At 71.2% G+C, this 230686-nt stretch carries 171 protein-coding genes, 1 tRNA gene and 3 pseudogenes (2 of these 175 cut by a window edge); 98 read left to right on the forward strand and 77 right to left on the reverse strand.

All coding sequences use genetic code 11. The features are described 5' to 3' along the window. Nucleotides 1-3613: the 5' portion of a glutamate synthase large subunit gene (gene gltB, locus ACSRUE_RS23050; protein ID WP_441292884.1), read on the reverse strand. 995 nt of this gene lie to the left of the window's left edge; only the first 3613 of its 4608 coding nucleotides appear in the window; its start codon is at nucleotides 3611-3613; its stop codon lies beyond the left edge, outside the window. 229 nt (nucleotides 3614-3842) lie between these two features. Between gltB and ACSRUE_RS23055 the strand changes: the two genes are divergently transcribed. Together ACSRUE_RS23055 and ACSRUE_RS23060 are read left to right on the forward strand one after the other, a co-directional pair. Then, on the forward strand, nucleotides 3843-4682 hold the full coding sequence (locus ACSRUE_RS23055; protein ID WP_441292885.1) for a metallophosphoesterase family protein: 840 nt from the start codon (nucleotides 3843-3845) through the stop codon (nucleotides 4680-4682). Then, nucleotides 4683-5423 carry a 4'-phosphopantetheinyl transferase family protein gene (locus tag ACSRUE_RS23060; RefSeq protein WP_441292886.1) on the forward strand — a complete coding sequence of 247 codons (741 nt, stop codon included), beginning with the start codon at nucleotides 4683-4685 and terminating at the stop codon, nucleotides 5421-5423. A 28-nt stretch (nucleotides 5424-5451) separates the two neighbouring features. Here ACSRUE_RS23060 and ACSRUE_RS23065 read toward each other — a convergent pair whose 3' ends face one another. Continuing rightward, nucleotides 5452-7071 (reverse strand): metallophosphoesterase, encoded by a 1620-nt coding sequence (locus tag ACSRUE_RS23065; RefSeq protein WP_441292887.1) that lies wholly within the window; start codon nucleotides 7069-7071, stop codon nucleotides 5452-5454. A 266-nt stretch (nucleotides 7072-7337) separates the two neighbouring features. Between ACSRUE_RS23065 and ACSRUE_RS23070 the strand changes: the two genes are divergently transcribed. From ACSRUE_RS23070 to ACSRUE_RS23090, 5 genes are all read left to right on the forward strand, one after another. Next, the gene (locus tag ACSRUE_RS23070) at nucleotides 7338-8576 is read left to right on the forward strand and encodes a YncE family protein (RefSeq protein WP_441292888.1); all 1239 of its coding nucleotides are present in this window, start codon (nucleotides 7338-7340) and stop codon (nucleotides 8574-8576) included. After that, nucleotides 8573-9328, forward strand: coding sequence for a c-type cytochrome (locus tag ACSRUE_RS23075; RefSeq protein WP_441292889.1), 756 nt, complete (start codon nucleotides 8573-8575; stop codon nucleotides 9326-9328). The genes ACSRUE_RS23070 and ACSRUE_RS23075 overlap by 4 nt, the downstream gene beginning before the upstream one ends. Then, nucleotides 9325-9957, forward strand: a complete 633-nt coding sequence (locus ACSRUE_RS23080) for an endonuclease III domain-containing protein (RefSeq protein ID WP_441292890.1) — start codon at nucleotides 9325-9327, stop codon at nucleotides 9955-9957. The genes ACSRUE_RS23075 and ACSRUE_RS23080 overlap by 4 nt, the downstream gene beginning before the upstream one ends. A 226-nt stretch (nucleotides 9958-10183) precedes the next feature. After that, on the forward strand, nucleotides 10184-11245 hold the full coding sequence (locus ACSRUE_RS23085) for a 3-oxoacyl-ACP synthase III family protein (protein ID WP_441292891.1): 1062 nt from the start codon (nucleotides 10184-10186) through the stop codon (nucleotides 11243-11245). A gap of 653 nt (nucleotides 11246-11898) precedes the next feature. Beyond that, nucleotides 11899-13524 (forward strand): protein kinase domain-containing protein, encoded by a 1626-nt coding sequence (locus tag ACSRUE_RS23090; RefSeq protein ID WP_441292892.1) that lies wholly within the window; start codon nucleotides 11899-11901, stop codon nucleotides 13522-13524. A gap of 76 nt (nucleotides 13525-13600) precedes the next feature. Here ACSRUE_RS23090 and ACSRUE_RS23095 read toward each other — a convergent pair whose 3' ends face one another. Beyond that, the gene (locus ACSRUE_RS23095; protein WP_441292893.1) at nucleotides 13601-14488 is read right to left on the reverse strand and encodes a BON domain-containing protein; all 888 of its coding nucleotides are present in this window, start codon (nucleotides 14486-14488) and stop codon (nucleotides 13601-13603) included. Between the two features lie 190 nt (nucleotides 14489-14678). On the opposite strand from ACSRUE_RS23095, the gene ACSRUE_RS23100 reads away from it, so the two are divergent. Continuing rightward, complete coding sequence (locus ACSRUE_RS23100) at nucleotides 14679-16394, forward strand: MutS-related protein (RefSeq protein WP_441292894.1); 1716 nt, start codon at nucleotides 14679-14681, stop codon at nucleotides 16392-16394. Between the two features lie 49 nt (nucleotides 16395-16443). Continuing rightward, nucleotides 16444-17427, forward strand: coding sequence for an aldo/keto reductase (locus ACSRUE_RS23105; RefSeq protein WP_441292895.1), 984 nt, complete (start codon nucleotides 16444-16446; stop codon nucleotides 17425-17427). Between the two features lie 25 nt (nucleotides 17428-17452). Here the strand turns inward: ACSRUE_RS23105 and ACSRUE_RS23110 are convergent, their stop codons facing one another. Together ACSRUE_RS23110 and argG are read right to left on the reverse strand one after the other, a co-directional pair. Continuing rightward, nucleotides 17453-17812: a phage holin family protein gene (locus ACSRUE_RS23110; RefSeq protein ID WP_437766365.1), complete on the reverse strand. Its 360-nt coding sequence runs from the start codon at nucleotides 17810-17812 to the stop codon at nucleotides 17453-17455. Nucleotides 17813-17953: 141 nt separating this feature from the next. Next, nucleotides 17954-19306 (reverse strand): argininosuccinate synthase, encoded by a 1353-nt coding sequence (argG, locus tag ACSRUE_RS23115; protein WP_441292896.1) that lies wholly within the window; start codon nucleotides 19304-19306, stop codon nucleotides 17954-17956. 241 nt (nucleotides 19307-19547) lie between these two features. Here argG and ACSRUE_RS23120 point away from each other — a divergent pair, with 241 nt between their 5' ends. Beyond that, nucleotides 19548-20372: a GNAT family N-acetyltransferase gene (locus ACSRUE_RS23120; protein ID WP_441292897.1), complete on the forward strand. Its 825-nt coding sequence runs from the start codon at nucleotides 19548-19550 to the stop codon at nucleotides 20370-20372. 246 nt (nucleotides 20373-20618) lie between these two features. On the opposite strand, the gene ACSRUE_RS23125 is transcribed toward ACSRUE_RS23120, so the two are convergent. The 3 genes from ACSRUE_RS23125 to ACSRUE_RS23135 form a co-directional block, all read right to left on the reverse strand. Beyond that, nucleotides 20619-22772, reverse strand: coding sequence for an anthranilate synthase component I (locus ACSRUE_RS23125; RefSeq protein ID WP_441292898.1), 2154 nt, complete (start codon nucleotides 22770-22772; stop codon nucleotides 20619-20621). Nucleotides 22773-22863: 91 nt separating this feature from the next. Further along, entirely contained in the window at nucleotides 22864-25116 is a 2253-nt protein-coding gene (locus ACSRUE_RS23130) for a chorismate-binding protein (protein WP_441292899.1), read from the reverse strand. Between the two features lie 97 nt (nucleotides 25117-25213). Beyond that, the gene (locus tag ACSRUE_RS23135; protein ID WP_441292900.1) at nucleotides 25214-26494 is read right to left on the reverse strand and encodes an isochorismate synthase; all 1281 of its coding nucleotides are present in this window, start codon (nucleotides 26492-26494) and stop codon (nucleotides 25214-25216) included. A gap of 708 nt (nucleotides 26495-27202) precedes the next feature. Here ACSRUE_RS23135 and ACSRUE_RS23140 point away from each other — a divergent pair. The 3 genes from ACSRUE_RS23140 to ACSRUE_RS23150 all read left to right on the forward strand — a co-directional run bounded on the left by ACSRUE_RS23140 (nucleotide 27203) and on the right by ACSRUE_RS23150 (nucleotide 30535). After that, on the forward strand, nucleotides 27203-28606 hold the full coding sequence (locus tag ACSRUE_RS23140) for an ABC transporter substrate-binding protein (protein ID WP_441292901.1): 1404 nt from the start codon (nucleotides 27203-27205) through the stop codon (nucleotides 28604-28606). 116 nt (nucleotides 28607-28722) lie between these two features. After that, nucleotides 28723-29655, forward strand: coding sequence for a carbohydrate ABC transporter permease (locus ACSRUE_RS23145; RefSeq protein WP_441292902.1), 933 nt, complete (start codon nucleotides 28723-28725; stop codon nucleotides 29653-29655). Nucleotide 29656: 1 nt separating this feature from the next. Next, nucleotides 29657-30535, forward strand: a complete 879-nt coding sequence (locus tag ACSRUE_RS23150; protein WP_441292903.1) for a carbohydrate ABC transporter permease — start codon at nucleotides 29657-29659, stop codon at nucleotides 30533-30535. Nucleotides 30536-30563: 28 nt separating this feature from the next. On the opposite strand, the gene ACSRUE_RS23155 is transcribed toward ACSRUE_RS23150, so the two are convergent. The 3 genes from ACSRUE_RS23155 to ACSRUE_RS23165 are packed head-to-tail and all read right to left on the reverse strand — an operon-like array spanning nucleotide 30564 to nucleotide 32181. Beyond that, nucleotides 30564-31100 carry a hypothetical protein gene (locus tag ACSRUE_RS23155; protein ID WP_437292931.1) on the reverse strand — a complete coding sequence of 179 codons (537 nt, stop codon included), beginning with the start codon at nucleotides 31098-31100 and terminating at the stop codon, nucleotides 30564-30566. Then, on the reverse strand, nucleotides 31097-31804 hold the full coding sequence (locus ACSRUE_RS23160) for a DUF4166 domain-containing protein (protein ID WP_441292904.1): 708 nt from the start codon (nucleotides 31802-31804) through the stop codon (nucleotides 31097-31099). Before ACSRUE_RS23160 ends, ACSRUE_RS23155 begins: the two co-directional genes overlap by 4 nt. After that, nucleotides 31804-32181: a hypothetical protein gene (locus ACSRUE_RS23165; RefSeq protein WP_437766375.1), complete on the reverse strand. Its 378-nt coding sequence runs from the start codon at nucleotides 32179-32181 to the stop codon at nucleotides 31804-31806. Before ACSRUE_RS23165 ends, ACSRUE_RS23160 begins: the two co-directional genes overlap by 1 nt. A gap of 367 nt (nucleotides 32182-32548) precedes the next feature. Here ACSRUE_RS23165 and ACSRUE_RS23170 point away from each other — a divergent pair, with 367 nt between their 5' ends. From ACSRUE_RS23170 to ACSRUE_RS23190, 5 genes are all read left to right on the forward strand, one after another. Next, nucleotides 32549-33628: a hypothetical protein gene (locus ACSRUE_RS23170; protein ID WP_441292905.1), complete on the forward strand. Its 1080-nt coding sequence runs from the start codon at nucleotides 32549-32551 to the stop codon at nucleotides 33626-33628. Between the two features lie 59 nt (nucleotides 33629-33687). Further along, nucleotides 33688-34347 (forward strand): RNA polymerase sigma factor, encoded by a 660-nt coding sequence (locus tag ACSRUE_RS23175; RefSeq protein ID WP_437766377.1) that lies wholly within the window; start codon nucleotides 33688-33690, stop codon nucleotides 34345-34347. Then, complete coding sequence (locus tag ACSRUE_RS23180) at nucleotides 34344-35519, forward strand: hypothetical protein (protein WP_441292906.1); 1176 nt, start codon at nucleotides 34344-34346, stop codon at nucleotides 35517-35519. The genes ACSRUE_RS23175 and ACSRUE_RS23180 overlap by 4 nt, the downstream gene beginning before the upstream one ends. A 518-nt stretch (nucleotides 35520-36037) precedes the next feature. Continuing rightward, complete coding sequence (locus tag ACSRUE_RS23185) at nucleotides 36038-37963, forward strand: hypothetical protein (protein WP_441292907.1); 1926 nt, start codon at nucleotides 36038-36040, stop codon at nucleotides 37961-37963. A 272-nt stretch (nucleotides 37964-38235) separates the two neighbouring features. Beyond that, nucleotides 38236-38865 (forward strand): hypothetical protein, encoded by a 630-nt coding sequence (locus ACSRUE_RS23190; RefSeq protein ID WP_441292908.1) that lies wholly within the window; start codon nucleotides 38236-38238, stop codon nucleotides 38863-38865. A 72-nt stretch (nucleotides 38866-38937) separates the two neighbouring features. Here ACSRUE_RS23190 and ACSRUE_RS23195 read toward each other — a convergent pair whose 3' ends face one another. From ACSRUE_RS23195 to ACSRUE_RS23205, 3 genes are all read right to left on the reverse strand, one after another. Continuing rightward, nucleotides 38938-43848: a translocation/assembly module TamB domain-containing protein gene (locus tag ACSRUE_RS23195; RefSeq protein ID WP_441292909.1), complete on the reverse strand. Its 4911-nt coding sequence runs from the start codon at nucleotides 43846-43848 to the stop codon at nucleotides 38938-38940. Nucleotides 43849-43853: 5 nt separating this feature from the next. Next, nucleotides 43854-44195 (reverse strand): hypothetical protein, encoded by a 342-nt coding sequence (locus ACSRUE_RS23200; RefSeq protein ID WP_441292910.1) that lies wholly within the window; start codon nucleotides 44193-44195, stop codon nucleotides 43854-43856. Nucleotides 44196-44261: 66 nt separating this feature from the next. Beyond that, nucleotides 44262-44426, reverse strand: coding sequence for a DUF1328 family protein (locus tag ACSRUE_RS23205; RefSeq protein ID WP_012237660.1), 165 nt, complete (start codon nucleotides 44424-44426; stop codon nucleotides 44262-44264). Nucleotides 44427-44853: 427 nt separating this feature from the next. Here ACSRUE_RS23205 and ACSRUE_RS23210 point away from each other — a divergent pair, with 427 nt between their 5' ends. From ACSRUE_RS23210 to ACSRUE_RS23220, 3 genes are all read left to right on the forward strand, one after another. Next, entirely contained in the window at nucleotides 44854-46161 is a 1308-nt protein-coding gene (locus ACSRUE_RS23210) for a DUF362 domain-containing protein (protein WP_012237659.1), read from the forward strand. A gap of 170 nt (nucleotides 46162-46331) precedes the next feature. Next, entirely contained in the window at nucleotides 46332-46604 is a 273-nt protein-coding gene (locus tag ACSRUE_RS23215) for a hypothetical protein (RefSeq protein ID WP_441292911.1), read from the forward strand. Further along, nucleotides 46585-47010: a type II toxin-antitoxin system VapC family toxin gene (locus ACSRUE_RS23220; protein WP_441292912.1), complete on the forward strand. Its 426-nt coding sequence runs from the start codon at nucleotides 46585-46587 to the stop codon at nucleotides 47008-47010. The genes ACSRUE_RS23215 and ACSRUE_RS23220 overlap by 20 nt, the downstream gene beginning before the upstream one ends. Nucleotides 47011-47115: 105 nt before the next feature. Here the strand turns inward: ACSRUE_RS23220 and ACSRUE_RS23225 are convergent, their stop codons facing one another. Then, nucleotides 47116-49167, reverse strand: a complete 2052-nt coding sequence (locus tag ACSRUE_RS23225; protein WP_441292913.1) for a B12-binding domain-containing radical SAM protein — start codon at nucleotides 49165-49167, stop codon at nucleotides 47116-47118. Nucleotides 49168-49572: 405 nt separating this feature from the next. Here ACSRUE_RS23225 and ACSRUE_RS23230 point away from each other — a divergent pair, with 405 nt between their 5' ends. The 3 genes from ACSRUE_RS23230 (at nucleotide 49573) to ACSRUE_RS23240 (ending at nucleotide 52606) form a co-directional block, all read left to right on the forward strand. After that, nucleotides 49573-50055: a DUF6484 domain-containing protein gene (locus tag ACSRUE_RS23230; protein ID WP_441293119.1), complete on the forward strand. Its 483-nt coding sequence runs from the start codon at nucleotides 49573-49575 to the stop codon at nucleotides 50053-50055. 51 nt (nucleotides 50056-50106) lie between these two features. Beyond that, the gene (locus tag ACSRUE_RS23235; RefSeq protein WP_441292914.1) at nucleotides 50107-51138 is read left to right on the forward strand and encodes a synaptic vesicle VAT-1 family membrane protein; all 1032 of its coding nucleotides are present in this window, start codon (nucleotides 50107-50109) and stop codon (nucleotides 51136-51138) included. A gap of 514 nt (nucleotides 51139-51652) precedes the next feature. Further along, nucleotides 51653-52606 (forward strand): hypothetical protein, encoded by a 954-nt coding sequence (locus ACSRUE_RS23240; protein WP_441292915.1) that lies wholly within the window; start codon nucleotides 51653-51655, stop codon nucleotides 52604-52606. 91 nt (nucleotides 52607-52697) lie between these two features. On the opposite strand, the gene ACSRUE_RS23245 is transcribed toward ACSRUE_RS23240, so the two are convergent. The 3 genes from ACSRUE_RS23245 to ACSRUE_RS23255 all read right to left on the reverse strand — a co-directional run bounded on the left by ACSRUE_RS23245 (nucleotide 52698) and on the right by ACSRUE_RS23255 (nucleotide 54484). Beyond that, a complete protein-coding gene (locus ACSRUE_RS23245) occupies nucleotides 52698-53192 on the reverse strand; it encodes a hypothetical protein (protein ID WP_441292916.1) in 495 nt (164 codons plus the stop codon). 252 nt (nucleotides 53193-53444) lie between these two features. Further along, nucleotides 53445-54179 carry a sigma-70 family RNA polymerase sigma factor gene (locus ACSRUE_RS23250; protein WP_441292917.1) on the reverse strand — a complete coding sequence of 245 codons (735 nt, stop codon included), beginning with the start codon at nucleotides 54177-54179 and terminating at the stop codon, nucleotides 53445-53447. Beyond that, nucleotides 54176-54484 (reverse strand): hypothetical protein, encoded by a 309-nt coding sequence (locus ACSRUE_RS23255; RefSeq protein WP_437766391.1) that lies wholly within the window; start codon nucleotides 54482-54484, stop codon nucleotides 54176-54178. Before ACSRUE_RS23255 ends, ACSRUE_RS23250 begins: the two co-directional genes overlap by 4 nt. A 167-nt stretch (nucleotides 54485-54651) precedes the next feature. Here ACSRUE_RS23255 and ACSRUE_RS23260 point away from each other — a divergent pair, with 167 nt between their 5' ends. The 3 genes from ACSRUE_RS23260 (at nucleotide 54652) to ACSRUE_RS23270 (ending at nucleotide 59553) form a co-directional block, all read left to right on the forward strand. Beyond that, entirely contained in the window at nucleotides 54652-56214 is a 1563-nt protein-coding gene (locus ACSRUE_RS23260) for a serine/threonine-protein kinase (protein WP_441292918.1), read from the forward strand. 189 nt (nucleotides 56215-56403) lie between these two features. Continuing rightward, nucleotides 56404-58287, forward strand: a complete 1884-nt coding sequence (locus tag ACSRUE_RS23265) for a serine/threonine protein kinase (protein WP_441292919.1) — start codon at nucleotides 56404-56406, stop codon at nucleotides 58285-58287. 3 nt (nucleotides 58288-58290) lie between these two features. Beyond that, on the forward strand, nucleotides 58291-59553 hold the full coding sequence (locus ACSRUE_RS23270) for a sigma 54-interacting transcriptional regulator (protein WP_441292920.1): 1263 nt from the start codon (nucleotides 58291-58293) through the stop codon (nucleotides 59551-59553). 2 nt (nucleotides 59554-59555) lie between these two features. Here the strand turns inward: ACSRUE_RS23270 and ACSRUE_RS23275 are convergent, their stop codons facing one another. From ACSRUE_RS23275 to ACSRUE_RS23295, 5 genes are all read right to left on the reverse strand, one after another. Continuing rightward, nucleotides 59556-60155: a hypothetical protein gene (locus ACSRUE_RS23275; protein ID WP_438037690.1), complete on the reverse strand. Its 600-nt coding sequence runs from the start codon at nucleotides 60153-60155 to the stop codon at nucleotides 59556-59558. Next, on the reverse strand, nucleotides 60152-61102 hold the full coding sequence (locus ACSRUE_RS23280) for a nucleotidyltransferase domain-containing protein (RefSeq protein WP_441292921.1): 951 nt from the start codon (nucleotides 61100-61102) through the stop codon (nucleotides 60152-60154). Before ACSRUE_RS23280 ends, ACSRUE_RS23275 begins: the two co-directional genes overlap by 4 nt. Nucleotides 61103-61787: 685 nt before the next feature. After that, nucleotides 61788-61859 (reverse strand) — tRNA-Thr (locus tag ACSRUE_RS23285). A gap of 48 nt (nucleotides 61860-61907) precedes the next feature. Then, the gene (locus ACSRUE_RS23290) at nucleotides 61908-62867 is read right to left on the reverse strand and encodes an alpha/beta fold hydrolase (RefSeq protein ID WP_441292922.1); all 960 of its coding nucleotides are present in this window, start codon (nucleotides 62865-62867) and stop codon (nucleotides 61908-61910) included. Nucleotides 62868-62992: 125 nt separating this feature from the next. Next, complete coding sequence (locus ACSRUE_RS23295; RefSeq protein WP_441292923.1) at nucleotides 62993-63772, reverse strand: peroxiredoxin; 780 nt, start codon at nucleotides 63770-63772, stop codon at nucleotides 62993-62995. Between the two features lie 83 nt (nucleotides 63773-63855). Between ACSRUE_RS23295 and deoC the strand changes: the two genes are divergently transcribed. The 3 genes from deoC (at nucleotide 63856) to ACSRUE_RS23310 (ending at nucleotide 67371) form a co-directional block, all read left to right on the forward strand. Next, nucleotides 63856-64809: a deoxyribose-phosphate aldolase gene (gene deoC / locus ACSRUE_RS23300; protein ID WP_441292924.1), complete on the forward strand. Its 954-nt coding sequence runs from the start codon at nucleotides 63856-63858 to the stop codon at nucleotides 64807-64809. 64 nt (nucleotides 64810-64873) lie between these two features. Continuing rightward, a complete protein-coding gene (locus tag ACSRUE_RS23305) occupies nucleotides 64874-66400 on the forward strand; it encodes an aldehyde dehydrogenase family protein (RefSeq protein WP_441292925.1) in 1527 nt (508 codons plus the stop codon). A 131-nt stretch (nucleotides 66401-66531) separates the two neighbouring features. Continuing rightward, nucleotides 66532-67371 (forward strand): aldehyde dehydrogenase family protein, encoded by an 840-nt coding sequence (locus ACSRUE_RS23310; protein ID WP_441293120.1) that lies wholly within the window; start codon nucleotides 66532-66534, stop codon nucleotides 67369-67371. Nucleotides 67372-67451: 80 nt separating this feature from the next. Here the strand turns inward: ACSRUE_RS23310 and fmt are convergent, their stop codons facing one another. After that, on the reverse strand, nucleotides 67452-68387 hold the full coding sequence (fmt, locus tag ACSRUE_RS23315; RefSeq protein WP_437766400.1) for a methionyl-tRNA formyltransferase: 936 nt from the start codon (nucleotides 68385-68387) through the stop codon (nucleotides 67452-67454). 78 nt (nucleotides 68388-68465) lie between these two features. Next, nucleotides 68466-69299, reverse strand: coding sequence for a formylglycine-generating enzyme family protein (locus ACSRUE_RS23320; protein ID WP_437766401.1), 834 nt, complete (start codon nucleotides 69297-69299; stop codon nucleotides 68466-68468). Nucleotides 69300-69742: 443 nt separating this feature from the next. Here ACSRUE_RS23320 and lon point away from each other — a divergent pair, with 443 nt between their 5' ends. Beyond that, the gene (lon, locus tag ACSRUE_RS23325) at nucleotides 69743-72196 is read left to right on the forward strand and encodes an endopeptidase La (RefSeq protein ID WP_437766402.1); all 2454 of its coding nucleotides are present in this window, start codon (nucleotides 69743-69745) and stop codon (nucleotides 72194-72196) included. A 285-nt stretch (nucleotides 72197-72481) separates the two neighbouring features. Further along, complete coding sequence (locus tag ACSRUE_RS23330; protein WP_441292926.1) at nucleotides 72482-73642, forward strand: FHA domain-containing protein; 1161 nt, start codon at nucleotides 72482-72484, stop codon at nucleotides 73640-73642. Nucleotides 73643-73887: 245 nt separating this feature from the next. Here ACSRUE_RS23330 and ACSRUE_RS23335 read toward each other — a convergent pair whose 3' ends face one another. Further along, on the reverse strand, nucleotides 73888-74937 hold the full coding sequence (locus ACSRUE_RS23335; protein WP_441292927.1) for a hypothetical protein: 1050 nt from the start codon (nucleotides 74935-74937) through the stop codon (nucleotides 73888-73890). Nucleotides 74938-75041: 104 nt separating this feature from the next. Then, entirely contained in the window at nucleotides 75042-75752 is a 711-nt protein-coding gene (locus ACSRUE_RS23340) for a hypothetical protein (protein ID WP_441292928.1), read from the reverse strand. Nucleotides 75753-75899: 147 nt separating this feature from the next. Here ACSRUE_RS23340 and ACSRUE_RS23345 point away from each other — a divergent pair, with 147 nt between their 5' ends. Next, a complete protein-coding gene (locus ACSRUE_RS23345) occupies nucleotides 75900-76610 on the forward strand; it encodes a hypothetical protein (RefSeq protein ID WP_441292929.1) in 711 nt (236 codons plus the stop codon). Between the two features lie 72 nt (nucleotides 76611-76682). Here the strand turns inward: ACSRUE_RS23345 and tssG are convergent, their stop codons facing one another. The 5 genes from tssG to ACSRUE_RS23370 all read right to left on the reverse strand — a co-directional run bounded on the left by tssG (nucleotide 76683) and on the right by ACSRUE_RS23370 (nucleotide 81351). After that, nucleotides 76683-77816: a type VI secretion system baseplate subunit TssG gene (gene tssG / locus ACSRUE_RS23350; protein WP_441292930.1), complete on the reverse strand. Its 1134-nt coding sequence runs from the start codon at nucleotides 77814-77816 to the stop codon at nucleotides 76683-76685. Further along, nucleotides 77780-79549, reverse strand: coding sequence for a type VI secretion system baseplate subunit TssF (gene tssF, locus ACSRUE_RS23355; protein ID WP_441292931.1), 1770 nt, complete (start codon nucleotides 79547-79549; stop codon nucleotides 77780-77782). The genes tssG and tssF overlap by 37 nt, the downstream gene beginning before the upstream one ends. A gap of 73 nt (nucleotides 79550-79622) precedes the next feature. Next, nucleotides 79623-80042: a type VI secretion system baseplate subunit TssE gene (tssE, locus tag ACSRUE_RS23360; protein ID WP_012237628.1), complete on the reverse strand. Its 420-nt coding sequence runs from the start codon at nucleotides 80040-80042 to the stop codon at nucleotides 79623-79625. Nucleotides 80043-80088: 46 nt separating this feature from the next. Then, nucleotides 80089-80574: a type VI secretion system tube protein TssD gene (tssD, locus tag ACSRUE_RS23365; protein WP_437766409.1), complete on the reverse strand. Its 486-nt coding sequence runs from the start codon at nucleotides 80572-80574 to the stop codon at nucleotides 80089-80091. 264 nt (nucleotides 80575-80838) lie between these two features. Beyond that, complete coding sequence (locus ACSRUE_RS23370; protein WP_441292932.1) at nucleotides 80839-81351, reverse strand: Hcp family type VI secretion system effector; 513 nt, start codon at nucleotides 81349-81351, stop codon at nucleotides 80839-80841. A 551-nt stretch (nucleotides 81352-81902) separates the two neighbouring features. Here ACSRUE_RS23370 and ACSRUE_RS23375 point away from each other — a divergent pair. Then, on the forward strand, nucleotides 81903-82820 hold the full coding sequence (locus ACSRUE_RS23375) for a hypothetical protein (protein WP_441292933.1): 918 nt from the start codon (nucleotides 81903-81905) through the stop codon (nucleotides 82818-82820). A gap of 298 nt (nucleotides 82821-83118) precedes the next feature. Here the strand turns inward: ACSRUE_RS23375 and ACSRUE_RS23380 are convergent, their stop codons facing one another. Both ACSRUE_RS23380 and ACSRUE_RS23385 read right to left on the reverse strand, forming a co-directional pair. Continuing rightward, a complete protein-coding gene (locus ACSRUE_RS23380; RefSeq protein ID WP_437766411.1) occupies nucleotides 83119-83811 on the reverse strand; it encodes a hypothetical protein in 693 nt (230 codons plus the stop codon). A 90-nt stretch (nucleotides 83812-83901) separates the two neighbouring features. After that, complete coding sequence (locus tag ACSRUE_RS23385; protein ID WP_437541428.1) at nucleotides 83902-85194, reverse strand: type VI secretion system-associated FHA domain protein; 1293 nt, start codon at nucleotides 85192-85194, stop codon at nucleotides 83902-83904. A gap of 225 nt (nucleotides 85195-85419) precedes the next feature. Here ACSRUE_RS23385 and ACSRUE_RS23390 point away from each other — a divergent pair, with 225 nt between their 5' ends. The 11 genes from ACSRUE_RS23390 to ACSRUE_RS23440 all read left to right on the forward strand — a co-directional run bounded on the left by ACSRUE_RS23390 (nucleotide 85420) and on the right by ACSRUE_RS23440 (nucleotide 102998). Then, nucleotides 85420-87306: a transglycosylase SLT domain-containing protein gene (locus ACSRUE_RS23390; RefSeq protein WP_441292934.1), complete on the forward strand. Its 1887-nt coding sequence runs from the start codon at nucleotides 85420-85422 to the stop codon at nucleotides 87304-87306. Nucleotides 87307-87342: 36 nt separating this feature from the next. Further along, on the forward strand, nucleotides 87343-90045 hold the full coding sequence (gene tssH / locus ACSRUE_RS23395; RefSeq protein WP_441292935.1) for a type VI secretion system ATPase TssH: 2703 nt from the start codon (nucleotides 87343-87345) through the stop codon (nucleotides 90043-90045). A 126-nt stretch (nucleotides 90046-90171) separates the two neighbouring features. Then, a complete protein-coding gene (gene tssJ, locus ACSRUE_RS23400) occupies nucleotides 90172-90930 on the forward strand; it encodes a type VI secretion system lipoprotein TssJ (RefSeq protein ID WP_441292936.1) in 759 nt (252 codons plus the stop codon). Between the two features lie 181 nt (nucleotides 90931-91111). After that, nucleotides 91112-92473, forward strand: coding sequence for a type VI secretion system baseplate subunit TssK (gene tssK, locus ACSRUE_RS23405; protein WP_441292937.1), 1362 nt, complete (start codon nucleotides 91112-91114; stop codon nucleotides 92471-92473). Between the two features lie 34 nt (nucleotides 92474-92507). Next, complete coding sequence (locus ACSRUE_RS23410) at nucleotides 92508-93185, forward strand: DotU family type IV/VI secretion system protein (RefSeq protein WP_437274698.1); 678 nt, start codon at nucleotides 92508-92510, stop codon at nucleotides 93183-93185. 41 nt (nucleotides 93186-93226) lie between these two features. Next, nucleotides 93227-96943, forward strand: coding sequence for a type VI secretion system membrane subunit TssM (tssM, locus tag ACSRUE_RS23415; RefSeq protein WP_441292938.1), 3717 nt, complete (start codon nucleotides 93227-93229; stop codon nucleotides 96941-96943). Between the two features lie 348 nt (nucleotides 96944-97291). Continuing rightward, nucleotides 97292-98266: a type VI secretion system-associated protein TagF gene (tagF, locus tag ACSRUE_RS23420; RefSeq protein WP_437766417.1), complete on the forward strand. Its 975-nt coding sequence runs from the start codon at nucleotides 97292-97294 to the stop codon at nucleotides 98264-98266. Between the two features lie 168 nt (nucleotides 98267-98434). After that, on the forward strand, nucleotides 98435-100114 hold the full coding sequence (tssA, locus tag ACSRUE_RS23425; protein ID WP_441292939.1) for a type VI secretion system protein TssA: 1680 nt from the start codon (nucleotides 98435-98437) through the stop codon (nucleotides 100112-100114). Nucleotides 100115-100265: 151 nt separating this feature from the next. Beyond that, the gene (gene tssB, locus ACSRUE_RS23430; protein ID WP_441292940.1) at nucleotides 100266-100766 is read left to right on the forward strand and encodes a type VI secretion system contractile sheath small subunit; all 501 of its coding nucleotides are present in this window, start codon (nucleotides 100266-100268) and stop codon (nucleotides 100764-100766) included. A gap of 3 nt (nucleotides 100767-100769) precedes the next feature. Continuing rightward, a complete protein-coding gene (gene tssC, locus ACSRUE_RS23435; protein WP_441292941.1) occupies nucleotides 100770-102254 on the forward strand; it encodes a type VI secretion system contractile sheath large subunit in 1485 nt (494 codons plus the stop codon). A 153-nt stretch (nucleotides 102255-102407) separates the two neighbouring features. Further along, complete coding sequence (locus ACSRUE_RS23440) at nucleotides 102408-102998, forward strand: TIGR00730 family Rossman fold protein (RefSeq protein ID WP_441292942.1); 591 nt, start codon at nucleotides 102408-102410, stop codon at nucleotides 102996-102998. Between the two features lie 36 nt (nucleotides 102999-103034). Here the strand turns inward: ACSRUE_RS23440 and ACSRUE_RS23445 are convergent, their stop codons facing one another. Further along, nucleotides 103035-103595, reverse strand: coding sequence for a helix-turn-helix domain-containing protein (locus tag ACSRUE_RS23445; RefSeq protein ID WP_437541399.1), 561 nt, complete (start codon nucleotides 103593-103595; stop codon nucleotides 103035-103037). A gap of 90 nt (nucleotides 103596-103685) precedes the next feature. Here ACSRUE_RS23445 and ACSRUE_RS23450 point away from each other — a divergent pair, with 90 nt between their 5' ends. Both ACSRUE_RS23450 and ACSRUE_RS23455 read left to right on the forward strand, forming a co-directional pair. After that, nucleotides 103686-104498 carry an SDR family NAD(P)-dependent oxidoreductase gene (locus ACSRUE_RS23450; RefSeq protein WP_441292943.1) on the forward strand — a complete coding sequence of 271 codons (813 nt, stop codon included), beginning with the start codon at nucleotides 103686-103688 and terminating at the stop codon, nucleotides 104496-104498. Then, nucleotides 104495-105520, forward strand: coding sequence for an S-adenosylmethionine:tRNA ribosyltransferase-isomerase (locus ACSRUE_RS23455; RefSeq protein ID WP_441292944.1), 1026 nt, complete (start codon nucleotides 104495-104497; stop codon nucleotides 105518-105520). Before ACSRUE_RS23450 ends, ACSRUE_RS23455 begins: the two co-directional genes overlap by 4 nt. 239 nt (nucleotides 105521-105759) lie before the next feature. On the opposite strand, the gene ACSRUE_RS23460 is transcribed toward ACSRUE_RS23455, so the two are convergent. Further along, entirely contained in the window at nucleotides 105760-107391 is a 1632-nt protein-coding gene (locus tag ACSRUE_RS23460) for a hypothetical protein (protein ID WP_441292945.1), read from the reverse strand. A gap of 375 nt (nucleotides 107392-107766) precedes the next feature. On the opposite strand from ACSRUE_RS23460, the gene ACSRUE_RS23465 reads away from it, so the two are divergent. The 3 genes from ACSRUE_RS23465 to ACSRUE_RS23475 all read left to right on the forward strand — a co-directional run bounded on the left by ACSRUE_RS23465 (nucleotide 107767) and on the right by ACSRUE_RS23475 (nucleotide 110500). Next, nucleotides 107767-108414, forward strand: a complete 648-nt coding sequence (locus ACSRUE_RS23465) for a TetR/AcrR family transcriptional regulator (RefSeq protein WP_441292946.1) — start codon at nucleotides 107767-107769, stop codon at nucleotides 108412-108414. 98 nt (nucleotides 108415-108512) lie between these two features. Continuing rightward, nucleotides 108513-110051, forward strand: a complete 1539-nt coding sequence (locus ACSRUE_RS23470) for an FAD-dependent monooxygenase (RefSeq protein ID WP_441292947.1) — start codon at nucleotides 108513-108515, stop codon at nucleotides 110049-110051. Nucleotides 110052-110098: 47 nt separating this feature from the next. After that, complete coding sequence (locus ACSRUE_RS23475) at nucleotides 110099-110500, forward strand: group II truncated hemoglobin (protein ID WP_441292948.1); 402 nt, start codon at nucleotides 110099-110101, stop codon at nucleotides 110498-110500. Between the two features lie 230 nt (nucleotides 110501-110730). Here ACSRUE_RS23475 and ACSRUE_RS23480 read toward each other — a convergent pair whose 3' ends face one another. The 4 genes and pseudogenes from ACSRUE_RS23480 to ACSRUE_RS23495 all read right to left on the reverse strand — a co-directional run bounded on the left by ACSRUE_RS23480 (nucleotide 110731) and on the right by ACSRUE_RS23495 (nucleotide 113812). Next, nucleotides 110731-111288 (reverse strand): dihydrofolate reductase family protein, encoded by a 558-nt coding sequence (locus tag ACSRUE_RS23480; protein ID WP_441292949.1) that lies wholly within the window; start codon nucleotides 111286-111288, stop codon nucleotides 110731-110733. 534 nt (nucleotides 111289-111822) lie between these two features. Further along, nucleotides 111823-112752 carry a transposase gene (locus ACSRUE_RS23485; protein WP_441293121.1) on the reverse strand — a complete coding sequence of 310 codons (930 nt, stop codon included), beginning with the start codon at nucleotides 112750-112752 and terminating at the stop codon, nucleotides 111823-111825. Then, nucleotides 112738-112884 (reverse strand): annotated as a pseudogene (locus ACSRUE_RS23490) (transposase zinc-binding domain-containing protein); the annotation flags it as partial. The gene ACSRUE_RS23485 and the pseudogene ACSRUE_RS23490, both read right to left, overlap by 15 nt. Nucleotides 112885-113062: 178 nt before the next feature. Continuing rightward, the gene (locus ACSRUE_RS23495; RefSeq protein ID WP_441292950.1) at nucleotides 113063-113812 is read right to left on the reverse strand and encodes a M20 metallopeptidase family protein; all 750 of its coding nucleotides are present in this window, start codon (nucleotides 113810-113812) and stop codon (nucleotides 113063-113065) included. A 140-nt stretch (nucleotides 113813-113952) separates the two neighbouring features. Here ACSRUE_RS23495 and ACSRUE_RS23500 point away from each other — a divergent pair, with 140 nt between their 5' ends. The 4 genes from ACSRUE_RS23500 to argC are packed head-to-tail and all read left to right on the forward strand — an operon-like array spanning nucleotide 113953 to nucleotide 116050. Then, entirely contained in the window at nucleotides 113953-114165 is a 213-nt protein-coding gene (locus ACSRUE_RS23500; RefSeq protein ID WP_441292951.1) for a YgaP-like transmembrane domain, read from the forward strand. Nucleotides 114166-114173: 8 nt separating this feature from the next. After that, entirely contained in the window at nucleotides 114174-114791 is a 618-nt protein-coding gene (locus ACSRUE_RS23505) for an RNA polymerase sigma factor (RefSeq protein ID WP_441292952.1), read from the forward strand. Further along, nucleotides 114788-115045, forward strand: a complete 258-nt coding sequence (locus ACSRUE_RS23510; protein ID WP_441292953.1) for a hypothetical protein — start codon at nucleotides 114788-114790, stop codon at nucleotides 115043-115045. The genes ACSRUE_RS23505 and ACSRUE_RS23510 overlap by 4 nt, the downstream gene beginning before the upstream one ends. Before the next feature lie 54 nt (nucleotides 115046-115099). Next, nucleotides 115100-116050: an N-acetyl-gamma-glutamyl-phosphate reductase gene (argC, locus tag ACSRUE_RS23515; protein WP_441292954.1), complete on the forward strand. Its 951-nt coding sequence runs from the start codon at nucleotides 115100-115102 to the stop codon at nucleotides 116048-116050. A gap of 21 nt (nucleotides 116051-116071) precedes the next feature. Here the strand turns inward: argC and ACSRUE_RS23520 are convergent, their stop codons facing one another. Beyond that, nucleotides 116072-117040, reverse strand: a complete 969-nt coding sequence (locus ACSRUE_RS23520; RefSeq protein ID WP_441292955.1) for a LysR family transcriptional regulator — start codon at nucleotides 117038-117040, stop codon at nucleotides 116072-116074. A gap of 76 nt (nucleotides 117041-117116) precedes the next feature. Between ACSRUE_RS23520 and ACSRUE_RS23525 the strand changes: the two genes are divergently transcribed. Next, a complete protein-coding gene (locus ACSRUE_RS23525) occupies nucleotides 117117-117785 on the forward strand; it encodes a glutathione binding-like protein (protein ID WP_441292956.1) in 669 nt (222 codons plus the stop codon). Nucleotides 117786-117919: 134 nt separating this feature from the next. Next, nucleotides 117920-119482, forward strand: coding sequence for a hypothetical protein (locus ACSRUE_RS23530; RefSeq protein ID WP_441292957.1), 1563 nt, complete (start codon nucleotides 117920-117922; stop codon nucleotides 119480-119482). Nucleotides 119483-119544: 62 nt separating this feature from the next. Here the strand turns inward: ACSRUE_RS23530 and ACSRUE_RS23535 are convergent, their stop codons facing one another. After that, nucleotides 119545-120708, reverse strand: coding sequence for a PAS domain-containing protein (locus ACSRUE_RS23535; RefSeq protein WP_441292958.1), 1164 nt, complete (start codon nucleotides 120706-120708; stop codon nucleotides 119545-119547). A gap of 227 nt (nucleotides 120709-120935) precedes the next feature. Continuing rightward, nucleotides 120936-121748 (reverse strand): hypothetical protein, encoded by an 813-nt coding sequence (locus ACSRUE_RS23540; protein WP_441292959.1) that lies wholly within the window; start codon nucleotides 121746-121748, stop codon nucleotides 120936-120938. Nucleotides 121749-121895: 147 nt separating this feature from the next. Between ACSRUE_RS23540 and ACSRUE_RS23545 the strand changes: the two genes are divergently transcribed. Continuing rightward, nucleotides 121896-122798, forward strand: coding sequence for a nucleoside hydrolase (locus ACSRUE_RS23545; protein WP_441292960.1), 903 nt, complete (start codon nucleotides 121896-121898; stop codon nucleotides 122796-122798). Between the two features lie 19 nt (nucleotides 122799-122817). Here the strand turns inward: ACSRUE_RS23545 and ACSRUE_RS23550 are convergent, their stop codons facing one another. Continuing rightward, a complete protein-coding gene (locus ACSRUE_RS23550; protein WP_441292961.1) occupies nucleotides 122818-123516 on the reverse strand; it encodes a transcriptional regulator in 699 nt (232 codons plus the stop codon). 295 nt (nucleotides 123517-123811) lie between these two features. Between ACSRUE_RS23550 and ACSRUE_RS23555 the strand changes: the two genes are divergently transcribed. Then, on the forward strand, nucleotides 123812-124678 hold the full coding sequence (locus ACSRUE_RS23555; protein ID WP_441292962.1) for a HEAT repeat domain-containing protein: 867 nt from the start codon (nucleotides 123812-123814) through the stop codon (nucleotides 124676-124678). On the opposite strand, the gene ACSRUE_RS23560 is transcribed toward ACSRUE_RS23555, so the two are convergent. Next, nucleotides 124675-125508: a slipin family protein gene (locus ACSRUE_RS23560; RefSeq protein ID WP_438019877.1), complete on the reverse strand. Its 834-nt coding sequence runs from the start codon at nucleotides 125506-125508 to the stop codon at nucleotides 124675-124677. The two genes, ACSRUE_RS23555 and ACSRUE_RS23560, sit on opposite strands and share 4 nt — an antisense overlap. Before the next feature lie 547 nt (nucleotides 125509-126055). Between ACSRUE_RS23560 and ACSRUE_RS23565 the strand changes: the two genes are divergently transcribed. Next, nucleotides 126056-128887 carry a DEAD/DEAH box helicase family protein gene (locus tag ACSRUE_RS23565; protein ID WP_441292963.1) on the forward strand — a complete coding sequence of 944 codons (2832 nt, stop codon included), beginning with the start codon at nucleotides 126056-126058 and terminating at the stop codon, nucleotides 128885-128887. Between the two features lie 19 nt (nucleotides 128888-128906). Here the strand turns inward: ACSRUE_RS23565 and ACSRUE_RS23570 are convergent, their stop codons facing one another. The 6 genes from ACSRUE_RS23570 to ACSRUE_RS23595 form a co-directional block, all read right to left on the reverse strand. Then, nucleotides 128907-129674, reverse strand: a complete 768-nt coding sequence (locus ACSRUE_RS23570; RefSeq protein ID WP_441292964.1) for a phosphotransferase enzyme family protein — start codon at nucleotides 129672-129674, stop codon at nucleotides 128907-128909. Nucleotides 129675-129760: 86 nt separating this feature from the next. Further along, on the reverse strand, nucleotides 129761-130975 hold the full coding sequence (locus ACSRUE_RS23575; protein WP_441292965.1) for an efflux RND transporter periplasmic adaptor subunit: 1215 nt from the start codon (nucleotides 130973-130975) through the stop codon (nucleotides 129761-129763). Nucleotides 130976-130978: 3 nt separating this feature from the next. Beyond that, nucleotides 130979-133375 carry an ABC transporter permease gene (locus ACSRUE_RS23580; RefSeq protein WP_441292966.1) on the reverse strand — a complete coding sequence of 799 codons (2397 nt, stop codon included), beginning with the start codon at nucleotides 133373-133375 and terminating at the stop codon, nucleotides 130979-130981. Continuing rightward, entirely contained in the window at nucleotides 133375-134136 is a 762-nt protein-coding gene (locus ACSRUE_RS23585; protein WP_441292967.1) for an ABC transporter ATP-binding protein, read from the reverse strand. The genes ACSRUE_RS23580 and ACSRUE_RS23585 overlap by 1 nt, the downstream gene beginning before the upstream one ends. A gap of 131 nt (nucleotides 134137-134267) precedes the next feature. Beyond that, the gene (locus ACSRUE_RS23590; protein WP_441292968.1) at nucleotides 134268-136277 is read right to left on the reverse strand and encodes a PAS domain-containing hybrid sensor histidine kinase/response regulator; all 2010 of its coding nucleotides are present in this window, start codon (nucleotides 136275-136277) and stop codon (nucleotides 134268-134270) included. After that, entirely contained in the window at nucleotides 136267-137397 is a 1131-nt protein-coding gene (locus tag ACSRUE_RS23595; RefSeq protein WP_441292969.1) for a hybrid sensor histidine kinase/response regulator, read from the reverse strand. The genes ACSRUE_RS23590 and ACSRUE_RS23595 overlap by 11 nt, the downstream gene beginning before the upstream one ends. 207 nt (nucleotides 137398-137604) lie before the next feature. Between ACSRUE_RS23595 and ACSRUE_RS23600 the strand changes: the two genes are divergently transcribed. Then, nucleotides 137605-138120, forward strand: a complete 516-nt coding sequence (locus tag ACSRUE_RS23600) for an Hsp20/alpha crystallin family protein (RefSeq protein WP_441292970.1) — start codon at nucleotides 137605-137607, stop codon at nucleotides 138118-138120. A gap of 56 nt (nucleotides 138121-138176) precedes the next feature. On the opposite strand, the gene ACSRUE_RS23605 is transcribed toward ACSRUE_RS23600, so the two are convergent. Further along, the gene (locus ACSRUE_RS23605; protein WP_441292971.1) at nucleotides 138177-138941 is read right to left on the reverse strand and encodes a hypothetical protein; all 765 of its coding nucleotides are present in this window, start codon (nucleotides 138939-138941) and stop codon (nucleotides 138177-138179) included. A 313-nt stretch (nucleotides 138942-139254) separates the two neighbouring features. Here ACSRUE_RS23605 and ACSRUE_RS23610 point away from each other — a divergent pair, with 313 nt between their 5' ends. The 3 genes from ACSRUE_RS23610 to ACSRUE_RS23620 are packed head-to-tail and all read left to right on the forward strand — an operon-like array spanning nucleotide 139255 to nucleotide 144997. Further along, complete coding sequence (locus tag ACSRUE_RS23610; RefSeq protein ID WP_441292972.1) at nucleotides 139255-140964, forward strand: serine/threonine-protein kinase; 1710 nt, start codon at nucleotides 139255-139257, stop codon at nucleotides 140962-140964. Between the two features lie 41 nt (nucleotides 140965-141005). After that, nucleotides 141006-143750 carry an FG-GAP repeat domain-containing protein gene (locus ACSRUE_RS23615; protein WP_441292973.1) on the forward strand — a complete coding sequence of 915 codons (2745 nt, stop codon included), beginning with the start codon at nucleotides 141006-141008 and terminating at the stop codon, nucleotides 143748-143750. Continuing rightward, nucleotides 143747-144997 (forward strand): PEGA domain-containing protein, encoded by a 1251-nt coding sequence (locus ACSRUE_RS23620; protein WP_441292974.1) that lies wholly within the window; start codon nucleotides 143747-143749, stop codon nucleotides 144995-144997. Before ACSRUE_RS23615 ends, ACSRUE_RS23620 begins: the two co-directional genes overlap by 4 nt. Nucleotides 144998-145164: 167 nt before the next feature. On the opposite strand, the gene ACSRUE_RS23625 is transcribed toward ACSRUE_RS23620, so the two are convergent. Further along, the gene (locus ACSRUE_RS23625) at nucleotides 145165-151539 is read right to left on the reverse strand and encodes a DUF4215 domain-containing protein (RefSeq protein ID WP_441292975.1); all 6375 of its coding nucleotides are present in this window, start codon (nucleotides 151537-151539) and stop codon (nucleotides 145165-145167) included. A gap of 367 nt (nucleotides 151540-151906) precedes the next feature. Continuing rightward, a complete protein-coding gene (locus ACSRUE_RS23630; RefSeq protein WP_441292976.1) occupies nucleotides 151907-152803 on the reverse strand; it encodes an SDR family oxidoreductase in 897 nt (298 codons plus the stop codon). Nucleotides 152804-153131: 328 nt separating this feature from the next. Between ACSRUE_RS23630 and ACSRUE_RS23635 the strand changes: the two genes are divergently transcribed. The 6 genes from ACSRUE_RS23635 to cobT all read left to right on the forward strand — a co-directional run bounded on the left by ACSRUE_RS23635 (nucleotide 153132) and on the right by cobT (nucleotide 160208). After that, nucleotides 153132-153320 carry a hypothetical protein gene (locus tag ACSRUE_RS23635; RefSeq protein WP_441292977.1) on the forward strand — a complete coding sequence of 63 codons (189 nt, stop codon included), beginning with the start codon at nucleotides 153132-153134 and terminating at the stop codon, nucleotides 153318-153320. A gap of 137 nt (nucleotides 153321-153457) precedes the next feature. Continuing rightward, the gene (locus ACSRUE_RS23640; RefSeq protein ID WP_441292978.1) at nucleotides 153458-154729 is read left to right on the forward strand and encodes a hypothetical protein; all 1272 of its coding nucleotides are present in this window, start codon (nucleotides 153458-153460) and stop codon (nucleotides 154727-154729) included. A 2-nt stretch (nucleotides 154730-154731) separates the two neighbouring features. Beyond that, nucleotides 154732-155271: a glycine-rich domain-containing protein gene (locus tag ACSRUE_RS23645; protein WP_441292979.1), complete on the forward strand. Its 540-nt coding sequence runs from the start codon at nucleotides 154732-154734 to the stop codon at nucleotides 155269-155271. Beyond that, a complete protein-coding gene (locus ACSRUE_RS23650; RefSeq protein ID WP_441292980.1) occupies nucleotides 155268-156479 on the forward strand; it encodes an MFS transporter in 1212 nt (403 codons plus the stop codon). The genes ACSRUE_RS23645 and ACSRUE_RS23650 overlap by 4 nt, the downstream gene beginning before the upstream one ends. A gap of 64 nt (nucleotides 156480-156543) precedes the next feature. Then, nucleotides 156544-158187 carry a flavin-containing monooxygenase gene (locus ACSRUE_RS23655; protein WP_441292981.1) on the forward strand — a complete coding sequence of 548 codons (1644 nt, stop codon included), beginning with the start codon at nucleotides 156544-156546 and terminating at the stop codon, nucleotides 158185-158187. Between the two features lie 173 nt (nucleotides 158188-158360). Next, complete coding sequence (gene cobT, locus ACSRUE_RS23660) at nucleotides 158361-160208, forward strand: nicotinate-nucleotide--dimethylbenzimidazole phosphoribosyltransferase (RefSeq protein WP_441292982.1); 1848 nt, start codon at nucleotides 158361-158363, stop codon at nucleotides 160206-160208. Here the strand turns inward: cobT and ACSRUE_RS23665 are convergent. Both ACSRUE_RS23665 and ACSRUE_RS23670 read right to left on the reverse strand, forming a co-directional pair. Further along, entirely contained in the window at nucleotides 160160-161131 is a 972-nt protein-coding gene (locus ACSRUE_RS23665; RefSeq protein ID WP_441292983.1) for a hypothetical protein, read from the reverse strand. The genes cobT and ACSRUE_RS23665 overlap by 49 nt on opposite strands. Before the next feature lie 451 nt (nucleotides 161132-161582). Further along, entirely contained in the window at nucleotides 161583-163457 is a 1875-nt protein-coding gene (locus tag ACSRUE_RS23670; RefSeq protein WP_441292984.1) for a c-type cytochrome, read from the reverse strand. A gap of 850 nt (nucleotides 163458-164307) precedes the next feature. Between ACSRUE_RS23670 and ACSRUE_RS23675 the strand changes: the two genes are divergently transcribed. The 4 genes and pseudogenes from ACSRUE_RS23675 (at nucleotide 164308) to ACSRUE_RS23690 (ending at nucleotide 171229) form a co-directional block, all read left to right on the forward strand. Then, entirely contained in the window at nucleotides 164308-167136 is a 2829-nt protein-coding gene (locus ACSRUE_RS23675; protein ID WP_441292985.1) for a DNRLRE domain-containing protein, read from the forward strand. Between the two features lie 236 nt (nucleotides 167137-167372). Continuing rightward, nucleotides 167373-169223, forward strand: coding sequence for an asparagine synthase (glutamine-hydrolyzing) (gene asnB / locus ACSRUE_RS23680; RefSeq protein WP_441292986.1), 1851 nt, complete (start codon nucleotides 167373-167375; stop codon nucleotides 169221-169223). 250 nt (nucleotides 169224-169473) lie between these two features. Further along, nucleotides 169474-170125: pseudogene (locus ACSRUE_RS23685) on the forward strand (pectate lyase). A gap of 297 nt (nucleotides 170126-170422) precedes the next feature. Further along, a complete protein-coding gene (locus ACSRUE_RS23690; protein WP_441292987.1) occupies nucleotides 170423-171229 on the forward strand; it encodes a YbhB/YbcL family Raf kinase inhibitor-like protein in 807 nt (268 codons plus the stop codon). Between the two features lie 243 nt (nucleotides 171230-171472). On the opposite strand, the gene ACSRUE_RS23695 is transcribed toward ACSRUE_RS23690, so the two are convergent. Then, nucleotides 171473-172618, reverse strand: coding sequence for a hypothetical protein (locus ACSRUE_RS23695; protein ID WP_441292988.1), 1146 nt, complete (start codon nucleotides 172616-172618; stop codon nucleotides 171473-171475). 72 nt (nucleotides 172619-172690) lie between these two features. Here ACSRUE_RS23695 and ACSRUE_RS23700 point away from each other — a divergent pair, with 72 nt between their 5' ends. The 7 genes from ACSRUE_RS23700 (at nucleotide 172691) to ACSRUE_RS23730 (ending at nucleotide 182867) form a co-directional block, all read left to right on the forward strand. Then, the gene (locus ACSRUE_RS23700; RefSeq protein WP_441292989.1) at nucleotides 172691-173485 is read left to right on the forward strand and encodes an N-formylglutamate amidohydrolase; all 795 of its coding nucleotides are present in this window, start codon (nucleotides 172691-172693) and stop codon (nucleotides 173483-173485) included. Between the two features lie 161 nt (nucleotides 173486-173646). After that, nucleotides 173647-176082 carry a type VI secretion system Vgr family protein gene (locus tag ACSRUE_RS23705; RefSeq protein WP_441292990.1) on the forward strand — a complete coding sequence of 812 codons (2436 nt, stop codon included), beginning with the start codon at nucleotides 173647-173649 and terminating at the stop codon, nucleotides 176080-176082. Between the two features lie 6 nt (nucleotides 176083-176088). Then, nucleotides 176089-178761 carry a DUF2169 domain-containing protein gene (locus ACSRUE_RS23710; RefSeq protein ID WP_441292991.1) on the forward strand — a complete coding sequence of 891 codons (2673 nt, stop codon included), beginning with the start codon at nucleotides 176089-176091 and terminating at the stop codon, nucleotides 178759-178761. After that, on the forward strand, nucleotides 178758-179831 hold the full coding sequence (locus tag ACSRUE_RS23715) for a pentapeptide repeat-containing protein (RefSeq protein WP_441292992.1): 1074 nt from the start codon (nucleotides 178758-178760) through the stop codon (nucleotides 179829-179831). The genes ACSRUE_RS23710 and ACSRUE_RS23715 overlap by 4 nt, the downstream gene beginning before the upstream one ends. Before the next feature lie 171 nt (nucleotides 179832-180002). Next, nucleotides 180003-180728: a DUF3540 domain-containing protein gene (locus ACSRUE_RS23720; protein WP_441292993.1), complete on the forward strand. Its 726-nt coding sequence runs from the start codon at nucleotides 180003-180005 to the stop codon at nucleotides 180726-180728. Between the two features lie 52 nt (nucleotides 180729-180780). Beyond that, entirely contained in the window at nucleotides 180781-181173 is a 393-nt protein-coding gene (locus tag ACSRUE_RS23725; protein WP_012237562.1) for a DUF4150 domain-containing protein, read from the forward strand. Continuing rightward, nucleotides 181170-182867 (forward strand): hypothetical protein, encoded by a 1698-nt coding sequence (locus ACSRUE_RS23730; RefSeq protein WP_441292994.1) that lies wholly within the window; start codon nucleotides 181170-181172, stop codon nucleotides 182865-182867. Before ACSRUE_RS23725 ends, ACSRUE_RS23730 begins: the two co-directional genes overlap by 4 nt. A 270-nt stretch (nucleotides 182868-183137) precedes the next feature. Here the strand turns inward: ACSRUE_RS23730 and ACSRUE_RS23735 are convergent. Further along, nucleotides 183138-183417, reverse strand: a pseudogene (locus tag ACSRUE_RS23735) (hypothetical protein); the annotation flags it as partial. Between the two features lie 7 nt (nucleotides 183418-183424). Beyond that, nucleotides 183425-185581 carry a DUF6055 domain-containing protein gene (locus ACSRUE_RS23740; protein WP_441292995.1) on the reverse strand — a complete coding sequence of 719 codons (2157 nt, stop codon included), beginning with the start codon at nucleotides 185579-185581 and terminating at the stop codon, nucleotides 183425-183427. Nucleotides 185582-186096: 515 nt separating this feature from the next. Here ACSRUE_RS23740 and ACSRUE_RS23745 point away from each other — a divergent pair. Continuing rightward, the gene (locus tag ACSRUE_RS23745; protein WP_441292996.1) at nucleotides 186097-187017 is read left to right on the forward strand and encodes a transposase; all 921 of its coding nucleotides are present in this window, start codon (nucleotides 186097-186099) and stop codon (nucleotides 187015-187017) included. A 489-nt stretch (nucleotides 187018-187506) separates the two neighbouring features. On the opposite strand, the gene ACSRUE_RS23750 is transcribed toward ACSRUE_RS23745, so the two are convergent. Further along, on the reverse strand, nucleotides 187507-188874 hold the full coding sequence (locus ACSRUE_RS23750) for a DUF6688 family protein (RefSeq protein WP_441292997.1): 1368 nt from the start codon (nucleotides 188872-188874) through the stop codon (nucleotides 187507-187509). Between the two features lie 166 nt (nucleotides 188875-189040). On the opposite strand from ACSRUE_RS23750, the gene ACSRUE_RS23755 reads away from it, so the two are divergent. Both ACSRUE_RS23755 and ACSRUE_RS23760 read left to right on the forward strand, forming a co-directional pair. After that, nucleotides 189041-189667: a hypothetical protein gene (locus ACSRUE_RS23755; protein WP_441292998.1), complete on the forward strand. Its 627-nt coding sequence runs from the start codon at nucleotides 189041-189043 to the stop codon at nucleotides 189665-189667. Beyond that, nucleotides 189664-190422, forward strand: a complete 759-nt coding sequence (locus ACSRUE_RS23760; RefSeq protein ID WP_441292999.1) for a hypothetical protein — start codon at nucleotides 189664-189666, stop codon at nucleotides 190420-190422. The genes ACSRUE_RS23755 and ACSRUE_RS23760 overlap by 4 nt, the downstream gene beginning before the upstream one ends. A 125-nt stretch (nucleotides 190423-190547) precedes the next feature. On the opposite strand, the gene ACSRUE_RS23765 is transcribed toward ACSRUE_RS23760, so the two are convergent. Continuing rightward, complete coding sequence (locus tag ACSRUE_RS23765) at nucleotides 190548-192548, reverse strand: hypothetical protein (protein WP_441293000.1); 2001 nt, start codon at nucleotides 192546-192548, stop codon at nucleotides 190548-190550. Nucleotides 192549-192765: 217 nt separating this feature from the next. Between ACSRUE_RS23765 and ACSRUE_RS23770 the strand changes: the two genes are divergently transcribed. Then, nucleotides 192766-193488, forward strand: coding sequence for a hypothetical protein (locus tag ACSRUE_RS23770; RefSeq protein WP_441293001.1), 723 nt, complete (start codon nucleotides 192766-192768; stop codon nucleotides 193486-193488). A gap of 84 nt (nucleotides 193489-193572) precedes the next feature. Here ACSRUE_RS23770 and ACSRUE_RS23775 read toward each other — a convergent pair whose 3' ends face one another. The 4 genes from ACSRUE_RS23775 to ACSRUE_RS23790 form a co-directional block, all read right to left on the reverse strand. Further along, a complete protein-coding gene (locus ACSRUE_RS23775; protein ID WP_441293002.1) occupies nucleotides 193573-194412 on the reverse strand; it encodes an ABC transporter ATP-binding protein in 840 nt (279 codons plus the stop codon). A 4-nt stretch (nucleotides 194413-194416) separates the two neighbouring features. After that, the gene (locus ACSRUE_RS23780; protein ID WP_441293003.1) at nucleotides 194417-195229 is read right to left on the reverse strand and encodes an ABC transporter permease subunit; all 813 of its coding nucleotides are present in this window, start codon (nucleotides 195227-195229) and stop codon (nucleotides 194417-194419) included. After that, nucleotides 195226-196269 carry a sulfonate ABC transporter substrate-binding protein gene (locus tag ACSRUE_RS23785; RefSeq protein ID WP_441293004.1) on the reverse strand — a complete coding sequence of 348 codons (1044 nt, stop codon included), beginning with the start codon at nucleotides 196267-196269 and terminating at the stop codon, nucleotides 195226-195228. The genes ACSRUE_RS23780 and ACSRUE_RS23785 overlap by 4 nt, the downstream gene beginning before the upstream one ends. A 174-nt stretch (nucleotides 196270-196443) precedes the next feature. After that, nucleotides 196444-196611, reverse strand: a complete 168-nt coding sequence (locus ACSRUE_RS23790) for a hypothetical protein (RefSeq protein WP_441293005.1) — start codon at nucleotides 196609-196611, stop codon at nucleotides 196444-196446. A gap of 2 nt (nucleotides 196612-196613) precedes the next feature. Between ACSRUE_RS23790 and ssuD the strand changes: the two genes are divergently transcribed. Beyond that, nucleotides 196614-197753 carry an FMNH2-dependent alkanesulfonate monooxygenase gene (gene ssuD / locus ACSRUE_RS23795; RefSeq protein ID WP_441293006.1) on the forward strand — a complete coding sequence of 380 codons (1140 nt, stop codon included), beginning with the start codon at nucleotides 196614-196616 and terminating at the stop codon, nucleotides 197751-197753. Nucleotides 197754-197820: 67 nt separating this feature from the next. Here the strand turns inward: ssuD and ACSRUE_RS23800 are convergent, their stop codons facing one another. From ACSRUE_RS23800 to ACSRUE_RS23810, 3 genes are all read right to left on the reverse strand, one after another. Continuing rightward, nucleotides 197821-199272, reverse strand: coding sequence for a S8 family serine peptidase (locus ACSRUE_RS23800; protein ID WP_441293007.1), 1452 nt, complete (start codon nucleotides 199270-199272; stop codon nucleotides 197821-197823). Between the two features lie 1014 nt (nucleotides 199273-200286). After that, nucleotides 200287-202014 carry a cytochrome-c peroxidase gene (locus ACSRUE_RS23805; protein WP_441293008.1) on the reverse strand — a complete coding sequence of 576 codons (1728 nt, stop codon included), beginning with the start codon at nucleotides 202012-202014 and terminating at the stop codon, nucleotides 200287-200289. A gap of 1092 nt (nucleotides 202015-203106) precedes the next feature. Next, nucleotides 203107-204075, reverse strand: coding sequence for a glycoside hydrolase family 5 protein (locus tag ACSRUE_RS23810; protein ID WP_441293009.1), 969 nt, complete (start codon nucleotides 204073-204075; stop codon nucleotides 203107-203109). On the opposite strand from ACSRUE_RS23810, the gene ACSRUE_RS23815 reads away from it, so the two are divergent. Further along, a complete protein-coding gene (locus tag ACSRUE_RS23815; protein ID WP_441293010.1) occupies nucleotides 204029-204754 on the forward strand; it encodes a hypothetical protein in 726 nt (241 codons plus the stop codon). The two genes, ACSRUE_RS23810 and ACSRUE_RS23815, sit on opposite strands and share 47 nt — an antisense overlap. A 228-nt stretch (nucleotides 204755-204982) precedes the next feature. On the opposite strand, the gene ACSRUE_RS23820 is transcribed toward ACSRUE_RS23815, so the two are convergent. From ACSRUE_RS23820 to ACSRUE_RS23830, 3 genes are all read right to left on the reverse strand, one after another. Continuing rightward, nucleotides 204983-205180, reverse strand: coding sequence for a hypothetical protein (locus ACSRUE_RS23820; RefSeq protein ID WP_157906899.1), 198 nt, complete (start codon nucleotides 205178-205180; stop codon nucleotides 204983-204985). After that, nucleotides 205177-206151, reverse strand: coding sequence for a GAF domain-containing protein (locus tag ACSRUE_RS23825; RefSeq protein WP_441293011.1), 975 nt, complete (start codon nucleotides 206149-206151; stop codon nucleotides 205177-205179). Before ACSRUE_RS23825 ends, ACSRUE_RS23820 begins: the two co-directional genes overlap by 4 nt. A 244-nt stretch (nucleotides 206152-206395) precedes the next feature. Next, the gene (locus ACSRUE_RS23830) at nucleotides 206396-208171 is read right to left on the reverse strand and encodes a pectate lyase family protein (RefSeq protein WP_441293012.1); all 1776 of its coding nucleotides are present in this window, start codon (nucleotides 208169-208171) and stop codon (nucleotides 206396-206398) included. 94 nt (nucleotides 208172-208265) lie between these two features. Between ACSRUE_RS23830 and ACSRUE_RS23835 the strand changes: the two genes are divergently transcribed. The 3 genes from ACSRUE_RS23835 to ACSRUE_RS23845 are packed head-to-tail and all read left to right on the forward strand — an operon-like array spanning nucleotide 208266 to nucleotide 211219. Further along, nucleotides 208266-208901 carry an RNA polymerase sigma factor gene (locus ACSRUE_RS23835; RefSeq protein WP_437943019.1) on the forward strand — a complete coding sequence of 212 codons (636 nt, stop codon included), beginning with the start codon at nucleotides 208266-208268 and terminating at the stop codon, nucleotides 208899-208901. After that, nucleotides 208898-210196: a FecR domain-containing protein gene (locus ACSRUE_RS23840; protein ID WP_441293013.1), complete on the forward strand. Its 1299-nt coding sequence runs from the start codon at nucleotides 208898-208900 to the stop codon at nucleotides 210194-210196. Before ACSRUE_RS23835 ends, ACSRUE_RS23840 begins: the two co-directional genes overlap by 4 nt. Nucleotides 210197-210199: 3 nt before the next feature. Next, nucleotides 210200-211219 carry a hypothetical protein gene (locus tag ACSRUE_RS23845; RefSeq protein ID WP_441293014.1) on the forward strand — a complete coding sequence of 340 codons (1020 nt, stop codon included), beginning with the start codon at nucleotides 210200-210202 and terminating at the stop codon, nucleotides 211217-211219. Between the two features lie 34 nt (nucleotides 211220-211253). Here the strand turns inward: ACSRUE_RS23845 and ACSRUE_RS23850 are convergent, their stop codons facing one another. Next, nucleotides 211254-212642: a pectate lyase family protein gene (locus ACSRUE_RS23850; protein ID WP_441293015.1), complete on the reverse strand. Its 1389-nt coding sequence runs from the start codon at nucleotides 212640-212642 to the stop codon at nucleotides 211254-211256. A gap of 207 nt (nucleotides 212643-212849) precedes the next feature. On the opposite strand from ACSRUE_RS23850, the gene ACSRUE_RS23855 reads away from it, so the two are divergent. Continuing rightward, entirely contained in the window at nucleotides 212850-213278 is a 429-nt protein-coding gene (locus tag ACSRUE_RS23855; protein WP_441293016.1) for an SDR family NAD(P)-dependent oxidoreductase, read from the forward strand. A gap of 65 nt (nucleotides 213279-213343) precedes the next feature. On the opposite strand, the gene ACSRUE_RS23860 is transcribed toward ACSRUE_RS23855, so the two are convergent. The 3 genes from ACSRUE_RS23860 to ACSRUE_RS23870 all read right to left on the reverse strand — a co-directional run bounded on the left by ACSRUE_RS23860 (nucleotide 213344) and on the right by ACSRUE_RS23870 (nucleotide 217451). After that, the gene (locus ACSRUE_RS23860; protein WP_441293017.1) at nucleotides 213344-214906 is read right to left on the reverse strand and encodes a DUF1552 domain-containing protein; all 1563 of its coding nucleotides are present in this window, start codon (nucleotides 214904-214906) and stop codon (nucleotides 213344-213346) included. Between the two features lie 64 nt (nucleotides 214907-214970). After that, nucleotides 214971-216422 carry a DUF1592 domain-containing protein gene (locus ACSRUE_RS23865; protein WP_441293018.1) on the reverse strand — a complete coding sequence of 484 codons (1452 nt, stop codon included), beginning with the start codon at nucleotides 216420-216422 and terminating at the stop codon, nucleotides 214971-214973. Between the two features lie 450 nt (nucleotides 216423-216872). Beyond that, entirely contained in the window at nucleotides 216873-217451 is a 579-nt protein-coding gene (locus ACSRUE_RS23870; protein ID WP_441293019.1) for an RNA polymerase sigma factor, read from the reverse strand. Between the two features lie 736 nt (nucleotides 217452-218187). Here ACSRUE_RS23870 and ACSRUE_RS23875 point away from each other — a divergent pair. Next, entirely contained in the window at nucleotides 218188-219183 is a 996-nt protein-coding gene (locus tag ACSRUE_RS23875) for a zinc-dependent alcohol dehydrogenase family protein (RefSeq protein WP_441293020.1), read from the forward strand. Nucleotides 219184-219187: 4 nt separating this feature from the next. Here the strand turns inward: ACSRUE_RS23875 and ACSRUE_RS23880 are convergent, their stop codons facing one another. Then, entirely contained in the window at nucleotides 219188-220789 is a 1602-nt protein-coding gene (locus tag ACSRUE_RS23880; protein WP_441293021.1) for a PAS domain-containing protein, read from the reverse strand. Between the two features lie 641 nt (nucleotides 220790-221430). Between ACSRUE_RS23880 and ACSRUE_RS23885 the strand changes: the two genes are divergently transcribed. The 7 genes from ACSRUE_RS23885 (at nucleotide 221431) to ACSRUE_RS23915 (ending at nucleotide 229463) form a co-directional block, all read left to right on the forward strand. Continuing rightward, the gene (locus tag ACSRUE_RS23885; protein WP_441293022.1) at nucleotides 221431-222630 is read left to right on the forward strand and encodes an MFS transporter; all 1200 of its coding nucleotides are present in this window, start codon (nucleotides 221431-221433) and stop codon (nucleotides 222628-222630) included. Between the two features lie 216 nt (nucleotides 222631-222846). Beyond that, complete coding sequence (locus ACSRUE_RS23890) at nucleotides 222847-224073, forward strand: flavin-dependent oxidoreductase (RefSeq protein WP_441293023.1); 1227 nt, start codon at nucleotides 222847-222849, stop codon at nucleotides 224071-224073. Continuing rightward, nucleotides 224070-224516 (forward strand): DUF3237 domain-containing protein, encoded by a 447-nt coding sequence (locus ACSRUE_RS23895; protein WP_437766501.1) that lies wholly within the window; start codon nucleotides 224070-224072, stop codon nucleotides 224514-224516. Before ACSRUE_RS23890 ends, ACSRUE_RS23895 begins: the two co-directional genes overlap by 4 nt. Nucleotides 224517-224626: 110 nt before the next feature. Further along, nucleotides 224627-225886, forward strand: coding sequence for a hypothetical protein (locus ACSRUE_RS23900; protein WP_441293024.1), 1260 nt, complete (start codon nucleotides 224627-224629; stop codon nucleotides 225884-225886). A gap of 291 nt (nucleotides 225887-226177) precedes the next feature. After that, nucleotides 226178-227155 carry a fumarylacetoacetate hydrolase family protein gene (locus ACSRUE_RS23905; RefSeq protein ID WP_441293025.1) on the forward strand — a complete coding sequence of 326 codons (978 nt, stop codon included), beginning with the start codon at nucleotides 226178-226180 and terminating at the stop codon, nucleotides 227153-227155. Then, the gene (locus ACSRUE_RS23910; RefSeq protein ID WP_441293026.1) at nucleotides 227152-228303 is read left to right on the forward strand and encodes a 4-hydroxyphenylpyruvate dioxygenase family protein; all 1152 of its coding nucleotides are present in this window, start codon (nucleotides 227152-227154) and stop codon (nucleotides 228301-228303) included. Before ACSRUE_RS23905 ends, ACSRUE_RS23910 begins: the two co-directional genes overlap by 4 nt. Next, complete coding sequence (locus ACSRUE_RS23915) at nucleotides 228303-229463, forward strand: homogentisate 1,2-dioxygenase (protein ID WP_441293027.1); 1161 nt, start codon at nucleotides 228303-228305, stop codon at nucleotides 229461-229463. The genes ACSRUE_RS23910 and ACSRUE_RS23915 overlap by 1 nt, the downstream gene beginning before the upstream one ends. 89 nt (nucleotides 229464-229552) lie before the next feature. Here the strand turns inward: ACSRUE_RS23915 and ACSRUE_RS23920 are convergent, their stop codons facing one another. Next, a protein-coding gene (locus ACSRUE_RS23920) for a serine/threonine-protein kinase (RefSeq protein WP_441293028.1) crosses the window boundary here: on the reverse strand, nucleotides 229553-230686 show its 3' portion. It continues 468 nt past the right edge of the window; 1134 of the gene's 1602 nt are visible here — the last part of the coding sequence; the start codon falls outside the window, past its right edge; the stop codon is at nucleotides 229553-229555.

Genomic DNA, 230686 nt, shown 5'->3' on the forward strand with positions numbered 1-230686 from the left:
GCACCTCGGAGCAGTCGATCTTCCTCGCCTTCGGGTGGAGCCCGGCGCTCCGCTGCACGATGCAGTCGGAGCGCCCGACCATCTCGGTCAGCGTGCGGAAGCCCAGGCGCGCCATGATCTGCCGGAGCTCCTCGGCCACGTAGAAGAAGAAGTTGATGACGTGCTCCGGCGCGCCCGTGAATTTCTTGCGGAGCTCGGGGTCCTGCGTGGCGATGCCGACCGGGCAGGTGTTGAGGTGGCACTTGCGCATCATGATGCAGCCGGTCGCGACCAGCGGCGCCGTGGAGAAGCCGAACTCCTCGGCGCCGAGCAGCGCGGCGAACGCGACGTCGCGGCCCGTCATCAGCTTGCCGTCGGTCTGCACGATGGCGCGGCCGCGGAGCCCGTTCATCACGAGCACCTGGTGCGCCTCGGCGAGGCCGAGCTCCCACGCGACGCCCGCGTGGTGGATCGACGTGAGCGGGGAGGCGCCGGTGCCGCCCGAGTCGCCGCTGATCAGCACCACGTCGGCGTGCGCCTTCACGACGCCCGCGGCGATGGTGCCGACGCCCGCCTCGGCGACGAGCTTCACGCTGATGCGCGCCTTCGAGTTGATGTTCTTCAGGTCGAAGATGAGCTGCGCGAGATCCTCGATCGAGTAGATGTCGTGGTGCGGAGGCGGCGAGATCAGCGTCACGCCGGGCGTCGAGTGGCGCACCTTCGCGATCACCGCGTCGACCTTGTGGCCCGGGAGCTGGCCGCCCTCGCCGGGCTTGGCCCCCTGCGCCATCTTGATCTGCAGCTCGTCGGCGTTCACGAGGTACTCGGCCGTGACGCCGAACCGCGCCGAGGCGACCTGCTTCACCGCGCTCCGCTTCGAGTCGCCGTTCGGCAGCCGGAGGAAGCGCACCGGGTCCTCGCCGCCCTCGCCGGTGTTCGACCGCGCGCCGATCCGGTTCATCGCGATCGCGAGCGTCTCGTGCGCCTCCTTCGAGATGCTCCCGAAGGACATGGCGCCCGTGGCGAAGCGCTTCACGATCGAGGCGGCGGGCTCGACCTCCTCGAGCGGCACCGGCGGGCCCGCGGGCCTGAAGTCCCACAGCCCGCGGAGCGACATCGGGTGCTCCTGCTGCTCGTTGATGATGGAGGCGTACTCGGCGTAGCTCTTCGCGTCGTCGAGGCGGACCGCCCGCTGGAGCGAGGCGATCGACTGCGGCGTCCAGAGGTGCCGCTCGCCGGACACGCGGAAGTGGTGGTGGCCGCCGACGTCGAGGTGCGCGCGCGCCCGCTCGCCGTACGCCGCGTGGTGGCGCGCGAGCGCCTCCTCCGCGATCTCGCGCAGCCCGACGCCGCGGACGCGCGACGCCGTGCCGGTGAAGTACGCGTCGATGACGAGCTGATCGATGCCGATCGCCTCGAAGATCTGCGCGCCCTGGTAGCTGGAGAGCGCGCTGATCCCCATCTTCGACATGATCTTCAGGATGCCCTTCTTGAGCCCCTTCACGTAGCGCGAGCCCGCCGCGGTCGGCGAGAGGTCGGCGCCGAGGGTCTTGTCGCGGCACATCGCCGCGATCGACTCGAACGCGAGGTACGGGTTCACCGCGCCGGCGCCGTAGCCGATGAGCAGCGCCATGTGGCCGACCTCGCGCGCCTCGCCGGTCTCGACGATGATGCCCGCGCGCGTGCGCGCCCCCTCGTTGATGAGGTGGTGGTGCACGGCGCCCACCGCGAGCAGGCTCGGGATGGGGGCGAGCGTCTCGTCGATGCCGCGGTCGCTGAGGATGAGGATGCTCGCGCCGTCGGCGATCGCGCGGCTCGCGTCCTTGCAGAGCTTCGCGATCGCGGCGCGCAGGTTGTCCTCCGGGTCGCCGTCGACCGGGAAGTACATGGGCAGCGTGGCCGCGCGGAAGTCGGGGAAGACGTTCTTCCGCAGCTTCGACAGGTCGTCCTGCGTGAGGATCGGGTGCGGCAGCTCGAGCATCCGGCACTGGCGGGGCGTCTCCTCGAGGAGGTTGCCCTCGCCGCCGACGCAGCTCACGAGCGACATCACGATCTCCTCGCGGAGCGGGTCGATCGGCGGGTTCGTGACCTGCGCGAACAGCTGCTTGAAGTAGCGGAAGAGCAGCTGGGGCTTCTCGGAGAGCACGGCGAGCGGGATGTCGATGCCCATCGAGCCCACCGGCTCCTCGCCGAGGGTCGCCATCGGCCCGAGGATCATCCGCAGGTCCTCCTCGGTGTAGCCGAACGCCTGCTGCAGGCCCCGGAGGTCCGCGTGCGGGATGGTGTAGAGGCTCGGCACGTCCTCGAGGGCGCGCAGATCGATCTTGTTCTCGGCGACCCACGCCGCGTAGGGCTTCTGCGTCGCGACGCGGCGCTTGATCTCGTCGTCGCTGACGACGCGACCCTCGGTCGTGTCGACGAGGAACATCTTGCCCGGCTGGAGGCGCCCCTTCTGGATCACGCGCGCCGGCTCGATGTCGAGGACGCCGAACTCGCTCGCGAGCACGACGAGCCCGTCGCTCGTCACGACGTACTTCGCGGGGCGCAGCCCGTTCCGGTCGAGCGTCGCGCCGATCAGCCGTCCGTCCGTGAAGCACAGCGCCGCGGGGCCGTCCCACGGCTCGATCAGACAGCCGTGGTACTCGTAGAACGCCTTCTTCTCGGCCGACATGTCCGGGTCGAGCGCCCAGGCCTCGGGCACGAGCATCATCATCACGTGGGGCAGCGAGCGGCCGCTCGCGAGCAGGAAGTCGACCACGTTGTCGAGCGCGGACGAGTCGGAGCCGCCCGGGCGGATGATCGGCTTGAAGTCCTCGATCGCGTTCGCGAAGACATCGCTCTTCAGCAGCGCCTCGCGCGCCGACATCCACGCGGTGTTGCCGCGCACGGTGTTGATCTCGCCGTTGTGCGCGATGACCCGGTACGGGTGCGCGCGCTCCCACGTGGGGAAGGTGTTCGTGGAGAAGCGCGAGTGCACCATCGCGAGCCGCGACACGGTGCGCTTGTCGGACAGATCGGGGTAGAACGCCGCGACCTGCTCCGCGAGCATCAGGCCCTTGTAGACGACCGTCCGCGACGAGCACGACGTGATGTAGAAGTCGTCGGCGTTGGCGGCGCGGCCGGCGCGCTTGCGGATCGCATAGAGGACCTGCTCGAAGGACTGGCGAGGCGCGACCCTGCCGATGAACAGCTGGCGGATCGCGGGGCGCGAGTCGCGCGCGATCGGGCCGAGCGCCGCGTCGTCGATGGGGACGTCGCGCCAGCCGAGGACGCGCTGTCCGTGGTGCACGACCGCGGCCTCGAGGATCGCCTCGCACTGGCGGCGCCGCGACGGGAGCTGGGAGAAGAACGCCGTCGCGACGGCGTAGTCGCCGGGAGCGGGCAGCGCGATGCCAAGGGCGGCCAGGGACGTGGCGTACAGCTCGTGCGGGATCTGGAGGAGGACGCCCGCGCCATCGCCGGTGCAGGGGTCGCAGCCAGCGGCGCCGCGATGGGTTAGATTTTCGAGGATCTCGAGCGCTTGGCAAACGACCTCGTGCGTCGCTTCACGGCGGAGCGTGGCGACGAATCCGAGACCGCATGCGTCGTGTTCGAAAGCCGGATCGTAAAGACCTTGTCGTTGGGGCAGAGGCATGGTGCTGACTTCACACGCGCGTAGCACAGGTGGCACAGGGATTGGAGCCCTAGTTTAATGCGGCGCGCCAGGAGCCGCGGAACCGGGCCCAAAATGGGGGAGGGGTGTCGCCTTGACCGTGGGCCGCCGCGCCCGGCGGCGGCGCTCGGCAGTGGACGCCCGTCGTCGGCCGTGGTGTGGGTGGGGGCGGCCGGCTCGCCGGGCCGGCCCCCGGCGGCGCGGTATTCGGATGAAGCTCTTCGCACTCAGCGATCTCCACGTCGGGTATGCGGAGAACCGGTGGGCCATCGAGCGCATGACGCCGCGGCCGAGCGACTGGCTCATCCTCGCCGGTGATCTCGGGGAGACGGAGCAGCACCTCCTCTACGTCCTCGAGACCCTGGGTCCGCGGTTCAAGCGGCTCGTGTGGGCGCCGGGGAACCACGAGCTCTATACGATGCCGAGTGAGCGCGGCGGTCCGCGCGGCCAGGCCCGGTACGAGCGGCTGGTCGAGCTGTGTCGGAGCCGCGGCGTGCTCACGCCGGAAGACCCCTACGTGCTCTGGGACGGCGAGGGCGGACCGCACGTGCTGGCGCCGATGTTCCTGCTCTACGACTACAGCTTCCGGTCGGACGGCGTGCCCGAGCGCGACGCGGTGGCGTGGGCCATGGAGAGCGGCGTGCTCTGCAGCGACGAGGAGCTGCTCGACCCGGCCCCCTACGCGAGCCGGCCGGAGTGGTGCCGGGCCCGCCTCGCCGCGACGGAGGCCCGCCTCGGCGCGCTCGAGGGGCGCCCCACGGTGCTCATCAACCACTTCCCGCTGCGCGAAGAGCTCGTGCGGCTGCGGCACATCCCGCGCTTCTCGATCTGGTGCGGGACGCGGCGCACGCACGACTGGCACACGCGGTTCCGCGCGCGGGTGGTCGTGTCAGGGCACCTCCACATCCCCCGCACCGACTGGATCGACGGTGTTCGTTTCGAGGAGGTGTCGTTCGGATACCCGCGCCAGCGGCCCATCGGGCGCAGCGCCGACAGCTGCCTTCGGGAGATCCTGCCGGGCCCCGCAGGCGCGGCGCCGCCGGGGATGTAGATGCTCACGATCGGCCCCGGCGCCGCGCACCTCTGGTACGTCTTCTGCGACTCGGCGCGCGACGAGGCGTTGCTCGAGGCGTACCACCGGCTGATGGCGCCTGACGAGGCGGCGCAGCAGGCGCGCTTCCTGTTCGCCGAGAACCGGCACGAGTACCTGCTCACCCGCGCCCTCGTGCGCACGGTCCTCTCGAAGTACGCGGACGTCGCGCCCGAGGCGTGGTCGTTCGTCCGGAACGAGTTTGGCCGCCCGCAGATCGCCGGACCTCCGGGGGTGCCGCCGATCCGGTTCAACCTGTCGAACACGCGGGGGCTGATCGCCTGCCTGGTCGCGCTGGATCGCGACGTGGGCGTCGACGTCGAGGACACCGAGCGCGCGAGCGGCGCGGTGGACATCGCCGAGCGCTTCTTCTCGCCGGGCGAGGTGAGGGCGCTGCGCGCGCTGCCGCCGGAGAGGCAGCGCGCGCGCTTCTTCGAGTACTGGACGCTCAAGGAGTCGTACATCAAGGCGCGCGGGATGGGGCTCGCGATCCCGCTCGACCAGTTCTCGTTCCACCTGGACGACGGACCGGCGATCGGCATCTCGTTCGATCCGCGGCTCGGCGACGACCGCTCGGCCTGGCAGTTCGCGCTCTACCAGCCCTCGGCGCGGCACACGATGGCCGCCGCGATCCGCAGCGGGGGCGGACCCCCGCTGTCGATCGAGCTGCGGGAGACGGTGCCGCTGCGCGACGGCGGATGAGCGACGGCTGGGGCCGCCCGCGCGGTCGTCAGTCAGGCCGCGCGATCGAGAGCTCGACGTTGCGCCACGAGGGCTCTCCGCGGCCGTCGTCGCCGAAGCCGGAGGTGACGTCCACGACGGCTCGGCGGCGCCCTTCGGCGGCGATCGGGTCGTCGTCGACGGCGTAGTCGAGGGCGGCGCCCCGGATGGCGACGAAGCCGTTGTCCTCGTCCCAGATCTCGATGACGCGGACCTGATGGGGGTAGTCGGCGAGCGCGGAGGTCTCGAGCTCCCAGTACGCGTGCCCGCCGGCTGGCGAGACCCGGGTCACCCGGTGCACGTGGGTGTGTCCGGCGAGGTGGAGCAGGACGTTGTCGTAGCCGCCGACGAGCGACTGCCACGCCTCGACGTCGATCGCGCCGGGCACGGCGGGGGTGCCCGTCGCGGCGAAGGAGCCGTCCCCGAGCGAGCGCGACGCGTGGTGGGACGTGAGGATGACCCACCTGCGCTCGCGCTTCGCGCGGTCGAGCGCGGGGCGGATGAACCGATCGACGTCGTCCTGGAGGATCACGCCGTTCGGCCCGCCCGTCTCGGCGGCCGTATCGAGCACGATGACGCGAAGGGGGGTGTCCTTCATGTCGAACTCGTAGAACGCTTTGCCGTACGCGCGCTCGTCGGGCCCGATCCCGTGCCCGTCGCCGGTCGCCGCGACCCGATCGAGCAGCTCGGGGCCGCTCAGCAGCGCTCTCCTCGGGTCGGGGACGACCTCGCCCGTGATCACCGGAGCGCCGGGGAGAGACCAGTCGCGCGTCCCGCCGTCCGACCAGCTCCCCGTCGCGAGCTCGGCGCGCGTGTGCACCGGGAAGTTCCCCTGGTGCAGGACATCGTGGTTGCCGGTCACCCATCGCCAGGGCACGAGCAGCCCCTCGGCGAAGAACGGATCCTTGGGATCGTTGTCGGGGCCTGGCACGGGGTCGTCGTCAGCGCCCGAGTCGCACTCGACGCGCTCGGCGCCGTCGAGGATGGCCGAGAACCACGCGATCTCGTTCGTCTGCGCGCTGTCGGCGTTGTCGCCGCCGAGCAGGACGAAGTCGATCGGCGTGCTCCGATGGAGCGCGTTGATCGTGCGGACGGCGGCGTTGAGGATCCGGCACTCGTGCCCTTCCTGCGGGCGGAACGCCGACGCGAACACGCCGGGCGAGTCGAAGATCGCCAGCCGAGCGGGCGACTCGTCGTCTGTGAGCTGGGTGTCGGCGAGGTGGACGAACCTCGTCAGGAGCGTCGGCCGCGCGCCGCGCGGCGGTGGAGGGGTGTCGTCGAGCGTCGCCGGGGCGAGCGGCTGCCCCGGCCCGCTCTCGAGCTCGCCGTAGCCCTCCGCGAGCATCTGCTCGATCTCCGCCGGGACAGCGGGGTTCCTGTCCGGTGGATCGGCCACCGCGGCGCGCGGCGCCCAGGTGCGAGCGGTCGTCAGCGGCGGCGCGTCGCGGAGCGCTGGCAGCGGTACCGGCGCAGGCAGCAGCGCCGGAGCGACGGACTCCTCCCCGGCACACGCCGCGAGCGCAAGGGACGCAAGGACGAAGCGCGCCGCGGGGCGACCCGGGCGCGCTCGCGCGATCCACCGCCGACCGGGCTCGAATGTTGCGATGCCCACCGCTCGTGTCTGGCTCATCGCTTCCATACATGACAACACCACAGCGCCCGATCAAGAAATGTTCGCTCGGGCGGTAGCGCTGCCGTTGGGGTCGGCGCCGACCGAGGAAGAGAGAGCGCAGAACGCGCGTAGTGCGCCCCACGTCGCGCAGCGCGGCGCCGCGGAGCATCATGTCGAGGCGCACGAGCGAGCCGAGCCATGGTAGGGCGGAGCCGCGGCCGGCGCGCCGGCGGCTGCTAGGATGCGGCGCGTCCGAGCCGGAGGCGCTCGTCTCGAGGTCATCTATGGTCATTTCGCGATTCCTGGGTTGCGCGCTCGCGGCGGCGATGCTGGTGAGCTGCAGCGAGCCCGAGCCCATCATCGAATACCGCTACAGCGCCTACGAGGGCGACGCGTATCCGGACCGACTCCCTGAGATCACGATTCCGGAGGGCGGGATGGGCGTGGTGAGCGATAGCCTCTCCGATACGATCTCTCTTGTCTCGCTCGCGACCGGGGAGCGGTTCGGCGTCCACCCCGTGGGCCGCGATCCCGTGACGATCGACGGGCCTCACCATGTGGCCGTGGACGCCGCGGGCGGCGCCGTCTACGTCGCGCTGTCGTACCCTGACGTCGCCGGCGCGATCGGCCCCCACGCGGTGCACGGCGGGAGCGTGGTGGCGGGCTACGTCCAGAAGCTCGCGCTCGACGATCTGCGCATCCTCGGGCAGGTGCGCGTCGAGGCCAACCCGGGCGATATCGTGATCTCGGAGGACGGCAAGCGCGTGGTCGTCTCTCATTTCGATCTGAAACGCGTGCTCAGCAACCCGGGCGACGCCGAGGCGGCGCGCTCGTCCCTCGCGGTGATCGATCCCGAGGAGGTCCTGCTCTCGGGATCGCCCGATCCGGTGTTCATCCCGGTCTGCATGGCCGCCCACGGCATCGCCCTCTCGCGCCCGGACGGCGCCCGCGCCTACGTCGCTTGTTACGGCGAGGACGTGCTCGCGATCGTCGACCTGACGGACCCTTCCGCCGAGGTGAAGCGCGTGCCTGTGGGGTCTACCTCCAGCCCGTCGCCCCATGCCAACAACTACGGACCCTACGCGGCCGTCATGTCGCCCGATGGGAAGACCATCGCCGTGAGCAGCACGGAGAGCAGGGACGTGCGCTTCTTCGATGTCGCGTCGGAGACGTTCGACGATTCCCGGAAGATCCTCACGATCGGCGCGCCCTACTTCCCCTCGTGGACCCCCGACGGGAGCGCCATCTATGTGCCGACCCAGGTGCCCGACACCATCGTGCGGATCGGCGTGACCCCGGACGACGATGGCGTCGTCACCCGGAACATCGCCGACGAATGCATGCGGCCGCACCTCGCGCAGCTCGACGAGGAGCACGGGCTCTTCGTCGTCTGCGAGGGCGATCGGATCACGACGCCCGGCAGGGTGCTCCGGCTCGATCCAGAGACGCTGGAGACGCTCAGCGACACGGAGGTGGGCCTCTATCCCGACGGGCTCGCGCGCGTCGCGCCGGAGGCGCCGTGAGGGCGCCCCCGAGCCTTGCGGCCGCGCTCGCGTGCGCGGCGCTGCTCTGCGGCTGTCCGGGCGATCCCGAGACGAAGGTCGTCGACGCGACGGCCGTCGACCACGGCGCGGCGCTCTTCCGGGACCCGTCGATCGCGGAGACGCGCTTCAATCGCTATTCCTGCTCGACGTGCCATGAAGCTGTCGCCGGCGACGCGGGCGACGCCATGCTCCCGGGCGCCCCGCTGGCCGGCGCCGTCGAGCGCCCGCGTTACTGGGGCGGGCAAGAGGTCGAGCTCCTCGGCGCGATCAACCATTGCCTCTATTACTTCATGACGAAGGACCTGCCCTGGACGGCGGACGACGACGCCGCGCAGGCCATCTATGCCTACCTGGAGTCGCTGCCCAGCGATGGAGGAGCGGCCGAGGCCGTCCCCTTCACGCCGGTCTACGAGCTGAGCCAGATCCCGGCCGGCGACGCGGCCGCGGGCGGGCGCATCCACGAGCGCGCCTGCGCCTCGTGTCACGGGCGCGCCCATTCGGGGGAAGGCCGGCTCGTGGCGCGGGCGCCGGCGCTGCCCGACCAGACGCTGGAGGAGCACCCGCTCGGCGAGTACACGGAGGCCGACCGGCGGCTGGTCTTCATCGAGAAGGTCCGGCACGGCGGGTTCGTCGGCTACGGCGGGCAGATGCCGCCGTTCTCCCGCGAGGTCCTCTCCGATGAGGACCTCGGCGATCTGCTCTCGTTCTACGGGCTGCCCTGGCCTCCGTGAAGCGCGCCGAGAAAGCCGCGAGGATCGCCGAGATCCTCGACCGATTGTACCCGGCCCCGCCCATTCCGCTGGCCCACGACGATCCGTATTCGCTGCTCGTCGCGGTGATGCTCAGCGCCCAGACGACGGACAAGATGGTCAACGCGGTGATGCCGGCGCTCCTCGCGCGCGCCCGGACGCCGGCGGCCATGGCGGCGGTGCCCACCGAGGAGATCGCCCAGCTCATCCGGAGGATCGGGTTCGCGCCCACCAAGGCGCGGCACCTGAAGGCGCTGAGCGAGCGGATCGCGACCGAGCACGGCGGCGTCGTCCCCGCCTCGTTCGAGGCCCTCGAGGCCCTACCGGGGGTCGGTCACAAGACGGCCTCGGTGGTCATGGCACAGGCCTTCGGCCACCCCGCCTTCCCGGTCGATACCCACATTCACCGGCTCGCGTTCCGCTGGGGACTGTCGTCCGGAAGGGACGTCGTCGAGACGGAGCGCGACCTGAAGCGCACGTTCCCACCCGAGCAGTGGAACAAGCTCCACCTGCAGCTCATCTACTTCGGCCGCGAGCACTGCCCGGCGCTGCGCCACGACATGACCGGCTGCCCCATCTGCAGCTGGGCCGCGCGCGCGCGGCGACGATGACCGCGGCGCCCGGCGGCCGCCGACGATGGGGGCGGGTACAACGCCGCCAGTAAGGCTGGCAGCCTATCGAGGCGGCGCGTTTCCGTCAAGCAGGGGGCAACGTCCCGGCGATCTCATGCGCATGATCACCGGCCGCCGCGCTGCGGCGCGAGGCGGCCGCGCGAGGTCGTGTGCGGGTGTGCGGTTCCCGGTCGCGGCGCGCCTGCGGTTCGGGTAAGGCACCTCTGTGACAAAGATTGGATTTGAGATCATCGGGACGGGCCACTACGTGCCCGGAGAACCTGTCACCAACGACGACCTCGCGCGGGTGATCACGACCTCCGACGAGTGGATCTACCAGCGCTCCGGTATCCGCCAGCGCCATTACGCGCCGGACGGCGTGGGGGTGAGCGATCTCGCGTGCGAAGCGGCGAAGCGCGCGATCGCGTCGGCGCGCATCGCGCCGTCGGAGATCGATTACATCCTCTTTGCCACGATGACGCCGGACTATATTTTTCCCGGCTCCGGGGCGCTGCTCGGCGCGAAGCTGGGCATTCCAGGCGTCCCCGCGCTCGACATCCGGCAGCAGTGTGCCGCGATGCTGTTCGGCCTCCAGACGATCGACGGGCTGATCCAGACCGGGGCGGCCAAGACCATCCTGTTCGTGGGCGCAGAGGCGCACGCCGGCTTCATGCCCTGGGCGGACTGGGGAGCGCTCGACCCGAAGAATGGCCGATCCGCGACGCCGGAGGCGCGGGCGCACGCCGACCGCCACCGGAACCTCGCCGTCCTGTTCGGGGACGGGTCGGGCGCGCTCGTCCTCCGCGCGACCGATCGCGACGCGGGCCTGCGCGGCAACAAGATCTGCTCCGATGGCCGCTTCGCCGAGCTCCTCTTCGTGCCGGGCGGCGGCTTCCGCTCGCGCCCGTACTGGAAGCCGACGTCGTTCGACGAGGACCTGCACATCCCTCGCATGGATGGCCGCGAGCTCTTCAAGTTCGCGGTGACCAAGCTCCCGGCGACCGCGCGGGAGCTCTGCGCCTCTCAGGGCCTCGCGATCGAGCAGATCGACGTGTTCCTGGCGCACCAGGCGAACGGCCGGATCAACGAGCACATTCGCAAGGACCTCGGCGTGCCCGTCGAGAAGCTCCCGAGCAACATCGATCGATTCGGCAACACGAGCGGCGCCACCGTGCCCATCCTCATCGACGAGGAGATGCGTGCCGGAAGGGTGAAAAAAGGGCAACTCGCCATGGTGCTCGCGCTCGGGACCGGCGTCCACTGGGGATGCGCGCTCTGGAAGCTCTGAGCGGCTGAGCGGCGGCGCCTCGCTTGCAGGCGCCACCGTCCTCCTCGTCATCGTCATCGTCATCGAGCCGCGGTCGCGCGTGGCGTATTGCGTCCGGCGCGGAACGCTGCGGAAATTTCGTGCGATCGTGTCGCGACGGATTGCACGTGGCGTATCCCTTGTTACGTTTCCATCAACGCCCGCAGCAGACCCCGTGTTTGCAGTGCGATCGACCTGGCGACCTGGCGCGGGCGCTACCGGGAAGGGAGTCACCTCAGGGCTCGGCTGCACGGCCCCTCCCGGGCCAGCGGCGGATTGCGCACGAAGCACCTGACGCGCAGCAGGCGAAGCGCAGCAGGTAGAGCGCAGCGCGGGGCCTACCCGCAGGGGTGCGGTATTCGCGAGTGCGTGTGGATGCGCGTGAATACGCGTGAATACGCGTGAATACGCGTGGATGCGCGTGGATGCGCGTGGATGCGCGTGAATACGCGTGAATGTATGTGTTCCGATGTCGTCTCTTGCCGCTCCTGCTCATACGGTTGTGGGCCATTCACTTCATTGGAGCATGTTTTCCTTGGTAGCGAGGACGCAAACTCTTCGCATTGACTCGGACGCGCAATTATCGGATTTTGCACACTGAGGTGAGTGTGATCGGAGAACACGGAGCGTCGATCTTGAGAGACACACCGACCCAGCTTGGGCTCGGCCGGTACCGTCCCATCGCGAAGCTCGGCCGCGGCGGGATGGCAGACGTCTTCCTCGCGATGGCTCACGGGCCCGCCTCGGTGAACAAGCTGGTCGTCGTCAAGCGTCTCCGCAGCTCCGGGGACGAGGAGGATCGCCAGGTCCTCATGTTCATGGACGAGGCCAAGCTCTCGGCTCGCATGAACCACCCGAATGTCGTCCAGACCTACGAGGTCGGCAGCGATCGGGACGGCTACTTCATTGTGATGGAGTACCTGGAGGGCCAGCCGCTGAAGCGCGTCATGAAGGCGGCTGTCGAGCGGGAGTCCGGCACGGGCGGGCTCGTCCGCGGCACGTGGATCCGGATCGTGGCCGAGGTGCTGCGCGGGCTCCATTACGCGCATGAGCTCTGCGATTTCGACGGTCGGCCTCTCGGCATCGTGCATCGCGACGTCTCGCCTCACAACATCTTCATCACGTACGACGGCGCGGTGAAGCTCGTGGATTTCGGCGTGGCCAAGGCCGTCGTCAACGCCTCCAGCACCGAGAGCGGGACCTTCAAGGGCAAGCTGACGTATATGGCGCCCGAGCAGGTCACGGCGGGCAAGACGGTGGACCGCCGGGCGGACATCTTCGCGGTCGGCGTCGTGCTCTGGGAGCTGCTCGCCGGGCGGCGGCTGTTCGAGGGCGATCAGATCACCGTGATGCACCAGCTCCTGCTGGGGAAGATACCGCGGCTCTCCACCGTCGTTCCGGGGATCCCCATCGCGCTCGATCAGATCGCCGCGAAGGCCCTTGATCGCGAGCCATCGAAGCGCTTCGCGACGGCGCAGGAGATGTGCGATGTGCTCGAGAACTACCTGCAATGGTCGGGCGAGGACGTCCGCAGCGAGTTCCTCGGCGCCTGCATGCGGGGGATCTTCGCCGAGAGCCGGGCCTCCATACGCCAGCAGATCAAGGCGCAGATCGAGCGGGTGGCCAGCGCGTCGCTGCTGAGCGACGCCTCCAGCCAGGTGACGATGAGCGGCATCGGCGTCGCGATGGCTCCCTCGTGCTCGGGCTCGGGCAGCAGGCTCCCCTATGTCGGGGAGTCCAGCCGGTCGGGCGTCGAGCGCGTGTCGGGCCTCGAGCGGGCGTCGGGCGCCGAGCGGCCCAGGACCCCCGTGAGCGACTCGGTGAGCCTGCGAGCGACAACGTCGGGGCCCGTGTCGACCTCGAAGCGCGGCTACCTGATCGGCGCGTCGGCCCTGACCGCGCTGGTCGCGCTGGTCGGCGGCGCGCTTCACGTCGCGAACCAGCGCGCGGCCGCTCTCGATGCTCCTGCGGCCGCGGTCGCTTCGCGCGGCGCCGAGGCCGGGGAGACCGTCGAGAAGAAGCCCGAGGAGGGCCCGAGGGCGAGCGTGACGATCTCGAGCGAGCCGCCCGACGCGACCGTGAGCTGGAAGGGAAAGACGCTCGGCAAGACGCCGCTCAAGACCGAGCTGCCCGTGGGCACGCAGGTCGTGGTCGTGTCGAGGTCCGACTGCTTCGATGAGACGCTCATGCTGGCGCTCTCACCCGCGGAGGCCGTGGAACGCTCCGTCAAGCTCCGCCCCAAGGACTTCGCACGCCAGTGATCCGGGGGTGCATCCGCCCGTCCTCAGCGACCGGATGCACCTCCGTGACGACGGCTAGGCCGGCGACCTCATGGCGTCATGAGCCGTGATGGAGGTTGGCGATCACCTTGGTGACGCCGTCGGCGTCCAGCGCCTCCTTCACCGCCTCGGTTGCCTCCTTCACGCTGGCGACGTTGCCTTGCAGCGTGACCACGCCGTCGCGCACCGTGACGTGCAGCTTCTTCACCGCGTCGTGATCGCTGTCCGCGAGCTTGCCGCCGACCGCGTTGCGGAGCATCTCGTCGGACGGGCGCGCGCCGGTCCGCTTCGCCTCCTTCGTGGCGATGACCGAGCCGTCGCGGCCGAAGGTGACCTTATAGTCGTTGTCCTTCGCGGCCTTCGTCCACTCTTCGCGCTCCATCGCGGCGGCATTTCCGTCCTGCTTCTTGGCTCCCTCGGCCTGGCCTTGTTGTGCGGGCTGCGGCGTGGCTTTGTCCTTGGGCGCGGCAGGCGGCGCCGACTGCGGGCGCGCGCCCTGGTTGTCCTTGAGCGCGCCGGTCTGCTCGCCGGCCCTGTTCATCTGGTCGTTGACATCGCGGCCCGCCTGGCGCCCGCGCTCGGCGAGCTGCTCTGCCTTCTCGCGCGTCTCCTGGCCGAGCTGCTGACCCTCCCGGGCGAGCTGCTCTGCCTTGTCACCCGCGCGCCCGGCCTGCTCTCGCGCCTCCTGGCCGAGCTCCTTGCCCTCCTGGGCGAGCTGCTCCGCCTTTTCTCCCACGCGCCCGGCCTGCTCGCGCAGGTCTTTGGTGGGCGTCTGGTTCGGGCCCGGAGGCGGTTCGCCTCTCCTGATCGTCTGGTCCCCGGGCTCGCGGACCGCTCCTTCAGCTCTCTCGCTCTCGCTCCTGCAGGACGTGCCGGCGAGCGCGAGCGCGAGGATGGTTGGGCCGGAGAACCAGCGTATTCTGCTCATCGTGCAGCGATAGCTCATGGTGCATCTCCAGGTGCACACCGAGGCAGACGTCGTGCCAGGAACTCGGTCGTTCCCGGCCGCCCGGGAACAACGGCGCGCCGCGCGTGTCGACGGGGGCATGCCGAGACCCTCCCTGGCCACCGCGCGGCGGCGGCACCGGACACCGGACGAGCGCTCCGGCCCGGCGCATCGTAGTAGGCTCGAGGTCGTGAGCGCGGCGCCGCCGGAACCCGTCCTGCCAGACGCCCCGCCCGGACAGCGCTCCGCGCCCGATCTCCTCTCGCACCGGCCGGCGCTCCGGGTCGACGCGCGGGCGGTCAAGGAGTCGCTGGCGTTCGCGTTCGCGGGCGGCGCGCCAGCGGGGGCGTTCGATCGGCACGTCGAGTCGGCGTCGCTGCCCGCGTCGACGTGGGATCCAGCCCGCTTCGCTCAGCACGTCTTCCTGCGCGAGCTCATCGTGGGCTGCCTCCATTTCACGAGCGAAGGCCGCGCCTACATCCCGAGCCCAGCGCTGCTGGGCCGCGCCCTCTCCCAGCCGCCGAGCGATCGCGACACCGTCGAGCTCCGGCGCGCGATCTTCCGGGAGCTCACCGGGTCGGAGGCGCAGCGCCGCGATCTCGAGCGCGCCTACGCGGCGCTGCGCCGCTGGGTGGCCCAGATCGAGACGATCCCCATCTCTCGCGGCGAAGGCAGCCGGCGCCGGCTCGACATCCTCGCCGCCGCCAAGGGCGCGTTCGACGCGCTCGCCGGTGGGTTCGCGGGCGCGCGCTCGGGCCTGTCGCGGCTCTCGGCGTTCGGCGAGGCCGTGCGCGAGAGCGAGGCGTACCGCCGCCTCGCGGATCTGCTCGCGTACGACGAGGAGATCGCGACGCTGGATGTCCGGATCCGCGTCGGCTCCGACGGCCATGTCCGCGATCTGCGCGCCCTGTCGATCCGCGAGAACAGCGAGAACCGCTTCTACCAGTCGCCGCTCGGGCGCCTGGTCACGAAGCTCGTGATGCTGTGGAGGGGGTACCGGTTCAGCGACGACGAGCTGCTCGCCCGCCACGTCAACAGCGTGTTCGACGGCATCGAGGACGATCTCGTCGCGCTCGTCCAGCTGCTCGGAGATCTCGAGTTCTACCTCGCCGGCCTCGCGCTGCGCGACCGCGCCCGCGCGGCCGGGCTCTCCGTCTGTCTGCCCGAGCTCGTCTCGCCGGGCTCCTCCGACGGCGCGCACGGCGCGCGCGGCGGGAGCCCTGGGCGGGAGCTCAAGGGGCTGTTCAACCCGCTGCTCTTGGCGAGCTCGGTGAGCGCGGTCCCGTGCGACATCGCGACCGATCACCACGACGCGACCGTCATCGTGACCGGGCCGAACTCGGGGGGGAAGACCCGGCTGCTCGAGGCGCTCTCGCTGGCCCAGATGATGGGGCAGGCGGGCTTCTTCGTGCCGGCCGCGGAGGCGCGCCTCTCGCCGTGCCACGGGCTCTTCGTGTCGCTGATCGAGCAGGCGCAGGCCGATCAGAGCGAGGGCCGCCTCGGGATGGAGCTGCTCCGCATCAGGTCGCTGTTCGAGGCGATGCAGGTCGGCGACATGGTGGTGCTCGACGAGCTCTGCTCCGGCACGAACCCGTCGGAGGGCGAGGAGATCTTCCAGCTCGTGATCTCGCTCCTCTCGGAGCTCCGCCCTCAGGCCTTCATCACGACGCACTTCCTCGAGCTCGCGGCGCGGCTCGAGCGGGAGCGGCCGGTCGATCGGCTCGTGTTCCTGCAGGTCGAGCTCGACGCGCAGCAGTGGCCGACATACCAGTTCGTCGATGGGGTCGCCCGGACGTCGCTCGCGCACCGGACGGCGGCGCGGCTCGGGGTCACGCGCGAGGAGCTCGTCGCGCTCGTCGAGCGCAGCAAGCGCGCGCACCGCCGCCGCGGGGCCGAGCCCGCCTGAGCGCGGCCACGCTCGCCGTGGCGGGGGAAATCTGGTTGTATGCGCCGCCATGGAGTATCGATCTCTTGGCAGGACGGGTTTCCGTGTCTCCTCGGTGAGCTTCGGGGCCTGGGCGATCGGGGGCACCTGGGGCGACGTCGACGACAAGGAGTCGCTCGCGGCGTTGCACCGGGCCGCCGATCGAGGCGTGAATTTCTTCGATACCGCGGACGTGTACGGGGACGGCCGGAGCGAGCGGCTGCTCGCGCGGCTCAGGCGCGAGCGGCGCGAGGAGATCGTCGTCGCGACGAAGGCGGGCCGGCGGCTGAGCCCGCACACGGCGGCCAGCTACGACGAGGGGAACCTCGCGGCCTTCATCGAGCGCAGCCTGAAGAACCTCGAGACGGACGCGCTCGACCTCGTCCAGCTGCACTGCCCGCCGACGGACGTCTACTATCGGCCCGAGGTGTTCGACGCCCTCGATAGGCTCGTGAAGGCGGGCAAGATCCGGTTTTACGGCGTCAGCGTCGAGCGGGTGGAAGAGGCGCTCAAGGCCATCGAGTACCCCGGCGTGCAGTCGGTGCAGATCATCTACAATGTCCTCCGGCAGCGCCCGGCCGAGCTCTTCTTCCCCGAGGCGAAGCGCCGGCAGGTCGGGGTCCTGGCACGACTGCCGCTCTCCTCGGGGCTGCTCACCGGAAAGATGAGCGCGGCGACCCGGTTCGCGGCCGACGATCACCGCAATTTCAACCGCGAGGGCGCCGCGTTCGACAAGGGCGAGACGTTCTCGGGCGTCGACTACGACCTGGGCCTCGAGGTCGTCGAGGAGCTCCGCCCGCTCGTGCCCGCCGGCGTGAGCATGGGCGCGTGGACGATGCGCTGGATCCTGATGCAGGACGCGGTGACGTGCGTGATCCCCGGCGCGAAGCGGCCCGAGCAGGTGGACGAGAACGCGAGCGCGGCGGACCTGCCGCCCGTGCCGCAGGAGACGATGGCGAAGCTCCGCGAGATCTACGACCGTCGGCTCCGGCCTCGGGTTCACCAGCGCTGGTAGGCGCCCGGGCGAGGGCTGCGAGGGCTCACAAGATGCGCGGCAACAGCCATCCCGCGAACGAGATGAGGGCCGCCGTGCCGAAGAGCGGCCCTAGCCCCCGGATCTCGAAATCGTCGATGAGCTTGTCGGTGGCGTAGAGCAGCACCGAGTTCACGACGAGGCCGAAGAAGAGATACGCCAGGCCCAGCGTGAGGATGGCGGCGGGCAGGAGCGCCACCGCGACCAGGAACTTCACGAGCCAGCCGAGCAGCAGGTTGAGGACGGTGAACACGGCGGCGACGACGAGCGCCGTCTGGGTCTTTCGGATCCGCACGCCGGGCAGGATCTTCGTTCCGACGAGGACCGCGAGGCCCGCGGCGAGTGCCTGGATGATGAGCGCCTTCATGACCACCTCCCTGGGCCGGCACCGCTCGGGCGGGCCGGCGTTCGCACCTTCCTCGTGACCCAGGCGGGTGCCGGGCGCAACCTCGTCCGGCGCGTCGCGAGCGGAGCCGGCGCGCGGCCTCCGCTCAGGGGCCGCCCCGGCTCACTCCTTCGGCTTGTCGCCGCCGAGCAGCTCGCCGATGGCCGGGGCGCCGCCCGGGCCGAGGGCCTGCGTGCTCTCGATGAGGTGGATCAGGAACTGGCGGTTGTCCGTCACCGAGAGGTTCTGGAGCTCGAGCGCGCCGATGCGGTCCTCGGGGGTGAAATAGGCCTCCTCGACCTTCTCCATCGAGAGCTTGTGCGGCGCATAGGCCATGTAGTCGGCGCGCGTGCTCAGGATGTTGTAATCGTCGCCGCGGCGCAGCTCGAGCGTCACCTCGCCGGTCACGCCGGGGGCGATCCAGCGCGAGAGCGCGTCCTTCAGCATCATGGCCTCGGGGTCGTACCACTTGCCCTCGTAGAGCAGACGCCCGAGGCGCCTGCCCTGGGTGAAGTACACGTCGAGGGTGTTCTCGTTGTGAATGGCGGACAGGAGCCGCTCGTAGACGGCGTGGAGCAGGGCCATGCCCGGCGCCTCGTAGATGCCGCGGCTCTTCGCGTCGATCACCCGGTTCTCGATCTGGTCGCTCATGCCGAGCCCGTGGCGCCCGCCGATCCGGTTGCACTCGACGAACAGCTCGAACAGGGAGCCGAAGCGCTTGCCGTCGATCGTCGCCGGGACGCCGCGCTCGAACCCGAGGGTCACCGTCTCGGCCTCGATGGCGACCTCCGGCCGGAAGGAGGCGACACCCATGATGGGCTGGACGATCTTGATCCCGGTGTTCAGGTGCTCGAGGTCCTTCGCCTCGTGCGTCGCGCCGAGCACGTTGGCGTCGGTGCTGTACGCCTTCTCCGTCCCCATGCGGTAGGGCAGCCCGTGGCGCTCGAGGTACTCGCTCATCTCCTTGCGCCCGCCGAGCTCTCCCACGAACCTCGGATCGAGCCAGGGCTTGTAGATCTTGAGCGAGGGGTCGACGAAGATGCCATAGCGGTAGAACCGCTGGATGTCGTTGCCCTTGTGCGTGCTGCCGTCGCCGAAGACGTGGACGTCGTCGTCGCGCATCGCGCGGACGATCGCGGTCGTGGTCACCGCGCGGCCGAGCGGCGTGGTGTTGAAGTACTTCTTGCCGCCCGTCGAGAGGTGGAAGGCGCCGCACTGGATGGCGAGGATGCCCTCGCGGACGAGCGCCTCGCGACAGTCCACCAGCTTGGCGGAGACCGCGCCGTGCTGCAGGGCGATCGGCGGGATGTCGCCGGGGGAGTCCTCGTCCGGCTGCGCCAGATCGGCGGTGTACGCATGCACCTTGAGCCCGTTGCGCGAGAGCCACGCCACCGCGCAGCGCGTGTCGAGGCCGCCCGAGAACGCGATGCCGAGGTGGGTGCCCGCCGGGGGGAGTGAACGGAAGATCCTGCTCATGGCGGCGCAGCATAATCGCAACGCCCGCGAGCGCGCGAGCAGAGATCGCGGGGCGGCGGAGGCGCGTGACGGTGCGTGTGCGCGCGCGCGAGCGCGACGTCAGAGGCTCCGCCCGCCCCGCTCCGCCGGGACGGCGCGGCCGCGCGCTGGCTCGCACGAAACGGCGCAGACCGGGCCTCATCGGACTAGGATGGAGGACACCGTGTCACGCGAGCTCTGCTCGCACATGAGGTGCAAGTCCATGCCGAAGCTGTCGTACGCCGAGATCGCCCGGATCGAGGAGCGCCGGCTGGCGGTCGGCGTCGCCGCCGTGGTCGCCTGCGCGGAGCCCATCGCGGGCGGGTGGATGGCCTTTGATGGAGAGGGATCCTGGGGAAACTTCGCTGTCGGGCTCGGGCTCGATGGGCCTGTCTCCGGCGAGGAGCTCGATCACCTCGTGGCGTTCTACGCGGCGCGCGGCGTGGAGCCGCAGATACAGGTCTGCCCCTTCGCGCACGGATCGCTGGTGCGCGGCCTCGCCGATCGAGGGTTCGTGCTGCGCGAGTTCGAGAACGTGCTGGCGCGCGAGCTCGCGCCGGACGAGGACCCCCGCGCGCTGGCGTCGTATGGCGGCCCCGGGGAGCTGGAGATCGCGCGCATCGATCCGGGCGACGAGGCGCAGGTCCGGGTGTTCATCGAGATCGCGACGAGCGGCTTCCGGCCCGCGGACGCGCCGATCTCGCCGGTGCTCTTCGAGATCACGCGCCGCGTGGTCGCGCACCCCGGATGCGACTCGTACCTGGCGCTCGTGAACGGCGAGCCCGCCGGCGGCGGCAGCGTGGAGATCTCCGGCGAGGGCGCCGCGCTCTTCGGCGCCTCGGTGCTCCCCCGGTTCCGCGAGCGCGGCATCCAGCAGGCGCTCATCGCCCGCCGCCTGGAGCGGGTGCGCGAGCAGGGTCGCCTGCTGGCGTGCATCAGCGCGAGCCCCGGTATCCCCACGGAGCGCAACGCGATGCGGCTCGGCTTCTTCATGGCGTACAGCAAGGGGATCTTCACGCGGCGGGAGAGCCCAGAGGCGCCTGCCTGAGCCGCTCCCGGGCGCCCCGGGCCTCGTCGAGGGCGGCGTACATTTCAGGTGTGCAGCACTGTTCGTGCAGAACCGAAATGAACGCCCAGGACATCCATGCGAAATGCCCGACCCTGACGGAAGTACGCCGTGGCACGCCTCATGCTGATATTCCGGTTCAGCGTCGCTGGTGTGGCCTTTCCCCCCCCAAGGCCCCGGCGGCGCTTTTTCATTTCGCCGCCAGCGCCCCGCTCTACCGCTCGACCGTCACCGCCCGCCGCCTCGCTGCAGCTCGGTCACCGCGTTCCTCACGAGCCGGAGCCCCACGTTGTCGTCCTGCGACAGGATCGACTCCGGATGGAACTGAACGGCCGCGAGGGGCAGCTCCGTGTGCTCGATCGCCATCACGACCCCATCCTCGGTCTCGGCCGTGACCTTCAGCGACGCAGGGAGCGCGTCGCGCAACGCGTAGAGCGAGTGGTAGCGCCCCGCGCGGAACTCGCGCGGCAGCCCCTCGAAGAGGCGCCCGCCGAGCACGCGCACCTGCGAGGCCTTGCCGTGCATCGGGTAGTCGAGGACGCCGAGCTTGCCGCCGAAGTGCTCGACCATCCCCTGCAGGCCGAGGCAGACGCCGAAGACGGGCAGCCGGCGCTGGAGCAGCGCCGCGAGCGTGCCCGAGAGATCGAAATCGCTCGGCGTGCCAGGGCCGGGCGAGAGCACCACGAGGTCGGGAGCGTAGGCGTCGAGCTCCTCGTGAGGGAAGCCGGCGCGGAGCGTCATCACCTCGGCGCCCGTCTGCCGGAGGTAGTTGGCCAGCGTGTGCACGAAGGAGTCCTGGTGATCCACGAGGAGGACCTTGCGCGTGCCGCCAGGCACCGGGTGGATGGCCGCCGGAGGCGGCGTGGCGATGCCGCGAGGCCTCCGGATCGCGTCGAGGAGCGCCGACGCCTTCACCTGGGTCTCGCGCTCCTCCTCGTCGGGATCGGAGTCGAAGAGCAGCGTCGCGCCGACCCGGACCTGGGCCACGCCGTCCTTGACCCGGATCGTGCGCAGCGTGAGCCCCGTGTTCATGCTGCCGTCGAAGCCGACGATGCCGACCGCCGCCCCGTACCACGCGCGCGGCGAGCGCTCGTGATCCTCGATGAACTGCATGGCCCAGGCCTTCGGCGCCCCCGTGACCGTGACCGCCCACGTGTGCGCCAGGAACGCGTCGAGCGCGTCGAAGCCGTCGCGCAGGCGGCCCTCGATGTGATCGACCGTGTGGATCAGCCGCGAGTACATCTCGATCTGCCGGCGCCCGATCACCCGGACGCTCCCCGGCACGCAGATGCGGGACTTGTCGTTGCGATCGACGTCGGTGCACATCGTGAGCTCCGACTCGTCCTTCGCGGACGCCAGCAGGCGCGCGATCTGCGCGGCGTCGGCGAGCGGGTCGCTGCCGCGCGGGATCGTGCCCGAGATGGGGCAGGTCTCGACGCGATTGCCCTCGACGCGGACGTACATCTCGGGCGAGGCGCCGATCAGGTACTCGGCGTTGCCGAGGTTCATCAGGAAGCCGTAGGGCGCCGGGTTGCGCTCGCGCAGGCGGTAAAACAGCTCGGTGGGCGCGACCGGGCACGGCTCGTGGAGCGTCTGCCCCGGCACGACCTCGAAGAGATCGCCCCGCTTGAAGGACTCGCGCGCCAGCCGGACGAGCTCGGCGTACTCGCCGGGCGCGTACTCGTTCTGGGGCGCGCGGTCGGCGCCGACGTAGGCGTGCGTCGCGCCCTCGCGCGGCAGCCCTTCGGTCGAGCGATCGCCGAACTTCAGCTCGTAGCGCGTGCGCGTCGCGCGCTCGCGGCGGTGGTCGACGGCGATGATCTCGTCGGGGAGGTAGAGGACGAGATCCCGCTGATCCGCCGGGCGCTCCAGGCGGAGGCGGATGGGCTCGAACTGGAAGGCGAGATCGTACGCGAACGCGCCGTAGAGCCCGAAGAGCGGGTCGCCGGGCACCCCGAAGAGCTCGATGAGCCGGCGCAGCACCGAGAAGATGGACGGCTGCCGGCTGCGCAGCTCCTCCGGCACCCGCTCGCCCGGCGGCCGGACCGCGCCGGCGACCTCGTCGGCGCGCCGCTCGAGGGCCGCGACCGCGTCGAGATCACGGAGGGCCTCGTCGATCGCCGGCAGCAGCACGCGCCCGCGCTCGTTCAGCGCGGTGAACCGGAAGTCGCGGCCCCGGGAGACGAGCACGAGCGGCGGATCGACGAAGCCGATGTCCCAGCGCGTGTACCGGCCCGGGACCTCGTAGCTGGACGCCAGGACCACGCCGAGGTGGCTGTCGAGCGCCTCGACGATGGGCTGGATGGCGCCGTCGACGGCGAGGTCCTCGACCGTCCGCTGCACCGCGACGCCCCTCCGTGTAATGTTGCTCTCTCGTTTCACGACCGCGTCTCCTTGTGTACGATGAGTATACGCGGTGCGGCATGAACGCCGTACCGGCATCTTCGCCGCGTGCGTCGTTCCGTCGGGCGCGTCATCCGCGCTGCGCGCTCGTGGCGCGCGCGTCCCGCGCGGGCGCACGGCCCCCGTCCGCGGCGCGCTCCGCGAGGTAGATGGCGCGGAGCAGGGGGAAGCTCTTGACGAGGACCTCCTCGTACTCGGCCTCCGCGCTCGACTCCGCGACCACCGCGCCGCCGCTGCCGAAGCTGAGCCCCCGGCCGTCGGCGACGAGGGTCCGTATGGCGATGTTCATGTCCATGGGGCCCTCGTACGCGAGGTACCCGATCGAGCCCGTGTACACGCCCCGCGTGCGCCGCTCCAGCGCGTCGATGATCGAGATCGTCCGGTGCTTCGGCGCGCCGGTGATGGACCCGCCGGGGAAGCACGCCTCGAGCGCGTCGAGCGCGCCCTTCCCCTCGCGCAGCGCGCCCGTGACCACCGAGGAGAGCTGGAGCAGGGTCGCGTGCTCCGTGATCCGCTGGAGCGCCTCGACGTCGATCGAGCCCACGGCGCAGACGCGGCTGAGGTCGTTGCGGACGAGGTCGGTGATCATGAGGAGCTCGGAGCGGTCCTTGTCGCTGGTCGCGAGATCGCGGCGCAGGGCCAGGGTCTCTTTCTCGGTGGCGCCCTTCGGCCGCGTCCCCTTGATGGGCTCGCTGCGCACCCGCCGCCCCCGGTCGACCGCCAGGAACCGCTCCGGCGAGGACGAGAGCACCGCGCCCTCCGGCAGCCTGAGGAACGCCGAGAACTGCGCGGGGTTCGTGCGGCGCAGGACGCGGTAGAGGGCGAACGGATCCAGCGAGGTCGCCACGTGGAACTCGTTCGTGAGGCACACCTCGTACGTCTCGCCCTCGCGGATCTCGCGGAGGATGGCCCCGATGGCGTCGAGGTGCTCCCGGCGCGAGAGGCGCGGCGCGTGCGCGATCCGGTCGGCGAAGCCCTCCGGGACGGGCGGCAGGAGCGGCTCCGAGAGCGCCGGGAGGCCGTGGAGGCGCGCCGCGATCTCGTCCAGCCACGGTCCGGACGGGGGCGACGCAGGCTCGTCGGCGTCGATCGCGTCGATCGCGTCGATCGCGTCGATCGCGTCGATCGCGTCGATCGCGTCGATCGCGTCGATCGCGTCGATCGCGTCGATCGCGCACGCGTACACCGTGCGCTCGACGTGGTCGAAGGCCAGGAGCCGCCGCGCGATCATCATCGCGCTGTCCGGGAGCGCGCGGCGCGGGTGGGCGGACGCGCCGAAGCCGAGGTGCTCCTTGAGCTCGTAGCCGAGGTAGCCCACGAGACCACCGGTGAAGTGGAAGGGCAGGTCGCTCGGATCGACCGACACCGACGCGAGCTCCCGCCGGAGCGCGGCGAACGGGCTCCCCTCGGACGTGGTCGAGGTGGGGACGCCCCCGGGGCCGCCGGCGCTCCACCGCGTCACGGCGGCCCCGCGGCTCTCGATGGCCTCGGTCGCGCTCCCCATGAACGAGAAGCGCCCGTCACGGCCGGTCGCGCTCGAGTCGAGCCAGAAAGCGTAAGGGGCCGCGGCGAAGAGCCCGGCGAAGGCCCGCTCGGGATCGACCCACGGGAGCCGGAGGTGACGCACGCGCCCGCGTCGCCGCGCGCCCGCCGGCGCGCAACCGCCCAGCGCGCCCGCGGAGAGGCCCGGCGCGCGTGGGCTCCGGCGGAGCGCCGCGCCCCTCCTGTCGCGCGGCGTGCTCATGGCGATATTTCTGAAGTTGCTGATGATCCTCTTGCCGTGCTCGGTGCCGATCGACTCGGGGTGAAACTGCACGCCGTAGAACGGCCGGTCCTTGATCTTGAGGGCCATGATGAGCCCGTCGCCTCGCGTGCGCGCGGTCACCTGGATCTCCGCCGGCAGCTCGCCGTCGCCGACGATGAGCGAGTGGTAGCGGACCACCTGGAACGGGCTGGGCACGCCCTCGAAGAGCCCGGCGCCGTCGTGCTCGATCTCAACGACCTTGCCGTGCATGACCCGCGGGGCGTGCTGGACGCGCCCGCCGAAGCGCGCCGCGAGCCCCTGGTGGCCAAGGCAGACGCCGAGGATCGGCGTCCCGGCGAGGGCCTCGATCACCTCGGCGCAGACGCCGAAATCGGCCCGCCGCTCCGGGCGGCCGGGGCCGGGCGAGATGACGATGCTGTCGAGCTCCAGGCCCTCGATCTCGGCGAGCGAGAGGCTGTCGTTCTTGACGATGATCGGCTCCTCGCCGCTCACCTCCCAGAGGTACTGCCCGAGGATGTGGGTGTACGAGTCGTAGTTGTCGATGAGGAGTGTCTTCACGGCGAAGCTCGCCTCGGGGCCCGCATCGAGGCCGTCGATGCAGGCGAGCCGGCGCGGATCCCGGCTCGGGTGAGGCGCCCCGGCGGCGGGCGCGGCATCAGGGGCGGATGATGGCCGCGAGCATGGCCTGGAGCTTGAGCTGCGTCTCGACCAGCTCGGCCTCCGGGCTCGAGCCCGCGACGACCCCGACGCCCGCGACCATCCGCGCGCGCGCGCCGTCGACCGTGGCGCTGCGGATGCCGATGAACCAGTCGCCGTCGCCGCGGGCGTCGACCCAGCCCACGAGCCCCGCGTAGAGCCCGCGCCGGATGCCCTCGTGCGCGCCCAGCCAGGCCTCCGCCGCCTGGCGCGGCGTGCCGCACACGGCGGGCGTCGGGTGAAGCCGCGCGGCGAGCGTGAGGGCGTCCGGCGCCGCCTCCGCGAGCTGGCCGTGGATCGGGGTGCCGAGGTGCATCACGTTGCGCAGGCTCAGGATCGACGGCTCGCTGGGGACCTCGAGCGACGCGCACTCGGGCGCGAGCGCGGCGGCCACGGCGTCGACCACGAAGCGGTGCTCGCGCTGGTCCTTGGCCGAGCGCCGCAGGACCTCGGCGAACCGGCGGTCGGCGTCGACGTCGGCGGAGACCGCGTAGGTGCCGGCGAGGGGGTGCGAGGAGACGGCGCGCCCGCGGCGCGAGAGCAGGAGCTCGGGGCTCGCGCCGAGGAAGCCGTCGACGTGGAAGATCGCGCACGAGGGGTAGAGCGCGGTCAGGCGGCGCAGGACCTCCTCGACGACGATGGGGCGGTTCGCCTCGACGTCGACCGCGCGGGCCAGCACGACCTTGGAGAGGGCCCCCTGCTGGATGTCGGCCACCGCGCGCGCGACGCGCCCGCACCACTCCTCGTGCGGGAGCGCCGAGCGGAGCGTGAAGCTGTCGGGCGAGCGCCGGTGGCCCTCGGCCCGCTCCAGGTGCGGCGCCGGGGCGGCGCCCTCGCCGATGGTCGTGACCCACGCGGTCCCGTCGGGGGCCGCGCCGACGATCTGGGCCGGCACGACGAGCGCGGCCGGCTCCGTCCGGTCGAACGGCAGGGCGCCGAGCGCCACCGGGCCGCAGCCCGGGCGTCCCACGGCGTCGGGGGCCTCGATCGACGCGAGCGCCTCCTTCACCCACGCCACGCCGCCCTCGATGCCGTGCGGCAGCTCCAGGCGGGCGGCGACCCCGTGCGCGACCAGCTGGGTGCCGGGATGCAGCCAGACGCGCGCGCCGTCTCCCATGAGCGACGAAATGCCGCCGGGCAGCTTCGCGAGCGTGTCGGCGTCGAGCCGGAAGGTGCGGGCGACGAGCCGCGCCGCCTGGCGGGGGGCGTCGGCCGAGGAGGAGAACGTCAGGGGAGTCATGCACCGCCGTGCGCAGGCCGGTTCGGGCTCGTCCTGCTCGGCAGGACCAGCCTGGAGCCAGCAGGCCACGAGCCCGCGGCACCGTGCCGGATCGCGAGCGCCGGCCACGCAGCGTCGGCTCTACCGCCTCCGGAAAGGCTCCGCAAGCGCAAAGCAGCCCACGTTCAGGGCGCGCGCGACGCGCGTCTACCGCTGAATCTCCGCTGAAATTGCGCTTCCAGGCGAGGTGGTGGCGTCGGCGCGCGGGCGCGCACGCATTGCGCGCGCTCTCTCCGCGCGACGCAAGCGCATCGCGCTTCGTCTCCCCTCATCTCGCCGCCAGCGCGCGTCGTGTTGCGTCTCGCCGCCAGCGCTGGTGTCGCGTCTCGCCCCAGCGCGCATCGCGCTTCGCGCCTTCGCCATGGGCTGTGTGCGGCGCGCCGCGCGCCGCCTGCTGTGCTGCGCTGCCAGCGATCAGCGATCAGCGAGCAGCGAGCAGAGCCGTGCCGAGCGGCGCGCGCTCCGTCCCGTCTGTGATCGACGGCTCTTTCCTGGGCTTTTTATCCCTGGAGAGGCGGCACGATCGCTTGCCCCCGAGCGCGCATCTGGTCGATGCTGCCGCGGGCACTCGCCCTTCGGGGCGCGGGCGTGAGCGGCGCATCTCGATAGCTCTGCCGGCCACCGGGAATGCGAAAATCCTCCAGAACAGAGCTCAGAAAGGATCCTGCGATGGACCCCACTCGGCAGCATGATCTCCGCGCATGGCGAACCGCAGCGCTGCTCCTCTTCGTCGTCGGGCTGTGCGCCTGCCGCGGAGACAAGAGCCCGCCAGCCCGCGAGAACCCCCCTGGAGCCGCCGCCACGACGGCGGCCGCGGTGTCGGAGGCGCCGGGCGAGAAGGCGATCAAGGCGCAGCCCCCCGCCGTGCCGAACGCCGCCGAGGCGAAGCGATACGCCGGCAGCAAGCTCAAGTATTACAGCGAGCCGGTGGGCGTGGGCGCCGAGCTCGACAGGGTGATGATCCAGCAGTTCAAGAAGGACACCGGCATCGAGGTGACGATCATCCCCCGTCCCAAGGACGCGACCGAGACCTACTCCGTCTACCAGCGCCTCTTCCAGGCGCAATCCGGGGACATCGACGTCATGATGCTGGACGTCATCTGGCCCGGCGCCTTCGCGCCGAACCTCGTCGATCTGAGCGAGAAGCTCGGCGAGGCGGCGAAGCAGCACGTCGAGAGCATCGTCCAGAACAACACGGTCGACGGCAAGCTCGTGGCGATGCCGTGGTTCACCGACTTCGGGCTGCTCTACTACCGCACCGATCTTCTGGAGAAGTACGGGTATCAGAAGCCGCCGGAGACGTGGGACGAGCTGGAGCAGATGGCGAAGAAGATCCAGGACGGCGAGCGGGCGGCGAGCCCGAACTTCCTCGGCTTCGTCTGGCAGGGCAAGGCCTACGAGGGGCTGACCTGCAACGCGCTGGAGTGGATCGCCTCCCACGGCGGCGGCGCGATCATCGAGGAGGGCAAGATCACCGTGAACAACCCGCAAGCCCAGAAGGCGCTCGCGCGCGCCAGGGGCTGGGTGGGCTCGATCTCCTCCGCCGGCGTGACGAGCTACGAGGAAGAGGACGCGCGCAACGCGTTCCAGGGCGGCAACGCCGCCTTCATGCGCAACTGGCCTTATGCCTACGCGGCGGGCAACGCCGAGCGGTCGCCGATCAAGGGCAAGTTCGCGGCGGGCCCGCTGCCGCACGAGCCCGGACAGAAGAGCGCGGGCACCATCGGCGGATGGCAGCTCGCGGTGTCGAAGTTCTCGCCGAACAAGGACGCGGCGATCGAGCTCGTCCGCTACATGACGAGCCCCGAGGCGCAGCGGTTCCGCGCGACCGCGGGCTCCTTCCTCCCGACGATCCGATCGGTGCAGCAGGACCCGGAGGTGGTGAAGTCGCTGCCCTTCCTGGCGAGCGCGAAGGACATCGCGCTCGTGCCGCGCCCCTCGAACAGCACCGGCGCCCGGTACAACGAGGCGTCGATCGCCTTCTTCCAGGGGGTGAGCCAGGTCCTGCAGGGCAAGGAGCCGAAGGCGGTGCTCGGGCAGGTGGAGCAGCGGCTCACGCGCGCGCTTCGCTGACGCCGCACACCGCACGCCGCCCTCGCGCGCCTCTCCCTACCGGTGGCGCGGCGCGCGGCGCGCGGCGCGGCCCACGAGATCTCCCGGCCACACCACCTCGCGAGAACGGATATCCCATGAGCATGCCGGCGAACCCAGCGGCCACGAGCGCGGCGGCTCCTTCCGACCACCCGTCGCTCGACGCGCGGCGACAGCGGCGCGCCTGGCTGTTCCTCCTGCCGACGCTCGCGGTCGTCGCGTTCATCGCCCTCTACCCCCTCGCCGAGACGTTCTACCTGAGCTTCACGAACGCGCGCCTCGGCACCGGGGAGCCGGCCAGGATCATCGGGGCGCAGAACTACGTCGATCTCGTGCAGGACAGCTACTTCCACGACGCGGTCCTGCTCACGGTGCTCTTCACGGTCGTCACCGTGCTCGGCGAGCTCGTCCTCGGGCTCGGCGTCGCGCTCGTCGTCGACTCCCGGTTCAAGGGGCGCTCGGCGGTGCGCGCGGCCATGCTCATCCCCTGGGCCATACCGACCGTCATCTCGGCCCAGATGTGGAAGTGGATGTACAACGACGTCTACGGCGTCTTCAACGACCTGCTCGTCAACCAGCTCGGCGTCCTGGACCGCAACGTCGCCTTCCTCGCCGATCCTGCGGTGTCGTTCTGGGCCGTGGCGCTCATCGACGTCTGGAAGACGACGCCGTTCATGGCGCTCCTCCTCCTCGCCGGGCTGCAGCTCATCCCGCACGATCTCTACGAGGCCGCGCGGGTCGACGGCGCGACGGCGCTCCAGCAGTTCACCCGGATCACGCTGCCGCTCCTCAGGCCCGCGATGCTGGTCGCGCTCATCTTCCGCACGCTCGACGCGCTCCGGGTGTTCGACGTCTTCTTCGTCATGTTCGGCAACCGGCCGGACATGCAGACCATGGCGACGTACGCCCAGCAGACCCTCGTCAGCGTCTCGAACATCGGCTACGGCTCGGCGATCTCGGTCGCGCTCTTCCTCATCATCGCGGTGTTCATCGTGATCTATCTCGCGGTGTTCCGCGCCGAGGAGGTGTGAGATGAGCGGCGCTTCGCGCGGCGCAGAGCGGCGCCGTTCGCTGGGACAGGGCGCCTTGCGGGTCCTGCTCTACCTGCTCGTCGCCGCGGTGCTCGTGTTCACCGTCTTCCCGTTCGTCTGGGCGTTCGTCTCCTCCATCAAGCCCGACGACGAGCTCTTCACGACCCCGGTCCGCTACTGGCCGGGCCGGGCGACGCTCGACAACTACCGCCTCGTGCTGGCGAACGGCGAGTTCCAGACGGCGCTCCTGAACAGCGTGATCGTCGCCGCCTCGGTCACCGCGGTGTCGCTCGCCGTGGGCTCGCTGGCCGCCTACGCGCTGGGGAGGTTCCGCTTCCGCGGGCGCAGCCTCGTGCTCTACGTGGTCCTGGGGATGACCATCTTTCCGCAGATCGCCGTCCTCGGCGCCCTGTTCCAGATGATCAACTTCTTCAAGCTGTACAACCAGCTCCCCGCGCTGATCCTGACGTACCTCATCTTCACGCTCCCCTTCACGGTGTGGGTGCTCACCGGCTTCATGAAGGCGATCCCGCGCGAGATCGAGGAGGCGGCCTACGTCGACGGCGCGACGCACTGGCAGGTGTTCACCCGGGTCATGCTGCCGCTCTCGGTCCCCGGGATGGCGACGACGGGCATCCTCGCCTTCATCGCCGCCTGGAACGAGTTCCTGTTCGCGCTCTCCTTCACCCAGACGCCGGACAAGCGCACCGTGACCTACGCGATCCAGGCGTTCTCGACGACGAGCAGCGGGCTCTACGAGATCCCCTGGGGGCAGACCATGGCGGCCTCCATCGTCGTGACCGTGCCGCTCGTGGTGCTGACGCTGGTCTTCCAGCGGCGGATCCTCGCGGGGCTCACGGCGGGCGCGGTGAAGGGCTGAAGGCGCGCCGGGCGGCGCGGGCGGCGGCTCACGCGCGCCCCCACGGGAAGCGCAGCCAGCGAGGCCCGCAGGCGGCGCCGAGGTCGCGCAGCCCCGAGAGCAGCACGCCTGCGGCCATGAGCGGCAGGATCACGCGGAGCGAGAGCGGCGCGTCCCAGCGGGAAAAGCCGGTGGGGCCGCGCGCCCAGCGCCAGATCTCGGGGACGAGGTGGGCGAGCGCGCCGCCGTAAATGATGCCCATCACGGCGTGCATCACCCGCTCTCCCGGGTAGACGCCGCCGAGCGGCCTCCGGACCGTGTCCTCGACGACGAAATCGCGGAGCGTGATCGCGATCTCCGCCAGGAGCAGCGCCGCGAGGGCCCACGCGGCGAGCCCCTCCCAGCGCACGAACGGCAAGGAGGCGAAGAGCACCGCGTACAGGAGATCGCGCGCGCCGTGGAGGACGAGCTCGGGCGCCGTGCCCGGCACGCCGCCGGGCAGGCGCGCCCGCCACTCGTGGTAATAGAGCGTGTCGAAGGCGCCGAGCGCGCCCTGCACGGCGAGGAGCACGAGCGCCGTGATCACGCGCGGGGCTCCGGCGCACGGGGCTCCGGCGCTGGCAACGCGGTCGGTTCCGGCGTGGACCCGCCGGCGCGCGCAGGGGGCGCCTCGCCGCCCGCCTCGTTCGCCACGCGCCCCTCGTACGCGACGAGCAGCCCGGCGACCGGCGCGAAGATCCGCACGTCGACGTGGACCTCGTCCTGGAGCGGGCCGGCCCGCCCCTCGATCCGCGGGGCGAGCCACCGGGGCAGCGGCAGGCCGAGGCGGCGGAGCCCGAGCGTCGACCGCACCTGCTCGAACACGAGCGCTCCGCCCTCGGCGCGGAGCCGGAACCAGCACTGGACGAGGCCGAGCCCCTCCACCAGGAAATCACCCGCGCGCCACTGCGAGGAGAAGAGCGGGCGAACCCCGAAGGTGCGGAGCCACCGCTCGCCGTCGCCCGCCGGCTCGACGGCGAGCGTCACGGCCACGTCCTCGGCCGCCTCCGGCATGCGCAGCAGGCCGGCGACCAGGCGCGCCGCGAGCCCCCGGCCGCGCCGCACGCGGAAGCGACCGCGAGCGCGCACGCCGCCCGCGTGGAGGCGCTGCACCGGCGGCGCGAGCGCGGCCCACGCGGCGCCGAGGAGGGCAGGGTAGAGAGCAGGCGCTGGAACACCCCGCGCGGCGCTCGAGCGGGACGCGGGATCTCCCCTGGGTCGAGCGTCCTGCTCCCCGGCCGCGTCGGGCATCAGGCGTCCTCTGGGAGCATCTCGCGCGGCACCGCAGGGCTCCTCGGGGCGACGGCCGCGTCGGCGAGATCGCGGATCTTGAGGATGATCGTGTCGTCTGCGTCGCTCCGCGTCTCCTCGCAGTACGACCGGATCTGCCAGAGCAGCTTGCGGGTGCGCCGCAGCTCGAAGACGAGCCATCGGGTCTCCGGCTTCGCCTCCTGGGGGTGGCGCTCCAGCTCGACCTCGATCTCGCGGATGCGCTCCTCGATCTGCTCTCCGGTCGGGAGGATGCGGCCGTTTCCGTGACAGTCCTTGCACAGATAGGGGCCGGAGTCCGTGTTGATCTCGCCTTCGCCATAACAGCTTGCACACGTCACCAGCTCGTAGGAGTTCATGGGGCGCACTCTATCCGATCCTGTGCCGTGCTCGCGACCGGCGTCGCCGTCGTTGCGTCGGTCGCGCGTCGCGCCACGGGCGCGGCGGCGTCGTGCTCTCCGGCGTGGCAGGGGGCGACGCCTCCGCCATGGAACGCGCGCCGTCGCGACCGGCGCCTCCCGCAGGCGCCGGGGGCCTGGCCGTCTGGCTGTCTCGCCCTCGCGGCGATTTCGCCCAAGGCCACAGGGCTCTGCGCGTCCTAATTCCGCTTGCGCCGTTCCTTGCGGTAATGGGAGGCATCCTGTGACCTGCCCTCATCCCTCGCGTCGGGGCGTGCTGTGCGTCCTGGCCGTGTGCGCCTTTTCCCTCGGTTGGCCGAGCGTCGTCGTGGCCGCCCCGCTCCCGCGGCTCGCGGTCCAGCGGGCGCCCGCTGCAGCCGACTGCCCGGACGCGCCGTCGCTCGCCATCGCGGTCGAACGCGTGATGGAGAGGCGGGCTCTCGACCCCGTGGGCACCGCCGGCGCTCCCGCGGGCGCCGGCGACACGCCGGCGAACGCGGGCGGCGCCCCTCCCGGCGACACGCCGGCGAACGCGGGCGGCGCCCCTCCTCCCGGCGACACGCCGGCGAACGCGGATGGGGCAGCCGAGCTCGAGGTCCGCTTTCTCCGCGATGGCGCCACCTACACCGCCGTCCTTCAGGCAGGTGGTCGCACCCGGCAGCTCTCGTCCGAGGTAGGGGCGTCCTGCGGCGAGCTCGTCGAGGCGGTGGCGCTGACCATCGCCATCCTGCTCGACAGCGATCCGCCCGCGCCGGCTCCTGTCGCGCCTGCGCCCGCGCCAGCCCCGGCCCCTGTCGCGCCCGCGGCGGCTCCTGCTCCTGTCGTGCCCGCGCCGCCGCGTCCTCCGCCACGGGCGGCGCGCGGGGACGTCTCGATGGAGCTCGGCGCCGCGCAGACCGTGGGCATGCTGGATCCCTTCCGGGCGGCCGCGATGGCCGATGTCTCCCTGCGGCGCCGCGCGTGGTCCGCAGGCGTCGGTGGGGTATGGCTGCCCCCCCAGGACACCGAGCTCGCGCCGGGCGTCGTCTCCCTCGGGCTCGCCGCCGCCACGGCGCGCGGCTGCGCGACGATCGGCGGCGATCTCGACGGCCTCCGGCTCTCGGCCTGCGCGGCGGCGATGCTGGGCGCCGTTTACGGCTCAGGCAAGGGGTTCGCCCCGGACCGCGAGGCCTCCGCGCCCTGGTTCGCCCTCGGCGGCTCGGCCGTCGCGGAAGGAACCCTCCTCGGCTCCAGCGCGCTGGGCTGGTCCGCGCGCGCGACGCTCCTCGCGCCGGTCGCGCGTGCGCGCTTCACGGTCGAGCGCCGCGCGGGCGGCGAGGCCGGCGCGCCCCTGACGCAGGAGGTGGCGCTCGACCCCTCCCCGGTCGGGCTGCTCGTCGGCCTGAGCGCCCGCGTGTCGATTTTTTGATGGCGAGCCACGGGACCCGCCACGGAGGTGATGGGCATGGCGAGAAGCGGCAGGACAGGATGACCTTCGGAGAGGTCTATGCGCAGCACTTCCGGTTCGTGTGGCGGTCGCTGCGACGCCTCGGCGTGCCCGAGAGCGACGTCGCCGACGCGGTCCAGGACGTGTTCCTGGTCGTCCATCGGCGGTTGTCCGGATTCGAGGGTCGGTCGAAGATTACAACCTGGCTATACAGTATCTGCTTTCACGCCGCCCGTGACCGGCGGAAGCTCGCGCATATGAGGCGGCGCGCTCACGACGACGAGCCGCTGCTCGACTGCGCCGACGACCGGGCCGACGTTGGCGCGGAGGCGGAGCGGCGGCAGGCGATCACGCTGCTCGAGGCGATCCTCGACGAGCTGCCCCTCGAGCAGCGCGCCGTGTTCACGCTCTTCGAGCTCGACGGCATGGGCGGCGAGGAGGTCGCCGAGCTGCTCGACGTCCCGCTGGGGACCGTCTACTCGCGCCTCCGCCTCGCCCGCGATGCGTTTCGCCGCGCCGTCGCGCGCCTGAAGGCGCGCGACGAGTTCCACGTGGGCGGGCCCCGGGTCATGCGGTCGCAGCCCGTGTTGAAGGCGGCCGTCGAGGCCGCGCCGGTGCCCGAGGGGCATCCCTCGGTCGTCCTTCCGCTGCCGGAGGTGGAGCGGCAACCCGTCTGGAAGCGCGCGGGAGGGGAGCGATGAGCGATCCGGTGCGCTGGCTCGACGCCGAGGCGAACGCGCTCGAGATGGAGCGCGAGCTCCTGCGCGCAGCGCCGTCGGCGGACCCGCCCGACGGGGCGCAGGAGCAAGTGTGGGCCGCGATGGCCGCGCAGATCGGCCTCGCCGGAGCCGCCGCGCTCGGAGGGGCTCAAGGCGCCGCGGGAGGGGCGCTCCCGGCGAACGTGGGTGGCACGGCGAGCGCGGGCGGCGCGGCGAGCGTGGGCGGCGCGGCGAGCGCGGGTGGCGCGGCGAGCGTGGCCGCGGGCGCTGGCGAGATCGCCGCGGCCGTGTCCGCGGGCAAGGTGGTGTCCGCTGCGGCGGGCGCCGGCGCTGCCGGCTCGGTGGTCACCGGCGGCGTGGCCGCAGCGGCGGGCGCTGCGGGTATCCTGAAGGCGATGCTGTTCGGCGCCGCCTGCGGGGGCCTGATCGTCGCCGGCTATGTCGTCGTGGCCCCGTCGAGCGAGGCGCCGCCGGCTCGGATCGTCGAGACCGCAGAGGTCGTCGCGACGCCGGCATCCGGGCCAGTTCCTCTGCCTGCGGATCGTGGGCCTGCCGCGCAGGCCGAGCCGCGGCCTGTCGAGCCGCCGCCTGTCGAGCCGCCGCGGCCTGTCGAGCTGGCGCCGCCTGCCGAGCCGCCGCCGCATGTCGAGGCGCCGCTGCGATCGAGGCCGCTTCCGCCGGCCGAGGCACCACTGCCGGACAGGTCACCCGCGCGGACCGGCTCCCGCGCGGCCGCGACGCCCGCGAGCCCGGGCGCGCCGCTATCGGAGCGCGCCGCGAGCGCGTCGCCCGCGGCTGGGGCGGACGTCCTCGAAGCGGCGCCCGTGCCGGAGGCGACGGGCGCTGCGGTCGGCGCGGAGGGCGCGTCCAGCCCGGCGCTGCGGGAGAGCCGGCTGCGCGAGGAGCTGACGCTCCTCGGCGACGCGCGCGCGGCGCTCCGGCGCGGCGACGCCGCCGGTGCGCTGAGGATCGCAGAGCAGGCGCGGCTCCGCTTCCCCGGCGGCGCGCTGGCGCAGGAGCGCGAGGCGCTCACCATCGAGGCGCTCTGGCAGAGCGGCGATCGCGCGTCGGCCGCGCAGCGCGCGTCGGCGTTCCTCCTCGCCTATCCGTCGAGCCCGCACGTCCCTCGCCTCCGCTCCTTCACCACTCACTAGACCGAGGGGCAGAAGTCCTGACAGGGATCTGCCTCGCGAGCCGAGCGAGAGTTCAACGCAAAGACGCCAAGACGCAAATACGCAAAAATGCACGAGAATTTTCTCTTTTTGCGCCTTGGCGCCTTTGCGTTGAATTCTCTCTCTGCGGACTTCTGGTGGACGGCAGTTGAGCGGAGCGCTCCCGCTTCGGAGACGGACCCATCTCTACGCTTTCGGTGCTCAGCGCGCTTGAGTGCGCTTCCGCGCCGAAAACGCCGATCTGGGCCCGTCTCCTGTGCGGGAGAGCCCCGCTCTGCGATCTGCGGGGGACGATCCGGGGGGAGGGGCGTGAACGGGGGCTGTCCGCGTCGTTTGGGGCCAGGTGGCTTTTTTGAAATGGGAAGCGGAGCGGGCGTCCCTTCACGTTTGGTCACTGCCGGTGTTGGACGGCGCGTCACGGCACCGCGCAAGGAGGAATTATGTCTTCGAGGCTATCAAGAGCACTGTCGCCCTTTCTCGTTCTGAGCGCCGTCTCGCTCGTGGCATGTCAAGTCGACGTCTCCCTCGGCGGGCCCGGCGGGAGCTCCAGCTCCAGCTCGGGAATCGGCGGCAGCGATGGTACCGGGGGTAGCGGCGGCAGCGGTGTTACCGGGGGTGGCGGCGGCAGCGATGGTACTGGGGGTGGCGTCTGGACCCCGCCGGAGTTCACGCCGGACAAGGTCGATCTCCTCTTCGTGGTCGATAACTCCGTCTCGATGGCGGACAAGCAGGAAGTGATGCGCCTGGCGCTCGCCGACTTCGTCGATGGCTTGGCCAACCCGCTCTGCGTGGATCCGACCGGTGTTGCTCCGGGCGTCCGGCCTCCGAGCGGGTTGAGCGCATGCCCCGCTGGCACGTTGCGCGTGCGCACCCCGGTGCAGGACATGCACATCGGCGTCATCAGCAGCAGCCTCGGCGGCCACGGGTCGAGCGCCTGCAGTCCGGCCGCGTCCCCTTCGACCGCCGACATGGCCCGCCTCCTCGCGCGCTCCGACCCGTCGACGGGGGTGAACGACCTGCCGACCTACCAGGACAAGGGCTTCCTCGTGTGGGACCCGACCGGAAGCCACGTCCCCGCGGGAGACTCCGATCCGGTGGCGCTCGCCGGGAAGCTCGGCGACATCGTGCAAGGGGTCGGGCAAGCCGGGTGCGGCTTCGAGGCGCCGCTGGAGAGCTTCTATCGCTTCCTCGTCGATCCCGAGCCGTACGCGACGATCGGTCTCGTGAACGACAGCGCCGAACCGGCAGGGATCGACAGGACGCTCCTGGCGCAGCGGAAGGCCTTCCTCCGGCCGGACTCGCTCCTGCTCATCGTGATGCTCTCCGACGAGAACGACTGCTCGATCAGGGACGAAGGCAAGAACTACCTCGTCGCCGAGGTGGGACAGGGCTTCAGGTTGTGGCGGCCGCGGAGCGAGTGCGCCACCGACCCGAACGATCCGTGCTGCAGGTCCTGCTCCCAGAAACAGGATGGTTGCCCCAGCGATCCGGCCTGCACCGGCCCTGATGGCAACGACGCCAGGCTCACCGCGGCGGAAGACCCGGTGAACAGCCGGTGCTGGGACCAGAAGCGCCGCTTCGGATTCGACTTCCTCTACCCGGTCGACCGATACACCCGGGCGCTCACGGAGCCCATGGTGGTGTCGAGGAGCGGAGAGCTCGTGCCGAACCCGATCTTCTCGGATCTGGACCCGAGCGACGACAACATCCGGACCCGAGGGCCGCAGCACGTCATGTTCACCGGCATCGTCGGCGTGCCGTGGCAGGACCTCGCGCGCCAGAACGCGATCGGCGAGCCCGATCTCCTGGGCGGCCTGAACCAGTTCGGCCAGTCGGTCGGCGGGCTCAAGAGCGCCGCCGAGCTCGCCGACCCGCCGTCCGGCACGACCCTCAGCAGCACCTGGGAAGCTGTCCTCGGCGATCCGGCGAACTACATCCTGCCCGCGGATCCGCTCATGATCGAGTCGGCGGCGCCCCGCTCGGGCGAGAACCCGATCACCGGTGAGCCGCTCGTCCACCCGAACGTCTCGGGCTGGAACGCGATCAACGGCCGTGAGTACACGATCCCGGAGGGGAGCACTGGAGATCTCCAGTACGCCTGCATCTTCCCCCTCTTCGAGGAGCGCAACTGCGACGGTACGGCCCAGTCGTGCGATTGCAGGGAGATCGCCGGCTGGCGCAGCAACAGCCCGCTGTGCAAGCCGGAAGGCGCGAACAATCCGGGGGACTTCGGGGCGCGTTCCACGATTCAGGACCACGCCAAGGCCTATCCCGGCCTCCGCGAGCTGCAGCTGATCCGGAGCCTGGGGGAGCGCGGGGTCGCAGGGTCGATCTGCCCGGCGCAGCTGGCCGACACCTCGTCGCCTGACTACGGCTATCGGCCGATCATGAACGCCGTGCTCGACCGGCTCTCCACCGCCCTCTGACGCGCCGACGCCTCCATCGACGCAACCCGCCCAGGGGCGGCGCGCGGAATGCATACAATGCATACGCCGCCCCTGGGCTCGCGGAGGAGACGACCTCCACGCGCGCCCGCAGGCCCTCCCGTCAAGCCGCTGGCACAACCGCGACACAGCAAGACACCGCGATCGCGGTGCCCGCGACGAGGATCGCGCGCTCCGCCCGAATTGCGTCCGCTTCCCGTGGCACCGAAGCTGCTTCATGGTGGGGTTCGGACAAACGCAACGCGGAGGTTCTGATGCGCCACAAAGGGATGGGTCTCTTGCTGATCGTGATCGGGCTCGTGGGCTGCCAGAGGGACGGCGGCGGCGACACCGGAGGGCCGCCGGATCCGCCCGGATCAGAGACGTGCGGCGGGTTCCTCGGGACCGCTTGTCCCGACGGGCTCGCCTGCGTCGACGATCCGAGCGACGATTGCGACCCCGAGCACGGCGGCGCGGACTGTCCCGGCGTGTGCGTCGAGGACCCGCCGACGACGATGTGCGGGGGATTCGCGGGTTTCCCGTGTCCCGACGGGCTCGAGTGCATCGACGATCCGAGCGACGACTGCGACCCGGAGCGCGGCGGGGCGGACTGCGGCGGCATCTGCGTGGAGCCGGCGCCCAAGCCGCCGTTTTGTGGGGGGTTCGCGGGGATCGAGTGCCCCGAGGGGCTCGTGTGCATCGACGATCCGAGCGACGACTGCGACCCGAAGCACGGCGGGGCGGACTGCGGCGGCATCTGCGTGGTGCCCGAGCCACGGCCGCAGGCGTGCGGCGGCATCACGGCGCGCCCGTGCCCCGAGGGGCTCACCTGCATCGACGATCCGGGCGACGACTGCAGCCCGCCGATCGGCGCCGACTGCGGCGGCATCTGCGTCGCGCGCTGAGCCGGCGCAACCGGTGTCGAGGGGGGCGCGCCGCCCTGACGACGAACGAGCGCGCCCGCAGCGCGACGGCGCTCAGTAGCGGTGCTTCCAGAGCAGGTCGAGGCTCGTCGCCGGGTTCGCTCCGGTGGCCATCGCCGCCCGCAGGGACCAGTCGCGGCGGAAGCGCCACTCGAGGCTCACCTCGGTGCGCGCCTGCGCGCCGGTGTTGCCGCCCCCGGACCCTGGCCCCTGTCCTTGCCCCGTCGGCCCCGCCTCGTAGGTCGCGCTCGCGGTCACCTGCTGCCCCAGCTGGTAGCCCACGGTCGTCTTCAGCGCGCCTTCTTCGGTCGTGCCCAGCCTCGTCTCGAAGTTCCGGAGCGGACCGATGCTCTGGAGGATCATGTTGATCTGCGCGGACGCGATCCCGGTCCCCACGCTGGCCGCGACCCCGCCGGCGGCGCTGCCGCCGCCCGACCCGGGTTGCGCGGTGGACGTGCCGCCCGCCAGCGTCCCTTCCGCGAACTCCCTGCCGAGCAGGAGCTCGGCGATCACCTCGTTCTCCGGGCGCGGCGGCTCCGAACGGAAGGTGATCTTGTCCTCGGTGATCGGGTTGAGCTGCCCCACATAGTCGATGAAGATGCGCGTCCCCTCCGGCGTGTCGTGGTACGCCCTCACGTTCAGGAACGGGTTCGACGGATCCCCCTGCAGGGCGACCACGCCAGGCTCGATCTCGAACTCCTTGCCGAGCACCTCGAGCCTGCCCGACACGATGTTCACGTTGCCCCGGATCTCGGTCTCTCCCGCGATCTTGATGCGGAGGGGGTGCGCCCGATCCCCCGACAGCGAGGCCCGCACCATGTCGCCCTCGACGCCGATCCTGCCGAGGTGGACCTCCATGGTGATCGGCGTGCCGCCCGCGCTCCCCTTCGCCTGCTCCGGCGGCTCGGCCGGCGCTCGGCGCGCCTCGTAGTCCTGCTGGCTGAGCGGCGCCGACGTCGTGATGGTCGGGTTCTCGCCGAGGGGCTGTACGCTCCGCCCGATCGTGGGCGGCAGCGTCAGATCGAGCGAGGGCACGTCGACGCGGACGGCGATCTCCTCGGCCCGCTTCTCCGCCGCGAGCGCCACCCGGCCGCGCACCTCGCCCATCGGGACGCCCTCCAGCGCGATCGGGAGGGCCCGGCCGCTGGGGATCGAGAGCTCGGCGCGGGCGTTCCGGAATGCGAGCCCTTCCATCTGGAGGGTCGCGTTCCCGCGGATCTGGCCGTTGCCTGCGTCGGCGCGGAGGTCGTCGACGCGGAGCTCGCCGGAGGGGCTCGCGGCGACGCGGAACGAGGCGTTCTCGAACGGCTGGCCGATCGTGGCCACCTGGACGACGCCGTCCTCGAGGCGCATCTCGCCGGAGAAGCCCGCCTGCGCGCCGAGCCCGAGCCGCACCTCGCCGTCGAGCATGCCGTCGAGCCGGTTCACCGAGCCCTGCACGAACGGCTCCAGCGCCCTCAGGCGGAAGCGATCGACCGCGAGCGACACCGAGGCGTTCCTGTCGTCGGTGAGCGTCGGGATCACGTTCGCCTCCCACACCATGGGCGCCTCGGCCTTGGCCTCGAGCCGGCCGCCGTCGCGCCCCTCGAGCCGCACGCTGGCCACGGCCGCGGTGCGCCCCGCGCCGCCCGGCGGCCCGATGTCGAGCGACGCCTCGGCGGTCTCGTACCGCGTGTCGGGGCCGAGCGTGAGGCCCGGGAACTGAAGGTGCGCCCTGACCTCGGGCGCGGCCTCGAACAGCCCGCGCACGGAGATCTCGCCGCGCGCCTCGCCGCCGATCTGCATGTCGGCGAGGACGGGGACCTCCGCGAGCGGCAGATCCGCGATCTTCGCCTCGAGGCTGCCGTTGCTGAAGCGCCGAGCGGAAGGGACCCCGCCGAGGAGGGCGGCGGCGTCCGCGCCCAGCTTCGCCTTCGCCGTCAGGTAGGTGATCGGTCCGCGGAACGCGTACGCGTCGAGCGCGGCGTCGCGCCCGTCATAGACGAGCAGCGTGTCGAGCCGGACCTTCCCGAAGAGCGAGGGGCCGGCCGTGCCGCTCACGTTCGTGGCCATCGCGCGGGCCACGAGCCGGGGCTCGGCGAGCTTTCCCGCGAAGTACACGTCGAGCCCCGCGGAGCCGGAGAGCACCGGCGTCCGCTGCCCGAAGGCGGCAAGCTCGGCGAGATCGTTGAGCCGGCGGCGCGGCACGCGGAGGTGCGCGGCGATCGACGTCCGCGGGAGCGCCGCGGCCGGATCGGCGAGGAGCGCCGGCAGATCGGCGTCGAGCGCGGCCGAGAGCTCCGCCACGAGCTGGCGATCGAACACCGACAGCGTGACGTGGGCGTCGCCGGTCTTCGCGTCGAGATCCCCCGCGATCCGCGTGTCGAGCTTCCTCGACACCCACGCCGGCGCGCCGGTCTTTGCGTCGATCGGCCCGGCCGCGCGCAGGCCCTCCGTGCGGACAAGGAGGCTCCGCACCGACGGGAGCCGCTCTCCCGCCTCGCGCGCCACCGCGAGGCGCGCGGTGAGCCGGCCCGCGAGCTCGCTCAGCGCGAGCGGGACCGGCGACACCTGCGCCAGGCACCCGAGCTGCCAGGCGTCGGCGTCCATGCGGGCCGAGCCGGTGACGGTCTGCCATGTGCGCGCCGAGAGGAGCGGCCCGCGCAGCCTCGCCGCGCTCCCGTCGACAAGCACGCGCGCGATGGCGCCGTGGCACTCCGGCGGGGGTGGCGCCTTCTGCTGCGGCGCCGCGTCGAAGGCCGTGGTCAACGTCGGGTCGGGCGTCGCGCCCCGGCGCTGGGCCTCCCGCGCCTGCGCGGGCGGCGCGAGCAGCCGGACCAGGCCGTCCGCCTTCAGCGCCTCCCCGTCGAGGCGCGCCGTCACGTTCATCGAGAGCCGAGGCGCCACGCCCGGGACCGAGCCGTCCTCGAGCTCGATCTGGACGCGCCCCGCGCGGCGCGCCCCCCGGCCGTGCACCGACACGTCGAGGTTGGCGAGGCCTCCTATCCCGCGCGGCGCGCCGGTGATGTCGGCGATGCGCGCGAGGTCGATCGCGGTGCCGCGGAGGTCGCCCTCGATCTCGTCCCCGGCGAGCGAGAGGCTCCCCTCGATTTCCCCCACGCCGTCGCCCCGCAGCGCGAGCCCGCGGAGGGCGATTCCGCGGTCCCACGCGACGCGGGCGGCCTGCGCGGTCACCTCGTCCTCCCCGCGCGCCACCTCCACGCGGAGCTGCCGCGCCTCGCTCCGCGGCAGATCGAGGCGGGCCGAGGCCGTGATCCGGCGCTCCGCGCTGGCCAGCGACACGCGGACGTGCGGCGCCGTGACGGGCCCCGCGGCGCTCGCCGCCACGCTGCGGAACGCGTACTGCTGGGCGCGGAGGTCGGCTCCGCGGAACACGCCGTCGATCGTGAGCTTGTCGAGCGGCCCCCTGGCCTTGGCCCGGACCTCGCCGCGCCCGAGCTGCAGATCGGACCCGACGCGGAGCCCGGCGACGCGCACGGTCGCCCTGGCGTCGAGCGCCTCGTCCCTGAGCGCTCCCTCGACGTGGAGCGCGGCGCTGCCGTGGATGCCGCGCGGGACGCGCTGCACCGCGCTGAGCGACGGGATCTCGCTCTGCGCCGCGAACTCGATCACCCCCTCCTTCGAGCGGGTGACGCTGGCCTCGATGGGCGCGCCGGGCTCGTGGATCGTCGCCGCGGCCCGCAGCGCGCCGCGCTCGAGGGTCGCGCGCGTCTCGGTCGCCGGCACGCGCTGCCCCGCGACGACGAACGGCTCCGTCCTGGCCTCGGCGACGATGCGCGGCCCGCCCTCCTCGTCGAGGTGGATCTCCCCTCGGGCCTCCGCGCTCACCCGCGCGGCGGGCGCTGCCCCGACGAAGGCGCGCGGGTCGAGCTCCGAGATCCGCACCTCGGCGGTGATGCGCTTCGGATCGAGCGCGTCGAGCCGGGCGCTGGCGGTGACCTCGCCGGTCACGGCGTCGCTCGCGACGAGCGGAGCGAGGACCGCGACGCGCGCCGTGACGGCCAGGTCCGAGAGCGCTCCGTCGGCCGTCACCAGCACCGAGAGCGGCCGGGCGAGCGGCGCGCTCGGATCGATCGCGAGGGCTGCCTCGGGCGTCACGCGCGCGGACGAGACCCGCGCCGTGAGGCGCTCGTCCTTCAGGGTCCCCTCGGCCGTGAGCGGGATCGCGCCGACGCTCCCTTCGAGCTTCGCGGTGAGCTCCATCGGCGCGTCCGCGGGCACGCTGACGCTCCCGGAGATGCTGGTCGCCTCGACCGGGACCGGCAGCAGGCGCCGCTCCGTGATGCGCACGCGCTCGAGCGCGTACCGGCTCCGGTCCGCGACGACGACGCCGCCGGCGAGGTCCTCGATCGTCGCGTCGATGGGGCTCCCTGGCGCGACGGTGCCGTGGACCGCCGCGCGATCGAGCACGACGCGCGACAGCTCGAGGCGGAGCGGCCGCGCAGGCTCGGCGGGCGGCTCCTCCGGCGGCGTCGGCGTGAACGCCTCGGCCAGGGTGAGCGCGCCTTGCTCGTCCTGCTCGAGCAGCACGTCCGCGTCCGCGACCCGGACGAGCGGGATCGTGACGGCGAGGTCGCCGTCGCCGAGGAGGAGCTCCGTCGCGATCGAGAGCGCGTTGAAGTCCGCGTGGACGCCGCTGACGCGCAGGAGCTCGGTTCCGTTCGGGTGGCTCACCGTCACCCTGGAGATGTCGGCGGTGAAGAGGCCGAGGCGGTCGACGTGCTCGATCTCGATCCGCCCCTCGAGGGTGGACCGCAGGGTGTCGTTGACGAGCTGCCTTATCAGGTTGCGGGTCGACCCGGCGTTCAGGTGGATGACGGCGCCGACCGCCGCCGCGGCGACGAAGACGCCGCCCAGGCCGATCACGCTGGCCGACACCGCGGCCGCGCGGGCCAGCGCCCGGCGAAAGCGGCCTTGCCGGACGCCGGCGCCGGGCGCGGGAGGGACGGCGGGAGTCTCTGGCATATCGCCTAGGGATCGCTCCGAGCGTGCGGGAAATCGTGGCCGGGGACCTCGTGAGGCGGCGGCGCCGGGATCTCCTGCGTGGGCGCGGGCGCAGGCACCTCGGGCTGGTGCCTCGTCCCCGGATCTCCTCCGGGCTGCGCCGTCCCCGGGAGCTGGATCTCGCGGTCCGGCGACGTGCGACCGGGCGAGCCGGGGGTCGCCGGCGTCGCTGGCGTCGCCGGCGTCGCCGGCGTCGCTGGCGTCGCTGGCGTCTCGCCGGGGGGGCTCGCCGCCGGCTGCGGCGCGCCGGGCTTCCAGGGTTCACCGTTCGGCGCGATGTTCGGCGTGCTGTTCAACGTGCTGTTCAACGTACCGTTCCTCTCACCGTTCCGCGGTTGCGACGCGTTCTTCATGGCCTCCTCCCTGTCTCCGGATCATGCCGGCATGCGGCGCCCGAGCGCGAGCGAAATCACGGCGAGCACCAGGAACGCGACGAACAGGATCTTCGCGATCGACGCGGCGCTGGCGGCGATCCCGCCGAAGCCGAAGATTGCGGCGATGATCGCGATGATGAAGAAGGTGACAGTCCAGCCGAGCATGATGTCCTCCAAGGGGGTCTCAGGGGTCGATCCGTTGTCTTCGTGGGGACGACCTCAACGTGGTTCCTGACGGCGGCTGTTCGCCGCGGTTCCTTGCTGTTCCCTGACGTGGCCAGTTGCAGCCCCCGTGCCGCCCGGCGGCAGAGGCTGTCGGCCGGCGCGTTCTCCGCGGCGCGAGGCGGGCAGCGCCGAGATCGGCCCAGCCGCTTCCGTCCGGGCGCGCGTGCGGCGCCTCGTGCCTGGGGCAAGATGCCTCGATCGTGACAGGGTGGACCCGCGCGTGCGCGGGGCGCGGAACAGGGGCCTCGGGCGAGCGCGCGCCTGCGCCGCGCTGCTCCCTGCTGGCAGCGTCTGCACGGAGGCTCCACGCGGACGCCCTGCAACTTCCCGGAACGGGCGACTCCGGACAGGCTATAAGAACCCCGCCATGCCGAAATCGAAGGTCGCTGTGATCCGCACGTCGCCTGCGACGGTGCTCTCGGACTACCACCGGCTGATGAACCTGGCCGGTTACCAGGATGTGGTCGCCAAGGACGCCGACACGGCGCTCAAGGTGAACATCTCCTGGCACTTCTTCTACCCGAGCTCATCCACGACGCCCTGGCAGCTCGAGGGGGTCATCCGGGCGATGACGCAGGACGGGTACTCGAAGGACCTGATCCACGCCTGCCACAACCGCACGGTCGTCATCGACGCCCACCTCGGCGAGCGCGAGAACAAGCAGATCGACGTCGTGCAGGCGCACGGCTTGCGCAACGTCCACCTCTACGAAGGGGAGGAGTGGATCCCGATCGGGGACGCGGTCGGCGATCTGCGGAAGAAGTTCCTCTGTCTGAACGAGGTGTACCCGAAGGGGTTCTCGATCCCGAAGCGCTTCATCGGGGAGAACATCATCCACCTGCCGACGGTGAAGACCCACATCTTCACGACGACGACGGGCGCGATGAAGAACGCGTTCGGCGGCCTCCTGAACGAGCACCGGCACTGGACGCACCCGGTGATCCACGAGACGCTCGTGGATCTCCTGATGATCCAGAAGAAGATCCACCGCGGGGTCTTCGCGGTGATGGACGGGACCTTCGCGGGCGACGGCCCGGGGCCGCGCTGCATGGTGCCGCACGTGAAGAACGTGCTGCTCGCGTCCTCGGACCAGGTGGCGATCGACGCCGTGGCGGCGAAGCTGATGGGGTTCGACCCGCTGCGCGATCTCAAGTTCGTGCGGCTGGCGCACGACCTCGGCCTCGGGACGGGCGACGTGCGCGACATCGAGCTCGTGGGCGACGTGGACGCGGCGAACGAGCAGTGGAACTTCGATGGCCCGTTCAAGGAGATGACGTTCGCCTCGCGCAACCAGCACCGCATCTACTGGGGTCCCCTGAAGAAGCCGATCGAGTGGTCGCTCAAGACGTGGCTCGCCCCCTGGGCCTACGTGGCGTCGGTCACGTATCACGACATGTTCTGGTACCCGCGCTATGCGAAGGAGAAGATGGCCCCTGTGCTGGAGAGCCCGTGGGGGCGCCTCTTCGCGAACTGGGGCAAGGTGCAGCCCGACGCGGCGGGGCAGGGCTACCCGGAGGTCGGCGAGGCGAGCCACGAGCTCGTCCGGAGCGGGGTGAAGCACTTCCTGGAGGGCATGCGCCTCGTGGGGATGGCGGTCGCGGAGTCGCCGGAGATCATGGTCCGCAAGCGGGCGCGCGCGCAGGCGGCCAGCGGGGGCGGGGCGGCGGCGGTGTAGGAGGCCCGGGGGGAGGTCCCTTCGCCGGGGAGCGGGTCGCGGGCGCGCTGATGGGCGTCTGCGAGCCGGCCCAGGCGGGGGGGCCCGCCTGCGCACGGAGAGGGGAACCCCGTGCGCCCTCGGATCGGGGTACGCTTGGCTGTGGTTCGTGCGAACAGGAGGTCGGCCCCGTGACCAGCGTCGAGCAGATTTTCCAGGCCATCCAGGGCCTGCCGGTCCAGGAGCGGCTCCGGCTCATCGAGCGTGTGGTCCATGAGCTCGCGGATGGATCCGCGAGTGAGGGCTTGCCGCGTGAAGCCGAGGCAGCACCCTCCCTGATCGGGCTCTTCGCCGATGACCCCGGGGCCGTCGATGCCATGATGGAGGTTGTCCGGGAAAATCGTCGCTCTTCCAGGCTGCGCGATGTGGAGGAAGAGGATGAGGATGAGCAGGGCTCTCCTTGACACGGACATTCCGTCCGAGATCACCAAGGCCAGGAGCCTGGCTGTCGTGGAGCGCGCGCGCTCGTATATCGCTGCCTACGGCCGCTTCACGTTCTCCGTCGTCTCGGTCATGGAGGTCGTCGCTGGGTACTCGCAGCAGCGAGCCGACCAGAAGACGCGGCGGTTCCTGGAAATGGCACACCGGAGCGATGTCTTGCTGTTCGATGCGACCGCGGCCGAGCTCTCTGGTCGCATCCTGGCCGACCTGCGGATGGCCGGAACGCCGATCGGCGTACCGGATACGATGATCGCCGCGACGGCGATCCATCATGGGTTGCCCCTCGTGACAGGCAACACGTCCGACTACAGCCGTGTTCAATCAGCCGGCTACCCACTGGTTCTGGAGAACTGGAGAGAGCCGGCATGATGCTCACCATCGCCTCAGGTCATGGGCTCGGCCATGCCTCGATGCGCAACGGCGAGCCATCGCGTGATGCGTCGATCGCCGTTCCTGTTCGGGCCGAGGCGAGGCTCAGCGTGCGGCGCTGGTCGCGTGCGACGGCCGTCGCCCCGACGTCACGGCCGGCGCGGCGCCCGCGACGAACCTGACGCGGACCGGCCTCGGCCGGAGCGGCGGCAACGACCGGGCGAGCCGCTCGTAGGCGTCGCGCCCCACGCGCCGCTCCTCGTGGACGAGCGTCGCCCAGATCTCTGCCTCGCGCGCCTCCGCGTGCTCGGCGGCGCGCGGATCGAAGCGCAGCCCGCGCTCGATGGTGCTGGCTCCGGGGATGCTGTCGTCGGGGCGGCGCGCCGCGCGATCGCGGAAGACGCCGGGGCCGAAGCGGTCGTACTGGAGGATCGTGTGCGCGGTCGACACGGCGCCGGCCCACGGGTAGCTGCGCAATGTCCAGCCGCGCGACAGGTCGGAGAGCCGCGTGTCGACGTCGGCGCGCTCGGCGTCGGTCTTCCACGGCTCCCGCGGGACGAAGAACAGGCCGAGCCCGAGCTCGTCGCCCTCGATCGCGAACACCTCGTCGATCCCGAAGCGCTCCGGGGTCTGCGCGACGAGCGAGCCGTGCGTCAGCCCGAACTCGCCGACGATGTAGACCGCGAGCGCCTCCCGCCGCGCGCGCAGGAAGTCGAGCGTCTCGACGGCCTCGGCGTGCGTCTCGGTGGGGAAGTCCGTGAAGCACATCGCCTCGGCGGCCACGCCCGCGGACGCGAGGTGGTCGATGACGTCGGAGACGACCTCGACGGGCGCGCCCTTGTCGATGAGGCCGAGGACGCGCGGCGACGCGGACTCGACGCCGAGCGCGCACGCGACGGCGCCCGCGCGGCGCAGCACGTCCGCGCGCTCCCTGGTCAGGTACTTCTCCGGCTTGAGGTCGGTGGCCCACCGCACGTCGAGGCCGGCGTCGAGGATCGCCTGCGCCATTTTCACGAGCGTCTTCGGCGCGACCGAGTCCTGCGACAGGTAGAAGTGGCGTGTGCCGTGCCGCGCGCCCAGGGCCGCGAGGTGCGCCACGATGGTCTCGACGGCGCGCTCGCGGTACGCCGCCGTGCCGACCTCCGCGAGCCCGTAATGGCAGAAGGTGCATTTGCCCCAGTAGCAGCCCCGCGTCGGGTCGTACGGGAGCACGAGCGCCGGCGCGAGGTACGCGTCGAGGGGGAGCCCATCGAAGTCGGGCGCGGGGAGCGCCTTCAGGTCCTCCATGCCGTGACCGGACGTCCAGCGCGCGCCCATCAGGCGGTCGCGTACCACCACGTTCGGCACGTCCCGGAGCGGCCGGCCCTCGTCGAGCGCGCGCGCGAGCGCGAGGAGGGTGTGCTCGCCCTCGAACAGGCACGCCGAGTCGAACGGGCCGAGCGCGCGCGCGAGCCGCTCCCCCGAGAGCCGGAGGAGCAGCTGCGTGACGCCGGGGCCGCCGCACGTGACGTGCGCGCCGGGCAGCGCCTGCTTGATCTTGTGCGCGAACGCGTACGCGGGCTGGAGCTGGCCCGGGAAGCACACGGAGAGGCCCACGATGTCGGCGCGCGCGTCGCGGAGCCGGGGCACGAGCGTCTGCTGCACCCAGGCGTCGAAGGGGTCGTGCTCCGGCCGGCTCGACCGGGCGATCTCGTCCATCGACGTGAGGCCGAACGGCGTGCGGTACGCCGTGAAGTCGAGCTTGAGCGGGTGGTGCGTGGCGGACACGACGCCGAGCGCCGCGTCGAGCGTCGCGACAGCGCGGGCGTAGGCGTCCGGATCGTAGAAGGCGTCAGGGGAGCGGAGCGTGGCCTTGGCGAGGTCCACCGCCTCCGGGACGGCGTGCGCGTCGCCGCGCGCGCGGGCGAGGGCGAGGTACTCGAGCTGGTCTGTGTGCGCGAGCGCGGGGCGGCGGTCGAGCTCCCCGAGGCGCGCCTCGAGGCGGTCGCGGAGGCCGGCCATGCGCTCGGGCGTGAGGAGCGCGTCGAAGGCCTCGACGTTCGCGTCGACGGGCAGGACCTCCACGCCGTTCGCGCGGAGGAAGCCGGTCAGCATCGGCACCGCGAGGTACGGGGCCGTGGGGTCGCAGGTCGGCGGATAGACAAGCGCGATGCGCATTCGGGGCGGCGGTCTAGCACACCTGGGGGGCGGAGCGTGGGGGCGCCGCCAGGTGGGCCAGTCCCGGGAAGGCCTGTGCGGAAAGCTCGACTCGACCCCCTCCCGAGGGTCGCCTCGTTTCAGCGAGAAATACCGGAGAGCGCTCTGGTAACGTGGAGAACAAGGGGAGAAACGTGGCGGTGAACTGAGGCCGATGGAGGGGATCGCGGGCGCTTCGGGGATGAGGGGGAGCAGAGGAGCAGGGCAATGAGGGACGATGGACGGGCACCGGCGGCGGAGCCGAGCGGCGAGGAAATCCTGATCGAGGAGGGGGAAGGGGAGGCGGCGGTCGCTTGCGGGGAGGGGGCGGACGAGCGTGAGGGGGACGGGGGAGCGATCGAGGGCGTGGAGGGGCTCCTCGAGCTGGTGGTCGCGGCGCACGAGGAGCGCGTCCGGGCGGAGGCTGAGAAGGCTGGGCCGATCGACGGGGTCGTGGTGGGGCGGATCGTCGGGTTCGGAGACAACGGCGAGCCGCTCGTGGAGGCTGCGATCCTCGGAGATGGGGCGCGTGGGGGCATTCCGGCGCGGGCGATGACGGCGCTCGGGCCGGAGGACGAGGGGCGGGAGGTGGCGCTGCTGTTCGAGGGGGGGCGGCGCGACAGGCCGGTGGTGATGGGGCGGATGCACGTGGCGGGGGAGAGCGCGAGCGCCGTCGAGCGCACTGGGGCGACGGCGACCGCGGACGGCGAGCGGCTGGTGTTCACCGCGGAGAAGGAGATCGTGCTCCAGTGCGGCAAGGCCAGCATCACGCTGACGCGCGCCGGGAAGATCTTGATTCGGGGCGCTTACCTGCTTACCCGGTCCTCCGGCGTGAACCGGATCCAGGGGGGCTCGGTGCAGATCAACTGAGCTCCGCGGCGTCCGAGCCGCGGTGAGGCCACGTCGGCAGAGGAGGTGCCCATGCGCAAGATCGTCGTCCACGAGCCCGGCAGCCACGACAAGCTCCGCGTCGAGGAGCACCCCGATCCGGCCCCCGCGCCCGGCGAAGTGCTCGTTGACGTGCGGGCGGCGGGCGTCAACTACGCCGACTGCGTCGTCCGGATGGGCCTTTACGAGTCGGCGAAGAAGTACGTCGGCTGGCCGATCACGCCCGGCTTCGAGTTCTCCGGCACCGTCGCCGCGCTCGGCGAGGGCGTCTCCGATCTGGCGCCCGGGGCGCCCGTCTTCGGCGTGACCCGCTTCGGCGGCTACGCCTCGCGCGTCGCGGTCCCGCGACACCAGGTCTTCCCGCTGCCGGCGCGGCTCACACCGGAGGAGGCGGCCGGCTTTCCGGCGGTGTTCATGACGGCGTACTACGCGCTCTTCGAGCTCGTGCGGCTGCGGCCGGGCATGTCCTTGCTCGTGCACTCGGCCGCCGGCGGCGTCGGCAGCGCGCTCGTGCAGCTCGGCAAGATCGCGGGCTGCCGGGTGGTCGGCGTGGTGGGCGCGGCGCACAAGGTCGAGGCGGCGAGGCGCCTCGGCGCCGACGCGGTGATCGACAAGAGCTGCGAGCCGCTGTGGGCGGCGGCGGAGCGGCTCGCGCCCGAGGGATACGACGTGGTCCTCGACGCGAACGGGGTCGAGACGCTGCGGCAGAGCTACCGGCACGTGGCCTCGGCCGGCAAGCTCGTCGTGTACGGCTTCCACACGATGCTTCCGCGGCAGGGCGGCCGCCCGAGCTATCCGAAGCTCGCTGTCGACTTCCTCCGGATGCCGCGCTTCAACCCGCTCGATCTCTGCAACGACAACAAGAGCGTGCTGGCCTTCAACCTCTCGTACCTGTTCAATAAGACGGAGATCCTGCGCGAGGCGATGGAGCGGCTCGTGGGCTGGGTGGAGGACGGGCGCCTCTCGGCGCCGCCGGTGAAGACGTTCCCGCTGGAGAGAGCGGGCGAGGCGCACAGGGCGATCGAGTCGGGCAGCACCGTGGGCAAGCTGGTGCTGACGATGTAGCGGTGGCTGCTCTCCGCCGCGTCGAGCGGGTTACCGCTGGCAGCGGCCCCCACATAGCCTCCCCGAGGCTGTCGAGAGGCTTCCGGGAGAGCTGAAGCTCTGGGCGGAGGCTGTCGAGAGGCTCCCGGGAGAGCTGAAGCTCTGGGCGGAGGCTGTCGGAGGCCGCCGGGAGAGCTGAAGCTCTGGGCGGAGGCTGCCGAGAGCTGCCGAGAGCCCGGCTGGCCTCTTTTTCTCGTAGTAGCGGACCTCCGCGCACGCAGGACCCGTGCCCGCCGGAGCCGCAAAGAAATCGACAGACCCATGTCGATTTCCGTGACCCGACCGGGGTCGCGCTCCCGATTGATCTCTTCGACGGGACGGAAGGACGCCGGGCGACGGATCCCCTTCGCGCGACGCGCTCGGTCCCGGTGGCCCTGGTCCATCGTTCGCTCGCGCTGCCTGCGCGGCGCGGCGGCGGCTCGGGTCGAACGCAACCAACAGACTCCCTTTTCGAGGAGATTTCAGGAGGAGAGATATGCCTGCTGTGACGAAGTCGAAGAAGCGCTCCGTGACCGCTGCCGCCTCTGGAGAGCCGTCGTACGCTCCGCCCATCTACGATCCGGCGGCTGGCAAGAAGGCGCTCGAGGCGCTCGCCCCGGAGCTCGACCGCCTCGCCGAGGCCGAGCTCATCACCGTGAGGATCGATGTCGAGGCGGCCACGTATGCGGCGCTCGGCGTCGTCGGGTTCGTGTCCTCTCCCGACGTGCGCGCGCGCTTCGCGCGGCTGCCCCGGGAGGAGTTCGACGTCACGCACGTCGACGAGCTGGAACTCGCGTGTTTCGCCGCGCTGCACGCGCTCGCGGAGGCCCGGGCCGCCGGCGCGCTCGAGACGGAGGCGCGGCTGCCGGTCGCGCTGGTCACCGAGGGGCTGGAGGTCGAGGCGCGCATGCAGGCGCTGTGCGAGTACCAGCTCGCGGACGACCCTGCGATCAAGCCGGAGCTCGACCGGCTGCGGCCGGGCACCGGGCACCGCGACCTCGCGAACGATCTGCTCGGCTACGCGCGGATCTACGAGCTGCGCGCCGACGTCGTGAAGGCGGACCCGAAGCACTACCGGGCCGACGACGCGGCGCGCGCGCGGGAGCTGGCCGGGGCGATGATCCAGAAGCTCTCGACGGCGATGACGCCGAGGGCTCGGCAGGCCTTCGACCGGTACGTGCGGGTCTGGACGCTGCTCTGCCTGCGCTACGAGGAGGTGCGGGCGGCAGCGCTGTGGCTGTGGCGGAAGAGCTCGCGCACCCAGGAGCGGTTCCCGTCGCTGTTCGCGGTGGGCAGGCCCAACTCGGCCCGGTCGTCGAGGAAGGAGGCGCCGAAGGGAGGCGAGGGGGACGGGCGCGGTGATGGCGGAGGCGGTGGTGGGAGTGGCAGCGGGGAGGAGCCGGGGGCGACTCCTGTCGTCCCGGAGCTCGTGACGGAGGCCCCTGGCTGAGCTGGTGCCGAGGCGCTGCGCTGCACGCACCCTGGCCTCCGGGCGGAGAGTGTGCTGGAGCGCAGCGCTCGCTCACCCGGGCGGATAGGATTCATCCCTCTGGCGGCTGGGCTTTTGCAGCTTCGAGCGCAGCCACATCGGCGAGGTCCTGTGGCCTCCCTGCCGCGCGCTTGTTTCGCAGCAGATCGGCGAGGCCGAGGAACGGGCAGAGGAGATCCGGCGCAAGCGCGATCTCGACGCGGTTCGGCCACGCTTCTTCGAAGTGGAGCCCGCTCGTGTGGGTGAGCACGTCGATGCGCTGCGGGGGAATGCCGATCTGCAGCCCCACGCCCGGTGTCTCGAGGTCGCGCTCGACGAGGCCCTGGAGAGGCGCGCCGAAGGCGCGCAGAGCCACCATGACACGCGGCGCGTTGTCCTTGGTCGCATCGACCCAGACGTCGAGGTCCTTGGTCGCCCGCGGGCGGCCGTGGAGCGCGACGGCGTACCCGCCCACGATGAGGAAGCGCGCCTCAGCTGCGGATAACTCGTACAATGGATCGCGAAAGTCCGGGCTCAGCGGGGGGAGCATCGGGGTGGGCAAGGGCATGCATCTCCTGGCTCAGCGCCCACGCGGCAAGGACGCGCTCGGCCGGCGACATCTGCGCCCAGAAACGAGCGTCGGCGTCGGCTTCGCCTTCCGGGTCGTTCCGGAAGATCCGTGTTTGCCAGTTTGCCCGCGCGAGCCGCCGTGCTTGGGCGTCCTGCATGCGTCAAGCGTACCTCACGCACGCGCGGCGTGCGAAGGCGGATGGTCGCTGGCTAGCCTGCGTTTTCAGGATGACGATGGGAGCTCCTGGGCTCACCCCGATGTCGCGCCAGCCAACCCCACCCGATCCGGCGCGGCGGCGCCGCCCTGCGCGCGCTCCCGGTCCGCTCGCAGCGCGGCGGCGAACCGCTTCTGGGCCTCCGCGCTGCGCCGCTTCGCGGTCCGCTCCGAGCAGCCGAGCGCCGCGCCGATCGCCTGCCAGGTCCGCTCCTCGACGTGGCGGAGCACGAGGACGCGCCGCTCCTCGTCCGGGAGCCGCGACAGGGCGGCCTCCACCGCGCGGACCGCGCGGTCGTACGTGGCGCGGAGCCGCTCGCCCTCCTCGCCCTGCGCCGTCAGCGCGCGGCCGACGAGGCCGAGCACCGCGGCGGCCGCGACCTGGTCGGCCATCCCGTCGGCCTGCGCGGTCGTCTCGGCGTCGCCGTCGGCGAGCACGTCGCTCGTGTCCTGCGCCGCCTCGGCGGCGTCGTAGCCGTCCTCGCGGGCGGCGCGCCAGTGCTTCGACTCCTGCTGCAGCGCGTCCGACAGCGCGCCGTCGACGCGCCGCCAGGCGTAGACCTGGAAGGGGACGCCGCGGGCGGGATCGTAGCCGAGCGCGGCCTCGTGGAGCGCCTGGACCGCGGCGGAGCGGAGATCGTCGGCCACGTAGTGCGCGCGCGTCCGCCGGAGGAAGTGACCGCAGAGCTTCTCGACGAGCGGCACGGACTCCGCGACGAGCGCCTGCTGGTCGGGGCGGAGGGGCCTCCGCGGCCGATCGCCGTGGCTCATCGGGCGCCGCCTTGCCCTCGCCGCTTGGCTGCGCCCGCCTTCGCCGCGAGCCGCTGCGCCGCCTCGGCCAGCGCCGCGGGCTCGCGCCGGTCGACCTCGCCGCTCGCGGCGGGGGGCGTGCGCGGGCGGAGCCGGTCGACGAGCGGGGCCGCCACGGGATGCGTCGCGAGGAAGCGCGCGGTCAGCGCGCGCAGCGCCTCGAGATCCTCGGCGGGCAGGAGATCGGCGTACGGCGCGACGGCGTGGGCGACGCGGGCCTCGAGGGTCGGATCGCCGTCATCGGGGTCGGGGCGGGGGCTCGACATCGGGCTCCGGGGGCGCGCTGCCCGCGGGCGCTGCATGCGCTCGGCGCGCTTCGCGCGATCGACACCCGACGCTACCGTTCCCAGGGAGGGCCAACAAGGGCAGAGAAGCGAGGAGGGCCGGGCGCTCTTTCGCTATCGTCGGCTGCTGCGAGGTAGGGTGTCGCGAGGTGACGAGCGTCGATGAGCCGTTGAGCCCCGGGGCGCTGTTCCAGGGGCGCTTCCTGATCGAGCGCCTCCTCGGACGCGGCGGCATGGGCGAGGTCTGGGCCGCCCTCGACACGGCGCTCGAGCGGCCGGTGGCGATCAAGATCATCCACCGCGCCCTCGCGGGGGAGGTGCATTACGCCGAGCGTTTCCTCCGGGAGACGAGGCTCGCCGCGCGGGTCGCGCACCCGAATATCGTGCGGCTGTACGACGCCGGCAGGGCCGCGGACGGGCGGCTCTTCATGGTGATGGAGCGCGCCTCGGGCGTGCCGCTGCGGGAGATCATTGCGGGCGGCGCGCGGCTCGATCCGGTGCGCGCGCTCCACTACGCGATCCAGATCGCGGACGCGCTCTCGACGGCGCACGAGGCCGACCTCGTGCACCGCGACGTGAAGCCCGAGAACGTCCTGGTGAGCGACGGCGTGCGCGCGCGGCTCGTCGACTTCGGCGTGGCGAAGGACGCGCGGGGCGTGGGCCTCGGGCTGACAGGGCAAGGGAGGGCGGTCGGGACGTCGCGTTACATGGCCCCGGAGCAGGTCGCCGGGGGCGCCGTGGACGCGCGCGCAGATCTGTATGCGCTCGGCGTGGTCATGTACGAGATGCTGGCGGGGGCGCACCCGTATGCGGTGCTCGACGAGGCGTCGGGCATCGGGGAGACGGAGATCCAGGCGGCGCACGTGCACCTGGAAGCGACGCCCCTGCCGGAGGTGCTCCCGGGGTGTCCGGAGGCGCTCTGGAGCGCGGTGGCCAGGTGCCTTGCCAAGCGGCCCGAAGCGCGGTTTGCGCGGGCGGCGGAGCTCGCGGCGGCGCTGCGCGAGGTGGCGGGGACCGCGGTGACGGCGGAGAGGGCCGTCGACGACGCGGGCGCGCGGCAGCTCCTGAGCGAGGCGGCGGACGCGGCGAGGGAGCGGGCGATCCGCAAGCGCGCGGGGGCGCTTCGGGGGGAGAGGGCGGAGAGCGCGGCGCAGCTGGTGGCGGCGCTGCCGGGGCAGGGGGTGATGCCGGGGAGCGCGGCGCCGGGCGCGGATGCGCGGAGCAGGCTGGCGATGGCGCAGAGGTTCAGGGTGGAACCGGCGTGGGGGCTGGGGGCGGCGAGCGCGGGGAAGGCGCCTGGGACCGGGAGCGAAGCTGCCGCGGGGACGGCACCTTCGCCGGCGCTGCCGGTGGAGGGTGGGGCAGCGCAGACCGAAGTTGAGGCGCAGATTGCGCCGGGAGCAGCGGCGCGCACGACGGGGACGGGGGCGCTCGTGAGCACGGAGAAGTGGGACGGAGCGGCTGCGGCTGGGCCGGGTGCGGGCGCGCCGGTGAGCACGGAGAAGTGGGAAGGGGCGGCCGCCGTCATGGCGGGGGCGGCGGCGGGAGAGCGGTTGGCGAGGACGGAGCCCTGGGAGCAGGCGAAGGCTGGCGCCAGCGTCAGGGCGACATGTGCGGCGCTTTCCAGGACGAGGTGGGGGCTGGTCGTGGCGCTCGTGGTCGGTCTCGTGGCGCTCCTTGCCGTTCTCGTGGTTGCGCTCGTGGGGGTATAAGGCCGTACCATGCCAGCGATCCGCCGATCCACGATGGCCAAGATCAGCGACAGCGGTCCCGTGGCTCTCGCAGGCGCGCTGTTTACCGCGCTGGAGGGGGAGGAGCGCAGGCCAGCGGAGGGGGCCGTCATCCTCGTGGCGTGGGGCGAGCTGCAGGCAACGCAGCCAGCGCGCGGGTGAGGGGGCTGCATGCGGCTCCGCGCAGGTGATCGGGTCGATCACTACACGCTGGTGATGCCCCTCGGCGAGGGCGGTCAGGGCGCGGTGTGGAAGGTCATCGACCCGCGCGAAGGCGGCGTGGTCCGGGCGCTGAAGCTCGTTCGCCTCGAGGAAGCCGGGCGGCAGAGCTTCGATCGCGCCCGGCGCGAGGCCAAGATCCTCGCGTCGGCGAAGCACCCGGCGCTCGTCGCCTGCCACGGCTTCTTCGAGGATCTGCACGCTGGGCTCGTGGGCCTGGTGATGGACTTCGTGCGGGGCCGGTCGCTGGCCGTGGCGGCGAGCGACGGGCAGCTGGACGGCGAACGCGCGCTCGCCGCGCTCGAGCAGGTCGCCTCGGCGCTCGCCTATGTGCACGGCGCGGGGCTCGTGCACCGCGATCTGAAGCCGGACAACGTGCTGCTCGCGGACAGCTTCTGGTCCGACCCGCGGCGACCTGGCGCAGTCAAGCTGCTCGACTTCGGCATCGCGGCATCGGCGGGCAATCCGCGGCCGTTGACGTCGTTGGGGGCGGTGGTGGGCACGATCCCCTACATGGCGCCGGAGCTCGTCGACCCGGCGACGTGGGGGCGAGCCGAGGGACCCTCGCGCGATCTGTTCGCGTTCGGCGTCATGGCGTGGGAGGTCCTGTTCCACAGTCACCCCACCGGCCTTGCGTCGAGCGCGACCCTGGTCGACTTCGCACGCGCTTACAAAGCTGCGCAGGCGGGGCGCATCGTGTGGCCGCCGCGGGGGCCTGCCGGGCCATGGGGCGCAGCGGTGGAGGCCAGTCTCGCGCTGTCGCCGCTCCAGCGGCCGGCGAACGGGGCGGCGCTGTTGGAAATCCTGCGGACGGGCGCTGCGACCGCCAACACGGAGGCAGCCGGCGTACCCGCGGCAGCAGGGACGCTATCACCGCTGCTGTCCGCGCCGACGTTGCCGCACCAGGTGGCGACGGCACCGATGACGTCGCCGCCGGTCCCGGCCGTGGCCATCACGCAACCGGCGAAGATGACGCCGCCGCGGGCTGCGCCCGTGCCCGCGACACAACCGGCGAAGATGACGCCGCCGCGGGCTGCGCCCGTGCCCGCGACGCAACCGGCGAAGATGACGCCGCCGCCGATTGCGAGCGTGATCAATACGCAGCCGCAGAACCTCTCCCCGCCGCCGGCCCCGCCTGCGCATGGCTCATCGCCGGCTGGACGGCGAGCCGGGTGGAGGCTGGCGACGCTCGCTCTCGTGATCTCGGTGATCGGCGTCGCGACGGCATGGATCGCGGGCGGCGGTATCGAGCTCCTCGTCTCCCTCGTCGCCTCGCGAGAGGAGCCGATGGCTGGGAGCATTCCGCCCCTCTCGCCGCCGTCTGACGCGTCCACCGTGCCGGAGCCACCGCAGGTGCCAGCCGCTACCACCCCGGAGCTCGAGGCGTGTTGCCCGTCGCACATGGTATGCAAGGGGCCGACGAAGCTCCGCTGCCCCCGGTGCACCGGCGCGGCTCCGCCGCTGCCCAGAGCCGCGCTGTGGTGGTTGCGCTTGTCGAGCGTGTTCGGTCCCGACACTCAGGACATGACCAGGTCCCGCCCTTACTCCAAAGTGTGCATGCGCATCGGCGATCCGCCCGTGTGTGCGCCGTTCTTCAAGATCGGGTCGCGGAACGGTGACGAGGTCAATCGCCTCGCCGTGACCACCGAGGACGTCGAGGACATGAGGATCCAGTTCTCCATCGACGACGGCGCGTACCTGCCGGGGCGCGTGAGGAGCCCGCCTGTGCTCGTCTCGGCGCTGTGCGGGGGGCTCTACGTGTACATCGGCGATCCCGAGAGGGGCGCTATCAAGCTCGCCGTCTACCTCGATCCCAGGACGAGCGAGGGGCCCTGAGCCATGCGCGCCGACAGCCGTTCCCAGCCCACGACCGAGGAGCACCGGCCCCCGTCGGCGGGCGACGGGGAGTGCGGTCACCCCGTTCTCCTCGCGGCCTTCCCCGGGGCCGTGGCCCTGCCTATCCCCGCGTCCGGCGAGGTCGTCGGCCGCGCCTGGCTCGTGTCGGCAGGCCTCCCTGACGCCGAGGTGTCGGGCCGGCACCTCGGCTTCTCCCGGACGGGAGGTCGCCTTCAGGTCGAGGACGTCGGCTCGCGCAACGGCACGTTCCTCAATGGCGTTCCGCTCCGCGCACGGCAGCGGATGGGCCTCGATGACGGCGACGTCGTGCGCCTCGGCAAAACGCTTCTGGTCTACCGCGAGGCCTTCACCGGCGCCCTGTCGCCGGCGCCGCCGCTCGGTCGCCTCGTGGGCCCGTGGGGTCTCACCGCGGTGCGTGCGGAGCTCCTCGCGCTGGCCGCGCGTCGCGAGGTCAACGTGCTCCTCCAGGGCGAGACCGGCACGGGCAAAGAGCTCCTCGCCGAGGCCGTCGTCGAGGCCCTCGGGCGCCGGGGCAAGCCGTTCGCGGCCGTCAACGTCGCTGGGATCCCCGCAAGCGTCTTTGAAGGCCAGCTCTTCGGCTGGAAGAAGGGCGCCTACTCCGGCGCTGTGGGCGATAGCCGCGGCGTGCTCCGGGCGCACCAGGGGGGCGCCGTGTTCCTCGACGAGATCGGCGAGCTGCCGCTCGAGGTGCAGCCGAAGATCCTGCGCCTGCTCGAGAACCGCGAGATCCTCCCGGTGGGCGAGGACCGTCCGGCCCGGGTCGAGGTGGCGCTCATCGCCGCCACGAACCGGGCTCTCGAGGCGATGGTGGAGCGGGGCGCGTTCCGTCGCGACCTCCTGGCGCGGTTCCTCGTTCGGATCGATCTCCTGCCGCTGCGGGAGCGGCCAGAGGACGTCTTTGCCGTGCTCCAGGCGTTGCGCGAGCGGCGGGGCGCGCCCTTCGATCCGCGGGAGACCGAGGTGGAGGCGGTCGAGCGGCTCATGCTGGAGAGGTGGCCGGCGAACGTGCGTGACGTGGATCGTCTCGCGGCGATGATCGGCCCTTCGGCGCCGCTCACGCAGCACGCGGTCGAGCGGGTGCTCGGCCCGCTCGCCGCCCGGGTGGCGCTGACCCGGGAGGCGGCGGAGCAGGTGCTCGCGGAGTGCAGGGACAACCAGTCGGAGGCGGCGCGCCGGCTCGGCGTATCGCGGGGCAAGCTGCGCAGGCTGCTGGGGCTGGCCTGAACCTACGCCGAGGGCGCGGCGAGGGCGGTGGCGCTCGCGAAGTCGCTCGAGAGCTGCCGAGAGACGCGCTCGAAGCGGAGCTGTCCCTTCGTGTCCCGGTCGGTCCAGTACCAGCCGCTGAGCTCCGTGGGGTTGGGCCCGTGGACCCAGAGACACACGGCCCCGCGGTGAATACGGCTGCGCTCATGGAGGAGCAGGTCAGGATCGTTGCGGTAGATGGCCGCGAGCAGGAACTCGCCGTCCACCTTGTCGAGACGCGCGGCGATGCTCGCGGAGCGGGACTCGGCGGTGAAGGTCCGGGTCTCGATCCTGGAGAACGCCTGGTCGAGGACGAGGAAGATGGTGCGCGCCTCGCCCTTCGCGGGCGTGAGCTCGCCTCGCCAGGTGCCCCGCAGAACAGGCCTGCTCACCGGCCAGGGATGCAGCAGGCCGAGCCGCCACAGCCACACGTCCCAGAGCAGAATCATGACGGACATCGCCGACACCACGGCCGACAGGGGGGTGAAGAACGACAGCGGCAGGACCCAGCCATGCCCGCTCAGGGAGAGCGCCCAGATGGCGGCGCCGAGGAGCACGAGGATCGTGAGCGACGCGCGGTTCATCGGGGGAGCGGCTCCGTGCCACGAACCCGCGGCCATGCCGCCTTCAGGAACGCATAGGCCTGCTCTGGCGTCCGCCGCGCCGGCCCGTGGAAGAGCGGCTGCATCCCGCTCACCTCGGTCAGCGAAGAGCTCTCGGAGCCGGGCTGGGTGGCGCGCAGCAGCCAGCTCAGGACGGCCTTCGTGTCCTTCATATAACCACCATCCTCCTGGTTGAAGTGCGTGTCCGGTACGTTGTGGACGAGGCACTCGAGGACGAACGAGCTCACCTGTCCGGCGGCGCTCTTTTGCCCGGCATCTCCCTGCGCTGCCATGTCGGCGCGCAGGTGCTTGAAGATGCGGACCAAGCGCTTGAACCGCCTGTTGGTCGCGTCGTTCTTTGCGACGCCGCGCTTGTAGTGCTGGTCCGGCCAGTTGATGATGCGCAGTGTGGGCGCGTTGCGCGGGCGCAGCTCGACGCCATCGAAGTATTCCCAGTCTCCAACTGCAGTCTTCCTGCCGGTATAGCGGCGGTGTTTCAGGAACACCGCCACGTCGGCGTCGAGCCGAGCGCCGGAAGCGCGGACGTCGAAAGCCTTGTTTCCGGCGGCGACGCTGCTGGCGCCGAACTCGGCCCGGAGCGCCGCCTCGACGTCGTTGCGGAAGGAGTCGAAAGAGTAGTCCGAACCCTGGATCCCGAGCATTTTCTGCGTCACCGAGCCGTCGGCAGGAAATGCGTAGAAGGCAACGTCGTGCAGCACGACGGCTACGTCGATGTCGCTGTCGGTGCGCGTGTTGGTGTTGTTCCGGTAGGAGCCGGTGACGGAGACATCGATCTTCTTGTGCTTCAGGTTCGACGCGCTGCGAATCGCCTTCTTGATGGCCTCGCAGGCGCGGCTACCCCGCTCCTCGTCGGTGGCGTCGATCGTCTCGGCCCACTCCTTGAGCGTCTGATCCCAGTTCCTCGACATGGTTCATCCCGTCCTGGGTGCGCCCCGAGCCTGCCCTGAATGCAGAGCACCCATCGCTCCGGCACAGGCACGAGCCCGTCGCACCCAGCCGGGCTCTTCAGCACCCGTCGTGCCGGCTCGATCGGGGGCGAAATCCACGGAAATGCTCGTCTGGGAGCGGGCTAGAGGCGGATCGCGATCAGGCGGCGAGCTGTTCGCGATCAGAGCAGGCCCGAAGGCAAGGTGGCGAACCGTCGAGGCGATAGACCTGCGACGCCTCGAAAAGGACTCGACAACGGTCGCAAAGTTCCGGCCTCGTGGCCCACGGCCTTGCGCGCGGCCAGCAGTCTCCCTGCGCGCTTCGTCACGAGCTCCGTCTGCGCTGCGCCTTGACGGAGCTCGCCGTCGCTCTCTGGACGAGCTCGTGGGAGCCTCCGCCTTGGAGCGGCGGCGAAGTTCTCCACCGCCGGAAGGCGACGTCCGCAGGGGGCGCTCGACATCGAGCGACAAGAAGCGACTACACCAGCGCGCCCCGCAGAGGCGCGCTATCTGGAACGCCGGCCGGTAGAGCCACGGTTTCGTGAACCGTAGATCTCGGCTTCACGAGCTCCCCAGCCACAGAGCTCGTCGCGCTGCTCAGACCACCCAGGGCCAGCGGCCTCCTGCTCACCCACTAGGGTGAGCGAACACGCTGGCATTCACTTTGAGCCACCTTCGAGATTTGAACTCGAGACCTACGGTTTACGAAACCGTTGCTCTACCACTGAGCTAAGGTGGCACGCCTCTCGTCGAGGAGGCGCGCAGATTACCCACTCGCCCCGCCGAGTCAAGCTCTTTTATTTTCGTCCTCGAGCGATCCGGCTTCGCTCGCTGCCGCCGCTGCTTCGGCCGCTTCGGCGCCCTCCCTGATCCCCGCGCCCGCCGTGCCCCCGGCGTCTCCTCCCGCGGCGAAGAACTCGCCCAGCCGCTCCGCCAGCTCCGCCGCCGCCGACCAGTGCATCATGTGCCCGGCCTCCGGCAGCTCGACGTGCTCCGCGCGCTTGAGCCTCGCCACCCGCTCCGCTTCGTCCTCCGGGTGCCACCCCGTCGGCCCGCCGCTCACGAGCAGCGTCGGGCACGCGATGCGCTCCAGGAACGTCATGAACGCCTCCACCTGGAACAGCAGCGGCGAGGTCGTCCGGTGCATCGGATCGTACGCCCACGCGAGGCCGCCGTCCGGCGCTTCCCGCGTGAGCAGCGGCGCGCGCGTCGCCAGCACGTCGCGCGGCACGCGCGGGTGGTTCGCCACGAGCCGCGCGATCGCGTCCTGCATCGACGAGAGCTTCCGCGGCGCGCGATCGAGCTCCGCCATCTGGCGCAGCCACGCCTCGACGCGCGCGACGGCGACCTCGGGGCCGCTCGCCGGCGGCCCCATGCCTTCGAGCAGCGCCAGGCGCTCGACGCGGCCGGGGCACGCGCCCGCGTAGTACACGGCGACCGCGCCGCCCATCGAGTGGCCCACCACGCCGAGCCGCGCCGGCGCGAGCGCGTCCACGAGCGCCGCGACGTCGGCGATGTAGTCGGGGAAGTAGTAGTAGCTGCCCGCGCCGACGCGGGCGCTCCGGCCGAACCCGCGCAGGTCCGGCGCGACGACGTCGTGCCCCGCCCGCGCGAGCGGCTCGGCCACGAGGTCCCACGTGCTCCCGGCGTCGAGGAAGCCGTGGAGCAGCAGCAGCGTGAGGCCCGTCGGCCGCGCGTGGTCGTCGCGGAAGCGATGGACGCAGAGATCCAACCCGTTGGTGTTCAAAAATTCCGACGACCTACGCACCACGCGCGCGCTCCCGTCTGCAGATCTCCCGTCAGCCCTCCGCGCGGCCCGCGCGGTCCGCGCGCGACCCGCCGGCGCTCCTGCGCCGGGTGCGCGCGCGGGCGTCACCGCCTCGCCGGCGAACCTTTCGCCGGCGGACCTTTCGCCGGGGGCGCCGCGGGGGCCGCCGGGGGCAGCACCGTCCCCGTCGCGACCGGCGCGGCCGTGGCCGGATCCACCGCTCCCGCAGGCGCCGCCGGGGGCGCCGCCCCGGTGGCGGCCGGCGCCGCGGTGTCCGCCCCGGCCGGCGCTGCGCTGCCCGACGGCGCCGGCGCGACCGGGAGCGCGGCGCCCGTGAGCTGCGCGGCGTCCTTCAGCACCTCGTCCGCGTGCACGCCGGGATCCACGTCCGGATAGACCTTCGCGACCTTGCCGTCCGGATCGACGAGGAACGTCACGCGCGCCGTCGTCCCGAGCCGCATCGGCACGCCGAACGCAGTGGCCCACGCGTGATCTGTGTCGACCAGGATCGGGAACGGCAGCTTGTGCTCGACCGCGAACGCCTCGTGCGACTCGCGGGTGTCGGAGGACACGCCGAAGACCTGCACGTTGGCCTGCTTGAAGCGATCCCACGCGTCGCGGAACGCGCACGCCTCCTCGGTGCAGCCCGGCGTCCCGTCCTTCGGATAGAAGTACACGACCACGGCCCGACCCCGCTGGTCGGACAGCCGCTGGATCGCGCCGTGCTGATCGGCGGCGAAGACGTCGGGCGCCGTCGCGCCGACCGGAAGAAGCCCTTGTCCACCATCGGGTCGCTCGGCCGCGCCACACCCGAGCAGCGAGGCAAAGGCAAAGACGACAGCAAGTACGACAAAAACGACGGCAATCGGGAAGCGTCTCTTCATCTCAGAGCGGCACGTTAGCATGCACTCGGTGGGATCGATCCGAAGCTTCTGGTACGTTCCCGCGCCACCAGGAGACGAGGCCGATGGCGATCTTCGGAAACGACGGCGGCGCCGCGCCCGGCGTGGTGCGCCAGGGCAGGGAGGTTACCTACCCCGATTTCTCTTCGCCCACCGTGGATAAGGTCATGGTCGAAGAGCGCGCAGCCGGGCTCGGCAAAAGGAGCATCAAGGGCCCCGCCAAGGTCGCCGGCCTCAAGCTCGCCATCTCGATGATGGACCTCACCACCCTCGAGGGGAAAGACTCCCCGGGAAAAGTTGAGCAGCTCTGTCAGAAGGCGCTTCGACCCCACGAGCGCGCGGACATCCCTTCCTGTGCGGCGGTGTGCGTCTATCCGAAGCTCGTCCCCGTGGCGAAGCGAGCGGTCTCGGGCTCGGCGGTCAAGGTGGCCAGTGTGGCGACCGCCTTCCCGAGCGGCCTCTCCACGCTCGCCGTCAAGCTCGCCGACGTCCGCCAGGCGGTCGAGCTCGGCGCCGACGAGATCGACATGGTGATCGACCGCGGCGCGATGCTCTCCGGCGAGTACGGCGCGGTGTACGACGAGATCGCCGCGACCAAGGAGGCGTGCGGGCACGCGCACCTCAAGGTGATCCTGGAGACGGGCGAGCTCGGGACCTACGATCGCGTCCGCAAGGCGAGCCGCATCGCGATGCTCGCGGGCGCCGACTTCATCAAGACCTCGACCGGGAAGATCACGCCGGCGGCGACGCCTCCGGTGACGCTGGTGATGCTGGAGGCGATCCGCGATCACGCGCAGGCGACCGGGCGGCGCGTCGGGATGAAGCCGGCCGGCGGGATCCGCACCGCGAAGCAGGCGCTCCACTACCTCGTGCTGGTCAAGGAGACCCTCGGCGACGCCTGGCTCACGAGCGACCTGTTCCGCTTCGGCGCGTCGACGCTCCTCAACGACGTGCTCATGCAGCTCGAGAAGGAGCGGACGGGCGCCTACCAGAGCGGGGACTATTTCAGCAAGGACTGACCGGGCCGCGAGGGCGGGTCCGCGTCGGTGTTCAACCCGCGGTCGCGGGCGTAAAGTGCGCCGCATGAGCGACAACAGCACCGCCGCGGCTGGCGGCGACGGGGGCTCGCCCCGGGACGCGACCGCGGCGCGCGACGCGGCCGTCGTGTTCGGCGACGCCTGGCGCTACGCGCCGGCGCCCGAGGGGCGCGACCACGTGACGATCGCGCCGCGGTACGAGCTCTTCATCGGCGGCGCGTGGCGCGCTCCGGCCTCGGGCCGCTACCTCGACAGCATCAGCCCGTCGACCGAGGAGAAGCTCTGCGAGTTCGCCGAGGCCTCGGAGCAGGACGTCGATCTCGCCGTGCAGGCGGCGCGGGCCGCGTACGAGAAGCACTGGTCGCGCATGCGCCCGCTCGAGCGCGGCAAGTACATCTACCGCATCGCCCGGGCCCTCCAGGAGAAGGCGCGCGAGCTCGCCGTCGTCGAGTCGCTCGACGGGGGCAAGCCCATCAAGGAGTCCCGCGACGTCGATCTCCCGCTCGCGGCCGCGCATTTCTTCTACCACGCGGGCTGGGCGGACAAGCTCGAGCACGCCTTTCCCGGGCGCGATCCTCGGCCGCTCGGCGTCGCGGGTCAGGTCATCCCGTGGAACTTCCCGCTGCTCATGGCGGCGTGGAAGCTCGCCCCGGCGCTCGCGGCGGGCAACACGTGCGTGCTCAAGCCCGCCGAGACGACGCCGCTCACCGCGCTGCTCCTCGCGAAGATCATCGAGGAGGCCGATCTCCCGCCCGGCGTCGTCAACGTGGTCACGGGCGCGGGCGCGACGGGCGCGGCGGTCGTCGGCCACCCCGGCGTCGACAAGGTCGCGTTCACCGGGTCGACCGAGGTCGGCAAGCGCATCCAGCGCGCGCTCGCCGGCACCGGGAAGCGGCTCACCCTCGAGCTCGGCGGCAAGGCCGCGAACATCGTGTTCGAGGACGCGCCGCTCGATCAGGCCGTCGAGGGGATCATCGGCGGCATCTTCTTCAACCAGGGCCACGTCTGCTGCGCGGGCTCGCGCCTCCTGGTCGAGGAGAGCGTCCACGACGCCCTCCTCTTCAAGCTGCGCGAGCGCATGGGGACCCTGCGCGTCGGCGATCCGCTCGACAAGAACACGGACGTGGGCGCCATCAACTCGCGGGCGCAGCTCGCGAAGATCGAGGAGCTCGTGGCGGCGGGGGAGCGCGAGGGGGCCGCGCGCTTCTCGGTGAGCTGCGCGCTCCCGCAGCGGGGCTACTGGTTCGCGCCGACGCTCTTCACGGGCGTCGCGCAGTCGCACCGGATCGCGCGCGAGGAGATCTTCGGCCCGGTGCTCTCGATCTTGACCTTTCGCACGCCCGAGGAGGCGATCGAGAAGGCGAACAACACGATGTACGGGCTGTCGGCGGGCGTCTGGACCGGCAAGGGCTCGAAGAGCTTCTGGGTCGCGCAGCGACTCCGCGCCGGCGTCGTCTGGGCGAACACCTTCAACAAGTTCGATCCCAGCGCGCCGTTCGGCGGCTACAAGGAGAGCGGCTTCGGCCGCGAGGGCGGGCGCCAGGGGCTGCTCGCCTACCTCGAGGTGGACTGATGGCGCTCGGCGACCAGGACAGCGGCGGCGACGAGGGGCGCACGTCGATCGGCGAGCGCGCCGGCGCGGCCGCGCTCGACGCTCCTCCGGGCGAGGCGCGCGCGCGGGTCGGCGTGCGCAAGGCGTACAAGATGTTCGTGGGCGGCGCGTTCGTGCGCTCGGAGTCCGGGAGGTACACGCAGGTGCGCGATCACGGAGGCGCGGGCGCGGTCGAGAACATCCCGCGCGCCTCGCGCAAGGACGGGCGCGACGCCGTGCTCGCGGCGGCCGGCGCGCTCGGCGGCTGGTCGGCGCGCGCCGCGTACAACCGCGGGCAGATCCTCTACCGCCTCGCCGAGATGCTCGAGGCGCGGCGCGCGGAGCTCGCGGCCTCGCTCGAGCGCGGCGGGCAGGGCGCCGGCGCGGCCGAGCGCGAGGTCCTGGCGGCGATCGATCGCGCGGTCGCCTATGCGGGCTGGGCCGACAAGTACCAGAGCCTCTTCGCGAGCCTGAGCCCCGTGTCCGGACCGCACTTCACCTTCACGGTGCCCGAGCCGATGGGGGTCGTCGTCATCGCGGCGCCGCCGCGGCCGGCGCTGCTCGGCCTCGCGGGCGCTCTCCTGCCGGTGATCACCGCCGGCAACACCTGCGTCGTGCTCGCGAGCGAGGCGGATCCGCGCACGGCGCTCGTCCTCGGCGAGGCGCTCGCCACGAGCGATCTCCCGGGCGGCGTCGTCAACGTCCTCACCGGCCAGCTCGCGGAGGTGCTGCCGCACCTCGCCGCGCACATGGACGTCGCCGCGCTCGATCTGCACGGCGTGGACGCGGCGCTGACGAAGCGCCTCGAGGAGGCGGCCGCGGCCAGCGTCAAGCGGGTGCGCGTCCGATCGCTCGGCGAGGCGGAGTGGTTCGACGACAGGGCGGCGACGTCCCCCCGCTGGATCGAGCGGTTCGTCGAGATGAAGACGATCTGGCACCCGGCCGGGCCGTGACGCGGGCGGCGCTCAACGACCGGGCGCCGTGACGCGGGCGGCGCTCATCGACGGCGTGCCGTGAACGGCGCCCGGGGCGCTCATCGACCGAGCACCATCCCCGTCTGGAGCGTCCGCCCGGCGACGAGGTCCGCCGCCGCGAGCGGCTTCCGCCCCTCGGCCTGGGCTCGCACGATCTGGATCGCGCCCGCGCCGCAGGCGACGATCACGACGCTGCGGCCGGCCATCACCACGGTCCCCGGCGGCGCGCCGGCCTGGTCGGCCTCGCTCTCGACACGCGCGGCCAGCACCTTGAGCGCCTTGCCGTCGATCGTCGTGAAGGCGCCTGGCCACGAGGTCATCCCCCGGATGTGGTCGTGGATCTGCCGGGCGCTCCGCTCCCACCGGATGCGCCCGTCTTCCTTCTTCAGGAGCGCCGCGTGCGTCGCCGCCTCGTGGTCCTGCGGCGTCAGCGCGAGCTCGCCGTCCACCGCGCGGCGGAGGTCCTCGCGCACGACGCGCGCGGCGAGCGCCCCGAGATCGATCGCGAGCTCGTCGGCGGTCGTGTCCGGGCCGATCGGCGTCCGGCGCACCGCGTAGACCGGCCCCGTGTCCATGCCCTCGTCCATCTGCATCAGCGAGATGCCCGTCTCGGTCTCGCCCCCGACGATCGCCCAGGTGATCGGCGCGGCGCCGCGGTAGCGCGGCAGGATCGACGCGTGCAGGTTCATGCAGCCGCGCCGCGGCGCCTCGAGCACCGCCTTCGGCAGGATGCGCCCGTAGGCGATCACCAGCGCGACGTCCGCGCCGGCGCCCGCGACCCACGCGGCGAACTCGGGCGTGCGGACCTTCTCGGGCTGCAGCACGGGCACGCCGAGTTCCAGCGCCTTCACCTTCACCGGCGGCGCCTTCAGCTCGAGCCCGCGACCGGCCGGCCGATCCGGCTGACAGACGACGCCGACGACGTCCGCGATCGACGCGAGCGCCTCGAGCGACGGCACGGCGATGGCGGGGGTACCGAAGAACAGGGCGCGCACGCCCTGGCTTCTAGCAGGACATGCGCCCGTCGTGCCGCCTTCTTCGCTCGCGGCGAGCGCCGCCGTGGAGGCTCGGCCTCAGGGCCCGGGCGCTCGGCGCCCGCCGCGCTCTTCGTCCGCCTCGCGCGCCGCCGCGCCGCGCGAAGGGAGAGCCGAGCGCGGATCGGCGCAGCAGCGGAAGCCGGTCTCGTAGAACACGAACTTCGGATCGTGCGCGTCGTTCGTCCCGCGGCAGCCCGTCCACGGCTTGGCCCAGAAGCCGCCCATGAGCGCGCCTGGCCACCGGCGGCCGCGGCGCGAGGCGACCCACTCCTCGACGTTGCCCATCATGTCGAAGACGCCGAAGGTCGAGGCGCACCCGGGATGGGAGCCGCTCGGCGCGCCCTGCCAGAGCCGCTCGACCTCGCGCTGCGCCGCCTCGCCGGAGGCGCCGAGCTTCCGCTCGTCGACCGGCCGCCAGGCCTTGCCGCTGTTGCAGACCGCCTTGTCCACGCGCCAGCCGTAGGCGAGGGGACGCCGCTCGGGGCCCTCGCACGCGAGCTCCCACTCCTGCTCGGCGCACACCCGCTTGCCGCGCGCGGCGCACCACGCGGTCGCCGTCTCGAACGACTGCATGACGAGCGGCTTCGCCCCCCGCTGGTTCGGCGCCTCGAACTGGTCCATGCACACGGAGATCTCGGTCGACGGCCCCTCCTCGGCCGTGATGTCCTCCCAGTACGCGAAGCAGTGGGTCGCCTTGCCGCTCTTGACCGGCTCCACGCAGACGTGCTGCACCTCGTCGCGGTGCGTGCCGGTGACGAGCCGCATGTCCGCCGGGCACGCCGGGCTGGGCCCAGGATCGAGCGACGGCGCCGCCGGAAGGCCGAGCATCGCGATCGCGAGCGCGCCGAGGCCGAGCAGGGGATCGATCATCGTTCAGCGAGGGCCAGGGTGTCGCTCCGTGCCGGGCGCAGCCTCGGCCTCGCCGCGGCGCGCGGCAAGGCCGAGGCGCGCCTCCTCGGCGCGCCTCGTTGACCCGGCCGCCGAGGTTCCTGCGCCGCGTCGCGCGCGCCAGGTGGTGACGAGCGCGACGAGCGAGCGCTGCAGGTCGGAGTCGGAGCTGACCACCCGCAGCGTATCCACATTCAAAAAAATGGCCAGGGCTGTGGCACGCGGCATGCGCCGTGTCTATGGTGAGTTCCCGTAGCCTCGCGGGCTGTCTTCCACCAAGAGCTGCCAGCAGGGCTCCGCGTTGCACCATCCGCATCCGTCTGGATGCAAGCCAAGATGACCGGGGCGCGCGGTGGCCGCGCGGCCCGGCTGCGTGTTGATGAAGGGGTTTACCTCCCCCGGTCGGGTGCCTAGAGGAGATCGCCATGTCCGAGAAAAAGAACCCGCCGATGCCGCCGCGCTCCGAGGAAGAGGTCGTCTTCGGCGACGAGCTGCCGGTTCTGCCGATCCGCAATGCGGTGCTGTTCCCGGGCGCCGTCGCGCCCTTCGATGTCGGCCGCGAGAAGTCGGTCGCGCTGGTGGAGGATGTCGACAACCTCCCCGGCCCGGTCATCGCGATCTTCGCCCAGCGCGATCCGTCGACCGACGATCCCGGGGCGGAGGACCTGTACCCGATGGGCTGCGCCGCGCGCGTGCTGAAGGCGCTGAAGCACAGCTCGGGAAACTACTCGTTGATCTTGCAGGGCCTCACGCGGATCAGGCTCGATAGCGTCACGGCCCACACGCCGTACCTGCGCGCCAAGATCCGCCGCATGGACGAGCCGGCGACGGAGGACGTCGAGGCGGAGGCGCTGGCGATGAGCCTGCGCGACATCGCGAAGCAGGTCATCCAGCTGATGCCGGAGCTCCCGCGCGAGGCGGGCTCGCTCATCGACTCCATCCAGGCGCCCGGCGCGCTCGCCGATCTCGTCGCGGCGAACCTCGACGCTCCGGTCGAGGAGAAGGCGCAGCTCATCGAGACGATCGACGTCAAGGAGCGCATCCGCAAGGTGCTGCGGCTGCTCACGCGGCAGCTCGAGATCCTGAAGATGCGCGAGCGCATCAACTCCCAGATCAAGGAGGAGATGGGCAAGAACCAGCGCGAGTACGTGCTGCGCCAGCAGCTCAAGGCCATCAAGGAGGAGCTCGGCGAGGACGACGGCGATCAGGGCGATCTCGACGGGCTCGAGGATCGCATCGCGAAGGCGAACCTGCCGACCGAGGCGGAGACCGTCGCGAAGAAGCAGCTGAAGCGGCTGCGCACGATGCAGGTCGGGTCGGCCGAGTACACCGTGGTGCGGACGTACCTCGACTGGATCCTGGACGTGCCCTGGACGCAGTCGACGCAGGACAACCTCGACATCGGCAGCGTCCGCAAGGTGCTCGACGAGGACCACTACGGCCTGGAGAAGGTCAAGAAGCGCATCCTCGAGTACCTGGCGGTCCGGAAGCTGAAGCAGGACAAGAAGGGCCCGATCCTCTGCCTGCTCGGGCCTCCCGGCGTCGGCAAGACGTCGCTCGGCCGGAGCATCGCGCGCGCCCTCGGCCGCAAGTTTCACCGGGTCTCGCTCGGCGGCGTGCACGACGAGGCGGCGATCCGCGGCCATCGGCGCACCTACGTCGGCGCGCTCCCTGGCCAGATCATCCAGGGCATGAAGAAGTCGGGGATGATCAACCCGGTCTTCATGATGGATGAGGTCGACAAGATCGGGCACGACTTCCGCGGCGATCCGTCGGCGGCGCTGCTCGAGGTGCTCGATCCGGAGCAGAACAACACGTTCGCGGATCACTACCTGGAGATCCCGTACGACCTGTCGCACGTGATGTTCGTCGCGACCGCGAACGTGGCGGATCCGATCCCGCCGCCCCTCCGCGACCGCATGGAGATCCTCGAGATCCCCGGCTACACGCGGAAGGAGAAGCTCGCGATCGCGCGGCAGCACCTGCTCCCGAAGCAGCTGTCGGAGCACGGGCTCACGACCGAGCAGCTGGAGGTCACGGACAAGGCGCTGGAGGAGATCATCGATCACTACACGCGCGAGGCCGGCGTCCGGTCGCTCGAGCGGCAGATCGCGGGTGTCATCCGCGGCGTGGCGGTGAAGGTCGCCGAGGGCGACACGCAGAAGCGGCGCGTCGACAACGAGGACGACCTGCACGAGTTCCTCGGCCCGGCGAAGTACACGAGCGAGGTCGCGGAGCGCACCGCCGAGAGCGGCGTCGCGACGGGCCTCGCGTGGACGAGCGTCGGCGGCGAGATCCTCTTCATCGAGGCGACGCGGATGTACGGCACGGGCAAGCTCCAGCTGACCGGCCAGCTCGGCGACGTGATGAAGGAGTCGGCGCAGGCGGCGCTGTCGTTCGTGCGCAGCAACGCGTCGAGGTACAGCATCGCGAAGGACTTCCTCGAGAAGAGCGATCTGCACATCCACATCCCCGCCGGCGCGATGCCCAAGGACGGGCCGAGCGCGGGCGTGACGATGTTCACGGCGCTCGTCTCGCTCCTCACCGGGATCAAGGTCCGCCACGACGTCGCGATGACGGGCGAGATCACGCTCCGCGGTCGCGTGCTCCCGATCGGCGGCCTGAAGGAGAAGGTGCTGGCGGCGCACCGCGCCGGCATCAAGCGCATCATCGTCCCCGAGCGCAACCGGGCGGATCTCGAGGAGGTCCCGAAGGAGGTCGTGGACGAGCTGCAGTTCTTCTTCGTCAGCCGGATGGAGCAGGTCCTGGAGGCCGCGCTCGAGCGGCTGCCCGAGCCCGCGCCCGCGACCGAGGAGTCGAAGGACGGCGAGAAGAAGGAGATCGAGAAGTCGGAGAAGAGCTCGATCGCCAGCAACTGACGACGGCCGTCGCCAGCGATCGCTGAGCGACCTGTCTGCGAGGCGCCGCGCGGCTCGAACGCGCGGCGCCTTTTTTCGTGTCTCTTCTCGTGAAGACGCCCCGCGCGGCGGCGACGGACGCCTCTCCTCTCGGCGAGCTTGGCGCGCTCGCGCGCCGGCGCGTGGCAGCGGCATCGCCTGCGCAGGCGCAGCGCACGCCGAGCTGCGCGGCGGGCTCGCGCGCTCTCGCCAAAGCGCGGCTTTCGCCTCGACGGGTGTCAAGCGAATCGGTAGCCTCGAGATCGCATGAGGCCGTGTCCGAACTGCGCGTGGATGCTCAAGGAGACCGACGCTGCCTGCTCGATGTGCGGTACGAGCGTGGCGGGCGCAGCGCCTGGAGCCTCCGTTCCGGTCGCGCCTCCGCCGGTGCAGGCGGGGGCTGGCGCCTATGCTCCGCCTGGCCCGCCGGGCTATCCAGGGCAGCCAGCCGTCTCGGGTTATGGCGGCGCGGCGTCGCCAGGCTACGCGGCAGGGGGCGCTCAGGGCGCCTATCCGCCTCCTCCTCAGGCGTACGGGGTGGGCGGGGGCGGGCTCTCGGTGCCGGCGTCGCCGGGCGGTAGCGTCGCCTTCTCGGCGGTGGGTGGGGAAGCTCCCTTCCCGGTCTCTCCCTGGGCCCGAGCGGCTCCCTCCGCGGGGCTCACGTCGCAGCCGGCGTCTCCTCCGATGAACGCGCCGGGCGTCCCGCCGGTCCAGCCGGCGCTCGGGGCGCCGGGCCCGGGCATGATGCCTGGCGCGTCCATGGGTGGCGCGATGGGGCAGCAGCCCGTGGCGCCGGCGCCGGTCTTCGGCGCGCCTCCGCAGATGGTCGCGCCCCCGCCGATGGTCGTGCCGGCGGGGGCGTCTGGGCTGGTCGCGCCGCCGATGGTGCAGCCGGGCGCGGTGGCGCCGCCGCCGATGGTGCAGCCGGGCGTGGTGGCGCCGCCGCCGATGATGGTGCAGGGGGGTGCGGTCGCGCCGCCGCAGATGGTGCAGGGCGGGGTGCCGGCGGTCGCTCAGGCCAGGGCGCCTGCGATCGTCGCGCCGCCGATCGTCCAGGGCGCGGTCTCGGGCGCGGTGCCGCAGGTGTCGGCGCAGCCCGCGCGTGTCCTCGTCGGCTTCATCGTGACGTTCCAGAACGATCCCGGAGGCAGCTTCTGGCCGATCTACAGCGGCCGGACGCAGGTGGGGCGCGCCGGGGCGGACCCCGCGACGGAGATCGGGCTCGCGGATGCGAGCGCCTCTTCACGGCACGCGTCGATCCACGCGGATCCGACGACGGGTCAGGTCTTCATCGAGGACGACGGCTCGCGCAACGGCACCTTCGTCAACGAGCAGCGCCTCGGACAGGGCGAGCGCCGGCAGCTGCGCGACAACGACCGGCTGCGCCTCGGGAGCACGACGTTCGTGGTGAAGGTGCTGGTCGCCTGAGCGGAGGCGGACGTCACGTGGCACCGATGACGTGATGCCGCGTCCCCTGAGTTGGCCCCAGGTACGGAGAGCTTGCCGAGCCGCTCGGCACCCTGCGAGGGGGCCTATCGGGGCGCGTGGGCGGGGCTCGTGCGAGCTGATGAGGCTGGTATCGAGGGAAGGAGTGAGCGCCAGCTTCGAATCGGGGGTGTCGTCCAGCGGGTGCGAGTCTCGCCCGGCCAAGATCACGCCCGACCAGTCGGAAGCTACTCTCCGCCAGCGCCGCCCGAGCCGCCAGCCCCTGCAGCGCTTCCGGTGGTGGTGCTCGCGCTGTTGCTGTCCGACGTCTGGCACTTGAGGAAGCCGCTGGTGTCCTGTCGACACGTCGTTCCTGTCGCGCAGTCTTGATTCCCAGCACAGGACTGGCCATCGTCACAACGCTTCTCGCAGAGCGTGCCCCCGCAGTCGATGTCGGTCTCCAGTCCGTCCTTCTGACCGTTGGAGCAGAGCGGCGCAGGCGGCGGGATGACGCAGTCGAAGTACTCGACCACAACAGGGTCTGTCTCGACCCTCTTCTCTCTCTTCTCGTTCACCTCTATCGCCCCGCTCTGCGGGTGGTAGATGCGGAGCTTGATAGAGCCCGCGAAATCGCCCGTCGTATCCGGGCCGGCATCCGGCGGGGGCTGGTTGCCCGCGTTCGCCTCGAGCACGGCTCGAGGCTGCAACCTGTCTTGTCCTTCGATCGCGCACTCCTGGATGTCGACGCGATTGAAGTGGTGAGACTTGCCGCCTGCACAACTCACGTCGAGGGTGCTCCTGCCCTCCGGAGTCGTCAGAGTGAGCGTCCTGCCGATCGTGCTATTGTTGTCGGCGCCAGCGTCCGCGCATCCCTCCGCGCCGGCGTCGATATCGGCGCCGGTGCAGGGCACCTTGACGGTCACCGAGTAGCTGAACTCCCCTGAAAACGCGACGGACCCGCACTCCTCGGCCCGAGCGGTCAGGCGCTTGAAAGCCATGCTCTTCGGGGGAAACGCCGCGATGTCGAGCGGCGGATCGAAGACGATCTGACCGCCCGATTTGAGGAAACATACGTCGAGCTTGTCGCGGCTCGCGAAATTGCCGACCGGCCCGTTCCCCTCACCCTTCATCCAGCACTGATCGTCGGTTTCAGTCTGGAATGCGTGGTAGCAGCTGCTCGAATCGTCGAGGAATGTGCAAATGTTCTCGAATTCCTCTGCGCAGCCGGGCACGGAGACGGCTGCGGTCACGGCGAGGATCGGAGCGACGGCGGCGGCGAGCAAGACGTAACGGCGCATGGGCGCAGTCTACGCGTTCTCCCCGAGCGTGGGCCAGCTTCGCAGAGGTCTGCCGACGGCGCGCCGGCGGCGTGCGCCTCCGCTCCGCGCGCCGCCAGCTCCCCTCACAGCTCGGCGTAGGGCCCGGGGACGACGTACGCGTCGTCGTTGGCCGCGTACGTGAAGACGCCCCAGCAGACGAGCTTGTACTTGATGGCGAACGCCATCGCCTCCCTCAGGTTCGCCTTCGGCGCGAGCACGGCGAGGTTCGAGCGGCGGACGCCCCACCAGCCCGGCCCGTGCTGCAGCACCGCGTCGTGGAGATCCTGCGTCGCGTGCTTGGCGTCCTCGAGCACCGCAAGGCGCAGGCGAACGAACGACTTGTCGCGCGCGGGGAAGTCGAACCAGTACAGGTTCGACCTCGCCAGCTTCGGGGTGATGCTCCCGGCGCCCTGCGCCGCGAGGAAGCGGCTGAGATCCTCGGGCGAGAGCTTCTGGGTGACCGGGTGCGTGTCGACGCCGCTGCACGTCTCGGGGCCGATCTTGAACTCACCCAGCGCGAGCGGCGCCTCGGGGCCGTTCTCGGGGGTCAAGAGGTACCGATCGATCGCGGGCAGGTCGCCCGGGTAGTCCACGCCGGCGTCGATGCCGCTGCACGCCGGGGCCCCCAGCGCAAGCGCGAAGGCTGCCGCGAGCGCGGGGCGCCGGGGCGCGCGGCGGCCAGGCGCAGGACGCTCGTGGCCCTGGCTCGTGCGGGTGGAGGGGGGGCTCGGCGCGCTCGCCGCCGGTGCTCCGGCGGGCTCGCCCTTGCGACTCGGTTTGCTTTCGTTGGACATGTCTCTCTCGCGGCACGGGGTACCGCCTCGATCGGCAGGCGCAGCGCTGCCCGGGCCGGGCAATCATTCAATGCCGGGCACCCCGAGGGCAAACTCCTCGGCGAACATTTGGCTGGCGTGCCCTCGCTGGCCTAGAGTTCCCCCCCGATGAGGCACCCCGGAATGCCGATGCTCGCGCACGTCCCCGCCTTCCGCGCCCGCCGTCCGCTCGCCGCCGGAGCAGCGGGGCGCGCAGGCGTGGCCTGCGCCGCCGTGGCTGCGATCGCGCTGCTCGCCGGCTGCGGCGGCTCGCCCACCGCCCCCAAGCAGGACGACGTCTTCTACCTCCACGGCGCCGCCGGCGCCCTGAGCAAGGACTCGAGCTTCGAGGTGTACTTCCCGCCGCTCGACGCGCCGGCGACGGACCGTGTGCCGCGCCGGATCGGCGTGGGCCTCATGAACGGCGACGTCCGCATGAGCCGCCCGATGGACTGGAACGTCGGCGGCGCCGACTACACGCCCGAGCGCCGCTTCATCACGTACCAGTCCCCGCGGCAGTTCCTGTTCTCGATCTACGAGCGCATCGACAGCCCCGAGGATCCGTGGCCCGACGTGCTCAAGCGCTACGAGGCGGACCTCGAGGAGCAGGGCGCGGAGATCCTCTCCGGCCGCGCGCCCGTGGCCACCGCGAACACGCAGGGGCGCAGCTACCTCGTCAAGGCGAAGATCCCGTCGAAGCCCGTCTCGGACGCCTTCGCCCACGAGATCCTGCTCCGGAGCCCCCGCCGCATCCTGCTCGTGCAGATCGTGCACCACGAGAACGTCGACGCGAACGCCGACGAGATCTCGGCCGCGCTGCAGAGCCTCACCGTTTACTGAGCGCAGGGCGAGCCCACGGCGCGCGCGCCGCCGCGCCTCCCGGCGGCCCGCGGCGGCGGCGCTCGGCCTGGGTCACATCGGCGGGGGCTCGCCCCGATCGTCGTCGTCCTCGTCGTCGCCGCCCGCGAGGTGCTTGTCGTCGAGGGGGATCGTGATCACGAGCCGCTCCGCCGCAGATCCGCCGATCCACGCGGTGCGCTTGAGCGTCGCGGCGCGCGGCGAGCCGAGCTGGAACCGCGGCGCCTCCTCCGTGTCCACGTGGATCTCGAGCATCACGTCGTGGATGCCCGGCGTGAACGTCTCGATGACGCCGCGGACCAGATCCTGCCGCCGACCCCCGGGCAAGAAGGAGAGGTACTCGTCGTAGCCCACCGGGCCGAGCACGACCTTGTAGCGGCCGGAGCCGTCGAACACGTAGCGCCCCAGGGTCAGGCTCTCGCCCAGCTGATGGTTCATCACGCCGAGCTTGTTCCTGAACGGCTTCTCGATCTTCGTCCAGTGGCCGATGAACTGCTCGATCTTCACGTCGATGTTGCCGAGCATCTCGGACAGCACCGTCTCCAGGTTCCTCGCCGAGCGCGACTTCGAGGCGAGGACCGACGCGTAGCGGAGGAAGAAGAAGCGATCGAGCGGCGTCTCGTAGCCGCGGAAGCCGTCGATGCCGACCGCGCAGAGCATCCGGCGCGAGAAGGGATCGGCGCCCTGCTTGCGGTACGTGACGGGCAAGCGGTACTTCGTCCACGCGCGGTAGAGCAGCGACAGGAGCCGGTGGTGGAAGACGTCGAGGAGCTCGCGGATCGGCTGCGGGCCGCCCTGGTAGTCGGCCTGCGCGATCTGCTCGATGAAGTACGCCGGCAGCGGCGACACCGAGCCGTACAGGGCGAGGAACGTGGTCGAGACGCGGGCGCGCTCCACGCCGTCGGCGGCCTTGACCGGCGCGAGCTCGCTCACGTCGCTCGAGGCGAAGATGAGCGAGGGGTCGCCGCGCAGCCGGATGCGCTCGTCCTGCACGGGCCCGAGCTGGCCCACCGGCGGCGCAGCAGGGAAGAGCCGCTCGAGCAGGTAGATGAGGCGGTAGTACGAGAAGCGTGGCGCGGTATCCGCGAAGCGCCGGAGCGTCTCCAGCGCGACGGGGTCGGCGCTCGCGGCGCCTCTCGGCGCAGCCGGCTTCAGATCAGCGTCAGGCTGCCGCTCTTCGGGTCCCATTTATGCACCACGCGTGTATTCGTGCCGGTGACCGTCAGCTGCGTGAACGAGTTCAGCGAGACGTAGGACCCGAACATCTCGTTCAGGATGCTCGCGAACAGGTACATCTCCCCCTCGCCGACGAACCCGCCCTCGTCGAGCTCGATGTCGACCGCGACGCCGCGCACCGGCGCCCCTCGGTACAGCCGATCCGTCGGCCGCACCCGGATCGCCTTGATCGCGGCCAGACGGAGCTGGTTCGCGCGCGCCGCCTGACGATCGACGATCGCCTGAAAATTGTAGAGATCGACCGTCGCCCGGAGCACCTCGAGCTCGGTGATCGAGCGGTAGCTCATCGCCATGTGGGCCAGCACGCGCCACTGCAGCTCGCGCCCGAGCGGCGGCGGGAGCGGCGCGGTGACGCCGGTGAGGTTGGTGAAGCTCGCCACCGCGGGTGAGGTCGCCGTCGGCACCCTGAGATCGCCGAGCTTCAGCTGCGCCGGCAGGCGGCGGTTCGTGCTCGTCGCCTCGATGCTGATCACGTCGAACTCGGGGAGGGCCCCCGCGTCCTGCGGGGAGCCGAACGAGAGGTACATGTCGATGCCGTCGCCGATGGCGGCCGGGCGGAGGTGCGCCTGGTAGAAGATCGTCCGCGCGGCGGCCTCGGGATCGAGCTCGTGCTGGAAGCTGAAGAACGAGGGGATCTCGACGCGCTGGCTCGTGCGCCGGGCGATGCCGACGACCTTGTCGATGCTGTGGATCTCGAAGGCCGCGGGCGCCGCGCCCGCCGGGCGGCAGAGGTACTCGTGCTTCGTGGCCTCGGGCTTGATCGGATCGCTCGTGTGCTCGAACAGGTTCACGACCGGCGAGCAAAACAGCCGGATGTTCTCCTTGCCGATCCGCGTCCCCGGCGGGAGCCCGTCCTTGAACTGCAGCAGGAGCGCGAACCGGTCGGAGATCCGCTCCGCCGAGAGCGCCTGCAGGCCGGTCACCTCGAAGAACGCGAACTTCTGCGGGAGCGTGAAGAACTCCTGCAGGAGCCGGAACCCCGGGTAGACCGTCTTCGGGTACGGGATCAGCGACTCTTCGTCGGAGAAGCCGGTGAGCCGCACGGCGCGCGCCGGGAGCGACGCGATCGTCGTGTCGCGCCCCGCGGCGTCCACCGCGGCGAGCGCGACGGTGTCGACGTGCGCCCCGACCCAGAGGCGGAGGTCGTCCTGCAGCCTGCGCTCGCCGTGGATGTAGAAGCGCAGCGAGGAGAGCGACAGGCCCGACAGCGCGGCGCCGCCGGTCAGGCGGAGCTCGATGCGGAGCGTCTGCGCGAGCTGCGCGCCCGTGTCGACGCGCACGTCCTCCACCGCGAGCGGGACGAGCTCGACGTCCTGCGTCGTGCGGAACCGGCACGAGACGCCGTCGACCGGCACCGACCCGACCTCCGCGTGCCGAGCGACGACGAGCTTCTCGCGCACCACGTTCGGGAGCGGCGTGAACTCGATGATCGAGGTCGCCGGGATCTGGCGGAGGTAGTGCGGGAAGAGCAGCGACGCGACCGAGTGGATCACCTCGGGGAGCTCGTCGTCGAGCTTCTGGCGGATCTTGCCGGTCAGGAACGCGACGCCCTCGAGCAGGCGCTCGACGTCGGGGTCCCCGCCCTTCTCCGCGAGCATGGGCGCGATCCCGGGGTAGGCGGCGGCGAACTCGCGCCCCAGGTCCCTCAGGTAGGTGAGCTCGTCCTGGTAGTATTTGTTGAACATCCTCTCGCCACCGCCAGTCGACCGCCGGGGCCGAAGGCTGTCAACCGCCGTGAGCCAGGCCGCCGGGCGGGGGCTACGTCATCCGGACGTTGCCGCTCTGGTCCACTGCAGCGCCGAGCCGGAGCGCCTGCCGCCGGCCATCGGGAAAGTGGATCTGCGCGGTGATCTCGAACTCGAGGACCATCGACTGGACCGTGTCGGTGCGCAGGTGCCGGACCTGCACGTTCTTCAGCCGCGGCTCGTAGGTCTGGATGCAGTTCTTGAGCGAGCGCTGCACCAGGCCGATCGCCTCGGGGAACTCGTGCAGGACCTCCGAGACCTCCATGAGGCCGTAGTCCGGGCAGGTCAGCGAGCTCCCCTGGCGGGTGTTCAGCATGTGCCCGAGGTGCGTCAGGATGGCCGACTCGAGGTCGTGATCCCGGTAGGTGTGCCGCTCCGTCGAGTGCGGGTCGGCCGCGTGCGCGATTCGGGTGAGGAGGGAGGCGCCGGCCACGAGGGGATCGTAGCTCAGCTCGCGCCTCGAGCGGAAGCCCGCCCGCTCAGCGCGGGGTGAGCCAGTCGTCTTCCGCGGAGATGCCCCCGTCGTTCCAGGTCCAGACGACCTTCTGGTACGTGAACGCGACCTCCTCCTGCTCGGGCAGGCGCGATTGCCCCGGGTTCCTCACATTGAGCATGTGGAACTGGATGCTCGAGATGTTCGCGTTCGTGAGCTGGACCGTGAAGACAGGCTTCTCGACGCCGATGGCGATCGACCTGTAAAACTGGAGCTCCCAGCGGGGGATGCTCTCGTTGTGGCTGAGGATGCTGAGGAGGAGCGGCGTGGACCGATCGAGGTCCTTCGTGACGATGAAGGGCTTGTGCATCCGCTTGCCCGTCGGCCGCCCCGTGACCGGGTCGCGCGGCCCCACCAGCGAGTGGAATACCTCGGTGACGAGGATGCTACCTTCTCGCCCCTTCTGGGTGACGGAGCCCCTGATTTCCCCTTGTCTTTCGCCGACGAGTCTGAGGTAGGCGCTGAGGGGCATGCCAACATTCTGAGCTTGCTTCGCGTGGTGGCCATGCCTGATTTTGAGGAACCTCTGGAGCGGGGCGCAGCTTCGTGCGCCAGGGGTTCATCCGCGTCGTTCGGCTCGCTGCGGCGTACTTTCGTACGCCTCACTCGCCTGCCCAGCGGCTGAGCCCGTAGCGCACGAAGCTGCGCCCCGCTCCGATGCCCCAACGTCAGGACGACAAACGCAACCGGGCGACCCGAAGGTCGCCCGGTGCGACGAGACCTCAGCAGCTAGGTACTACCCCTGCGGCGTCTCCCAGTCATCGTCCGCCTGACGCGCGCCGTCGCCGTCATCGAACGACCACTCGATCTTCTGGTACGTGAAGGAGACGCGCTCGTACTCCGGCCGATCCTTGGCGCCGTCCCCGCCGCGCGTGTTGTCCATGTGGAAGTCGATGCTCGCGACCGTCGCGTTCGTGAGCTTGACCGTGTAGTGGTTCTGCTCCTTGCCGACGTTCTTCGACGCCGCGGTGCCCGGCGTGTAGAACTTGAGCGTCCACTCCGAGATGCTCTCGTTGTTGACCAGGGCGTTGTAAAGAAGGGGGGTTGCCTTGTCGAGCTCCTTCGTGATCACGAAGGGCTTGTGCTGGCGCTTCCCGCTGGGCAGCCCGGTCGCCGGGTCACGCGGGCTCACGACCTGATGCTGGACAGCGATGACAGCGATGGTCTTCTCGCGACCCTTCTGGGTGACCGAGCCATCGATGGAGCCCTGGGTGATGCCCTTCAACTGGAGATGAGCTTGCAACGCCATGATCAGATGCCTCTTCCTTCAAGGTCTCGCCGCCTGGGCTCAGTCTACGCCCCATTGCGCGCTGGCAGACGGTTCGCCCCGTCGGGACTAGGAGTTTAGAGATAAGATTCTTATCGTATCTCTACCCCTGTTTGTCTCAGGGAGTCCAGAAGGTAACTCCCTCTTTGGGAGCGTCAAGACTTTTGTGTCCCGGAGCAGCGCGGGTTTCTTGGCATTCGGTTCGCTTGGGGTTCGCGTTTGGTTCCTGACGCCGCGCAATATTCCGTCACGAAGCCATCGCTTCGATAAGAGGGCGCGGGCGTGTCCATCGCGTTGCGGGCGTGTGGGGAACGTGACCACGCGCGGGGCGGCGGCGTGATCTGGCATGCGCGCGACCGCCGACCCGGAGAGAACGAGGCGGGCTGGCCGGCCAGAGCCGTTGGCCGGCCAGAGCCGTTGGCCGGCCAGAGCCGTTGGCCGGCCAGAGCCGTTGGCCGGCCAGAGCCGTTGGCCGGCCAGGGCGCTAGGTCGCGAACTCGCCTTGCCGACGCCTTGCATGATACGAAGAGCGCGTGAGCATCGTTCGCTTCGGCTCCGTCGTCGGCCTGGGGCTCGCCGCCGCCCTCACGGGCTGCGGATCGTACCCAGAGCAGCCACACGGCGAGCTCCAGACACGCAAGCAGAATCCGATCCCGGTGTGCACGACCCAGCTGCCGCCTGCGAAGCGCGGGGCAGGCGGCAAGGCGGCCGTCCGCACCCTCGACCCAGACCAGTGGCTGAGCGTCGTCATTCCCGGCTACAGCGAGGAACGAGGAATCGGGCCGACCGACGTCGATTGTACCGGCCACTACGTGTTCGCCAACGAGACCCTGCGCGGCGGCATCTCCAAGTCCGGCTGGCCGCACAAGATCGACCCCGACGAGGTCGAGATCCGCTCCGGGCCGGAGGGGCTTCGCGCCGTGTGGATGCGCGTCCTCAAGTTCGAGAACGGCGACGAGGGCGGCCTCGTCGCGCTCGTGCGAGCGGCCGGCGATCGCGCGGACGTCTACGGGGTCGGCAGCTTCCGCGCGCCCGCGAAGGGGACCAAGCTGTCCCCGGTGCGCCTCGGCAACGACAACCTCGTCGTGGCCGAGACGAAGGACTGCCCTGATCCCGACGACTGCCGACAGCGAGCGCACTTCTACCTTGCGCGAAGGGGGCGGCTGATCGAGGCGGCATCCGTCGACCTGGAGCGGACGGCGGTTGTGCCCTCCGTCACCGAGCGCGGGCTCTACGCCCGCTACGTGCTGCGCACCGACGTCTCCTACAAACCGAACGGCATTCAGCTGCTCGAGCAGGTGCGGGTGAAGATCGTGAAGCACGACGACGGCAACCGCGACAGCGACCGCGAGCTCCGCCGCGTCGAGTTCCAGCGATTCCTCCGGGTGGAGCGGGATACGCTCTTCTCGTCGAACGATCCGCTCTGGGAGCGCGTCGTCGGCCAGGACTAGAGCGGCGGTCACCCGCTTCGGATACGGGCCCACCTCGACGTTTTCGGTGCTCAGCGCACCAGAGTGCGCTTCCGCGCCGAAAACGCCGATCTGGGCCCGTCTCCTGTGCGGGTGACCGCCGCTCTGCGGCGCTTGCGGGGGGCCGTCGCTCTGCGACGCTCGTACCAGGGGCGGGCGGAAACCGCTGTAGAACGGCGGCCGAGGCCAGGGGGTCGCGGGGGGTGGGCGGCCCCCCCGCTGCTCCAGCGAGCGGAGGGAGGCCCGCCGGAGAGGGGAGGGAGGCCTGGCGGAGGGGCGGCTACCAGCAGAACAGCGCGTTGCCGTAGCCGCAGTTCGGGCGCTGGAGCATCGCGTAGGCGGTGCCGACGGCGAGGCCGCTCAGGAAGCCGGTGACGCCGCCGATCGCGATCTGACCGGCGTTCTCGTGCGGCCGTGTGTCGCCGGGGGCGACGCCGCGGGCGATGGTGGTGACGACCGAGGCGGTGAGGGGGAAGGCCACATTGCCGATGAAAGCGCCGGCGTTGAAGCGGCCAGACGAGTAGCGGAACGTGTCGACCACGAAGATGCCCGTGCCCGCGCCCGTCGCGCCCCAGGAGGCGAACGCGTGCGTCGACGGGCCGCCGAACGACTCGCAGCCCGAGTCGGACACCGCCGCCTTCGTCTCGTCGATCGAGCAGCCAGGGCGCGTCGACTCGAGCGCGCTCTTGATCGGCAGGTCCACGAGCAGCGTCAGCGCGGTCATCGTCATGGCGGGCGCCATGACCGAGAAATGCCAGCGCCCCTTCCAGCCGACCGTGGCCTCGGGATCGCTGTAATAGACACGCGGCATCAGGAAAACGACGGAGCTTCCCAGCACGAGGCTCACGTCCGAGACCGTGGCCCAGTTCTTATCGCGTTGGACCGTCGTCTGCGCGGCCGCCTCGCGCGGGGCGAGGAGGCACGCGGCGACGGCCAGACAACCTGCTGCTACGACTTTCTCCCTGATTCGCATGAACGGCGCCTCGCGTTCGGCCGCGCCTCCGGCGAAGATCGGCGAGCCCAAGGCGCGGCTCGCCGCGCGAAACCCCGCCGTGTTGGGGCGCTAGCGTTTGTTCGGATTCCCAGAGCCGGGGAAGCGGACGATGCTCCGGCCTCCCGACTCGCCGGACGACCCATAGTCCTCCGCGGCGGTCGCAGCGTACGCCCGAGAGAACTGCTCGCCAAATATTTCCCGAAAAGTCTCCTTGTCCTCCCCCGAATAGTCGCCGTGGCGGCGCTCGTAGAGCTTCCAGAGCTCCTCGTACTTGTTCGAGAACAGCCCGCCTTTCTTGCCCGCGCGCTCGAGCTTCTCCTCGAGCGTCTTCGGGGAGAGCTTGACGAGCAGCGATCTCACGCCCCCCATCACGCCGTTCAGGAGCGCGATCTGGTGGCTCATGACATCCACGAAGATCTCGTGGAGGTGCCGCGCGGCGTCCGGGCCCCCGACCGGCGTGAGCAGGACCGTGCCGAGCTCCTTCGCGTCCTGCGCGTTCGCGACCTTGTCCGTCTCCGCGGAGCGATCGCGCGCGAGCACCTCGGCCTCGAACTCCTGATAGCCGTCGCGCAAGCTCACGAAGCACTTCAGGAAGACCTCCATCGTGTCGCGGAGCCGCCGCGCGAAGTTGACGATGCCCGCGACGTCGTCCGGGGGCTTCGCGCCGGGCGCGAGGGCGCCCGCCAGCTCGGAGAGCGCTGCGAACGCCGCGTTCGCGGGGGCCAGCTCGCCGAGCGTGCGGTAGTCCACGCCGTAGTACTGAGAGATCTTCTGAAAATCCCGCTCCGCGAGCACGCTCGGGTGCTCCTCGCCGAGCCGGCGCAAGTAGCTCTGGCGCGCATCGGGCGGGAGGCGCGCGAGGTGATCCCAGATCATCCGGTAGACCGCGGCCCACGCGGTCCGGTACGCCTCCAGGTACGGGACCACCTGACGCAGGTAGGGGTCTTCACCGCCGGGAGCGGCGCGCTTCTGCGGGCTGATCAGCGCGGAGAGGTTGTCTCCGCCGGTGCCGAGCAGCGTGCCGTCGTTCGGGCTCTCGGACTTCAGCGGCGCCTCGATGATCGCGAGCCGGATCTGGATCGGGCCGATCGTGATCTCCGGCTGGCCGGTCACGTCCACCGAGGTGTCGCGCGCCAGCCGGTGCCCCGCGAACATCGTCCCGTTCGTGGAGCCGAGGTCGCGCACGAAGATCCGGCGATCGCGGACGTCCACCGCCGCATGGAACTGGGAGATGTAGGGCCGGTCGATGTGAAGGTCGTTCAGCTGATTCCTGCCGATCCGGACAGGGAAGCGCTCGAACGAAACGTCGAAGCTTTGGTTGGCCTGGGTGTCGGACACGCGGGCCGAGAGCGCCGCCGGCATGGGTGCAGACTAGCAGACCCGCTCCGCCGGACGGGAGTGCCTGACGTCCATCCGGCACCATGCGGCCCGCCAGTCTGCGTGCAGCCCACCCAGAGGCCACCCAGAGGCCACGCCGAGGCCCGAGAGGGCGCCGAGGCCGGCCCGCCCAGCGGCGCGCCAAGCCCGGCTCGCCCGGGCCGGCCGGTTTGTTGACGCGCTTGCCTACATGGTGCGACGTTGAACCACATGCCGATGAGCCTCGTCCACAAGATCCCTCCCCTGGTCTCGGCCCTGGCGTTTGGCTACGGGGTCGGGATGGCGGCGCCCCAGTCGGCGATCACGTCGGTCCAGTCGGCGGTATCGACCTACCAGCTGGGGGCAGCGCGGGTCGCGGCGCCGGTCGGGGCGCTCGCCGCGGCGGCGCCGCCGTACGCAGCGCCGGCGCGCGGGCTCGACGGCCCGGCAGCGCCGCCGGGGGGCGAGTCGCGGGAGCTGTGGCGGCTGCGCGAGGCGGCGGGGCGCGACGCGCGGGAGGGCGCCGCGTGCGAGCTCGATCGGCCGAGCTTCTCGCGGCCGCCGCGCGCGTTCTCGGCCGAAGGCAGCTACGCCGACGACGTGGACGACCTCGACGCGGCCGGCGCCGAGGCGCTCTCGAAGCTGCAGCTGCCCGACCTCCGGCTCGCCGTGTCGCGCCGCACCCTGAAGTACGTCCGCTTCTTCACGCGCACCGACCGCGGGCGGCAGATGTTCGAGACGTGGCTGAAGCGGAGCGGGCGCTACCAGGAGATGATCCAGGCCGAGCTCAGGGAACGACGGCTTCCGGAGGATCTCATCTGGGTGGCCATGATCGAGAGCGGGTTCGACCCGCGGGCGAAATCGCCGGTCGGCGCCGTGGGGCTCTGGCAGTTCATGCCCGCCACCGGCGCGGTCTACGGGCTCCAGCAGACGCGGCACCTCGACCAGCGGAAGAACCCGCGCCTCGCCACGCAGGCGGCGGCGCACCACCTGCGCGATCTCTACCTGCGCTTCGGCAGCTGGGACCTCGCGCTCGCGGCCTACAACATGGGCTACGAGCAGCTGCTCGACCGCATCGATCGCTACGGGACGTCGGACTTCAACGAGCTGGCGCGCCAGGAGGCGATCCCCTCGGAGACGGCCGCGTACGTGCCGAAGATCGGGGCGGCGGCGATCGTGGCGAACAACCTGGAGCGGTTCGGGTTCGATGAGGTCGCGGTGAGCCGGCCGATCGACGCCGCCGAGATCGCGGTGGCCCCGGGGACGCCGCTCAAGACGCTGGCGAAGGCCGCCGGCGTCGGGACCTCGACGCTGCGGAAGCTGAACCCCGACATCCTGGGGGACCGCGTGCCGCCCGGACGGGGAGACTTCCTCGTGATGCTCCCGCCGGACACGCTCGCGCGAGCGCAGGCCGCCCTGCCCGCGATGCTCTCCACGGAGCTGCTCTCCACGGACGGCGCGTCGATCCTCGATCCGGTCGATCTGCTCGGCGGACGCGACTTCGCGCCGCGGAGGGGGAGCCGGGACGACGAGAGCCTGCTCTCGCTGCTCCCGAAGCCCGCGCGGAAGCGAACGGCGGAGACGGCCGAGAAGGACACGGACGACGACCGGCCTGCGCTCGGCAAGCGGCGCGCGATGCGCGATCCCGTGGCCACGTCCTCGCTCGACGACGGCGCGGAGGGCTCGTCCGACGACGACGCGGCCGACGTCTCGCGCGCCCCGCTGCGGACGCGCGCCGCGCGCGGGCAGCCGCGGTCCGCGCGCGAGGTGATGCTCTATCGCGTCGCGCCCGGCGATACGCTGATCGGCGTGGCGCGGCAGTTCGTCATAGACGTCGAGGACGTCGCGCGCGATAACCGTATTGAGCCGGACCAAAAGCTCCGCGTCGGCGCCCTGCTCAAGCTGCGGATTCGGCCCGACATGGTGGACCGCGTCGCGGCCGGCGAGCCGCTCGCCGCGCAGGAAAAGGACGCCAGCGCCCACGACGCCGCGCCGGCGCCGCGAGGCGACGCCACCCGCGGGGGGGCCAAGCCGGCCGCGCGGGAGCGCGGAGAGGCGAGCGGGGCCGAGGGCCGCGCTCCGGAGGCCGCGGAGAAGAAGCGCAAGGGGCGAGGCTGACGAGGCGCTTTCGGACGAGGGCGCGCCTCGGTTAGCATGCCGCGCATGCAGCTCGTCGACACCAAAGCCATCGTCAAGCGACTCACCAAGAACTGCACCTCTGCCCTCGAGGCGGCGATTGGCCAGTGTGTCAACGCGCGCCACTACGAGGTCACGCTCGAGCACCTGCTCCTCGCGCTGCTCGACGACGCGAACTCCGACATCGCGTTTCTCGTATCCCACTATGATCTCGACCCGTCGCACCTCCGCGCCGCGCTCCAGCGCAGCCTGGAAGAGCTGAGGAAGGGCAACGCCGGGAGGCCCGTGCTCTCGCCGACGATGCTCGAGTGGATGCAGGACGCCTATCTCGTCGGATCCATGGAGTACGGCTACCAGCGGGTCCGGAGCGGCGTGCTCTTCCAGCGGCTCGTCCAGCAGCCGACCCGGTACTCGGTGAGCAGCATCGGCGCGTATCTCGAGGGCATCTCGAAAGACGATCTCAAGAACAACCTTCCCAAGATCGTCTCCGGCTCCAAGGAGGAGGCGGAGGCCGCCGCGGCGGCGGGCGCAGGCGCGCCCGGGGCCGGGAAGCTGCCGGCCGGGATGGCGAGCGCCGGGCCCGATTCGGCGCTGGCGAAGTTCTGCGTCGACTACACGGGGAAGGCGCGCGCGGGGCAGATCGATCCGATCTTCGGCCGCGAGCGGGAGATCCGGCAGGTCATCGATATCCTCGCGCGGCGGCGCAAGAACAACCCGATCATCGTCGGCGACGCGGGCGTCGGGAAGACGGCGCTCGTCGAGGGGCTCGCGCTGCTCATCGTCGAGAGCACGCCGGAGAACCCGAAGGTGCCGCCGCTCCTGCAGGGCGTCGACATCCTCGGGCTCGACATGGGGCTGCTCCAGGCAGGGGCCGGCGTGAAGGGCGAGTTCGAGAACCGGATGAAGCAGGTGATCGCCGAGGTGAAGGGGTCGTCGAAGCCGATCATCCTCTTCATCGACGAGGCGCACACGCTCATCGGCGCGGGCGGCCAGCAAGGCGGCGGCGACGCGGCCAACCTGCTCAAGCCGGCGCTCGCCCGCGGCGAGCTCCGGACGATCGCGGCCACGACGTGGAGCGAGTACAAGAAATACTTCGAGAAGGACGCGGCCCTGGAGCGGCGCTTCCAGCCGGTGAAGGTCGACGAGCCGAGCGAGCCGGCGGCCGTCGTCATGCTCCGGGGGCTCCGGCCGAAGTTCGAGGCGGCCCACAACGTCATCATCCAGGATGAGGCGGTGACCGCGGCCGTGCGGCTGTCGGCGCGCTACCTGACCGGCAGGCAGCTGCCGGACAAGGCGGTCGACCTGCTCGACACCTGCGCGGCCCGGGTGAAGGTCGCGCTGCAGCAGCGCCCCGCCGCGGTCGAGGACGCCGAGATCCTCATCGTGAACACCGAGACCGAGCTCACGGCGCTCGAGCGGGATCGGGACAAGGGCGTCAACATCGATCAGGAGCGGGTCGCGGAGCTCAAGGACAAGCTCGCCAAGGCGAAGGCCGAGCTCGAGTCGGTGCGCGCCGACTACGCGAAGGAGACGGCGGGCACGCAGCGGGTCATCGACGCCCGCAAGAAGATGGACGAGGCCAAGACGAGCGAGGAGCGGGACGCCGCGCGCCGCGACGTGGTGAAGGCCCTGGACGAGCTCAAGCAGAGCCAGGGCGAGGTGCCGCTGATCCGGCCGGACGTCGACGAGGCCATGGTCGCGAGCGTGGTCGCGGCGTGGACGGGCATCCCCGTCGGCAAGATGGTCCAGGACGACGTGAAGGCGCTCCTCGAGATGGAGGACCGGCTGACCCGGCGGATCAAGGGGCAGACGCACGGCATCGTGAGCATCTCGAAGGAGCTCCGCAGCGCGCGCGCGGGCCTGAAGCCGCTGAGCACGCCGCAGGGCGTGTTCCTGCTCGTGGGGCCCAGCGGCGTCGGCAAGACGGAGACCGCGCTCGGGATCGCCGACCTCATGTTCGGCGGCGAGCGGATGATGACGGTCATCAACATGTCCGAGTTCCAGGAGAAGCACACCGTCTCCCGGCTCATCGGCTCGCCCCCCGGCTACGTCGGCTACGGCGAGGGCGGCATGCTCACCGAGGCCGTGCGCCAGCGGCCCTACACGGTGGTGCTCCTCGACGAGGTCGAGAAGGCCGACCCCGACGTGATGAACCTGTTCTACCAGGTGTTCGACAAGGGCATGCTGAGCGACGGCGAGGGGCGGCTCGTCGACTTCAAGAACACGGTCATCATCCTGACGAGCAACCTCGCGACCGACAAGATCACGAACATGACGGTCGCCGCGCGGGAAGAAGACCCGTCGCGCCGCCTCGACGCGGACGGCGAGTTCATCAAGGAGATCGTCGAGTCGATCAAGCCGACGCTCTCCGCGCACTTCAAGCCGGCGCTGCTCGCGCGCATGACGACGGTGCCGTACCTGCCGATCTCGCCCGACGCGCTCGGCGAGATCACGCGGCTCAAGCTCGACGCGCTCGTCGACCGCCTGCGCAAGAGCCAGCGGATCGAGGCGTCGTACTCGGACGCGCTCGTCGAGACGATCGCGGCGCGCTGCACCGAGGTCGACACGGGGGCGCGCAACATCGACCATATCCTCCGGGCGTCGCTCCTCCCGCTGCTCTCGGTCGCCGTCCTCGAGAAGATGGCGGAGGGGCCGCTCCCGAAGCGGCTCCAGATCGGGGTCGACGCCGAAAAGAACTTCACGATCGCGTTCTCGGACTGAAACGGACTGAAACGGACTGCAACGGACCGATCGACGCCGCTCGCACACCGAAAGTTGTACTGGCCGCGAGACTCCGCATAAATTGGGCGGAGCATGGTCCCGTTCGCCAAGGTCCTACAGCGTTCGATGTGGATCGGGGAGCCCCGTTCGCCCTCCCCCGCAGGGGAGGGCTCGGCGCGCCAGCCGGGGCCTCGACGTCGGCCGGCGTCGCTCCTCCGCGGGGCGGCCCGGGCGAAGGTCGCGTCGGCCATCGCGGCGGCGACCTTCGCCGTCGGCCTCGGCGCCGCGCTGCCCGCCGCGCTCTCGGGCTGCACGTCCGCGGCGCCGCCGCCCGCGGCCCCCGAGCCGTGCGACGTCCAGATCGTGACGCTCTCGATCTACGCGTCCGACAACATCAACCCCAACGAGAACGGGAACCCCCGGCCCGTGGTCGTGCGGCTCTACCAGCTGAAGAGCAGCGCGCGCATGGAGAACGCGACGTACGACCAGATCCTCCTCAAGGACAAGGAGACGCTGGAGGACGACCTCGCCAAGGTCGACGAGGTCGAGGTCTTCCCGAACGACCTCGTCGAGGTGAAGTTCGAGCGCCTGCCCGACGCGAGCCACCTCGTCGGCGCCGCCCTGTTCCACAGCCCGAAGGGCAACAGCTGGAAGACCTTCTACGAGTTCCCGCTCCCGCCCGGAGAGGCGCAGTGCGGCGGCCGCGAGCCCGACGCAGGTCCGCCCGTGGCCGATCCGCGGGTCGCGTTCTTCATCGACTCGACCAAGATCGACAACGGGGTCGAGTTCGACGAGTCGATGTTCCCCAACGCGAGCGCCGTTCGCCGGCTCAGCCTGCCGAAGAAGGTGGCCGCGCCAGAGGCGCCCGCTCGCCCGGGGAAGTGATCGCCGTGGCGCGCGCAGGTCGTCCTCCCAGCGGCAGTCCGCGCGGCGTGCGCGACGTGACCGCGCGGCCCCCGGCGACGACGAGCGGCCCGACGCGCGCAGCGCAGCGTCGGCGCTCCCCGCGCTCGACCCGCTTTCGCGACGCCGCGCACGGCACATCTGGTAAGACTGGACGGGCGACATGATTCACCCGCGCAAGCCGGTCTGGACCGAGGGGCTCTTCATGACCCCTCAGCACCTGCAGCAAACGGACGCCTACCACGAGACGCTGCTCCATGCGCGCCTCCATGCCGTCGTGGGCTACGACTGGGGCATCACGTCCGCCCAGTTCGACGAGCGCGCGCTCTCTGCCGGGCAGTTCAAGGTCGTCAAATGCCACGGCGTCTTCCCCGACGGCACGCCGTTCTTCATCGGCGATCGCGGCGAGGACCAGGTCGAGGCGCGGCCGCTCGAGGGCGCCTTCCCGGCCGCGTTGAAGACGCTCGACGTCTTCCTCGGCATCCCGAACCTGCGCGAGACCGCCGCGAACATCAGCCTGGACCCGGCGAAGGCGGGCCCCGCCCAGCGGTTCGTGGCCGCCCAGACGACGGTCCCGGACGTGAACTCCGGCCGCAACGAGCAGTCGGTCACCTGGGCCCGCACCAACCTGCGGCTCCTCTTCGGCACCGAGCCGCGCGACGCGTACCAGACCGTGCGCATCGCGCAGCTCGTCCGCGACAGCTCCGGCGCGATCGCCCTGCGGAAGAACTTCATCCCGTCGGTCCTTCGCATCAACACGTCGGACCACATCATGTCCGGCCTCCGCCGCGTGCTCTCGGCGCTCGTCGGCAAGCAGAAGTCGCTCGTCGAGGGGCGGCGCATGCGCAACGCGGCGTCGGTCGACTTCCAGGCCTCCGACCTCACCAAGTTCTGGCTGCTCCACACCCTGAACTCGTACATCCCGATCGTGTCGCACCTCGTCGACCACGGCGGCGCGCACCCGGAGCAGTGTTATGTCGTCCTCGGCTCGCTCATCGGAGAGCTCTGCACCTTTGCGGCCACCGACAGCGATCCGACGACGATCCCCAAGTTCAACTACCTCGAGCTCGATGGCGTCCTCGACCCGATGTTCGACCGGGCGTGGAGGCTCATCAACGAGGTTGTCACGGAGCAGTTCGTGATCGTGCCGCTCGAGAAGCGCGAGGACGGCATGTACCTCGGCAGGTTCGAGGACCCGAAGCTGCCCCGCAGCCACGAGATGTTCCTCGAGGCGAAGGGCACGGACGAGGGCACGCTGCGCGAGCGGCTCCCGCGCCTGCTCAAGATCGGCTCGTGGACGCAGATCGGCCACATCCTGCACTCCGCGACGCCCGGCGTGAACGTCGCCATCGAGTACCGGCCGCCGGGCGCCATCCCGGTCAAGCCAGGGCTCGTCTACCTCCGCGTCAACCAGAACGGCGATTACTGGAACGATATCCTCGGCTCTGGCACGATCGCTATCTACCAGCCGATCGAACCGCAAAAGGTCGATCTCCGGCTGATCGCCGTCCCGGCAGGAAAGTGAACGTGTCAGGCCGCCCCTTCCGGGTGAGGAGCCCATGAGCCTCTCGCAGACGATGTACTTTGTGTGCTCCGACGTGCTCTCGCTGATCCTGCAGCTCAGGAACTCGCGCGACCTCCCGGCGCCCGACATCCTCCAGCGGCGCGTCCTCGGCCTGTTCGACACGATGATGCAGAACGGCCGGGAGGCGCGCATCCCCGAGCAGGACATGATCGACGCGAAGTTCGCGCTCGCGGCCTTCGCCGACGAGGTGATCTTCAACTCGAACTGGCCGGGGAGGACGCAGTGGCTCCAGAACCCGCTGCAGTTCCAGTTCTTCCAGCTGAACACGGCCGGCGACGGGTTCTTCACGAACCTCGACAACCTCTACGGCCAGCGCGGGAGGAACCACGTCGCGCAAATCTACTTCCTCTGTTTGGCCCTCGGCTTCCAGGGGAAATATCGTTTGCGCCAGCAGGAGGGCCTCGGCGCCGTCATCGAGGGCGTGGGCAACCACGTCGCTGTCGCCGAGGGCGGCGGTGAGGCCCTCGCGCCGAACGCGGAGCGCAAGGACGGCGGTGCGAACGCGGTGCGCCGCGAGCTGCCCTACCTGGCCATCGCGCTCGGGCTGCTCGTGCTGGCCGTCCTCGTGGTCATCGTGCTCCGGCTCGTCGTGGCCTCGGACGCGGAGGGCGTGGCCGACCAGATCAAGAAGCTGATCAGCACGGGGACCTAGGCGACTCCGCCGTCCTCTGCTGTTCCCGAGGGAGACTTGCGATGTGGCTGTGGATCCTGAGCGCCCTGTTCCTCACCGCCGTGTGGGGAGTGTGGTTCATGCTGCGCCCGGCGGCAGGGGAGGGGGCCGAGGCGTTCCCGATCGAGATCCCGCTCGTGGCGACGGCGGTCGTCCTCGCCCTGCTCGTCGGGCTGGCGGTCTATAGGCGCATCCGCGCGGCGCGCGCCGCGCGGGCGCTCGAGAAGGCGATCGCGCAGCAGGCGCAGGAGCAGGTGATCAACGCGAAGCCGGAGCGGCGCGCGGAGATCCAGGAGCTCAACCGGCAGATGCAGGAGGGCATCGCCGCGCTCAAGGCCTCGAAGCTCGGCGGAGGCAAGCGGGGCGCCGACGCGCTCTACGTCCTCCCCTGGTACGTGATGGTCGGCCCGCCCGGGGCAGGCAAGACCACCGCCCTCCGGCACTCCGGGCTCGTGTTCCCGTACATCGACCCCGAGCGCACCGGCGTGCGCGGCGTCGGCGGCACCAGGAACTGCGAGTGGTGGTTCACGAACGAGGCGATCCTCCTCGACACCGCCGGCCGGTACACGACCGAGAGCGACGACCACGACGAGTGGATGGCGTTCCTCGAGACCCTGCTGCAGCACCGCGAGCACAAGCCGCTGAACGGCGTCATCGTCGCGGTGAGCCTGAGCGAGCTGCTCGACGCGAGCGACGAGCAGATCGATCAGACCGGCAAGAAGATCCGCGCGCGCATCGACGAGATGCAGCAGACGCTGCACATGGTCCTGCCGGTCTACGTGCTCTTCACGAAGAGCGACCTGGTGGCGGGCTTCACCGAGTACTTCGGCGACCTGAAGAAGAGCGAGCGCGCCCAGGCGTGGGGCGCCACCGTGCGGCTCGACGAGAACAAGGACGAGCCCGGGAAGATCTTCGATCGCGAGTTCGACGTGCTCGTCGAGAAGCTCCACGCGCGCCTGACGAAGCGGCTCATCGGCGAGCGCAACCGCGAGGTGAAGGAGAAGAGCTACCAGTTCCCGCTCGAGTTCGCGGCGGTGAAGCGCAACCTGTCGGACTTCATCGCGGCGGCGTTCGCGCCGAAGGCGGGCGCGGCGCCCACGCCGATCCTGCGCGGGTTCTACTTCACGAGCGGCGTCCAGGAGGGGCGGCCGCTCGACCGCGTGGTCGGGGCGATGGGGCGCGCGTTCGGGCTCCGCGCGGGGCTCGGCGAGGGCGAGGAGGACGCCGCGGTTCCGAAGGAGTCGAAGAGCTTCTTCCTGCACGACGTCTTCACCAACGTCGTCTTCCCGGATCAGGACCTCGCCGCGCGCTCCGAGGCGGAGCTCCGGCGGCGGCGGATGCAGCGGATCCTGGTCGCGGCGGCCGCGGCGCTCGTGGCGCTCCTGTTCCTCCTGCCGGCGGTGATCTCGTACTTCAACAACAAGGCGCTCGTCGCCGAGACCCGGCGCATCTCGGACGAGATCGCGTTCGTGGACTGGTCGGGGCGGAGCGGCGCGCCGCCGAACGTGCGCGCGAACATCGACAAGCTCGATCGGCTGCAGGAGCACGTGGGGCGGCTCGACGGTTACGTCGAGAACACGCCGATCGAGTACGGCTGGTTCATGTTCCAGGGGGACAAGCTGTTCCCGCCGACGATGGGCCAGTACATCACGAGCTTGAAGCAGGGCTTCGTCAGCCCCGCGAAGGCGCAGCTCGAGGCGAAGCTCGAGAAGGTGCGCGAGGGGGAGTTCCTGGACGGCTACAACGCCCTGCGGAGCTACCTCCTGCTCGGCAAGGAGTACCAGGGCCACATGGATGAGCAGGCGGCGCGGTGGCAGACCGGGCGGCTCGTCCAGGTCTGGGCCGACACCCTGAAGCCGTTCACCGATCTGCCCGAGAGCGAGCTGAAGGAGCGGCTCACGCCGCACGTCGCGTACTACATCGACCTCGTGCGGCGGAAGAAGCTCGAGGCCGAGGAGCTGAACGAGCCGCTCATCGCCCGGGCGCGCGCCGACCTGCTGCGGGTCGACCCGACGAAGCGCTACTATGATCAGTTTGTAACGAGCCTGATCGATCAGAAGTACGACGAGTCGGGGCCGAACACGCCGGAGAACCTGAAGTACCCGCCGGTGTCGCTCAACGAGATGTTCGCGGATCGGCCCGAGGTGCTGACCGTCGTCCACAGCGCGCAGAAGAACCGGGGTGGGACGTGGTTCGAGGTGCAGGGGCCCTACACGGCCAAGGGGCACGCGCAGGTGCTCGAGTCGTTGAAGGAGGGGAGGAAGAAGCTCGAGCGCGAGCTCTGGGTGCTCCCCCTGTCGAGCGACGAGAAGCGGCAGGGCGACCAGATCCAGAAGGAGCTCGACCGCGTCCGGCAGGACTACGACAACGCGTACATCGCGCAGTGGGAGGCGTTCTTCCGCGACATCCAGGTCGACGTCCCGAAGACGAACCGGGACGCGATCCACGAGTTCAGGGTGCTCTCCACGCCCGACTGGCCCTACCGGCGGCTGCTCCAGCGGCTCTCGGACGAGACGCAGTTCGGGAAGGACGAGAAGCCGAGCCTGCTGACGGCGGACGGCGGCCTGCTCGACAGGGCCAAGGACATGATCGCGCAGAAGGTCGACCAGCGGACGGGCGTGCGGATCGACTCGATGCTCACGGGGAACCAGCGCCAGCACTACGATCCGGTGCCTGACAAGTTCGAGTCGATGGCCAGCTTCGGGGTGCCCCAGCCGCCGGCGGGCGAAGGGCAGCCCCCGCCGCCCCCGCCGAAGCTCGGGCAGTACGTGGGCCACCTCGAGCGGCTGGCAGGGGAGATGAGCGTCGTCGAGGACGGGCCGCCGGACGCGGACACCTCGAAGGCCACGGAGGCGTTCCAGGACGCGGTGAAGGAGACGCAGGGGCTGCTGCTCTCGATGGACCAGACCGGGCAGCGGCTGATGGAGCCGCTCCTCATGAACCCCCTCCGGCAGGCGTACAAGGCCGTCGTGCGGCGCGCAGGCGGCGCGGCGAGCGGGATCTGGGAGGTCGAGGTCTGGCCGCACTACCGCGACAAGATCAAGGACCGCTACCCGTTCAACCTCGCGTCGTCACGCGACGCGTCGCTCGAGGACGCGATGGCCTTCTTCAAGCCGAAGGACGGGGTGCTCTGGGGCTTCTACGAGACGTACCTCAAGGGCTTCCACTACCAGGTCGGGCACGAGTTCTTCCCGAAGGCGCACCTCTCGGGGCAGCCGCAGGCGGCGAAGCCGTTCACGCCGTTCAGCGCGAACCTGTACAACTGCCTGAGGCGCTCGAACGAGATCTCCGACGCGCTCTTCGGGAGCAGCGGGGGGGCGGAGCCGAAGGTCGTCTTCCACATCAACATGAAGACGGTCAGCCCGATCGTGAGCGAGGTGGTCTTCGAGGTCGACGGCCAGAAGAGGCTCTATCGCAACGAGAAAGAGTTCTGGCACACCTTCAACTGGCCGGGCGAAGGCGCGAAGGGGGCGAGGATCCAGGTGCGCGGCGCGGGGGGGCTCGACGAGGAGCTCGTGCGCGAAGGGCCGTGGGGGATCTTCCGGCTCTTCGAGGCCGGGACGACCACCGCCCAGAGGGACAACGACGAGCTGTTCACGGTGACCTGGCAGATGACGGCGCCGCCGGTGACCGTGACCATGGAGATCAGGCCGACCCGGGGGAACCACCCGTTCCCGACGAGCTTCTTCCGGGCGACCAACTGCCCTGCCAGCATCGGCGATCGCTTCGGCAAAGGGTGAGGTAGGCAGCAGCAACGGAGCCAGCGGGGGAGGGGGTGTCGTGCGGGGGGCCGGCGGGGGGCCCTCCCGCGAACTCGCGCCTTTTGGGGGGCTGTTGCCGTGAGAACGGGGGAGCCGAGACCGGGCGCGAGCCGCTTCGGGGCGGGCCGGCGCTCGGGTTCGCGGGGCCCTCCCCCGCCGGCCCCCCGCACGACACCCCCTCCCCCGCTGGCTCTTTGTGAAAAGGGGGGAGAGAGGGTGAGGGGCGATCTTGGACGGGGGTCGCGCGGCCCCCTCCCCGCACGCTCCCGCCGCAACCGGGAAGGTGGTAGCGCTCGGTGAGCGGTTCGTGGTTCACTCCCAGCAGTCATGTTCTGGCGCCGCAAGAAGGGCCCTGCCGCTCCGCCGCAGATCGGCTGCTTCGGCAAGCTGCCCGCCACGGGCGATTTCATCCGGCTGAACGCCGGTGGCGAGGAGCTCGCGGCCTTCGACCGCTGGCTGGGCGCGTCCATCGATTTCGCCCGGCGCGCCATGGGCGCCCATTTCGATGCGCACTACCAGACGGCCCTGGGCCTCTTCGTCTTCCACGGCGAACCGAAAGGCGACGAGCCGCCCACCCGCGGGCTCGTGGGCGCCTGGGCCGCCAGCGGCGATAACGCCGGGCGGCTCTACCCGATGGTGGTGTTCGGGTCCTACGATTACGATCAACTCGTCTCCGCCGGGCCGTCGCTCCCCATCACCCTGTTCCCCCTCCTCGCCGCCGCCCACGACGCCGCGACGAACGGCAGGACACTGCCCGTCGACGCCTTCCTCCACCGCGTCTCCCAGATCGCGCCGCCGTCGCTCGACGACCCCGACGCGGCGCACGCCGCCTACCGCGCATGGCTGAAGTCCCAGCCGATGAAGGCGCTCTGGGACACCGGCTTCGGCACCGACGCGAGCCGCTTCTGGGTGCTGCAGAACATCCTCGACTCGGTGATCCCATTTCGCGGTCAGGAGCTCCCGAGGACAGGGCTCGCCCTCAGGCTGCCGCTCGGCGCAGGAGACGCGTACGCCGCCGCCGTGTGGATGGACATGACCCGCCGCCTGTCGAAATGGGGACGCACGCTGATGAACGCGTTCTGGACACCACAGCGCACCCTGCTCCTCCACCTCGGTACCCCCCACGTGGGCTCGTTCCGCGAGATGATCGCGCCGACCACCCAGGCCGAGCACATCGCCGACCTCTGCGGACCCCCACGCGTCGAGGAGCACGTTTCCCGACATGCGCTCGGACCAGAGCTCGACGCGCTCATCGCCCGGACCGACCTGTCGCTCGACAGCTTCCTGGAAGCCCTCGGCTGAGCCGAAGGCGCCCCGAGCCGAAGGCACCCGCTCCACCCCGCGCGCGGCCGCTCCGGTGCGCCGCCCGGCTCACCGCGGAAGTCGCCGTGCAGCCGTCGCGCAGCCGTCGTGCAGTCGTCGTCTGATTCGGCGTCCACAACCAGGACGCCTTGATATCCTGCGCGACCCATGGCCGCTGAAGACGCCATCCAACAAGCCAAAGAGCGGATCGAGGCGCTGTACGCGCCCATCAACGGCGGCGTCGGCGCCGACGTCACCTACGACGAGGCGTTCGAGGGCCTCAAGAACGAGGTCGACAAGCTGCAGTCGCTCGCGGGCGGCAAGGTCGACTGGGGGCGCATCGCGAGCGTCGCCGACGAGCTCCTGAGCGAGAAGTCCAAGGACTTCCGCGTCGCGCTCTACTACGCGGCGGCGAAGTCGCAGGTCGACAAGCTGCCCGGCCTGCTCGACGGGCTCGTGCTCGTGCAAGAGCTGAACAACGCGTTCTGGGACACCATGTATCCCGCGATCAAGCGGCCCAAGGCGCGCGGCAACCTGTGCTCCTGGTTCGGAGACCTCGCGGCAGGGACGCTCGCCGGCATCACCGTCTCCGCCGCGGATCGCGACGTGGTGAACGCCATCGACCAGGTGAGCCGCGCGCTGGACGTCGACCTCGCCGACAAGCTCGGCGACGCGTACGGAGGGCTCGGCCCGCTCCGGAACGCGATGCGCAGCCTCGTCGCGAGCCTGCCCGCGGAGGCGCCGCCGCCACCTCCGCCGCCGCCGCCGCCGCCGCCTCCTCCTCCGCGGGTCGAGCCGCCGAAGGCCGAGGCGCCGCCGGCGGCCACGGTAGCGGCCGCCGCGCCGCCGCCCGCGCCCGCGCCCGTGACCGCCGCGGGCGATCCGGCGCTCAGCCTCGAGGCGATCGTCGATGAAGACTCCGCGCTCGCCGCCCTCGGCAAGTGCTCGCCCCTGATGGCGCGCGCGGGCGACGCGCTGCGGGCGGCGGATCCGAAGCGGGCGTCCGCGTACCGCATCCTCCGGGTCGGGCTCTGGGTCGACCTCCTCGACGATCCGGGCGCGTCGTCTCCGACGGGCAGCACGGCGATCCCGCCGCCGCCCGAGCACGTGCTGCAGACGCTCCCGGCGCTCACGACCCAGGGGGCGTTCGCCGATCTGCTGCAGGTCGCCGACGAGTACGCGCAGAGCTACCCCCTCTGGCTCGATCCGCACAGGTACGTCGCGAGCGCGCTCGAGCAGCTCGGCGACGACTACGCCGACGCCAAGCGGGCGGTGCTCGTCGAGGTGGGCGCCCTGCTGCTCCGCGCGCCGCTCCTGCCGACCCTCAAGTTCAGCGACGGCACGCCGTTCGCCGACGACGAGACGCAGGCATGGCTCTCGTCCGAGGTCGCGGCCGCGCTCGGCGGCGCGGGTGCGAGCGGCGCCGCAGCCCCGGCGAGGCCCCGGAGCTACCTCGACAAGCCGCTCTCCGAGGCCCGAGGGCTCGTCGCGAACCAGCAGCCCATCGACGCGATGGCGCTCCTCGAGAAGGCCGCCGCCGCGGCTCCGACGGCGCTGGACCGCTTCCGCGTGAGGCTCGCGATGGCCCAGATCAACATCGACCTGTCCCAGTTCCTCGTGGCGCGGGCGCAGCTCGAGGCGCTGGAGCACCTCGTCGACCACCACCGACTCACCACCTGGCAGCCGGATCTCTGCGCGGAGCTCTACGCCGCGCTCCACACGTGCTACCGGGTCCTGAACCAGGGCTACGAGGCGACCCCCGAGGCCAAGGCGAAGGAGACGCTCTGCTTCGAGCGCGTCTGCCAGCTCGACGCGGCGCTCGCCTTGAAGATGTCGCTGGGGGAGTGAGCCGGATGCCGAGGGACCCGGGTTGGCGAGGAGGGCAAGGAGGGCGGATGCGCGTCGCGCCGAGAAGCTTGCCCGAGGGGCGGGGGTTTTGTTCTATGCTCGTTCGGCCTGCGGGCGCTCCGCCCGCTGCTGACGGGGAAAGGAGCCTGCGATGAGCGGATCGAAAGAGGGATCGGTCGCGCCGAAAGAGCGCGTGAACATCACGTACAAGCCGGCCACCGGGAACGCGAAGGAGGACGTCGAGCTGCCGCTGAAGCTCCTGATGCTCGGCGACTACACGCAGCGGCCGGATCCGCGGCCCCTCGAGGACCGCAAGCCCATCAACGTGGACAAGGACAACTTCCAGAAGGTCATGAGCGAGCAGAAGCTCGCGCTCACCTTCAACGTGAAGGACGTCCTGTCCGAGCAGGAGAACAGCGAGCTCACGGTCAACCTCAAGTTCCGCCGGCTGAGCGACATGGAGCCGGAGGCGATCGCGAACCAGGTGCCGGAGCTCAAGAAGCTGCTCGACCTGCGCGCCGCGCTGACGGCCCTCAAGGGCCCGCTCGGAAACGAGAAGGCGTTCCGCAACAAGATTCAGCAGATCCTGAGCGACCCGGCTCAGCGCAACAAGATCGTGAGCGAGCTCGGGCTCGAGAAGGAAGGGGAGTGAGCGATGGCGACGGAGACACAGGCCGCGGGGAGCGCGGGCGTCCAGACCCTCGAGGGGGGGTCGCTGCTCGACGAGATCCTCGCCGAGACGAAGATGACGCCCGGCGACGAGGGGTACGAGATCGCCAAGCGGGGCGTGCAGGCCTTCATCTCGGAGCTCGTCGCCCCGCGGCGCGAGGGCGAGAAGGTCGACAAGGCCTTCGTCGACGCGCTGATCGCGGAGATCGACGTCAAGCTGTCGCGGCAGATCGACGAGATCCTCCACAACCCGAGCTTCCAGAAGCTCGAGTCCGCGTGGCGCGGCCTCAAGTTCGTCATCGACCGGTGTGACTTCCGCGAGAACGTCAAGGTCGAGATGCTCAACTGCTCCAAGGAGGACCTCCTCGCCGATTTCGAGGACGCCCCCGAGGTGCCGAAGAGCGGGCTCTACAAGATCGTCTACTCGGCCGAGTTCGGGCAGTTCGGCGGCAAGCCGGTCGGCGCGATCATCGCGAACTACGAGTTCGGCCCGGGCCCCCAGGACATCGCGCTCCTCCAGAAGTGCGCCGCGGTCGCGACGATGTCGCACGCGCCGTTCATCGCGGCGGCCGGGCCGCAGTTCTTCGGGCTGAAGGACTTCCAGGGGCTGCCCAACCTGAAGGACCTCAAGGCGCTCTTCGAGGGGCCGCAGTACACGAAGTGGAACGCGTTCCGCGAGACCGAGGACGCGCGCTACGTCGGGCTCGTGATGCCGCGCTTCCTGCTCCGCCTGCCCTTCGGCGCCAACACCGTCCCGGTGAAGGCGTTCAACTACGAGGAGGACGTGGTCGGCAAGCACGACGCGTACTGCTGGGGCAACGCGACGTACGCCTTCGCCACCCGGCTCGCCGACAGCTTCGCCAAGTACCGCTGGTGTCCGAACATCATCGGCCCCCAGGCGGGCGGCTCCGTGGAGAACCTGCCGCTCCACCAGTACGAGGCGATGGGCGAGATCCAGACGAAGGTGCCGACCGAGATCATGCTCACCGAGCGGCGCGAGTTCGAGCTCTCCGAGGAGGGCTTCATCGGGCTCACGTTCCGCAAGGACTCGGACAACGCCTGCTTCTTCTCGGCCAACTCCGCCCAGAAGGCGAAGTTCTTCGGGCAGAGCGACGAGGGCAGGGCGGCCGAGATGAACTACCGGCTCGGCACGCAGCTGCCGTACATGTTCATCATGTGCCGCATCGCGCACTACCTGAAGGTGCTGCAGCGCGAGCAGATCGGTACGTGGAAGGAGCGCGGCGATCTCGAGAAGGAGCTCAACGACTGGATCGGCCAGTACGTCGCCGATCAGGACGTGGTCTCCGCGGCGACCCGCGGGCGCAGGCCGCTCCGCAAGGCGAAGATCATCGTGACCGAGGTGCCGGGGAACGCCGGCTGGTACAAGGTCGACATGCAGGTGCGCCCGCATTTCAAGTACATGGGCGCCTTCTTCACGCTGAGCCTCGTCGGCAAGCTCGACAAGGAGTGATCCGCCGGCCACGGCGCCGCCGCCATGCGGGGGTGCCAGGCCGCGGCGCGGGGGGTGCCAGGGCGCGCCGCCGGGGGGAAGGCTACCCTCCACGGCGCGCCGGCCCACCGCTCCCGCTTGGACGAGCTCGCCTGCCGGCGTAGGCTCGGGCCCATGAGAACGCTCTCCAGGATCTGCGTTTACTGCGGGTCGAGCCCCGGCGCGTCGCCGGCCTACCGCGAGGCGGCCGTGCGGCTCGGTGAGCTCCTCGCGGCGAGAGGGATCGGGCTCGTGTACGGGGGGGGCCGCGTCGGGCTCATGGGCGTGATCGCCGACGCGGTGCTCGCGCGCGGCGGTGAGGTGATCGGCGTCATCCCGGGGTTCCTCAACCAGCGGGAGGTCGAGCACCGCGGGCTGACGGAGCTGCGCGTGGTCGAGACGATGCACCAGCGCAAGGCAGAGATGGCCGCCCTCGCGGACGCGTTCATCGCCCTGCCGGGGGGCGTCGGGACGCTGGAGGAGCTGTTCGAGGTGTGGACATGGACGCAGCTCGGCTCCCAGGACAAGCCGGTCGGGCTGCTCGACGTGGCGGGGTATTACCGCCCGCTGATCGCCTTCCTGGATCACGTCGTGGCCGAGCAGTTCATGAAGCCGGCCCACCGCGCCGTGCTGCAGGTCGCCGAGGAGGCGCCGGCCCTCCTGGATCTGCTCGCCGCGTGGCGCCCGGGCGCCGAGCCCAAGTGGATGATGCCCGGCGAGCGGTAGGCGTCGCGGCGCCGTGTGATGCGCGCCGCTGCCCCTTCAGAGCACGCGCGCGAGGACCACGACCGAGTAGCCGACCGCCGGCTGCTTGCCGGGGTTGTTGTACGAGTGGCGCTGATCGCCGCGGAACACGGCGACGTCGCCGGAGCCGAGCGTGAACCGCTCTCCGCTGACCACGAGCTGGAGCTCCCCCGACTCGCACGTCAGGTACTCGCGGGTGCCCGGGGTGTGCGGGACGCCTGTCATCCGCCCGCCCGGGGGGATCGCGATGCGATCCATCTCCATGCCCGGGATCGGGTCCGGCAGGAGCTTGCGGACGAACGCCTGCCCGGGAGAGCGCGTGGGGAGCGTGTCGCGCGCGTAGAGCTGGCACGTGGCGCGGGGCGCGGAGAGCATCTCCTCGATGGAGACCTGGAGCGCGGCGGCGGCCCGGTGCAGCACGCCGAGCGTCGGGTTCGCCGCGCCGGACTCGAGGTGCGCCCAGGTCGCCCGCGGCACGCCGGCGAGCTTGGCCAGCTGCTGCTGCGTCAGCCCGCGCGCCTCGCGCAGCTGCTTGATGTTCTTCGCCAGCCGCCCCGCGAGCTCCGCGTCCTGGTCCATGCCCGGAGAGTAGCACTCTTCCAGGATATTGGAGCCCGCTCCAACGGGAGAACCCGCGCGGAGTAGGCTGGTGTCGAGGAGGAAGGCACCATGAACGACGAATCGACCGGAAGCGAGGCGCTGATCCAGGCCGAAGGGAGCTCCCACCCGGCGCTCCCCCGCGCCGCGCGGGGCGAGCGGTTCGCGCCGCGGGCGGCGCTGGTCACCGGGGCGAGCCGCGGGCTCGGCGCCGCGCTCGCGAGGGAGCTCGCCCGGCAAGGCGCGAGGGTGGTCCTCGTGGCGCGCGAGCGCGCGCCGCTCGAGGCCGTCGCGGCCGAGATCGCCGCGCAGGGCGGGGAGGCGCACGCGCTCGCGGCGGACATCGGGGACAAGCTCCAGACGCACGCGATCGCAGGCGCGGCGGCGGCGCTGGTCGGGCCGATCGACCTGCTCATCCACAACGCGAGCACGCTCGGCAAGACGCCGCTGCCGATCCTGCTCGACATGGAGTGCGAGGATCTCGGGCGCGTGCTCGAGGTCAACGTGGTCGGCCCGTTCCGCCTGACGAAGGTGGTCGCCGGCGCGATGGCGCTGCGGCGGCGCGGGGTCGTCGTCCACATCAGCTCGGACGCGGCGGTGAACGCCTATCCGCGGTGGGGCGCTTACGGCGCCTCGAAGGCGGCGCTCGATCACCTGAGCCGCACCTGGGCTGCCGAGCTCGAGGGGACGGGCGTCGCGTTCTACGCGGTGGACCCGGGCGAGATGAACACGCGGATGCACGCGGAGGCCATCCCCGATGCCGACCCGAGCACGCTGGCCGATCCAGCGGACGTGGCGAGGCGCATCGTCGCGCTCGTCGGCCGCGCCGGCGAGGTGGCGAGCGGCGCGCGCCTCGAGGCCGCGCGCCTGCAGGAGGCGCCATGAGCCCCGCCGTGTGGCCTCGCGAGAGCCCGCTCGAGGAGCGGCTCCTCCACGTGGACCCGCGAGCGGGGCGCCTGCGCGACGCGCGCATCGCGGATCTGCCCGCGCTCCTCGAGCCGGGCGATCTCCTGGTCGTCAACGACGGCGCCACGCTGCCGGCGTCGCTCCACGGCGCGACCGAGCGCGGCGCGGCGGTCGAGGTGCGCCTCATCGGCGAGCTGTCCGAGGGGCGCTACTCGGCGTTGCTGTTCGGCGCCGGCGACTGGCTCACGCGCACCGAGGAGCGCCCGGCGCCGCCCGCCCTCGGCCCGGGGGACGCGGTGACGTTCGGAGAGGACCTGTCGGCCACGGTCGAGCGCGTGTCTCCGGCCTCGCCGCGCCTCGTCGAGATCGCCTTTCGCGAGCGGGGCGCGCCGCTCTGGTCGGCGCTCTACCGGCGGGGGCGCCCGATCCAGTATGCGTACGTCGCGGGCCCGCTCGCGATCTGGCACACGCAGACGCGCTATGCGAGCCGGCCTCTCTGCGCCGAGCTCCCCTCGGCCGGCCGGCCGCTCGTCTGGGGGCTGCTGCTCGAGCTGATCCGCCGCGGCGTGCGCGTCGCCTCGCTCACGCACGCCGCCGGGATCTCGTCGACGGGCGAGCCGGCCCTCGACGCCCTGCTGCCCTTGCCGGAGCGCTTCGACATCCCGGAAGAGACGGTGGCGGCGGTGCGCGAGGCCAAGGCGCGCGGGCGCCGCGTCATCGCGGTCGGCACGACGGTGACGCGCGCGCTCGAGGGCTGCGCCGCCCAGCACGGGGGTGAGCTCCAGGCCGGCGCGGGGGTCACCGACCTGGTCCTTCACCACGGCTTCCGGCCGAGGGTTGTCGACGGGCTCCTGACCGGCGTGCACGATCCGACAGAGAGCCACTTCCGGCTCCTCGAGGCGTTCGCGCCTGCCTCGCTGCTCCACCGCGCGAACGCCTATGCGGAGGAGGCAGGGTATCTCTGTCACGAGTTCGGCGACTCCTATCTCGTCCTGAGCTGACGCGGGCGACCGAAGATCACCGCGCGGAAGCCGCGACGACACCCCTGTCCGCACATCACGCTCAGAAAATCGAAGGCGTGGTGGGCGCTCGCTGCGCGCATAGTACGGAGTCGGCCCGCGACGGTCGACCCGTCTTTGCGAGCGTTCTCGCCTCGACTCGAGATCTGCTGCAACCCGAGCACGCCGGCAGAACGAAGAAGGCGCCCAGGTTGCCCCGGGCGCTCTCCACGCTGTCGCGATCACTCGCAGGCGTGCGTCGTCGTGTTGCACGCGGCGGGCGAGGTGCAGCTCGAGTCGTCGTTGCACTCGACGCACGTGCCGGCCGCGAGCCCGCTGCCGCACACCGTCTTGCCAGGCAGGCCGTCGGCGGTGCAGTCGGTGCCCGCCGGCGCCATCGTGAAGCTCGGCATGGCCGGCGCGCCCGTGCACGCGGGGTCCGTCAAGCAGACGGTCGCTGGCACCGGGAGATCGGTGACGTCATCGTCCGTCGTGGTGCCGCCGGCGCCGTTGCACACGCGCTGCTGGCAATCGCCCAGCGTCTGCCCGGACGGCACCTCCGTACCCGCTGCATAGCGCTGGCAGGCGCCCGCGCCGTCGCAGGACCCGTTGGTCCCGCACGACGCCGCGCCCGTGTCCGGGCACTCGTCGTCCGGATCGATTCCGGCCGCGATGGTGCCGCAGACGCCGTCGGAGCCGCCGAGCTTCTTGGCCGCGGAGCACGCCTGGCAGGCGCCGGTGCACGCCGTGTCGCAACAGACGCCGTCAACGCAGCGCGCGCTGGCGCACTCGGCGTTGATCACGCAGGACGCGCCGTCCGGCTTGGCCGCGCAGGTGCCGTCGCTGCAAAAGCCGGTGGTGCAGTCGCCCGCGACGTCGCACTTCCTCCCGACACCGCACTTGTCGCAGGCCGGAGCGCCCTGAAAGGAGGCGCCGCCGCAGTCGACGTCGGTCTCGTTGCCGTTCTGGTCGGTGTCGATGCAGCTGGGCGTCGCGCACATGCCGGCCGTGTTGCAGTAGCCGCTCGCGCAGTCGGAATCGAGCGCGCACTCCAGGTCGTCGGCGCAGGGCGCGCAGCCGGAGCCGGCGTCGACGCCGCCGCAGTCGACGTCGGTCTCGCCGCCGTTCAGCGCGCCGTCGGTGCAAGACACGTTCACGCACGTGCGCGTGCCCGTCGGATCGCAGACCTGGGGCGCGGTGCAGTCCGTGTCCGCGAGGCAGTCGACGCAGGCGCCGCCGCCGTCGCAGACCTTGCCGCCGGTGGTGCACCTCGTGCCAGCGGCCTTCGGTGCGCTGCCCGGAGAGCCGCCCGGGCACGTGCCGACGTTGCATTCGTCGTCGGCCGGCTTGTCGGTGTCGTCGCGGATCGACGTCGTGCCGCCCTTGCCGTCGCAGACCTGCCGCTTGCAGTCACCCGCCTCGTGGTCCGCCGTCGTGGGGGTGCCGTCGGGCACGTCGGTCGTGCCGCAGCACCCTGCTTCGCACGTGGCCTTCACGCACTCCGTGGCCGGGGCCGGGCAGTCGCCGATCGTGTCGCACGGGGTCGCGCCGCCGGCGCACGTCATTGAGCCGCCGGAGCCGCCGGAGCCGCCGGAGCCGTCCGAGCCGCCGGAGCCGTCCGAGCCGCCGGAGCCACCGGAGCCGCCGGAGCCGCCGGAGCCACCGGTGCCGCCCGTGTCTGACGACGAGCTGGCGCTGCTGCTCGTCGTCGTGCCGCCGCCAGAGCCACCAGCCCCGCCGGCCCCGCCGGCACCGCCCGTGTCGGAGATCTGGCTGCGATCGACGGCGACGATGAACTCGCAGCCGGTCACGCTCACCGTGAGCGCGCCCGCCGCGAGCACCAACGCAGAGAGGAACATCGTTTTCTGGTTCATGCCAACAAGCACACTGGCCAGCGGGCCAGACCTGACCTGGGGCCGAGCCTACCGCAAAAGGCACAAGGAATCGCTGGTTTTCGCTTGCGATCAGGGTCGGCAACGTCCGGCTCCGCTCGCGGCCCGCTCGCGCCTTCGCCGCGGCGCCGAGCTCCGCGTCAGGCGCGCCGCTCTGAAGGGGGCCGGTTGCGCCTACATCGGGCCACAGCGGAAGACGACCCGGCCGCCCGGGAGGCATGGATCCAGCGCGGGGCGGACCGCCGATGCCCGAGATGGGAGAGCCCGCGCCGGGCGCCCTGTCCCACCGCGCGACGGGACGCGGCCAATGCGCGCCCTTGACCGCCGCTCGTTCATGAGTAAATAAAAATTTACCTGATGCCGGGAGACGAGAAAAAGGAGACGCGGCGGGCGCTCCTCGACGCCGCCGCCGAGGAGTTCGCGCGGCATGGGCCTGACGGGGCCCGCGTGCACGCCATCGTGGGGCGCGCCGGGGTCAACGAGCGCATGATTTACCATCACTTCGGGAGCAAGGACGGCCTCTACCGCGCGGTCCTCGAGGACCAGTGGTCCGGCCTCATGGAGGGGTGGCGGCCGGCGCTCGAGGCGTCGGCGGCGCTCGAGCCGCGCGAGGGGCTCCGGCGCGCGTTCACGATGTTCTTCCGGCTGCTCCTCTCGCGCCCGATGTGCATGCCGCTCGCGATGCACGAGGCGATGAGCGGCTGGCAGGCCGCGCCGCCCGCGACGCTCGCGATGCTGCCGTCGCAGCTGCGCGATCTCTACGAGCGAGGTCAAGCCGGCGGGGTGTTCCGGCGCGACTGCGAGTTCGAGCTGCTGTATTGCACCGTCGTGGGCGCGCTGGCCGGGATCGGCATCTTCGGGCCGCGCTTCTCGGACCTCCGGGCGCGCCTCTCGTGCGATCTCGAGCTCGCCGCGCGCCTCGGCGAGCAGACCGTGAACCTCGTGCTGGACGGCGTGACCACGCCTGGATGGGGCGGCCGCGCGGGCACCGGAGAGACCACGTGACGTGAGCCTCGTTCGTCCGTCGCCGCCCACAGGTCGTCGCTGAACCATCGCTGTCAATCGATCGTTGCTCGACAAGGAGCTCGACAAGGAGAACGCGTATGAACGTCGATGTCGTCATCGTGGGCGGCGGTCCGACCGGGTTGATGCTGGCCTGCGAGCTGCGGCTGGCCGGCGTGCGCCCCGTCGTGCTGGAGCGGCTGCCCGAGCCCACGGGGCTCTCCAAGGCGCTCGGCCTCGGCGGGCGCGCCGTGGAGATCCTCGACCACAGGGGCCTTCTCGAGCGCTTCCGCGCGGAGCAGAGCGCCGCGGAAATGACGCGCTTCGTGCACTTCGGCGGGATACCGCTGGCCCTCGGCGGCGACCACGCGCGCGTGTCGAGGCGCTTCCTGAGCATCCATCAGGCGCGCATCGAGGCGCTGCTGGAAGAGCGGGCGCGCGAGCTGACGACGGAGATCCGTCGAGGTCACGAGCTCATCGGGCTGGAACAGGACGGGGAGGGCGCGACGGTCGCCGTCCGAGGCCCGGACGGCGACTACCCGCTTCGGGCGCGCTTCGTTGTGGGGTGTGACGGCGGCCGCAGCGCCGTGCGCAAGCTGTCCGGGATCGGCTTTCCCGGACTCCCGCCCTCCCGGCTCCTGCGCCTCGCCGACGTCACCCTGGCCGAGGGCGCGACGGAGGACGGGCACCTCGTCCTCTCCGGCGGCCGCCGCCTTCGGTTCGGGCTCGGCGGGATCGCCCTGGTTCCCCTGGGAGCGGGCGTGTTTCGCGTGGTCACGTCGGAGCCGTATCCGCCGGACTTCGACCGCGACGCCCCGATGACGCTCGACGAGCTGCAGGCCAGCGTTCGCGCGGCGCTCGGCGAGGATCTGCCCGTCCGCGAGGTGCGGTGGTTGTCTCGGTTCACCGACGCCAGCCGCCAGGCGGAGACGTACCGCGCGGGCCGCGTGCTGCTCGTGGGCGACGCGGCGCACATCCATCTCCCCGCCGGCGGGCCAGGCCTCACCACCGGATTGCAGGACGCGGCCAACCTCGGCTGGAAGCTGGCCGCGGAGGTCCGCGGCTGGGCGCCGCCGGGGCTCCTCGACACCTACCACGCGGAGCGGCACCCCGAGGGCAAGCGCGTGCTCATGCACACCCGGGCGCAGGGCGCGCTGATGATGCGGGACGAGCGCGTCGCCGCGCTGCGCGAGCTGGTCGGCGAGCTGCTCAAGCACGAGCAGAGCCTGCGGTATGTCGTCGAGATGCTGGACGCGGCCGACGTCCGTTACGAGATGCCGGCCGAGCCCGGCGAGCAGCATCCGCTGCTCGGGCGATGGGCGCCGGATGTCCCGCTGACCACGCAGGCGGGGGAGACGCGGGTCGCGCAGCTCATGCGCGGGGCCAGGGGCGTGCTGCTCGACCTGAGCGGCGGCGCCGCGCTCGGCGGCGTGGCGGCGCCCTGGGGCGATCGCGTGGACGTCGTGAGCGCGCGCTGCGCTGCGCTGCCGCGCCCCGCGGAGGCGCTGCTGATTCGCCCCGACGGCTATGTGGCCTGGGCGGCCGCGGCAGGTGAGCCCGAGGCCTCCGCCCATCGCCGGCTGCGCCGCGCGCTCGCCACGTGGTTCGGCGCGGCCTGCGGCAGCTCCGCGGCGGCCTGAGCCAGCGGCGTGCAGCGCCGGCGCAGATCCGGTAGAGGGCATCACCCATGGCCGAGCCGTCCGAGACCCCTTTCGAGCTGCTGGGCGGCGAGCCGGCGGTGCGCCGGCTCGTCGAGCGCTTCTACGACCTCATGGGCCGCGACGAGCCGGCGCTCGCGCGCCTCCACGTCTGCGACGAGGGCGGTCAGGTCGCCCGTGAGAGCCGCGACCGATTCGCGCTCTTCCTGATCGGCTGGCTGGGCGGGCCGCAGGACTACATCGCGGCGCACGGCCACCCGCGGCTGCGGATGCGCCACGCGCGCGTCCCGGTCGATGTGGCGATGCGCGACGCCTGGATGCGCTGCATGCGGGCGGCCATGGCCGAGCTCGACGTGCCCGCGCCGCTCCGCGCCTTCCTCGACCAGCGCTTCGCCGAGGTGGCGGACTTCATGCGAAACCGTCCGGGCTGAGCGCTGGATCGGAGCGTCGGACGACGTGCGGATCTGCCGCCGCGTGAATGCGACCGGCAGCATCCGCTGGTTGGGCCGCTTGGATGAGAACAGCGGATCTGCGATTGAACGATGCATGCGATGCTGGCGCCGTAGGATGTGGCGATTGGTGGTATCCGTTCGTGGTACCGCGTCGTGACGAGCGCTGAGCCAGGGGCGCAGCGAGCTGGGCGCGATGGGGCTCCTCTGAGTCAGCGCGCGCGCCGGTAGTGCATCGCCACCGCGCCGCAGCGGAGCGGCTTGGCCGAGACCAGCTCGAGCCGCCGCGCGGCGGGCAGCCCGCTCTGGTACAGGGTCGGGCCGTGGCCGGCGAGCTTGGGGTGGACGAGGAGACTGTACTCGTCGATGAGATCCAGCCGATCGAGCTCGGTCGCGAGCTTGCCGCTGCCGAGGAGCACGCCGGCCGGGGTCGCGTCCTTAAGCTTCTGCACGCCCATGCGCAGATCGCCGGCGATGTGGTGGCTGTTGGTCCACGGGAAGTCCTTGCGCGTGGACGACGCCACGTACTTCGGCTTGGTCTCCAGCTTGACCGCCCACTCGCGTATCGCCGGAGGCGCCTCCTCGTCGCCGCGGGCGACCGCCGGCCAGTAGCTCTCCATCATCTCGTAGGTGACGCGGCCCCACAGCATCGCGCCGCTCTCGTCCATGAGGCGGGTGAAGAAGGCGCGCGTCTCGTCGTCGACGATCCCCTCCTGGTGGTCGACGCAACCGTCCAGGGTGACGTTGATGGTGAAGGTCAGCAGTCCCATGCGGCGAGTCTCCTTCGGAACGAGGCATCGGTCAATGTTCCGGTAATGCAATGCGCACCGCGAGGCTCTCGGCTTTGTCATCTCGCAAGACTCTCGAGTCCGTGGTGTCGCAAAGCACAGGCCCGATTTGACGTTCTGGCAAGATGTGCAGCTGCAGCGATTCCTGAGTCCCCCCTACGATTAGGTGGGATGTTCTCGGTAGCGGCCCAGGAGACAAGTCGGCTCACCTTCGAGGAGACTTGGGTCCCCTGCGTCGCCAAGGTTGATGTGAGCTTGTCTGCCATCAGCGCAACGTCAAACCGGGTGCCTGCGGCTGCAGTGCCAGCGCGTAGGTAAAAGAAGCCGGATCGCAGCGCGGAGAAGTGTAGCGCAGCAAACCGAAAGGGTGGGACCGCGAGCGTCGTGATGGCTCGGTCCCGGGTCGAAAGTGCGTGGTCCGGGCGGCGCCGAGCGCGCTACGGGGCGCATCGGCGTGCCGTGGGCACACGTGTCCGTCCGGGCGTTGGTCTGGCCCGGGAGGCGCGTCGCGAGACGCTATGCGGCGTCACCGGGCGCCTTGCGGCGCAGAACGGTGCTCTTCCAGTACGGCGGCCCTCGGTTGGGAGAGCGTGCTGGAACATCGGTCGGCTCGCCGAGCGCGGAGAGAAAGCGGGCGATGTTCCTTGGCTCGGTCACCAGGGCGACGAGCTTCATCCGCCCCTTGCAAGCTGGGCACTCGAGGACATCGATCGCACATGTGCGGCGCAAGAGCTCGGCGCGGTTTGTCGACCGCTCGATAGCCGCCACGCTTGCGTTTCGGAGCGGCGTCATCGTCCGCCTTCGTAGGCTCTTCTGGCTTCGCAGGGCGCGGTCCGATGCGCTTGCGCGCCAACGTGGGCGACTTGCCGAGGCGAGCACGCCAGCGTACTTGACGGTGTGAAAGCGCGGCGGCGGGACGCTGGCCGCGAGGCGGCACAAGAGCGAGAGCGGATCCATGTCCACCGCGACAGTCCCGTCGGCGAAGGCGCGCTTGAGCGAGAGCCGCACCAGGCCGTCCTGCTGCGGCTCAACGCGCTCCTTTGCGATCGGGGGTCGCAGCACGTAACGCGGCAGCGCCTCCCTCGCCGCGGCATGGTGCGCACCGGCGCGCGTCGCTGCGTGCAAGGTGAAGCCATCGAGCGCAGCGCACAGCGGCTTGTCGTACGCGAGCGCGCTCGGACAATACGACGAGAGTCCGCCGAGCCATTGAGGGCCGGCGGGCGGCTCTCGTCCCGAGACGGCGGAGGCACAGAGCACGGCCTCGGGCTCGTCGTCCTCCTCGACGTCGTGCTCGATCTCGAGATGCCCGTGCCGCCGGAGGTAACGGAGCATCCGCCCGACGGCGTGCTCTAGGACCTGACCGACCTCGCCCGTTCGCAGGTGACCGAGCTCGTTCCACACGAGCTCGGTGCCGTCTTCGTGATAAGCCCCCGCCGTGGCACACATGCGTCGGCCCAGACACGATGGGCAGAAGCCGCGTCCTTTACAGCTGAAGGCCACCAGCCGACTCTCTTCGCAGCGCTCGCACCGGAGCCGCGCGAACCCGCGGCAGAGCAGCCCGCAGTCGAGGTAGGCTTCGAGCTCCTTCTTCGCGTGCTTGGGTATCCGGACGGCGATGGCGCCGTCGTCGATGGCCCCGTACAGCGTCTCCACGTTGTCGCGCACGATCTCGTAGAGCGGATCGCGACGGTTCGCCCCCGCGGAACAGTCCCGCCAGGATTGCTGACGCGCGGAGCTCGTGCGGCCGCCAGCCGCGTCACTCCGGCTTGAGCGCGGCGAGCGTGGCGCGGGTGAAGACCTCCGCGATGAGCCCGATGGCGCGCTCGTCGAGATCGAACGCGTGGTGGTGGTGCGGCGCCGCGCTCGGCCCGCCCGCGCCCACCGTGAAGAGGCAGCCCGGGACGCGGCTCGTGAACTCGGAGAAATCCTCGCTGACCGTGAGCGGGCCGGGATCCATGACCTCGGCGCGCTCCGTCGCCCGCGCGGCGGCCGTCACCAGATCCACGGGCGCCGCGGCGTTGGCCGTGACCGGGGAGCTCGACAGCACCCGGAACTCGCACGAGGCGCGCAGCGCCGAGCACACGCCCGAGGCGATCCCGTGGATACGCTCGAGCGCGTGCTCCCGGCTCGGCTGCGAGAACCAGCGCACCGTGCCCTGGAGCGCCACGCGCTCCACGACGACGTTGGGCGCGTTCCCGCCGGAGATGGCCGAGATGCTCACGACGAGCGGCTCGCCCGGCTTCGTCTCGCGCGCGACGATCGACTGGAGCGCGGTCACGACCTGCGCCGCTGTGTAGATCGGATCGACCGACATGTGCGGCAGCCCGCCGTGGCCCGCCTTCCCGACGACGGCGATCTCGAACGTGTCGATCCCCGCGAAGAACGGCCCGGGCCGCGTCGCCACCACCCCGAACGGGAAGGGCGAGATCACGTGCGCCCCGAGCGCCTGATACCCCGCCTGGATGCGTCGCCCAGGCGTGGACGCGTCGCGCAGGCGTGGACGCATCGCGCAGGTGTGGACGCATCGCGCAGGCGTGGATGCGTCGCGCGGGCGTCGCTCGGTCGCTTTCTGCGCCACCGGCGCAACGATTTCGTGAATCCTCCATCCCGCATCGGGGCTTCTCCGGACGAAGGATGGAGGAGCTCATGAAACGCAATGTGGGGAACATGGATCGGTTGCTGCGTGGTCTGGCTGCGCTCGCGCTGCTGGCGTGCGCCTGGGCGGCGCCGCTGACGCTCGTGACGCGGCTCGCCGTGTTCGGTCTGTCGGGCGTGTACATGATGTTCACCGCGCTCTCGGGCACGTGCTTCGGGTACGCTCTGATGGGCAGTTCCACATGCCCCCTCCAGCGGAGCTGAGGCGCTGAATGGAAGCATCGAGTTCCCACGAGCCGCTCTTCACGGCGGCCGCGCGCGGCGACGACGGCGCGCTGGAGCAGCTCGTCCGCGCCTACCACGACCGCGTGTACCGCTTCGGGCTGCGCGCGTGCCGCGACGCGTTCGACGCCGACGACGCGGTCCAGGAGGCCTTCGCGAAGCTCGCGCGCCGCCCCGAGGTGGCGCGCGATCCGGGCGTCCTCTCCTGGCTGATGACGGTGGTCCGGAACGCGTGCCTGCGCATGCTTCGCCCCTTCGCGCGGGAGCGCTCACGGCTGGGGGATCGGGTGGACGACATCGATGCGGTGCCGTCGGGCGATCTCGACCCGCAGGCAGCATTCGAGCGCTGGCGGCTGGTCCGCGCCGTGCATGAGGCGATCGCCGCGCTGGAGCGGCCCTATCGGGAGGTGCTCGTGCTGCGCGACGTCGAGGGTCTGACGGGCGAGGAGGTGTGCCAGATGCTCGGGCTCGGCGAGGCGGCCATGAAGAGCCGCCTGCACCGGGCGCGGCAATTGGTGCGGCGGGAGGTCCTCCGGCAGGAGGGCGCGCCTTCCGCCTCAGGGGTGCGGGGAGGAGGGGAGGAGAGGAGAGACAAGCCATGTTCATGAGCAGGAGCCTTGTGGAGCACTTCGCGCGCGGGGCGATCTGCCTCGCGGCCCTCGTGGCCTCGGTGCTCGTCGCGCGCGCTTCCCTCTGGCTGGCGATGGCGCTGTTGCCGGTCGCGCTGGTGGCGGTGGGCGGATGCCCGATGTGCTGGGCGCTGGGGTTGATCCAGATGGTCAGGGCCAGGGTGCGAGGGGAGCACCTCGAAGCGCCGTGCGACGACGGCGGATGCGCCTGGGCGCCGCAGCGCCGCCGGTGAGCCAGCGCGAAGCGCTGGTCCCGAGGGCGCGCTCGGCGTATGGAAACGGCCACCATGCATCGGGTGTTCATCGACGGGCAGGAAGGGACGACGGGGCTCCAGATCCGCGAGCGGCTGCAGGGCCGCCGCGACCTCCAGCTGCTCGAGATCGACCCCGAGCGCCGCAAGGACGCCGCGGCGCGCCGCGCGCTGGTCAACGAGGCGGATGTGCTCATCACGTGCCTGCCCGACGACGCCGCCCGCGAATCCATCGGATGGATCGAGAACCCGAGGACGCGCGTCATCGATCCGAGCACCGCGCACCGCACGGCCGACGGGTGGGTGTACGGCTTCCCGGAGCTCCGCCCCGGCCAGCGCGAGGCCGTCCGCGGCGCGCGGCGCGTCGCCGTGCCCGGGTGCCACGCGACCGGGTTCCTCGCGCTCGTGGTGCCGCTCGTCGAGCAGGGGCTCCTGCCCAGGGACGCCCGCGTGATCGCGCACTCGCTCACCGGCTACAGCGGCGGCGGGCGCAAGATGATCCAGGCCTACGAGCAGGCCGACGGGGCGCGCCGCGAGCAGCTCCGCGGCCCGCGCCCGTACGGGCTCACGCTGCAGCACAAGCACCTGCCGGAGATGCGCGCCATCGCGGGCCTCGACAGGGCGCCGCTGTTCCAGCCGGTCGTGGGCGACTTCTACAAGGGCATGCTCGTCTCGGTGCCCCTGTTCGCGGACGCCCTGGCCCGGCCGGCGACGCCCGCCGCGGTCCACGAGCTCTTCACGTCCTATTACGCCGGCGAGCCGTTCATCCGGGTGATGCCGCTCGGCGGCCAGGGCGCGCTGGAGGACGGCTACCTCGGCGCGGTGGAGTGCAACGACACGAACCGACTCGACGTGTTCGTGTTCGGCAAGCCGGACCAGATCCTGGTCGTGGCGCGCCTCGACAACCTCGGCAAAGGCGCCTCCGGCGCGGCGGTGCAGAACCTGAACCTGATGCTGGGCGCGCCGGAGGCCACCGGCCTCGACTGAGCGTCACCCGGGTCACCCGGGTCACCCGGCGCGCGTGTAAAGCCGCGGCGCCGAGCTCTCGAGGGCGGCGATCAGGCGCTCCGCGGCGTCGGCCGACGCGCGCCGGAACGCGATCCGCCAGGGCCGGCGGAGCGGGCCGGTCGAGAGCCGCTTGACCAGAAGGTCGCCGCTGCCGAGGTAGGCTTCCGCCACCCATTCCGAGAGGGTCGCGATCCCCATCCCGGCGCGCGCCGCGTCGACCACGGCCTCCGTGAGCGGAAACCGCAGGAGCTCGATCTTGGGCCGCTGCCGCCCGAAGACGGCGCTCATGAACCAGCGCGCCTCGGCCGGCGCGGCGTTCGGCGTGATCAGCGGGCCCTCGCGGAGGTGGTCGCGCGTGAGCGAGGCCCGCCCGGCGAGCGGGTGCGAGCTCGAGATCACGAAGATGACCTCGTCCGAGAAGAGCGGCCGCTCCACGAGCGCGCAGCCCGCCTCGCGATCGCTCGGCAGGGACGACGTGGTGAGCAGCGCGACGTCGATGTCCCCCCGGACGAGCGCGGCGACCGGATCGTGGGTGTGCTCGACCGCGAGCACGATCTCGAGGCGGGGCAGCCTGCGCCGGAGGCTCGTCATCGCGGAGGGCAGCCAGCGGTACGCGGTGTAGCACTCGCACACGAGGCGGACGCGCGTCGTCGCGGCGACCGGCGCCGCGACCTCTCGCTCGAGCTCCCGGAGCTGCGCGAGGACGAGCCCGGCCCCCGCGATGAGCCGCTCGCCCGCGGCGGTCGGCGTGACCCCGCGCGCGGTGCGCTCGAAGAGGAGCGCGCCGACCCGCTCCTCCGCCTGGGCGAGCGCCCGGCTCACGGCGGACTGCGTGATGTGCATCGTCGAGGCGGCGCCGGCCGTGCTCCCGGCGGCCGCCAGCGAGAGGACGAGCTCCAGATCGCGGATCTCGAGCCGAGGCCGCGGTCCGATCGCGGGAGGCGCAGGGGGAGGCGGTATGCGTGACACGCATAGAACCTATCACGACGATGCGTTGGACGCACAGCCCGGCGAGGCGCACCTTGGGCGCCGTCAGGAGGTTTTCATGAAGCTCTATTTCGCTCCGCTCGCATGTTCTCTCGCCACGCGCATCGCCTTCTACGAGGCAGGCGCGGAGGCCTCGTATGTGGAGGTCGACCTGAAGACGAAGCGGACCTTGGGGGGCGCCGACTACCGTGCGATCCACCCGCTCGGGTTCGTCCCCGCGCTCGAGATCGAAGGAGGCGAGATCCTCGCCGAGAACGCGGCGATCCTTCAGCTCGTGGCGGATCGGTTCCCGGAGGCGGAGCTCGCGCCGCGGGATCCGCTCGGCCGGGCGCGCCTCCAGCAGTGGCTCGGCTTCATCGGGAGCGAGCTCCACAAGGCGGTCTACATGCCGCTCCTGGACAAGACGGCCTCGGCCGAGGTCAAGGCCCATGCGCTGGCCGGGGCGCCGCGCCGCCTCGGCTGGGTGGCGGATCGGCTCGAAGGGCGGGAGTTCCTCCTCGACCGTTTCTCGGTCGCCGACGCGTACCTCTTCGCGGTGCTCAACTGGTCCGTTGTCACGCCGATCGACCTGAAGTCCTGGCCGGCGCTCGCCGCGTACCACGCGCGCCTCCACGGACGTCCGAGCGTGGCGCGCGCCTTCGCCGAGGAGCGGGAGGGCTACTTCCGGGAGCAAGCGCGGCACGCGAAGGCCGCCGAGGCCGTCGACGCGCCGGCGCCGAGCCTCTGACTGGCCAATGGCCGCATGGCCGGCCAATGGCCGCATGGCCGGCCAACGGCCGCATGGCCGATGGACGCGCGACGTCATGGAGCCCTCACGAATCCAGCTTTTCACGCGCGATCGGCTCTGATACGACAGTCATCATGAGACACTTGCGACAACTCTTCGTATGTTCGGTCCTGGCCATTGCTGCGATCCCGGTCGGCTGCACGGCGGACGCGCCGGATGACGCCGAGCAGGAGTCCGAGGTCGGCTCGCTCAGCCTGGCCCTCGTCGGGAACAGCTCCTCGGGCGCGACGTACCGCCTTTCCCAAGCGTGGTTCGATATCTACGGCCCGACGGCGCGGACCATCTACGGAGGCGGCGACACGCCGGCGCTCACGGAGCTGCTGCCGGTCGGCCACTATGACGTGATGCTCCAGCCGGGCTGGGTCCTCGAGCGGTGGACCGGCGGCGGTTACCAGCCCGTCTCGGCGTCCCTCACGTCGGCGAACCCGACGTGGGTCTACATCGGCGAAGGTGCGACGTCGACGGTGGCGTTCCAGTTCCGGGCCGATGGCGACGTCATTTCGGTCGGGCACGGGAGGCTCGACATCGTCATCGGGGTCGACGACACGACGCCGCTGCGCGAGGACACCGATGTGGCGTGCAGCAACGGTTACGACGATGATGGCGATGGCCGCCCTGATTGCTCCGATCCGGACTGCCAGGGGTATCCGTTCTGCGCGCCGGTGCGAGAGGACACCGATTGGGCCTGCAGCAACGGCGCCGATGACGACATGGACGGCCTCGCGGATTGCGCCGATCCGGACTGCCAGTGGTATTCGTTCTGCTCGCCGTGGCGCGAGGACACCGATGCGGCGTGCAGCAACGGCTACGACGACGACGGGGACGGCCTCGCGGATTGCGCCGATCCGGACTGCCAGTGGATGCCGTACTGCATGCCGGTGCGCGAGGACACCGACTGGACGTGCAGCAACGGCGCCGACGACGACGGGGACGGTTTCGTGGATTGCGCCGATGCGGACTGCCAGTCGCAGCCTTACTGCATGTCGTGGCGCGAAGACACCGATTGGGCCTGCAGCAACGGCTCCGATGACGATGCGGACGGTCTCACGGATTGCTCCGATCCGGACTGCGGGTGGTTGCCCGTCTGCGCGATGCCGGGCCTCGTCATCGAGGACTTCGAGGACGGCGATTTCCTCCTCTTCGCGCCGTACGCGCGCAGCGCCCCGCCGTTCACGGGGCCGTGGGTGACGTACGACGACGGGACCGTCCCGCCGGTCGACCTGTTGCCCGCTCCGGGGCCTTTCAGCTCGAGGGCGCTCGCGGCGCGCTCCCCCGGGGTGCCGTCCGCGTCGGGCGCTGGCGTGACGCTGTCCTTCGAGATGTGGCCCGTCGATGTGTCGCCGTTCCAGGGCATCCGCTTCCACATCCGTGGCCAGGGCACGCAGGTTCGCTTCGACGTCGGCACGCTCCTTACGACGCCTGAGGGCGGGCTCTGCTCGGCTTGCTACGACAGCCACGGTATCGACCTCTGGGTCGGCACGGAGTGGGTCACCGTGGAGCTGCGCTGGTGGGATCTGATGCAGCAGGGGTGGGGCACGCTGGTGCCGTTCGAGCCGTGGAGCGTCATGAACCTGAACTGGCGCACGCCCGTGGGACAGCCGCTCGGCATCGAGATCGACGACGTCCAGCTGTTCTGAGCTCGGGCGTCCAGGGAGCAGCGCCAGCGCTGGCGCCGGGTGCCTCGTCCTCCGCTGGCGTGTCAGGCGATGTTGCGGTGGGGCGGCGCCGGGCGCGCGGACAAGCTCCGCATGCAGTGCATCAGGCCGGCCCGCAGGTTGGCCTTGGTGACGATGGCGCTGAGGTCGAGCCCCAGCGCCACCATCGTCTGCGCCACGGTCGGGCGGATGCCGCAGATGATCCCCTCGGCGCCGAGCAGCTGGATGGCCCGCACGAGCTTGATCAGGTGATCGGCGACCTTCGTATCCACCATCTGCACGCCGGTGAGGTCGAGGACCGCGAAGCGCGCGCCGCGGCTCGAGATCGCCTCGAGCAGGCTCTCCATCGCGTCGGCCGTCCTCGCGCTGTCGACGACGCCGATCATGGGCAGCGCCAGCACGCCGTCCCATACCTCGATGATCGGCGCCGCGAGCTCCCGGATGACCCGCTGCTGCGCCTCGATCACGTCGAGCTTCGTCTGGAGGGCCTGCTGCGCGCGCTGCCCCTCCGTCACGTCGAGCGAGAACCCGACGACGGTGCTGACGTGCCCCGCTTCCTCCGCGAGGGGGACCATCCAGCTCTCCCATACACAGCCGTGCGCCTCGGCCAGCCCGTGCACCGGGCCGCCGGCCAGCGCGCGCCTGACGGCGCCCCTGGCCTCGCCGTAGAGGTCAAAGATGTTCGCGCCGACGAGCTGTCCAGGTTGATGGCCGGCGGCCTCCAGCCCCTTGCCTTCATGGTAGAGATACGTTCCGTCGGTATCGACGGCCCACATCGCTATCGGAAGCGTGTTGATCAAGGCGCGGAGCATCCTGTCCCGTGCCCTCAGCTCGGTCAGCTCGTCGAGCGCGCCGTCGCCGGCCGGCGCGTCACGGAACGAGCCGTAGACCAGCCCATCCGAGCGCGCGCCGCGCACGACGCAGGCGAGCGGTTTGTAGCTGCGCTCCGCGCTCATGACGCGGCCGTGGACGTGAATGGGGGCCGTGCTCTCACGCACTTGCTCCCACCTCTTGGTGAGCGCGCCGCGATCCTCCGGGTGGAAGAGCTCGGTCAACGGGGTTCCGTGCGCGAGCGCGGGCCCGATCGTCCGGCCCAGCGCGTCGCTCCATCGCAGCAGCGCGCCGTCGCCTCCGGCGACGAACAGCATCTCCGTGGAGTGTGCGATAAAGTCATCCAGCGAGCTCAGTGCTCCGTTTGCGTCAGCCATCGTATTCCCCTCCGCAACCGGACAGGCATACCGGGATTGCGCGTAACAAGGTAGATCGATGACCGCACACGAATAGTAGGGCGCAATCCGCGACGCACACGAAGGCATGGCCTTACTCCAATCGTCGGAGCGCACGAGGGGGACATACAGCCTGGGATCACGCTCGCCGCGCGCTCTCCGGCGATCTGTACGACCGGTACGTACCGGTTCGTCCGCGCCGGAGCGGCTCAGCCGCCGGAGCCGGCGTCGCGGGTCGGAATGCCGAGAAGATAGAGCTTCTTCGCTCTCCCGCCGGTCACTCCCTTTTCCCATCGGTAATCTTCACTCCGCAGCCCGCTCAACAGCTCATCCAGGTCATCGAGCGTGTAGATCCTCGCGTACGAGACCGCTCCGTCCCATGCGAAGCACAGCGGGATGATCGGCACGATATACGTGAAGACGAGCTGCCGCACGGTCATGGGCCTCGCCATGGGCGTGATGAGCAGGCACATCACGAAGTTGATCGGGAGGGCGAGCCACCAGAGAAACGTCGGAGCCCTGTTGTCGCTGATCTCGAAGACACAGATGGGCTGCCTGCTCCGCTGGGCCGACTCCAGTATCTTTCTCGCGTCCTCCGGCCTCATGTGATGAAAGCCGCCGACGATTGTCCTGAGACCCCTGAGACCAGCCTCGTCGCCGTCGATCTTCGTGGCGTCAACCGGGGTTGTCTGGTAGGAGACGTTCCTCCCTTCCTGGTTGTTGATGAGCTCCGCCGCCTCCTTGCTCGGGTACAGGTCCGTGAGCGTCAGCTGGATGCCCTCGAACCCGGGCCTCTCGCGCAGGGTCCGTACGACGTCGATCATCGGCCCGCCGCTCCCGGAGCAGAGGTCGATGATGTTCGATGTGCTCGACTCCTTCAATGCTCTGGCGATCAGCTCGACCAGCGCCTCGCGCGTGCCCAGCGCTCTGTGCATGACCACGATGAGGCGTGTCATGCAGGCCCGCAGCCACCCGGGAAACCAGCTGAAATCCTCTATCTCGAACAGGTGTATGCGCTTCATTCGCTCCTCGGGGTCGTGCGGCCTGGCCGCGCGCAGCGGCGCGGGTCGAGCGCTGGCTCCGGCGGGCGGCCGGTCGTCTCTCCGGCTGCCCGCTCGGAACGAGACTATTCAATTTTGCTCTGCGGCGCGATGGCATGGAGGTGCGGCGTGAAGCGCATGATCTTCGAGATGGAGACCGCGGACCCGGATGATTTCATGACGCTGCTCTGGCTCGCCGATCACCCCGACGTCGAGCTGCTCGGCGTGCTCGTCACGCCCGGCTCCGAGGATCAGTGCCGGCTTGTCCGCTGGGGGCTGGATCGCTGCGGGCGGGCGGAGGTCCCGATCGGCGCGCTGCACGGCCCCGCGTGGTGGGCGACGAGCGAGGGCAAGAAGGCGCGGGTCTCCGGCTTCCACCAGGCGTGCTACGGCCCCGGCATCCTGGAGCACCCGGCCGGCGAGGTCGCGGGCGGCCCCGCGCTGCTCGCCGAGCTGCTCCGCGAGCCGGACGCCACGGTGCTCGTCGGGGCGGCGCCCAAGAACATCGGCAAGGCGTTCAAGGACGTCCCCGGGCTCCGGCTCGCTCGCTGGGTCCAGCAAGGCGGCTTCGCGGGCGACAACCTGGTCGCCGAGCCGCTCGAGAAGTTCCGCGGGCGCCTCACCTGCCCGAGCTATAACCCCGGCGGCGCGCCCCGGGAGACGCTCGCGCTGCTCGCCTCACCGCAGATCGGAGAGCGCAGGTTCGTCTCGAAGAACGTATGTCACGGGGTCGTCTACACCGAGGCCATGCGCGAGGCGCTGAGCCGCCGGGTCTCCGGTCGATCGCCGCGGAGCGGCCTGACGAGGATGATCGACGCGCTCGATCGGTACCTGGCAGACAAGGGCGTGGGCAAGGCGATGCACGATCTCGTGGCGGCCGCCTGCGCGCTCGACGAGCGCGTCTGCGACTTCGTCGAGGTCGAGATCTACCGCGAGAAGGGCGAGTGGGGGGCGCGCGCCATGGAGGGCACGAACACGCGGATCTCGGTCGGGTTCCACGAGGAGCGCTTCCTCGACGTGCTCGCGCGCTGAGCCGCCGGCGGAGCCCACCTCACCGGGCTGCGCAGGTCTCGCGGAGGGCGCGCGCCCTGTCGATGCACGCGGCGAGGGCGTCCTCGGGCGGCTCGTCCGGGCACGCGGCCTCGAAGGCGCGGATGGCGTCGCGGAGGCCCCCCGCGCCGCCGGCGCCGAGATCGAGCTTGTGCTTGCGATCCTCGTCGTCGTCGTCGCCGCCGACGAGCAGGAGCGTCCCGACGACCGCCCCCACGACGGCGACACCCGTGACGACGCCCGCCACGATCACGCCCGTCTTGCCCTCCACGTCCGGCGGCTCCGCGTCCGGGAGCGACGGCGTGCCCGCCGGGATCTGCGGGGCCTCGAGGCCCGCGGCGAGCGCGGTGGTGGCGATGCCGCCCGCGAGCCCCAGGCCGCCGATGACGAGGCTCGACAGCGTGAGCGCGCTCGGCCCCGCGTCCGCGCGCGCGCTCACGCTGGCGGAGAGGCGCACCTGCGCCGCGTTGCACGCAGCGTAAGCGTCGAGGCGGTGGATCTCGAGCGATGCGCGCGGCGCGGTCTCTGGCGGCAGCTTCGCGGCGAGGATGATGTCGTCCGCCGAGCGCCGGAACGTGAGCGGTGCGAGCGGCTCGGGGGCGGCCGCGGGCGGCGTGGAGGCCTTGCCGCAGCCGGCCAGTCCACACGCGATGAGCAAGAGCGTCGTGCAGGAGAGGGCATGATCGCGCCTTTGGGTCATACAGCCACGCTACGCCGATCGAGCGCGGTTTCGTCGAGCGAAATTGGCCTCGTCGCGGATCGGAACGACCGCCGGCGAGCGGGCCGAGCCTGGATGATAACGTGGTGTGGCCGACGCGCCGAGGAGCGGAAGGTGCCATATGCGCAGGCCTGTTGGCCGTCCCGAACGTGAGCTCCACCGCGTGTGTTAAGATATCCTCCCTGGCAGCCGGCCTCGCGTTCCGCGGGAAGCGGGCCGGTCTCGGCGAGGGTCTTCGCAGGATGGGATTCGAGCAGGCATTGCGCGAGGTCAGGAGATGAGCACGGCCGATCGCCGGCGGCCGGCGGATGTCCTCGAGGCGCTCCTCCGGGAGCCGCAGCGTCGCGCGCTCTGGCAGGCGTCGGCCAGAGCGCTCATGCCGCTCCGCCGCGGTCCGGCGCCGGCCGAGCTCTCGGCCGATCTTCTGGTGCGGGTCCTCGCCCTGCGACGTCCTGCGGAGGGGTACGACGAGAAGCTCTATGCACGTCTGGACGTCGCGCTCCTGCGCGGCCACGTGGCGCGCACGCTCGGGAGGATGGGCCTTCGGGCCGCCGTCGCGGTGCCGGTGCTCGTCGAGACGCTGCGTGAGCCGCTCGGGGAGCGGTGCTCGCCCATGTGCTGCTCGGCCTCGTCGGTGCGTCACGAGCAGATCCTCGCCCGGGTCAGCGTGCTCGATGCGCTGCGCCGGCTGGGCCCGCAGGCGGGGAGGAGCGTGCCGGCCGACGTCGTGGCGGAGCTCCTCGCGCCGGCGTCCCGCAGGATCGCCCTGAGCGCGGCGGAGCTCCTCGCGCGACATCCGGAGAGCGCGCTTCACCACCGCGCTGCGCTGCTCGCGGCGCTCGAGCATCCGTACGCGCCCGTGGTCGAGGCGGCCGCGCGCGGGCTCTCGCGGGCGGCCCCGAGCGCCGCGCGCGAGGCGGTGCGTCCCCTGACGACGCTGCTCCGACACGAGCAGGGCGGCGTGCGGCGCGCCGCGATCCGGGCGCTCGTCGCGATGCGCCCGGGCGCGAAGGGAAGCGAGATCGCGCGGGCGGAGGAGCGCTTCGCGTGGCTCGCCGAGCGCGATCCGGACGCCGCCGTTCGGGCGGTGGCCCGCCGGGCTCTCAGGCCGCTCGAGGGCCTGTCGGCGGTCGAAGGTGGCTAGGACTTCCGCTCGCCGCCGTCGCCGAGCATCCCCTCGGGCTTGAGCCCGATCACGAACTTCCCTCCAGCCTTCGCCATCTCCCCGAGCGCCTCGATCTCCCGCAGCTTGAGCAGCGCGGGGTTGTCGGCGATCGCCCGCGCCTCCTCGATCTGGGCGGTCAGCTTGAGCTGAATCCGCTCCTTCTCCGCCTCGGCCATGAGGCGCGTCTGTTGCATTGTCGCCTCGATCTTCTGGCGCGCGCGCTCGTTCTCCGCCTCGGCCTGGATACGGAGCGCCTCGGCGTCCTTGCGCGCCTGGATCACCTTGGCCTCGGCCCGCCGCTCGGTCTCGAGCACCTGATTCATGATCTCGCGGAGGTTGCCGGGGAAGACGAGGTCCTTCACGTCGGCGCGCACGATCTCCACGCCGTAGCGGGCGGCGGTGCCCTTCACGTCGTCGCGCACGGCGTCCGAGATCTCGTTCCGATCGCTGAGGATCGCCTCGAGGCTCCGGCTCGCGAGAAAGCGCCGCGCGGCGAGCTGCACGTCCTCGTAGATGCGCTCCTCGTAGGAGGCGACGTTGTGGACCGCCGCGGGGGCATCGGTGATCTTGAAGTACACGAGGAGGCTCACCCGGATCGCGACCTTGTCGGCGGTGAGGATCTCCTGCCCCTTGATGGTCAACGAGCGCTCGCGCATGTCGACGAGCGTCACCGTGCGGACGACGTCGTCGAACCACCCGCGCTTGAGCTGCGCCTTGCCGGGGGGCAGCACGGCCTTGAAGGCGCCGTCCTCGTAGAGGAGGCCGACGAACGACTGCTGGATGATGACCTCTGTCTTCGTCTTGCTCATGGCGGGTGGAGGGGAGGATGGGGGACGCGCGGCGCGGAGAGAGCGCCGGCGCCTACACACTGGCGATTTGCAGGACGGGCGTGGGAGGACGATGGCTTCTGATCTCTTGGAAGGAGACCGATCGCCCCAGCCCGCTACGGCCAGGCGGGCGCCGACCGCGACAGGTTACGCGACCCGCCACGCAGCGCAAAGGCCCAGCCTTCGCGTCCCGCGCCCTCTGGCAGGTACGCCGCGCTCCTCGGGGGGAAGCGGGATTGACATCGCCGCCGTTCGCCAGATAGCCTGAACATGTTGGACGGACTCGGGTGGACTCACGGAACGGTAGTTCGGCCGGCGGATGGCTGGACGACGACCACCGGCTCGGGGGGCCCGAACCATCGCGCGACAGGCGTGAGCGCGTCGCACGTCGCCTCGTGACGGACGTGATTCCCACCGAGACCCCGACAAGGCACGCGGACGTCGAAAAGCCGGCCTGCGCGCCGGCAAGGATGCTCCGTGAGGCCTGGTGACGTGTTGTCGTGTCCGAACCTTCGAGAAGGTTGATCCAATGGGTGCCATCAGCGAATGGGATCGTGACTACAACCTCGTCGAGGCGAGGAAGCATCCGTCGAAGAAGGCCGAGGCGCCGCACCAGACGGAGGCCCTCGCGAGGCTCCGGGTGTGGTACGAGTCAGCGCCCACACCCGATGCGGGAGGACTGCTCGTCCTCCCGACCGGAGGAGGCAAGACCTTCACGGCCGTGCGGTTCCTTTGCCGCAATCCGCTGAGCGATGGCTACAAGGTGCTGTGGCTCGCGCACACGCACCACCTCCTGGAACAAGCCCTGGATGGCTTTGGAAAGCGCAGCGACGGGGCCGAGGCGATGGAAGTCGGCTTGATCCACGAGCCGAAGGAGCGGCTGCGGGCGAGGGTCGTCTCGGGGACGCCGGGGCACAGCAAGATTGCAGCCGTCAAGCGCGATGACGACGTGGTGATTTGCACGCTGCAGACCGCCGTGCGCGCGCACCGCGAAAATCACGCTGCTCTGCGCGCGTTCCTGACCGCGGCGAAGGGGAAGCTGATGGTGGTGTTCGACGAGGCGCACCACGCGCCCGCCCCGTCGTACACCGAGTTCCTCCTCGCGCTGCGCGAGGAGGCGCCGAAGATGAAGCTGCTCGGGCTCACCGCGACCCCGATGTACAACGACAAGAGGGGAGAAGGCTGGCTGGCGAAGCTCTTCCCGCAGAGGATCCTGTTCGAGGTGAGCGCCTCCAAGCTCATGGCGATGGGCATCCTCGCCAAGCCGATCCCGATTCCATGCAGCACGAAGTTCGAGCCGAAGGTCGACGCCGGGCAACTTCAGCGGTGGCGCGCGACCTTCCAGGATATGCCAGAAGAGATCATCACCCGGCTCGCGGAGAACCAGGAGCGTAACGACAAGATCTGGAAGACCTACGTCGACCGCCGCCAGGAGCTCGGGAAGACAATCATCTTTGCCGACCGGTGGTTCCAGTGCGACTACCTGCGCGAGAAGCTACGCGCGCACGGAGTGCGCGCCGATGTCATGTACTCGCACGTCGAGGTGACCCCGGGCTCTGTCGAGGCCCGAAATCAGAAGTCGCGCGACAAGAATGCCGCCGTGCTGAAGAAGTTCCATGAAGGCAAACTCGACGTGCTGATCAACGTGCGCATGCTGACAGAAGGCACCGACGTCCCCAACGTCCAGAGCGTCTTCCTCACGCGACAGACGACGAGCCCGATCCTGCTGCGCCAGATGGTCGGCCGCGCCCTCCGCGGGCCGAAGTTCGGTGGAACCTCCACCGCGAACATCGTCCTCTTCATGGACGAATGGCGCGAGGCCATCCAGTGGGCGGAATTCGATGACGTCTGGGGCACGGGCATCGACAGACCGAAGCCTGAGCCGAGAAAGAGAATGCCGCTCCAGCTGGTGTCGATCGCGCTGGTCCGGCAGCTCGCGCGGTGGATCGAGCTCGGCGAGATCGCGCCGGCGTCGTTCCTCGAGATGCTGCCGCTCGGCTGGTACTTGCCCGAGTTCGACGTCGAGGTGTCGGGCTCCGAGGACACCGAGCACGCGCGCCCGATGGTCCTTGTCTACGGAGACGAGAAGGAGCACTACGACGCGTTCCTTGTGCACGCGGCCAGGGCCGATCTCGGGCGCTTCGCGGATCCAGAGGTGCAGTACGACGCCGTGGAGGCGCAGATGGAACGCTGGTGCAAGAAGTTCTTCGCCCACGCGGGCAAGACCGCGAGCGGCCTCGGCATGAACCTGTTCCATCTGGTTCGACACCTCGCGCAGACGGGCGGGAAGCCTCCGCCGTTCTCTCCGTTCGAGCACCGCGAAGAGCACGATCTGACGCCGCTGGCGAAGGTCGCCGCGGCGGAAGACTGGGGGCCTGCGCGGACGCGGCAGCAGCTCGAGGCGATCTACATCGACGAGCGGCGCTTCTGGCGCGCGATGATCCCCACGTTCGATCTCTTCCGCGAGCAGTTCCGCATGCTGGTCGAAGCGGAGATTCAGCGCACGACGGGCGCGGGCGGCGCTCGTCGGGCGGGTGGCGTGATCGCGCCGGCTCAGCGGCTCGTCGACCAGGAGCCGTCCGAGCAGGTTAAGCGGGAGGTCATCCGTCGTGACGGGGAGCGCTGCCTCTGCTGTGGCGAGACGCGGCGAAAGAGGCTGCAGGTGGACCACATCATCTCGCTCTATCACGGCGGGACGAACGAGCCCCACAACCTGCAGACGCTGTGCTCCGTGTGCAACCGCGACAAAAGCATCAAGGAGATGCACTTCCGCAAGACCGAGACGACCCTGAAGTCGGCGCCACCGCTGAAGTTCCCGGCCGGATTCGACTCGGCGGAGCTCGACCAGCTCACGCTCGACATCCAGCGCACGATCAACATGTTCTACCAGTGCGCCGCGGTGGATGAAATCGAAATGAAGAGCAAGGGAGTCAAGCGCAGGGAGTGGCGCATCCGGCTGCGTTCGAACAACCCGCGTGCGTGGTTCGAAGGGCATATGGATGCCCTTTTTGGTCGGGTCGTCGAGGCGCAGAAGGGCGGTCGAACCGAGCCAGTTCGCAGCATCGTTCTCGAGGCCCCCGGACACGAGGACGGCTTCTGCGTCTACTCGAAGCAGATCGGCGATATCCAACCTCTCCGCATTTCCGAGATCCGGCCGCGGACGTCGGTCGCGGTCTACTGGCCCTTGGGGCCGGGGGTGCCGAACGAGCCTCTCGCCGCCAAGGTGATTCGCGTCGACGCCCGGCGGAGAGAGGCACACGTCCGTGCGAGGATCGGCCGCTTCGCGCGCGAGCTCACGAACGTGCCGTTCGAGGCGCTGTTCGCCCCCGGCGCCGCGCTTCGCGAGGAGGAGCAGGAATGAACGCTCGCGCCCGTGTCCCTCACGGGGTGAATGCCCGCAGCAGCCGATCGCGCTGATCTCGCAAATAGCGGATGTCCTCTTCGTACAGCGCAGGGTGCCCGGCCGCGATGTGCGCCTGGGACGCGACGTCGCCGGCCGCGGCCCGCGCGCGCATGGAGGCGAGCAGCGCCGCGAGCCGGTCGGCCACGGTGTCGAGCAACAGGGGCCCTGGCGGGTAGCCATAAGCGCGGCAGAACCGAGCTGCGCGCAGCGCCTGATCCTCGGGGCTGCCGGCGCTGTCCGGGTTGCTCGGCGCGTGCAGCGGCGCGAAACGGTAGACGGCGTACGCCACGTCCCACACGCGCGGGCCCGGATGAGCTGTGTCGAAATCGATGAAGCCGACGACCCGGCCGCCGCGGACGACACAGTTGTAGGGCGCGATGTCGCCGTGACAGATCACCTCGGCCGGTGGGCGGGGCGGGAGCTGCCACCGGTCGTCCGGTCCTGACACGAACGTCGCGCTCGCGTCGTGGAACCGGCGCAGCAGGGTGGCGGCGGACGCGAGGAGCTCGGGCGTGCGCAGCTCGGCCGGGAGCGGGTTGTGCACCTCGCCATCGAGGTACGACAGCACCTCGTTCCCCTCGTCGTCGCGCCCGAGCGGCTCCGGCGCCGCGTCGAAGCCCGCCGCCCGGAGGTGCCGCAGGAGCCGGTGGATGGCAGGCGTGGCCGCCGTCGCGGGCCGGTGGACCCTGTCACCGCGCCGGCGCACGGTGTTGACGCCGCCCTTGAATACCTGCTCGTCGACCATGCAAAGCCCTCTCCGCCGGGGCGCCAGCGCCGCGGTGGCGGAGTCGGCCCCTGTTTCGTCGCTGGTTGCGGAAAAGCGGGTCTCCCCTAACGCACCTCGACCCGCGCGCCGTCGTGGAGCTTGTCGTTCGGGTGCACCACCACGCGGTCGCCCTCGTCGAGGCCGGCGAGCACCTCGGCGGCGCCGCCGCTCCGCCTCCCGATCTCCACGTCGCGCAGCCGGGCGTGGCCGTCGGCCAGGGCGAACACCGCCCAGCGCTCGCCTCGCCGGAAGAGCGCGGTCTGCGGGACCTGGAGCGCGTCGGCCTTCTCCCAGATCACGATGCGGGCATAAACGCGGTAGCCGTCGCCGAGCGCCTTGCGGGCCTCGGGAGGGCCGGAGAAGTCGGCGATCACGTTGACACGCTGCTCCTCGATGCCGAGGGCGGACACCTTGGTGAAGCCGCTCGGCTCGACGAGGCGCACCCGAGCGCCGAGCGGCGCCTCGCCGCCCCAGCGCTCCACGTGGACCTCGGCGCCAGGCCGCACGGCGACGGCGTCGCTGGAGAGGAGGTCGATGACGATCTCGAGCGCGGCGGGATCGCCCAGCTCGAGGATGGGCGCCCCCGCCTGGAGGAGCGCCGCGCTCTCCTGGAAGACGCGCAGCACCGTGCCGTCGACGGGGCTCTGGATGGCCACGCTGGCATCGCCGGCGCCGGTCTTCCTCGCGGGCGCGCCGGGCCCTTCGGGCTTCATGCGCACGAGCGCGGCCTCGGCCGTCTGCAGCTCGAACTGGGTGACACGGGCGCCGAACCGCGCGCTCTCGAGCTCGGCCTGCGCGGCGCGCTCGCGGAACTCGGCGGTCTCCAGCTCGGCGCGGGCGACGCCGCCGCGCTCGTGCAGCGTCCTGACCCGGGCGAGCTCGCTGCGGGCCTGGGCGAGGGCGGTCTCGGCGAGGGCGACGCGCGCCTTCACCTGGGAGACGCCGGCGCGGGCGCTCTGGGCGTGGGCCTCGGCCTGGGCGCGGGAACGGGCGTCGAGGAGCGGCGGGTCGATGGGCGCGATCTCGGTGAGCATGGCGCCGAGCTTCACCCGGTCGCCGGGGTGCAGCTCCAGGCGGGGCATCTGGCCGCCCACAGGCGCGGAGATCACGAAGCGGTCCGTGATGCGGGTGCGGCCATCGCCGTCCACCGTGACGACGAGCGGGCGGCGCGTCACCGTGGAGGCCTCCACCAGCGCTGGCTTGGGGAGGAACGCCACCACGATGGCGCCGACGAGCAGCGCCGCGAGCAGGGCATAGGGGATCTTCCGGGCGAGCTTCATGCGTCAGTCCCTGGTCTTGAGCACGCCCACGAGGTCGAGCTGGTCGATGCGGCGGCGCACCACCAGCGCCGAGAGGGCCGCGGAGACGAGCACCACCAGCGCGGCATAGGCGTACGTGGAGGGGTGGATGATCAGCGGGAAGCGGAACATCTCGGTGTCTTCGTAGGCCTGGCACATCGCCCAGGCGAAGTAGTAGCCGAGGCCCATGCCGAGCGGGATGCCGGCCAGCGTGGTCACGCCGAGCTCACCGAGCAGGATCCGGCTGACCTCGGCGCGCGTGAAGCCGAGCACGCGCAGGCTGGCCAGCTCGCGGCTGCGCTCGGCGAGCGCGATGCGCGCCTTGTTGAAGACGACGGCGAACGCGATGATGCTCGAGAAGACGAGCTGGACCGTGCGCATCACCCCGAGGTTCTCGCCCATGATCTTGTCGAAGCTCTCCAGTGCGGCGCGGGTGGTGCTCACCCCGGCGACGGCGGGGGTGCGCTTGAGCTGCGCGTAGACGGCCTCCTCGCCGAGGCGGTCCACGGCGAGGTAGGCGCCGGAGATCACGTCGCCCTCGCCGAGGAGGCGGTTCAGGGCGTCGAGGTCCATGGTGGCGGACGCGCCGACCAGGTCGTCGATGAGGGCGGCGACCGGGACCTGGCGCACCGGGCGGTGGCCCTCGAGGACCTCGACCGTGAGCTCATCGCCGGGGCGGACGCCGAGCTTGCGGGCGAGGTAGGCGCCGAGGAGGAGGCCCTCGTCGGGGATGGGGACGAAGGCGCCGTGGCGATCGACGGTGCGGTGCAGGCTGGCGTCGGGCGCGGCGCCCGGGGGGCCGGCGGAGCCCCGGGCCAGCCCGAGGATGGCCGTGCGGTGCTCGCGGTGGCCGACGCGCAGGATGACCGGCGCGGCGCGCAGCGGCTCGGCGCGGAGGACGCCGGGCACGCTCGCGAGCTCGGTGAGGGCGGCGCGGGGCACGGCCCGGTAGAAGAAGACCGCCGCGTCCTCGCCCTGCACCAGGCGGAACTGCAGGTTGACCATGTAGTGGGTGGCGTCCTCGCTGAAGCGGCCGACCACCACGATGGAGACGGCGAGGGCCACGCCGGAGGCGGCGAGCAGGGCGCGCAGCGGGCGGCGCGAGACGTTGCGGAGGACCATCCGGGCCGCGGGCGTCATCAGGCGGCCGAGGCCGAGCCGCTCGATCAGCGTGGGCCTGTAGCGCGCTGGCGCCTCGGGGCGCATGGCCTCGGCGGGGGGCAAGCGGGCCGCGCGCAGGACGGCGATCGCGACGCCGATCGTCGCGGCGGCGACGCTGATCAGCGCGCCGAGCGCGGCGGTGCCCGCGGTGACGCGCAGCTCGAGCACGGGGAAGCGGTAGTACGCGGCGTAAAGGCGGGTCATCCCGCCGCCGAGCCACAGCCCCACGCCGACGCCCGCGGCCGAGCCGGCGAGCACCAGCACGAGCGCCATCTCCAGGTAGTGCTGGCCGATGGCCCAGTTGGAGTAGCCGAACGCCTTGAGGGTCGCGATCTGCGTGCGCTGGGTGCTGATCACCCGCGAGACGACGACGTTCAGCAGGAAGGCGGCGACGGCGAGGAAGAGGGTGGGGACGATGGTGCCGGTGGACCGGAGCTGCCGGAACTCGTCCGAGAGGAACTGGTCGGAGATCTGCCGGTCGCGGCCGTGCGCGCTGAGGCCGCCGTAAGGGGCGAGCAGGCGATCGAGGGCGGCGATGACGTCGCCCTCGGAGGCACCCTGGGCGAGGGTGAGGGTGAGGTCGTTGAAGGCGCCGCGCATGTCGAGCGCGGCGCGCAGGGCCTCCGAGCCCATCCACATCACCGCGAAGCGCTCGTCGTCCGGCCAGGGGCTGCTGCCGCTGATCTGGTAGACGTACTCCGGGGAGAGGGCGAGGCCGACGATGCGGAGGCGGCGCTTCCGGCCGTTCACCACCGCCTCCACGCTGTCGCCCGGGCGGAGGCCGCGCTTCTCGGCGAAGGCCTCGCCGAGCAGCACCTCGTCGTCGCGGCCGGGCTCGATGGTGCGGCCCTCGCGCAGGTAGAGGTCGTTGAGCATGGGGCCGCGCCGCTCGGGGATGGAGATGAGCCGCCCGGTGAGGGGCTCGGTGACGCCGTCGAGCGCGAGCGTGACGTCCATGATCACGCGGGTCTGCACCTGCACCACGCCGGGGAGCTCGGCGGCGCGCCGGCCGACCGACTCCGGGGCCCTCCTGGCCCGCGCGAAGACGTGGGCGAAGCGGTACTCCTCGTAGTAGGACGCGCGCGTCAGCTCCAGCGAGTCCAGCGCGCTGCGCGAGGCCACGAACACCGCGACGCCCGCGGCGACCACCATCATGATCGCCAGCGCGGGCCCCCGCATCTGCCAGAGGTCCCGCCAGAGCTTTCGGGTGAGGGCGCGCATCACCAGGCGATCTCCTCCGGGAGGAGCTTCTCGGTGTTGCGGCGCTCGGCGGCGATGCGGCCGTCGGCGATGGAGACCACCCGGTCGGCCATGCCGGCGATGGCCGCGTTGTGGGTGATCACCACCACCGTCGTGCCGATGTCCCGGTTGACGCGGGCGAGCGCCTCCAGGACGACCTTGCCGGTGTGCACGTCGAGGGCGCCGGTGGGCTCGTCGCAGAGCAGCACGTTCGGGCGCTTGGCGACGGCGCGCGCGATGGCGACGCGCTGCTGCTCGCCGCCGGAGAGCTGCGCGGGGAAGTGGTCGAGGCGCTTGCCGAGGCCGACCAGCCCGAGCGCCTCCGCGGCGGGCATGGGATCGCGGGCGATGTCCGTCACCAGGGCGACGTTCTCGCGCGCGGTGAGGCTGGGGATGAGGTTGTAGAACTGAAAGACGAAGCCGACGTGCTCGCGGCGGTAGCGGGTGAGGCCGGCGTCGTCGGCGCTGCTGAGGTCGTCGTCCCGGTAGCGCACCGTGCCCTGTGTGGGCACGTCCAGGCCGCCGAGGATGTTGAGCAGGGTGGATTTGCCGCTGCCGGAGGGGCCGAGCAGGACCACGAGCTCGCCCGGGTAGAGGTCGAGATCGACGCCGCGCAGGGCGCTCACCTCGACCTCGCCCATGCGGTAGATCTTGGTCAGACCGCGGGCGACGAACACCGGCGGGCCCGCCGGGCCAGAAAGGCCGGGGGCTGCGCGCTCGGGAGGGAGATCTGCCTGGGTCATGGCGGTCGAGCTCCGTGCGCGCCATGTTCGCGGATCGGCGGCCCGATCGCCAATAGGCCGGTCAGCGGGCGCAACGGCGGTCGTGTCGGCGCGCCTCGGCGCGCCACGGCCGGATAGCGCGCCTCGGCGCGCTACGGCCGGAGGAGGAGCTCCTCGAGGACGGTGGTCAGCTCGTCGACCCTCACCGGCTTGGTCAGGTACCGATAGAACCCGGCCTGCTCGGCGCGGCGGGTATCCCGGGCCATCGCCGCCGCGCTGAGCGCGATCACGGGGATGTCGCGCGTCTCCGGCCACTCCTCGAGCTTGCGCATGGCCTCGTAGCCGCTCATCCCGGGGAGGTTGATATCCATGATGACGACCTCGGGCTGCCGCGAGCGCGCGAGCTCGATGCCGATCTCGGCGTTCGGCGCGGTGATCAGGTGGACGCGCTCGAACTCGGAGATGAGCTCCTCCATGAACGCGATGTTCGACGGGTTGTCTTCCACGTACAGGACCGAATGGCGGACCCCGCCGGGCGCGGCGAGCGGCGACGCCTCCAGGCGCGCGTCCACCTGCGCCGGGGCGGCGACCGCCGGCGGCTCCTGGTGCGCCGGGAGCTCGATCCAGAACTCGGACCCTTCGCCCGGTATGCTGGCGAAGCCGACGCCGCCGCCCATGAGCTCCGCGAGCCGCTTCGTGATGGCGAGGCCGATCCCGGTCCCCTCGATCGGCCCCGTCTCCTGGCCGGCGCGCTGGAAGGGCTGGAAGATCTTCGCGTGCTGCTCCTGGGGGATGCCGATGCCGTTGTCGATCACGCAGATCTTCACGACCCCGTCCTCGGGCATCGACACCGCGATCGTGGCGCGGCCCCCCCTGCGGCCGTACTTGATCGCGTTCGAGCCGTAGTTCATGAGGATCTGCGCGAAGCGCGTGCGATCCGCCGTGATCTTCGGGAGCTCCGCGGGGAGGGGCGCGAGCGCGATCTCGATCCCGGCGCGCTGGGCCATCGGGTCGAGCGTCGTCTTCACCTCGGCCAGCACCTCGGGGACGTTCACCGGCTCGATCGACACCGTGACGCGGCCCGCCTCGATGCGCGAGAGGTCCAGGATGTCGTCGATGAGCTTGAGCAGGTGCTCGCCGCCCTTGAGGACGTGCTCTATCCTCTCCTTCTGACGATCGGTGAGCGGCGTCTTCCTGTCGCGGTGCAAGAGCTGCGCGAAGCCCAGGATCGCGTTGAGCGGCGTGCGGAGCTCGTGGCTCATCGAGGCGAGGAACTCGCTCTTCGCGGAGCTCGCGGCCTCGGCGATGCCCCGCGCCTTGCGCAGCTCCTCCTCGCGATGCACGTCGCCGGTCATGTCCCAGAGGGTGCACACCGTCCCGCCCTCGGCCGTGCGGCGCTCGGTCGCGCGCAGGCTGCGCCCGTCGCTCGTGCAGAGATCCAGCGTGCCATCCGGCTCCGCGTGGTAGGCGAGCATCCTCTCGCGGAAGGCGGCCGGAGGCTCGCCGCCGAGGGCGAACAGCCCCGCGGCGAGGCTCTCGCCGACGATCTCGTCATAGCTCCGCCCGATCATGGGGCCGTCCACCCGCGCGCCGAGCCAGTGCCGGTAGACGCTGTTGCAGAGCGCGAGCCGATCCTGCGCGTCGAACACGGCGAACGCGCCCTGGAAGCTCTCCACCGCGCTCCGCAGGAGGTCGCTCGTGCGCTGCGCCACGGCCTCCAGGCGCTTGCGGTCGCTGATGTCGCGGATGGCGCTCGAGAAGAGCGTGCCCCCCTCGGTCGTCAGCGGGCTGAGGCTGATCTCGACCGGGAACTCGCTGCCGTCCCTCCGGCGGCCGAACAGCTCCAGCCCCGACCCCATGGGGCGCGCTTTGGGCGCGGCGATGAACGCCGAGCGGTTCCCGACATGAGACCGCTGGAATCGCTCCGGGAGCAGGATCTCGATCGCCTGCCCGATGAGCCCGCCGCGCGTGTAGCCGAACATCCGCTCGGTCTGGACGTTGACGAACACGATACGTCCGTGCTCGTCGACGACCACCATGGCGTCGGGCGCCGCGTCGATGAGCATGCGGAACGTGCTGTCGTCGATCTGGCGAGCGCCAGGCCCATGGGGCGCCTGCTCGGGTGCTGACAGGCGTTCGACGGAGGAGATCTCATGTGTCATCGGGGAGCCTCACACAGAACACGGCGCCAGGGGCGTTGTCCTCGATCCGGATGTCGCCGCCGTGCGCCTCGACGGCCATCTTGCAGAACGCGAGCCCCAGGCCGCGGCCGGCGCGGTGGAGGGCCGGAGCGTCGCCTCCGAGCTGGACGAAGCGATCGAACACCTGCGCGCGCATCTCGGCGGGGATGCCCGGCCCCGCGTCCGCGACGCGGATCTCCACGTCAGCGCCGCGCTTCGCGGCGCCCACGGTCACCGCGGTACCGGCCGGGGCGTGGAGGATCGCGTTCTCGAGGAGGTTCTCGAGCGTGCGGCGGAGCAGGTCCGGGTCGGCCCTGACGGCGGGCACCTCGACGGTCTCGCGCAGCGAGAGCGACCGGGAGCTCGCGCGCAGGTCGAGCGCGGCGAACACCTCGAGGACGAGCGCGCGGAGATCGACGCTCGCTCGCTCGGGGGCGAGCCTCCCCTCCTCGCTCTTGCTGATGTCGAGCAGGTTGTAGATGAGCCGCAGCAGGGCCCGCGCCTGGTCGCGGACGTGCCGCGCGGAGTCGCGCGCCTGCTCCGAGAGCGCGCGGTCCCGGAGCAGGAACTGCGCGTGCAGGTCCATGCTGCTCACCGGGTTCTTCAGATCGTGCACGACGAACGCCATGAGCCGCTCCTTCTGGAGCTGGAGGCGCATCAGCGCGTCGCGCTGCTGCCGGACGAGCTCGACGTGCTCGCGCAGCTCCGCGCCGAGCCGGCGCAGCCTCAGGGCGGCCTGGACCCGCACGAGCAGCTCCGACGGGCGGATCGGCTTCGTCAGGAAGTCGTCGCCGCCGGCGCGCAGCGCGCTGTCGAACGTGTCGACGTCGCGGAGCGCCGTCAAGAAGACGATCGGCGTGCTCGCGCCCTCGGGCAGGCTGCGGATCCGCGCGCACACGGCGAACCCGTCCATCCCCGGCATCCGCACGTCGAGCAGCACGCAATCGGGCTTGTGGCGCTGGAATTGCTCGATTCCCTCCTCGCCCGTGACGGCGAGCACGACCTCGTAGCCATCGTCCTCGAGCGTGGCCTGCGCCAGGGCGCGGTTCTGCTCGTTGTCATCGACGACCAGCACCCTCGAGCGTGGGTCTTGCTGCTCCATCTGCCTCGGCCTCGCGGGCGAGGTTACACGACGGTCATCGGCCCTACCACAGCGTTGAAGGCTGGGCTCATCCGCTGGACGGCGCCGTGAGCGCGCCTCGGCCGGCGCGCCGCCTCATTTCTCCGTGAGGACCTCGACTCCGGTCCAGTCGGCGGGAGCGCCGTTGGCCATGAGATGAGCGATGCGTTGCCGATAGAGGAGGCTGTCATGAACGTCATTCGTCGCCACGAGAACAAGCCGGCTCTGTCGGGAGCCTCCTTGGGCTCAAACCCCTGGAGCCTCATGCGGGCGATGCTGGAGTGGGATCCGTTCCGCGAGATGGTGCCGATGTTCTCGCGATCGGCGCGCGAGGCCCTGTTCACTCCCGACTTCGACGTGAAGGAGAGCGGGAACGCATACGTCTTCAAGGCAGACCTGCCGGGCATGCAGGAGAAGGATGTCGACGTGTCGTTCACGGGCAACCGCCTCACCGTGAGCGGGAAGCGCGAGGAGGAGAGACGCGAGGAGAAGGAGAGGTATTACTCGTTCGAGCGCTCCTATGGCACCTTCAGCCGGAGCTTCACCCTGCCCGCGGGCGTCGACGTCGAGAGGGCGACGGCCGCGCTGAAGCACGGGGTTCTCACCGTCACCGTGCCCGAGACGCCGGAGACGCAACCGTGGAAGATCCCGGTGCAGGGCCCTGCGCCGGCCGCTGGAAGAGAGCAGGGAACGAAGGCGCCCTGAACCGACCATGAGATGAGGCCGGCGCGCTGGGTGGTTGAATCTCGGCTGTGACCCGATCAACGGACGACGGTCCTGGTACGCATCGCGCGCAGCCAGAGCGCCGCGAGCAGCGCGCACATCCACGCGACGCCGTAAGCGATCGCCGGGGACACCCGCGCGAGCCCCACGTGCAGCGCCACGAAGAAGGAGGTGAAACCGAGCAGGCCGCGCAAGAAGCCCGCGAGCAAGGCCACCGTGGCGGCGGCGCCGTGCCTGGGCAGCGTGAAGCACGGCAGGACGTTGCCCGTGATCGGGATCGCGAGCAGCAGCCCGCTGAAGCCCGCCGGCGCGGCGCCGGCGCTGCGCACGATGCACCAGGCCATGACCATCGCCGCGACCACGCGGCAGGCGAGCTCTACGCGAGGAATGGTCACCGCGGCGGGCGGCTCGCGCAGGCGTGGCAAGGCGAGCGCGCCCAGGGCGGGCGACGCAAGCGCGGCGGCGCACGCGAGCGGCGGGGGCAACCGCAGCGCGAGAAGCGCCGCGCCCACCGACACGAAGGCCGCGTTGGCCGCGAGCAGCGCCACGCCCCAGCGCCGCCCCCGCCCCGCGCACCAGGCGAACGTGAGGACATGAACGATCGTGGCCGGGACGCACACCAGCGTCGCGAGCACGATCGCGCTCGCCTGGGCGGGCGCCTCCTGCAGCAGCACGAAGCCCATGATCGGGCCCACGATCATGGGCAGCCCGGCGAGCGTGCCGCCCACCGCGTGGCCGAAGCGGCGCGCCGCCAGCGAGGCGAGCAGCACCGACGCGCCCACCAGCGCGAGCTTCAGCAGCACGAAGGCCCGCGCCTCCGTCGATCGCGCCGCACGACACGCATGGCTCGCGGGGCCTGTAGAGCAACACCCCGTGTAAGACAATGCCAGAGGCTCTCCTGCTCGGCGCCTCGAGGTGGTCAGACCTCCGGCGCGCGCCTCGCGCCGCGCGGGGCCGCGAGGCCGGGCCTCGACGCGGCGCCGGAGGGACGCTTGGCGCTGCGCCCGCCCGCCGGAGGCCGGAGGCCGGAGCGGAGACAGCGCGCTCGCCGGTTTGCGACGCTCGGGGGCTCTGGGCTGCGCCGGGCTCCCCGTGTACGCTCTCCGTGGTTTCCTCATGTCGACATGCCCTACGTGCCGAACCGAGCATGCGGCCGGCGTCGCTGCCTGCGCGACGAACGCCGAGACGCTCGCGGCGGAGCCCGCGCCGCCTGGCGCCGATCCGGAGCTCGCGCCGGGAACGCCGGTCGGCGAGTACCGCGTCGAGGCCAAGATCGGGGCAGGGGGCTTCGGCACGGTCTACCGCGCGATCCACCCCGTCATCGGCAAGGCGGCGGCCATCAAGGTGCTGAGCCGGCAGTGCTCCGCGAACCCGCAGCTCGTCTCCCGCTTCGTCGCGGAGGCGCGGGCCGTGAACCAGATCAGGCACCGCAACATCATCGACATCTTCTCGTTCGGCGCCCTCGAGGACGGCCGGCACTACTACGTGATGGAGCTGCTCGAGGGGATGACCCTCGACGCCTACCGCCGCAAGCGCGGGCGCCTCCCGCCCGCCGAGGCGCTGCCCATCCTCGTCAAGATCGCGCGCGCGCTCGACGCGGCGCACGCGGCGGGCATCGCGCACCGCGACCTCAAGCCCGAGAACGTGTTCCTGGTCTTCGACGAGGACGGCGCGATTTTCCCGAAGCTGCTCGACTTCGGCATCGCCAAGCTGCTCGGCGAGTCCTCGAGCACGGTGCACAAGACGCGGACGGGGCACCTGATCGGGACGCCGCTCTACATGTCCCCCGAGCAGTGCCGCGGCAAGAACGTCGATCACCGGACGGACATCTACTCGTTCGGGATCCTCGCGCACGAGCTGCTCGCCGGCGCGCCGCCGTTCGACGGCGAGAACGCGTTCGACCTCCTGATCAAGCACACGTCGGAGGCGGCGCCCCCTGTGTCGACCGTGGCGACGCACCTCTCGCCGGCGCTCGACGCGCCGCTCCTGCGGATGCTCGAGAAGGACCCCGCGAGCCGCCCGGCGTCGCTGCTCGAGGCGACCGCGGCGCTCGTGGAGGCCGCGCGCGGCGCGGGGTACGAGCTGCCCGGCGGCCTTCTGCGGGCGAGCGACGCCGCCGTCGGGCGAGACGCCGCCGCGCGGCGCCGCGCGCGCGGCGCCGCGGTGGAGGCGCTGGACGCTGGGCTCGCACCGACGCAGCGCGGCCCCGCCGCGGAAGCGAGCTCGGGGCTGCACGGGAACGAGACGTTGCTGCAGGGATCGCTGCCGAGCAAGCTGGAGAGCACGCCGGCCACGGCGTCGCGGCGGAGGGCGGCGCTCACGGCGGTCGCCGTCCTCGGCGTCGCCGCGGCCGCGGCGCTCACGCTGCACCTCGGGCACGGCGAGCCGGCGGCCGACGCCCCGCGCGCGCCCGCGTCGGCCGCGGCGACGCCGAGGACGGAGGCCGCGCTGGTCGCGCCGGTCCTGCCGGCTTCCGCCGCCGCCGCCACGCCGGAGTCGGCCGCGCCGTCTCCGCCGCCGGAGGCGACCGCCGCAGCCGCGGCGAGCGCCGACGCGGCGCCGCCCGTGGTCGAGCTCCGGATCCAGGCGACGCCGAAGGAGCTCGAGGTGTGGAGCGAGGGCAAGCTCGTCGGCAAGGCGCCGGGGCCGCTGCGCCTGCCGCGCGGGCGCGCCGTGACGCTCACCTTCAAGGCGCCCGGGTACCAGGAGCAGGCGCGCGAGGTCCCGGCCGAGGCGGACGGCGCGATCGCCGTGTCGTTGAAGAAGGCGGCGCCGACCGCGAGGGGCGCCGTCAGGAAGGGCGACCTGGAAAACCCGTTCCAGTGAGCATGCGCGCGCGGTCCGGCTTCAGGCGATACGTGCGCGCGATGGGGGGAACCGCGGCGCTGCTCGTCGCGGCCGCCGGCTCCGCCGGGTGCGTGGAGCTCGATGAGATCTCCCCGGGCGTGTGCGGCAACGGCGTCATCGAGCCGTCGCGCAACGAGGACTGCGACTGCTTCGAGGCGCGCGAGCCCTGCGAGGTGGAGACGCGGGATGCGCAGGGCGCGACCTCGACGAGCTGGTGCAACCCGCGCGGAAGCGAGAACGAGTGCCGCTTCGTGTGCAACGACGTGGACCTTGCGTGCCCGAGCGGGTGGGGCTGCGGGGTCGACGGCGTGTGCCGCGTCTCCACGGGCAATTTCAAGCCGCTCGGCGCCGCGCTGCCGCTCGGCGCGCAGCGGCTGATCACGGGTGATCTCGACGGCGACGGCCGCGGCGACCTCGTGGGCGTCGGCTCGACGAGCCTCGAGGCGCTCTATTTCGATGCGAACAGCACGGTGGGGACCCAGGTGTCGATCCCCTCGGCAGGGGACACGCCCGCGCTCGCGCGCCTCACCGACGACGGGACGACGGACATCGCGCTCAGCGTGGGGCCCGGCGTCGCGATCCTGAGCGGCGAGCCGGGCCGCACGTTCGCGCCGGTCCCCGTGCTCGCGTCGGTGTTTCGCCTGGGTTCGCTGCTCGGCGCGGCGTCCGAGACGACGACCCTCCGCGGCGCGCGGCTCTTGCCCGTCGGCAGCACGCGCGAGGACGGACAGACGTGGGTCGCCCTGGTCGTCGGGACCGACACGCGCGGGGCGGCGCCGGAGGATGTCATCGCCGTCGTGCAGGGGGCGGAGAGCGGCCGGCTGTCGTTCATCGATCGGCAGCGCGGGCTGCGCGACGTCGCCGGTCCGCTCGCGAGCGCGGAGCTCGGCGGCGGCCCGCTCCACGAGGTGGTCGTCGCCCTCGCGGACGACTCGGCCGTGCACATCTACTCGCCGGACGACGGCGCGCACACCGCGGTGGCGCTCCCGGCGGGCGCGAGGATCGCGGGCGCGGCCTTCCTCCGGGACGTGAGCGGCGACGGCGTCCTCGATCTGCTCGTGGGCGCCACGTGCGCGCAGCCTGACCCCCGCTTGCCCGCGGGCGCGCCTTGCTACGAGCTCGACGTCGCGGAGGGCGCAGGCGGCGGCGCGTTCGGCGGCATGGCGCCGTACGGCGATCTCTCGTACCCGGCGGGCGACATGAGCTCCGGGCGCTTGCCCGGCTTCGGTGCCCCCGTCGCGATCGGCGATCTCAACGGCGATGGGGTGATCGACATCGTGGACCCCGGCGCCGTGAGGCTCGGAAAGGCCCGGCCGTCTCCTCCCTACCAGGTCGAGTTCGACCGGCTCGCGCCGGCGAACGGCCGGCGCTGGACCAGCGCGGTGATCGCAGACCTGACGGGCAACGGCGCGCCCGACGTCGTCGCCGGCTCCGCCGACGCGACGGATCTGACGTTCTTCACCGGCGTCCCCGGCGCGCAGGCCGCCGATTTCAAGCTCAACGAGCTCAAGATCCCGACGCTGGGCAACGTCTCGAGCTTCGTCGTGGGCGACTTCGACGGCGATCTCCTGCCGGACCTCTTGTTCGCCGAGAGCGCCGGGAGCTCGCTGTCGAGCGCGGAGCACCCGACGCTGGCCGCCTGCTTCGGCCGGTACATGAAGGCGCCGGAGCCGCCGGTGCGGCTCGGCGCCTTCGAGGGGCTCCTCGACATCGCGGCGGTGCGGCTTCCCGAGCCGGACGACGCCGTGGACGACATCAGCGTGCTCTTCTCGCACGGCGGCGACGTCGCGTTCAGCCTCATCGAGGGCAGCAGCTCGCGGTCGCTGCTGCCGCCGTTGCCGCTCGTCCGCTCGGGCGACGCGCGGCAGGCAGGCGAGCTGCGCGCCGTGAGGAGCATCGCCGGCCGCTTCGGGGGCGATCGGGCCGAGGTCGCCTCGCTGACGATCGCGCCTCCGAGCCCTGGCTCCTCCCGGGGCTCGGCCGAGCTCTGGCTCTTGCCGGCGGTCGACTCGGGTGTGATCGCCATGGTCGACGAGGCCAAGCACCGCGTCTCGCTCCCCGCGGAGCTCGTTCCCTCCCGGGGGCCCGCGTGGGCGCTGGATGGGGTCGCCGTCGATCTCGACGGCGATGGAACCGATGAGCTCGTCCTCTCGCTGCCGATCGAGGTCGCGAAGGAGGACGCGGCAGCGGAGCCGGGGACGCCGGCCCTGGCCGGCGCGATCACCCTCGTGCGCCGCGGCGCGAGCGGCGCCTTCGAGGCGCCGGAGGCGGCCTTCTCGCCCGCGCTTCACACGCTGTACGGGGGGCTCCGCGCGGGCGATATGGACGGCGACGGGCACGCGGACGTCGTGGGCATCGCGTACGAGCTGGCGCCAGGGACCCGCGCGATCACCGCGAGCCGGCTCGCCGTCTTCTGGAACACGGGCGAGGGCGCGCTCGACGCGCCGATCGAGCTCGAGGTACGCGACTCCGGCCTCGAGGACCTGGCGAGCGAGGTCACCAGCGCCGACTTCGCCCGCGTGGATGCGGGGGCGGGGAGGTCGCTCGTCGTGCTCACGCGCAGCGCGGCCTACGCGCTCGACGTGTGCGGCGACGGCGCGGCGGGCTGCCATGATCTCGGCCAGCACCAGCTCCGCAAGCTGGACGGCATCCCCGGCGGCTCCGCGATCGCGACGTGCGACGTCCTCGGCGATGGGGTCGACGATCTCGCGGTGCTCAGCGACGGCGCGCTCCGCGTCCACGAAGGAGTCCCGATCCGCCGATGAAGACCTCGCTATGCGTCGTGCTCATGGCCTTCGCGACGACCGCGCTCGCGCCGAGCGCGGCCTCGGCGGAGGAGGACATCGAGCAGGCGAAGGCGCTCTACAACGCCGGCGCCCAGGCCTACGCGGCGACACGGTACCGCGACGCGGTGCAGTCGTTCGAGGCGGCGTACAGGAAGGCGCCGCGCCCGGCCCTCCTGTTCTCGCTGGCCCAGGCCTACCGGCGCCTGTACGTGGTCGAGCAGAGCCCCGAGGCGCTGCGGGCCGCCATCGCGAACTACCGGCGCTACCTGGAGCAGGTCCCGCAGGGCGGGCGCCGCGCGGACGCGACCGAGGCCCTGAGCGAGCTCGGGGTGATCGCCGCGCGCCTCGAGGCGAGCGCTCCGTCGTCTGCCGCCGCGCCGGAGGCGGCGCCGCCCGACGTCAGGCCGCGGACCCGCATCAACGTCACCTCGCCGACCGCGGGGGCCCGCGTATCCATCGACGGCGGCGCGCTGGCCGACGTGCCGCTGATGGCCGAGGTGCAGCCGGGCAAGCACCGGATCAAGATCACGGCCGACGGCCACGTCGACGAGGAGCGCGAGGTGGTCGCGATCGAGGGGGACATCCTCGGGATCGACCGGGAGCTGCGCGAGCGGCCGGCGCTCCTCCAGGTGAAGGCCCCCGTCGGCGCGCAGGTCACGCTGGACGGGCGCTTCGTCGGCACGACGCCGCTGCCGCTCCTCCAGGTCGCCCCGGGCAAGCGGTTCTTCGTCGCCACGAAGAACGGTTACGGGCCGTTCTCCCGCGAGCTGTCGCTTCGCCGCGGCGAGCGCCTCGTCATCGAGGTGGGCCTCACGAGCTCCTTCCAGCGGAAGATGTCCTATGGCCTCGTCGCGATGGGGGTCCTGTCCGCCGGCATCGGCGTGCTGACGCTGGCCTCGGGCCTCGAGGAAGAGGACCAGGCGCGCGAGATCGCGGAGAAGCGCGCGTCGCAGGGGATCTCGGAGGAGGAGCTGGGCGACTACCGGGCTCACCTCGACACGCGCGACGAGCTCGCGAACGCGACCGTCGGCCTGTTCGGCACGGCCGCGGCGTTCGCCCTCGGCGGCTTCGTGTTCTACGCGTTCGACACGCCGAACCCGCCGCCGCTGCCCGCGCGCACGGACCCCGCGCCCGCGCGCACGGGCGGCCCGATGCTCGAGCTCTCGGCCGCGCCGATCCTCGGGCCGGGGCTCGGCGGCGCGGGGCTCGTCGGCCGGTTCTGGTGAGGGCACCGAAGAGCCCCGGGCCGCTCAGGGCGGCCATCGCGAGCTAGCGGCGGTATCTGGGAGGAGGTCGGCCCGAGCGACGCGCGGCGCGGCGCGGCGCCGGCGCCGCGGGCCCGCGGGGGAGGCGTCGAACGACGCCTTCGCCCCGCGCGCCCGCCTTCGCTCGATCAGTTGGGGAAGCCGTCGAACTGGCAGGTCAGGCTGCAGCCGTCGCCGCCCGTGCGGTTGCCGTCGTCGCACGCCTCGTAGGGTTTCTGCACCTTGCCGTCGCCGCAGTACGGGCCGTAGACGCAGCCCGGCGCGCACTTGCCGTAGCCGCCGGTGTTCTTGCCGTCGCCGTCGTCGCACTGCTCCGGGCCGTTGCGGATGCCGTCGCCGCAGCGCGGGCCGAGCTGGCAGCGCGGGCCGCACTGGCCGTAGCCGCCGTCGTTCTTGCCGTCGTCGCACTGCTCGCCGGGCTGGACGACGCCGTCGCCGCACTGCCCGCCGAGGCGGCAGTTGTTGCTGCAGCCCGTCGCCTCGTTCGGGGGATCGCACTGCTCGCCCCACTCCTCGTCGACGCGGCGGTCACCGCACTTCGCCGCCGGGCTGCAGTCGGGCATGCAGCTCCCGTAGAAGCCGTCGTTCACGCCGTCGTCGCAGGTCTCGGCGCCGTTGACGCGGCCGTCGCCGCAGTACGGCCCGTACTGGCAGAGCGCATCGCACCCGTCGTATTCGCCGCTGTTCTTGCCTTCGCCGAGATCGCAGTCCTCCTCCACGGGCTGGACGATGCCGTCACCGCAGCGCGGCCCGAGGATGCACGACGGCCCGCACTTGCCGTACTCGCCGTCGTTGATCCCGTCGTCGCACTCCTCGCCGAACTGCGGCTGGATCACCCCGTCGCCGCAGTGCGCGCCGAGCCGGCAGCTCACGCAGTTCGGGTCGGTGGCGCTGTCGCAGTCCTCGCCCCAGTCCGCGTCGACGCGGTTGTCGCCGCACCTCGGCGCCGGCGTGCAGCCCGGCGCGCAGGTGCCGTAGGTGCCGTCGTTCACGCCGTCGTCGCACGCCTCGGCGCCGTTCCTGATGCCGTCGCCGCAGTACGGCCCGTAGTCGCAGGTCGCGGTGCACCCGCCGTACCCGCCGGTGTTCTGCGCGCTGCCGAGATCGCAGTCCTCCTCGCCGGGCTGGACGATGCCGTCGCCGCAGCGCGGCCCGTAGAGGCACGAGGGGCCGCACTGGCCGTACCCGCCGTCGTTGACGCCGTCGTCGCACTCCTCGCCGAGGTTCGGCTGCGTGATCCCGTTGCCGCACTGCGCGGGGAGCCGGCAGCTCACGCAGCTCGGGTCAGCCAGGTTGTCGCACTCCTCGCCCCACTCGGTGTCGACGCGGTTGTCACCGCACCTCGGCGCCGGCGTGCAGCTCGGGTTGCAGGTGCCGTAAGCGCCGTCGTTGACGCCGTCGTCGCACCCCTCGGCGCCGTTCCTGATGCCGTCGCCGCAGTACGGACCGTAGTTGCAGGTCGCGGTGCACCCGCCGTACCCGCCGGTGTTCTGCGCGCTGCCGAGGTCGCAGCGCTCTTCCTCGGGCTGGACGATGCCGTCGCCGCAGCGCGGCCCGTAGAGGCACGAGAGCCCGCACTGGCCGTACCCGCCGTCGTTCACGCCGTCGTCGCACTCCTCGCCGAGGTCCGGCTGCGTGATCCCGTTGCCGCATTGCGGGGGGAGCTGGCAGTTCAGGCAGTTCGGGTCGGCCGCGTTGTCGCACTCCTCGCCCCACTCGGTGTCGACGCGGTTGTCGCCGCACCTCGGGGCCGGCGTGCAGTTCGCGTCGCAGGTGCCGTAAGCGCCGTCGTTGACGCCGTCGTCGCACCCCTCGGCGCCGTTCCTGATGCCGTCGCCGCAGTACGGACCGTAGTTGCAGGTCGCGGTGCACCCGCCGTACCCGCCGGTGTTCTGCGCGCTGCCGAGGTCGCAGCGCTCTTCCTCGGGCTGGACGATGCCGTCGCCGCAGCGCGGCCCGTAGAGGCACGAGAGCCCGCACTGGCCGTACCCGCCGTCATTGACGCCGTCGTCGCACTCCTCGCCGAGGTCCCGCTGCGTGGTCCCGTCGCCGCAGTGCTCGCCGCGCTGGCAGCGCACGCAGTTCAGGTCGGTCGCGCTGTCGCACTCCTCGCCCCAGTCGGCGTCGACGCGGTTGTCGCCGCACATCGGCGCCGGCGTGCAGTTCGGGTTGCAGGTGCCGTAGAAGCCGTCGTTGACGCCGTCATCGCACCCCTCGGTGCCGTTCCTGATGCCGTCGCCGCAGTACGGCCCGATCTGGCACTCGAGCGTGCAGCCGCCGTAGCCGTTCGCCGTGTTGCCGGCGCCGAGATCGCACGCCTCGTACGGCGCGTCGACCGCGCCGTCGCCGCACCGGGGCGGGGCCACGCACCCCGGCGCGCAGGCGTTCGAGGCGTTGGCGTACGCGCTGTTGTTGACCCCGTTGTCGCAGGTCTCCGGGCCGTTCCTCTGGCCGTCGCCGCAGTACGGCCCGAGCTGGCAGTTGTTGCACCCGCCGTAGCCCGTCCCGTTCTCGGTGCCGTCGTCGCACTCCTCGCCCGGCGTCACGACCGGCGGGTCGACCCCGCACTGCGGCGTGCACACCGACGTGCCGGCGCTGAAGCCCGACAGCGTGAGCTGGTAGTTCGACCCGGTGACGTGGCGCTCGGCCTGGAACACCGCGATCTCGTAGACCTTGCCCGGCTCGAGGTTCAGATCGACCTCGTAGGGGTTGCGGGCGTCCGCCGGGCAGACGTTCTGGTTGCAGGGGGTCACGCGGGCGTCGCCGTTGTCCAGGATGGTCACGCTCTCCTGGAGCTGCCCGTGGATGCCGCCGATGTCCGCGGTCAACGTGTTCTTGATGAACACCCAGACGTCGTCGTCACCGAAGAAGGTGAGCACCGGATCGGCCGCAGCGCCGTTTGGCATGAACTGGAACCAGTACCGGACCTCGCTCGTGAAGTAGAAGTTGTGCCCCTGGTCCTGCGCCTTCTCCAGCCCGGCGGAGACCAGGTTGTCGAGCACGGGATCGCCGTTCGGCTGGGTGCGATCCACGGGCCAGAACGGGTTCCGCTGGTACACGTACCTGCCGGCGTCCGGGAGCAGCTCGATGGTGGTGACGAGCGTCCTGTTGTACGTCGGGTTGTCCCGGTACCACCACTGGAAGTTGTTCTGCCCCGTGGTCCAGCCGTTCGCGTCGCTCGGCGTGACGAAGCCGGGGCCGAACCTGCTCACGGGCTTGCCGTCGACGTCGAGAGTCGTCTGGACCGTGCGGTCGGTCTGAATGCCGCTGGCGTTGCTGGGCGCGATCTCGAAATCGAAGTGCCCGACGAGGCTGTCCGTCAGGTTGTTGTCGCACGCGGTGTTGCTGACGCTGCGGTCGTACGAGGTCGGGCACCAGCCGATGAAGTCGCGGATGACCATCGGCAGCCGCATCTCGCTGGGCTGAACGGTGCAGGTGTAGCCCGGCTCGATCGTGCACGTCGCGGAGCAGCCGTCGCCGCTCACGGTGTTGCCGTCGTCGCACGCCTCGGTGGTGTCGCCGGGCAGGAGCATGCCGTCGCCGCACTTCGAGATGCACGCGCCGCCCTTGCAGTCCGGCTCGCCCTTGCAGTCCGGCGTGCAGCCGTCGCGCCAGTTGCCGTTGCCGTCGTCGCAGGGCTCGGTGCCCTCGCGAATGCCGTTGCCGCAGACCGAGAAGCCCGTGCAGTCCTGGGGCTCGCCGTCGTCGCACATGCTGCCGGGCTCGATCCGGCAGGTCTCGTCGCAGCCGTCGTCCGAGAAGGGATTGCCGTCGTCGCACTGCTCGGCGCCGTTCTTGACGCCGTCGCCGCAGACGGTCTTGCAGGGGAACCCGACGCGCGAGCAATCCCACCCGTCCTCGATCGTCTGGCAATCGGCGCTGCAGCCGTCCCCGCTCGCCGGGGGCTGCTGCCCGTCGTCGCACACCTCGGTGCCGCTGATCTTGCCGTCGCCGCACACGGGCGGCGCCGGCGGGTTGCAGCGCCCACCGCCCGGCGGGCACGTCCAGCCGACCTCGATCTTGCACTGCGGCGTGCAGCCGTCGCCGCCGACAGGGTTCTCCCCGCCGCCGTCGTCGCACTGCTCACCGAGCTGCACCGTGCCGTCGCCGCAATAGGTCCTCACGGTGCAGGGCTGGCCGGGCTTGCAGATCCAGCCCTGCTCGAGCCGGCAATCCGCCGTGCAGCCGTCGCCCGACGCGGAGCCGCCGTCGTCGCACTCCTCGCCGTTGTTCACCCGCCCATCGCCGCACTGGAAGACGAGGACGCAGGCGTTGCCGGGCTCTGGGCACACGTACGCCGGGTCCACCGTCTTGCAATCCGCGCTGCAGCCGTCGCCGCCCGCGGTGTTGCCGTCGTCGCAGAGCTCGCCGGGGTTCACGACGCCGTCGCCGCACCGGAACAGGAGCACGCAGGGCTGACCCGGGGTCGGGCAGCTGTAGAAGGACTCCTGCCGGCACAGGCTCGAGCAGCCGTCGCCGCCCGCGGTGTTGCCGTCATCGCACTGCTCGCCGGTCTCCTTGAGGCCGTTGCCGCAGGCCGGCAGCCGCGTGCACGGCTGGCCCGGCCGGCTGCACTGATACCCCGCCTCGCGCATGCAGTCCGCGCTGCAGCCGTCGCCGCTCACGGTGTTGCCGTCCTCGCACTGCTCGCCGTCGTTCACGCGGCCGTCGCCGCACCAGTAGTTGAGGGTGCAGGGCTGACCCGGCGTCGTGCACGTGTAGATCGGGTCCACCCCGCTGCAGTCGGCGCTGCAGCCGTCGCCGCCCACGGTGTTGCCGTCGTCGCAGACCTCGCCCGGGCTGAGCACGCCGTCGCCGCACCGGATCAAGAACTCGCAGGGCTGGCCCGGGGTCGGGCAGGTGTAGAAGGCCTCCTGCCGGCACAGGCTCGAGCAGCCGTCGCCGCCCGCGGTGTTGCCGTCATCGCACTGCTCACCGGTCTCCCTGAGGCCGTTGCCGCAGACAGGCAGCCGGGTGCACGGCTGGCCGGGGCGGCTGCACTGATACCCCTCCTCGCGCATGCAGGTGGCGCTGCAGCCGTCGCCGCTCCGGGTGTTGCCGTCCTCGCACTGCTCGCCGTCGTTCACGCGGCCGTCGCCGCACCAGTAGAGGCGGGTGCAGGGCTGACCCGGCGTGGGGCACGTGTAGATCGGGTCGATCGCCTTGCAATCCGCGCTGCAGCCGTCGCCGCCCACGGTGTTGCCGTCGTCGCAGACCTCGCCCGGGTTGATCGCGCCGTCGCCGCACCAGTAGAGGAGGGTGCAGGGCCGACCCGGGGTCGGGCAGGTGTAGAAGGACTCCTGACGGCACAGGCTCGAGCAGCCGTCGCCGCTCGCGGTGTTGCCGTCGTCGCACTGCTCGCCGCTCTCCAGGGCGCCGTTGCCGCAGACCGGCAGGCGCTCGCACGGCTGCCCGGGCCGCGAGCACACGAAGCCGGGCTCGCGCATGCAGGTCGCGCTGCAGCCGTCGCCGGAGGCGGGCGGGTCGTCGCCGTCCTCGCACTGCTCGCCGTTGTTCACGCGCCCGTCGCCGCAGCGATAGAGGAGAATGCAGGGCTTCCCCGGCTCGGAGCACGCGTAAAGCGGGTCCAGCGTCTTGCAGTCGGCGCTGCAGCCGTCGCCGCCCTGGGCGTTGCCGTCGTCGCAGAGCTCGCCCGGATCCACCGCGCCGTCGCCGCACCGGATCAGGAGCTCGCACGGCTGTCCCGGCGTCGTGCAGACGTAGAAGGACTCCTGTCGGCAGAGGCTCGAGCAGCCGTCGCCGCTCGCGGCGTTGCCGTCGTCGCAGAGCTCGCCGGCCTCCTTGACCCCGTTGCCGCAGACCGGCAGGCGCTCGCACGGCTGCCCGGGCTTCGGGCACACGAAGCCCGCCTCCCGCTTGCAGTCCGCGCCGCAGCCGTCGCCGGGCGTCTCGTTGCGGTCGTCGCACTCCTCGGAGCCGTTCACGCGGCCATCGCCGCAGTCGTAGAGCAGCGTGCACGCCTCGCCCGGCCTCGGACAGACGTACGAGGGATCGACGAGGATGCAGTCGGCGCTGCAGCCGTCGCCGTCAGTGGTGTTGCCGTCGTCGCAGAACTCGCCCGGATCGACCACGCCATCGCCGCAGGCGATGGTCAGCACGCACGGCTCGCCGGGCGGACATGCACAGTAAGGCTCGATCTCGCACAGGCCGGAACAGCAATCGCCGGGCAGGCTGTTGCCGTCGTCGCACGCCTCGCTGGCCTGGTTGATCTCGCCGTCGCCGCAGGCGGGCTCCTGGGGCAAGAGGCACTCGGGGGGCGGGTCGTCGACGGCGCAGGGATCGGGCCCGCCGCCGCTTCCGCCGCCGCCGGAGGCGACGCCCGAGCCGAAGTCACTGCCGCCGTCGCCGGAGCTGCTGGAGGTCACGCTCCCCGCGCCGCCTACGCCGGGATCGCCCGTGGTGGAGGGCGCGCCCCCTCCACAGGCGGCGACTATTTGCAGCAATCCCACGGCCAAAGGCAGATAAGACGTTCTCAACCTCACGACACACCTCGACGAACACGAGCGGCTGCGCTCGGGCAGAAAGGCCGACGACCCGTCTCCAGGGTAGCCCGGCCGCCCTTCGCGCCCCTAGACGAAAATCACTTCATCCTGCGCCACTCAGCCGCACCCGCAGGGGCGCCCGTTCGCAGCGGAGTCGGCGGAGCACCGCTGACGAATGACGCGCGTTGCGCGACGCAGCGACGGATGGACACGGTGTTTCATTTCAGCTGCCGGTGCACAGGCGCGCGAGCCAGGCTGGCGGCCCGGTTCGGTCTTGACATTCGCGCTGTGACGGGAGCTCGGAGATGGTTCGTGTCCCAGGGAGGCGCCGAGAGCTCCGCGCCCCGCGGATCCCGGCCGCTGCGCGCTACCCGCCGGCTCGCCTGAGCACGCCGCCGAGGCCCATCCACTCGATGTACGCCCGCTGCACGTCCTCGGTCCTGCGGTTGATCTCCTCCGCGGCGCCGTTGCCCAGCGGGTCGAGCACGGTGCGCAGCGGCCGCTCCCCGGCCGGCAGCTCCGCGAGCTTCAGGATCGCGTCCGCGACCTGCTGCGGGTCTGGCGGACCTTGGCGCTTCATCGTCTCGATCACCGGCTTCCACAGCTCCGCGGCGAGCGCGAAGAGGGCCCCATACTCGGCCGATCGAGCCTCGTCGGCCTGCATCGCGTTGAGCATCACGCCGGTCGTCGGGAACGCGCCCGGCTCGACGATGGCGACGTCGATCCCGAGCGGCGCGAGCTCGTAACTGATGCACTCGGCCATCGCCTCCAGCGCGAACTTGCTCGCGCTGTAATGGCCGAAGAGCGGCGTCGCGACCCGCCCGACGGCGCTGCTCACGTGGACGAGGAGGCCGCTCTTCTGCCGGCGCATCGCGGGCAGCACGGCGCGGTTGACGCGCACGGCGCCGAGGTAGTTCACCTGAAAGGTGGCCTCGGCCTGCGCCACGGTGAACGCCTCGATCGGCCCCTGGGACAGGACGCCCGCGTTGTTGATCACCACGTCGACGCCGCCCGCCTCGTCGAGCACGCGCGCAACGCCCGCGTCGACCGAGGCGTCGCTCGTCACGTCGAGCTCGATCACGCGGAGCGCGAGCCCCTCGCGCGCGGCGAGCTCCGCGAGCTCGGACGCCGGCCCCGCGTTCCTCGACATGATCGCGCGCATCCCGGCGAAGACGCGGTGTCCCGCGCGGGCGAGGGTGACGGCGGTCGCGCGGCCGAAGCCGCTGCTGGATCCTGTGATGAGGGAACGGAGCTCTCGGGTCATTCTCTCGCTCGCTTTCGAAAGGGAGCAAGGAGCGTATCGCGCGGGATCCCCCGGTGGAACCGGCGAACGGCGATCGTCGGAATGGCCGCGCGCCGAGATAGTTCCATTGGTTCTGGAGCGGCCGACTCGGCGGATGGCCGGGCGGCGCGATCCACCCACGGATTGGCCGCCTTGACCCCTTCGGGTCGAACCGTATAGTCAGCGAGACGGTCGGGCTGCCCACAAATGGTGTCTGCCGGACCGTCGAGCACACGACCGCCGCCCTGCGCGGGTTGTGGACGTGTGCGCCGTGGTTGCATCGTCCAACATCACATCATCGGAGGTTCGAATGGATCACCTGATTCGGCAGATCGCCCAGGACCGTCTCTGGAAGCAGTGGATCGCGGCCAACACGTCCGGTGCGCCGACCCTCGACGCCGGCTGCATCTCGCGGAAGGAAGGCTGTATCTCGAAGAAGGCCGGCTGCATCTCGCGGAAGGCGGGCTGCATCTCGAAGAAGGCCGGCTGCATCAGCTGACGGAGCCGCCGGGGCCGCGAGCGAGGCGGCAAGACCATGTTCATCTTCCCGTGATCTTCTGCCTCGCTCGCGCGCGCCCGGACCGACGGGGGCTGCGCTTCTCGATGGCCGTTCAACCTTTTTCCTGGAGTCGACCGATGGACGCCCGCGGACCGACGCTCGCAGCGATGATCGATCAGGTCAAGGACATCCCTATCTACCGACAGTCGATCGAGAAGGGCTCTTTCCCGATCCTGGACAAGCCGGAGATCGCAAGAGGCTTTCCGGACAACTGGATGACCCCGAGGCTCGCCGAGGCGCTGAAGGTCGGCGAGGCGGAGCTCGTGCTCTCGACCGGGACCAACCACGCGCGGATGCAGATCATCCGCCCGCCTTTCTTCCTTCTGAAATCGTACTACCGCCTGTGGAGCGAGCACCCCGACCTCGCGGTCACCTGGCATGAGGGCTGCCAGCGCGTCTCGGTCACCACGGTGCTGGCGACCGAGCACGTGGCGCGGCTCGCCGCGAGGCGGCGCGGCGCCGAGGTGCCGGCGCTCCCCAGCCTCGAGGAGCGCCGGCTCGACGCGCGGACGCTCTATATCAACCTGCGGCTCGACCCGGCGCTCTGGGATCGGGGCGACGTCGAGCGCATGCTCGCCGAGATGAGCGCCGTCCGGGAGGCGCATCCGCGACGCCTTTACCACCTCGACTGCGATGGCTACCACCTCGCTCACCTGGTGAAGAAGGCCATGGACATCGGAGCGTGGGAGCGGTTTCCGAGGCCGGCCAGCATCGTTCACGCCTACGAGCTCACGCCGAGGAACGTGCGGCGGTTCCTGGCGCAGCGCTTCGAATGCCCGATCGTCGACCTGTTCGGCAGCACCGAGCTCGGATATCTGTATTACAGCGATCGTCACGGCCGCTACTGGCCTTACCTGGACCAGATGCACCTGGAGCTGATCCCTGTCGAGGAGGGCAGCGCGATCTACAGCCTCATCGTCTCGAGCGTGCGCAACCCCTGCATGCCGCTCATCCGTTATCGCTCGGGCGACTGCGCCGAGACGGTCGACGGCTCCCCCGATCCGCTCCGGATCCGCCGGTTCTGCGGGCGCGAGCGGGAGCTCCTCTGGGCCCAGAAGAGGGGCCCGATCTCGCAGGCCGATCTCGATGACTGGATCGCCGTCTCCGCGCCGTCCGTCTTCGTCTATCAGCTCCACGCGGAGGGACAGCGGCGGGGCCGGTTGCTCTATACCACCTTCGACGGCGCGCCCGCCGCTCCGGCCGCTGCGCGCGCGCTGCGAGAGCGGATCTGGGAGGGCGCCGGCCTCGACTGCGTCCTCGAGCACCGCGCCCAACTCGCGATCGGCAAGTCCGGGAAGTACGCATGGCTGGTGCAGGGCGGCGAGGCCGCGGAGCGAGGTGGCTCGTGACGATGGAACGACCCAGGGTGACGGCGGCCGCGCTGAAGGCGCGGCTCGACGGCGCGCTCTTCTCCGGCGTGGTGCGCCATTTCGTGCGGACCACCGGCGAGGAGCCCGCGACCGTCGAGCGTCAGGTGCTCGAATGCCTGCGGTACCTCTACCTGATATCGCGCTATCCGGAGCCGCTGGCAGGGCTGTTCTTGCCCGTGGAGCAGGCGATCGACGAGGTCTGGCACTACCTGATCTTGCAGACGCGGGAGTACCGCGAGCTGTGCGAGGAGCGCCTCCCGGGGCGCTTCTTCATCCATCACCGCAGCCTGCCCTACGAGGACTATCAGGAGGCGCAGGCCAGCCGGGAGCAGGCGATCGAGGAGGCGCTGCGCTGGCTGCCGCTCTACCGCGACGAGTTCGGGCCCTTCGACGAGGGCGCGCTGCCGTACTGGACGATGGTGCGCTTTCTCCACGAGCGCCTAGGCCTCTCCCTCGAGGCGATCGCGGCGCTCGACGCGGGGAACGGGGCCGTCCTGCCCGGCGTGGAGCGCGTCCGTTGAGCCATCGGACTGTCATCACCGCGCCCGCGCCCGCCACGTCCGTCAACACGCTGGTCCTGCTGCTTTGCCAGGTCCTGGGGATCGCTTCCGTGGTGTCGATCCAGTTCGCCGGCAGCGTGGTGGGTGAGCGGCTCGCGAGGGACATGCGGCTCGCGACGCTCCCGGTGGCCGTGCTCGTGCTGTCCTCGGCGCTGGGCACCTGGCCGGCCAGCCAGCTGATGCGCCGCTTCGGGCGCAAGCCCTGCTTCATCGCCGCGGCGCTCCTGTCTGCCGGCTGCCTCGCGCTCGCGGCGCGCGCGGCGGACCGCTCCGATCTCCCGCTGTTCTGCGCGGCGGTCTCCGGCGTCGGCCTGCACGGCGCCTTCGTGCAGCAGGTTCGCTTCGCGATCCTCGAAGGGCAGGAGAGCCATCGGGCGCCGCGCCTCCTGACCATGATCCAGCTCGCGAGCGCGCTCGGCATCGTCCCTGGCATCTCGCTCTTCGGCCTGCTGGAAGGACGGACGTCCAGCGAGCTGCCCTCTGCCCTGCTCGTCCTCTCGGCGCTCCAGGTCGTCGCGGCGCTCGCGTTCGTGTCGTACCGGCCGCAGGAAGCGCGGGTCGCGGAGGCCTCCGCCGCGCCCGACCCGGGGGCTCCCGCGCTGTACTGGCCCATGGTGGCGATTGGCGCGGGCGCTTTCCTCGTGATGAGCCTCATCATGGTGCCGACGCCCCTCCAGATGTGCGGCGTCGAGCAGAGCTCGATCCGGCAGGCGGGCTGGGTGATCGAGGTGCACCTCCTGAGCATGTACCTGCCTTCGCTCTCGGTCGGCGCCCTCCTCAAGCGGATGTCGATCGCGGCGCTCCAGGGGCTCGGGCTGCTCTTCCTGCTGGCGGGGTTCGTGATCAGCCTGGCTCCAGGGCTCGAAGGGCACCTGGTCGGGCTCTCGCTGGTCGGGGTCGGATGGTGTTACGTGTTCGTGACCGCGACGACCCTGGTCGCGCGCAGCCGGTCCGGCCCCGAGCGTTTCCGGGCGCAGGGCGTCAATGATCTGTGCGTGTTCGCCGCCAGCGGCGCGGCGTCGCTCACGTCCGGTGCGCTCCTGTCGGCGCTGGGGTGGAGCGGCCTCGTGCAGCTCGGGGTGGTGCTGGTCCTGGGCTTGATGGCGCTCGCCCTTCGCGTCCACCGCGCCCCACGCCCGGCGCGGGCGCAGGGCGGCGCGCGTCTCTGAAGCGATCGCGCGGGGCCTCGGGCGGCCGCTCGCGCACCCATGTCCGGAGAGGGAGGCGAACATCATGTCTGACGTGCAGTCGAATCGTTCAGGAGACAGCCCCGCGCCTCGGGGCCGCGTCGACGCCGTCGTCGTCGGCGCCGGCTTCGCGGGTCTGTACATGCTCTACCGCCTGCGCCGGCTCGGCCTCTCTGTCCGCGTCTACGAGGCGGGCGGCGGGGTGGGCGGCACCTGGTACTGGAACCGCTACCCCGGCGCGCGCTGCGACATTGCGAGCATGGACTACTCCTACTCGTTCTCTCCCGAGCTCCAGCAGGAATGGACGTGGACCGAGCGATACGCCACGCAGCCGGAGATCCTGCGTTATCTCGAGCACGTCGCGGACAGGTTCGAGCTCCGCGCGCACATCCAGCTCCGGACGCGGGTGACCGCGGCCGCCTTCGACGAGGCGACGGATCGGTGGGTGATCCGGACCGACGACGGCGCCAGCGTGTCCGCCGGGTTCTTGATCATGGCGACAGGCTGCCTGTCCGCCGCGAAGGTGCCCGACCTCGAGGGGCTCGAGGCATTCCGGGGCGAGCGATACCACACCAGCCACTGGCCGCACGGCGGCGTCGACTTCACCGGCAAGCGCGTCGGCGTCATCGGCACGGGCTCGTCCGGCGTCCAGGTCATCCCCGCCATCGCCGAGCAGGCGGCGCGCCTCTTCGTCTTCCAGCGGACCCCGTGCTTCAGCGTGCCAGCGCGCAACGCGCCCCTGGAGGCGGCCTACGAATCGCGGATGAAGGCGAACTACGCGGAGCACCGGCAGAGGGCCCGCGAGACGCGCGCCGGCGTCATCATGGACGTCGACCCGCGGTCCGCGCTGGAGGTGCCGCCCGAGGAGCGGGAGCGCGCGTATCAGGCTCGCTGGGAGCAGGGCGGCACCGGCTTCCTCGCCACGTTCTCGGACGTGATGCGGTCCCGGGAAGCCAACGAGACCGCCGCCGAGTTCGTCCGATCCCGGATCCGCGCGACGGTCCGCGACCCGGACGTCGCCGAGGCGCTGTCGCCGAGGGGGTATCCGCTGGGCACCCGCCGGCTCTGCGTCGACACCGGCTATTACGAGACCTTCAACCGGGAGAACGTCACGCTGGTCGACGTCAAGGCTTCGCCTATCGAGGAGATCACGAAGGCGGGGCTCCGGACGCGGAGCGCGGAGTACGCGCTCGACAGCCTCGTGCTCGCCACGGGCTTCGACGCCATGACGGGCGCCCTGACCAGGATCGAGCTCCGCGGGAGGGGCGGCGAGCCGCTCACGGCGAGGTGGGCCGACGGCCCGCGCACGTACCTCGGCGTCGCCATCGCCGGCTTCCCGAACCTGTTCACGATCACCGGGCCTGGGAGCCCGTCCGTGTTCAGCAATGCGATCGTCTCCATCGAGCAGCACGTGGAATGGATCGCGGAGTGCATCGCGTACCTGCGAGAGCGAGGCTTCGCGTGCATCGAGGCCACCGCCGAGGCGGAGGAGGGGTGGGTCGCGCACGCCAACGAGGTGGCCGAAGGCACGCTGTATCCGCTGGCCAGCTCCTGGTACGTCGGGGCGAATATCCCCGGCAAGCCGCGCGTCCTCATGCCCTATGCCGGGGGCGTCGGCGCCTACAGAAAGCGGTGCGAGGCGGTCGCGGCACAGGGATACGAGGGGTTCTCCCTGTCGAGGGCAGGGTAGTTGCGGTTAACCGGGGTGGCCCCTCGTGATGGGCGTGATCGTCGCGGCGGCCCCGCTCGCCCAGCGCCCCATCGGCGCGGCTCGCTGGCTCGAAGGAAGGCGCGCGAGGGGGGCCGTCCGCAGCGCACGGCCGCCGGCTGCCCATCGCCTGGCAACTGTGGTAGCTGACCGCCGTGAACGCCACACACGAACCGTCGTACCTGGTCCCGGAGGCCGTCGCCGCCTTCGACGAGGGAGCGCGGCAGGCGGTCTACGACGTCATCGCCCTGCGGCGCGACGTGCGGCATTTCGAGCCGGGGCGCGCGCTCGACCGGGCTGTCCTGCGGCGCATCCTCGAGGCCGCCCACCTGGCGCCCAGCGTGGGATTCTCCCAGCCCTGGGGCTTCGTCGTTGTGCGTGACGAGGCGCAGCGCGCGCGGATCCGCGAGAGCTTCCTTCGCTGCCGTCAGGCGGAGGCTGCCCGTTTTCCGGAGGGCCGGCGCGAGCAGTACCTCTCCTATCGCCTCGAGGGGATCCTCGAGGCGTCGCTCAACCTGTGCGTCGCGGTCGACCTGAGGCCGCGCGGGGAGGCGATCCTGGGCACGATCGTCCAGCCCGAGGCGGTGCGCGCGAGCGCGTGCTGCGCGGTGCAGAACCTCTGGCTCGCCGCGCGCGCCGAGGGCGTCGGCGTCGGCTGGGTCAGCATCGTGGAGCCCGCCGTCCTCCGCGCCGAGCTGCGCCTCCCGCCGGGGGTGGAGCCGATTGCGTATCTCTGCCTGGGCCACCCCGTCGCGTTCCGGCGGCGACCGATGCTGGAAGAGAGCGGCTGGCGAGCGCGGCGCGCTGTCGATGAGGTCGTCCACGAACATGGCATCTGGCAAGACCGCGACGACGCCGGCGCGCCCGCGGCGTGCCGCGCCAGCGAGCCGCCGCGCTCATCGCTCCGCACGACGGCGATCCCACCGCTCGCCGCCGCCGCCATGGAGGCCGCCCGTGCGCACCAGGCCACGCTCGGCCTGCCGGCGGGCAGCCTGGGGCGGCTAGAGCAGCTCGCGGCGTGGTGGGCCGGCGTGCGTGGCGAGTTTCCGCTCCCGTTGCCCGCGCCGGGGCTGGCCGTGTTCTGCGCGGATCACGGCGTCATCGCGGAGGGCGGGAGCGCTCACCCCTCCTCGGCGACGACGGCGAGGCTCGCGGACGTGATGGCCGGGGGCGCGGCGGTCTCGGCGCTGGCGGCCCGCCACGGCGTGCGGCTCGTCGCGGTCGACGTCGGCCTCGCGGGCGATCTCTCGGCGCTGCCGTGCGCGCCTGTCGTCCCGCTGGCGCCGCGGGTGGTGCGGCGTGGCACAGGGAACCTGCGGCGCGAGCCGGCGATGACGCGCGACGAGGTGGCATGCGCGATGGAGGCGGGCGCCGAGATCGCCCGCGCGCTCGCCGCGGACGGCGTCACGCTCGCGGGCGCCGGCGACATCGGCGTCGGCAACACGACCGCGGCGACAGCCGTCCTGTGCGCCCTCACGGGCGCGCCGCCGGCGAGCCTCGCGGGACCGGGCGCCGGCCTCGACGCGGAGGGCGTCGCGCGCCAGGCCGGCGTCGTCGCCGACGCGCTCGCGCTTCACGCGCCCGATCCGGCGGACCCCCTCGATGTGCTGGCGAAGGTCGGCGGGCTGGAGATCGCCGCGATGGCCGGCTTCGCGCTCGAGGCCGCGCGGCTGCGCGTGGGCGTCGTCGTCGATGGGCTGACGGCGTACACCGCGGCCCTCTGCGCCGTCAGGATGGCCCCAGCGCTCCGGCCATGGCTCCTCGCGGTGCACCGCTCGACCGAGCCGGCGGCGGCCCTCGCGCTCACCGAGCTCGGTCTCGAGCCGCTCTTCGATCTGGGACTACGGGTGGGCGAGGGGATCGGCGCCGTGCTCGGGCTGCACCTCGTCGGCGCCAGCGTCTCGACGCTGAGCGGGCTCGACCCTCGTCGCGAGCTCGCGCGCGGCGCCGGCGCTCACGGGGTCGTGGCCTCGGGGTCCGTCTCCGGCGCCGGCTCCTTGTAGAACGCCACGTCGTCGATCCACACGCTGAATTGACGGCTCGCTGCGAAGCGGAACTGGATGGCCCAGATCTTCGTCATGTCGACCGCCTCGAACGCCTGGCCCCAGCCGGACTGCTTGAGGCTGGCGAAGGGCACCTTGATTTGAGTCCAGCAGTTCGTCAGCGAGATGGTCTTGGTGAAGTGATCGCTGCATCCGCCGTCAGCAGCGGTGCAGATCTCGCCATCCTGCCAGGTCTGTGCGTCGACGACGTCCACGAGAACCTTGTTGTAGGAGCCTCCGTCGGCGTAGGCAAAGAAGGTGACCCCGCTGAACTCGGAGGCGTCGTAGAGGCCCAGCTGGGACGACGAAGGGCTGTTCAGCTGGAAGCCGAAGAGGGCTCCCCAGCTTTCGAACAAGTCGTCGGCCACCACGTGCGCTGCCAGCGTGCTGTCGCCGCGCGGCGATTCGAGGAGGCTCATCACGAATTGCTCGCCCACTCCGGGCGTTTGCGTCCCCTTGCCATCGTTCGCTACGAACCAGAGCCCTCGCCGTGGGTTCGTTTCATCTTTCACTTCGATGATGAAATGGTCGTCATCTTCCATGTCGTCGATCAACGACAGTTCCAGCGTGGGGTCGCCCAGCGGCGGCTCCGGGCATTCACTCCCGGCTCCTCCACCTCCCGTGTCCGTGCCGCCGGTGCCGCCTTCGCCGCCAGCGCCCCCGCCTCCCGCGTCCGTGCCGCCGGTGCCGCCTTCGCCGCCAGCGCCCCCGCCTCCCGCGTCCGTGCCGCCGGTGCCGCCCTCCCCGCCAGCGCCCCCGGTGTTGCCGTGCGCGACCTCGTATAACTTATCGAAGCCGAAGATCTGGGCACATCCAGCCCCGAGCACCGCAATGAGGCACCCGCCGGTCCACCGCGCAAAAGCCAGCTTGCTGTTCATGGTCATGGAAGGGATCTCCGAGAAGCTTCAGCCAATCACGATAGGACGCTGCGTGCCAGAATGGAAGCGCGTCGGTCGCGACGCGAGCCGCCGCGGCGCGGGCTCGAGACAGCGGCTGGCGGCCCCTCGCCGACCCAGCGCTGCTCAGCCTGTCGAATCAAGGCAGCTCGCCTGCGCGGAGCGACCGTTCCCTACATGATATGTCGGCGTGAGGAAGCCTCCGCCATCGCCTGTCGGCGACTCGGTAGCTCTGGCGAGCTCCGTGGCGACAGCCCTGTGGCGTCGACCGTGTCACGGCGCCCCGGGCGCGCTCTTCTCGACCGCGCATTGCAATCCCATGAGCGCTGGAGTCGCGCGGACGCACGGCGCGGAGCGCTCGAGCGATGTCGATGAACCGACCGCGTTACCGATCGTGGCGCGGCATCACCGGGTGTTGCCGATCGTGGCGCGGCGTCCGTCAACACGCGCCTTCGGCGCGGCGGCCGCGGGCCACGCCGGCGAGCGCGAGCCCGAGCAGCGCTGCCTGGACGAGGCAAGTCTCGACCGCAGGGTAGATGCCGAGCGCGGTGAATCGAGGGAGCGGCAGCCGGTGGAGCGGCAGCAGCCCGCAGAGCTGGAGGGCGGCCACGGCGCGGCCGGCGAGCGGGACGCACAGCAGGCAGGCGAGCCAGGCGGGAGGGCTCGCCCAGCGGCGCGCGGCCGCCCGGCTCGCGCGGGTGACCAGTGCCGCGCCGGCGGCGAGCAGCGCGAGCGCGATCAACACCCCGGCCACGGCGGGCGGCGCGACGGGGAGCGACACCCCGAGCGCGGCGTCGAGCGCCGAGAACGCCGCGCCGAAGCAGGCCAGCAGCGCGGCCGCGAACACGGCCGCTCGGCCGCCTCGCGACAGGCCGCCATGCAATGGATCGTGCGAGCTCACCTGCCGCGCGCCGCGCCGCCGGCCGAGCGCCGCCGCGCCGGCGAGCGCCGCGAGCGCGAGCGAGATCGTCGCGCCTGCCGTGAGCGTTCGCCAGAAGCCGGCCAGGTGCGCGAGCGCCGCCGCGACCCAGGCGGCGAGCGCGAGCAGCAGCGCCGCGCCCGACGCGACGTGGACGACGCGCCGGCTCCGTGACGGCGCGGCGGCGGCGAGCGCGGCGAGGAACAGCGCCGCAGCGGCGAGCTCGCGCAGCGCCAAGCGGCTCGAGACCTGGGCCACGAGCCGACCTGGCGCGACTCCGGACCGCGCGAGCGCGACCTCGGCGTAGGTCGCGTCGCGCAGGAGCGTGGCCATGCCCGCGTCGAGCGTGTCTGTCGTCGCGCCTGCCGCGAGCGCCGCTCGAAGGGCGAAGGCGCCGTCGCCGAGGTCGTCCGCGAGCGCCTCCTTCACGGTGCGGACGCTCGCCTCGGCCGCGTCGATGCCGTCGAGCTGGGCCGTGCTGAGCGCCTCGCGCGCGTCGGCGAGCCTGCCCTCGCGCAGCGCGGCGCGCCCCCTGTCGAACGCGGCGCGGGCGATGGAGAGGGGGTGTGACGCGGCCTCGCCGCCATAGGCGACGCGCCGCCGGAGCTCCGCGAGGAGCGCCGCGTGCCGCTCGGCGGGGATCCCGCGCGCGGAGAGCTCGGCGCGCAGGTCCGCGTCGGAGCGGACCGCGAGCTCGACCATGGAGTAGTCCGGCAGATCGAGCGGCCTCGAGCTCTCGCCGGGCTCGGGGTGGTGGAGGCCGACGACGTGGAAGGCGAGGTCCCAGCGGTCGCGGGCGGAGAGAAAGGTGAACGGCACCATGGCCGTGCCGCTGACGCCGAATCGAACCGCGGACTCGACACCGACGGGCGCGAGCTGCTCGGCGATGCTCGCGTCGTGGAAGTTCGCCGGGTGCGGGACCAGGCTCGCCGCGCGCCGGGTATCGGCGTGCCCCGTCGGGCCGTGGCAGATGGCGCAGTTCTCCTGGTAGAGGGCCGCGCCGCGCTCCGCGTCGGGCCGCGAGAGCGGCGCCTCCGCCAGCCGGAAGGCGGACGCGACCCGATCACGCGCGCCCCGGGCCGCGATGGCGACCCGATCCGCGGCGACCTTCGCCTCGACGAGCTCGCGCACGCTGACGATGCCCTGCGCGAGGTCGCCCGCCTCCCTCTCGAGCGCGGACGGCTGGATGCGGGTGGCGACCAGGATCGCCTCGCCGAGCAGCGCCAGCTGCTCGTCATACTCGATGACGCTGGTGACGGCGCCGTTCGCGACGCACCCGCCATAGTCCATGGCGACGTAGCCGAGCACATGGACGAGGCGGCGCGCCTCGACCTCGGCCGGCTCCCCCGGATCCGCCAGCGCAGGGTGCTCGCCCAGGAGCAGGACGGCTGCCATGGCGGCAGCGCTGACCGCCGCCATCGCGGTGAGCCCGACCGTCGTTGCTCGCGGGATACGCGGGAATGGCGAGAATCGCGGGGTGGAGCCGCCCCGCGCCCGCGATCCAGCGCACACCCCCGTCGCAATCGTGCGCCCAGGTCCCGCGCGGAAAGTCAGAAATCGCGATGACACGTATCCCTCATACAATCGAAAAAGAGTTCATGCTAGCTTCCCTCGATCGTGCAGCGACCCCGCTGCTCGACGACAATGCTTTGAGGTCCTCACGATAATCCTGCAGCGGGGCGCGCAGGGGCGCCGCACCAGCTGGCCAGGGAGCAGAAAGGCTTTGCAAGACTGACCTACCGCTGTCGCGCGAGGCGGCTACGGGCGAAGGCCCCGGCGTCCGTTCTCCGTGCGAGCGTCCGAGCAAGAGCAAGCGGACGCGACGGACGCGACGGACGCGTCGGACGCGACGGACGCGATTGAACGCCGGGACGACGAGCGCCGATCGTCGGCGCCGGGAACGTAGTCAGTGTTGGCCAGTGTTGGCGCTCACTCGACAGTGGCGACGGAATTCTGTTGTGCCTTGAGCGCACCCCGGCAATCGCTGCCCTCTCCGTCGCCGCTCAGAGACAGAGACCGGAGTGGCCTGCCGCCGGCGCGTGGCGCTCCGATTTAAGATGATCTCCCATGTATGGTTTCGGTAAGATGGTAGCAGCGCGTTCACGTCCGATGCGCTGCTCGCGCGCGGCATCAGGCGCGATGCGATCGCTGGCGTGACCGTGCCGGGAAGGCGCCCGGCTCGCCGCATGGCGAGCGTTTGTTGGAGGCAAGGCGGGATGAATCAGCAAGCTCGGAGGGTGAAGCAATGAAATTGAACCCCGGACATCTGGCCGCAGCGTCGGTGGCAGTGACGATGGCGTGGGCCGGCCAGGCGGCCGCCCAGTCGGTGATGAGGCAGCCCTATCTGCAGTCGTTGACGCCCAGCTCGGTCTACGTGGTGTGGACGACCGACGTGGGCACGGACAGTCGCGTGCGCTACGGGACCGATCCGGCGAATCTGACGCAGACGGTGGATCTCGGCGCGCTCGCGACCCAGCACGAGGTGCTCATCGGCGGGCTCACGCCGAACACCCGCTACTACTACAGCGTCGGTACATCGAGCGCGGTGCTGGCGGGCGGCTCCTCCTCCTTCTACTTCGAGACGGCGCCGCCCGTGTCCACGCCGAAGAAGTTCCGGGCGTGGATCATCGGCGACACCGGCTACGGCGGCACGGCGCCCTGGGCGACGCGAGACGCGATGCTGAACGCCGTCGGCGCGTACCGCCCCAACCTGTTCCTGCACATGGGGGACATGGCGTACAACTTCGGCACCACGGAGGAGTTCACCAACGGTTTCTTCAATCAGTACGCGGCGATCCTTCGCAACACGGTCGTGTGGCCGACGTTCGGCAACCACGAGGGCCTGAGCTCCGACTCGGCGACGCAGACCGGTCCTTACTACACCGCCTACGTGCTCCCTGCCGCCGGGGAGGCCGGCGGGGTTCCCTCCGGCACGGAGGCTTACTACTCGTACGACTATGCGAACGTCCACTTCGTCGTCCTCGACGGCTATGGCTCCTCGCGTTACTCGACCGGCGCCATGTCGGCCTGGCTCGCCGCCGATCTCGCCGCGACGGAGCAGGACTGGATCGTCGCGTACATGCACTTTCCGATGTACACGAAGGGCACCCACGACTCGGACGAGGACTGGCTGACCATCGAGCACCGGGAGTTCCTCGCGCCCATCCTCGACGAGGGCGGGGTCGACCTGGTGCTCGCGGGCCACTCGCACAACTACGAGCGCTCGTTCCTCGTGGACGGCGCCTACGATACGCCGACCACGGCGGCCGGGCACATCGTCGACGGGCGCGACGGCAAGCCGCTCGGCGACGGCCCCTACGTGAAGCTCCCTGGCAAGGGGAGCCACGAAGGCGCGGTCCACGTCGTCGCCGGCCACGGCACGTACGTGGGCGGCTCCGGAGGCCACCCGCTCATGTACTTCAACGAGGCGCAGAGCGGCTCGTGCCTCCTCGACGTCGAGGACAACCGGCTCACGGTGTCCAACGTTCGTTACGACGGCGTGATCAGCGATCGCTTCGCGATCGTGAAGGGAACGGCCCTCGACGTCGCGGCGCCCGACGGCGGGGAGCGCCTGCCGCCGGGCGGCATCTTCCCGATCCGCTGGGCGACCGTGGGGAACATCCCCACGGTTCGGATCGAGTACACGACCGACGACGGCGCGACCTGGACCACGATCACGAGCAGCGCCGCCAACACGGGCCGCTACAACTGGGTGGTTCCCTCCATCGACACGACGACGGCCCTCGTGCGCGTCTCCGATGCCGAGCACCCGCTGCTCTCCGACGAGAGCAACGCCGGCTTCACGATCCAGAGCCTCCCCCGCACGGCGGTCTACTTCGGCGATTACTGGGTTTACGATGACCTGGGCGTCGACTGGGGTACGGCCTGGCAAAACCTCACGTTCGACGACTCCTCGTGGAAGGGGGGCTGGGGGCAGCTCGGCTACGGCGACGGCGGGGAGGGCACGGCCCTCTACCGGGCCACGCCGTCGTATCCCACCGCCTACTTCCGGAAGATCATCCCGATCGACGGGCCGGTCGCGCAGGCGACCATGAAGCTCATCCACGACGATGGCGTCGTCGTCTGGCTCAACGGCACCCAGGTGGCATCGAAGCGCGTGACCGGCACGGCCTACGGTGACTATGCGTCCGCGGAGTCGCGCGACGACGAGCTCACCACGGTGACGCTCTCCCCGAGCTCTTTCGTGGTCGGAAGCAACATCCTCGCCGTGATGGTCAAGCAATCGGCCCCCAGTTCGACCGATCTGTCCTTCGACATGGAGCTGACGCTCACCTATGCGCCGCCTGGCAGCGGGAGCAGCAGCAGCTCGAGCTCGTCGAGCAGCTCGAGCTCGTCCAGCAGCACGAGCGGTTCGAGCACGAGCAGCAGCACGAGCGGTTCGAGCAGCTCGAGCAGCAGCACGAGCGTATCGAGCAGCACGAGCGCATCCAGCACGAGCACAGGCAGCGTCATGATGACCAGCGCGATGAGCGTGGGCAGCAGCGGGTCGGGCGGGGCCGGCGGCGCCGGCGGCGCCGGCTCCGGAGGCACGCCCGTGTGCAGGACCGTGCAGCGCGGCGTCTTCGGCACGGTCTGGGACGCGACGCTCTGGTCGGGCTCGCCGACCTACATGGAGGGGTCGTACCCGTCGATCTACACGGGCGGAGCCGGCACCGGAGGCTTCCGTGCTGCGCTCGTCTGGTTCGACCTCTCGTTCATCCCCGCGGGCGCGCCGGTCTACTCGGCCACCTTGACGATGAATCAGGTGTACAAGGCGGCGGTCACCACCGTTCGTCTCCACGAGGCCCTCGCGCCCTGGGGCGAGACGACCGTGAGCTGGAACAGCTACAACCAGAGCTGGGAGCCGCTCAGCTTCGCGTCGATCGTCACCGTCAACGGCACCGGCGATCGGACCGCCGACCTCACCGATCTCGTGCAGGACTGGGTGAGCGGCGTCCTCCCGAACTACGGGTTCGTGATGGAAGAGGACGCGGCGGGGGCGACGCAGTGGCGGGCCAGCGAAGACACCACCGCGTCGCGCCGCCCGCGCCTCGAGGTCTGCTACGCAGAGTGATCGCGCAGGGCGACGCGCCGGCGGGCAGCGCCGGCCGGCCTCGTCGCCCCCTGCGCGTCCAGGATCTCCGCTCCATCCCTGTTGAGCGCTGAGCGCCGCGCTGGCCAGCTCGGTTGCGCGGCCCAGCCGCACTGTCTACGCTCGTCCGCCGAACAGCGAGCGATCCGCGAGCGCCGCGGCGGGCTGTCCTGGCTCGCCGCTGGCGCGCGGTGGCGCTGAGAGGGAGGGGATCGTCCATGTGCGGCATTGCTGGATGGGTGGACTATGAGCGCGATCTGACGCTGGAGCGCGATGTCCTGCAGACGATGACAGCGACGATGAAGCTCCGCGGCCCGGACGACGAAGGCGTATGGCTCGCTCCGCGCGCGGGCCTCGGGCACCGCCGCCTCGCCATCATCGATCTCGAGGGGGGCCGCCAGCCGATGATCGCCGACGAGGACGGCGCGCCGGTGGCCGTGCTCATCTACACGGGCGAGGTCTACAATTTCCGCGAGCTGCGCGGCGAGCTCGAGGCCCGGGGCCACCGCTTCAAGACCCACAGCGACACCGAGGTCGTGCTCCATGCGTATCTCGAGTGGGGCGCGGGCTTCCCCCGGCGGCTCAACGGAATGTTCGCCTTCGCCCTCTGGGACGTCCGCGCAGAGGAGCTCCTGCTCGTCCGGGATCGGCTGGGCATCAAGCCGCTCTTCTACCAGCAGATCGGCTCGGCGGTGCTCTTCGGCTCGGAGCCCAAGGCGATCCTCGCGAACCCGCTCGCGTCGCCGACCGTGGACGTGGGCGGCCTGCGCGAGCTCCTCGCCTTCGTCAAGACGCCCGGAGCCTCCGTGTTCCGCGACATGCGAGAGGTCCGCCCGGGCCATGTCGTGCACGTGCGGCGGGATGGGATCTCCGAGCGCCGCTACTGGGCGCTCGAGTCCAGGCCGCACGAGGACGACCTGCAGGCCACGATCCGCACGGTCCGCGGGCTGCTCGAGGACACCGTGGCGCGACAGCTCATCTCCGATGTGCCCCTCTGCTCCCTCCTGTCCGGAGGGCTCGACTCGAGCGCAGTGACCGCCCTTGCGCAGCGGGCGCTCAGGGCGGAGGGCGCGGGCCCCGTGCGCTCCTTCTCCGTCGAGTTCGCGGGGCACGCCGAGCACTTCACGCCGGACGCGCTGCGGAGCACGCAGGACACGCCGTACGTCGCCGAGGTCGCGCGGCACGTCGGGTCGGACCACGCGGGCATCGTGCTCTCCGCGGCCCAGCTGGCCGACCCCGAGATCCGCGCCGCCGTGCTGCGCGCTCGGGATGTCCCGATCGCCTTCGGTGACCTGGATGCTTCGCTGTACCTCCTCTTCCGCGCCATCCGGGAGCGCTCCACGGTGGCGCTCTCGGGCGAGTCGGCCGACGAGGTCTTCGGCGGATACCTCTGGTTCCACGACCCGGAGACGGTGGCGGCGGAGACGTTCCCCTGGCTCGCCATGCGCATGAAGATGCATGGCGCGAGCGCCGCCGCTCAGCTGCTCTCCCCCGCGCTCCTCGCGCAGATCGACCTTCAGGGCCACGTCGCCGCGCGCTACCGGGAAGCCCTCGCCGAGGTCCCGCGCCTGCCGGGCGAGGACGGCGCGGAGCGGCGCATGCGGGAGATAGGTTATTTGCACCTGACGCGGTTCCTGCCGATCCTGCTCGACCGCAAGGATCGCATGAGCATGGCGACCGGCCTCGAGGTCCGGGTCCCGTTCTGCGACCACCGGCTCGTGGAGTACGTCTTCAACGCGCCGTGGTCGATGAAGACCTTCGATGGGCGCGAGAAGAGCCTGCTGCGCGCCGCGTCCGAGGATCTCCTGCCGCGCTCGGTGCTCGACCGTCGCAAGAGCCCGTATCCGGCGACGCAGGATCCAGCGTATGCCGAGCGGCTCCGAGGCCAGCTCGCGGGGCTCCTCGCCCGGAAGGACGCGCCGGTGCTGCCGCTCCTCGACATGGCTCGCGCCCGCGCCGTCGCCTCGGAGTCCGGAGGAGCGGTCGATGAGCTCGCCCGGTCGAGCATGCAACAGGTCCTCCTGCTCGACGACTGGCTGACCCGTTATCGGATCAAGCTGGCGCTCTGAGCCGCGTGCCTGGCGCCGCCGGCGAGCGCGACCGCGGCCGCGCCCGGCGGGCAGGCTCGCGCCGTCCGTGAAGGGATCGTCGGTGAAGTCCTTCGACGCTTATGGCTCCTCCACCGGCGACAGCTGGACGACCGCGACGCTCGGGGAAAAATCGCTCTCTGGCAATGTCGAGTTCGCGCTCACGTGCAAGGGCAAGAACTCCTCGTCGTCCGGGTACGATCTGAAGGTCGACTACATCGAGCTCGTGCCGGTGGGCGGCGGCGACTCTGGCGGGAGCTCGGGCGGCGGCACCACGACGGCGGGGAACGGCGGCGTCGTCAGCTCGACGATCATCGTGAAGGCGGGCGAGACGTTCGACGGCGACGGCAAGCGGTACATCGCCGACAAGAACACGCTCGGGGACGGCAGCCAGGCCGAGGACCAGAAGCCGGTGTTCAAGCTCGAGGACGGCGCGAAGCTGAAGAACGTGGTCCTCGGCGCGCCGGCGGCCGACGGCATTCACACGTACGGCAACGTCACGCTCGAGAACATCGTCTGGGAGGACATCGGCGAGGACGCCCTGACGGTCAAGAAGTCCGGCACGGTGGTGCTGAACGGCGGCTCCGCGAGGAACGGCGACGACAAGGTGTTCCAGAACAACGCGGCCAGCACGTTCAAGGTGTCGAATTTCACGGCGCAGAACGCGGGCAAGTTCATCCGGCAGAACGGGGGGACGGACTTCAAGGTCGACGTCTTCATCGACCGGTGCGACATCATCGAAGATGAAGGAGTCCATCTTCAGGACGGACAGCAGCAGCAGCAGCGTGACGATGACGAACACCCGCTACAGCGGCATCGGCAAGGCGCTCTTCATGGGCGTGAGCTCCTCGAAGATCACGACGTCCAACAACACGCAATACTGACCGGCGGTTCTGCACATTTCCGCCAGAGCAGGAGCGTCCACGCGGGCGCTCCTGGGCGCTCTTGCGCGGTGTCAAGGGTCAAGGGCCCTCCGCTCCGCCTCTACCTCTCTGGCGAGCTGGTGAGAGACCCGGAGCGATGTGTCGCGCCAGGCGCGCTCATGTCAACGTTCACATTTCTCAATCACTCACTGTTTCGAGAAATATACCGCTAAATTGCGGATCTTTGTCGCGAGGGGAGAAGCGACTGTCATCGCGATAGGAACGCCGGTGTGGCATCATGCGCCAATGCGTACCATCATGGATAGGCTCACACGTAGCGCTCGATACCTCGCCTTTGCGGCCATGCCGTTCGCCATCCTGAACTGCTCCAGCGACGATCCCGATGTGTCGGGGGACGGCGGGGGGAGCGCGGCGAGCACCGGCTCCCCGAGCGCCAGCAGCAGCAGCGCCAGTAGCAGCAGCGCCGACAGCTCGAGCTCGAGCGGAGGCGACCCTGCGACCACCACGACGTCGGGGGCAGGCGGAAGCGGAGAGGGTGGCGCGACGGGAGCAGGCGGAAGCGGAGAGGGCGGCTCGGGAGAGGGCGGCGCGCCCTCCGAGGAGTTCGCGCTCGCGAGCACCAATCACGAGGAAGGGGCGAAGTTCGCCGACAAGTACACCTGCCAGACCGCCGGCTTCCAGAACAGCGTCATGCCGGAGCTCCACTGGACCCCGGGGCCTGCGGGCACGAAGAGCTACGCCATCACCTTCATCGATGTCACCCTGGCGCACGCGACGCCGTCGCAGCCCAACGGCTATCACTGGGTTCTGTACAACATTCCTGCCACCACCACCTCGCTGCCCGAGGGGTTCAAGCAGGCGGACGCGACGCAGCTCGGCGCCAAGCAGAACTCGAATTACCTCGGGCCCTGCCCCAATTACGGCACCAGCACCGGCACGAAGACCGACACCTACGAGTTCACGATCTACGCGCTCGCCGAGGAATCGATCACGATCACGGGCACCGGCACGGCTGCAGTGAGGGACGCGGAGACCAAGCTCGAGGCGAAGCACCTCGAGAGCGCGAAGCTCACCGGCACGTCCAACGCGTTCTCGACGCGATGAAGCGGTAGCTGCTTTCTCGGTCCTGAAGCATCCTCTCGAATCTTTCGAGAAGATTCACTGGGAGGCGGGGAGTGAAATCCCATGATTTCCCTGTCTCCCCGCCTCCCTGTTCAAATTTTCTCTTCCCCCAAATGCCAACAAAATGAGGAGATTTGTCAGCTCTACGGCCTGACCCGGGGTCGCATGTGCGATGTCTCGATGACCGTCGTCGGACGCGCAGCGCCTGCCGACTCGAGCCGCCCGTCAATCAGAGGCGGGCTCCCGGCGGCGGCCCTCCGGACGCTTCGGGGCCTGCTGCGGGGAAGACAGGCTCTCTGCCAGCTTGCCGCTCCCCTGTTCGATCAGCTTCTTCTCGTACCAGGGCCGCGTGGCCTGCGCGCGAGCGAGGTAGGCGAGCGCGATGACGCCGAGGAGCGGCAACGCGGCGTAGGCCACGGAGTGGGCCGTCACGTCGGGGCCGATCGCGCTGGCTGAGCTCCACGAGGGGACATGACGCGCCTTTACCGTCTCGCCCTCGCGGAGGCGCGCGAAGGCGCCGTGGGGCACCTCGTCGGAGAAGGCGGCGCCGTCCGCGCCCCGCATCGTGACCTCGAACCGGATGTGGTCGCCGTCCTCGCGCTCCTGGAGCTGCGTCACGCGGACGTCCACCGTCTCGCCCAGCCAGCGGCGCGCGTGGAAGGCCGCGAACGCCATGTTGAACACGAGCGACGCGACGGCCGCGGCGACGGCCCACCGCTGGTGGAGCGCCGCCCTGCGCGCGAACCGCTCGCCGAGCGGCTCGGACGAGAGGAGCATGCGCCCCCCGCGCGGGGGCGCGAGCAGGTATCCCTGCGCCTGCCCGCGGTACCCTTGGGCCTGCGCCTCGGGATCGGGCGCGCGCCGGAGCTCGCCGATCGCGAAGACCCTCTCGCCTGGAATGAGCTCGGCCACGCGGACGCGCCGGGTGAGATCGACCCGGATCATGCCGTCGAGCGCGTTGACGAGCTGCACGTCCTCGCCCGGCTCGACCCGGATGCGCGCGCCGGACGCGTGGCGGAGATAGAAGGGGTGGACACGGACCTTGCGGCCGCTCTCGGCCCACTGGTGGGTCCAGACCCCGGAGGTCTCGGACTCGGACCCCTCCTGCTCGACCTCGACGCGCACCGCCACGTCCGCGCCTTGCTCCCGCTCGACGATGCCCACGACGACGGCCTCGCCGGGCGCGAGCGCGGCGCCGGGCATGAACGAGGCCTCGGCCTGCGCGGCGGCGCGGCGCTGCCGGCGCGAGAGCCGGAGCGCGAGCGCCGCGAGGACGAGCAAGCCGGCCGTCGCGACGCCGTCCACCAGGAGCGAAGACAGCCCGGCGTCGAGGTGGTATCGGCTCGCGAGCAGCCAGATCCGGGGTTCCATGGCCCGCCATGAGAGCGCAAACCGGCGCACCCGTGCGAAAAACCCGGCGCGCGCCTACCTTCCGGAGGAACGATGCCTGCCACGCCGCCTCCCTTCCGCGTCCACGCGCCTGACACGGCGGGGCCGATCGTCGTCGAGGTCCCGCACGCGAGCCTCGTCGTGGATGAGCTCGCGGCGCGCTTCACGCGCGTGCCGGAGCGCGCCCTCGCGGCCGACGCGGACGTCGCGGCGGACGCGCTCTTCGGCGACGTCACGCTCGATGGGGCCGCGCTCGTCGTCGCGACGGCGAGCCGCTTCGTCATCGACCTCAACACGGCCCCGCGCGTGCCCACGCCCTACGAGGACAAGCTCCCCTGCGGGCTGCGGGAGGTGCGGCGGCGCTCCGCGAGCGGCGAGCAGTGGCTCGAGAGCTCACCACCCCGCGCGGAGGTCGAGCGCCGCGTCCGCGACGTGTTCGAGCCGTACCACGCGGAGGTCGCCGCGCGCCTCGCCGGCGCGCGCGCGCGCCACGGCGTCGCGATCCTCGTCTCTGGGCACACGTACCCCGACGTCATGTTCCCGGGCGTCGCCGACGTCGTGCTCGGGACCCGGCGCGGCGAGAGCGCGGCGGGCTGGGCGCGCGACGCTGTCGCCGAGGTCGCGCGCGCGCACGGCCTCTCGCTCGCGCTCGACGATCCCTTCCCGGGCGGCCACGCGCTCGAGCGGCACGCGCGCCGCGACGAAGGGGTCCACGCGCTCCAGATCGAGATCGCCCGCAGGCTCTACTGCGACGCGCGCACCCTCGCCCTCCGCCCGGACGACGTCGCGCGCCTTCGCGGCTTCACCCGCAGCGTCATCGCCGCGCTCACGAGCGCAGCAGCGCGATAACGCGGCACGCACACGGTACGGCTGTCGCACAGGTGCGCGCTCGTCCCACCACCGGATCCGCTGTTCCACAGCACTCTCGTGGCGCATGCGGACGTTGACTCCGCGACGCGATGCACGGAGATTCCGCCCTCAACACCAGGCCAGGGATGGGGAGGCTCTCCATGCGCCCAGACGGTTTCTCGCTCTCGTGCTCCGCGCTCGCCAGCGTCGCTTTCATCGGTTTCCGCGGTACGGAGCACGTCTCGCAGCCGTACGAGTTCGAGCTCTTCTTCTCCGTCCCGACGAGCACCGATGTGCGCAAGGCGGTGGGCGAGCGGGCGACGGTGCGCGCGAGCCGCGGCGACGGGAAGGACCCGCTCGTCGTGCACGGCGTCATCGCGAGCGTTCGCCTCTTGCACCAGAACGCGGATCGGGCGCTGTACCAGGCGCTGCTCGTGCCGAAGCTCTGGTTCCTGCGCCACTTCTGGCGCAGCCATGTCTTCACGAACCAGCCCGTCAAGGAGTTCCTCTCGGCGACGCTCCAGAACGGCGGGCTCGCGGCCAGCGAGTTCCGCTTCTCGATCAACGACGGCGACTACCCGGTCGAGGAGTTCGTCGCGCAGTACCGCGAGACGCACCTCGCGTTCTTTCACCGGTGGCTCGAGCGCGAGGGCCTCTACTACTTCTTCGAGCACCCGGAGGACGGGCCCGGCGAGGTGCTCGTCATCGTCGACGACCGCGGGCTGCACGACGACTTCCCGGGCGGCGGGGTCGTGCGCTACGTCCCGCTCTTCGGCGACGACGTGACCGCGCCGCCGGGCCTGCACCAGATCGAGCAGAACGTGCAGTGGCTGCCGAAGACGGTCACCATCGCCGACTACAACTACGCGAACCCGTCCGCGTCGGTGAAGGGCGAGAGCAGCATCACCGCGAACGGGGTGGGCGCGATCCGCGAGTACGGCTTCCGCGTCTTCGTGCAGAGCGACGCCGAGCGCCTCGCGCAGGTGCGCGCGCAGTCGATCGGCTGCCGCGAGGTGACCCTGCGCGGGAGCGGCGACGCGCTCGGGCCGCGGGCCGGGTACCGGTTCTCGCTGGACGATCAGCCCGCCGAAGTCGTCGACCAGTGGCTCGCGCTCGAGGTGCAGCACAGCGCGTCGATCGCCGGGATCACGCCCGAGATCGCGCGGCTGACGGGGCTCTCGGGCAAGGACATCTACGCGATCAAGCTGCTCGCGATCCCGGCCGACGTGCAGTTCCGCGCGCCGCAGGCGACGCCGTGGCCGCGCATCTACGGGTTCGAGAACGCGATCGTCTGCGGCCCCGCCGACAGCCAGTACGCGCAGATCGACGCCGACGGCCGCTACCTCGTGCGCTTCGAGTTCGACACGAGCGGCCTGCCCGACGCGCGCATCTCGACGCGGGTGCGCATGATGCAGCCGCACGGCGGGACGACCGAGGGCTTCCATTTCCCGCTGCGCAAGGGCACCGAGGTGATGATCGCCTTCCTCGGCGGCGACCCGGACCGGCCCTTCATCGCCGGCGTCGTGCCCAACGCGCACCGGCCGAGCGTCGTCGCGGAGCGCAACCTCAGCCAGAACATCATCCGGACCGGGAGCGGCAACCAGCTCGTGCTCGAGGACGAGCAGGGCAAGGAGTTCATCTTCCTCCACACGCCGAACAACCGCACCGGCATCTACATGGGGACGCCGAGCGGCAACCACGGCTCGGTCTACACGGGCGACGGCGACAAGCAGGTCGGCACGTTCCTGTCTCCCGAGAACGCCGACCCGGCCATCGCCGGCAGCAGCCTCGTCGACGTCACGTTCAGCTATCTCGAGACGACCTCGGGAGACGGCGGCTCATGGATCGGCGGCGACTCCTGGGAGAACGTCAGCGGCAACAAGTTCAGCATGGTGGTCTGCAACCTCTGGGCGGGCATCGGCGGGACGTACACGCTCCAGGTCACCGCCGCGGCGGAGGAGACCTACTACGCGACGCGCACGACCACGATCAAGACGGGCCGCGTGGACACCGTGGAAGCCGGCGGCATGAAGCAGACGATCACCGACGGGATGACGCTGACCATCACGAGCGGCGGGATGAAGCACGACGTCCACGGCAAGTTCGAGCAGACGATCGAGCCGGAGGGCTCGTCGACGGTGACCGGGCCGTGGATGCACAAGGTCACGGCCGAGAACTTCGACGACTACAAGAGCTGGAAGACGGAGGTCGCCACCACCTGGAAAGGCCACTTCGGCGGGGACGTCGACCTGAAGTCCGACACGAACTTCCTGATCAAGGCGCCCAACGCGAAGATCACGGCCACCAACCTGAAGTGGGAGGTGCTCGGGCTGACGTTCGACCTCACGCCGAGCAAGCACGAGCTCTACTTCTACAAGGGCGCGACCGGCGTCATCAAGACGGACCACGCCGCGCTCGCCCAGCAGGCCTACCTGCTCAAGCTCGAGACGTCGTTGATCAAGCTCGACTACTTCGCGTTCGACAAGAAGGCCGTCGGCGCGAAGATGGATCAGTTCGGCACCTACCTGAAGCAGCAGGCGATCGCGCTGACCCTCGCGGGGGTCATCGCGTGGAACAGCGCCTTCACGAAGATCTGAGCGCGGATGCGAGTCGTCAAACCCCTCAAGGTCCCGGCGCTCACGCGCGTCGTCGAGGTCGCGCGGCGCCTCAGGTTCCACGTGGGCGCCATGATGGCGTTCCCCCTCGACGCGCCGCGCGCGCTCGTCGATGAGATGTCGTTCTGGCAGGCCGCGACGGCGGCGCTCGGGAGCCTCCCGCTCGACGACGGCATCACGAAGGCGCGCGGCGAGCTGCTCGTCGCGGGCCGGTGCTACGCCCCGGAGGGCCGCCGCGTCGGCGCGTCGTTCGTCCGCGCGCGGCTCGGCTCCGTCGACAAGCGCCTGGCCGTGCTGGGCGACCGGTACTGGAGCGGCCACGGCTTCACGGAGCCGGAGCCGTTCTCGGAGATGCCCATCGACTGGGCGCGCGCGCTCGGCGGGCCGAAGGACGCGGCGAACCCCTACGGGAAGGGGATCGAGGAGATCGATCGCGGCGGGCAGCGCGCCCGGCCGCTGCCGAACGTGGAGCACTACGGCGCGCTGATCCGCTCGCCCGGCGACCGGCCGGGCCCGGCGTCCTTCCTCGCGATGGACGTGACGTTCGGGCAGCGCCGCGCCCGCGCGGGGACGTACGGCGCCGACTACGCCGAGAAGTGGGCGCCCGGCCTGCCGCCCGACGTCGATCCCGCCTTCTTCAACGTCGCGCCGAGCGATCAATGGCTCGCCGAGCCGCTCCGCGGCGACGAGGCGTTCCTCGTGGAGAACATGCACCCGACGCGCCCGCGCATCGAGGGCGCGCTCCCCGGCCTCACCGCGCGCGTGCTCGTCACCCGCCGCGACGCGAGCGGGGAGGCGTTCCAGGAGCTGCCCGTCCGCTGCGACACGGTGTGGCTCTTCCCCTCGGCCAACCTCGGCGTCGTGATCTTCCACGGCTCGATGCCCGTGGCCGACGACGACGCCGGGGAGATCGTCGACCTCGTCGTCGCCTGCGAGGAGATCGGCCGCCCCCGGCCGATCGAGCACTACCGCGAGGCGCTCGCCCGGCGGATCGACAAGGACCGGGGCTCGATCGCGTCCCTCAGCGACAGCGATCTCATGCCGCCGCGCGAGTCGGGCGTCGCCGCGAACGTCGCCGGCATCGAGATGGTGCAGTGGCTCAAGAGCGAGAACCTCGCCACGCAGAACCTGCGGCGCGGCGCGGAGCGGGAGCGCGAGCGCCGCCGCGAGGAGCTGCTCGCGGACGGCATCGACCCGGCCCGCTTCGGCCTCGACGCGCCGCTGCCGGAGGAGGAAGCGCCGCCGCCGGTCGACGATCTCGACGCGCTGGTGACGTACCTCGACGCGGCGTCGCGGAAGATGGAGGAGGAGAAGGCGCGGGCCGAGCGCCTGAAGAAGGAGGCCGAGGAGCGCATGAAGGCGCAGGCCGCCGAGATGGACGTGTCCGAGGAGGCGCTCCGGCGCGGCCAGACCGGGGAGGAGCCGCCGGGCGGCCCGCCGCGCTTCTCGGCCAAGGCGCAGCTCCAGCAGTACGCGGAGCTGGCCGAGGCGGCGCGCCTCGGCGGCGTGCCGAACCTCGAGCTGGAGGCGATGCTCGCGGATCCAGGCTTTCCCGAGCAGCTGCTCCGCCTCGAGCAGGCGGCGCGCGAGGGCTACCGCGGCTCGGCGCACCTGAGGTCGGCGGCCCTGCCGATGACCGCCGAGGCCTCGCAGATGGCGCGCGTCGTCATCGACGCGGCGCGCGAGGCGGGCGAACCGCTCGACGAGCGCGACCTCACCGGCGCCGACTTCCGCGGGGTCGACCTGCGGGGGATGCGCTTCGCGCGCGCGTTCCTCGAGGGGGCCGACCTGCGCGGCTGCGACCTGTCGGGCGCGGTGCTCGAGGGCGCGGTGCTCGCGAAGGCCGACCTCTCTGGCGCGAACCTCACGGGCGCGCGGCTCCGGGGCGCGAACCTGGGCAAGGCGAACCTCGAGGGCGCGGTGTTCGACGACGCCGATCTGACCGAGGCCGTCCTGATGGGCGCGAGGCTCGCCGGGGCGAGCCTGAAGCGAGCGCGGCTCGAGCGCGCCGACGCCCTCCAGGTGAGCTGGGGTGGCGTGGATCTCTCGGGCGCGGATCTCTCGCTCTGCTCGTTCCTCCAGACGAGCTTCGCCGGGGCGAACCTCGCCGGGGCGAACCTCGAGCGGGCGATGCTGCTCGAGTGCTCGCTCGACGGCGCGGATTTCTCGGGCGCTCGGCTGCACAAGACGTCGCTGATGAGCTGCACCGGGGCGAAGGCGCGCTTCGCGGGGGCGCGCTTCTCCGAGGGGGTCGCCGTCCACAAGAGCGGCCTGCCGGAGGCCGACTTCCGCGACGCCGTGCTCGACAAGACCTGCTTCCGGACGACGGACCTGCGCGGCGCGCGGTTCGATCGAGCCCAGATGACGATGACCGATCTCTGCGAGGCGGACGCGACGGGCGCGACCTTCGACCGCGCCGTCATGAAGAACGCCCTCCTGATCCGGACGAACCTCGACCGCGCGTCGCTCCGCGGGTGCAACCTGACGGAGGCGATCCTCTCGAAATCGCGCGTGGCGGGGGCCGACTTCACGGGCGCGCAGCTCTGCCGGGCCGATTTCAGCCGCGCGCGCGGGGACAGCCGGACGACGTTCGCCGAGGCGAGCGTCGAGTTCACCCGGTTCGACCGGCAGGCGGCGCCGGCTCCTGGAGGCGCGACATGAACCGCGACGAGGTGCTCGACAAGGTCCGCCACGGGGACCCGATCCAGGCCGTGGACATCTCCGGGCTCGACCTGACGGGCGCGGATCTCTCGGGCGCGGTGTTCGACCGGGTCCGCATGCCGCGCGCGATGCGGGGCGCGCTCGTCAAGGAGTCGACGTTCTCCGAGTGCGATCTGTCGGGCGTGGACGCGGCGGGCGTGGACCTGCACCTGACGACGTTCTTCCGGAGCCGCCTCGACGGGGCGACGCTCTCGGGGGCGAGGCTCGTCGGCGCGAGCTTCATCGAGTCGACGTTCGAGGGCGCGGCGCTGTCGGGCGTGGAGGCGCCCGTCGCGACCTGGACGACGTGCTCGCTCGAGCGCGCCTCGTTCGAGGGGGCGAACCTCGACCGGGCGAACCTCGTCGAGGTCAAGGCCGGCGGCGCGAACTTCTCTCGCGCGAACCTCGAGAAGGCGACGCTGTACAAGCTCGACCTGCGCACCGCGCTGCTCGACGGCGCGAACCTGACGCTCACGACGCTGGTCGAGGCGGCGCTGGGCGCGCGGGCGTTCCAGGGAACAAAGCTGTTCCGCACGCAGTTCATGCGCGGCAGCGTCGCTGGCTCGAGCTTCGCGGGCTGCGACGCGACGCAGTGCAACTTCACCGGGGTCGACGTGTCCGACTGCGACTTCTCCGATGCGGTCCTGACGCAGGCGCTCTTCGGCGAGGCGAGCGCGGCGAAGGCGCGGTTTTCGCGGGCGAAGCTGCAGAACGCGATCTTCGAGCGGGCCGCGCTCGCCGAGGCCGACTTCTCCGGGGCGGAGCTCGTCGAGGCGTACCTCGCGTTCGCGTCGTGCGCCGGCGCGCGCTTCGTCGGCGCGAAGCTCGCGTACGCGGACTTCTCGCACTGCGACCTCTCGGGCGCGGACTTCACGCAGGCAGCGATGTTCCGCACCAAGCTGCACCGCGCTCGCCAGGACGGGGCGAAGGTGCCGGCGGGCGCAGGCTGGCTCGGCGACGACGAGAAGCTCGCCGCGATCGAGGACTGGAAGCCGCGCCGCGGCGGCGAGCGCGATGGGCAGCGCGCGTGACCGTGCCTGCTGCGCGCGCCGTGCGGAACCACGAAACCGCGTCCGCGACCCGTGAGACCTGGGGCGAGGCCGCGTTCCACGAAGGCCATTGATTCCTGCCGCGAAATCGTTGAAACTAGCGTTGCGGCGCGCACGTCCTGACCGGGCGGATCCAGGCCGAGGAGACCCGAGATGCAGAGCATGGCGGCCCGCGAGCCCCTGACGGTGGCACACGACGACAGCGCGCAGGACGACCTCCTGGCCGCGGTGGATCTGCCGGTGATCGAGCGCTCGCCCTCGCCGCGACGCGTGCCGTCGCTGGAGACGGGCGTCGTCCGGGGCACGGCGTCGGGGCTCGTGGTCGAGCTCGGCGGCGGGCCGGTCGCGGCGCGGCGCGCGAAGAGCTGCCTCGTCGCGCCGGACGCGGGGGATCGGGTGCTCTGCGCGGTGGACGGCGAGCAGATCTTCGTCCTCGCGGTGCTGGAGGGCGAGGCGGGCGCGACGACGCGGATCGTCGCCGAGGGCGATATGAAGGTGCAGGCGACGGGGCGGCTCGGGCTCGGCGCCGGCGACCAGATCGAGATCGCCGCGGCCAGGGAGGTGGGGCTGTTTGCGGGCAAGCTGCAGATCCGCGCGCAGGCGGCGGCGGCGGCGATCGAGGAGATCGGGCTCGTCGGCCGGTCGCTCGAGGCGCACCTCCAGAAGGCCGTCGTCGTCGCGGAGCGCATGGAGGCGCGCGCGGACCGGCTCGTCCAGCGCGCGAAGCAGGCGTTCCGCTTCATCGAGGCGCTCGAGCAGGTGCGCGCGGGCGTCTTCGATCTCCGCGCGGAGGGCCTCGCGGCGATGCGCGGGGAGAACACGATCGTCGCCGCGCGGACGCTCGCGAAGCTCGACGGCGAGCAGGTCAAGATCGGCTGAAGGGGCGCGCCGCGCGGGGCCGCGGGCGCCAGCAACGACGAGGGGTGAAGCGATGCTCGCGAAGACGACCGCAGGGGGGATGTGCCTGGCGTTCCCGGACGTGTGCCTGACCCCGACGCCGGCCCCGGTGCCGATCCCGTACCCGAACATCTCGCTCCACCCGATGAGCGTGCTCTTCGTGCCGAACGTGCTCGTCACGTGCGCGCCGGCGCACAACATGCTGACGGTCGCGCCGCTCACGATGGGGGACAACCCGGGCGTCGCGCTCGGCGTCGCGTCCGGGATGGTGATGGGCCCGTCGCGCAACGTGACCGCGGCCTTCACGGTGATCGTCGGCTGCGCGCCCATGACGCGCCTGACGAGCATCTCGATCCAGAACAGCACGAACGCGCCGGGCATGGCCATCGTACCGAGCGTCACCACCGTCCTCGTGCTCGCGCCGTGAGGGGCGCGAGCAAGGGGTCCGCCACGGGTTCAGGGACGGCGCCGGAGAAGAGCTCGCTGACCGAGGCGCTCGCGAAGCTCGACGCGGCGATGCGCAGGCCGACGGGCAGCAGCGCCGATCCGGATCGGCGCCGCGTGGCGGCCCGGCTCGCGGATCTCGCTCGATGCGAGGACGACGAGCTCACGGCGTTCGCCGGGCGGCACCTGCCCGGCCGCGCGGCGGACGAGGCGGCGCTGCGTGCCGCGCGAGAGATGCTCCTGGCGATCGGCCGCGTCCTCGGTCCGGAGGGCGAGAGCGCCGAGGCGCTGGTCGTGCTCAAGGAAGCGCACGGGGCGCTCGACGAGCGGCTGGCGGAGGCGAAGCGGGCCGCGGCGCAGCGCGCGGAGGACGAGGCGGCGGCGCAGCGCGCGGCGGAGGAGGCCGCCGCGACGACGGGCGCGCCGGCGCTGGTCGAGGCGCAGGGGCCGCTGTCTCGCCCGGGCGGAGGGCTGCCCTTCGTGCCGCCGAGCGCGGCGAAGCGTGAAGCGGAGGAGGTCACCGCGACGACGAGCGCGCCGGCGCTGGTCGAGGCGCAGGGGCCGCTGTCTCGCCTGGGCGGGGGGCTGCCCTTCGTGCCGGCGGCGGCGCCGATGCCCGCGCCGATGGCGGTGCTGGGGTCAACGGCGGTGCCTGGGCAGGCGCCGTTCGGTGTGCCTGCGCCGGCGCCGTTCAGTGTGCCCGCGCCTGCGCCGCTCGGTGTGCCCGCGCCGGTCGCAGTACCCGCGCCGGCACCGATGGCAGCACCTGTGGCCGCACCCGCACCTGTGGTCGCGCCCGCACCGGTGGCCGAGCCCGCACCTGTGGCCGAGCCCGCACCGGTGGTTGAGCCCGAACCCGCTCCGGCGCCTGCGTCCACACCCGCACCCCAATCCGTCACCCAGCCCGCGATCGTGCCTGTTCCCGCGCCTGCGTCGGTTCCTCGGACGGACCCGCCGGTGAGCGGCGCGGAGTCGAAGCCTCTGAGCAAGACGCTCCCCGAGACGCCGCGGGTCATCGATTCCGCGCTGCCCTTCATCCCGGTGGCCTCCGAGGAGCGCGCTCGGCCGTCCGTCGCTCGTTTGGACTCGGCGCTGCCGTTTCAGCCCGTCGCCAGCCCCGATGGACAGTCGGTGCGCGAGCCTGGTCCGGTGCCCGCGCACCACTCCCAGGCGGTGCCGCTCCACGACGAGCGTCACTCCGTTGCGGCCACGCCGAGCGCGCAGGCCGCTGCCACGGCGAGCCCGCTGCCGGTCGCCGCGTCGAGCGCGCAGGCCGCTGCCACGGCGAGCCCGCTGCCGGTCGCCACGCCGAGCGCGCAGGCCGCTGCCACGGCGAGTCCGCCGCCGGTCGCCACGCCGAGCCCGAGCGCGCTGCCGGCCGCCACGCCGAGTGTGCCGCCCGCCTCCATGCCGGCCCCCGTGAGCACGGGCGACCCGCTCAGCGCGCGCCCGCCACCCTCGCTCACGCTCAACCAGTACGCCGGCCTCGTCGTCGCGTGCGAGCTGTACCCCGCCTACGTGGAGAGCACGAACGCACGCTACGGGGTGCCGACCCCCGCGGCGCGCGCCGCCCTCGACGCCTTCTGGGCAGGCCGCTTCGCAGCAGATCCCGCGCTTGCCCAGCGGTGGCCCGAGCTCTGCGAGGCCGCGCGCAGGTACTTCCTGCAATCGCGCTGAGCGCCGGCGCCGCACGCGCAGCGCCCCGCAGGAACACCTCGTCGAGCAGCCGACGAACCGGAACGCTGAAGCCGGCCGAGGCTCGAAACCAGAAAGCGCCGGACGCCAGGAAGAGATCCAGCTCTCGGCGTCGTCGATGCTCTGGCGGATCCTTCCTTCGTTGAACGGTGTGCCGGCGCCGGCGTTCAGCCGGCGGCGCTCGAGCAGGCTCGGATGAGCTCGGCCACGAGCGGCGGCAGCCGACCGGCGAGCGCGGCGCGCTCCGGCTGGAACAGCAGGTGCCGAGGAACGGGCGCCGCTGTTCGCGGGCGAAGCGGATCGCGCGCAGCGCGCCATCCATGCTCCGGTACGGGCTCGCCGGAACGCACCACAGGGCGTCATAACGAGCCACCCGCGAGGCGTCGGTCACCTCCTCGGTCGGCACCCATTCAAAGGAGAGCGGCGCGGACAGCGCCTCTCCCGCCAGCCGCAGCGCCACCGGGATGGCCCGGTGGGCCGTCACGGCGTCGTCGCGGTCACCGATGAGCCCAACATGAAGCATCGTTTGCATCGTGGCCTCAACGCCGCCAGGTGTACGGCGGTGCGGCCGTCACCTCGGTGACCGTCGTGACGCCCGCCCAGTCGTCGGGGACGAACCCGTAGAACGTGTTGCTCGACTTCGATGTAGCGACGAACTCGACATCCCCGAGCAGCGTTGCTGTTCCGGAGACGGACTGGCGATCGCCGAACCAGCCGAGCGGATAGAAGGTGGTCTGCACGTTCGCCGAGCCGCTCACGTTGAACTCGCGCGCCTGGATGCCCGAGCCGCGTTGCCCGACCAGGCTGAGCGCACCGACGCGGCCGCCGGAGATCACGCCGTTGACGAGGGTCGCATGATCCTCGACGCGGACGTCGCCGCTCACCTCTCCGCCGAGGACGGTCGCGTAAGGACCGACGTAGACGCTCGACGGCGTGCCTGCGGGCGCGCAGCCGCCGCCGTTCGCGTGCCTCGTCGTGCCCCGCGGACACGCATCGAGCTGACCGTCCTGAAACCCGGCGGGCCACGCTCCATCGAGCTCCACCATGTACGGATAGCGATAGATCGAGGGGTACGCTGGCCCGTCCGAGGGCTTCGTCCAGACCAGCTTCTGGTATTCGGTCGGCGTCGCGACCACGACCAAGTAAACATTCTCGCCGGGGCTGACGCAGAAGTCCATCTCGGCGTCGCTCCCCCGCTGCAGAGGGCTGTAGCGCGATGTGGTCAGCTCCGGATCCGTCGCGACGAGGCCCCAGCGCCAGCCGGAGTCGGCGCCGGCCTGCGTCACGCCCCGGAACACGACGCGCACGCGGGTCGCGTCCGATTTCGGGTGCAGGCGCACGATGTTGTAACCCCAGCGCTGCGGTGCCCAGTGATACGGCGAGACGAAGCGGCGATTCTGCGCCCAGTCGGCGTCGAGCGCCTCGAGCCGCGTGAGACGAAGCCGGCGATCGGTGCGGCCGTTCGACGTCATGTCGGCCTCGATCGAGCCGTATTTCCGTCGATACACGCCCGAGGGATCGCCTCCGTCCGTGGGCGGAGGGTCCTTGTAGTCCCAGGTGATGTTGTGCATCGCCCACTCGCCGAACTCGTCGTTGAGCCGCTCGATGTCCCAGCCACGGCTGAGCATGAGCTTCTGCCATGGATCGCCCTGGCCGCGCGGCGCCTCGTAGGCCCACATGTCGTTGACGGCGCTGTAGCAGTGCTTGTCCTTCAGGAACTCGAAGAACTGCCAGTTGCAATAGCGGTTCCGGGTGTTGCCGTAGTAGAGGTGCGGCATGTTCGGCAGCATGTCCGAGCAGTGCACGTCGTCCCGCCATATCTGATGCGGCATCCAGTTCGCGTGGCTCTCGAAGATCCAGCAGCCGTCGCCGCCGCAATCGGGGAACGCCTGCGTCGTCGACTGCACGCCGTGCATGAACTCATGGGCGAGCCCCCACGGGTCGCTGGCGGCGTCGGGGCCGATCCACATCCCCATATAATTGACGCCGTTGCGGCTCCACCCGCCGCCCCAGAGCGGGAAGCTGTCGTCGAAATGGACCGCGGCCTTCCACTTGTCCGCTGATTTGCAGTACGGCTCGGGGAAGAAGATGGGGCTGCCGAAGTACGCGCTCCAGATGCTCTCGAGCGTGTCCGCCGCCTCCTCCGCCTGGCTCAGGTTGATGTTCGTCCCCTCGGGCCAGTAGAAGGCGAAGTGCGCCGACTCGTGGCGCAGCGGCGCGCGCGTCTCGCCGCCGTCGCGCGGCGCCCTCCAGGTGCCTGCCGTGCAGCTGGCCCCCGTGGCCTGGCAGCTCGTCGCCCATTCCGTGCTCGTCGTGCCCTGCTCGCAGGCGCCGGGGTTGCCGCCTGCAGCCCCGGTCGATCCGCCGGTTCCCGCCGCCTCGGCCGCCGATTCACCGGCGCTGCCGGCGCTGCTGGCGCCGATGCCCCCGGTGCTGCCGGTGCTGCCGGTGCCGGCTGCGCCTGAGGTCGCCGTCGTGCCGCCGCCGGACCCCGAGCCCGGAGCAGGGGCCTCCGAAGCCTGACTGCACGCCGCGAGGAGCGCGGCGACAACGAGCGCGGAGCCGTTCACGAGAAGCAGCTGAAACGATGTGCGGGTCGCGCGATGAACGCCCGCGGGGGTGCGGAACGTGTGAGTGATGCTCTCACGGACTGCGCGTTTGTGTATCGCGGATGAGTCATAAGCTGGGTCGAGCATGCTGTATTCTCGTTCGGCGCACGCTCGCCACGCAAAAGAAAACAAAGCCGGGGAAGGCCCAGTCGGCACCGTGGAGGCGACCGGCGCGGCGTGGCTGCAGCTCGTGATGGATGCGAGGGGTGAGACCGATCCGGTGAGACCCGACCCGGGGTGAGACCGACCCGGTGAGACCCGACCCGGGTTGGACCCATCCGATCCCATCCACATCCAGACCTGACCCAGGTTGGACCCATCCGATCCCATCCACATCCAGACCTGACCCAGGTTGAGACCTGACCCAGATTGGAACCGCAGACCCGACCCAGGTAGGAGACTCGACGCAGGTCGCTCAAATCTTAACCTAGGTTAGGTTGGATGGATGCGATGTCTGGAGGTGGTAAATATTAACATCCGAGGTGAAAGACGGCATGGCGGCCGCCACCTCTGGCGCAGGAATCGCCACCTGTGGGGCGTGGCAAGTGCTTGAAATGATTGACTGCAATCTTTGGCACAGCGTTTGTTGATATGGACGGGCCATGAGCCACCCCCGCGAGATCTCGCCCGGCGCTACCTATATGATCACCCGTCGCGTCTTGCGTCGGCACCTGCTCTTGCGCCCCGACGCAGCGATCACCCAGCTCTTGGTCTACGCCCTCGCGGTCTCGGCCTGTCGCTTCGGGATCAAGGTACACGCGTTCTGCGCGATGTCAACGCATCTACACCTGGTCGTGACGGACGTGAATGGCGTCCTGCCGCGCTTCTTGCAGTTCTTTCATCGCATTGTGGCGCTCGGGACCAAGGTGCTTCGCGCGTGGGAAGGACCGGTATGGGACCACGAAGCCACGAGCGTTGTGCGCCTCCTGACGCGCGCTGCTGTCGTGGAGAAGATCGCCTACGTGCTCGCGAACCCTGTAGCCGCTGGCCTCGTCCGGCATGCGCGTGAGTGGCCGGGGGCGAAGGTCGATGTGAGAGAGCTCGGCTGCGGCGTGCTACGTGCGGCGCGTCCTGTGGCGTATCTTGACCCGGAAAATCCACAGTGGCCCGAGGAAGTGATGCTGCCTCTCGCGCTGCCACCGGCGGTCGAGCAGGACGGCAGCGATGAATTTCGGCGCTTGGTCGCTGCGGCGCTCGATGAGCAGGAGGCGCAGGCGCATGCGGCGCTGCAGCGGCAAGGGCGTCGCTTTCTGGGTGCTGAGCGAGTCAGCAAGATCTCCCCGTACGAGCGCGTCACGAGCTTCGAGGCGCTTGGCGAACGCAATCCGACCTTTGCGGTTGGCCGCGAGCCGGGTGTTGTACGGCGAATCGCTGGTGCCGCGGTGCGGGCGTTTCGTGCGTCGTACCGCGCGGCGCTTGAACGGTGGCGCGCCGGGGTGCGCGGTGTGGTGTTCCCGGCGGGGACCTGGTGGATGCGCGTGTTCCACGGCGCCAGCGTGACGGACCTCAGACTGGTGGTGTAGATACCGCGTTGCGCCGTTCTCAGCGATGCGAGAAGCGCGGGAGCGGCTTCGACGCGTTGTTGTCGTGTTGTGGAGAACGTCCGTCTGGAGAAGCCGGAGCGGGCGGAGCGTTTGTCTGGCGCTGCGCGTACGCCTAAGAATGGGGTATGCCGGAGCGAGTGCGCATGCGGCGATTGGAACCGTGACGTTGGATAGGCTCTGACTGACAGGGCGGGACGGTTATGGGCCGATCGGTGAGGCGAAGTGATTGAATCAACCCGGGTCAATCCATGGATTGGGGGCGCGCAGATCCGGGGACCGACAACCCGGGTCGAGTCTCCTCTTGCGTACGCCTTCGGATGGCTGAACCCGGGTGGGTCGTGCGCGGGTGGGTCGTGCGGGTGGGTGGTGCGATGGTTCGATGGCTCAACCTGGGTCGGTCGGGTGGGTGGGTCGGGTCGGGCCGCAACCTGGGTCGGTCGGGTGGGTGGTCGGGCCGCTGGGCCGCTCTCACCTGTACATACGGTCGATCCGCTCTTCGGGGGCGCGCGGGTCGAGCAGCAGGAGCGTCAGGTAGAACGCCCACTCCAGCGGCTTCATCGCGAGATAGACGAGATCTGCAGCCCAAGCGGCGCCGATGTATCGACTCACGGGCAGCCCCATCCGGTCGTAGAGCTGGCGCGCCGCGCGGCCGAAGCGCGGCCAGCGCTCGTGCAGTAGATCCTCGAAGGCGTTGGCGATGGCGAGCTGGCGATTGACGAGGATCGGCGTGCCGCCCCGCCGTCCGAGCCGGATCGGGCGCACAAGCCAGGCGTGGCCGCGCGCGGCGACGGTGCACAGGTAGTGGCAATCGCCGGGCAGCTTCACGATCGGGAGCTGCGACAGCGTGTACCCGCACGTGCGGGTGAAGACCTGGAGCGCGGCTGCCGGATGGCCCAGCCAGGCCGCGTGCAGGACGGCGTGAACCCCGAGCAGGAGCGGGGAAGCCGCGAGGGCGCGCCACAACGTGGGTCGGTGAATCGCGGGCGGCGGCGGGAGCGGGACTTGTGGCGGCCCCACGCGATAAGCGGGATCGGCAGTGGCCATCGGAGCGGGCGCGCTGGCCTCGACGCCCCGCCTCAAGAGGCGAGCGCGCACCTCGGCGGAATAGAAGACGACAGTGAACACCGGCGCGACGCACGGCAGGAGCAGCGGCGGCACGAGCAGGCCGGCCGCCACCCAGGGGCCGAAGTGCACCGCCAGCAGGACGTGGAGCGCAATTCCGACGAGCAGCGCAGCATGGACGACGAGCTCTGCAGGGCCAGGCAGCCCTTCTTTCCGGCGCCGTGACACGACATAGGCGAGCGCGGTGAGGGCGTGCAGCGCGATCAAGCCGTGGACTTCCGGCTCGGCGAGCGGCCGGAACGCCGTGGTGCCGACGTCGCATGCCGGGACAGCGCACGTCTCGGGGGCATCGTGGCTGTATGCCATGCCCCAGGCGGGCAGGAGGAGCAGCGTGAGCACCTCGGCCGCCACCAGGAAGGGGGCGCGCCCCCGGCGCCGTATCGCGCGGTATGTCCACACGGTCAGGCCGATCCAACCGGCCAGCCCGAGCGCTCCAGCGACGAAGATCGCGGCATCGAGTCGGACCAGCAGGCCCGCACCGAAGAGCAGCGCCGCGAGCGCCGGAACGCCGTAGCCGGTGGCCACCAACGCGGCGAGGGCGCCGTCTGTCAGCGAGAAGGGCTGCTCGGTCGGCGACTGCTGCGGCTCGGTCGGCGACTGCTGCGGCTCGGTCGGCGACTGCTGCGGCTCGGTCGGCGACTGCTGCGGCTCGGTCGGTGACTGCTGCGGCTCGGGCGGTGACTGCTGCGGCTCGGGCGGTGACTGCTGCGGCATGCATCCACCATGCTAACGGCTCCAGTCCCAGGAGATCCATCCTGCCAGGTGGAGCGCGCGTGCTTCACGAGCCGCGTAGCACGTTGAAGTGTGAGCCGTGCTGGCTGCTCGCGCAGGGAACCCCTGTCGCGTCGAACGGATGCTGATAGGATCCATGGGCTCTGGCATGAGCCCGGACCGAAAGCGCCGTCCGCGCCCCACAACCTCGCCCGAAGCGCGGCCGCTCCGGCGGCGGGCGCACGCGATCGCCGAAGATCTCCTCACGTCGGCCATGAGCGACGAGGAGCGGGTGAGGCTCGCGCGCATCGTGCTCAGGTCCGGCTCCCGCGAGGCGATCAACCGGCTCTTCCAGTACTTCCAGCGACGCCAGGCCGAGACCCGGTGGGGACCAGACAACCCCCCGCACGAGATCGCCGGGGCGATGCGCGTCCAGGCGATCAAGGCGCTCAGGGGCCCGCCCGGGCAACACAGCAGGAATCACAGGAGCGCGCTCCTCGTCCTGTGGGTAGCCGGTCGCCCGGGCGATGTTCCGCTCCTCGTGTCGCCCCTGGCAGCGCAGGACCCGGACGGCCTGGATAGCGACATCTTGCCGGTGCTCCAGCACGTCATTTCGGGCTACGAACCCAGCGATCCCCACGTCATCGCCTCGATCGAGCGGTTCATCGAGCGGTCGGCGTCGCTGTGGGACCTCCACGCCGCGTCGCTCGTCCTCCGCGAGTACCGCGTTCCCGAGGCCGAGTCGGCGTTCCAGCGTGCCCTCGCCGCTCCCGATCCGTGGCGGCGCGCCCCGTGATGGCGGCCCTCGTCGTCAGGAATCCAGGGCAGCACCGGCACGCCGGCGAGGCGTTGCTGGCCGCGCTGAAGCTGGAAGCGCGGGCGGCGGAGGCCTGGGACAAGGATTCGGTCCGGAGGGCGCTCGCCGAGGTGCTCGACGGGGCCAGAGAAGCGTTCGAGTCCGGGGAGGAGGCCAGACTTCCCCCGGTTCCCGAGGCGCGGATCGAGGCGCTCGACCGCCTGCCCGAGGAGGACTGCGCTGCGTTCCTCGACAGGCTTGGGCGCGAGTTCACCGTGGATCAAGCGCTCCTGCTCCCGCGCCTCCAGACCGCGTCCCTGGCCCGGAAAAAGGCGCTGCTCCGCGCCCTCGGGGCCGTGGCGACCGGCGGAACCCCGTTCTTCCATGCGGTGTGGCCTTTCACCTCCGATCCCGACGAGGAGATCGCGGCGCTGGCCATCGCCGCGTGCGGGGCCACGTGCTCGGACCAGGCGAGGATGCGGCTGACGGCGAGGCTCAGGGGTGCGATCGTGAGGGACGACGCTGCCGCCGCAAGGCCGCTCCTGAGCGGCCTGCGCGGCTGTCTCTACGACGGCGCGGTGTGGACCGCCGCGCTGTCCCTGCCGTGTGAGATCGCCCGGAGGCTGGCGATCGAAGGGCTCGAGTACGCCGCCGTCCTGCGCGGGCCGGCGATCGAGCTGCTGAACGAGGCTGCGAGGCGCGAGAGCAACGAGGAGCTTCGTCGGCGGATGGTCCGGCTTCTCCGGGACCGCTGACCCAGGCGACGGCGGTGGGGGGCGTCTACGGCTATCCCATCGCCGTGACGTGGTTGGGTCCCGCGACGGCCCAGGGCCGTGACGTGGTTGGGTCCCGCGACGCGAGGGACCGCGCGGGCGCGGCGCTAGCGCCCCGCAGGGTCGAGCCGGCGCCCCCCGGTCGGAGGCGTCGGCCCAGTGGGCGTCTCCGGCACGAGCTCCCCGCCGTGGGTCAGCACGTGCCAGCGCGGACCCCGCGGCTCGGGCGGTCGGGGGCCCAGCCTTGCCTTGACGTCCGGCGCAGGATTTGGACGCACGCGGAACCGCACCTGCCCGTCCCGCATCTCCATCAGCGTCAGGTCCTGGGAGACCTCGACGTCGCGCGCCAGGGTGAGCGCCGGCTGCCCTGGGCGATCCAGCGTCACATCGAGGCGTCTGCCGGCCGAGGCCGCGGGCGAGCTCGCGAGGAGCGCCGCGCCGCCGGGAGCGGGAAGCGCCGCGACGCCGTCCGGCGCCGTGACCCGGCGCCACGCTTGCGGTGCGCCGAGCGGCAGCGGGCTTCGCACGAGCGCCTGCAGCGGCTCGCGATGCCGGGCGCTTGCGGGCGGCGTCGGCTCGAGCAGGAGCAGCGTGCCATCCGGCGCCGCGGCGACCCACTTGAGGGCCTCGGCCGGGGTCGCCTGGCTCCCCTCCGCGTGCCATGCACCTTGCGCGCCCCGCACGAAGAGGGTCGCGCCTCCGCTGCCTCCGCGGCAGAGCAGCACGCCGATGCCGGCCGCGGCGTGCAGCGCGACCGGCTGCGGGCACCCCTCGGGCGCCGCGACGGGCGTCACGGTGCTCGCGATGTGGTCGACGACCGCGAACGTCGGTGGCCGCGTGAGGTGCGCGGCGCAGTCGCTGCCGGGCGGTCGCGCGCTCGTCGGTTCGCAGATCCCGTCGCCGAACGTCGCGATCCGTGTGCGTGTCGGCTGCGGCTGCGGCGTGGCGCTTTCGAGCAGGCAGAGCGCGCCTCCGCACGAGACGCCAGCCGCGCCCATGAGTCCGATACCGCCCACGACGCCCCCGTCGTCGCTTTTGCACCGCGGCTCCCGCCCGACCGCGGCGTCGCCGCGCCGGGGCGGCTCGGGTGCTGGCGGGGCGACGGACGAGCGGAGCCAGCCGGCCTCGATGGCGCGGATCGCGGGGGAGAGGTGCAGCGCGATGCCCAACGTGGGTCGGGCGTATAAGGACGTGGTATATAAGGACTTAGCAGCGGTCCTCGTCCACGCCCGGCCGTCGCGGCTCAGCACGGCGGGGCAGCTCGCATCGCCGTTCCAGATCCAGGATCCTGCGCGCTCGATCGCGCGCGGCTGGAACGCGGATCGCTTCCAGGTCTGCCCGCGATCCAGCGAGAGGAACGTGTCGGGCGCCGCCGGCTGCTGGCCGCGCGCCGGTGCCTGGACCACGGCCGCGAGCACGCCGTCGGGTCGCACGAGCACCGCGCGCACCGCCTTGCCGGGCACGACCACGGCCGAGGTGAAGCTACGGCCCTCGTCGGCGGAGACGCTGACGCGCTCGCCCGCCGCGGCCGCGATAAGGGCACCGGCGGCGTCCCAGGCCGTCGCGCCAGGCACGTTGCCGCGCGGCTCGAAGCCGTCCGCCCTCAGCGCATCGCGGACGTCGGCGGCGCGGTGGAGCGCGCCCTCCGGCGTGGCCGCATAGAGCGCGTCGATCTGCTGGCCGGCGACGCCAACCCAGGTGAAGCGTGCGGAAAGCTTCAGCGGGCCGACGACGCCGAGCTTCTCGTCGACCGCGAAGGCGCCGCCCGCGGGATCGGCGCCGCCTCCCTTCGCGGCGAGGATCGCGACGTGCTCGCCGAGGGCGATCTCGGTGTGCTCGCGGAACGGGTCCCGACCGGCCCTCGCCCGCTCCTGCTCTCCGAGGGGCGGCTCGACCCAGGTTGCCGGCGGGATCGCGGCGATCGGCAACGCCAGCGGGGCCGAGGGATCCACGGCCGGCGCGCCCGCGGCGCGCGCGGGCGCTTCCAGCGGGGCGGGGGGGATGGCGACCCAAGCCGGCGCGAGCGCCGCGGGGGCCGATCCGGCGGCGGGACCACACGAAGCGACGAGAAGCGGGAGGGGGAGGAGCGCGAGCCGCGAAGCCATCATGCAGGGAGGGTCTCCTGGGCCACCCTTACCAGGCCCCCCGACGGGGATCACCAGGCGGGCGGCCGCGGTGCGCCGCGCTGGCCATCGCCTCGGCCATCTGCTGACCTGGACCCGTGCGCACACCGCGAACGCCGAGCCCCCTAGCCGATGCGCCGGACGAGCCGCAGGCGGCGCCCGCTCCTCGCCACGATTCGCCGACGTTCGGCGCGCAGGCGACGTGACGGTCGCGTGGGCGCCACGGGCCGCCGTGGAGCGAAGGCGCTTTGCCATCCTGGTCACCGCAGCGTGCGTCGTGGCGTGCACGCGAGAGCGCTCGTCCGGCGCGCCCGCGCAGACGTCGATCCCCATCCAATCGTCGAGCTCCGCCCCGCAACCCTCCGGGACGCCGCATCCGGCGCCCGCACCGAGCGCCTCCGTCGCTGCGTCGTCGTGCACGCCGCACGACCGACCCACGAAGCTGTACTGGACGGAGGGGTGTTGCACGCCGGTCGTCGCCAAGGACGTGGTTGCGTGCCTCTCGGAGGCTGAGCGCGCGGCCGTCGGGTATGTGTCGGCCGAGCTCGTGAGCCACTGCGAGTGGGCCGAGCTGCCGACCGACGACGCGAGAGGTCACCTGGACTGCCCGTATACCTCGGCCCTGGGCTTCGGCTATCAGTGCGAGGACAAACACCGGGAGCTCCTGCGCCGCTGGTTCCGGGAAGACATGCCGAGCAGATGTTCGCAGAAGCCGGATACAGCATATCAACAGGAGGTCCTCGTCGAGCTCACGTTCTCCACCGTCGGCACCCGCACGACCGTCGACTACGAGGCTGCCGGCACGACGGGGCCCGGCGGCAAGTCCTGGGCTTGGACCGAGACGCTCGTGTTCGAGCCCCGAGGAATCGAGCGGATGAAGCTCGTGCGCCGGGCGGCCAGGGGAAGCCGGCCGAAGGCATACTAGGCTGTACGATTGCCCGATGTCCGGAAATAGCTCGAAGGTGCGAACGCTCCCCCGGTGCCTGTCGCGTCCGAACGAGGGATCCAGTCAATGACGAGCAACCCCGAGGCCGGTGGGGGCCAGGAGTGTCGCGGGATGCCTGGAAACGTCCTCGCGCGAGGCGCGCCGTGACAGCCCTCCTTCTTCCGGGGATCTCCTGAAGATCGCGTCGAGGAGCACGCCGGCGAGGCGGCCGACCTCCGGGACCTCCCTGGCCCGGGGGCGCGGCAGATCCACCGCGACGCTCTCCACGATGCGCCCCTCGTCGAACACCAGCACGCGATCTCCGAGCAGGACCGCCTCCTCCACGTCGTGCGTCACCAGGATGGCCGTGAAGCGGCGCTGCGCCCACAGCGACTCGACAAGGCGCTGCGCCCCGATCCGCGTCAGGGCGTCGAGCGCGCCGAACGGCTCGTCGAGCAGCAGCACCTTCGGGTCGTGGACGAGCGCGCGCGCGAGGGCGACCCGCTGCCGCTGACCTCCCGAGAGCACGCCCGGGTAGTCGTTCAGCCGATCTCCGAGCCCGACCCGGTCGAGCACGTCGCGCGCGCGCGCGTCGCGCCCTCTCGGCCCGCCGATGCACGTGTTCTCCAGCACCGTGCGCCAGGGCAGCAGCCGGGGCTCCTGGAAGACGACGCGCACGGCCTCGCGCGCCGCGACCTCCCGTGAGGCCAGGACGCGCGCCGCGCCGCGCGTCGGCTGCTCGAGGCCGCACAGGACGCGGAGCAGCGTGCTCTTGCCCGAGCCGCTCCGCCCGACGATCGTCACGAGCTCGCCAGGGCGGATGTCGAGCTCGATGCCCGAGAGCGCGAGCCGGTCGCCGTACCGCTTGTCGACCTGCTCCAGCACGACGCGCGCGCCGGCGGTCTGATCGCCCGAACCGCTCATTCGCTCACCTCGCCTCGAGCCGCTGCAGCGGCGGCTGCCACGGCAGGAGCCGGCGCTCGAGCCACCGCGCGAGGGAGTCGGCCAGCTTGCCGAGGATGGCCCAGAGCACGATCGTGAGCACCAGGAGATCCATCTGCATGAACTCGCGGGCGTTCATCGCGACATAGCCCAGGCCCTGGCTCGCGCCGAGGGTCTCCGCGACGATGAGCACGAGCCACGAGAGCCCGAGCGCGAAGCGCAGACCCACGAGGATCGAGGGGAGCGCGCCCGGGAAGATGACCTCGCGGTAGAGCGCGAACCCCCGCACGTCGTAGACGCGCGCCATCTCGATGAGCTGCGGATCCACGCTGCGCACCCCGTGGAACGTGTTCAGGTAGACGGGGAACAGCACCGTGATCGCGACGATGAAGAGCTTCGCGGTCTCGCCGAGCCCGAACCACAGGATCACGAGCGGAACGAGCGCCAGCGCGGGGATCGCCCGGAGCATCTGCAGCGGCCCGTCGATGACCAGCTGCAGCGGGCGCGAGAGCCCCGTGCCGAGGCCGAGCGCGAGCCCGGCGGCCGCGCCGACGACGAGCCCGGAGGCCGCCCGCAGCGCGCTCACGCCGAGGTGCGCGGGCAGCTCGCCGCTCCTCGTGGCGTTCGAGGCGGCCACGAGCACCTCCACGGGCGACGGCAGCAGGCTCTTCGGGATGATCTGCAGCCGCGACAGGACCTCCCAGAGGATCACGAGGGCCAGCGGGGCCAGCCAGGGCGCGACGCGCACGCCGATCTCGCGCCCCGCGCCGCCCCCGCCCGGCGCTTCGCCGGCCGTCATCGCGCGCCTCCGATCGCGGCGCCCGGGAGGAGCGCCTCCTCGACGCGGATGTCGCGCGGGATGATCGCGAGCTTGTGGAACGTATCGGCGATGGCTTGCTGCCTTTGCACGATCTCGGGCGTGATCGGCAGGATCTGGAACGCGCGCCGGTGCTCGGACCGCAGGAACGCCTCGTACGCGATCCCCGAAGATCTCGCGAGGAGCTGCGAGGCTTCCTCGCGGTGCCCGTCCTCCCAGGCGCTCAGCGCGCGGTACTCGTCGAACACGATCTGCACGATCGCCGGCCGCTCTTCCGCGAACTCTCGCCGGACGACATAGAAGAGGCGGTTGTCGACGAGCCCCTCGCCGTCCTGGAGGACACGGGCCCCGGCGAGCTCGGCCGCTGCCAGGAAAGGATCCCAGATCACCCAGGCATCGACATTGCCACCCTCGAACGCGGTCCGCGCGTCGGCGGGCGCCAGGAAGACGACCTGGATGTCGTCCAGCGTCAGCCCGGCGCTCTCGAGGGCCCGAACCAGCAGGTAATGCACGTTGGAGCCGCGGTTGAGGGCGACGCGCTTGCCTTTCAAGGCCGCGAGCGTGCGGATCGGAGAGTCCTCCTTGACGACGATCGCCTCGGCCCTGGGCGCCGGCGCGTCGGTGGCGGCATAGACGAAAGGCACGCCGCCCGCCTGCGCGAACACCGGCGGCGTCTCGCCGACGTGGCCGACGTCCACGGCGCCCGCGCGCATCGCCTCGAGCAGCGGAGGACCGGCCTGAAACTCGACCCACTCGGCGCGGGCGTTCCTCGCCGCGAGCGCCTTCGTCAGCGCCTCCGCGCGCTCCTTGAGGAGAAACGGCGTGCCGATCTTCTGGTACCCCAGCCGGACCACCACCGCCGCCCGCGTGTCCTCGGCCGCCTGCCCGGCGTTCGCCGCCTTCTCGCCCGTGGCGCCCGCCTCGCCGCCGTCGCGGCCGCACCCGAGCAGCAACAAGCTCGAGAGCGCTGCGCAGCCCAGCAGCGCGGAGCGGACCGTCGTGAACGAGATGTACCTGATCATGAGGGCTCTTTCGCCTCCTCCACAACCCACGTCAGCGTGTAAAATTCGATGTTTGATGCAAAATTGCATCTATGACGAATGCGAGGTGGTGAGCTCGGTCCAGCAGCCCCTGTGCCAGGTCGAGGCGCGGCGCTCCGCCGGGGAGGGCCCCTGGAGGAGCAGTCGATTGCTGATTCAGCAGCAGTCGATCAGCCGTTGATGTTGCTGGGGCAGCAGCGGCGTCGCGGCGGACTGCCCGGCGAGGTTCCTTGGCGCCGCGGGCTCCAGCGCGCGGCGGCGCGCGGTGCGGATCGTGCTCTCGCGCGCCTGACCCGGCGACTCACGGGCGAGGAGCTTCTCCATCGATGAACGTCTTCTGGTTTCTCCCGACGCACGGGGACGGCCGCTACCTTGGCACCGCCGAGGGAGCGCGCCCCGTCACGCTCCCTTATCTTCGTCAGATCGCGCAGGCCGCCGACGACCTCGGCTATCACGGCGTGCTGGTCCCCACCGGGCGATCGTGCGAGGACGCCTGGGCGGTCGCGTCGGCCATGATCCCGCTGACGCAGCGGCTTCGCTTCCTCGTCGCCGTGCGGCCGGGCGTCGTCTCGCCCACGTGGGCCGCCCGCATGGCGTCCACGGTCGATCGCCTGTCGGACGGCCGCCTGCTCGTCAACGTCGTGACCGGCGGCGATCCGGCGGAGTCCGAGGGGGACGGCGTCTTCCTGAAGCACGACGAGCGCTACGTCGTCACCGACGAGTTCCTCGGCATCTGGCGGCGCGTCATGGCCGGTGAGGCGGTCGACTTTACGGGGCAGCACCTGCGCGTGAAGGGCGCGAAGATCCTGTTTCCGCCGCTCCAGGCGCCGCACCCGCCGCTCTACTTCGGGGGGTCGTCGCCCGCGGCGCACGCGCTCGCGGCGCGCCACGTCGACGTTTATCTGACCTGGGGAGAGCCTCCGTCCGCCGTGGCCGAGAAGATCGCGGACGTGCGCCGCCGCGCGGCCGCCGAGCAGCGCGCGGTGCGCTTCGGGATCCGCCTTCACGTCATCGTCCGCGAGACGGCCGAGGCGGCGTGGGCCGCCGCGAACGGCCTGATCCGGCACCTCGACGACAGCACCATCGCCGCGGCGCAGCAGGCCTTCGGGCGCCTCGACTCCGAGGGGCAACGGCGCATGGCGGCGCTGCACAAGGGGCGGCGCGACGCCCTCGAGGTGAGCCCGAACCTCTGGGCCGGCGTCGGCCTCGTGCGCGGCGGCGCCGGGACGGCGCTCGTGGGCGACGCGGAGACGGTCGCGCGCCGCATGCAGGAGTATGCGGCGCTCGGGATCGACACGTTCATCCTGTCCGGGTATCCGCACCTCGAAGAGGCCTATCGGGTCGCCGAGCTGCTCTTCCCGCGGCTCCCCGTCGAGCGGAGGACCGCAGGCGTCAGCCCGAACCTCACGGGGCCGTTCGGCGAGATCATCGCCAACGACATCGTCCCGCACCGATCGCAGAGCTGAGGCGGCCGAGCCCGCCGAAGCGGCGGCCGCCGTCGTAGGTTCCGCGGGGGAGAACCTCCACCGGCGATCACCTTGTCAGATAGGCCTCCCAGGTTTCAGGCTCGGCGGCGCCCGGTCGATCCAGCTCGAGGCCCGCCACGCCGCCGGTGCCGGGTTCACTGCCGACGCCCTCGTCGTCCTCGCCGGAGCGTGGCTCCAGGCCATACCAGGAGGGTTTCTGGATGCTGAGCTTGAACACCGGGTGGGCGCCGATGAAGCTGCGCGTGGACCTGCGGTAGATCGCCCGGATCACCTCGGCGGCGATCAGATCGGGCTCGTCGAGCAGGATCTCGGCTGCCACGTGGGAGACGATGGGCGCGGCCATCGATGTGCCGCTCATCCTCGCCAGGAAGAACGACCTCCCGCACCGCGCCTCCGCGGCCTCGGCCAGGGTCCTCAGATCGTCATCGCTGGGATTCTCTTTTCTCAGGACGTCGGTCTCCTTCACGGGGCAGATGCCGCTCGGGACCGTGGAGAGCACGTCCTCGCCCAGGGTGAACACCACGTCCAGGCCGCTCAGCGGGATGTTGCTGAACGCCGCCAGGTCATTGTTTTCGCGCAGCGCGCCCACGCAGAGCACGTTGGAGGCGTCGAGCCCGCAGGGGTAGTGCACGCGCGTGCTGCCGTCCAGCCAGACCTTGGAGTTCCCGGCCGCGACGACGAAGAGCACGCGCGGGTGCCGGAGGACGGTCTTCCGGAGGCGCTTCGCCAAGGTCCTGAGCATCTGCTGTTGGCCGGGAGCGTCGCCGTCCGGCACCTCCCATGACATGTTGATCACGCGCGCCCCGTCCCGCACGGCAGCCTCGATGACGGCGGAGGTCTCCTGGGCCAGTTTGTCGACGGCGTCTCCGGACGGCTTCGCGTCCTTCGGGACCCTGTTGCTGGGCATCACCCGATAGGCCAGGAGCCCGATATCGGGCCGGTCATAGACCATCAGCCCGGCCACGTGCGTCCCGTGGTTGACCTTGTGGCTCAGCTCCTGCTCGACGTTGCGCGACGGATGGTAGAAGCGGGCCATCTCTGGAAAGGCGTCGATCAGCCGTGAGGCGGTCTTCCACGCGGCCATGGAGGCGGCGCGCGAGCGCTCGTCGAGCCGCTCGTCGTAGCGCGAGGTGCGCGCCAGATAGGGAGTCGGCCACGCGTCGTCGCCGATGAGGTCGCGCCCCAGCCCTTCCGGCGTCCCCGCGGCGTCCAGCGAGAAGTGGATGTTCTGCAGGAGCAGAGGATGGTTGTAATCCACGCCGGTGTCCAGCACGGCGACCAGGACCCTGTGCCGCGCGTTCTGGCCGCTGAAGTCGCGCGGCGCCGGCGTCGGATCGACGACGGCGCGATCCTCAGGCGTGGCGATCCGCTGATCGTCGACCCCTGCCTCGCATCCGCTCGCCAGGAGGAGCGCGTTCAGGGCTGCCAGGACGCCGACTTTTTCGGTGAATCGCGAGCGGAGGAATGACGAGGATCCCGGGATTGTCGCGTGGCTCACGGCAGCACCCTCCTTGGCTCGCAGGGCGTACGTAATGCCCTGTCGCACGACGAACAAGGTTGCGCCGAGACGGAGTGTTCGTGTCGATTCTCCCGGGCGCGGGGGCGGCTCGAATGTTTTCAGGTTGTTTCATGCGGTAAAATGCAGGGCGCGAGCGCTTTTTCGCGGAAGTGGTGAATTTTCTTGATGGCAGTGTGGGTGGTGGATTGGATGATGAAGAGGGGATGGCGCGGGGGGCGAACGCGGAGCCGATTGACGCGCGGGAGGTCGAGGCGGCACGAGGGCGCGACGGCGATCGCGCGGCTGCGCGACGGCCACCTCCGACGATGATGACGAAGACAGAGATGAGATGGCTCCTCCTCCGAAGACGGACGGCAGGTACAGCGCCGACGGAAGGCAGCCGGCGAAAGGGGGGTGGAACGCCGGAGGCGAGCGGCAGGCCGAGGGGAGCCCGCGCCGCGTGGGCCGGCCGCGGAAGGAGCCGCAGCGGAGCGATCTCGTGGCGACCCGACCCAGCGGACCCGACCCAGGTTGACGACCCGACCCAGCGGACCCGACCCAGGTTGAGGTGAAAGCGGACCCGACCCAGGTTGAGGCGGGGGCGACCCGACCCAGGTTGAGGCGGGGCGACCCAGGTTGAAGGGAGGCGACCCGACCCAGGTTGGGATCGCCGCCGCCGGCGCCGGGGGAGACGACCCGACCCAGGTTGAGGCGGACGACCCGGCCCAGGTTGAGGCGGAAGCGACCCGGCCCAGGTTGAGGCGGAAGCGACCCAGGTTGAGGGGGGGCCGACCAACCCAGGTTGGGATCGCCGCCCAGGTTGAGAGGGGGGGCGATCCGACCCAGGTTGGGATCGCCGCAGGTTGAGAGGGGCGACCCGACCCAGGTTGGGATCGCCCAGGTTGAGAGGGGCGACCCGACCCAGGTTGGGATCGCCGACCCAGGTTGGGATCGCCGCCGGCCCCGGGGGGCGCTCCGCCGCAGGTTGGGATCGCCGCCGGCCCCGGGGGGCGCTCAGAGCGGGTTGAAAGGCGCAAGCCCAGGGAGGTCCTTCGGCCTGCGCCCTCCGGCGCCGACCGCCGGGACCTCCTTGATCTTCTCGCGAGCACGCCCCGTGCCGTCATCCACCACGGTCCATTCATTCCAGAAGTGACCGTCGACGACGAACAGCTGTGGGTGATCGAACGGCGCCTCCTCGAACCGGACCCGCTCGTCCGTGAGCGTCGCCAGGAACGCCACGAGCGCCTTCTTCTCATCTTCCGTCAGCCCGAGCGGCTGAATGTTCGGCGCGAGGTTCGTCCCGTTGGGCCCGAACCCGGTGGTGTCGCCGCCCTCCCGTTCTCGCCGGCCGCCGCCACGGTTGTAAAATTCGACGACTTGCCGCAGCGTCAGCGCGCCTCCGTTGTGGAAATAGGGGCCCGTCAGCTCGATGTTCCGTAGCGTCGGGACCTTGAAGGCGCCATCGACCGCATCGCGCTCGAGCGGCGCGATCGGCACCCCTGGTTCGATCTCGAACGACGCCGGGTCGATGCCGAAACCGTCCGGGGCGCCCTCGCCCGCGGCGAGCAGCTTCCCTTGCCGCGCGAACGAGAACGGATGACCGAAGGGGTCGACCCCCCCGGCGCCGATATCCTCCTCGGACGGCCGAACGCCAATGTTGTAGTAGCCCCTGTCGTACAGCGCCGCGCCGCCGTCCCCGACCCGCATCCGCGAGATCAAACCGCCCACCTGCTCCTCGCGCTGCAGGCGGATGGCGGCGCTGGTGAACTCGGGACCATGGTGGCAGTTGATGCACCTGCCCTTGCCCTGGAAGATCGCGAGCCCCGCGCGCTCCTCGTCGCTCAGAGCGGCGCTGTCCCCGTCGGCGAAGCGATCGAACCTGCTGTTGTCGGACACGAGCGTGGCCTCGTAGAGCTGGATGGCGAGGCCCCAGAAGAGCGAGAAGTTCGCCTCCACGAGCGACCGATCGCCGACGCGCTGATCCGACCGCCAGTACGCGTCCACGAAGGCCTCTTCGACGAGCTCCCTGTAGACCGGAGCGAGCCCTTTTCCGCTCGAATCGCGGAGCTCGCCGAGGATGCTGTCCGTCGGGTCCACGATCTGGCCAGCGAGCGGCCTGCGCGGCAAGAGCTTCGCGGCGATGTCAGCGTACGTCCTCCCCTCACACGACATCTCAAAGGGGTTGATCGGCGGGCCTACGGCCTGAGATGCGAGGCTCGAGTTCTCCAGGTCGACCCGCTCGCGGACCAGGACGCCGTCGCGCACGGCGTGGACGGCGGCGTCCGGATCTCGCCTGCCGAACGGGTTCACTCCGTTGAAATGGTTGCTTGCGCGTCCGTCCCAGAAGTTGCGGAAGTTGAACACCGCGTTGATGACGGTGGGCGTCTGCCGCGGCTCGACGCGCCGCACGTTCACCCCTTGCACCTGGAAGACGTCCGGCAGCAGCGTGCAGTCGTCCTTCTCGCTCTCGGATGCGATGCCGTTGAATCGAGCGTGGAACACCCCCTGTGAAGAGATGACGTCGTCGGCATCCGCGGGGAAGTCGCTGCGGAAAGTCCAGTCGCTTGCCACGAGCGCGTAGTTCGGACCGCCCTTCCCGTCCGACCTCGTGGCTTCGAACCTCGCGCGCCGCTCGGGATCCTGGTTGTTGAGCCCGGGGTTGATCTGGTTTCTCTTGCGGTGGTCGGCGCCCGCGTGGAAATGGCACGTCGCGCACGCCACGCCGTCGCTGCCGACCTGCATGTCCCAGAACAGCGCCTTTCCGAGGGCTACGGCCGTCTCCCTGCTCTTGACGTACCGGGACAGGTCGCGCGGCTCCGGGACGGCGACGCCTCGGAGCGAGCCGACGGGTGGCAGCGGAGCGGCTGGCGCGGGCGTCGCGCCGTCGTCCGGCGGATCCGGCGGCGGGTCACCGCTCCCGGGCGTGACCGGCGACGAGGACCCGCCGTCCCCGAGCGACGAAGACCCGCCGCCCCCGAGCGACGATGAGCCGCCGTTCCCGGGCGACGAAGCCCCGCCGTCCCCGAGCGACGAAGACGGTCCGGGCCTTGCGCATCCCGAACACGGAGGCTCGCGTCCCTCGGGCCAGCAGCCGGCGGTTGACGATAGACCCATCAGGACGCCGAGTATCCACGCCCCGATCTCGCCCGTGCGCGGGTCTCCAGAACGAGCTCTAACCATCACGAGGAAGCCTCCTTCGCTGCTGCGCGGGTGAATGACAGGCGGCGCGAGCCAGCGTCCTCGCGGGACACCGCGGGTCGCCGGCATGTTCGTCCGTCCTGTGATGAGCGGATGTCGCGAGCGCCGACGCTCGACGGGGTTCCGCCCGGCATCGTTCGAGTCTCTTCAAGCCATCCCATCTTCAGAAAGACAGCGCGTGTCCAGGGCGCGCATCGACGTCTCGTCCTGTCTCGTCTCGGCCGGGCGTCTCCCCGTGTCGCGAGCGCGTCGGCTCGCGCGGGGGATTCGAGGGAGAAGACGACCTCTGTCGAGGACCGGACGAAGTGGGATGAAGGGACAGGACATATCCCTTCATCGCGCCGTCACCGCGCCGAGCAGGCGCGGCCGTGTGCGTCGCCGAAACCCTGACTCATCCACCGAGCTCGGGCAATGTCGTCGATGAGGAAGCGCGGGAGTGAACCGATCGAGCGCGGATCGCCTGGTGAACGAGGCGAAGGCGAGAGGGCTAGACTCTGGTCTTCGAGGAGGCCTCGAAGGAACGGAAAGCGCGCCGCGGGAGCTTCGCTGTCCGCGCCCGAGGCGACGTGGCGCCGCGCGACCGACCCGGGCGGAGCGCCCCCGGCCTCGACGGCGCCCCTCGGCGGGCTTCCAGCGTCAAGGCGCCTGGATCTTCTGCTTCACCCACCGCCCCGAATCGGTCAGCTGGCCATCCGACCACGGGCCGCCGGCGCTCGCGCCGGGCCTGAGCGCGGCGCAGGACTCGGCCTTGTCGACGATGGACCAGTTGAGCCAGCTGATGCTGTTGCTGGCCATGAAGTCGAGCCACCGCTGCGCCTCCTCGAGATCCAGCGCGCCGTCTCCGGTGGAGGAGCAGGTGCCCCACTCGGTGACGAACAGCGCGAGGCCCTTGGCCATCGCGGTCGTGGCCTTGGCGCGCAGCCCATCCTTGTGCGTCGCCGCATAGAAGTGGAGCGTGTAGGCGATGTTGTCGTAGCTCGTGATCGGGCTGTTGGCGGCGACGTCCGCGTCCTGCGACCAGTTCGGCGACCCGACGATCACGAGGTTGTCGGAGCCGGCGCCGCGGATCTCCCGGATCACCTCCTCGGCATACGCCTTCACCTGCGCCCAGGTCTCGGTGTCGGGCTCGTTGAACACCTCGAAGATCACGGCGGGCTCATCGCCGTACTCCGTCGCCATCTCCCGGAAGAAGTGCTTCGCAGCCTCCTTGTTCCGGGGCTGGATCGCGTCGTGATCGTGCCAGTCGATGAGCACGTAGATGCCTCTGGCGATGGCGGCGTCGACGATCGCCTTGACCTTCCGCTTCTCCGCGTCCGGGTTGTTGACGTAGCCGAGCCCCGATGTGTTGGCGGTCATCGCGGCGCGGACGACGGTCACATCCCAGTCGTTCACGAGCGTGTCGACGGCGGACGCGTTGTAGAACTTCTCGCCCTCCCAGACGCTCCAGAACATGCTCATGCCCTTGAGCTGGAGCTCTTCGCCGTGCTCGTCGACGACGCGGTTGCCCATCACCTTCAGGCGGCCGTGCCGCTCCACCGGCGTTCTCGCGAGGGGGCCCGTGCCGGTCGAGGTGGTCGAGCTCGTGCCGCTCGAGGTGGTGGCCACGCTCGACGTCGAGGCATCGCCGCCACCCATGCCGCCGGCGCCGCTCGAGGAGGCCGACGAGGACGCCACGGCCGACGTCGAGGCATCGCCGCCACCCGCGCCGCCGCCGCCGCCGCCGGAGGAGGCCGACGAGGAGGCCACGGTCGACGTCGAGGCATCGCCGCCGCCCGTGCCACCGGCGCTGCTCGAGGAGGCCGACGAGGAGGCCACGGTCGACGTCGAGGCGCCGGTACCGCTCGATGACGCGACGGTCGACGCGTCATCGCCTCCTGTGCCGCCAGCGCCGCTCGTGCCGCCCGAGGAGGCCACGGTCGACGCATCGTCGCCGCCGTTGCCGCCCGAGCCGCCATTGCCGCCCGAGCCGCCATTGCCGCCCGAGCCACCGTTGCCGCCCGAGCCGCCATTGCCGCCCGAACCGCCATTGCCGCCCGAGGAGGCCGACGCCGTCGCGTCGACGCCGCCGCCCGAGGAGGCCGACGCCGGCGCCACGGTCGAGGCGTCGCCGCCCCCTGATGCCGGGTCTCCCGACGGGCCTCCGCACGCGAGCAGCACCATCGCCGGCAAGGCGAGCTGCAGAAGGCCGCGCGTCCACTTCGGCCCGGTGAACAGTCCGGGGGTCAAGCCATGGCTCATCGTAATCTCCAAGGAAGGCGCCTCGCACGGCGCGCTCGGCCTCTAGCGCGGGCGTCAAGCGAGGACATCGGCAAGGAAGGCGATCCGCTGCATAGCAGGCCCGGCGCGACGGGTGAAGGTGAAAGTGGGAGAGTCACCGAGGCCTGCACGCCTGCGCGCGCGATCCGCACGACGCGCGATCCGCGCGCTTCCTCGCGCTCGCGGGATCACCCTTCACCCCATTCGTGGGCGCCTCTCTCGGCCCCTGCCGGCGCGAGGGGCCGGCGGCCCCTCGCTACGCGCGGCGGACGATGTCTTGCAGCGCGCTCTCCAGCCGGCGCTCGATGGCGGGGTCGTCGAGCGTCGGCGTGATCTCCTCGGGCACGACGCGTGCGCGCATGATGACGCGCGCATAGATGAACGCGTCGCGCGCGTTCGGAGGGTCCTTGTCGCCGAGACAGGAGCGGAGCAGCTGGTACGCTCGGCCTTTCACCACGCCTCCGCTGTCCGCGCGCGCTCGACGGTGGTGATGATCCGGCGCACCGCGGCGGTCGCGGTCTCGTGCGCCGCGAACGCGTCCCGCACGACGTGCGTTGCCCTCGCGGCGGCGCCCTCGTCGAGCGTGCCCCCGAGCACGCTCTCGGCGAGCCGGACGAGCGGGCTGATCTCGACCATGTCCCGCGTGAGGGACCGCGTCGCCTGGGCGAGCTCGGACGCGGCCTCGGCCGGAGCGGAGCGCGAGAGGGCCATGGCGTCGTCGGCGAGCTCGGCCGCGATCGCGAACATGTCCCGGTAGCAGTCGACCGCCGCGCGCAGATCGTCCTGGCTCGGCGCGATCTGCGGCGACTCCGGCAGCGTCGCCGCCGCGCGCTGCGCCTCGGTGATCACGGGCGCGATGGCCATGAGCGCGCCCTCCAGCGCACGCGCGGTCTGCCCGAACCGGGCGAGTCGCTCCCTCGCGGTGCGGTTCGGCGGCGGCGTGTCGCTCTCCAGCGCCTCGAGCCGCGCGCCGGCCTCGGCGGCGAGCCGATGGAGGCCCTCGACGACGTCCGGCTCGAAGCTGCGCGGGACGAGGTCGATCACGCAAAGCGAGCCGACCACATGCCGGCGCACCCGCACCGGCACACCCGCGTACGCGCGGATGCCGTAACGCTCCACCAGCTCCTTGGGCACGCGCTCGTCGTGAACGGCGTCCTCGACCACGAGCGGCTGCTCGTGGCGCACCACGAGCTGGCAGAACGAGCTGCTCCGTGAGGTCGCGCAGCTGACGCACAGGTCGGGCGGCAGGCCGCGGTGCGCGCGGAACAGCTGGATGTGTCGGACCACCAGGCTCACGAGCGCCATCGGCGCCCGGGCGAGCTCTGCCGCCCGCTCGACGCAGGCGTCCAGGATGGCGTCCGCGTCGTCGCGCAGCAGCACGTGGTGCAGCTCGGCGAGGCGCGCGGGATCGTTCAAATCGGCCATGGGGGTGCTCTTGCCGGGGCGACAGGGCGGGCTCAACCGCGAGCGCCGCCATGCCTGCGCCCGGCCCACGACCTTACCGCAACCCGGCGCCTCGAGGTGCCCCCGCGAGCGTTTTCCCTGGGGCGTGTTCCTGAATGAATGAATGAGTGATCCCGCCGAGACGCTCCCCGGACGTCCAAGGTGACCACCGCGGCGTCGGGTCGTATCAGGGCGATGTCCGCGCGCAGCGTGATCGCGCCTCGTGTTACTCGCGCGCGAGCGGCAGCGCCCAGGGCCCTCCGGCTCCGGCGCGCGAGATCACCTGGGGCAACGCGTCGCTCGCCCGCTCGGGCGCGTAGTCGTAGGGGGGCGTGAAGACGGCATCGGCCGGCTCCCCGTCGCCGCCCAGGTGAACGCCGCTCTCGTCGCGGTAGAGGTTCGAGCCAGGGGCGGCCAGGAGGAGTCCCCGGCCCGTCCCGTCGCTGCAGTCCGAGCGCCGCGTCGCCGCCTCGGCGTTCTCGAACACGCTCGCCTCGAGCAGCAGCTGCCCCTCACAGGCGGCGCCGACCGCCCAGTCCGAGATGTTCGAGAACACATTGTTGAAGAGGTGGGCGCGCGCTCGGGATCCGGTGGCGAGGGGGGCGCGCGTCCTCACTTCATCGAAGCGACAGTGGTGCATCGTCACCTCGGCGTCGGTGATCGTGCAGGCCCAGCGCTCGCGGCCGCCGCACTCGGCCTCGTTGCTGCCGTCGAAGTGGCCGTAGGAGAAGGTGACCCCGCTCGTGCCCGCGTGGACGTCGGCGAAGGCGTCGCTGATCCGTTGGACGGTCGCGTGATCGATCCAGACCCTGGAGGCTTGCGTCAGCGTGAACGCATCGCCCGCTTCGTGCACGTTCGAGTTCAGATCGTAGAGGGCGAGGTTGCGGATGATCACGTTCCCGCTCTGGTTGAGATCCATGTTCACGCCCGGCAGCGCCGCGCCGCGCCCGAGCCCGACGAGGGTCTTGTTGGAACCGAACGGGACGATGCGATGGTTCCGCGTCGCCCCGACGAGCGGACGCTCGCAGGTCGCGTCCCCGGTGAGGACCTCATAGAACGTCTTCTCGGGCTCCTCCGAGCAGGCGCTGGGACAGACCTCGATGTTTTGGACCTCCGATCCCTGGCGGCGGAAGTCGTGAACGCCTTCGGCGAGCAAGAGCACAGCCGGCTCGTCCGAGCGCGCGAGGCTCTCGAGCTCGGTCCAGCTCGAGACGAGCACGGGCTTCGCCCCCGCGCCCCCCGTTGTGCCCTCGCCAAAGCCGATCGGCTCGATCCGTATCACTTTTCGGAGGGCGATGGGCCCCCTCGTCCCGAGCGCGGGCCCGATCCAGCGAGCCGCCGTGCTCGAGGGGAAAACCGCCTCGGGATCACAGCCCGGCAGATCTCCAGCGCTCCCCAGCTCGCGCGCCGCCGTCCAGCCGCTGTCGTCGTAGCCGGGCGCGGTCCAGTCCCCTTCCGGCGCGGCGCTCAGCTTCCAGTCGCTGCCGCTCTCATGGCTGCGCTCGAGCTCGTCGAGGTGGACGAGCGCCGCGGGGGTCCCCGCGGCGGCATGAACGCTCACGGCGATCACGTTCTCTCCCGGAAGCAAGGAGAGGGGCACGAAGATCGGAGCGCGCGCCGACTCGCTCGCGGCGATGAGATCCCCGTTGACGTAGACGCGGAATGTATCGCGCGCCGTGATGGAGAGACCGGGGCCCTCGAGCGCCCCGTAGCTCGCGCTGACGAGCAGCGAACTCGCGAGCTCCTCTCCCTCTCCGAAGGCGGCCCCCGGAGGGAGCTCCGCCGCGGGCGGCTCGCCGTCGCAGGCGAGCTCCGTGAGGGGGGGAGAGCTGCCGCCGACACCCGCGTTCCCCGGAGGTCGGGTGGCCGTCTGGATGAGCTGATCCTCGCAGGAGAGCCCCCAGGCCAAGGCCGAGAGCGCGGCGGCTCGGAGGAGCCAGGTGCGGCAGGAGAGGCGCATGACGAACAGGGCAAAGCTGCGGGGCGACGCCCGGGAGCGCAACCCAAATGCTCCGAGTCACCTGCTCCGATCCAGCGTCCTGGCGGCGGGCGAATTTTTCTGGAGGCTCGGGACGCCCCCAAGTAACTACGAGAGAGTGGCTCAACCCACGCGCTCCGCCCCGCCGCCCGGATCCACCTTGGCCCGCTTCCCCGCCGACAAGCGGTCGGACGCGAGCCTGGTCGCAGGCGCCGCCGCCGGAGAGCGGGAGGCCCTCGCCGTCATCTGGGACAGGTATTCGGGTCTCGTGCGAGGTGTGCTGTATGGCGCTCTCGGTCCCGACACGAGCCTCGAAGATCTGGTCCAGGAGGTCTTCCTGGGCCTGATCCAGGGGGCCGCGCGCATCCAGGACGGGGGGGCCCTCCGTGGCTATCTGGCGTCCGTGGCGGCGCGGCAGGCAGCGCTCGAGATCAGGAAGCGCAAGATACGCCGCTGGGTGGGCCTTTCCCCGAGCGGAGAGCTCCCCGAGCGCGCCCTCGAGCGCGTCGACTTCGAGCATCGCGAGGTGCTCAGCGCCCTCCACCGCGTGCTCGACAAGCTGAGCACGCGCCGGCGCATGGCCTTCGTGCTGCGCCACGTGCAAGGCCTCGACATGCTCGAGACGGCCGCGGCGCTCGGCGTGTCCGAGTCGACGGTGCGCCGTGAGCTCGAGAGCGCGCGCGCGTTCTTGCTCAAGGCGCGCGAGCCAGCCCTCCAGGAGTTCCTGTCCCGGTGTGAAGGATTTCGGCCATGAGCGAACCCGAACGACAGCTCGATCCCGTCGCGGCCCTCCTGCAGAGAGCCGCTCAGCTGAGCGAGCCGGAGCGCCGCGAGGCGCGCGCCGCCTTCCTGCGCCGTGTCGACGAGGAGCAGGCGCGCTCGAGCAACGCGCGGGTGGTCGTTCGCTGGGTGGCTCCGCTCGCCCTCGCCGCGAGCGTGCTGGTGGGCGTTTTCTTCTTCTGGCGAACGGAGCGAGCTCTCGATTACGTCGTCGAGGGCGCGGTGAACGAGAGCGGCTATGTGCGCGTACCGGTCGATCACCCGGCCGCCATCACGTTCTCCGATCAGACACGGATCCGGGCCGCTGCAGGGACGCGGCTTCGTATCGACGAGCCCAGGAACGAGCGTGGCGCCCGCATCTCGGTCGAACGCGGGCGGGTCGAAGCCGAGGTCACGCACACCGGGAACAGCGATTGGCGCTTCGTCGCGGGTCCCTTCGCCGTCCGCGTGGTGGGCACGCGCTTCGAGCTCCTCTGGGACGCTGACCGCGAGCGGCTCGAGGTGATCCTGCGCGAGGGGGCGGTCGAGGTGGAGGGCTACTCCGGCTCTGGCGCCGTGAGCGTGCGCGCGGGGCAGCGCTTCGTGGGGGACGCTCAGGCGAGGACCCTGCACGTCAGCGACACGACGGCTCAAGCCCCCGACACGGCGGCGCAGGGCCCCGACACGGCGGCGCAAGGCTCCGAGCCCGCGCCTCCCGCGGCGCAGGGACAGCTCGCCGAGGTCGCGGCACCGCCGCCGGAGCCCGCTGCTCCCCCGGCGCCGAGCTCTGCTGAAACCCCGGCGGCCCTGGTCGCCCCGCCGAGCGCCAAACCGCCCTGGAGCAAGCTCGTTTCCCAGGGCGAGTTCCGGCGCGTCGTCCAGGAGGCCGCGGCGCGGGGCACGCAGAGCTGTCTCACCTCCTGTGATGCCGCCGACTTGAACGCCCTGGCCGACGCCGCTCGCTACGTGGGGCAGAACGAGCTCGCCGAGCAGGCCCTGCTCGCCCTGCGCTCGCGCTACGCATCGACCGCGGGGAGCCGCGCGGCCTTCTTGCTCGGGCGCCTTCACGAGAGCCGCGGCGCCGCCGCGCGCGCCAGGACCTGGTACGAGACGGCCCTTCGCGAGGCGCCGGGCGGCGCCTTCGCCGCCGAAGCGCTCGCGGGGAAGATGCGCACGATCCAGAGCCTCGAAGGACCGGCCGCCGCGCGCGTGGTGGCGCAAGAGTACCTGCGCCTCTATCCGAGCGGGGTCCACGCCAAGACGGCTCGACAGCTCGCCGCTCAGCCCTGATCCATGGTCCGGCGGGCGCGAACGCTCCTCGTCCTGCTCCTGCTGCTCGTCTGCCCTCGAGCGGCGTGGGCGCAGCGCGTGCTCGTCGTCCGGCCGGACCCGCGCGATGCAACGCTCTTCGAGGCCTTCGGGCGGCTCTCTGCCGAGCTGGCGCTCCAGTCCTTCGAGGTCATCGTGCTCGGGAGCGCCGCGCGATCGCCCGGGGCCGAGGAGCTCGAGCGCGAGGCGCAGGAGAGCGAGGCCTTCGCGGCTGTTGCGCTGCGGCGCGACGGGAGCGGCACGGCCGCCGAGGTGTGCATCGTGGATCGCGTGACCGGCAAGACGACCACGCGAAAGCTCCTCATCGATCCCTCCAGCGACGGCCCGATGCTCCTCGCGGTGCGCGCCGTCGACCTCCTGCGCGCAAGCCTCCTCGAGCTGGGCCCGGGCCAGGCTCCCGCTCGGGATGTGCTCGGCGTCGAGGCCCAGCCGCCCGCCCCCGAGGTGCTCCGCTTCTCCCGGGAGCCGCCTCGCTTTCACGTGCGCACGGGAGGGCTCGTCCTCTTCACGCCTCCGGTGGGGGTCGGCGTCGGCGCGCAGATCGAGGCGCACACCCGCCTCGACGAGCGCTTCCGTCTCGGCCTGCTCCTCGGCGGTCCCCTCTTTGGCGCCGAGTTCCGTGCAGCAGGCGGCGCCGCCCGGGTGCGCCAGGAGCTCGCGCTCCTCCGGGCCAGCTGGAACCTCGGGCAAACGGCTGCCGGTCTTCACTGGGAATGGGGGCCGCTCCTTGGCGTCGGCGCCTACCACCTCCAGGCCACCGGCCATGTCGAGCCGCCGCTCGTGGGGCGCAGCGAGGAGTTCTTCAGCTTCGCCGCGGACGCGGGGCTGAGCGTCCAGTACTTCTTTCATCCGAGCGTGGGCCTCGGTCTCGAGCTCACCTGTCTGACGCTCCTGCCGCGCCCCATCATCGCCGTCGATGAAGCGCGCTCCGCTCCGCTCGTCGCTCAGGCCCTCGGCGCGCTCAGCCTGGGGGTCTCGTTCTGAGGGAGCATGGCGAGGCGCGCGCGTCCACGAGGCGTCACGGGACGAGGGAGTTGATGTACTCCTCGAGGTTCGTCCAGCCGTCGCCGTTGCGGTCGCCATTGCGATCCTCGGGGTCGTGAGGATCGAGCGAGGCGGAGACCTCCCACGCATCGGGCATCCCGTCCTGATCCGTGTCCGTGGGCGCAGAGCCCCCCGGGATCTCTCCAACGGTGTTGGGGAGACCGAGGCTCTTCTCGTCGCTGATCGTGGCGCCATCGGTCCCGAGGGACGCGAGCTCTTCCATGACGAAGTCGTCGACCGCGTCACGCCAGAGAGACGCCCCGGCGTGCTTCATCACGTGGTCGAAGGCGTCCTCTGCGCTCATCGCGGGCACGTCGGGAACCTCGACGCTCGGCGCCGCCTCCCAGGTCACCGAGCCGAAGTCCCCCTGGCCGAGCAGGCTTCCGTTCAGGACACCGTCCTTGTTGCTGTCGTACCAGTTGTCGACGGCATAGAGGTGGTACTCGGGCGTGGGGCTGTCCAGGGTGCCACCCTTCGTCTCCGGGCCGGGGATCAGCGTGTTGCCGACCATCGCCCCGTCCGAGCGCCCGCTCGTGTCGCCCAGGATGTACCCCGAGGTGACCCAGTTGTAGACGACGTTGTTGACGAACTGCAGCGTCCCGCGGGCCTTGGGGTTACGGGAATTGTTGTCGATGTACAAGGACCGGATGATCGACGTGCCGGTCGTGTTGACGATGCCGCCCGTGCTGTGGGTCTGGAGCCCCTGAGCGACGATCGAGTCTTGCAGCGTGATGTTGTAGAGCTCCGCCCCGCTCTCCCGGTTCAGATCGAAGGTGCCGTCGCGCCCCCAGCTCAGGGAGCAATGGTCCCAGATCACGTCGTGCCCGTTGGCCATGGTGACGGTGTCCTTGCCGGAGTCGCCGATCTTGCCCATGCGAAACCGCACGTAGCGAACGATCGTGTTCGAGGCGCCGGAGAAGGACGTGCCGTTCCCGTACACGGTGATGCCGCCGCCCGGCGCGGTTTGCCCGGCGATCGTCTGGTTGTTCTTGAACACCAGGCGGGAGTCGATCTCGATGACGCCGCCGACGTCGAAGACCACGGTGCGATTCGGCTGGCTGATGGCGTCCCGCAGGGAACCGGGCCCCGCATCGTTCAGGTTGGTGACATGGTAGACGTCGCCGCCGCGCGCGCCGGTGGCCATCCGCCCGAATCCCTCGGCGCCGGGGAAGGCCCCGAACTCGACGGCGCCCGACCCGCCCGTCCCAGGGCCGCCGCCCACACCCGCGCTCGGTGCGCCGCCGCCCGCGCCCGGGCTCGGTGCGCCGCCGGCCCCTCCAGCTCCCGTCGTGACCCCGGAGGCGGCGTCGCTGCCCGATGCCTCTCCGCCCGGCGTCGCTCCGCCCGCGCCAACAGGATCCATCGGGGGAGCTCCGCCGCTCCCGGAGCCGTCGTGCGGTGTCCCAGAGCAGGCCCACGCGGCCGCACCCAGAGCAAAAAGCGACAGCCAAGAGATGCTCGCCCGGCCTGGCAGGCATCGCGCCCAGGTCTTCATGTGCCCGGAGTTGATCCAGCCCCTGCTCACCTTTCAGAAATCGTCACCCGCGGCGCGGGATGGGGTGCGGTGCGGGTGACGCGCGCGCTGCTGCCGTCGATGCTGGCGCGCCGCTCGGGCGTCATCGTGAACGTCTCGTCGTTGCTCGGGATCATCGCTTCGCCGACGGCGGCCAACTATTCGGCGACGAAGGCGGCGCTCGGCGCGTGGTCGCATGCGCTCCGAGGCGAGGTGGGCCGCTTCGGCATCAAGGTCGTCGTGTTCGTGGCGCCCCACACCGACACGGCGTGCGGCCGCGGCGCCCGCTTCGACGGCGTGGTGAGCTTGCCTGTCGAGTACACGGCGAAGGAGCTGCTCCGCGCCGTCGATCGGGCGCCCCGGCAGTTTGCGGGGAGCCCCGTCTATCGGCTTCTCTTGCGGCTGGCCGGGCTCTTTCCGGCCTTCCTCGAGGCGCGGGTCGCTGCGTCGGCGCGGGCTCATCTGCTGCCTGGCTACGGGCCGTAGGAGCGAGCGCGGAGGATCTGCCTAACGAGAGCGCCCCGAAGAGCCCGCTCGCGCTGGTCACCGCGCTACCGCAGGATCTCCTCGAGGAGCGCGTTCTTCACGCCGCGGCGATCCTCGCCGAACGACGAGACGTCCAGGCCGTAGTACTGGTTCATGATGGTGAACCACAGATCGCGGAGCTGGCGATCGTTGCCGAGGGCGTCGTAGGCGACGTGCGCGTCGTTCAAGAAGACGCCGTCGCCGCCGAGGAGCACGATGGGCAGGTCGTACCCGTCGTGGTCGTGCGAGCGCATCTCGCTCATGTGCACCATGACGCAGTGATCGAGCACCGTGCCGTCGCCCTCGGGGATCGCGTCGAGCCGCTGCGCGAGCTGCGCGCTCTTCTGGTTGAGCCAGCAGTTGATCGCCGCGTAGTCGAGGTTGCTCTGCGCGATGATCTTGTACTGGCCGTTCTGGGTCGCGCGGTCGAGGTTGCCGGCGGCGTGCTGGGAGGAGTGGAAGTGCAGGCTGGCCTCTCTCCTGTACGCGAGCCCCACCTTGGCGCGGACGTCCTCCGGGATGCACCGGTACTCGAACTCGGAGCGCATGTCGTCGTGCATGTGGGTGATCACGCGCGTCACGTCGCATTGAATGGCCATGACGATGAGGTCGATCATGACCTTCGCGTGATCTTCGTGCTTGTACGGGCCGGCTCCCGTGTTGTCGTTCTCGTTGAGCCCCTCCGCCTGGCCCGGCGGCTCGGGGACCACGCCGGGCTGGCTGATCGGGCTGCAGCCCAGGCCCGTCTGCGGGGTCATCGTCGACTGGACGCGGGTCGCGTTCTTCTCGATCTCGCGCAGCGAGTCCAGGTATTGCTGGACGATCTTGCGATCGTCGGAGCCGACCCGGTTCATGAGCGAGTTCGCGTCCGCCAGCACGCCGTCGATGACGCTCTTCTCGGTCGCCGCGCGGCGCTCCGCCTCGATCCTGGCCTCCTCGTCGCTCTGCCCTGGCGCGGACCCCGCCGCGCCCGCGCCGACGAGCGCGTCGAACACCGCCTTCGGGTTGACCGAGCGCTTCAGCGGCTCGCGCGCGCTCTTCCAGGAGAGGACCTGATTGTAGGCGTAGCTGCGCTGGTCGAAGAAGCCGGGCTTGACGCCGAGCCCCGTCTGCAGCGACGGGATGCGGGTCGCCTGCTCCGGGCCTGCCTTCTGGACGATGAGCTGGTCGACCGAGACGCCGTTGCCCACCCACTCGCCGAGGTCCTGGCGCGCCTCCCTCCCCAGCTGATCGGCGTCCACGCAGGTCGAGAGCGCCGCGCCGAGGCGCGAGTGGGAAGGCTCGATGTAGGGGTGCTGCTCCGTGCTCCACGTGTAGTTGCCGAGGCGGCTTATCATGAGCATCTTCGACTTCACCGGCGCGAAGTGCTCGAGCACCCTCGGCAGCTTGAAATCGGCGCCCTTCAGCGTCTTTCCGAACGCCGGGGCCGTCTCCCACCAGTGATGGGGCGCCCCGTTCGGGAAGGTGCAGAGCAAGAAGCGCTTCGGGGTGCCGGGCTCCCCGCCGCGCGCGCTGCGCGGCGCGAGGCTCTCGAGAAACGGCAGCGCCAGGCAGACGCCCGCGCCGCGCAACAAATTTCTGCGTGTCATCAAGCGTTTCATGTGCGCATCGCTCCTTCGTGCCTCGTCTTGTGCAGAAACAACGCGTGCGGCCTCACTGCGCCTTGTCCTTCGCTCGAAGGCGGAACGCCTCGCTGGTCACCACCTGCTTCGCCAGATCCGCGATCGTGCCGCCGCCCCAGCGCGCGGCGATCTCCTTGATCCTGGTCCTGTCCCCGGCGCTCGGGCGCCGGCGCAGGGCATAGCTGAAGAGCTGCTCGGAGGGGCACGTCCCCGTCCGGGCGGCCTCCACGAGCGCCGGCACGAGGCCGGAGATGTCCTCGAACGCCGCGCCCTCGTAGACCCCCGTCGCGTCGATCGGGTCGCCGTTCGGGTACTGGGTCCGGTAGGCGCCGATCGGGTCGAAGTTCTCCAGGCTCAGCCCGATCGGGTCGAGCACGTCGTGGCAGCCCGCGCAGTCGGGCGACGCGCGGTGCTTCTCGAGCTCCTTGCGCACGTTGGTGACGCCGCCCTCCTCCCCGTCCGCGGCGCCGAGCTCCGGGATATCCACGTTGGCGGGCGGCACCATGGGCGCGCAGAAGAGCTGCTCCAAGATCGTCTTCGCGCGGGACGTGGGAGAGGTCCGGTCGGCGCGGGACGACAGCGTCAGGAACGCCGGGATCGTGAGGAACCCCTCGCGCACGCCCTCCGGGTCGTTCGCATAGAGCGGCTCGATCAGCCGGCTCTCCGGGTGGGGCGCCGTGAGGAACTCGGACCACGGCCGCCCGCCGGTCGTGAAGCTGGCGAAGTACTCGTTGACCTGGTCGAGCATCGCGCTCTTCAGCTCATCGTCCCAGTTCGGGAACTGGCTCGTGTCGGCGTTGTGGCTGGGGAGCGTGCGGGTCCCGAGCCACTGCCCGTAGAAGTTCTGGAAGAAGGCGGCGCTCTTCGGGTCGGCCAGCATGCGGTCCACCTGCTGCTCGAGCTCGCCCTCGGTGGCCAGCTGATCGTCCTCCGCCGCGTCGAAGAGCTCGTCGTCCGGGAGCGAGCTCCAGAGCAGGTACGAGAGGCGCGACGCGACCTCGTAGCCGTTGAGGGCGCCCGGCGATCTCGCCGAGTCGGGGCCCAGCTCGATCCGGAGGAGGAAATGCGGCGACGTGAGCACGGTCCGGACGACGTGCTGCGCCGCCTCGACGGGGGACATCTCGAGGGTGGTCCGCGCGTCGTCGTACTGCGCCGCGTACCGGTCGACCTCCGCCGCGTCGAGCGGGCGCCGGAACGCGCGCAGCCCGAAGCGCTCGATGATCTCGCGCGCGCACCCGTCGTCCGCGCCCTCCGCCAGGTCGCACACGAGGATCTTGGCGCGCTGCGCCTCGTCCGAGAACGCGTCCTCGGCGAGCGTCCTGGCGGCGTCGTAATACCCCTGCACCAGGACCTGCGAGAGGTTCGAGAGCGCATTTACGTTTGCGTCGAAGCCCTTCGCGCCGAAGGCCGGGAATCCGTCCGCGGGCCGCAGGCTCGTTCCCAGGAGGTGGGCGACGGTGGAGTTGTACTCCGACGCTGTCATGTGGTGGAGAGGCATCCTGTCTACAGCGATGGCGGCACCCTGGTCCGGGGTCTGCCCCGGAGTCTGCTCCGGAGGGCCATCGTCCCCGAGGGCGCCAGTGCACGAGATGCTCAGGAGGCATCCCCCGGCAGCGATCCAGGGACTCGCGAACACTCGGTCCAATCTGAAGGTCATTGTCGGCTCCCTCGTATGGAATCGGCAGGTCTGTCTTGTGACCGGAGCACACCGTTTTCGTGATCAAATCGACCCGGTGCGGGCATGGCCGTGAAGATCGCGGTGGGTCGTATGAATCCAGGGTCGGCGGCGAGCGGCGTCGGGCGAGCGCCTGCTCGACCTGCGCTCGGCCAGCGCGCTCCCTCCGCGGCCGCGCGCATCCGCCGCCTGTCCTCGCCGGCCAGCTCGTCCGCGTCGCAAAGGGCGCTCAGGAGCGCCCGCGCGCCGGCCCCCGGCTCACCCATGGCGGCCTCCTCGGATCCTGGCGTGGTGGCGGTGCACCGCGTCGGAGAACGCCTGTCGAGCGGCCCTCAGCCGCGCATACACGGTGTTGATGTTCACCCCGATCCCCTGCGCGATCTCCGACGCCGGAAGCTCTTCCAGCTCGGCGAGGAGGAGCACCACGCGCTTCTCCTCGTCGAGCGACGCCAGGAGGTCGTGCACCACGCGCGCGGCCTCCGCCCTCTTCATGGCCTCGTAGGGGCTGAGGTCGCTCGGCCCCGCGACCTGCTCGGGATCCACGATCTCTCCTGTCCCGCGGTGGGCGGGGCTCTGGCGGCGCTGCGACCTCCGGTGCGCCTGCGCGACGTTGACCACGATCCCGAAGACCCACGTCTTCAGCGACGAGCGGCCCCGGAACTCCGGGAGCCGCCGGTGCACGACGGCGAACACCTCCTGACACACGTCCTCGTGCGCGGAGGCGTCCACGACGAGGCGGCGCACGGTCCGAAAGACCAAGGGAAAGAGCTGCTCGTACACCTCGGCGAAGGCGAGCGGCGCGGCCTGCGCGCCGGCCGCGTCGGCGGACGGAGGCATCGACGGAGCGAGGCTCGCTCGTCCGAATCCACGGCTCCGAGCTCGCCCTTCGAGAGGAGTTGCAATCCGCATGGAACATCTCACCCGTTCCTGGCTCGACCTCTCAAGAGTGCGGCATGGATGGCCCCTTCAGGGGGCCGGGTTTCAACATGACAGCGCCGTGCGTCAGGGGCGGGGAGAGGGAAACATTTCTGACAAAGCGATGCTATATCAACAGATGAACCGCAGCTGTAATCGCTGCTGTACAAAGGTTGCTGCTGGCCAGGACTGCGATTCCAGCCGCGGGCAATTTGATTGAGCTCACCGTTGCTCGCTTCCGCGACGACCGAGCGAATCGATGCCGATGTCCATCGGAACATCAAGGTCTCGGCGCGCGTGGCGACCCCTCCAGCAGGGAAGCGAAAGGATACCCGCTGACGCATATTGTGAACGCTCACATGCGCAGTGTCAACTCCTATCGGCGGGACCGCGGGTATCCTCGAGCGCGAGGGAGGGCACGGCTGGCGGGGCTCGTCCGGAGCGCCGGTCCGAGCGGCGAAGCGCGGCGTGCATTGCTATCGGAACGAGGCAGCCGTGCTGGACCTGCTCGAGACGATGCGCGAGAAAAGGGGTGGGAGATCCCGGCCCGTACAGCGGTCCCGCCGTGGACGGCGACACGCTCCTCGCCGGGGCGGCGAGCTCCTGGGCTCACCCGCGGGACGGGGGGCGCGGGCCGCAATATACTCGGCGCGGAGCCATGCGCGCCCTCGTCCTGAGAGCCCCGAAGAGCCCGCTCGTGCTGGAGGATCGGCCCGCTCCGCGGCCTGGGCCCGGCGAGGTGCTGCTCCGCGTGCGCGCCTGCGCCGTGTGCCGCACCGATCTGCACGTCGTCGACGGCGAGCTGCCGGACGCCAGGCTGCCGCTCGTGCCCGGGCACCAGATCGTGGGCGAGGTCCTCGAGGAGGTGCCGGCGCCCGGCGACGGGCCGCGGTTCGCGAGCGGCGCACGCGTTGGCGTGCCCTGGCTCGGCTGGACCTGCGGCGTGTGCGCGTATTGCCGCGCAGGACGGGAAAACCTGTGCGATCGGGCGCGCTTTACGGGGTACCAGATCGACGGCGGGTACGCGGAGCTCGCCGTCGCGGACGCGCGCTTCTGCTTCCCGATCCCCGACGGCTTCCCGGACCTCTCGGCCGCGCCGCTGCTCTGCGCCGGGCTCATCGGGTACAGGACGCTGCGCATGGCGGGGGACGCGGAGCGGATTGGCATCTACGGGTTCGGCGCCGCCGCCCACCTCGTGGCGCAGGTCGCCCGCTTCGAGGGCCGGCGCGTCTTCGGGTTCGTCCGGCCGGGCGACGACGCGGCGCGCGCGTTCGCGCTGTCGATGGGGGCCGAGTGGGCGGGCACTTCCTTGGAGGCGCCCCCCGAGGAGCTCGACGCGGCGCTGATCTTCGCCCCGGCCGGCGAGCTGGTGCCGGCCGCGCTGCGCGCCGTACGCAAGGGCGGCGCCGTGGTCTGCGGGGGGATCCACATGAGCGACATCCCCTCGTTCCCTTATTCGATCCTGTGGGGCGAGCGGGTGCTGCGGTCGGTGGCGAACCTGACGCGCAGGGACGGCGAGGAGTTCCTCGCGCTCGCGCCGCGGGTGCCGGTGCGGACGGAGGTGAACGTCTATCCGCTGGCGGCGGCCAACGAGGCGCTCGACGATCTGCGGAACGGCCGCATGTCCGGGGCAGCAGTGCTCGTCGCGCCGTGATCGCTCAGCGCCGGCCGGCCAGCGCGCGGAGGCAGACCTCGATGCCGGCGCGGAGGTTGCCGTGTGTGGTGACGCCGGAGAGGTCGACCCCGATGCCGCACATGGATTGGGCGACGGCGGGCCCGATGCCGGTGAGGACGCCGCTCGCGCCGAGCAGGCGGATCGCGCGGACGATGCGGACGAGGTGGTCGGCCGTCGCGGCGTCGACGCTCTCGATGCCGGTGACGTCGATGATGGCGAAGCGAGCGCCTGTGCGCACGACGTCGTCGAGGAGCTTGCTGGTGACGTCGGCCGCGCGGGCGTCGTCGAGCGCGCCGATGAGGGGCACGGCGAGCACGCCCTCGGCGACCTGGAGGATGGGCGTGGACAGCGCGCGGATGAGCGCCTGCTGGCGCTGGATGACCGCGAGCTGACCGGCGATGGCCTGCTTCTGCCGCTCGAGCTCGGCGATGGTCGCCGTCATGCGCTCCTCGTGCTCCCGCTGCGCCGTGATGTCCGTTCCAATGGCGAGGATGTGCGTCGTGCCGTCCTGCTCGACGAGAGGCACCTTGACGACGGACATCCACCGCGCCTTGCTGTTCGGGCGCGCGACGGGTTGAACCCTCGAGACCGGCTGCATGCGCTCGAGCACCTCCCGGTCCATCTCGCCGATGACGGAGAGCTCGGCGTGGGAGCGCGGCAGATCGTCAACGGTCTTTCCCACCGCGCCCTCCACCGTGGTGTCGTACAGCTCGGCGTAGCTCTTGCTGACGAGCTTCATCTTGCCGTTCCGATCCTTGACCGTGACGACGATCGGGATGGTGTCGAGCACGAGGCGGATGAACTGCCGCTCGCGCTCGAGGGCGAGCTCTGCCTCCTTGATCGCGGTGGTGTCCATCCGCAGGCCGACGAAGCCGCCGTCGGGGAGGCGGCCGCTCTTGAGGGTGATCCAGCGGTCCCCGAACCGCCGCACGAAGACGTCCCCGGGGCGGCGATGCTCCGCGAGGCGAGCGGCGACCCACTCCTCTTCGCCGAGCCCGCTGTGGAGGTGGATCCCGCGCCGGCAGCCCTCGCGGACGACATCTTCGAACGTATTGCCCACCTGAATGGCGGTGGCACATTCGGGGTAGAGCGATTTGTACGCAGAGTTGAAGAAGCGGAGCCGCTCCTCGGTATCGAAGATGACGAAGCCGACGTCGAGCGCCTCGACGGCGGCGCGCAGGCGCGCTCCTTGATCGCACGCCGCCCGCTCGGCCCGTCGTTGCTCGGTCACGTCGCGCAGCGCGAGGAGCACGGCGGCGCACGCGCCCGCGGGGTCGACGAGCGGGCTGAGGCTGCCTTCGGCGAGGACGGCGCGCTCGTTCGCGAGGCGGAGGGTGAAGTCGGGCGGAAGGGCGCGCGGGGCGCGATCGCGGAGCACCTGCTCGAGCAGCGCGCCGAGGGGCGCATCGGGCCGCAGGACCTCATCGACGGGCCTCCCCCGCGCCGTCGCCCCGGGAGTGGACGAGAGGCGCTCGGCGGCGGGGTTCAGGGCCAGGATCCGACCGCTTCCATCGAGCAAGAGCAGCGGGTCGACGCTGCAGGTGAAGGCGAGCGAGCAGAGATCAGCAGGAGCGTCGCTAGGCATCGGGGGGGAGCGTAGAGCAAGAGCTCCTCCGGGTGTCGGCCGCGGTGACCCCATCACGCATCCACAGGCAGAGCCGCTGGTCGAGCTCAGCCCGGGCGCGGTTCCGTGAACCCGCCGGACGACGGCCGCTGCCGGCGCTGCGCCGCCCGGACCGCCGCGCGCCGCGGCGCACCGGCAGGCGTCCTGGCATTGCCCTCCCATGCACTCACACACTGTGTGATTCGTCCCTCTGTTCCTCTCCTCGTCGCTGAGCGCGTCAGGTGACTTGCGCTGTTTTCCTCGCCATGAAGACCATCGGCCAGCGCGGGACGTTGGCCGCGAGTCGGCGCAAGAGCGAGAGCGGATTGGGAGAGCACCGCCCCACGCTCTCGACGAAGATGCGCGTCAACGATCCTGCAGCCACCGCGCCCGCCTCCGCCCCGACCCCCATCGCGGCAGCAAAAATCCTGTCGCCTGACGACGGCTCGCCTCGAGGCATAGGCGGGTATGCCTATGCCCCGCTCCGGAGGGCTCGGGTACGAAGTCGTCGCAGTCACCTCGGGTCCGTCACGCTCCACCGGCTACGTTCAATCACCGCATCGATCCGGCTGCGGCCAGCTGCAACCATCCCGGGCAACGGGAACGAAACGGGAGGTTTCCCCATGGGCGCATCGCCCCCTCACGCGCCGCGCGGCGCCGTCACGCTGTCGCTGTGCTTCTTGATCGCGCTGCTGGAAGGGTTCGACATCCAGGCCATCGGCGTGGCCGCCCCCCTGCTGATCCCCGCCCTGGGCCTGACACCCGGGCAGGCGGGCGTCGTGTTCGGGGCCGGCATGGTCGGGCTGGTCTGCGGCGCGCTGGCCGGCGGCTGGATGGCGGACCGCATGGGCCGCAAGCCGCTGCTCATGATGTCCGTCGGCGTGTTCGGCCTGTTCACGATGGCCACCGTGGTGGCGGGAGGACCGGTGTCGCTGGGCCTTTACCGGCTCCTGGCCGGGACAGGGCTGGGGGCGGCGATGCCCACCCTGGTGGCCATCGCCCTGGAAATCGCCCCGCCCGATCGGCGGACCCGCACCACCACCTTGATGTTCAGCGGCATGCCGGCCGGCGGCGCGCTGGCGGCGCTGTTCGCGGCCGGCTTCCTGGCGCGGTTCGGCTGGCACAGCATCTTCGTGGCCGGCGGCGTGCTGCCGCTGGTGCTGCTGCCGATCATGGCGCGGCTGATGCCCGACAGCCGCACAGCAGCGGCCGGCGGCGCCCAGCGGCCGGCCGGGGGGCAGGCGCTGTTCGGCGGTGGCCGGCTGCTGGTCACGCTGCTCGCCTGGTTCACCTTCGGCATGACGCTGCTCGTGCTGTATCTGCTGCTCAACTGGCTGCCGTCGCTGGTGGCGGCCAAGGGCCTGGGCGGAAAGGGGGGGGCTGGCGCCGCCTTCGCGTTCAATGTCGGCAGCGTCATCGGCTGCGGGGTCATCGGATTGCTGGTGGACCGGTTCGGGCCGCGCCTTCCCATCATCGCGGCCTATCCCGCCCTGGCCCTGTCGCTGTTCGGGCTGGCGGGGGCCAACAGCCTGCTTCCGGTGCTGGTGCTGGCCGGCCTGGCGGGCTTCTTCTTGCTGGGGGCGCAATATTCGCTCTATGGCATCATCCCGCTCTATTACCCGGCGCGGGCGCGCGGGCTGGCCACCGGCGCCTCCATCGCCGCCGGCCGGCTGGGCTCCATCGGCGGACCGCTGGTGGCGGGCCACCTGCTGGGCCAGGGCTGGGGCCCCGCGGGCGTGGCCATGGCCATGGTGCCAGTGGTCCTGTCGGCCGGGGTGGCCGCGGCGGTGATGACCGTTCGTGGACGTTATGCCGGTGATTGAGGAAAGGGCGGGGGCGATCGGCGCCCGTCCGCGCGCCGGGCGTCCTCCGGGCGGCGGGGCCTCCGGCCTGCGCGGTCCCGAGGGGCGCCGCCCGCTGGATCGTTCGAGAGGACTGGCTGCTGCTGGCGCTGGCGGTGCCGCTCGTCGCGCGCTTCGCCCGCTTGGCGGCGGCTTCAATGAGGTGCGGCGTCGGGCCGCATGTCTTCGGGAGGACTCATGCAGGTAATCGTCGCGGGCGCCGGGATCGGCGGCCTGGCCGCAGCTCTGGCGCTACACGCCTCGGGCCATGAGGTGACGGTGTTCGAGGCCGTGCCCACCATCCTGCCGCTCGGGGTCGGCATCAACCTCCTGCCCCACGCCGGAGAGGTGCTGGACGAGCTGGGCCTTATCGAGGTCTTGATGGCCCACGGGGTGGCGACCCGCGAGCTTGTCTATTTCAACCGCTTCGGCCAGCGCATCTGGGGCGAGCCGCGCGGCCGCTTCGCGGGTCACGCCGCGCCGCAGATCTCCCTGCACCGCGGCGCCCTGCAAGGCGTGCTGTTCGACGCCGCCGTCCAGCGGCTGGGCACAGACCGGGTGATCTGCGACCGGCGCCTCCTGGCCCACGAAGAGGGCGAGGGCCGCATCGTGGCGCGCTTCCTCAACCGCGAGGGCGTGGCCTGGACGGTTTCAGCCGATCTCCTGATCTGCGCCGACGGCATCCATTCGGCGGCGCGCGCCGGCCTCTATCCGGACGAGGGGCCGCCGGTCTATGGCGGCCGCATCCTGTGGCGGGCGACCAGCCTGGCGATGCCCTTCCTCACCGGCGCCAGCATGATCATGGCCGGGCATCAGGACCAGAAGTTCGTCGCTTATCCCATCTCCCCGCCGGGGCCGGACGGCCGACAGACGATCAACTGGATCGCCGAGCTCGCCATGGCCGAGAGCCTGCGACGGGAGGACTGGAACCGGCGGGGCGAGCCCGCCGACTTCCTGCCCAGGTTCGAGGCCTGGCGCTTCGACTGGCTGGATGTGCCCGGCCTGATCCGGAACGCCGAGGCGATCTACGAGTTCCCGCTGGTCGACCGCGATCCGCTGCCGCGCTGGAGCCATGGGCGCATGACGCTGCTGGGGGACGCCGCCCATCCGATGTATCCCATCGGCTCCAACGGGGCGAGCCAGGCCATCCTGGACGCCCGCGCCCTGGTCCGCGCGCTCGCCGCCCACGCCGATCCCGTGGAAGCGCTGGCCGCTTACGAGGCCGAGCGCCTGCCCGCCACCGCCGCCATCGTCGCGGCCAATCGCGGCAACGGTCCGGAGCAGTGCATGCAGATCACCCAGGACCGCGCGCCCGACGGATTCGAGCGTATCGAGGACGTCTTCGCCCCGGGCGAGCTGGAGGCCATCGCCGCCCGCTACAAGGTGCTGACCGGGCTGAAGCGCGCCTCGGAGCCCCGCGCGTGAGCCCTCCCCTCATCCCTCTGATGACGCTCGAGGTGGCGGTGGACCCGCCGGTCACCGTCAATCCTGGCTCGCCCGGCCGGCGCTTCATCCCGATTGTCGGCGGCACGGTGTCCGGCGGCCTCGAGGGGCGGGTGCTGCCGGGCGGCGACTGGCAGACGATCTGGGCCGACGGGCGGATGGACATCTCCGCCCACTACATCCTCGACATCGCCGGCCACGGGACCGTGGAGATCCTCTCCGAAGGCGTCCGCGCCGGGCCGCCGGAGGTGCTGGCGGCGCTCGGGCGCGGCGAGGCCGTGGACCCCGGGCTCTACTACTTCCGCACCGCCATCCGTATGCGCACCTCGGCGCCAGGGCTCCTGCGGCTGAACGCCGTGCTGGCCCTGTCCGTGGGCGAGCGGCTGGCCGACCGGGTGCGGCTCACGGTGTACGAGATCGGCTAGGGGCGCGAGCGCGGCGGAGAGCTTCAAGGCCTCGGATGGCCTGACACGGAGAACGCATGAGCACACAGACGAGAGCGGCGAGACGCCGGGGCGAGGTCGGCGCAGGGTTCTTGGCCGTCATCCTCGGCATCACTTCCTTCCATAGCTCGGCACGGGCACAACCGCCGCCCGAGGCGCAGCCGGCGCCCACGGGCGAAGCTCCGACGAGCGCGGCCCCCGCTGCAGACGCGAGCGCGGCGCCGGCGCCGGCCGCGGAAGCCCAGGCCGGCGCGCCGGCGCCGCAGGGCGCTGCCGGGCCCAGTCCAGCTTCGACGGCACCACCGGCCGACAAGGAGCCATGGAAGAAGCCGGTCAGCGTCGCGGCCTGGGCCCGCGTCGGAGGTCGCTTACAGAACCCCGGCGCGCGCGAGAAGATGGACCGGCTGCTCGGGGACGGAGAGCTGGATCTGATGGTTTCAGGCGAAATCAACCGGTTCATCGGCCTGCAGGGCGCGATCGTCGCTCAGTTCGGGCCGACCCCGACCGGGGGCAACATCACGGGCAGCGCGGCCATCCGTGACGTCATCGCCAAGTTCCAGTTCCATGATCTTCTGAACGTCTGGCTCGGTCGAATGATCGTGCCGTCGGATCGCTCCGCCTTCTCCGGGCCGTGGTCGATGGGGCCGTGGAACTATCCCGGATTCTTCGAGCCCTATGCGCCGCCGATCGGGCCGAGGCAGGGGCCTTTCGGGCGCAACGATGGGGTGACCGCCTGGGGCAAGGCGGCGGGCGGCCTGTTCAAGTATTACGTGGGGGCTTTCAACCTGCATGACTCTTCGGTGAGCCCGCTCTACACAGCGAGGCTCAACTTGAGCTTGCTCGACCCGGAGCCAGCCTATTACCAGAAGGCCACGTACCTCGGGGAGAAGAGCATCCTCGCGCTCGGCGTGGCGGGTGAGGTGCAGAAGGAAGGTTCGGTCGAATCGCTGCCGCCCCCTGCGACGGGCGAGCCCGCGGGCATCCCGCGCAAGGACACCTACGGCGAGGTCAACGCCGACCTCCTGTTCGAGAAGAACCTCGGCGCGGCGGGCACCCTCACGCTCGAGGGCGCGTTCTACAAGTACTTCGGCGACTTCGAGCGGTTCGACTATTCTTATTTTGCGCTCGCGAGCTACCTCACGCCGAGCAACGTCGGCGTCGGGAAGCTGCAGCCTCTGGTCCGACTGCAACAAGCGAAGCCGAAGAACGCCGACGCCTATCTGCTCATCGATGCCCAGCTGGGCTACATCATCGAGGGGCACGCGGCGCGTGTCGCGCTCGGCTATCAACGAAGCGATCTGTCGGGGGCGAAAGGGAACGCCCTGTTCCTCGGCGTCCAGCTGCAAAAGTGATCCCCAGGGCGATGGGGTTTCGCGCCCTCGATCCGCGGCATAGGCGCGTATGCCTATGCCGCGAGCCAGACGGATCGGGTACGAAATCGTTGCAATCATCTCCATGGCGCGCCGCGCGGGATCGTGGGGCGTCGTGAAACCATCCAATCCGGTGTTCATGCGGATCCGTTCGACCGGTTACTCGGTGCACAGCGCCCAAACGAGGACGAGCCCTGGCAGGCGCGACGGGGTTCCTGCTTGTCCGGCGGAGACGAAGCGACTGCCGGGGCGCCACGGGGAGCTCGCACGCGCATGAAGCTCGCCTCTCTCCGCGGCCCCGGCCGCGACGGCACGCTCGTCGTCGTCCGCCGCGACGGCCTCGCCTACGCACCCGCCGGCGCCGCCCTTCCCACGCTCCAGGCCGCGCTCGACGACTGGGAGCGCGCCGAGCCCGCGCTCCGCCGCATCGCGGTCGATATCGAGCGGGGGGACGCGGCGGTGACCCCGCTCGTCGTGGAAGAGCTCGCCGCGCCGCTTCCGCGCGCCTACGAGTGGGTCGACGGCTCGGCGTACATCCACCACATCGAGCTGGTGCGCAGGGCGCGCGGCGCCGAGCCCCCCGAGACGCTGACGACCGATCCGCTGGTGTACCAGGGCGGCTCCGGCGTCCTGCTCGGCCCGACCGACGACATCGTCCTGCGCGACGAGGCCTGGGGCCTCGACTTCGAGGCCGAGGTCTGCGCCGTCCTCGGCGACACCCCGCAGGGCACGCGCCGCGAAGAGGCCCACCGGCACATCCGCCTCTTCCTGCTGGCCAACGACGTGACGCTGCGCAACCTCGTGCCCGCCGAGCTCGCGAAGGGGTTCGGCTTCTTCTGCTCCAAGCCCGCCACCGCGTTCTCGCCGTTCGCGATCACGCCCGACGAGCTCGGGGACGCGCTCCGCGACGGGCGCGTCCACCTGCGGCTCCGCTCGACCTACAACGGCGCGCTCATCGGTGATCCCGAGGCCGGCCCGGAGATGCATTTCTCGTTCTTCGAGCTCGTCGAGCACATCGCCAGGACCCGCGCCTTCACGGCGGGGACGCTCCTCGGCAGCGGCACCGTCTCGAACCGGGATCCGGCGCGCGGCGTGTCGTGCCTGGCCGAGAAGCGCATGCTCGAGATCCTCTCGGACGGGGCGGCCACGACGCCTTTCATGAAGCCAGGAGACACGATCATGATCGAGATGCTGAATCGGGTGGGAGAGAGCCTGTTCGGGCGCATCGCGCAGCGGGTGGTACCCGGATGAGCGCCAAGGTGGAGTCGATCGGCATCAAGCGGGTGGAGGCGCTGCACTACTACGTGCGCGACCTGGAGCGGAGCCGCAGGTTCTACACGGAGAAGCTCGATTTCCAGGAGATCGCCGCGAGCTCGCCGGATCTCACGGCGGCGGCGGCGCAGCAGTCGGTCGTCTTCCAGGCCGGCGAGTGCGTCATCGTCTGCTCGCAGCCGATCGGCGAGGGCGGGCGGGCGTGGCGCTACCTGCGCAAGCACCCCGACGGCGTGGGCACGGTCATCTTCGAGGTGGAGGACATCGACCGCGCCTTCCGGCTGCTCGACGGCCGCGGGGGCACGCCGATCGACGAGATCCAGCGTGCGACGGACGAGGGCGGCGCGTTCGCGTCGTTCTCGATCACGACGCCGTTCGGCGACACCACCTTCCGCTTCGTGGAGCGGCGCGGGTACCGGGCGCTGTTCCCCGGCTGCGTGGCGTACGACGCGCCGCGCGGCGGCGAGAACCGCTTCGGGATCGCCCGGTTCGATCACATCACCTCGAACTTCCAGACGATGGCGCCCGCCCTTCTCTGGATGGAGCACGTGCTCGGGCTCGAGCCGTTCTGGCAGATCGCGTTCCACACGAACGACGTGGCGAAGGACATGGACCACGGCTCGGGCCTGCGCTCGGCGGTGATGTGGGACCCGGCCTCGGGCGTGAAGTTCGCGAACAACGAGCCCTACCGGCCGCACTTCAAGAGCTCGCAGATCAACGTCTTCAACGAGGAGCACCGCGGCGACGGGGTGCAGCACGCGGCGCTCGCCGTGGAGGACATCCTCGCCGCTGTGCGCGCGATGCGCGGCCGGGGCGTGGAGTTCATGCCGACCCCGGCCGCCTATTACGACATGCTGCCCGAGCGCCTGCAGCGGCTCGGCATCGGGCAGATCGACGAGGACGTGGCGGCGCTGCGGGAGCTCGAGGTGCTCGTCGACGGCGACGGCGCGAGGTCCTACCTCCTCCAGATCTTCCTCAAGGAATCGTCGGGCACGCACCGCGATCCCGACGCCGGGCCGTTCTTCTTCGAGCTCATCCAGCGCAAGGGCGACCGCGGCTTCGGCGCCGGCAATTTCCGGGCGCTGTTCGAGAGCATCGAGCGGCAGCAGAAGGCGGGGCACGGCTGATGCTCGATCGCGTCGTCGCCGGGATCGTCCCGCCCAAGCACCACATCGCCCTGCGGAGCGAGGCGGGGGAGCTCCGCTACGAGGAGTGCCTGACGCGGGCGGGCTTCGACGGCCCCTACACGATCGCTTACCACGAGCGCCGGCCGCACGAGCACCGGATCGCACAGGCGGCGCACGGCTTCACGCTGCCGGTCGCCGCGCCGGCGCGCCCGCTGGCGAAGCGGCACTACCGGTCGCAGGATCTGCCGCGGCGGGGCGGGCCCGCCGTCGACTGCCGCGTGCCGCTGCTCTTCAACGACGACGTGGTGATCGGGCTCGTCCAGCCGGACGCGGCCGACCCGGTGTACTTCGCGAACGCGGACGCCGACGAGCTGTTCTTCATCTTCCACGGGGGCGGCGTCCTGCGCACGATGCTCGGCGATCTCCGCTTCGAGCAGGACGACTACGTGGTCATCCCGAAGGGGCTCTTCTACCGCTTCCTGCCGGACGCCGCGCCCCAGCGGTGGCTCTCGATCGAGGCCGCGGACATCCACCTCCCGCGCAGGTGGCGCAACGAGGTCGGCCAGCTGCGGATGGACGCGCCGTACTCGCACCGTGATTTCCGGCGGCCCACGTTCGTCGGCCCCCTCGACGAGGGCCTCCGCGCGCTCGTCGTCAAGCGCGGCGGCGCCTTCCACGGCTTCGCCACGGGGCGCTCGCCGCTCGACGTCGTCGGCTGGGACGGGGCGGTGTACCCGTTCGCGTTCCCGATCCAGCGCTTCCAGGCGCGCGTCGGGCTCGTGCACCTGCCTCCGGACTGGCACGGGACGTTCGCCGCGCGCGGCGCCCTCGTCTGCAGCTTCGTGCCGCGCCCGACCGACTTCCACCCGGAGGCGATCCCGTGCCCGTACCCCCACGCGTCGGTCGATTGCGACGAGTTTCTGTTCTATTGCCGCGGCAACTTCACCTCGCGCCGCGGCGTCGGCCCCGGCAGCATCTCGCACCATCCGGCCGGCGTCCCGCATGGGCCGCACCCCGGCGCGTACGAGGCGAGCCTCGGGGCCCGCGAGACGAGCGAGCTCGCGGTCATGCTCGACACGACCCGCCCGCTCTCGGCCACCGCGGCCGCGCTCGCGGTGGAGGACCCGGGCTACCAGGACAGCTTCATCGCGGGCTCATGATCGCGGTCAGGCGCTCGGCCGGCGATCTTCTCGCTGGATTCAAGCGCCCGCCGTGCGTCGTGAATCGACCAGGGACAGGCGACAGCGCGCTACTCGAGATGCCACACCACGATGGCGATCGTCAGCGAGCCCAGCACGCCCGTGACGTAGATCGCGGCGGCGTGCTCCGGGAAGACCGCGGCGGCCGCCGCGCCCGCCGCGCAGAGGGCGGCGGCTAGCCAGCTCGCCCTCGGCAGGCTCGGCGCGGCGGTCGCGTGGACGGCCGCAAAGAGGAGCAGGTTCGTCGCCAGCGCGCGCTCCACGGGCTCGTCCGTGATCACGGCGAGCGCACGGTGAAGGAGCATCGCGACGAGGAGCACCTTCACCACGTGGCCGATCCGCCGGTTCACCGCGCTCTTCGAGAGCGGGCGGCGGAAGACCCGGAGCAGCGTGAGCCCCGCGAGCGCCGTGACGCAGCCCATGGCGAAGAGGTCCACGGGGCGGACCACCGGGACGACGCGGCCGATACCCACCGTCGCCATCACGACGCCGAGGGCGCCGATCAGGAGGCCGAAGCGGATGCGCTCGCGCCTGGAGACCGTGAGATCGAGCTCGGAGCTCCGCGCCAGCTCGTCGGCGAGGACGCTCAGCAGATCGTCGAGCCTCGGCCACCGCTCCTCGGGCCGCGCGCGGAGCCCGCGCGCGAGCGCGCCCCGGACCCGCGCGGGCACCTTCGAGCCGGCCGGCGCCGGCCTCAGGAGATCGCGCCGCGCCCCGTCGAGCCGCGCTCGGACGTCCTCGCCCTCGAACGGCGGCTCCCCGTAGAGCGCCTCGTAGAGCGTCGCGCAGAAGCTCCACTGATCGCTCCTCGCCGTCGCCGGCCTCCGCTCGGTCTGCTCGGGCGCCATGTACGCCGGCGTCCCCATGAACGCGCTCCCGGCCGTGAGCGGCGCGCGGAGCGCGTCCTCCCCGGAGATCTCGGCTTCGGGGCCCCCGCCGGTGAGGGGCCGGTCCTCCTCGACGTGGAGGCGCGCGAGCCCGAAATCGGCGATGCGCGCCCGGCCCTCCTTGCCGATCAGGATGTTGTCCGGCTTGACGTCGCGGTGGACGAGCCCCTCCTGGTGCGCCGCCGCGAGGCCGCGGCCCGCCTGGATCCCCGCGGCGAGCGCGGCCTCCCACGCGCGGGGCTGCTCGCCGCGCAGGTCGCGGAGCGTCCGGCCGTCGACGAACTCCATCGCCACGAA

The sequence above is a fragment of the Sorangium sp. KYC3313 genome (genome assembly GCF_052075895.1).
In the GTDB taxonomy this organism is placed as follows: Bacteria; Myxococcota_A; Polyangia; order Polyangiales; family Polyangiaceae; genus Sorangium; species Sorangium cellulosum_B.

Excerpts from the sequence above, each read along its gene's own strand:
- ACSRUE_RS23195 (WP_441292909.1), bottom strand. The coding sequence starts at position 43,848 with ATGCCAGAGACTCCCGCCGTCCCTCCCGCGCCCGGCGCCGGCGTCCGG.
- ACSRUE_RS23805 (WP_441293008.1), bottom strand. The coding sequence starts at position 202,014 with ATGCAGGTCGGCAGCGACGGCGTGGCGTGCGCGACGTGCCATTTCCAC.
- ACSRUE_RS23875 (WP_441293020.1), top strand. The coding sequence starts at position 218,188 with ATGCGCGCCCTCGTCCTGAGAGCCCCGAAGAGCCCGCTCGTGCTGGAG.
- ACSRUE_RS23335 (WP_441292927.1), bottom strand. The coding sequence starts at position 74,937 with ATGCGCCGTTACGTCTTGCTCGCCGCCGCCGTCGCTCCGATCCTCGCC.
- asnB (WP_441292986.1), top strand. The coding sequence starts at position 167,373 with ATGTGCGGCATTGCTGGATGGGTGGACTATGAGCGCGATCTGACGCTG.
- ACSRUE_RS23060 (WP_441292886.1), top strand. The coding sequence starts at position 4,683 with ATGCTCACGATCGGCCCCGGCGCCGCGCACCTCTGGTACGTCTTCTGC.
- ACSRUE_RS23255 (WP_437766391.1), bottom strand. The coding sequence starts at position 54,484 with ATGTCGAGCCCCCGCCCCGACCCCGATGACGGCGATCCGACCCTCGAG.
- ACSRUE_RS23095 (WP_441292893.1), bottom strand. The coding sequence starts at position 14,488 with ATGAGCTATCGCTGCACGATGAGCAGAATACGCTGGTTCTCCGGCCCA.
- ACSRUE_RS23530 (WP_441292957.1), top strand. The coding sequence starts at position 117,920 with ATGAGACACTTGCGACAACTCTTCGTATGTTCGGTCCTGGCCATTGCT.
- ssuD (WP_441293006.1), top strand. The coding sequence starts at position 196,614 with ATGAACGTCTTCTGGTTTCTCCCGACGCACGGGGACGGCCGCTACCTT.
- ACSRUE_RS23790 (WP_441293005.1), bottom strand. The coding sequence starts at position 196,611 with ATGGAGAAGCTCCTCGCCCGTGAGTCGCCGGGTCAGGCGCGCGAGAGC.
- ACSRUE_RS23475 (WP_441292948.1), top strand. The coding sequence starts at position 110,099 with ATGGCCGAGCCGTCCGAGACCCCTTTCGAGCTGCTGGGCGGCGAGCCG.
- ACSRUE_RS23160 (WP_441292904.1), bottom strand. The coding sequence starts at position 31,804 with ATGCCCGACGCGGCCGGGGAGCAGGACGCTCGACCCAGGGGAGATCCC.
- ACSRUE_RS23070 (WP_441292888.1), top strand. The coding sequence starts at position 7,338 with ATGGTCATTTCGCGATTCCTGGGTTGCGCGCTCGCGGCGGCGATGCTG.
- ACSRUE_RS23480 (WP_441292949.1), bottom strand. The coding sequence starts at position 111,288 with ATGGGACTGCTGACCTTCACCATCAACGTCACCCTGGACGGTTGCGTC.
- ACSRUE_RS23570 (WP_441292964.1), bottom strand. The coding sequence starts at position 129,674 with ATGGTCGACGAGCAGGTATTCAAGGGCGGCGTCAACACCGTGCGCCGG.
- ACSRUE_RS23555 (WP_441292962.1), top strand. The coding sequence starts at position 123,812 with ATGAGCACGGCCGATCGCCGGCGGCCGGCGGATGTCCTCGAGGCGCTC.
- ACSRUE_RS23105 (WP_441292895.1), top strand. The coding sequence starts at position 16,444 with ATGGAGTATCGATCTCTTGGCAGGACGGGTTTCCGTGTCTCCTCGGTG.
- ACSRUE_RS23280 (WP_441292921.1), bottom strand. The coding sequence starts at position 61,102 with ATGTCGAGGAACTGGGATCAGACGCTCAAGGAGTGGGCCGAGACGATC.
- ACSRUE_RS23585 (WP_441292967.1), bottom strand. The coding sequence starts at position 134,136 with ATGACCCAGGCAGATCTCCCTCCCGAGCGCGCAGCCCCCGGCCTTTCT.
- ACSRUE_RS23450 (WP_441292943.1), top strand. The coding sequence starts at position 103,686 with ATGAACGACGAATCGACCGGAAGCGAGGCGCTGATCCAGGCCGAAGGG.
- ACSRUE_RS23645 (WP_441292979.1), top strand. The coding sequence starts at position 154,732 with ATGGAACGACCCAGGGTGACGGCGGCCGCGCTGAAGGCGCGGCTCGAC.
- ACSRUE_RS23275 (WP_438037690.1), bottom strand. The coding sequence starts at position 60,155 with ATGAACCGCGCGTCGCTCACGATCCTCGTGCTCCTCGGCGCCGCCATC.
- ACSRUE_RS23310 (WP_441293120.1), top strand. The coding sequence starts at position 66,532 with ATGTTCGTGGGCGGCGCGTTCGTGCGCTCGGAGTCCGGGAGGTACACG.
- ACSRUE_RS23055 (WP_441292885.1), top strand. The coding sequence starts at position 3,843 with ATGAAGCTCTTCGCACTCAGCGATCTCCACGTCGGGTATGCGGAGAAC.
- ACSRUE_RS23250 (WP_441292917.1), bottom strand. The coding sequence starts at position 54,179 with ATGAGCCACGGCGATCGGCCGCGGAGGCCCCTCCGCCCCGACCAGCAG.
- ACSRUE_RS23595 (WP_441292969.1), bottom strand. The coding sequence starts at position 137,397 with ATGGAGCAGCAAGACCCACGCTCGAGGGTGCTGGTCGTCGATGACAAC.
- ACSRUE_RS23465 (WP_441292946.1), top strand. The coding sequence starts at position 107,767 with ATGCCGGGAGACGAGAAAAAGGAGACGCGGCGGGCGCTCCTCGACGCC.
- ACSRUE_RS23865 (WP_441293018.1), bottom strand. The coding sequence starts at position 216,422 with ATGACAGCGTCGGAGTACAACTCCACCGTCGCCCACCTCCTGGGAACG.
- ACSRUE_RS23780 (WP_441293003.1), bottom strand. The coding sequence starts at position 195,229 with ATGACGGCCGGCGAAGCGCCGGGCGGGGGCGGCGCGGGGCGCGAGATC.
- tssJ (WP_441292936.1), top strand. The coding sequence starts at position 90,172 with ATGTGGATCGGGGAGCCCCGTTCGCCCTCCCCCGCAGGGGAGGGCTCG.
- ACSRUE_RS23455 (WP_441292944.1), top strand. The coding sequence starts at position 104,495 with ATGAGCCCCGCCGTGTGGCCTCGCGAGAGCCCGCTCGAGGAGCGGCTC.
- ACSRUE_RS23590 (WP_441292968.1), bottom strand. The coding sequence starts at position 136,277 with ATGACACATGAGATCTCCTCCGTCGAACGCCTGTCAGCACCCGAGCAG.
- ACSRUE_RS23630 (WP_441292976.1), bottom strand. The coding sequence starts at position 152,803 with ATGACCCGAGAGCTCCGTTCCCTCATCACAGGATCCAGCAGCGGCTTC.
- ACSRUE_RS23510 (WP_441292953.1), top strand. The coding sequence starts at position 114,788 with ATGAGCAGGAGCCTTGTGGAGCACTTCGCGCGCGGGGCGATCTGCCTC.
- ACSRUE_RS23600 (WP_441292970.1), top strand. The coding sequence starts at position 137,605 with ATGAACGTCATTCGTCGCCACGAGAACAAGCCGGCTCTGTCGGGAGCC.
- ACSRUE_RS23880 (WP_441293021.1), bottom strand. The coding sequence starts at position 220,789 with ATGCCTAGCGACGCTCCTGCTGATCTCTGCTCGCTCGCCTTCACCTGC.
- ACSRUE_RS23485 (WP_441293121.1), bottom strand. The coding sequence starts at position 112,752 with ATGTGTGCCACGGCGGGGGCTTATCACGAAGACGGCACCGAGCTCGTG.
- tssA (WP_441292939.1), top strand. The coding sequence starts at position 98,435 with ATGGCCGCTGAAGACGCCATCCAACAAGCCAAAGAGCGGATCGAGGCG.
- ACSRUE_RS23190 (WP_441292908.1), top strand. The coding sequence starts at position 38,236 with ATGCGCCACAAAGGGATGGGTCTCTTGCTGATCGTGATCGGGCTCGTG.
- ACSRUE_RS23675 (WP_441292985.1), top strand. The coding sequence starts at position 164,308 with ATGAAATTGAACCCCGGACATCTGGCCGCAGCGTCGGTGGCAGTGACG.
- ACSRUE_RS23870 (WP_441293019.1), bottom strand. The coding sequence starts at position 217,451 with ATGCCTCCGTCCGCCGACGCGGCCGGCGCGCAGGCCGCGCCGCTCGCC.
- ACSRUE_RS23560 (WP_438019877.1), bottom strand. The coding sequence starts at position 125,508 with ATGAGCAAGACGAAGACAGAGGTCATCATCCAGCAGTCGTTCGTCGGC.
- ACSRUE_RS23220 (WP_441292912.1), top strand. The coding sequence starts at position 46,585 with ATGAGCAGGGCTCTCCTTGACACGGACATTCCGTCCGAGATCACCAAG.
- ACSRUE_RS23695 (WP_441292988.1), bottom strand. The coding sequence starts at position 172,618 with ATGGAACCCCGGATCTGGCTGCTCGCGAGCCGATACCACCTCGACGCC.
- ACSRUE_RS23110 (WP_437766365.1), bottom strand. The coding sequence starts at position 17,812 with ATGAAGGCGCTCATCATCCAGGCACTCGCCGCGGGCCTCGCGGTCCTC.
- ACSRUE_RS23885 (WP_441293022.1), top strand. The coding sequence starts at position 221,431 with ATGGGCGCATCGCCCCCTCACGCGCCGCGCGGCGCCGTCACGCTGTCG.
- ACSRUE_RS23665 (WP_441292983.1), bottom strand. The coding sequence starts at position 161,131 with ATGACCATGAACAGCAAGCTGGCTTTTGCGCGGTGGACCGGCGGGTGC.
- ACSRUE_RS23540 (WP_441292959.1), bottom strand. The coding sequence starts at position 121,748 with ATGAAGCGCATACACCTGTTCGAGATAGAGGATTTCAGCTGGTTTCCC.
- ACSRUE_RS23140 (WP_441292901.1), top strand. The coding sequence starts at position 27,203 with ATGGACCCCACTCGGCAGCATGATCTCCGCGCATGGCGAACCGCAGCG.
- ACSRUE_RS23620 (WP_441292974.1), top strand. The coding sequence starts at position 143,747 with ATGAAGACCTCGCTATGCGTCGTGCTCATGGCCTTCGCGACGACCGCG.
- ACSRUE_RS23225 (WP_441292913.1), bottom strand. The coding sequence starts at position 49,167 with ATGCGCATCGCGCTTGTCTATCCGCCGACCTGCGACCCCACGGCCCCG.
- ACSRUE_RS23205 (WP_012237660.1), bottom strand. The coding sequence starts at position 44,426 with ATGCTCGGCTGGACTGTCACCTTCTTCATCATCGCGATCATCGCCGCA.
- lon (WP_437766402.1), top strand. The coding sequence starts at position 69,743 with ATGTCCGAGAAAAAGAACCCGCCGATGCCGCCGCGCTCCGAGGAAGAG.
- ACSRUE_RS23845 (WP_441293014.1), top strand. The coding sequence starts at position 210,200 with ATGGTCCGGCGGGCGCGAACGCTCCTCGTCCTGCTCCTGCTGCTCGTC.
- ACSRUE_RS23640 (WP_441292978.1), top strand. The coding sequence starts at position 153,458 with ATGGACGCCCGCGGACCGACGCTCGCAGCGATGATCGATCAGGTCAAG.
- ACSRUE_RS23915 (WP_441293027.1), top strand. The coding sequence starts at position 228,303 with ATGCTCGATCGCGTCGTCGCCGGGATCGTCCCGCCCAAGCACCACATC.
- ACSRUE_RS23720 (WP_441292993.1), top strand. The coding sequence starts at position 180,003 with ATGCAGAGCATGGCGGCCCGCGAGCCCCTGACGGTGGCACACGACGAC.
- ACSRUE_RS23700 (WP_441292989.1), top strand. The coding sequence starts at position 172,691 with ATGCCTGCCACGCCGCCTCCCTTCCGCGTCCACGCGCCTGACACGGCG.
- ACSRUE_RS23615 (WP_441292973.1), top strand. The coding sequence starts at position 141,006 with ATGGGGGGAACCGCGGCGCTGCTCGTCGCGGCCGCCGGCTCCGCCGGG.
- ACSRUE_RS23715 (WP_441292992.1), top strand. The coding sequence starts at position 178,758 with ATGAACCGCGACGAGGTGCTCGACAAGGTCCGCCACGGGGACCCGATC.
- ACSRUE_RS23065 (WP_441292887.1), bottom strand. The coding sequence starts at position 7,071 with ATGAGCCAGACACGAGCGGTGGGCATCGCAACATTCGAGCCCGGTCGG.
- ACSRUE_RS23340 (WP_441292928.1), bottom strand. The coding sequence starts at position 75,752 with ATGTCCAACGAAAGCAAACCGAGTCGCAAGGGCGAGCCCGCCGGAGCA.
- ACSRUE_RS23635 (WP_441292977.1), top strand. The coding sequence starts at position 153,132 with ATGGATCACCTGATTCGGCAGATCGCCCAGGACCGTCTCTGGAAGCAG.
- ACSRUE_RS23740 (WP_441292995.1), bottom strand. The coding sequence starts at position 185,581 with ATGCTCGACCCAGCTTATGACTCATCCGCGATACACAAACGCGCAGTC.
- ACSRUE_RS23295 (WP_441292923.1), bottom strand. The coding sequence starts at position 63,772 with ATGAAGAGACGCTTCCCGATTGCCGTCGTTTTTGTCGTACTTGCTGTC.
- ACSRUE_RS23135 (WP_441292900.1), bottom strand. The coding sequence starts at position 26,494 with ATGACTCCCCTGACGTTCTCCTCCTCGGCCGACGCCCCCCGCCAGGCG.
- ACSRUE_RS23270 (WP_441292920.1), top strand. The coding sequence starts at position 58,291 with ATGCGCGCCGACAGCCGTTCCCAGCCCACGACCGAGGAGCACCGGCCC.
- tagF (WP_437766417.1), top strand. The coding sequence starts at position 97,292 with ATGTTCTGGCGCCGCAAGAAGGGCCCTGCCGCTCCGCCGCAGATCGGC.
- ACSRUE_RS23655 (WP_441292981.1), top strand. The coding sequence starts at position 156,544 with ATGTCTGACGTGCAGTCGAATCGTTCAGGAGACAGCCCCGCGCCTCGG.
- ACSRUE_RS23850 (WP_441293015.1), bottom strand. The coding sequence starts at position 212,642 with ATGGATCCTGTTGGCGCGGGCGGAGCGACGCCGGGCGGAGAGGCATCG.
- ACSRUE_RS23710 (WP_441292991.1), top strand. The coding sequence starts at position 176,089 with ATGCGAGTCGTCAAACCCCTCAAGGTCCCGGCGCTCACGCGCGTCGTC.
- tssM (WP_441292938.1), top strand. The coding sequence starts at position 93,227 with ATGTGGCTGTGGATCCTGAGCGCCCTGTTCCTCACCGCCGTGTGGGGA.
- ACSRUE_RS23535 (WP_441292958.1), bottom strand. The coding sequence starts at position 120,708 with ATGGCTGACGCAAACGGAGCACTGAGCTCGCTGGATGACTTTATCGCA.
- ACSRUE_RS23745 (WP_441292996.1), top strand. The coding sequence starts at position 186,097 with ATGAGCCACCCCCGCGAGATCTCGCCCGGCGCTACCTATATGATCACC.
- ACSRUE_RS23345 (WP_441292929.1), top strand. The coding sequence starts at position 75,900 with ATGAGGCACCCCGGAATGCCGATGCTCGCGCACGTCCCCGCCTTCCGC.
- ACSRUE_RS23670 (WP_441292984.1), bottom strand. The coding sequence starts at position 163,457 with ATGGCAGCCGTCCTGCTCCTGGGCGAGCACCCTGCGCTGGCGGATCCG.
- ACSRUE_RS23705 (WP_441292990.1), top strand. The coding sequence starts at position 173,647 with ATGCGCCCAGACGGTTTCTCGCTCTCGTGCTCCGCGCTCGCCAGCGTC.
- ACSRUE_RS23910 (WP_441293026.1), top strand. The coding sequence starts at position 227,152 with ATGAGCGCCAAGGTGGAGTCGATCGGCATCAAGCGGGTGGAGGCGCTG.
- ACSRUE_RS23385 (WP_437541428.1), bottom strand. The coding sequence starts at position 85,194 with ATGCCGGCGGCGCTCTCGGCCCGCGTGTCCGACACCCAGGCCAACCAA.
- tssH (WP_441292935.1), top strand. The coding sequence starts at position 87,343 with ATGCCGCGCATGCAGCTCGTCGACACCAAAGCCATCGTCAAGCGACTC.
- ACSRUE_RS23180 (WP_441292906.1), top strand. The coding sequence starts at position 34,344 with ATGAGCGATCCGGTGCGCTGGCTCGACGCCGAGGCGAACGCGCTCGAG.
- ACSRUE_RS23370 (WP_441292932.1), bottom strand. The coding sequence starts at position 81,351 with ATGGCGTTGCAAGCTCATCTCCAGTTGAAGGGCATCACCCAGGGCTCC.
- ACSRUE_RS23890 (WP_441293023.1), top strand. The coding sequence starts at position 222,847 with ATGCAGGTAATCGTCGCGGGCGCCGGGATCGGCGGCCTGGCCGCAGCT.
- ACSRUE_RS23440 (WP_441292942.1), top strand. The coding sequence starts at position 102,408 with ATGAGAACGCTCTCCAGGATCTGCGTTTACTGCGGGTCGAGCCCCGGC.
- ACSRUE_RS23380 (WP_437766411.1), bottom strand. The coding sequence starts at position 83,811 with ATGCGAATCAGGGAGAAAGTCGTAGCAGCAGGTTGTCTGGCCGTCGCC.
- ACSRUE_RS23580 (WP_441292966.1), bottom strand. The coding sequence starts at position 133,375 with ATGCGCGCCCTCACCCGAAAGCTCTGGCGGGACCTCTGGCAGATGCGG.
- ACSRUE_RS23145 (WP_441292902.1), top strand. The coding sequence starts at position 28,723 with ATGAGCATGCCGGCGAACCCAGCGGCCACGAGCGCGGCGGCTCCTTCC.
- tssB (WP_441292940.1), top strand. The coding sequence starts at position 100,266 with ATGAGCGGATCGAAAGAGGGATCGGTCGCGCCGAAAGAGCGCGTGAAC.
- ACSRUE_RS23240 (WP_441292915.1), top strand. The coding sequence starts at position 51,653 with ATGCCTGCTGTGACGAAGTCGAAGAAGCGCTCCGTGACCGCTGCCGCC.
- argC (WP_441292954.1), top strand. The coding sequence starts at position 115,100 with ATGCATCGGGTGTTCATCGACGGGCAGGAAGGGACGACGGGGCTCCAG.
- ACSRUE_RS23390 (WP_441292934.1), top strand. The coding sequence starts at position 85,420 with ATGCCGATGAGCCTCGTCCACAAGATCCCTCCCCTGGTCTCGGCCCTG.
- ACSRUE_RS23235 (WP_441292914.1), top strand. The coding sequence starts at position 50,107 with ATGCGCAAGATCGTCGTCCACGAGCCCGGCAGCCACGACAAGCTCCGC.
- ACSRUE_RS23305 (WP_441292925.1), top strand. The coding sequence starts at position 64,874 with ATGAGCGACAACAGCACCGCCGCGGCTGGCGGCGACGGGGGCTCGCCC.
- ACSRUE_RS23690 (WP_441292987.1), top strand. The coding sequence starts at position 170,423 with ATGGATAGGCTCACACGTAGCGCTCGATACCTCGCCTTTGCGGCCATG.
- ACSRUE_RS23775 (WP_441293002.1), bottom strand. The coding sequence starts at position 194,412 with ATGAGCGGTTCGGGCGATCAGACCGCCGGCGCGCGCGTCGTGCTGGAG.
- ACSRUE_RS23120 (WP_441292897.1), top strand. The coding sequence starts at position 19,548 with ATGCCGAAGCTGTCGTACGCCGAGATCGCCCGGATCGAGGAGCGCCGG.
- tssC (WP_441292941.1), top strand. The coding sequence starts at position 100,770 with ATGGCGACGGAGACACAGGCCGCGGGGAGCGCGGGCGTCCAGACCCTC.
- ACSRUE_RS23500 (WP_441292951.1), top strand. The coding sequence starts at position 113,953 with ATGAAACGCAATGTGGGGAACATGGATCGGTTGCTGCGTGGTCTGGCT.
- ACSRUE_RS23470 (WP_441292947.1), top strand. The coding sequence starts at position 108,513 with ATGAACGTCGATGTCGTCATCGTGGGCGGCGGTCCGACCGGGTTGATG.
- ACSRUE_RS23750 (WP_441292997.1), bottom strand. The coding sequence starts at position 188,874 with ATGCCGCAGCAGTCACCGCCCGAGCCGCAGCAGTCACCGCCCGAGCCG.
- ACSRUE_RS23525 (WP_441292956.1), top strand. The coding sequence starts at position 117,117 with ATGAAGCTCTATTTCGCTCCGCTCGCATGTTCTCTCGCCACGCGCATC.
- ACSRUE_RS23825 (WP_441293011.1), bottom strand. The coding sequence starts at position 206,151 with ATGGCCGATTTGAACGATCCCGCGCGCCTCGCCGAGCTGCACCACGTG.
- ACSRUE_RS23575 (WP_441292965.1), bottom strand. The coding sequence starts at position 130,975 with ATGAAGCTCGCCCGGAAGATCCCCTATGCCCTGCTCGCGGCGCTGCTC.
- ACSRUE_RS23495 (WP_441292950.1), bottom strand. The coding sequence starts at position 113,812 with ATGCGTCCACGCCTGCGCGACGCGTCCACGCCTGGGCGACGCATCCAG.
- ACSRUE_RS23165 (WP_437766375.1), bottom strand. The coding sequence starts at position 32,181 with ATGAACTCCTACGAGCTGGTGACGTGTGCAAGCTGTTATGGCGAAGGC.
- deoC (WP_441292924.1), top strand. The coding sequence starts at position 63,856 with ATGGCGATCTTCGGAAACGACGGCGGCGCCGCGCCCGGCGTGGTGCGC.
- ACSRUE_RS23505 (WP_441292952.1), top strand. The coding sequence starts at position 114,174 with ATGGAAGCATCGAGTTCCCACGAGCCGCTCTTCACGGCGGCCGCGCGC.
- ACSRUE_RS23860 (WP_441293017.1), bottom strand. The coding sequence starts at position 214,906 with ATGACACGCAGAAATTTGTTGCGCGGCGCGGGCGTCTGCCTGGCGCTG.
- ACSRUE_RS23765 (WP_441293000.1), bottom strand. The coding sequence starts at position 192,548 with ATGATGGCTTCGCGGCTCGCGCTCCTCCCCCTCCCGCTTCTCGTCGCT.
- ACSRUE_RS23460 (WP_441292945.1), bottom strand. The coding sequence starts at position 107,391 with ATGAACCAGAAAACGATGTTCCTCTCTGCGTTGGTGCTCGCGGCGGGC.
- tssD (WP_437766409.1), bottom strand. The coding sequence starts at position 80,574 with ATGCCCCTCAGCGCCTACCTCAGACTCGTCGGCGAAAGACAAGGGGAA.
- ACSRUE_RS23565 (WP_441292963.1), top strand. The coding sequence starts at position 126,056 with ATGGGTGCCATCAGCGAATGGGATCGTGACTACAACCTCGTCGAGGCG.
- ACSRUE_RS23175 (WP_437766377.1), top strand. The coding sequence starts at position 33,688 with ATGACCTTCGGAGAGGTCTATGCGCAGCACTTCCGGTTCGTGTGGCGG.
- ACSRUE_RS23785 (WP_441293004.1), bottom strand. The coding sequence starts at position 196,269 with ATGATCAGGTACATCTCGTTCACGACGGTCCGCTCCGCGCTGCTGGGC.
- ACSRUE_RS23725 (WP_012237562.1), top strand. The coding sequence starts at position 180,781 with ATGCTCGCGAAGACGACCGCAGGGGGGATGTGCCTGGCGTTCCCGGAC.
- ACSRUE_RS23150 (WP_441292903.1), top strand. The coding sequence starts at position 29,657 with ATGAGCGGCGCTTCGCGCGGCGCAGAGCGGCGCCGTTCGCTGGGACAG.
- ACSRUE_RS23410 (WP_437274698.1), top strand. The coding sequence starts at position 92,508 with ATGAGCCTCTCGCAGACGATGTACTTTGTGTGCTCCGACGTGCTCTCG.
- ACSRUE_RS23245 (WP_441292916.1), bottom strand. The coding sequence starts at position 53,192 with ATGCCCTTGCCCACCCCGATGCTCCCCCCGCTGAGCCCGGACTTTCGC.
- tssG (WP_441292930.1), bottom strand. The coding sequence starts at position 77,816 with ATGGGACCCGAAGAGCGGCAGCCTGACGCTGATCTGAAGCCGGCTGCG.
- ACSRUE_RS23265 (WP_441292919.1), top strand. The coding sequence starts at position 56,404 with ATGCGGCTCCGCGCAGGTGATCGGGTCGATCACTACACGCTGGTGATG.
- ACSRUE_RS23755 (WP_441292998.1), top strand. The coding sequence starts at position 189,041 with ATGAGCCCGGACCGAAAGCGCCGTCCGCGCCCCACAACCTCGCCCGAA.
- ACSRUE_RS23610 (WP_441292972.1), top strand. The coding sequence starts at position 139,255 with ATGTCGACATGCCCTACGTGCCGAACCGAGCATGCGGCCGGCGTCGCT.
- ACSRUE_RS23840 (WP_441293013.1), top strand. The coding sequence starts at position 208,898 with ATGAGCGAACCCGAACGACAGCTCGATCCCGTCGCGGCCCTCCTGCAG.
- ACSRUE_RS23210 (WP_012237659.1), top strand. The coding sequence starts at position 44,854 with ATGCCGAAATCGAAGGTCGCTGTGATCCGCACGTCGCCTGCGACGGTG.
- tssF (WP_441292931.1), bottom strand. The coding sequence starts at position 79,549 with ATGTTCAACAAATACTACCAGGACGAGCTCACCTACCTGAGGGACCTG.
- ACSRUE_RS23330 (WP_441292926.1), top strand. The coding sequence starts at position 72,482 with ATGAGGCCGTGTCCGAACTGCGCGTGGATGCTCAAGGAGACCGACGCT.
- argG (WP_441292896.1), bottom strand. The coding sequence starts at position 19,306 with ATGAGCAGGATCTTCCGTTCACTCCCCCCGGCGGGCACCCACCTCGGC.
- ACSRUE_RS23445 (WP_437541399.1), bottom strand. The coding sequence starts at position 103,595 with ATGGACCAGGACGCGGAGCTCGCGGGGCGGCTGGCGAAGAACATCAAG.
- ACSRUE_RS23905 (WP_441293025.1), top strand. The coding sequence starts at position 226,178 with ATGAAGCTCGCCTCTCTCCGCGGCCCCGGCCGCGACGGCACGCTCGTC.
- tssK (WP_441292937.1), top strand. The coding sequence starts at position 91,112 with ATGATTCACCCGCGCAAGCCGGTCTGGACCGAGGGGCTCTTCATGACC.
- ACSRUE_RS23550 (WP_441292961.1), bottom strand. The coding sequence starts at position 123,516 with ATGACCCAAAGGCGCGATCATGCCCTCTCCTGCACGACGCTCTTGCTC.
- ACSRUE_RS23320 (WP_437766401.1), bottom strand. The coding sequence starts at position 69,299 with ATGATCGATCCCCTGCTCGGCCTCGGCGCGCTCGCGATCGCGATGCTC.